The sequence below is a fragment of the Verrucosispora sp. TAA-831 genome, assembly GCF_050780145.1.
GTDB lineage: Bacteria > Actinomycetota > Actinomycetes > Mycobacteriales > Micromonosporaceae > Micromonospora.
In genome coordinates this window covers 5,501,165-5,728,246 of the sequence record NZ_CP192240.1, presented here as the reverse complement: position 1 = coordinate 5,728,246, position 227,082 = coordinate 5,501,165, and the positions used below count along the sequence as shown (strand labels likewise).

The following is a 227,082-nucleotide window of genomic DNA, read 5'->3' as shown; positions in this document are numbered from 1 at the left end:
ATGGTGCCGTGCCGCACGACGACCTGATCGAGACCCCGCACGGCCCGGCGCGGGTGGACACCGACCACCCGACCGGCCCGTGCGGCGCGCTGCTGCTGCTCGGGCACGGGGCGGGCGGCGGGGTCGACGCCCCCGATCTGCTCGCGCTGCGCGACGCGGCGGTGGACGCCGGGCTGGTCGTGGTCCGGGTGACGCAGCCCTACCGGGTGGCCGGTCGGCGTGCCCCGGCCCCGGCCGGACAGCTCGACACCGCGTGGACCGCCGTGTCGACCGTGCTCCGCGCGCGTCACCCGGGCTTACCGGTGCTGGTGGGGGGTCGCTCCAGTGGCGCGCGGGTGGCCTGCCGGACGGCGCGCGGCGTGGGCGCGGTCGGGGTGGTCGCGCTGGCCTTTCCGCTGCATCCGCCCGGCCGCCCGGAGCGCAGCCGGGCCGCCGAGTTGGCCACCGGCGTGCCGACGCTGGTGGTCAACGGCGACCGGGACCCGTTCGGGGTGCCCGAGCCGGGGCCGGACGTCCGCGTGGTGATCCGGCCGGGCCAGCGTCACGACCTGCGTGGCGACCCGCCCGGGACGGCGGCGCTGGTGATCGACTGGATGCGCGAGCACGGCTGGGTGCGGTCCTGATCGTCTGCCGTCCGGTCGACTCCGAGGCGGCAGTCGACGGCGCCTGCCGGGTCCGCGCCGTTTCCGGGGGCCGCGCCGGGTCGTTGCATCCGATGGTGTCGCCCGCCCGTTGCGGTTGGTGGCACCGGGCTCCCAGGCCCTTCCTGGTCCCAGCCGTGTGATCCGCGCGGCCGGGACCAGGATCGGGAGTCGGATCCGGAATGCCCTGGCCTGCGGTGGGTGTTGAACCCCTCGGATGACCACTGTGCGAGGGGGTGACCGGTGCCGACCGAGATCCGGAACCGGGAACGCGACGAGCGGGACGCGCGGCAGCTACGGAGGTTGCTGGCGGGCCCGGACTGGCCGGCGACGGTGTCACCGGCCGAGGTGGCGACGGGCACACCCGTCGGAACCGAATCTTCCGGCAGGTCCGTGCGCGTATCCTCGGCGGGGAAGCATCCGACCCGAGGGGATGTGCGGTTGACCACCGAGAAGACGGACGAGCGCAGGGCCCGGTTCGAGCGGGACGCGATGCCATTCGTCGATCAGCTGTACGCGGCCGGCCTGCGAATGACGCGTAACCCGGCGGATGCCGAGGACCTGGTCCAGGAGACCTATCTGAAGGCGTATGCGGCCTTCCACCAGTTCGAACAGGGCACGAACCTGAAGGCCTGGCTGTACCGGATCCTGACCAACACCTACATCAACTCCTACCGGAAGCGGCAGCGGCAGCCGGTCCAGGCACCCACCGACGAGATCACCGACTGGCAGCTCGCCGAGGCCGAGTCGCACACCTCCAGCGGGTTGCGCTCCGCCGAGATGGAGGCGCTCGACCGGTTGCCTGACAGCGACGTCAAGGAGGCCCTCCAGCAGTTGCCGGAGGAGTTCCGGCTGGCGGTGTACCTGACCGACGTCGAGGGGTTCTCCTACAAGGAGGTCGCCGACATCATGGGTACGCCGATCGGCACCGTGATGTCGCGGTTGCACCGGGGTCGTCGTAATCTGCGCAAGCTGCTTGAGGGCTACGCCGCGGAGCGCGGCTTCTCCGCCGCGCCGTCGTCGGCCCGGAGTTCCGCTGCCACCGGCCGGGAGGTGTGACGTGAGCTGTGGAGACCCGCACGAGACGGACTGCCGCGAGGTCCTCGCCGAGGTCTACCTCTACCTCGATCTTGAGTGCGCCCAGGAACGGCGTTCCCGGATCCGTCACCACCTCGACGAGTGCGGGCCCTGCCTGCGCGAGTACGGCATCGAGCAGGAGGTGAAGGCGCTGGTGGCCCGGTGCTGCGGCAACGAGTCCGCGCCGGACGAACTGCGCGAGCGGCTACGGGTACGGCTCAGCGAGATCGTGGTGTTCGAGAGCACCGAGTCCCGCGAACTGGCCGACTGAACCGGTCGACGCGCCGGAGACGACGACGCCGGTGGCCCGCAGGGGCCACCGGCGTCTCGCTGTCCGGTCCGGCGGGACCGGAGCGTCGTCGTCAGGAGTTGGGGCGCTTGCCGTGGTTGGCGGCGCTCTTCTTCCGGGCCTTCTTCTTGCGGGCCTTCTTCGCCATACTGACCTCCTCGTGATGATCGCCTGCGCACGACCTCGACTCCGGGGCACGCGACCGGCCCGCCGGAGCCGGGGTCCGACCCGTTGATGCTAGTGCGGTCGGCGTCGGCGCATCCTCGCCGGGGGCTGCTGCTCGCCGCCCGGAGGCGACCGTCACATGATTGGATGTGGCGCAGGCAGTCGCGAGAGAAGGGGCCGGGAGATGGCCGAGGAGATCCGCGCCGAGATGGTGGCGAACGTCTGGAAGGTCGTCGCGTCGACCGGGGACACCGTGTCCGAGGGGGACACCCTGGTGATCCTGGAGTCGATGAAGATGGAGATCCCGGTGATCGCCGAGTCCGACGGCGTCGTCGAGCAGCTCGCGGTCAACGAGGGCGACGTGGTGCAGGACGGTGACCTGATCGCGGTGATCGGTTGACCGGCGTCCTGGTCCGACCGGCCGAGCCGGCCGACTTCACCGCCGTGGCCCGGCTGACCGTCGCGGCGTACGAGGCCGACGGCCAGCTCAAGGGCGAACACGGCTACGCCGAGGTGCTGGCCGACGTCAGCGGTCGGGCGGCGCACGGCCGGATCCTGGTCGCCGTCGACTCGGCCACCGGTCAGGTGCTCGGCACGGTCACCTTCGTCCTGCCCGGCAGCCGGTACGCCGAGATGTGTCGGCCGGACGAGGCGGAGTTCCGGATGCTGGCGGTCGATCCGGCCGCCCAGGGGCGTGGTGTCGGTGCCGCCCTGGTCGAGGCGTGCGTGGCGGAGGCGACCGGGCGGGGCTGCACCGCGCTGGCCATCTGCGTACGCGCCGGCCACGCCGAGTCGGCACACCGGCTCTACCGGCGGCGGGGCTTCGTCCGCGTACCGGCGCAGGACTGGTCGCCGTTGCCCGGTGTCGACCTGCTCGCGCTGCGCCTGCCGCTGGCTCCGACCGGCTGAGCGGTCACGCCCCGACGGCTGTCGGCGGCCGGGCGGTCACGTCTGGGCGGGTGCGGTCGGCAGCGCGATCGCGGCCAGCAGCTCGTAGGCGACCTCCAACGCCACCCGCTTGCGCTCGACGTCGGTGATGTCCGGCGTACGGACGGCGAACCAACTGCTGTGCACGGCGAACAGGGCCAGCACGGCGCGTAGCTGGGCACCGGCGCTGTCGTCGCCCCGGCAGAGCACGGAGGACAGCCGGAACATCCGCTCGCGCATCTCCCGCCCGGCGGAGAGGTTCTTCAGGGCGGTCTGGTTCTGTTCGAAGAACCGCATCACCGAGGGCTGCTCGCCGCCGAACATCGCGTCGGCGTACCGCTCGATCAGCGCCCGGCGGGTGGCGAGCGTGTCCGGTTGGGCCTCGCCCCAGGAGATCAGCGAGTCCATCCGGCCCAGCCGGTCCTCGACCACGCTGGTGACGATCTCGTCCTTGCTCTTGAAGTGGTAGTAGAGGGCGGCCTTGGTGACGCCGAGTCGTTCGGCGACCTCGCGCAGCGAGGTCCCCTCATAACCCTGCTCGGTGAAGAGTTCCAGCGCGACGGCCTTGATCCGTTCCCGGGTGCCGCCTGTGCTCTGGCTCACCTGCACCACCTAATCCAGTTGACCGGTATCTGCTGTCCAACTTACCGTCCGGCTAGTAAGGTAGCTAGCCGGTCGGCAAGTAAGTGCGCCACATTCTCGGGGGGAGAGCTTACCTATGGCCCCACAACAGCAGGTCGCCGCGCGACCCAACATCCGACTCGTCCTGTTCGGGCTGATGATCGCCATGATGCTGGCGATGCTCGACAACATGATCGTCAGCACCGCGCTACCCCGCATCGTCGGCGAGTTCGGTGGGCTCAACCACTTCACCTGGGTGGTGACCGCGTACGTGCTGGGCACCACCGTCTCGACCCCGATCTGGGGCAAGCTCGGCGACCTGTACGGCCGCAAGAACGTCTTCCTCACCGCCGTGGTGATCTTCCTGGTCGGCTCCGCGCTCTGCGGCATGTCCGGCTCGGCGATGCTCGGCGGGCCCGACGACGGGATGGTCCAGCTCATCGCCTTCCGCGCGGTGCAGGGCCTCGGCGCCGGTGGCCTGATGGTCGGCGTGATGGCGATCATCGGCGACCTGGTCCCGCCCCGCGAGCGCGGCCGGTACCAGGGCATGATCGCCGGGATCATGGCCATCGCCATGGTGGCCGGTCCGCTGGTCGGCGGTTTCATCACCGACCACCTCTCCTGGCGTTGGGCGTTCTACGTCAACCTGCCGCTCGGCGGTGTGGCGCTGGTGCTGCTGATCGCCACCCTGCGTCTGCCCCGGTACCGCACCGAGCACCGGATCGACTGGCTCGGCGCCGCGCTGCTGTCGGTCGGCATCACCGCGATCGTGCTGATCACCACGTGGGGCGGCAACGAGTACGCCTGGCGCTCCCCGCAGATCCTCGGCCTCGCCGCCCTGGCGCTCGCCGCGCTGGTGGCCTTCGGGTTCGTCGAGCGGTACGCCCCCGAGCCGATCCTGCCGCTCGGCCTGTTCGCCAACCGGAACTTCGCCCTGATCTCCACGATCGGCTTCCTGCTCGGCTTCGCGATGTTCGGCGCGATGAACTTCCTGCCGCTCTATCAGCAGACCGTGCAGGGCGCCTCGGCCACCAACTCGGGCCTGCTCCTGCTGCCGCTGATGTTCGGCATGCTGGTGGTCTCGCTGCTCGTCGGCCGGGCCATCACCCGGACCGGTCGCTACCGGATCTATCCGATCGCCGGCGGCGCGGTGATGGCCGTCGGGCTCGCCCTGCTGAGCCTGTTGGACGTGCACACCAGCAAGGTCCAGTCGTCGCTCTACATGATCGTGCTCGGCGTCGGCATGGGCTTCCTGATGCAGACGTCGATGCTGATCGCGCAGAACAGCGTGGAGCAGAAGGACCTCGGCGCGGCCAGCGGCGCGGCCACCTTCTTCCGCTCCATCGGCGGCTCGTTCGGCATCTCGCTGTTCGGCGCGATCTTCGCCAACCGGCTGGCCGGCACCGCTGCCGGTGGCGCCTTCAGCGGCGGCGGTGAGGCCGGGGCGGCGATGAACATCGACCAGCTCCGGGAACTGCCGGCACAGGCCCGCGAGGCGGTGCTCGGTGGGCTGGCCGATGCGATCTCGCACGTGTTCCTGTGGGCGGTGCTCTTCGCCGTGCTGGTGCCGGTGCTGGCCTGGTTCATCCGGGAGATCCCACTGCGCACCAGCAACGAACCGACCGGCACCCCGGAGGAGCAGGCCGAAACCGCTCTCGCCCGCAACCCGGCGTAAGGATCGGTGAAAGGAGGGGTCCCCTGCTAACGCCTCGTGCATAGCAGGGGACCCCTCCTTGCATCCGTGAGCGAGGTGCGACGGATCAGGGTGGGCCCGGCAGGCGGGTGCGGAACGGGCGCAGCAGCCGGCTCAGCAGGACGCGGAGCGCAGAGCGGTGCCCGCCGCCGGGTGCGCCGGCCAGGGAACGCGCCAGGGCCACGCTGTCCGGGTCGAGATCCGGGGTGGTCAACGCCAGGTGAGCCACGGAGGCGGCCATCGGCACCGGGCCCTCCCGGGTCGCCTCGGCCACGGTGGCCAGCCGGGCGGCGACCAGCCCGGCCACGTCGGGGCGGACCGACGGGTCCACCCAGGCGGCGGTGACCAGCGCGAACAGGGCCGCCTCGGTGACCTCCTCGGTGTCGGTCAGCTCGGTGAGCACCCGTCGTCGCGTCGAGGTGGCCCACGCCTCGTCGGTGCGGTGGTGCAGCAGGCCGAGGCAGGCCCACACCTGCACGCAGCGCACCCAGAGCGCGGGGTCCTGCCCGGCGAGCACCCGGCCCAGCGCGGTCGGCGGTGCCTCCGGTGGGTGGGCCAGCAGGCCGAGCAGGTCCGGCAGGTCGAGCGTGGCCAGTCCGACCGCGGAGTCGTACGCGGCCGGGGGGTGCGGCCAGGCGGGGTGGGCGAGGTGTTGCAGCCGGCGGGCCGCGTCCGCCGAGGGCGGTGCCGGTGTCTCGCCCGCCTCCTCCGCAGGCGGACGGGAGCCGACCGGTGTCACCTGTCCCAACCAGGGGCGGCCCCGGCAGCACTCGGCGAGGTCGCCGTGCTCGTGGGAGTCGTCCGGATGGTCGCGGACGAAGTCGGCCAACGCGACCAGGTGGCGTACGTCGCCGTCGCGCTGGAACCGCAGCCGGTGGGCGGTGTGCACCGCGCAGTCGAAGGACGGGTTGCGGGTCAACGCCCGCTCGATCCAGACCAGCGCCTCGTCCAGCCGGCCGTGGTCGGCCAGCGTGCCGGCGATGTCGGCGTACACGGCGAGGTCGTCCGGGTCGTGGTCGACAGCACGGCGCAGCGCGGCGAGCGCCTCCCGGGTACGCCCGGCGCTGCGCAGCGCGTACCCGAGCCAGACCTCGCCGATCTTGGACGGTGTGGCCCGTACGCCCCGGGTGGCCCAGCGGACCGCGAGCGGCACCTCGCCGACCCGCCGGGCCAGCGCGGAGGCCGTGCCGAGCAGCAGCCCGTGTTCGGGGTGGACGGTGACCGCGTTGCGGGCCAGCGTCAGATAGGCCGCCAGGGCGGCCCGGTCGGACGCGGGCACCGGGTCGGGTGCGGCGGCGCAGACCTGCATCAGGACCCGGGCCGCCTGGTCCGGGCCGAGGCGTTCGGCCAGTTCGGGCGAGGTGACCCAGGGCACGCCGGCCCAGTCCGCGCCCGGCGCGTGCGCGGTGGCGGCGACCAGCAGGTCGAGCCCCTCGGCGGGGCGGCCGGCGGCGGCGAGCAGGTGTGCCCGCGCGACGACCGCGCCGATGAAGGTGTGATGTTGCAGGGGGAAGAGTTCCACCGCGTCGTCACCGCCGACGGCGGCCAGCCGGGCCAGGGTCTCGTGGACCTCGGGCAGCGTCGGCGCCCGGGCCAGCGCGGCCGCGACATGGTCAGCGGCGTGTGCCAGGTCGCCGGAGTCCAGGGCCCGCCGGGCCAGGGCCAGTTCCTCGGTCGCCGGCAACGCCCGATCGTCGGTTCCCTCGGCCACGTCGTCCTCTCGGTGGTAGGTACGGGTTGCGCGGTGAGGTCGGGTCAGCGTAGGTGACGACACCCAGTTTTGGTGATCCACTGCGCAGTACTGCGCGTTCGGTTGCCCATACGTGAAGAAACCTGCAAGACTGAGCATCAAACGCGCGGGAACCGCGCAGGGGAGGAGTTCGCGTGACGCGCCCAGGTAGCGGCATGGCCGCCGACATCGACGAGCAGCCGGCCGGTTACGAGCGGCTGCTCTCCGACGAGCACGCGGCACCGATCGCCCGGGTCGCCGCCGCCGTCGCCGAGCGCCGCCCACGGCACGTGGTGTTCACCGCGCGCGGCACCTCCGACCACGCCGCGCTCTACGGGGCGTACCTCGCCGAGATCCGTCTCGGCCTGCCGGCCGGGCTCGCCTCGCCCAGCGCCGTCACCCTCTTCGGCGCCCGACCGGACCTCTCCGACGCCCTGGTCGTCGGCGTCAGCCAGAGCGGCGGCTCGCCCGACCTGACCGCGGTGCTCCGGGCCGCCCGGGACTCCGGCGCCCTCACCCTCGCGGTCACCAACGCGCCGGACTCCCCGCTGGCCCGGACCGCCGAACTCTCCGTCGACATCGCCGCCGGGCACGAGCGGGCGGTGGCGGCGACCAAGACGTACACGGCGGAACTGCTCGCCCTGCTGATGCTGGTCGAGGGGATCCGGTCCGGCGACGGCCGGCTGCCGGACGACGAGCGCCGGGCGCTGGCCGCGCTGCCGGAACTGGCCGCCCGCACCCTCGCCGACCAGACCGCCACCCAGCTCGCGCCCCGCTACCGCTTCGCCGGGCAACTGGTCACCACCGGCCGGGGGTACGCGTACCCGACGGCCCGGGAGGCCGCACTCAAGCTGATGGAGACGTCGTACCTGCCGGCGTTGTCCTTCTCCGGCGCCGACCTGCTGCACGGCCCGCTCGCCATGACCGACCCGGACGTGCCGGTGCTCGCCGTGGTCGGCTCCGGGCCGGGCGGGCAGGCGATGCGCGAGGTGCTGCCCCGGCTCGGCGAGCGCCGCGCCGACGTGGTCGTGGTCGGTTCCGCCGAGGTCGAGGGGGCGACCCGGCTCGGCGTGCCCGAGGTCGACGAGCGCCTCGCCCCGCTGCTGGACATCCTGCCGCTGCAACGGCTGGCGCTGGCCCTCGCGCTGACCCGGGGCGAGGACCCGGACGCGCCCCGGGGCCTGAAGAAGGTCACCGCGACGATGTGACCCTCGACGTGGCACGCTGGTCGGCGTGTCAACGCTGCGCGATCTCGCCGAGGAGCACACCCGTCTGCGTCCGGCGGACATCGACCACCTGCACCGCATCGCCGGTGACTGGCAGTTGCTGTCCGACCTGTCCTTCGCCGACCTGCTGCTCTGGGTCCCGGTCGACGGCGAGGGGAGCTTCCTCTGCGTGGCCCAGGTCCGCCCCACCACCGCGCCCACCGCCTACCAGGACGACCAGGTGGGGCGCATCGTCGGCGGCCCGGAGGTGGCGCACCTGGAGGTGGCCTACGGGCAGGGGCGGATCTGGCGGGAGGGCGATCCGGTCTGGTACGGCGACGTGCCCGCCCGGCACGAGGCGATCCCGGTCCGCCTGCGCGCCGCCGACGGGGAGTCCGGCGAGGTGATCGCCGTGGTGGGCCGGGACACCAACCTGTCCACCGCCCGGACCCCCAGCCAGTTGGAGCTGAACTACCTCACCACCGCCGACGACCTGGCGCAGATGATCGCCGACGGCACGTTCCCGCCGCCCCGGCACCCCGGCGAGACCACCTCGGCGCCCCGGGTCGGCGACGGCCTGGTCCGGCTGGACGCCGGGGGCAAGGTCACCTACGCCAGCCCGAACGCACAGTCGGCGTACCGTCGGTTGGGCTACGCCTCCCACCTGGTGGGCGAGGATCTCGCGGCGCTGCACCGCCGGCTGGCCAACGACCCGCTGGAGGGGACCGAGGCCGGCAACGGCATCCTCGCCGCGCTGCGTGGCGAGGCGCCACCCCGGCGCGAGATCGACGCGCGCGGCGCGACCATGCTCACCCGGGCACTGCCGCTGATGCCCGCCGGTGTGCCGATCGGCGCGCTGGTGCTGGTCCGGGACATCACCGAGGTACGCCGCCGGGACCGGGCGCTGATCACCAAGGACGCCACCATCCGGGAGATCCACCACCGGGTGAAGAACAACCTCCAAACCGTCGCGGCGCTGCTGCGTCTCCAGGCCCGCCGGGTCGGCATGCCGGAGGCGCGGGTCGCCCTGGAGGAGTCGGTACGCCGGGTCGCCTCGATCGCGCTGGTGCACGAGACGCTCTCCATGTCCAGTGACGAGGCGGTCGAGTTCGACGGGATCGTCGACCGGGTGGCCAGCGCGGCGACCGAGGTGGCGGCGACCGAGGTGAGCGTCGGGATGCGCCGCACGGGCAGCTTCGGCGTCCTGCCGGCCGAGATCGCCACCTCGCTGGTGATGGTGCTCAACGAACTGCTGCTCAACGCCGTCGAGCACGGCTTTCCGCCGGCCGGTGAGACCGAGGACGAGGAGGAGGCCGCGGTCGAGCCGGAACCGCCGGGCCAGCCAGGCGTCGACGCGCCCGAGGTGGTGGTGTCGGCGCACCGGGCCCGCAAGATGCTGCACGTCACCGTCGCCGACAACGGTCGCGGGTTGCCGGACGACTTCGACGCCTCCGGTGGCCGCAAACTCGGCCTACAGATCGTCCGGGCGCTGGTCACCGGCGAACTCCGGGGCAGCATCGAGCTGCGGCCCGGCGCCGAGGGCGGCACCGAGGCGGTCCTGAGCGTTCCGCTGGCCCGCAGCGCCCCCGAACGCCCCGGCGCCTGAGCGTCCCGGGCGTCGGCGTCGGTCCCGTCAGCGGCCGTCGGCGGTGAGCAGGGCGATGGTGAGGCCGGAGCGGGGCCAGACCCGGGTGACGGTGTAGCCGCTCCGCAGCGCGTCGCCCTTGGCCCCGGGCACGGCGGCCAGCGGGTCGTCGGGGCGTCCGGCGACCACCAGCCAGACCCGGTCCGTCCCGGCCAGGCACTCCGTCGGTCGGTCGCACTCCTCGGCCCACAGGTCGCCCCGGCGCTGCGGGTCGGTCACCGCCAGCACGTCCCGGGGCGTCCGCTCGGCGAGGTGGTAGCGCAGCCCCAGGTCGAGGAAGAGCCAACTCTCCCGGGGCGAGTAGACGATCGCGTCGTCCGGGCGCGCCCCGTCGGCCACGATCCGCGCCGCGCCCGCGTAGTCGACCGTGGCGCTGCGCGGCCACTCGTGGGTACGCCGCAGGGCGGCCTGGTCCGGCAGGCCGAGCAGCCCGGCCAGGAGCACCACGGCGAGCGCACCGGGCAGCCGGACCGTACGCAGTGCCGCCCCGGCCAGCAGGCAGCCGAACGGCACCACGAAGACCAGGTAGCGGGGGACCCAGAGCGGGACCACGGATCCGGCGAGGAAGAGCAGCAGCACGGGCAGCAGCACGCAACTGGCCGGCAGCAGGGCCCGCCGACCGGCCCGGACCGTACCGAGGGCGGCGAGACCGACCAGGAGCCCGCCGACCACCCCGCTCTGCACCACCCCGCCGGGCAGCGCCGCCAGGTCGCCGGGCCGGGCGGCGTCCACCCAGTCCAGTTGCCGGGCCCGCTGTCCCCGGGCGCGCGCCACCAGCGGGGTGACCGCCGCGAACACCGGCACCAACGCGGCGACCCATCCCCAGAGCACCCGTCGCCGGAACCGCCGCCGCCCCTCGCCGGCCCCGATGCCGCCTCCGGCCGTGGGGCTGGGGTCCGGGGCCGGTGGCCGGTCCGGTGCCGCCGAGTCGGCCGTGCCCGGCGCTGCGGTGCCCGGGGCCGCCCGCCGGTCCGAGGGCTCCGGACCGGTGGGCGGTGCGGTGGTGCCCGGTGAGGCGGTGCGGGGTGCGGCGGTGAGCACGGCGACGGCGTGTGCGGCGAGCAGGGTGAGCGCGACCAGGTGGGTGAGCCCGAGGGCGGCGGTCGTCACGGCGTACCCGACCCAGCGGCGTGGACCGGGGCGGTGCAGCGCGTCGACGAACAGCAGCGTGCTCAGTACGGCGAGGGCGGTCGCCAGCGCGTACGGGCGGGCCTCCTGCCCGTAGCGGGAGGTGCTGGGCAGGACCGCGAACAGCAGCCCGGCGAGGGTGCCGACGCGGGCGTCCCAGAGTCGCCGGCCGAGCGCGGCGGTCAGCCCGGCGGCGACGGCCATGGCGAGTGCGGACGGCAGGCGCAGCGCGGCCACCGAGTCGTCGGCCACCGTGGTCCAGGCGTGCACGAGCAGGTAGTAGGGCGCGGCGGCGGCGTCGATCGTGCCGGTCAGCCGGAGCAGGTCGGTGGCCGGGCGGGTGGCGGCGCTCCAGGTCGCCAGCTCGTCCCGCCACGGCTGGGCGGAGTCCAGCCCGGCCAGCGTCACCAGCAGGGTCAGGCCCGCCGGGAGGAGCCACACCGGCAGCGCGCGCAGGCGTACGCCGCTGAGCCGGACGCCGTTTCCGGCGGCCGGTACCGACCTACCGGACAAATCACCCACATTGTGAGCCTGCCACATGATCGCGCTCCGAGTGGCGGCAGCGACCGCCCGTGATGTGGGATGCAGCACGCAGTCATTGGCCCGCCCATACCCCGTGTGGCAACATGACGTTCATGACTGCCGCCGTCGTGCGCCGCTTCGTGGCTCGTCGCCACGTCGATTACGGCCGCGTGCGCAGCGCGATCTGTCCGGCCCACTGACGACGCCCGACCACCCTGCCTCGGGCACCCTGGCGCGCCGGCCGTTCCTGACATCGCCGTCCCCGGCCCCCTTCCGGGAGCCGATCGCGTCCGCGTACCCCAGCCGAGGCACTGCAGACAACGGAGGACGCCGCGATGGCGGTCAGCGAGATTCCGGCCCGACCCGGGGACCCCGCGGCGCGCCCCGCGCGGGCTCCCCGCCGCCCCCGCGGCGAGGGCCAGTGGGCGCTCGGATACCGCGAGCCGCTCAACCCCAACGAGCGCAGCAAGAAGGACGACAACCCGCTCAACGTGCGGGAGCGGATCGAGAACATCTACGCGCACGGGGGCTTCGCCTCGATCGACCCGGCGGACCTGCGTGGTCGGTTCCGCTGGTGGGGCCTCTACACCCAGCGCAAGGCGGGCATCGACGGCGGACGTACCGCCGTGCTGGAGCCGCACGAGCTGGAGGACGAGTACTTCATGCTCCGGGTGCGGGTGGACGGCGGCCAGCTCGACCTGGCCCAGTTGCGCACCATCGCGGAGATCTCCCGGGAGTTCGCCCGCGACACCGCCGACATCACCGACCGGCAGAACATCCAGTACCACTGGATCCGGGTCGAGGACATGCCCGAGATCTGGCGTCGGCTGGAGGCCGTCGGCCTGCAGACCACCGAGGCGTGCGGCGACTGCCCCCGCATCGTGCTGGGCAGCCCGGTGGCGGGCGTCGCCGCCGACGAGCGGATCGACGCCACCCCGGCGATCGACGAGATCGTCCGGCGGTACGTCGGCGACCCGGCGTACTCCAACCTGCCGCGTAAGTTCAAGTCGTCGATCTCGTGGCTGGTGGACACCCCGTACCAGGCCAACGACATCGCCTTCCTCGGCGTCGACCACCCCGAGCACGGCCCCGGCTTCGACCTCTGGGTCGGCGGCGGGCTCTCCACCAACCCGATGCTGGCCCAGCGGCTCGGCGTCTGGGTGCCGCTGAACGAGGTCCCGGACGTCTGGGTCGGTGTGGTCGGCATCTTCCGCGACTACGGGTACCGCCGACTGCGCCACCGCGCCCGGTTGAAGTTCCTGGTGGCCGACTGGGGCGTGACCAAGTTCCGCGAGGTGCTGGAGAAGGAGTACCTCGGCCGGACGCTGCTCGACGGCCCGGCGCCGGAGCTGCCGGAGCGGCCGGTCGACCACATCGGCGTGCACGCCCAGCGGGACGGCCGCAACTACGTCGGCGCCACCCCGGTGGTCGGGCGGGTCTCCGGCACCCAGCTCGCCCAGCTCGCCGACGTGGTCGAGGCGCACGGCAGCGGCCGGATCAGCCTCACGCCGTACCAGAAGCTGCTGGTCCTCGACGTTCCGCCGGAGCGGACCGACTCGCTGGTCACCGAGCTGCGCGGGATCGGCCTGGAGGCCCAGCCGTCGAGCTGGCGGCGCGGCACGATGGCCTGCACCGGCATCGAGTACTGCAAGCTCGCCATCGTCGAGACCAAGGCGCGCGGCGAGGAGCTGGTGGCCCGCTTGGAGCAGCGGCTGCGCGACTTCGACACGGACATCTCCATCCACATCAACGGCTGCCCGAACGCCTGCGCCCGCACCCAGGTCGCCGACATCGGGCTCAAGGGACAACTGGTGACCGGCCCGGACGGCAAGCAGGTCGAGGGCTACCAGGTGCACCTCGGCGGCGGGCTGGGCATGGCCGAGGGCCAGACCGCCGGGTTCGGGCGCAAGCTGCGCGGTCTCAAGACGACCGCCGACGAGCTACCCGAGTACGTCGAACGGCTGGCCCGGCGGTACCTGGACGGCCGGACCGAGAACGAGTCCTTCGCCAACTGGGTCATCCGGGCCGACGAGGAACTACTGCGATGAGCGAGGTGACGCGATGAGCAGCGAGACCCGTGCCGCGCCGTTGTACTGCCCCTACTGCGGTGAGGAGGACCTGCGGCCGAGCGAGACCGGGCACGGCGCCTGGGAGTGCCACGGCTGTGCCCGGGTGTTCACGGTCCGCTTCACCGGCCTGCTCTCCCAGGGGGTGCGGCGATGAGCGCGCTGATCTCCGCCGCCGGTCTGGGACTGGTGGACACCGCACCCGCTCCGGTCGCCGCGCCGGCCGACCCGACCCGACGCAGCCCCGAGCAGTTGCGGGAGCTGGCCGACCAGGCCGGCCGGGAGCTGGAGGGCGCGCCCGCGCTGGAGATCGCCCGGTGGGCCGCGGAGACCTTCGGTGACCGGTTCTGCGTGACCAGCTCGATGGCGGACGCGGTCCTCGCCCACCTCGTCTCCCGGGTGGCACCCGGGGTGGACGTGGTCTTCCTCGACACCGGCCTGCACTTCCCGGAGACCCTCGCCGTCCGCGACGAGGTCGCCCGTACCCTGCCGGTGAACGTCCGGTCGATCCGGCCCCGACTCACCGTCGGACAGCAGGACGGCGAGTACGGGCCGCGGTTGTTCAACCGGTCACCGGACGAGTGCTGCCGGTTGCGCAAGGTGGAGCCGCTGGAGCGGGCACTGGCCGGCTACGAGGCATGGGCCGCCGGACTGCGTCGCGACGAGTCGCCGACCCGGGCCAACACGCCGGTGGTGGCGTTCGACCCCCGCCGGGGCCGGGTGAAGGTCAACCCGATCGCGGCCTGGAGCCAGGCGGACGTCGACGCGTACGTCGCGCGGTGGAAGGTGCCGGTCAACGAGCTGTTCCGGCGCGGCTACGGATCGATCGGCTGCTGGCCGTGCACCCGCCGGACCTCGGCGGGGGAGGACCCGCGCGCCGGCCGCTGGGCCATGTTCGAGAAGACCGAGTGCGGACTGCACCTCTGACCGAGGCGGCGGGAATCGACGGCGGGTCCCGCCCCGACCCATCAGGGCCGGGGCGGGACCCGCTTCTCCTGGTCGCCCACGGCAGCCGCGACCCCCGCGCCGCCGAGGCCATCCGGGCGCTGGCGCGGGCGGTCTCCGCCGCCCGACCCGGCACACCGGTGCTGCCGAGCTGGCTGGACCACACCGAGCCCGGCCCGACCGAGGCGCTGCGGGGACTGGCCGCCGCCGGGCACTCCCGAGCGGTCCTGGTGCCGCTGTTGCTGACCGCCGCGTACCACCGGCGGGTGGACATCCCGGCGGCGGTGGCGGCTGCCCGGGAGTCCGGTCCGCCGATCGCGGTGACGGTCACCGACGTGCTCGGTCCGGTCGGCCACCGGGTGGACCGGGAACTGCTGACCGCGCTCGGGCGGCGACTGGACGAGGCGGAACCGGGCCGGTTCGACGCGGTGGTGCTGGCGGCGGCGGGCACCCGGGACGCGTCCGCCCGTGCCTCGGTCGGCCGGGTGGCCCGGGAACTCGGCGTCACCCTGGGCACTCCGGCCCGGGTCTCGTACGCCTCGGCGGCACCCCCGGCCGTCGGCGCGGCGGTGGCCCGGTTGCGGGGCCGGGGCGCGCGCCGGGTCGCCGTGGCCGCGTACTTCCTGGCGCCCGGCCTGTTCCACGACGCGGTGGCGGTGGCGGCCCGGGAGGCCGGCGCGGTGGCGGTGGCGGCACCGCTGACCGACGCGCCGGAGTTGGTGGAGCTGGTGTGGGACCGGGTGAACGTCGCCCGTCGGTAAGGAAGGGCACCCTACTAACGCCTGGTGTATAGGAAGGGTCCCTTCCTTACATACGTCTGGGCAGCAGAACGCCCCGGCGGGCTGAGCCCTGCCGGGGCGTGTCGCTTCGGTGCGGTAGTGGTCAGGCGGAGTGAGCGCGCAGCACCCGGAGGCCACCGCGACGCTTGACGGCGCGCCGCTCCTCCTCGCTCATTCCGCCCCAGACGCCAGCGTCCTGACCGGACTCCAGTGCCCACTGCAGGCACTGGTCGGTCACGGAGCAGCGCCTGCAGACGGCCTTGGCCTGCTCGACCTGCAGGAGAGCCGGACCGGACGTCCCGATCGGGAAGAACAGTTCCGGGTCCTCGTCGCGGCAGACAGCATGGTGACGCCAGTCCATGGCGGCAACACTCCTCATTCTGGATGGGTGGCAGATGTTGCTTGTTCGTGCTTTTCCTATATGCATACGCATTGCCGATGGTGACGTTTCGCGTTCGTCTATTCGGCAGTGCGTGAGCAGGCTGTTGGCCCGGGGGACCTGCTGGAACAGCTCAACCTGTCGAGCATATCCAGGCAATGTCCCGGTAACTCAAGTTCGCTTGTGAATACTTTCACGAACTCTGGCGATGTCAAGGGTGGCGCTCGGAAAAACTCCGGGCGGTGAGCAAGCCCACAACCCATTTGTCCGGGTTCAAGGGGGTGCCGGTCACCCGGCGTACCACAGTCAAGAATCAATATAGTACAGTCCCGCGCACATTGCCGACATTTCCGGCATGAGTCCCGGGTGTCGCAGCCGTCGCGTGTCGGGGCGCGCCGACCTCTCGGCCCGGGGGATGCCGGAGACCTAACAGATTACTCTGAGTGCGGCCGGAACGGAGGCGAATCCAACTTTTTCTCGTTCGCCAAGATAGTCGCCGTCGAGCTGGAACGCCTGCGGACGGCTCGCCACCAGCGTGAACTCGGCAACATCGTGCCGCCGAAGAACTTGGCGACCTTGCGGATCCGGCGTGGCGGACAGGAACTGTCTCACTGTCCGTGTCGTGCTGGCGACGCCTAGCTGGCGAAGGGCCATCACGTCGAGACCCAGATCGAAGGACGCCTCCGGGTTCGGGTTGGCCTCGCGGTCGCCGACGAACGTCCACGGAGCGGTGTTCTGGACGATCACGGTCGCCAGATCGGCCTCGGTGGTCTCGCCCGGCTGCTCCAACCGGATCGCGGGGTTGCGCCGCTCGGCACCGAACAGGAACTGCGCGGTGAAGGCCCGGAAGTAGAGCCCCGGCGAGGAGACCCGGCCCCGTCGACGAGCCTCCTCGACCCGGTGGATGACCGCCGCGTCGAGCCCGAAACCGGCGCAGAAGGTGAAGTAGCGGTCGTCGGCCCGGCCGAGGCCGATGGTCCGGTGCCGGCCCAGCCGCAGCCCCTCCAGGAGCATGCTGGCCGCCTCGGGCCACTCCCTGGGCAGGCCCAGCGCCCGCGCGAAGACGTTCGTCGAGCCGCCCGGCACGGTGGCCAGGGCGGGCAACCGCTCGGCGGTCGGCGCCGCACCACCGGCGCTGGTCGCCGTCATCAGCCCGTTGACCACCTCGTTGACCGTGCCGTCACCACCGAGGGTGACCACGACGTCGACGCCCTCCACCGCGGCCTCGCGGGCCAGCGCGGTGGCGTGACCACGACGCCGGGTGTAGCGCACGGAGAGATCCACCTCGCTGCGCAGCGCTCGGACGAGCACATCCCGCGCACGCTCGCTGGTAGTGGTGGCCTTCGGATTGACCAGCAGGACGGCCCGCATGGGCGGCACTGTACCCCGGACCGCCACGGGTATCGTGACCGCGTGGCAATCGACTCCGACCCGACCCCGGTGACCCTCCGGTGGGCGGTCTTCCTCCTGCGGGGTCAGGCGGTCGCCGTCGGGCTGATCGCGGCCTGGTTGGTCGTCGCCGACTTCACCGCCGCCACCACCGATCTGGTGTCGGCACTGCTGGTGACGGCCTTCGCCATCGGCGCGGCGATCGCGCTCTGGGCGCTGGGTAGCGCGTTGCTGCGCCGCCGGGCCGGTGCCCGCGCACCCGCCATCGTGCTGCAACTCATGCTGCTGCCGATCGGCTGGTTCATGATCCAGGGCGGGCTGGGCTGGCTCGGCGTACCGCTGATCGCGCTCGGGCTCGGCGTCACCTGGCTGCTGGTGAGTCCGCCCACCACCCGGGCCCTGGGCTTCGAGTGAGCGTCGCTCACCAGCCGGAGGCGCGGCGGGTGAGCAACGAGATGGTGGCCCGGCCGTCGGCCGCCCCGGCCGAGGCCGAGGTGGTCAACGCGGTGAGCACCTTCCAGGCGAACGACGACTCCGCCGGGAGCCGGGCGCCCGGCACGGTCGGCACCGTCACCTCGACGGTCAACGCGTCCTCGGTGACCGCGAAGCGGCAGTCCAGCTCCGCGCCGCGGGGCGCGATGGCGAGCAGCATGGCGCAGGCCTCGTCGACGGCGATGCGCAGGTCCTCGATCTCGTCGAGGGCGAACTGGAGACGCGCGGCGAGGCCGGCGGTGGCGGTGCGCAGGACGCTCAGATAGCCGCCTTCGGCGGGCACGGTGAGGTGCACCACGTCGTCGTCGGTGGTCGGTTGTCCGGTCAGTTGAGTCACGGCTCATCCCCCCGGTCGGGGACTCTACCCGCTCAGGCGGCGGGGCGACGGAGGGCCGTCAGTGCGGCGGACGGCGAGCCGGGCGGCCCGGTGTGAACCGGTGCGCCCGGGATGGAAACGCGTCGGCGACCGGCCCGCCCCGAGGGGCAGGGCCGGCCGCCGACGCGCAGGCGTGGACGGGCCACGTCACGCCTGCTTGGTCTCCCAGAAGATCTTCGAGATCTCGTCGATCTTCTGTAGCAGCTCGTCGGCCTTGGACGGGTCGGTGGCGCCCTTGGCGCCCGCCGCACCGGCCAGCTTGGTGGCCTCGTTGAAGAGCTGGTGCAGGTGCGGGTACTTCTCGAAGTGCGGCGGCTTGAAGTAGTCGGTCCACAGCACCCACAGGTGGTGCTTGACCAGCTCGGCCCGCTGCTCCTTGATCAGGATGGCCCGGGTGCGGAACTCCGGATCGGTGTTGGCCTGGTACTTCTCGCAGATCATTTTCACCGACTCGGCCTCGATCCGAGCCTGCGCGGGGTCGTAGACGCCGCAGGGCAGGTCGCAGTGCGCGCTCGCGGTCACCCGGGGCGCAAGGATGCGTGGAAGTCGCATCGGGATCCTCCATGGGAAGTTTGCGATGATCCATGACGACATTACTCCTGGACGTGGTCCCCGAGGCCGCAGGAGGTGAAACCACATGCCGGTGCCCGGCCTCCGGAGGCCGCTCGCGGCCGTACTCGTGACCGGTCCGTCGATGGCGCCGACCCTGCGGCACGGCGACGCGGTGCTGGTCCGGCCGGGTGGTCGCGCCATCCGGGCCGGAGACGTGGTGGTCGCGGTCTTCCGCAGTCGCCCCAATCTGCTCGTGGTCAAACGCGCCGTCCGCCCCGCCGACGGCGGTTGGTGGCTGTACGGTGACAACGAGTTGGTCACCGACGACTCGCGGGCGTACGGGGTGGCCGACGTCCTCGGTCGGGTGGTGCTCCGCTACTGGCCCCGCCCCGGCCGGTTGCCGCCCCAGCCGTTATGACCCTGCGCACCTCCGGCTCCCGGTGGCGTGACTATGCTCGGAAAGTGCCTGGGTGACCCCCCGCACCTCGTGCCGCCGCTCGCTCGCCTCACCGTGCGCCCCGACCGGCCGGCCCAGCTGCTTAAACGACACTGGAGTCACCATGCCTTCGTCCACCGTGGACCCCGCTGATCCCGTCTTCCAACTGCACCGGGGCGGCAAGATGGCCGTCCTCTCGACCGTCCCGCTGACCAGCCGCGAAGACCTCTCCCTCGCGTACACGCCGGGTGTGGCCCGGGTGTGCGAGGCGATCGCCGCCGATCCGTCGCTCACCCACGAGTACACCTGGACGTCGAACACCGTCGCGGTGGTCACCGACGGCTCGGCCGTACTCGGACTGGGCAACATCGGTCCGCGCGCCGCGCTTCCGGTGATGGAGGGCAAGGCGGTGCTGTTCAAGCAGTTCGGCGGTGTCGACGCGGTGCCGGTCTGCCTGGACACGCAGGACGTCGACGAGATCGTGGCGACGGTCAAGGCGCTCGCGCCGTCGTTCGGTGGGATCAACCTGGAGGACATCAGCGCGCCGCGCTGCTTCGAGGTGGAACGCCGCCTCGACGAGGCGCTGGACATCCCGGTGTTCCACGACGACCAGCACGGCACCGCGATCGTGGTGCTGGCCGCACTGCGCAACGCCGCGACCCTGCTCGACCGCAAGCTCGGCGACCTGCGGGTGGCGGTCAGCGGTGCGGGTGCGGCCGGTGTGGCGGTGACCAAGATGCTGGTGGCCGGGGGAGTGGACCCGCAGCGGGTGGTGGTCTGCGACTCCCGGGGCATCGTCTCCCGCCAGCGCGACGGGCTGACCGGCACCAAGGCCGAGCTGGCCGAGCTGACCAACGCCGACGGTCGGCAGGGCGACATCACCGAGGCGTTGCGCGACGCCGACGTGCTGATCGGCGTCTCCGGCGGCCAGATCCCGGAGGCGGCGGTGGCCGGGATGGCGCCCGGCGGGATCGTGTTCGCGCTGGCCAACCCCACTCCCGAGGTGCACCCGGACGTCGCCGCGCGGCACGTCGCGGTGGTCGCCACCGGCCGCAGCGACTACCCCAACCAGATCAACAACGTGCTGGCCTTCCCGGGCGTGTTCCGGGGTGCGCTCCAGGCCCGGGCCACCCGGGTCACCGAGTCGATGAAGGTGGCCGCCGCCGACGCCATCGCCGCCGTGGTGGCCGATGCGCTCACGCCGGACGCGATCGTGCCCTCGCCGCTCGACCCGCGGGTCGCCCCGGCGGTGGCCGAAGCGGTCGCCGAAGCCGCCCGCCGCGACGGCGTCGCCCGCGCCTGACGTGCAAGGAAGGGTCCCCTCCTAACGCCTCGTGCCGAGGAAGGGACCCTTCTTAACGGCCGCTCAGCTTGTTACGGTGCGGATCATGCGTGCCGCCTTCGCCTCCCGTTTCGACGATGCCGATCCGCTCGCCGCGCTCACCGTCGGTGAGCAGCCCGAGCCGAGCCTGCCCGACGACGACTGGGTGACCGTGCGCGTCACGGCCAGTTCGCTCAACCACCACGACATCTGGTCGCTGCGCGGCGTCGGGCTGCGGGCCGAGCAGTTGCCGATGATCCTCGGCTGCGACGCCGTGGGCGTCGACCCGGAGGGCAACGAGGTGGTCGTCTATCCGGTGGTGCCCACTCCCGGTGACCCGCGCGGGATGTCCATCCTCTCCGAGCACTTCCCGGGCACGCTGGCCGAGCGGGTGGCCGTACCCCGCTGGAACCTGCTGCCGCTGCCGGCGGGCCTGTCGGCGCCGGACGCGGCGTGCCTGCCGACCGCCTGGCTGACCGCGTGGCGGATGCTGACCACCAAGGGCCGGGTCGACGAGGCCGAGGCGGTGCTGGTCCAGGGCGCCGGCGGCGGCGTGGCCACCGCCGCCGTGGTGCTGGCCACCGCGATGGGCAAGCGGGTGTACGCGACCAGTCGCGACGCCGCCAAGCGGGAGCGGGTCACCGGGCTGGGCGCGACGGCCGTCCAGACCGGTGCCCGGCTGCCCGAGCGGGTCGACGTGGTGATCGAGACGGTCGGCGCGGCCACCTTCGACCATTCCCTGAAGTCGGCCGCGCCCGGCGCGCGGATCGTGGTCTCCGGAGCGACCGCCGGGCACGAGCCGACAGTCAACCTGCGTCGGGTCTTCGCGATGCAGTTGGAGATCCTGGGCACCTCGATGGGTACCCCGGCCGACCTGGCCGATCTGCTGGCGTTCTGCGCCGAGCGGGAGGTCCGCCCGGTGGTGGACAGCGTGGTGCCGTTCAGCCGGGTCGAGGAGGCGTTCGCCCGCCTGCACTCCGGGCAGGCGTTCGGCAAGATCGTCCTCGACCACACGAGCTGACGCGGCGGCGTTAGGGCGTACGGCGTTAGGGCGTTAGGCGTTAGGGCGTTAGGCGTTAGGGCGTTAGGCGTTAGGGCGTTAGGCGTTAGGGCGTTAGGCGTTAGGGCGTTAGGCGTTAGGAAGGGTCCCCTGCTATACGCGAGGCGTTAGCAGGGGACCCTTCCTTTCACCTCACCCGGACGACGGCGAGTGTTAGAGGTTGTCGTCGAGGGTGGCGATGTCGTCGCGGGCGGCGGCGGTGGGGATGCGCTCCTTGGCCTCGGCGTCGCCGTAGAGCGTCCAGCGCAGGAACTCGGCGGTGGTGTTCGCCACCACGCCCAGCGACGTACCGTTCCTCAGCAGCGCCCGCCCGTGGTCGCCCTCGGGCAGGCTGAGCATCGCCTTCGGCCAGGGCACCTGGTCGTAGACCGCCTTGCCGGCGGTGTACTGCACCACCTCGTCGGCCTCGCCGTGCACGAACAGTTGCGGCGCGGCGGCACCGGCGAACGCGGTGCCCACGCCGAGCGCGGTGCCGGCGAAGACGATCCCGGCGGCCAGCCGCTCGTCCCGGCCGGCGGTGAACAGCCCGATGGTGGTCACCCCGCCCGCCGAGTGCCCGGCGGCGGCCACCCGGTCGGTGGCCAGCCGGCCCCGCAGCACGTCGTCGTCGCGGGTGTCGAGCGCGAGCACCTCGGTCAGCGCGTACGAGACGTCGGCGGGCTGGTTGAGCACGTCGAGCACGTTGTTCTCGCCACCGGCCTTCGAGGTGTTCGGGAACGTCGGCGCGGCCACCACGAAACCGGCGGCCACCCACCGGGTGAGCAGTGCCTGGTAGTCGGCGGGGCGACCGCCGAGGCCGTGGCTGAACATGACCACCGGGAACCGCCCCTCGGCGGCGTCCGCCGACGTCTGCGGCTTCCCACCGGCCCGACCGGCCGCCGGGTACCAGACGGTCACCGGCAGCGGCCGGTTGCCGTCGCGGTTGAGCTTGAGCTGCCGTACGCCGACGGCGAAGGTCTGCTTCGGCGCGCTGCCGGCGGGGATGGCCGGAGCCGACGTGATCCCGGCCGGGGCGGAGGCGGTCGCCGAGGGGGCGGGCGCGTCGGCCCGCTCGTCCGGGTCACGGTCGGTGGAGCAGCCGACCAGCGTGCCGACGGTCAGCGTGCTGGCGAGCAGGAGTGAGAGGGCGCGGCGCGACATGACTCCGATTCTGCCTCGCCCGGCGACCGGTCCGGCCGGCGCCGCACATCCTGCGCCCGGGTCCGCACCGAGCGTGCGCAGTCGGCACGGATGGGCAGGTCAGCCCGCCGGTCGGGTCTCGAAGCTGGTGACGCCGGCCAGCAGCGCCCGGCCGGGCAGCCGCCGTCCGGCCTCCTGGTCGCCGTAGAGCGTCCAGCGCAGGAAGTCGGTGGTGGTGCCGAGGACCTGGGCGAAACCGGGTCGGCCGGGGACCAGGTACTCGCCGTGGCCCTGCCCGAGCAGGCTGAGGAAGGAGGCGGGTCCGGGAGTACGGCGGTACGCGGCCCGGCCCACGCTCAGCGGCACCACCGCGTCGGCGGTGCCGTGCACGAAGAGGATCGGGGCGCTCGGACCGGCGAAGCTGCCCGCCATCCCGCCACCGGCGATCACGATGCCCGCCCGCAGCCGGGCCGGGTGCCCGGCGGTGAACATGCCGGCGGTGGTGAAACCGCCCGCCGAGTGCCCGGCCGCCGCCACCCGCTGCACGTCGAGGTGACCGGCGAGCGGGTCGCCGGAGCGGCCGTCGAGCCGGACCAGGTGCCGGATCACCCGCCACCCGTCGGCCGGCTGGTGGCGGACGTCGGCCCGGGAGAACCGCTTCGCCCCGCGCCGGGTGTGCGGGTACGTCGGGGCGGCCACCACGAATCCGGCGGCGGCCCAGCGGGCGGTCAGCCCGGAGTGCAACTCGGGCAGGCTGGCCAGACCGTGGCTGTAGATCACCACCGGGAACCGCCCCTCGGCGACCCGGCTGCCCTGCGTCGGATACCAGAGGGTGACCGGCAGTGGACGCTCCGAGGCCGGGTCGACGGTGAGCGTGCGCACACCCACCGCGTACGGCACGTCCGGGGCCAGCCGCCCGCCGAGTGCCTGGCCGGACTGCTCGCCGCTCGTCGCGCAACCGGCCGTCAGCACCATCAGCAGCACCGACACCAGCGCGGTGAACCCCCGTGCGATTCCCACGACCTCACGGTAGGACCCCGGGTCACCCGTCCGGGTCCGGTTGACCGGTGCGGTACGCCACCCGTTCGGACGGCGTGCACGGACCGTGCGACTGGACCGCTTTCGCTAAGGTCACGGCATGACTGAGAACTACACCGATCCGAGCGGCAACACCGAGGCGTTCCGTGCCTTCGCCGGCACCCCCGACGCCCCCGCCGAGACGGCGTCCCGCAACGGCCTGATCATCGGTGCCGCCGTGGTCGCCGTGGTGCTGGTCGCGCTCGCGAGCTGGCTCGCCTTCGCCTGATCGGTACGTCACCGGTCGGCCGCCCGATCAGGCGCTGGCTGCTACCACCGCGCGTGCCTCCCGGGCGATCTCGCGTTCCTCGTCCGTGCCGACCACGCAGACCGCGACCTCCGCGCCGTCCGGTGAGACGAACCGGTCACCCTGGCCCGCGTTGCGCTCCGGGTCGACGGTGATGCCGAGCCGTTCCAGCCCGGCCAGCGCCGCCGCGCGTACCGGGGCCGCGTGCTCGCCGACCCCGGCGGTGAAGGTGACCGCGTCCACCCGACCGAGCAGCGCGTAGTACGCCCCCACGTAGCCGGTGATCCGCCGGCAGTAGACGTCGAAGGCGAGCGTCGCCGCCTCGTCCCCGGCCGCCCGCCGGGACAGCACCTCCCGCATGTCGTTGACGCCGGAGAGCCCGAGCAGTCCGCTGCGGTGGTTGAGCAGGTCGTCGATCTCGTCCACGCCCAGTCCGCCCTCGCGGCGCAGGTGGAACACCACGGTCGGGTCCAGGTCGCCGCTGCGGGTGCCCATCACCAGCCCCTCCAGCGGGGACATCCCCATCGAGGTGGCCACGCTGCGCCCGTGCTCGACGGCGCACGCGCTGGCGCCGTTGCCCAGGTGCAGGGTGATCGTGTTGACCTCCGCGTACGGGCGGTCCAGCAGTTCGGCGGTGCGCCGGGAGACGTACGAGTGCGAGGTGCCGTGGAAGCCGTACCGGCGGACGCCGTACCGCTGCGCGACCTCCCGGTCGATCGCGTACGTGGCGGCGGAGTCGGGCAGCGTGTGGTGGAACGCGGTGTCGAAGACGGCGACCTGCGGCACCTCGGGCAGGACGGCGCGCGCCTCGGCGATGCCGGCGAGGTTGGCCGGATTGTGCAGCGGCGCCAACGGCACCAGCTCGGTGATGGCGGCCAGCACCTCGTCGTCCACCAGCGTCGGGGCGGTGAACCGCCGACCGCCGTGCACCACCCGGTGCCCGACCGCGGTGAGCCCGGTCAGGTCCAGCCCGGCCAGGATCCGCCGGACCGCCCCGGCGTGGTCGGGCGCGTCGCCCCCGGCCTCACCGATCCGCTCGACGGTGCCCTTGTCGAGCACGCGGTCACCGTCGTACAGCCGGTACTTGACCGAGGACGACCCGCAGTTCAACACCAGGATCTTGTCGTTCATCAGGCACCTCCGGGTGGGGGAGCGTCGGTGCGGGCGGCGGCCTGGATGGCGGTGATCGCCACGGTGTTGACGATGTCCGGCACGGTGGCCCCTCGGGACAGGTCGTTGACCGGCCGGCGCAGGCCCTGCATCACCGGCCCGACCGCCACCGCCCCGGCGGAGCGCTGCACCGCCTTGTACGTGTTGTTGCCGGTGTTCAGGTCCGGGAAGATGAAGACCGTCGCCCGGCCGGCGACCGCACTGCCGGGCAGTTTCGTCGCCGCCACCGCCGGGTCGATCGCCGCGTCGTACTGGATGGGACCCTCGACGGCCAGGTCGGGCCGGCGCTCGCGGACCAGTGCGGTGGCCGCCGCGACCTTCTCCACGTCGGCTCCGGCGCCGGAACTGCCGGTCGAGTACGACAGCATCGCCACCCGGGGTTCGATGCCGAACCGGGCCGCGGTGTCGGCCGAGGAGATCGCGATGTCGGCGAGCTGGGCGGCGTCCGGGTCGCGGTTGACCGCACAGTCGCCGTAGACCAGCACCCGGTCGGCGAGCAGCATGAAGAAGACGCTGGAGGCGACGGAGACGTCCGGCAGGTTCTTCACGATCTCGAACGCGGGGCGGATGGTGGCGGCAGTGGTGTGGGTGGCGCCGGAGACCATGCCGTCGGCGTGCCCGGCCCAGACCATCATGGTGCCGAAGTAGTTCGGCTGGGCCACCACGTCGTACGCCAGCTCGACGGTGACGCCCCGGTGGGCGCGCAGCTTCGCGTACGCCTCGGCGAACTCGTCGCGGCGGTCGCTGGTCGCCGGGTCGACGATGTGGGCACCGGTGATGTCGACGCCGAGTTCCCGGGTCCGCCGGGCCACGTCGTCGGGGCGACCGAGCAGGGTGAGGTCGGCCACGCCCCGGTGCAGCAGGATCTCGGTGGCCCGCAGGATCCGTTCGTCGGTGCCCTCGGGCAGCACCAGGTGGCGGCGCTGGGCCCGGGCCCGGTCGATCAGGTCGTACTCGAACATCAGCGGGGTGACCCGCTCCGAACGGGTGACCGCGAGCCGACGCGCCAGCTCGTCGGTGTCCACGTTGGCCTCGAAGGCACCGAGGGCGGCCTCCACCTTGCGGGTGTTGGCCGCGCTGGGTCGTCCCTCGATCCGGCTGGACGCGGCGACCGTGTCGTAGCTGTCGCTGGTGACGCTGAGCACCGCCAGGCCGGTGTTCAGCCCGTCGAAGAGGCGCAGGGCACGCGGGTCGGGCTGTTCGCCGAGGGTGAGCACCAGCCCGGAGATCGAGACCTGACCGGAGACGTGTGCGGCACCGGCGGCCACCAGCAGGTCGTCCCGGTCGCCCGGGGTGATCACCAGGCAGCCGTCGGTCAGGTGCTCCACCAGCGTCGGCACGTGGGCCGCGCCGACCACGTAGTCGAGCACGTCCCGACCGAGCGCCGCCTCGTCGCCGGTGAGCAGCGTCGCACCGAGGGCGGCGGCCACCTCGGCGACCGTCGGCGCGGACACGGTCGGTACCTCCGGGATGGCGTACGCCGGCACCGGCAGGTCGGGCAGGTCCATCGGCTCGGGCACCCGGTTGGCGATGACCGCGAGCACCGTCGCGCCGAGGTCGACCAGATCGTGGTACGCGCCCCGGGCCGCCGCCGCGATCGCCGCCGGTGACTGACCCTGGCCGTCCACGACCGGCACCACCACGCTGCCGAACTCGGTGGCGAGCCGGGCGTTGAAGGCGAGTTCCCGGGGCGTGCTGCCGTCACCGGAGTCGGCGAAGTCGCTCCCCACCACCACGACGGCCGGGCACTGCCGCTCGACCGCTCGGTAGCGCTGCACCACCCGGGAGATCAGTTCTTCCCGCCGTCCGTCCGATACCAGGGCGGTGGCCTCGGCATATGTGGCTCCGGCCAGGTCGGACGGGTTAACCTGCACGCGATAGCGCTCGCTGAGCAGGGCGAGGATGTGGTCGGGCCGGTTCGACGGCACCAGGGGCCGGAACACGCCGATCCGTTCGACCTGTCGGGACAGCAGCTCGGCGAGACCCAGTGCGATGGCGGATTTTCCGCCGCCGGATCCCACGCTGGTGAGGTAGACGCTGCGAGCCATGCGGCCCAACCTACTCGGTCCGGTTGGTTGTCCTCCGACAACCATCTAGGGATGGTTCGGCCTGTTTTCGCATGTCAGATGAGACACTTGGGCGAGAAGGTGAAAGCTATTCACGTTTAGACTCGCGCAGGTGGAGGGACCAACACAGATCATTCCTGTCGCCCCGGAACCATCCCCCGTCTTCGTCGATCCGAGTGGCCGCCGCGGGCGGTGGCTACGGCGGACCGCGTACGCCCTCGGCCTGTCCGGGGTGGCGTACACCATGATGGTCGGCATCAGCTTCGCCGGCGGGCCGGTCCGCCCCGAGACGATCATCCCGTTCGTCGAGCCCGCCGAGACCTGGGAAGCGCCGCCCGTCTCGCCGACACCCTCGCCCGCCCGGTCGACCTCGCCGACGCCGTCGCCGACCCAGGTCACGCCGCAGCGTCCGGTGCCCCTTCCCTCCACGCCCGGCACCGGCGCGACCTCGACCAGTCCCGCTCCCCGCCCGTCGGGCACGACACCGACCAGCGCCCGTCCCAGCGGGACGCCGACGGCCAGCCCGTCCCGGAGCACGCCGCCCCGCAGCACCCCGCCACCCAGCACCCCGCCCCCGAGCACCCCGACCCCCACGACAACGCCGTCGCCGGACCCGAACGACACGAGTGAGGCGACCGCTCCCTGATGAGCCACCCGTACCCGCCCGGCCGACCGGCACCCGCGCCCCCCACCCGTACCCCCGACCGGCCCCGGCAGCACGCCCGGCCCCGTCCGGCCACCCGGGCCCGGCGGTTCATCCCCCGTCCGAGCTGGACGGTCTACGCCATGGTCTTCGTGCTGCTCGGCGGCATCCTCTTCGTCCAGGCGTACGCCAACGGCTCGTTCATCCCGGACTACCGGGCGGAGAACATCTTCGGCAGCGGCCAGGACGACGTCCCCGACGAGATCCTCGAAGGCGGGCCGATCGTCAACACCACCGCCGACCGGCCGCAGTCCTACCGACTGCCGGCCCGGACCGTCGCGCTCACCTTCGACGACGGCCCCGACCCGATCTGGACCCCGGCCGTGCTGGAGGTGCTGGAGAAGCACCAGGTGCCCGGCACCTTCTTCGTCCTCGGCAACCAGGTGGTCCGCAGCCCCGACCTGGTCCGTGAGCTGGCCGACAAGGGGCACGAACTCGGCGTGCACACCTTCACCCACCCGCACCTCACCCAGATCCCCGGGTGGCAGCGGCGGATGGAGTACACCCAGACCCAACTCGTCATCGCCGGTGCCACCGGCCAGCGGACCAACCTGCTGCGGTTCCCGTACTCGTCGCGGGCGGACGCCTTCGTCGACCAGGACTGGCCGCTGCTGCAACAGGCCGGCGAACTCGGCTACCTCAGCGTCGTCAACGACCTGGACAGCCGGGACTGGGAGCGGCAGGGCCCGGAGGGGATGATCGAGCGGACCGTGCCGGAGGGCTACTCGGGCGCGATCACGCTCTGGCACGACTCCGGCGGTGACCGCTCGCAGACCGTCGAGGCGCTGGACCGGTACATCCCGTTGATGAAGGACCGGGGCTACACCTTCACCACGATCAGTGGCGGGTTGAACCGGGCACTGGCCGAGGCCGGTGCCACCGGCACCACGGCCGGGCCGACCGAGGCGACGTTCAGCGAGCGTTGGCGCGGTCAGATGCTGATCATGGCGGTACGCGCCGCCGACGGCACCTTCGTCCTCTTCGGTGTGCTCTTTCTACTGGTCGGGACGCTCACCATCGGGCGGACCGTGTTGCTGTTCGTGCTGGCGCGACGGCACGCCCGCAAACGACGCCGGAAGGGCTTCGCCTGGGGACCGCCGGTCACCGAACCGGTGTCGGTGATCGTGCCCGCCTACAACGAGAAGGAGGGCATCGCCGAGGCGGTCCGCTCGCTCGCCACCGGCGACCATCCCGGCGGCATCGAGGTGGTGGTGGTCGACGACGGGTCGACCGACGGCACCGCCGACATCGCCGCCGGGCTCGGCCTGCCGAACGTGCGGGTGGTCCGCAAACCCAACGGCGGGAAGCCGAGCGCGCTGAACACCGGCGTCGCGCTGGCCCGGCACGACCTGATCGTGATGGTCGACGGCGACACCGTCTTCGAGCCCGACGCGGTCCGTCGCCTGGTCCAGCCGTTCGGCGACCCGCAGGTGGGCGCGGTGGCCGGCAACGTCAAGGTCGGCAACCGGCGCAGCATGATCGCCAAGTGGCAGCACATCGAGTACGTGATCGGCTTCAACCTGGACCGCCGGCTCTACGAGACGCTGCGCTGCATGCCGACCATCCCCGGCGCGATCGGCGCGTTCCGTCGCGAGGCGCTGGAGTACGCCGGTGGGATGACCGACGAGACGCTGGCCGAGGACACCGACATCACCATGGCTCTGGGCCGCGCCGGCTGGAAGGTGGTGTACGAGGAGAGCGCCCGCGCCTGGACCGAGGCGCCGGCCACCTTCGGGCAGTTGTGGAAGCAGCGGTACCGGTGGAGCTACGGCACCATGCAGGCGATGTGGAAGCACCGCCGCTCGGTGCTCGACAAGGGCGCGTCCGGCCGGTTCAGTCGTCGTTGCCTGGCGTTCCTGACGCTGTTCGGGGTGCTGCTCCCGCTGACCGCCCCGGTGATCGACCTGCTCGCCATCTACGGCCTGATCTTCCTGAACCGCACCGAGACGGCGCTGGCCTGGGCCGCCATGCTGGGACTGCAGTTCCTGACCGCGATCGTGGCGTTCCGCCTCGACAAGGAGAAGCTCGGCGTCCTCTGGGTGCTGCCGTTGCAGCAGTTCGTCTACCGCCAACTGATGTATCTGGTGCTGCTCCAGTCGGTGGTCACCGCGCTGACCGGCGGGCGGTTGGGCTGGCAGAAGCTCAAGCGCACCGGACTCACACCGGGCGGCCCGGCGGGTCCGCCACCGCCGGTGCCCGTACCGGCCGCCGCCACCGCCCGGCGGGTACGCCCCTGACCGAAGGGTGCGTCAGTCGGCGCGTCGGGCCAGGCCGAGGGCGTACTCCGGCCACCAGACGCCGCTCTCCGGCTCGCCGGGACGGCAGGCACCGTCGGACTCGCCCGGGTACTTCACCCACAGCAGGGCGTCCACCCGGTCCAGGCCGGTGTCGGTGGTGGGGTCCGCGCCGAGCGCGCGGCCCGGCGGGTTGCACCAGCTCGGCGCGGACCGGACGGTCTCGCCCGGGTACGCGCCCCGGCCGTTGCGGCTGGTGTCGATGACGAACGTGGTGGTGCCGCCGAGGGCGTCGGAGATCTCGTGGCCGTAGCCGACGTTCTGCGGCGTGCCGACGAAGTTGGCCACGTTGAGCGCGAAGCCGTCGGCCTCGGCGACCCCGGCCCGGCGCAGTGCCGCCGCCAGCCGGGCGCCGTCGGTGATCCAGCCGGGGTGCCCGGCGTCCAGATAGATCCGGGCGCTGCCGGTGCTGCCCAGCACCTGCACCGCGTCCCGTAGCAGATCCAGCCGCTCGTCGACGTCGTCCACGCAGCGGTCCACGGCGTCCGGCACCCCGCCCGGCTCCAGCACGATCGTGACCGGGCGGCCCTGCACCCCGGCGGCCACCCGCCGGATCCAGTCCTGGTACGCCCCGGCCGACTCGGCGCCGCCCTGACCCTGCCGTCCGCAGTCGCGTTGCGGCAGGTGGTGCGTGACCAGCACCGGCGTCTGACCGGAGCGGCTGGCACCGGCGAGGAACTCCGAGACCTCCTCGGTGACCGTGGTGGAGTCGCCGACCAGCCACCGGGCGGTCGGGCGGGTGCTGATCCGGCGCAGGGTGGCGGCGTCCTCGGCCCGGCCCTCCTGCGTCCACTCGGTGACCTGCCAGGACGCCGCACCGCGCGGGTCGACGTAGAAGACCGGCGGCAGCGGTGGTGACGAGCGGTCGGCGCTGACGGTCTCCGTCGGCGGACGCTCGGGTGCCTCGTCGCCGCACCCGGTCAGCAGGAGGGTCAGCGCGATCCCCGCCACCAGGGCAGGGCGGCGGGAGCTGCGGGGCATGGCCGCCACCATACCCGCCGTCGGGGCCGGTCCGGACCTGGCCTACCAGGGCTTTTCGTCGGCACCGGCGTCTGGCCGGTCCGGCCGCGCGGCGGGTCGGTGGCGGTCCGGGGCCTACTCGTCGTCGGGGTCGTCGAGCCGGGCGAGCCAGGTGGCGAAGCGCTCGATCGGAGTCTCGAACTCCGGGTTGAGGTCGACGAAGTCCCGCAGCCGCTCGCCGAGCCACTCCAGGGTGACGTTCTCGTCGCCCCGGCGCTGGACCAGCTCCTCGATGCCACGGTCGGTGAAGTACATCAGGTCTCCTCGGACATGCTCACCGGGGCGGGCCACCGTCTCCGGTGGCCCGCCCCGGTGTTCGCGGTCGGTGCGGTCAGGGGCGGGGCAGCGCGGCCTCGATGAGCGCGTTCTGCTCCACCTCGTGCATCTTCGCCGAGCCGACCGCCGGAGCGGCGGCGGCCGGGCGGGAGATGCGACGCAGGCGGACCCCGTCGAGGTGCTCCAGCAGGTTGAGCGCGACGAACGACCAGGAGCCCTGGTTGGCCGGCTCCTCCTGCACCCAGGCGAAGTCCTCCGCGTTCGGGTACTGGGCGAGCGCGGCGCGGATCTCCTCCACCGGCATCGGGTAGAGCTGCTCCAGCCGGATCAGCGCGGTGTCGGTGACGCCGCGCTCCTGCCGGGCCTGGAACAGGTCGTAGTAGACCTTGCCCGAGCAGAGCAGCACCCGCTTGACCTGCTCCGGAGCCGGCGCGGCCTGGTCACCCAGCACCGGCGAGAAGGTGCCGGAGGTGAAGTCCTCGACCGGGGAGACACAGAGCTTGTGCCGCAGCAGGGACTTCGGCGTGAACACGACCAGCGGCTTGCGCTTCGGCGACAGGGCCTGGCGACGCAGCAGGTGGAAGTAGTTCGCCGGGGTGGTCGGGATCGCCACCCGCATGTTGTCCTCGGCGCAGAGCTGGAGGAACCGCTCGGGACGGCCGGAGGTGTGGTCCGGACCCTGTCCCTCGTGGCCGTGCGGCAGCAGCAGGGTGACCGCGGAGCGCTGGCCCCACTTCACCTCACCGGAGGAGATGAACTCGTCGATCACCGACTGGGCGCCGTTGACGAAGTCGCCGAACTGGGCCTCCCAGCAGACCAGCGCTTCCAGGTTCTCCACCGAGTAGCCGTACTCGAAGCCCATCGCGGCGTACTCGGAGAGCAGCGAGTCGTGCACGAACAGGCGGGACCGCTCGCCGTCGCCGGTCAGCGACTTCAACGGCAGGTAGTCGTCACCGGTCTCGGCGTCCACGATCGAGGCGTGCCGCTGCACGAAGGTGCCGCGTCGGGAGTCCTGCCCGGCGAGCCGGACGGTGACCCCGTCGTGCAGCAGCGCCCCGAAGGCGATGATCTCGCCGAAGCCCCAGTCGATGTTGCCCTCGACGGACATCCGGGCCCGCCGGTCGAGCAACTGCTGGATCCGCTTGTGCGGGGTGAAGCCGTCCGGCAGGTTGACGTGCGCCTCGCCGATGGCCTTGATCACCGACGCCTCGGTCGCGGTCTCCACCTGCGGCTCCGGCTCGTCCTGCCGGGCCGGGCGACTGACCTGGCGGGGGGCGCTGGCCGCGTCGCGGGTGGCCTTGAAGACCCGCTCCAACTGCGCCTGGTAGTCGCGCAGCAGCTCCTCGGCGTCCTCCACGGTGATGTCACCCCGCCCGATCAGCTCCTCGGTGTAGAGCTTGCGGACCGAGCGCTTCGAGTCGATGATCCTGTACATCTGGGGGTTGGACATCGAGGGGTCGTCGCCCTCGTTGTGCCCGCGCCGCCGGTAGCAGACCAGGTCGATCACGACGTCCTTGTTGAACGTCTGCCGGTACTCGAAGGCCAGCCGGGCGACCCGGACCACGGCCTCCGGGTCGTCCCCGTTGACGTGGAAGATCGGCGCCTGGATCATCCGGGCCACGTCGGTGCTGTAGAGGCTGGACCGGGAGTACTCCGGGGCGGTGGTGAAACCGACCTGGTTGTTGACCACCACGTGCACGGTGCCGCCGGTGCGGTAGCCGCGCAACTGGGAGAGGTTGAGCGTCTCGGCCACCACACCCTGACCGGCGAAGGCGGCGTCGCCGTGCACCGCCAGCGGCAGCACGGTGTAGCCCTCCAGCTTGAGGTCGATGCGGTCCTGCTTGGCGCGGACGATGCCCTCCAGCACCGGGTCGACCGCCTCCAGGTGCGACGGGTTCGCCACCACCGAGACCTTGACCGAGTGGTCGCCGTCCGGGGTGGTGAACTTGCCGTTCTGGCCCAGGTGGTACTTCACGTCACCGGAACCCTGGGTGGAGCGCGGGTCGAGGTGCCCCTCGAACTCCGAAAAGATCTTCTCGTACGGCTTGCCGACGATGTTGGCCAGCACGTTGAGGCGACCCCGGTGGGCCATGCCGATCACGACCTCGTCCAGGTCGTTCTCGGCGGACGCCTCCAGCACCTCGCCGAGCAGCGGGATCAGCGACTCGCCGCCCTCCAGCGAGAAGCGCTTCTGGCCGACGTACTTGGTCTGTAGGAACGTCTCGAACGCCTCGGCCGCGTTGAGCCGGTTCAGCACGTGCTTCTGCTCGTCGGCCGGCGGCTTCTCGTACTTGCGCTCGACCCGCTCCTGGATCCAGCGGCGCTCGGCCGGGTCCTGGATGTGCATGTACTCGATGCCGACGCGGCGGCAGTACGAGTCGCGCAGCACACCGAGGATCTCCCGCAGCCGCATCCGCTGCCGGCCGGCGAAGCCGTTCACCGGGAAGGTGCGGTCCAGGTCCCACAGGGTCAGCCCGTGCTGGAGGACGTCCAGGTCGGGGTGCTTGCGGATCTTGAACTCCAGCGGGTCGGTGTCGGCCATCAGGTGGCCCCGGACCCGGTAGGAGTGGATTAGCTCGTGTACCCGCGCGGTCTTGTTGATCTGCCCCTCGCTGTCGACCGCGACGTCGCGCATCCAGCGCACCGGCTCGTACGGGATGCGCAGCGAGGTGAAGATCTGGTCGTAGTAGCCGTGCTCGCCGAGCAGCAGCTCGTGCATGACCTTGAGGAACTCGCCGGACTGCGCGCCCTGGATGATCCGGTGGTCGTACGTGCTGGTCAGCGTGATGACCTTGCTGACCGCCAACTCGGCCAGGGTGGCCTCGCTCATGCCCTGGTAGGGCGCCGGGTACTCCATCGCGCCGACACCGATGATCGCGCTCTGGCCCTGCATCAGACGCGGCATCGAGTGCACGGTGCCGATGCCGCCGGGGTTGGTCAGCGAGATGGTGGTGCCGGAGTAGTCGTCCATGGTCAGTTCGTTGCGGCGGGCGCGCCGGACGACGTCCTCGTACGCCTGCCAGAACTGCCGGAAGTCCATCTGCTCGCAGCCCTTGATGGACGGCACCACCAGGGTCCGGCTGCCGTCGGGCTTGGCCAGGTCGATGGCGATGCCCAGGTTGACGTGCTCGGGGCGGACCATCGCCGGCTTGCCGTCGACCTCGGCGAAGGAGTTGTTCATCTCCGGGTGCGCGACCATCGCCCGGACCAGCGCGTAGCCGACCAGGTGGGTGAAGCTGACCTTGCCACCACGCCCCCGGGCGAGATGGTTGTTGATCACGATGCGGTTGTCCACCAGCAGCTTGGCCGGGACCGCGCGCACGCTCGTCGCGGTCGGCACGGCCAGCGAGGCGTCCATGTTCTGCACGATCCGGGCGGCCACGCCGCGCAACGGCGTGGTCTGCGGCCCGGTGGCGGTCGGGGCGGACTTCGCCGGGGCGGACTTGGTCGTGGTCGCCTTGGCCGGCTCGGCCTTGGCGGCCGGCTTGGCCTTCGCCGGAGCCGGGGACCTGGTCGCCGCCGGCTCGGCCTTGGCGGCGGGGGCGGCCTTGGCGCTCGGCTCGGCCTTGGCCGGGGTCTTCGGGGCGGACGGGGTGGTGGTCGCCGAACCGTCACCGTCGGCGGAGCGGGCCTTGCCGGCACCGGGCCGGTAGTCGGCGAAGAAGTCGTGCCAGGCCGGGTCGACGCTGCTGGGATCGGCGAGGTAGCGCTGGTACATCTCCTCGACGATCCACTCGTTCGGGCCGAAACCCGCCAGTGGGTTCTCCTGCGAAGTCTGCTGGGTCGACACGGCCGGTAATCGCCTCTTTCACGCGGGTTTGGTGTGTCACGCGGTGTCCGTCCGCGCCAGGACGAGCGCACACAGGACGGATCCAAGGCTACGCCGTACGGATCGCCGAGGCATTTCCACCTCCACCCCGTGGTCCGATTCACAGAAGATGCCAGAAGTTCCGTAAGCCCAGCGTGTTGCCCTGCTAGCTGCTATGACACGGGCCCGGTCCGACCGGCTCGCCGCCGATCGGACCGGGCCCGGCCCGGACGCTTCCGCGCCTACCGGATCAGGAGATGTCGCGACGCCGCGTAATCAGGATGCCGACCACGCAGCTCGCCACGGCGTAGCCGATCAGCACCACCGCGCCGACCCACCAGGAGGGCAGCATCTCGTTCTCACCTGGGGTGATCATGATCTGGGAGGCCGCCGCCGGCCAGATCACCTGCCACTTGATCACGGCCATGTTGTCCAGCAGGTTCGCCAGCAGGAGGAACAGCAGACCGACAACTTGTGTACCAATTAGGTAAAGCACCGAGGCGGTGATCACCGCGCCGAGCTGGTTGGTGATCAGAGTGCCGATGCCCACGCCCAGCACGGTCCAGATGGCGTACGCCATCAGGTTGAGCAGCAGGGCCCGCTGGACCTCCCACTCGCCGAGCATCGTGCCGTGGTCGTTGAGGGTCAGGAACGCCGCTCCGGCCACGAGGTCGATCACGGTGGTCACCAGCCAGAACGCGAAGCCCAGCAGGCTGGCCGCGATGAGCTTGCTGACGATCACCGCGGTCCGTCGCGGGGTGGCCAGGAAGGTGGTGGTCGCCGTCTGGTGGAAGAACTCGTTGGTGACCATCAGGATGCCGATCAGCATCACGAACATCAGGCCGAGGTACTGACCCGAGGTGTAGATGTTCGCCGCCTGGGCCGGTGCGGAGGCGGCGTCGCCGGTGTAACCGAACTCCTCCCCGCCGCCGCTGAGCGTCTCGTTGGCCAGCCAGGCGTTGAACGGGAAGGCCATGGCGATCGACAGGATCGCCGCGAGGGCCAGCCACCACCAGGTGCTGGTGGTGCGGATCTTGAGCAGTTCGGCGCGGACCAGGTTGCTCATCGGATGCCCGCCTTTCCGGCCGTCAGCTCCAGGAACACGCGTTCCAGGTCAGGTCGTTCGGTGCTCAGCTCGTGTAGCTCGACCCCGGCGGTCAGCGCCGCCCGGCCCACCGTCGGGGCGTCCACCCCGGCGATCAGCAGCGCGCCCTGTTCGTCGACCTGCACGGTGGCCGGTCCACCGGCCAGCGCCGCGGTCAGCGCGTCCGCCTGCGGGGTGCGGACCCGGACCCGGGCGCCCTGCGCCATCGACCCGATCACCTGCTCGACCGGTCCCTGCCGGACGAGCTGCCCGGCCGCGATGATCACCACGTCGTCGGCGAGCAACTGCATCTCCGACAGCAGGTGACTGGAGACCAGCACGGTGCGACCCTCGGCGGCCAGGCCCTTGAGGAATCCGCGCATCCAGCGGATGCCCTCCGGGTCCAGGCCGTTGGCCGGCTCGTCGAGGATGAGTACCCGGGGGTCGCCGACCATCGCCGCGGCGATGCCGAGGCGCTGCTTCATGCCCAGTGAGTAACCCTTGAACTTGCGCTTCGCCGCCGGGGTCAGGCCGACCATGGCGAGCGCCTCCTCGGCCCGCTGCCGGGGCAACCCGGCCGCCGCGCAGATCACTCGCAGGTGGTTGATTCCGGTACGTCCCTTGTGCGCGCTGGACGCCTCCAGTACCGCGCCGACGTGCCGCAGCGGGTCGACCAGGTCCGGGTACCGGCGGCCGCCGATGGTGGCGGTGCCGGCACTCGGGGTGACCAGATTCAGCAGCATCCGCAGCGTGGTGGTCTTGCCGGCGCCGTTCGGACCGAGGAAGCCGGTGACCCGGCCCGGCTCGACCGTGAACGACAGATTGTTGACCGCCAGCATGTTGCGGTACTGCTTGGTCAGGCCGGAGACCACGATCTGCGCGTCGTTGGTGGGGCGTGACTGCCCGTCGGACATCATTCTCCTCCCGTGGCGCCGAGGTGCGCCGTTGCACAGCGTGACGGTAGTGGTCAAGCAAATCAATCGGGCGCGTTCCGGAGATCGTGCTCCGTCCCAGGCAGGAGCTGCCTCATCCCCAGGTACGACCCGATCGACGGTCGTCCTACACCGCGATCCAGGTAGCGCGGGCGTGGGCCAGCAGATCACCCTCCGGGGCGAACAGACTGGTGTGCACCAGCGCCTTGCGTCCCTGCATGGCGATCACCACACCGGTGACCACGCACTCGGTGCCCGGCTCCGGCAGCGCCTCGACCTGGGTGGCGATCCGCCCGAGCAGGTACGGCCGGTCGGCGCCGAGCACCGTCCAGCCGCCCGGGCAGTCCAGCGCGGCCCAGACCGTCGCCACCTCCACCCGCTCCGGCACCCGCCACGGCGCGGCGGTCCGGCCCTCCGGCTGCGGTCCGGGGAAGATCCGCAGGCCGTCGGCGCGCTCCGGACCGCAGACGAAACAGCCGGGGAACGGGTGACCGACCAGACCCGGGTACGCCGCCGAGGCGGACCGGGCGGTCGCCGGATCCACCGGTGGCGCCACGACGTCGAACGGCTCGGCGGCACCGAGCTGCGCGACCACCTCGCCGGTCGGGTCGTACACCCGGCCCTCGGTCAGCGTCAGCGGCACGTCCAGCGGCGGCGGTCGACGCAGAGTCACCTCCACCGGGCCGGACCCGCCGTACGCGGAGGCGAAGACGCCGGCACTCCACCCGCCGTTGCCGGAGTCGGGCGGCCCGTTGTAGCGCGCCTCGATGATCATCGGACTCCTCCCGCCGCCCTGCGGCCCCGTCGCCGGGCACACCGCCGGAAGCCTCGCACGATCCCCGCGCCGGGCCGGGCGGCGGGGCAGCCACCGGTCGCCCACCGGCGTTCACCGGATCGACACCGGTCGCCACCGGAGCCGGCAACCCACCGGGGGCTACACAGAGGGCATGGCTGTCCGTCTCCTGCTGCGGTCGATGTGCCGGGTGCTCGCGCTGCGGGAGCTGACCGTCACGGTGGAGATCGCCACGCCGCTGTACCCGACCCCGTCCACCGACCGTCGATCGCTCGCCCGGGTCGCCGAATCGGCGGTGCATCTCGTACCGTCGGCGGCGGTGTCGCCGGCCGCGCCGGTGCCGATCCGGCCGCTGCGGACGCCACCGCAGCGCGTGGTCGCACCCGCGCCCACCGGGCCGACCGGACCCGAGTTGCCGCTGGTCGCCTGAGTCGTCCGCTCACAGGGTTTTTTCAGTGACCGCCCAGCATGGGCGCAGCGACTGCACGGATGATGGGCGGCATGGCGGCTACCCAGACCGAGGCCCGACTGCTCGTCGTCGAGGACGATCCCAACATCCTCGAACTGCTCTCCGCGAGCCTGCGGTTCGCGGGCTTCGACGTGGCCACCGCCACCAGTGGCAGCGCCGCGCTCAGCGCGGCCCGGGACCACCGGCCCGACCTCGTGGTGCTCGACGTGATGCTGCCGGACCTGGACGGCTTCGAGGTGATCCGGATGATGCGGGAGGGCGGCACCCGGACGCCGGTGGTCTTCCTCACCGCCCGGGACGCCACCGACGACAAGATCCGGGGACTGACCCTCGGCGGCGACGACTACGTCACCAAGCCGTTCAGCCTGGAGGAGTTGACCGCCCGGATCCGGGCGGTGCTGCGCCGCACCAGCACCGGCGAGCAGGCGCCCGCCCGCCTCACCTTCGCCGACCTGGAGCTGGACGAGGAGACCCACGAGGTCTACCGGGCCGGTCAGCGGGTCCAGCTCTCGCCGACCGAGTTCAAGCTGCTGCGCTACCTGATGCTCAACGCCAACCGGGTGCTCTCCAAGGCGCAGATCCTCGACCACGTGTGGAACTACGACTTCCGGGGCGACGACAACATCGTCGAGTCCTACATCTCCTACCTGCGGCGCAAGGTCGACACCACCGAGCCCCGGCTCATCCACACCCTGCGGGGGGTCGGGTACGTGCTCCGCAAGCCGGCGGCGTGAACCCGGTCCAGCAGGGCAAGATCCGACTCCGCTCGGTACCGCTGCGGGTCAAGCTCGTCGCGGCCGTACTCGCGTTGGTCGCGGCCGCGCTGCTGGTGATCGCCTCGCTGACCACGATCTTCCTCCGCAGCTATCTGGTCGGGCAGATCGACACACAGTTGCGAGGCTCGGGCCAGACGCTCGGTCCGCTGGTCCCCCTGATGAAGTCCGGCCGGGTGGGGGCGATGCTGCCCAGCGACTACTTCGTGGTGCTGGCGAACCCGGAACTCGGGCTCACCCGTCCGTACTACGACGACAACACCTTCGGTCCGCAGCAGTTGCCGCGCGTCCCCGACGACGTGCAGGGTTTCGCCGAGCGGGTGGGGGAGCCCCGGACCGTGACGTCGTGGGACGGGCACACCCGGTGGCGGATGTACTACGTCGAGGTGTCCGACGGCGAGGTGTTGGCGATCGGGCAGCACCTCACCGAGGTCGAGGCGGCGGTCAAGCGACTCATCCTGATCGACATGCTGGTGGGTGGGGCGGTGCTGATCCTGCTCGCCTCGGTCGGCGCGGCCATCGTCCGGACCAGTCTGAAACCGTTGGTGGAGATCGAACGTACCGCCGCCGCGATCGCCGGGGGCGACCTCAGCCGCCGGGTGCCCGACCCCGAGTACGGGCAACCCTGTCCCACCTCGGAGCTGGGTCGGTTGTCCCGCGCGTTGAACGCGATGCTCAGCCAGATCGAGATGGCCTTCACCGCCCGCGCGGCGTCCGAGTTCGCGGCCCGCTCCGCCGAGTCCGCCGCGCGGGAGGCGGCGGAGGCGGCCCGTTCCTCGGAGGCGCGGTCCCGCCGCTCGGAGGAACGGATGCGGCAGTTCGTCGCGGACGCCTCGCACGAGCTGCGGACCCCGCTGACCACCATCCGGGGCTTCGCCGAGCTGTACCGGCAGGGTGCGGCCCGCGCCCCCGAACAGACCTCCGACCTGTTGCGCCGGATCGAGGACGAGGCGTCCCGGATGGGCCTGCTGGTGGAGGACCTGCTGCTGCTGGCCCGGCTGGACCAGGAACGGCCGCTGTCCCTCGCCCCGGTGGAGCTGCCGGTGCTGGCCACGGACGCGTTGGAGGCGGCTCGGGCGACGGCGCCGGACCGGCGGATCGAGCTGGAGATCGAGCCGGGCTCCGGGCCGCTCGTGGTGCGCGGCGACGACGCCCGGCTGCGGCAGGTGATCGGCAACCTGATGACGAACGCGGTGCGGCACACCCCGCCGGAGGCGTCGGTGACGCTGCGGCTGCGCGCCGAACCCGGCGAGCTGGCGGTGATCGAGGTCGCCGACACCGGGCCGGGGCTCACCGGCGAGCAGGCGGAACGGGTCTTCGAACGGTTCTACCGGGCGGACGCCTCGCGGACCCGGCGGACCGGGACGTACACCGGCACCGGCCTCGGGCTGGCCATCGTCGCCGCGCTGGTGTCGGTGCACCAGGGCACCGTGGAGGTGACCGACACGCCGGGTGGCGGTGCCACCTTCCGGGTCCGGCTGCCGCTGGCGCCCACCGCGGACATCGATGACGAATGATTTTCAGCGAACGCTCAGGCCCGACTAAGGCGGAACGCAGTGCAATGGGTAAAGGTAGAGGCATGAGCGAGTACGAGTCCGACCCTCGCCGGCCGGCACCGACCGACGCCGAGCCGTCGCACCCCGAGCTGTCCCGTGCCGAGTACGCGCGGACCGACTCTGACGTTCCGGCGTCCGGCGGCGGTGCCGACCGGACCGCCGAGGCACCGACCGTCCCGGTCCGGGCGGTCGACGCGCCGGGCACCCGTGGGCAGGACAACGAGCCCACGATGACCGGCCTGCCCACCGCCGGCTCGGCTCCGCCGGCCTCCGGTCGCCCCACCTGGTCGCCGTCGAGCGGGCAACCGCACCAGCCCGGCCAGCCGGTGTCCGCCCAGCCCGGCTACGGCACCCCGTCCGGGTACGCCGCGCAGTCCGGCTACGGCGGCCAGTCCGGTTACGGCACGCAGTCCGGCTACGCCAGCCAGTCCGGGCAGTCCGGGTACGGCAACCAGCCGGGTCAGTCCGGATACGGCAACCAGTCCGGTCAGTCCGGCTACGGCCAGTCCGGTGCCGGTTACTCCGGCGCGTCCTGGTACCCGAACCAGTCGAGCTGGAGCGGTGGCACCCAGAGCGGCGCCTCCGGGCATCCGGGCTACCCCGGTCAGCCGGGGACGCCCGGCGGCTACCCGGGGCAGCCCACGCCGTGGGGACCGACTCCGCCGCAGGCGTCCAAGCCGGGCCGGGTCGCCAAGTTCATCGGCGCCGGGGTGGCGGTGTTCGCACTGATGCTCGGTAGCGGTGCGGCGGGCGGCGCGCTCGCGTTGGCGCTCGGGGGCGGTGGCGGTGTGACCCATACCTTCTCCGCCGCGCCGGTGATCGACGGTGCCGACCTGCCGCGCATCGCCGCGTCCGTGCAGGACAGCGTGGTCTCGATCAGCACCGGCAGCGGCGAGGGCTCCGGCGTGGTGCTCAGCGCCGACGGCTTCGTCCTGACCAACAACCACGTGATCGCCAACGGCGGCGACAACGTCCGGGTGATCTTCGCCAACGGCACCACGGCGCGGGCCGAGATCGTCGGCACCGACCCGAAGACCGACCTGGCGGTGCTGAAGGCGGGCGGGGTCAACGACCTCCAGGCCGCCAAGTTCGGCGACAGCGACGCCATGCAGGTCGGCGACACGGTGCTCGCGCTGGGCAGCCCGCTGGGCCTCCAGGGCTCGGTGACGGCCGGCATCCTCAGCGCCCGGGACCGCACCATCCAGGCCGGCAGCGGCCAACCCGGCCAGTCGGCCAGCTCGATCTCCGGGCTGTTGCAGACCGACGCGCCGATCAACCCCGGCAACTCCGGCGGTGCGTTGGTCAACACCCGGGGTGAGGTGATCGGCATCAACACCGCCATCGCCACCGCCGGGCAGGGCAGTTCCGGCAACATCGGCGTCGGCTTCGCGATCCCCAGCAACAAGGCCAAGGACGTCACGGACAAGCTGCGACGCGGCGAGAAGATCAGCCACCCGTCGCTCGGGGTGAGCGTGAACGCCGCGCCCGGCGGCGGCGCGATGGTCGGCTCCCTGCTTCCGGGCGGTGCCGCCGAGCGAGCCGGCCTGCAACAGGGCGACGTGATCATCCGCTTCGGCGACAAGCAGATCAACGACTCCACCGACCTGGTCGGGGCCGTGCAGGCGGGCAAGGTCGGTGACCAGGTCGAGGTGGCCTACGTACGTAACGGCGCCGAGGCGACGGTGACCGTGACGCTCGCCGAGGCGTCCTAGTTCCAGACCTGCTTCCTCCCTCCGGGGCGGCGGGTGGCGCGGCCAAGGGGGTTGGTCGCGGCACCCGCCGTCCCTCTTTTGCGTCCCGGCACGGGTCACCCGCATCGGGTGACCCGTGCTCACCCCGTGCGCGGGCAACCTCGGCGGTGCGAGAGCAGGTCAGGCGGACGGGGGGAGCCATGACCACGGCAGCGACGGGCCGGACCGACGACCGGGTCCAACGGGACGTGCTGGACGAACTCGACTGGGATCCGCAGGTACGCGGGACCGACCTCGGGGTGACCGTGCGCGACGGGGTGGTGACGCTGACCGGTGTGGTGGACGGCGCGGCCCACCGGTGGGCGGCGGTCGGCGCGGCCCGCCGGGTACGCGGTGTACGCGCGGTCGCTGACGAGATCGAGGTGCACCCCGCCGGCCCCGACGGGATCACCGACGGCGAGCTGGCGATCGCTGCCGCCCGGGCCCTGGAGTGGAACAGCTTCGTGCCGGCCGAACGACTGGACGTGACCGTCGCCGCCGGTTGGCTGATGCTGCGCGGCGAGGTCGAGTTCGGGTGGCAGCGGCGTACCGCCGAGCGGGAACTGCGCCGGCTACGGGGCGTACGCGGGGTGACGAACCTGGTCGAGGTGCGGCCCGCCGCCCCGCCCGACACCGACCGGGTACGCCGGGACGTGCAACGTGCCCTGCTGCGCGGTATCGGCACGGAACGGGTGACCGTGCAGGTCAGCGGCGACACGGTGACCCTGACCGGGGTGGTGCGGTCCTGGTGGGAACGCGACCAGGCGGAACGGATGGCCTGGTCGGCCGAGGGTGTGTCGGCGGTACGCGACGAACTGCTCGTGGGCGGCTGAGCTGCGATGCCGTGTCTCGTTTGTCGGCGGCGGCACCGGGAAACCGCTTCGATCCCCGCCCGCCGTACCGGGGATCGGGGCCAGCACAGACGGACGGGGAGGGCTCGTGGCCGACAGAATTCCCGGGGAGCGCCGACTACGGATCGCGATGGTGGTGCCACCCTGGCTGTCCGTGCCCCCGCCCGGCTACGGCGGGTTGGAGCAGGTGGTGGCGGGCCTGGTGGACGCCCTGGTCGACCGGGGCCATGCGGTGACCCTGATGGGCGCCGGCGCGGCGCACGGCACTGCGGGCGACTTCCTCGCCACCCTCGACGAGTTGCAGTACGACCGGCTCGGCGAGTCGCTGCCCGAACTGGCCCACCTGGCCCGGGTGAACCATCTGGTCAGCCCGGCCGACTTCGACGTCGTGCACGACCACACCACGATCGGTCCGCTGGTCGCCGGTCGCCGCGCGGTGCCCACCGTGGCGACCGTGCACGGCAACCCGGTGGGCGAGTACGGCACCGTGCTCAGCGACACCGACCAGGGCGTCGGACTGGTCGCCATCTCGCACGCCCAGCGGCGACTGAACCCGCGACTGCCGTGGATCGGCACGGTGCACAACGCGATGGAGGTCGGCGGCTTCCCGCGCAAGACCGCACCCGGTGACGGTCCGGTGCTGTGGCTCGCCCGGTTCAGCCCGGACAAGGGGCCGGACCTGGCCATCCGGGCCTGCCGGGAGGCGGGACTGCCGCTGGTGCTGGCCGGCAAGTGCAGCGAACCGGTCGAGCAGCGTTACTTCGACGAGGTGGTCCGACCGCTGCTGGGCCCGGACGTCCGGGTGGTCCGCGACGCCGACCGCGAGGCCGCGCTGCGGCTGCTGGTCGAGGCGTCCTGCCTGATCATGCCGATCCAGTGGGAGGAGCCCTTCGGCATCGTGATGCTGGAGGCGATGGCCACCGGTACGCCGGTGGTGGCGCTGCGCCGGGGCGCGGTGCCGGAACTGGTCCGGCCCGGCGTGACCGGGTTGGTCTGCGAAGGCCCGGAGGAGTTGCCGGCAGCACTGCGCGAGGCACCTCGCCTCGATCCGGCGGACTGCGTGGCGCACGTGGCCCGGACCTTCTCGGTGGAGCGGATGGCGGCCGGCTACGAGGAGGTCTACCGCCGGTTCCTGACGGCGGCCACCCCGCGCACCGCGATCCGCGAACCGGTCCGGGTCACCCCGGCCTAGAACCGCACGGCCTAGACCTGCGCGGCACCGAGCGCGGTGATCGCCGCGTCGAGTTGCCGGGCGTACGCCGGGCTCAGTCCCTCCTCGCGCAGCCGGGTGGCCACCTTCTCGCGGAGCCGGGCCACCTCGGGCCCCAGTTCGCCGTCGCCCTGGGCCACCGCCCGGGTGAGGTTGCGCAGCTCGTTGCGCAGGTCGAGGGCGACGTCGTCGCGGATCCCGCCGTCGGCGAGGCCGGAGCCGATCACCCGGTCGAGCCGGTTCGCGGCCTCGACCAGGGTGTCCGGCCGACTCGGACGGGTGGGCGCGGCGCTGGTCGGCGGCGGCGCGGCCGAGGTGATCGGCGGTGCCACGGGCGGTTGTGCGCTGGGGGTGTCGTCCGGCCCGGTCGCCCCGGCCGACGCGCTCGGCTGTGCGGTGGGCAGCGCGGTGGGCGACTCGTCCTGCTGCGGCAGCAACGCCGGGACCAGCAGCGCCGCCCCGATCACCAGGATCGCCGCCGGCACCAGGACCGCCGGTCGCAGCAGGCGTCGTGGACGCCCGGTGGCGTCGTCGTCACCGGGGGAGCGGACTCCCGGTTGGTGGCCGCTCGGCGAGTGCGCGCCCGGGGCCGTCGTCGGAGCGCCGACCGGTCCGCCGGTGCCGGAAGCGGCCGGTACGCCGGTGGCGGGCACGATCGTGCCGACGGCGGCGGTGGCGCGGGCAGAGGTCAGCGCGGGAAGCGTGACGGTGGGGGCGAGCATGGTGGTGGCCTGTGGGTCGGCCGGGAGCATCTGGTCGCGCAGCACGGTGGCCACCTGGCGGGCGGTGGGCCGGTCGGCCGGCTCGCGGGACAGGCAGCGCAGGCAGACCTGGGCCACCATCGGGGGCAGGCCCGGCACACCGTCCAGGGTGGGCGGTGCCCCCTCGGCCAGCGCGAGGCTGAGTTCGTCCCAGGTGTCGGCCGGGTACGGCACCCGGCCGGTGAGCATCTCGTGGAGCAGCACCCCGAGCGAGTAGACGTCGGTGGCGGGCTGGGTCGGCGCGCCGTCCAGCCGTTCCGGGGCCACGTACGCCGGGGTGCCGAAGGTGGCGCCGTCCTCGTCGTCGTCGGGGGCGCCGATGCGGGTGGCGATGCCGAAGTCCAGCACCTTCGCGCCGACCTGGGTCATCATCACGTTGGCGGTGGTGACGTCCCGGTGCACGATGCCGAGCCGGTGCGCGGCGGCGAGCGCGTCGGCGACCTGCGCGCCGATCTCCACCGCCTCGGGCCACGGCAGCGGCCCCTCGGTGAGCCGGAACTCCAACTCCTCGCCGGTGAGCAGCTCCATCACCACGAACGACGTGATCGAGCCGTCCGGCGACACGGTCTCGCCGTAGTCGTGCACCGACGTCACGTGTGGGTGCACGAGCGCGGCGGCGGCACGGGCCTCCTCGCGCACCATGTCGCGGAACCGGGCGTCGGCGGCCAGCGACGGGGCCAGCACCTTGAGTGCGACCATGCGGTCGAGCACCTCGTCGTGGGCCCGCCAGATCACCGACATGCCACCGGCACCGATCTGGTCGATCAGCCGGTAACGGGTGGCCAGCAACCGGCCGGGCTGCAGTGCTGGCTTCACGGATCGCACCTGCCCTCATAGGTGGGAGCGGTATCAGGTTGCGCGAATGTTGCCGCCCTGTCAACGGTCCGCCGGGCTGCCCGTACCGGATCCGGCACGGTGGGTAGCAGGGGGTGCCGGCCGCGCCGGGGTGAACGCAGTGCGGCACGGACGTGCCAGGATGAACGACATGGCTCGGGGACCGGTGGCGTTCGTGCTCGGGGGCGGTGGCGTCCTCGGCGCGGTCGAGGTGGGGATGCTGCGTGCCCTGTTCCGCGCCGGGATCCGTCCGGACATGGTCCTCGGCACGTCGATCGGGGCGGTGAACGGCGCCCTCGTGGCCGCCGACCCGACCGAGGCGGTGACCGACCGACTCGTCCGCCTCTGGGCGTCCCCCGAGGCCAGCGAGGTGTACGGCGACTCGGTGGCCCGGCAACTGCGGCGCTTCGCGGCGCGTACCCACCTGCACTCGCCCCGGCCGCTGCGCAAGCTGCTGGAGAGCGAGCTGGGGGCGGAGACCACCTTCGCCGACCTCCAGGTGCCGTTCCGCTGCTGTGCCGCCAACATCGAGCGGGCCGCCGAGCACTGGTTCGTCAGCGGCGCGGTGGTGCCCGCCGTGCTCGCCTCCGCGTCGGTGCCGGGGCTGCTGCCACCGGCCCGGATCGGCGACCAGCACTACGTCGACGGCGGCATCGTCAACTCGATCCCGATCGGGGAGGCGGTGGTGGCCGGCGCGGGCCGCATCTTCGTCCTCCAGGTGGGACGGATCGAACGGGCGCTGGCACCGCCCCGGCGGCCCTGGGAGATCGCCCAGGTGGCCTTCGAGATCGCCCGCCGACACCGGTTCGCCCGGGAGATGGCCGCCCTGCCCGAGGGGGTGGAGGTGCACGTGCTGCCGACCGGCGGGCTGGAACCGCGCGACGACACCCCGTGGGCGTACCGGGACATGGCGGCGGTGGGGCGGCGGATCAGCCGCGCGTACTCGGCCTCCCGGCACTATCTGGCGAATCTGGAGCGTTGATGCCGCTACCGCACCGGTGGGTCCGCCGTCTGCTACTGGCGCCGGGCGTGGTGTTGCTGGTGTTCCTGCTGGTGACCACCGTGCCGGTGTGGGCGCTGCTGGCCCTGGCCGTGTCCCCCTTCGTGCCGGGGCGGCTGCGCCCACTGCGGGTGCTCTGGATCGGCTTCTGCTACCTCGTCTGGGACGCGGCGGCGCTGCTCTGCCTGTTCGGGCTCTGGGTGGCCTCCGGCTTCGGCTGGCGGGTCGGCTCGCCGGCCTTCCAGCGGGCCCACTACGTGCTGGCGGGCTGGTTCCTGCGGGTGCTGTTCTGGCAGGCGAACTGGACGCTGCGGCTGACCATCGACGTGGTCGGCACCGACCCGGACACCGCGTTGCCCGGTCGCCCCGAGCTGGTGGTCTGTCGGCACGCCGGTCCGGGTGACTCGTTCATCCTCATCCACGCGTTGGTGAACTGGTTCCAGCGGGAGCCGCGCATCGTCCTCAAGGACGCCCTCCAGTGGGACCCGGCGATCGACGTGCTGCTCAACCGGCTGCCGAGCCGGTTCATCGCGCCGGGCCGCGGCGGTCGGGGCTCGCTCACCGAGCAGATCGGGCACCTCGCCGTCGGCCTGGACGACAACGACGCCTTCGTGATCTTCCCCGAGGGCGGCAACTTCACCCCGAAGCGGCGGCTGCGGGCGATCGCCCGGCTGCGGGACCGGGGTCACGAGCGGATGGCGGTCAAGGCCGAGGCGATGCAGCACGTGCTCGCCCCGCAGCCCGGCGGCCTGCTGGCGGCGCTGGACGCGGCACCGGACGCCGGGGTCATCTTCGTGGCGCACACCGGGCTGGACCGGATGCTCACCGTCGCCGACGTGTGGCGCGAGCTGCCGATGGACAAGCGGCTGGTGATGCGCTTCTGGTCGGTGCCGCCGGAGGAGATCCCGGTCGGCCGGCAGGAACGCATCGACTGGCTGTACGAGTGGTGGAGTCGGATAGACGAGTGGATCGCGGCCAATCGCGACGACGCCGCGTAGGGTTCCGGGATGGACCAGATCAGCGTGGTGACGACGGTGGTGGACGCGCGGTCGGTCGCCGATCTGCTGGCCGCCGCCGCGGTGGCCGGTCGACTGGCGGCCTGTGCCCAGATCGGCGGTCAGGTGGAGAGCACCTACTGGTGGCGTTCCGGGGTGGAGACGAGCACCGAGTGGTCGGTGCAGTTCAAGACCGCACCGGACCGGGTCGACGCGCTGGTGGAGCAGATCCGCGCCAACCATCCGTACGAGGTGCCGGAGATCCTGGTCAGCCGGGTGGACTGCGGCGACCCGGCGTACGCGACCTGGGTGTTCGAGCACACCCGAGCCTGAGTACGCGCACTCTGGTGCCGATGGGGGTCGCCCGTCAAGGATGATCCCGTGGACAACGGCTACCCCTGCCCGGCCTGCGGCGCACCGGCGACTCTGAGCTCCGGCTGCACCGGTTGCGGTCGCCCGCCGCACGCCGCCGCCGCCGAGGTGATCCGGCTCGACCGGGAGATCGTCGTGCTCGGCGGCGAGGTGCACCGGGCACGTCAGGCGTACGAGGGGTTGACCGGTCGGCTGTCGGCGGTCCGTCGGCGTCGGGCCGAACTGGCCGCTGCCGTACGCGCCGAGTTCCCGGCCGGTCCGGTGGCGGTTCGGCCGGGCGTACCGGTCGCCGCAGCGGCCCCGACCGCGTCGGCGCCGTGGATCGCACCCCGGGCGTCGATCCCTGGTGGCGCGGTCCCCGGCGGCCCGATCCTGCCGGGACAGGTGCCCGGTGGACCGATGCCCGGCGGGCCGGTGCCCGATGGACAGGTGCCCGATGGACAGGTGCCCGGACCCGGGTGGACGCCGATGCCGGCCGCGAACGACACCGGGCCGGGCGGCGCGGAGACCTCCACGAAGACGGTGCAGAACCTGCTCTTCATCCTCGGCGGACTGCTGCTCGGCACGGCCGCGACCGTGTTCACCGCCGTCGCCTGGGCGTCGGTCGGCGTGCCCGGCCGGGCGTTGATCCTGCTGGCGATCACTGCGCTGATGCTCACCGTGCCGTTCGTCGCCCGCTGGCGCAGGCTGCACAGCACCGCCGAGACGTTCGCCGCCGTCGGCCTGCTGCTGGTGGTGCTCGACGGGTACGCCGCCTGGACGGTGGACCTGCTCGGGGTGTCCGGCTGGCCGGGCAGCCGGTTCGCGGGACTGGTCGCGCTGGTCACGACCGGGGTGTCCGTCGGGTACGCCCTGATCAGCCGACTCACCGTGCCGTGGTTCGCGGCGCTGCTCGCCGCGCAGCCGGTGGCGCCGCTGCTGGCCGCCGAGGCCCGACCGGGAGCGGCCGGGTGGGCGGTGGCCTTCGTCGCGGTGGCACTGATCGACCTGGCCGTGATCGTCGCGCTGCGGCGCCGCGGGGTCGTCGTGGGCGAGGGGGCCACGACGACCTCGGGGCCGAGTCTCGCCGGTCAGGTGGCGGCCTGGGCCGGGTACGCCGTGGCGCTGCTGATCGCCGCCGGGTTCGCCCTGGCGCCGCTGCTGGTCGGCGAGGCGGGCGGCATCACGGTGCTGGCCGGTGGACCGATGCTGCTGGTGGCGCTGAGCCTGCTCGGGGCGGCGCTGCTGGCCGGCGGGCCGACCGGCCGGGCGCTGGCCGGCGCGTTCCTGGTGCCGGTGCTGGCCGCCGCGGTGCTCCGGCCCGCCTCCGAGGTGCAACCGTCGGTGTGGCTGCTGGCGGCGGGCCTGGTCGCGGTGGCGCTGGTCGGTGCGGTGCGGCTGCTGCCGGTGTCCTGGCGGCCCGGCCCCCGGGCGGGCACGATGCTGGTGGTCGGCGGGGTGGGATTGCTGGTCACGCTGACGACCCTGGTGATGGCCGTGTTCGCGGTGGGCAGGTCGGTGCCGGCGTGGCGGGGGGCCGCGCCGGGCGAGACCTTCGACGGGGGCTGGCAGCTCACCGTTGCGGTCGCCCTGATCGCGGTGGCGGTGGGGTGGCTGGCACCTCGGGCGGCCCGGCCTGCGGTCGCGGCGGTCGGCGTCGGCCTGGCCGCGCTGGCCGTACCACTCGCCTGGGCCGCGCCCTGGCCGGCGCTGGTCCTGCTCGACCTGCCGGTGGGGGCGGCGCTGGTGCTGGCCGCAGTGGTCCGTCCGGCGATGCGGGGCACGGTGTCGGCCGCCGCCGCACTGACCGGTGTCGCGTTGCTCGGGCACGGTCTGCTGGTGGGGCTGGCCGCACCGGCCGGAGCGGGCGCGGCCTGCGCGGTGATCCTGGTCGTCGGCGTCGGTGCGGCCGTCCTGGGCCGCCGTGGCGGTGTGGTGCAGCGCGTGGTCGGCGGCCTCGGTGCCGCCCTGGCGGTGCTGGTGGTGCCGGCCGGCGCGGCGATCGCGCTGATCGGTGCCGGCGCGTCGCCGTGGTGGCAGGCGCGGGCGGCCCTGGCCGCCCTCGTGCTGCCGGTGGTCGCGCTGCTCCTGGTCCGTCGACTCTGGCCGGACCTGCACCCGTACGCCTCGGCCGGTCTTGCCGTGGCGGCCGTGTCGACCGGCCTCGCACCGCTGACGGTTCCGGGCGACGAGCGGCTGACCGTGTACGCGGCGGTCGCGGCGCTGCTGCTCGCGGTCTCCGTGGTCCGGTCCCGCCCGCCGGTTCCGGCGCTGGTGGCCGGGGTGGGACTGGCCGTGGTGGCGGTGCTGGCGGCGCTCCCGGTGACGGTGGCCGCGCTGGTCACCCCGTACGGTCCGCCGCCCGTCCCGTGGTCCGGCGTGCCGTCGACGGTGGCCGCCCCGGGCGCGTTGCCGGTCGGCGTGGCGCTGACCGTGCTGGCCCTGGCGGCGGCGCTGGCGACCTGGCCGGCTCACCGGGCCGGTCGGGGCCGGACGGTCGCGGTGCTGTTGCCGTTCGTGGCCGCTGCCGGGCCGGTGCTGCTGGTGGCCGCCGCCGCACCCTGGCCGCTGGTGCCGGCGACGGCGCTGCTCGGCGGTGTGGCCGCATTGCTGGTCACCGCGCTCCGCGGCCGGTCCGGCGCGTTGCTCGGTGCCGGCCTGCCGGTCGGTCTGGTGCTGACCGGTGCCGGGCTGCTCAACCTTCAGGCCGTCCGGCCTGGCACGCTGGCCGGTCTGGGTCTGCTCGTGGTGGCGGCGACGGTGGTCGGGGTGGCCGCCCGGGCGCGCGCGGTACGCCTGGTGGGCTGGCTGGTCGCGGTCGCGGCGGCGACCGGTCTCGCGATCACCGCCCCGCTGGCCGCCGGGCTGCCGCTGCGGGTGGCGGCGTTCGCGGTGCTCGGTGTGGCGGCGCTGGTCCTCGCCCTGGCCGTCGCGCTGTCGGCGGTCCGGGTGGTGCTGGACGTCACCGCGCAGGCGGTGGCACTGGTCGCGGTGCTGCTCACCGTCGGCTCCGGCCGGTACGCCGCGACGATCTGCGTGCTCTGGGGCGTGGCGGTCGGCGTACGGCTGCTGCGCCGGGGCGAGTCGACCGGGCGACGGTGGGTCTTCGCCGCCGTGGCCGGTGGCAGCGAACTGTTCGCCGTCTGGCTGTTGCTGCGCTCCGGCGAGGTGACGGTGGTGGAGGCGTACACGGTGCCGGCGGCGGTGCTGGCGTTCGTCTTCGGTGCGGTGGCGATGCGTACCCGACCGAGGTTGCGGAGCTGGCTCGCCCTCGGCCCGGGCCTGGTCGCCCTGCTGCTGCCCAGCCTGGCCGTCCTGCGGTTCGACGACGACGACCAGCCGTGGCGTCGGCTGCTGCTCGGGGGCGCCGCGCTGGCCGTCACGCTGCTCGGGGCGGTCCGCCGCTGGCAGGCGCCGGTGGTGCTCGGTGGGTTGACGCTCGCCTGGCTCGCCCTGCACGAGGCGGGACGAAGCTGGGACCTGCTGCCCCGGTGGGTCTTCCTGGCCGTCGCCGGGTTGGCGCTGATCGGCCTCGCCGCCACCTACGAACGCCGTCGCCGTGACCTGGGTCGCCTCCGCGACGCCATGGGCCGGATGAGCTGAACGGTGGCGCAGCCGCTGGTCGCGCCGCCGTCGGACGGCACGGGTAGGGTCCTTGCCATGGCTGACGTGCTCACCGCCGAGGCGGTGCGAAACGAGCTGGGTGGGCTGGTGGACTGGTCGGGAGACCCCGCCGGGATCACCCGCACGGTGGAGCTGGCCAGCTTCCCGGCGGCCGTCACGGTCGTCGACCGGGTCGCCGTGGTGGCGGAGGAGCTGGATCATCACCCGGACATCGACATCCGATGGCGGACGCTGACGTTCCGCTGTGTCACCCATTCGGCCGGTGGCGTCACCCTGCGCGACGTCGAGCTGGCCCGGCGGATCGACGAGATCGTAGGGGCGGCCCGATGAGGTTCGAGATCAGCAAGGTCCTGGACGCGATCGAGGGGCGGGTCTGCACCGATCCGCAGCTCGTCCGCGCGGTGATCGACCTCGCCGAGGTCATCCGCTACCAGGATCTGGACGGCGGTCGACCGGCCAGCACGCTGCGCCTCGGCATGGTCATCGACGCGCTGGCGCGCAGCCTGGAGGAGGACACCGTCCCGGTCTACGCGGTGGTGCACCGGGGGGTGCTCTCCGACGCCGACCTGACCTCCAACGAGCGGATGGTGGTCCGCCGCTGGGCCGACGACGGCCTGGTCGAGGTGCTGGACAATCCGGGTGACCGGATGCTTGAGGTGGCCGACCTGCTCGGCCTGCCGGTGCTCAGCCGGGTCCGCTTCGACGGACTGCGCGGGCGCTTCCCCTGGCTGGTCGACCAGCCAGGCCGGGCGCTCGCCCCGGTGCCCGGTGCCGGTGGGCCGGTCTTCATCGCCCACGTCGGTGGCGGTCACACCCCGGTCAGCGGCCCGCCGTCCCCGGCCGGTGCGCAGTTGCTCGCCCGCCAGTGGCGCTGCCCCGAGTCGGGCTGCACCCTCTTCGGTGGGGCCGGTGGCGGAGGTGCCTTCGCCGACCTGGCCCGGATCGACCGCGCGCCGACCGGGCAGCCGCCACCGTCGCTGCGCGGCGGCGTACCCACCTGCCCCCGGCACGGCACCCGACTCCGCGACGACGGCCCCCGACCGCGCAGTGAGGTCCTCGCGGTACGCGTCGGTGGCCTGATCCGGCGTCGCTTCGTGCTCACCGAGGAGCAGCCGGTCACCATCGGCCGCGCCCCGGAGGGCGCCCACGCGATCATGCTGGGTCAGTGGCTCAACGACGAGGCCCGTCGCTGGATCAGTCGCAGCCACCTGCGGCTGGAGTTGCGGGGCGGCGACCTCGTCGCCACCGACGTGAGCACCAACGGCTCCGGCATCCGGCCCGGCGGCTCGATGGCCGAGTCGGACCGCCTGCCGCTGGCCCCGCAGCAGTCCCGCGTCCTCGGCGGCGGGGACATGGTGGAGCTGTACCCGGGCGTGCAGATCGGCCGACCGAGCGAACTGCCCTCGGGCGCACCGTACAACCCCGACTCGGTGATGTCCGAGGCACCGACCATGGCGATGCGCCTGCCCCGCTGACCCGGACGACGGCGGGCGTCGGGACACGGTCCCGACGCCCGCCCTCTGTTCCCGGCCCGCCACCGCGCGAGCGGGCCGTCGGTTTCCGCTGCGCGTGCCGGGTCGGCGGTCGGCGTCCGCGCGCGGTGGTCAGCCGGCCAGTACGGCCGCCAACTGGGCCACCGCGTGGTCGATCTCCTCGGCGGTGATCACCAGCGGTGGGGCGAGCCGGATGGTCGAGCCGTGGGTGTCCTTGGCCAGGACGCCGCGCTCCATCAGCCGCTCGCACGCCTCCCGGCCGCTCATCAGCGCCGGGTCGATGTCCAGTCCGGCCCACAGCCCCCGGCCGCGTACCGCGACCAGGCCCTTGCCGACCAGTGCCCGCAGACCGGCGTGCAGCCGCTCGCCCAACTCGGTCGAACGCCGCTGGAACTCGCCGGTGGCCAGCAGCCGGACCACCTCGGTGGCGACCGCGCAGGCCAGCGGGTTGCCGCCGAAGGTGGAGCCGTGCTGGCCGGGCTTGAGCACCCCGAGCACGGCCGCGTCGGCGGCCACCGCCGAGACCGGCACGATGCCGCCGCCGAGCGCCTTGCCCAGCAGGTACACGTCCGGCACCACACCCTCCTGCTCGCAGGCGAAGGTGGCCCCGGTCCGGCCCAGGCCGGACTGGATCTCGTCGGCGACGAACAGCATCCTGCGCTCGTCGCAGAGCCGCCGGACGCCGGCCAGGTAACCCTCCGGCGGCACCACTACGCCCTGCTCGCCCTGGATCGGCTCCAGCAGCACCGCCACGGTGTGCTCGTCGACCGCCTCGGCCAGCGCGGCCAGGTCGCCGTAGGGGACGATCGTGAAGCCCGGCGTGTACGGCCCGAAGTCGGCCCGCGCGTCCTCGTCGGTGGAGAAGCTGACGATGGTGGTGGTCCGGCCGTGGAAGTTGCCGTCCGCGACCACGATGGTGGCCTGCCCGTCCGGCACCCCCTTGACCTGGTACCCCCACTTGCGGGCGACCTTGATGCCGGTCTCCACCGCCTCGGCACCGGTGTTCATCGGCAGCACGAGTTCCTTGCCGCACAGCGCCGCGAGTTCCCGGCAGAAGTCGGCGAACTGGTCGTGCACGAACGCCCGGCTGGTCAGCGTCAGCCGGTCGAGTTGGGCGTGCGCGGCGGCGATCAGCGTCGGGTGCCGGTGGCCGAAGTTCAGCGCCGAGTAGCCGGCGAGACAGTCGAGGTACCGCCGACCGTCCACGTCGGTGACCCAGGCACCCTCGGCGGAGGAGATCACCACCGGCAACGGGTGGTAGTTGTGCGCGGTGTGACGCTCGGCGTCCCGCACCGCGGCCGGAGTCCGCAGCATGTCCTCGATCACTGGCTCGCCTTTCCGAGTCGCAACGTGCAGCACTTCGGGCCACCGCCGGCCTTACGCAGCTCGGACAGGTCGACGCCGATGGTCTGGTAGCCCCGGTCCCGTAGCTTCGCGGCCAGGCCGGTGGCCTGCTCCGGCAGCACCACGTGCCGACCGTCGCTGACCGCGTTCAGGCCGAGCACCTCGGCGTCGGCCATGGTGGCGTGCACCGCGTCCGGGAACAACCGGCGCAGCACGGCCTGGCTGCCGGGCGAGAACGCCTCCGGCAGGTACGCCACGGTCCGCTCGTCGAGCACGGTGAGCGCGGTGTCCAGGTGGTAGAAGCGCGGGTCGACGAGCTGCATGGTGACCACCGGGTGGCCGAAGACCTCCTGCAACTGGGCGTGCGAGGCGTGCGCGGTGCGGAAGCCGGTGCCGGCGAGCAGGTGGTCACCGACCAGCAGGACGTCGCCCTCGCCCTCGTTGACGTGCTTCGGGTCGTACACGTCGAATCCGGCGGCCTCGAACCAGGACCGGTACGCGGGCGCCTCGTCGGCGCGCTGCGGGTCGCGGAACTGCACGGCCATCGCCCGGTCGCCGATCACGGTGCCCCCGTTGGCGGCGAAGACCATGTCGGGCAGGCCCGGCAGCGGGGTGATCTCCTCGACGACGTGACCCAGGTCGCGGTACACCTGCCGCAGCCGCTCCCACTGCCGGATGGCACGGTCGGTGTCGACCGGGGCGGTCGGGTCCATCCACGGGTTGATCGCATAGTCGACGGCGAAGTACGTCGGCCGGCACATCAGGAAGCGCTGGCTGGTGGCGTCCATCGTCATTGTCCTGCTCCCAGGGCTCGGGCGCGCCCTGGCCACCGTCGGCCCACGGGCTGGCGCCGTTGCTCAACGTTATGCGCCCCGAAGCCGCAGAATCCACCGCCAAGCCTTGCTTGATGTAGCCGATCATTGCGTCTCAGGTGCTGGTGGCGGTGAATCGTTGCGTTCACCTGGTTGTGCCACCGTGCGGAAGGCCCTCGTATTGCTCACCGTGAGTGGTCGTCGCGGTCCGGCATCGGCTTCGGCTGGGAGGTGTCCGGACACGCGTCGGGGGCGGCGAACCGCCGCCCCCGACGAGGGTGTGTGCGCCCGGCTGGTGAACCACCAGAACTGGTCGGGCTCGGCCGGTAACTCGCCGGCCGGGCGCCGGTGAACCACCGGCGGGCCGGAATGTGCCCCCTAGATGCGGTCGACAAACTGTGAGTCAAGCCACTCGCGGAACCGGGCCACGGTGTCGCCGTCGGTGGTCGGCCAGTCGTACTGGCCGGTCATCGCCAGGATGCCGAGCACCACCGCGCCGAGGCCGATGGCGATGCCGAGCAGCGCGTCGGCCTTACCGGCGATGTGCCGCCGCCGGGTGGCGATCAGGCCCAGCACGGCGAGGACCGCGCCGATGGCGCCGACCGCGATGCCGTACCCGGCGAGGGTTCCGGTGAGGACGAAGAGGATGCCGCCGACGCCGACGATCAGTCCGAGGGTGGCCAGCAGGCTGGCCCGGGGGCGCGGACCGGCCGGTGCGGGCGGGGTGTCGGCGACGGGTGCCGTGTCCCGGTCGGCCACCGTGTCCCGGTCCGCGGTGGTGTCCCGCGCGACCACGGTGTCCCGGTCGGCCACCCGGTCCCGCTCGACCACAGCGGCCCGGCCATCCACGGTGTCCCGAGTGCCCACGGTGCCGCGATCGGTGGTGACGTTCCGGTCGGTGGTGGGATCGGTGCGCACGTCCGGGTCGGTGGCGGTGACCGGGGCCAGAGCCGGTGCGGTGGAGCGGGCGCGGCGGGAGCCGTCCACGCCGGAACGGGCGGTCGCGGCCCGTGCCTCGGCGGCCCGCTCGGCGGCGGGAGAGTCGGTCGTCCGACCGGTACCGGCCTTGGCGGCGGTCGCACCGGCGGCGGTCGCGCCGACGGCAGCCGTGCCGACGGCGGTCGCACCAGCGGCGCTGTCCCGGTCGGCGGCGCGCGCCGGAGCCGTGCGGTCCCGGTCGACGGCGGCGGCGTCCGCGTCGGCGACAGCGCGCTCGCCGGATACGGCAGCAGGCTCACCGGCTACGGCGGCGGTGCGGTCCCGGTCGGTGCCGCGTCCGGTGCGGGCGCGGAGCTGGTCGACGGCGCGTTCGGCGGCGGCACGGTACCGGCCGGCGGCGCGTTCGGCGGTGCTGTGGCCGTCGTCGGCGGCGGTGTGGTCGGTGGTCGCCGCCGCACCCCGGTAGGTGGTGCCGTCGTCGGTGCGCTCGGCGACGGTGGGGCGCTCGGCGGGACGGGCCTCGGTGGCTACCGCGCCGGTGCCGTCGGCCTCGTCGCCGGAGGCGGGGGGCGGGGCGGGCTCCTCCCGGCGGGACAACGAAGGAAATCTCATGGGTTCACCTCCAGGTCATGCGTGGCAGGCGCCGCGACCCCGCTCATCGCCCGTCACGCGTCAACGACCCGGAGATACCCATCCCGCACTTTCCCGACACCCGTGCGGCATCGAGGCGAATAGATCTTGAGGTGGTCGGCTCAGCGGCGGGGGCGGGTGAGCGGTGCCAGCATGCTGCTGAGCAGGGCCATCCGCCGGGGGCGGGAGATCAGGACGGGACGGCTGCGTACGCATCGGACGAGGACGTCCACCGCGCGGTCCACCGTCATCATCATCGGCCGCACCGGGCCCTTGGCCATCTTGGTGTCGACGAACCCGAACCGCACGGTGGTCACGCTCACGCCCTGTCCGCGCAGCGCCGCCGAGAGCCCCATCAGGTACGACGACAGCCCCGCCTTCGAGCCCGCGTACCCGGGTGCGTCGCCGGAGACCAGCCGGTCGGCCATGCTGGACAGCCCGATGACGTGCCCGTCCCCGGCGGCCACCATCCTCGGTACGACGGTGGCGACCGTGCGGGCCGCCCCGATCAGGTTGACCTCCAGGGTGCGGGTCTGCGCCTCCAGATCGGCCAGGTCGACGGGCTCACCGACGCCGGCGGCGTACACGCAGAGGTCCACGCCGTCCAACTCGTCGATCGCCTTGGCGAGCACCTCGGGGTAGTCCGGTGCGGTCACGTCGGCGGTGTGGTGGGCGTACGTGGGGACGTTGATGCCGTTGTCGCGGCGGGACACCCCGGCGACCCGCCAGCCGTCGGCGAGCAGTCGTCGGGTGAACGCCAGCCCGATCCCGTCGCTGTTGCCGATCACCACTGCGCAGCGCATTCGTTCCGCCATGCCCCACCGTCCTCATCGCACCGATGGTGCCCGCCCGACCGGCGGCCCGAGGCGCAATTGAACCAGAGTTTTCTGAGTACTCCCTACCAATCAGTAGGAGCCCCCGAACGGCTGTCGGCGGACGCTTCGGGGCGGGGCCGCCGCGCTGCGGACGGCGGCCCGGCGGGGTGCGGCGCGGACCAGCACGAGACCGGCACGCTGGACGAAAATCGACCGGCGGGTGACGGCGTTGCCCTGGATGTCGAGCTGGTACCCGTCCAGCCAGACCCAGCCGTCGTAGGTGGTCCAGTCCAGCTCGCGGATCACCCGGAACATGATCGACCGGCGGAACTGCACGCTGGCCCGCCGGGTCACCCGCAGCAGGTCACCGGCCCGCAGCTCATCACCTCGCGCCCGGCTGTCCCGAGCGCGGTCCGCCGGGGTGCGGTCCGCCGGGGTGCGGTCCGCCGGGGTGCGGGCGGCCGGGGTGCGGACGGTGGGGGCGCGGACCGCCGCGCGCTCGGCTGAGGGGCGGTCGGCGGGGCGGGGGCGGGTCACAGCCAGCCCAGGAAGCGGTGGTGCAGGGTGCCGGCGGTCGCCCAAGACATGTCCTGGCTGGCGGCCACCAGGCAGGAGCCCAGATAGAGCCGCAGGGAGACGGGCGCCTGGTCGTACTCGGCGCGCAGTTCGATGCGGCGGCGGGCGCAGGGCCAGGGCCGGTCGCACCCGGCGCACATCCAGGTGGGCAGCACCGGGCCGTGGCGGGTCACCGTCGGCCATCCGGGGCGTACGCCGTCGTGCCGGTGGTGGTCGTGGAGGGTACGCGCATCGTGGTCCTCTCCGCGCGGTGATCGTCGTGGCAAGAACTGCTCCGTTGCCTTTTTCACGTCAATTCATGACGGCATTTCATTCGGCCCCGGACAGCCTCCACAATCCGTCCCGCCGCCCATCTTGCGCAATCTTCCGCACCGCCCTAATCTTTTTCGGTAATTGCGCGCGACGAATGGAAATGGATCGCGTGCGCCCGGAAACATCACGTGTTGCAGGAGGGAAAGCGGTGATGTTGCATGCTGGATGAAACAAGCGGCTCCACGGTGCCCCGGCGGCAGCTCGGACGCCTCTTCACCGAGTTGCGGGAGAACGCCCAGGTCACTCTCGACGAGGCGGCACGGGCGCTGGACTGCTCACGACAGAAGATCTGGCGGATCGAGAAGGGTCTGGTGCCGGTCCGGCTGGTGGACGCCCGCGCGATGTGCGACCTCTATCGGGTGCCGACGGAGATGGCGGCGATCGTCGCCGGGCTCGCGAAGGAGACCCGGGCCAAGGGCTGGTGGCACTCCTATGGTGACGTGGTCCCGTCCTGGTTCTCGCTCTACGTCGGCCTGGAATCGTCCGCCACCCTGTTGCGGCAATACGACGCGGAGTTGATTCCCGGTCTGCTGCAAACCCGTGCCTATGCAAGCGAACTCTTCCGCCGCAAGAACCCGACGATGACCCCGGAGGAGCGGGAGAAGCTGGTGGCGGTACGCCTGCAACGGCAGAGCATCCTGGTCCGCCGACTGCCCGTCGCGCCCACCCTCAAGGTGGTGCTCAGCGAGGCGGTGTTGCGCCGCACCATTCCCGACCGGCAGGCGATGGTCGAGCAACTCCGCCACCTGATCGAGGTCGCCGCGTTGCCGAACGTCTCGGTGCGGGTCCTGCCGCTGGCCGCTGGCCCGCCGCTGGCCAGCGAGACCGGCACCTTCGTCGTGCTGGGCTTCCCGCAGGGGCTCGGCCGGGCCTCCACCGAGCCGACCACCGTCTACCTGGAGAACATCACCGGCGCGCTCTATCTCGACCGACCGGCCGAGGTGGCCGCCTTCGCCCACGTCTGGAACGACCTGGAGACACTCGCCTCCGATGAGGCAGAATCAGAGAAAGTGATCAACATGATCATCGAGGAGCATCATGACTGATCTGGCCGGGGCCGTCTGGCGCAAGAGCACCCGCAGCGGCGGGAGCGGAGGAAACTGCGTCGAGGTGGCCGACAACCTGCCCGGCGTGGTGGCCGTCCGCGACAGCAAGGACCCGTCCGGCCCGGTGCTCACCGTTTCGCCGGATGCCTGGACGGCGTTCGTGCGGCAGGTGCGGCACCGCTCACACTGACCGCGACGGCGGGCTGACTACGCTTGGTGTCGTGCCAGAGGGACATACGATCCATCGCCTGGCGGCCCGGCACGCCGAGCTGTTCGCCGGGGACAAGGTGCTCGCCGCCAGCCCCCAGGGCCGGTTCGCCGAGGGTGCGGCGCTGCTCTCCGGAAGTGTGCTGGAGGCCACCGAGGCGTACGGCAAGCACCTGCTGCACCACTACGCCGGTGAGCGGACCCTGCACGTACACCTCGGCCTCTACGGCAAGGTGACCGACGGTGACGGGGAGCCGCCGGAGCCGGTGGGTCAGATCCGGCTGCGGCTGGTCAGCGACCGGCACTGGCTCGACCTGCGCGGGCCGACCGCCTGTGAGCTGCTCACCCCGCCCGAGGTGGCGGCGCTGCGGGCCCGCCTCGGCCCCGATCCGCTGCGTGCCGACGCCGACCCGGAGCGCGCGTACGACCGCATCCGACGCAGCGCGACGCCGCTGGCCTCGCTGCTGCTGGACCAGTCGGTGGTGGCCGGCACCGGTCTGATCTTCGTGATGGAGGTGTTGTTCCGTGCCGGGCTGCCGCCGAGGTTGCCCGGCCGCGCACTGACCCGTCCCGCCTGGGACGCCATCTGGGCCGATCTGGTCGAGTTGATGACGCTCGCCGTCGGCGTCGGCCGCATCGACACCGTTCGCGCCGTGCACCTGCCCGAGGCGATGGGCCGTCCGGCCCGCGTCGACCGGCACGGCGGCGAGGTGTACGTCTATCGCCGTGCCGCCCAGCCCTGCCACGTCTGCGGCACCGCCGTCAGCCGTGGCACCCTCGGCGCCCGCAACCTCTACTGGTGCTCGACGTGCCAGACCGAAGGAAGGGCCCCCTGCTAACGCCTCGCGTATAGCAGGGGACCCTTCCTCACATCCGGCGACGGTGCTCGCGCCCGTCGATCCGGGGCGCTACTACTGCTTGCGCCAGTTCTGGTCGGCGTAGCCCTTGTCGGTGAAGATGATGAGCGGCTTGTCCGGGTCGGCCAGGATGACGTCGAGGACCTTGCCGTTCAGCTTGCTGACGATGCGGCCCTTGGAGTTCATCTGCCAGTGCTGGGCGGGGTTGCCGCTACAGGTGGCCGCCTGCACCACCGTGTTGTCCTCGGAACCACCCCAGGCGATGTCCATGCACAGACCACGGGCCCGGATGGTGCCGTCGCTGCGGAAGGTCCACCACTGCGCCGGATCCTCGGTGCAGGTGCGCAGCTTGAGCTGCATACCGTCACCCCCGCTGCCGGCACTGACGCAGCGCTTGGTGTGCACGTTGAGGATCTGCACCGCGTCGGCCGGGCGCGTCGGCTTCGGGTCGGGGGCCGGTGGTGGTGGCGGTGCGCCCGCGTTCGCCCCCGCAGTACTGGGGCTGCTCGGGCTCGGGCTGCCGGAGGGGCTGGCGTCCGGACTCGGGCTCGGGGACCCGGACGGCGACGGGGTGGGTGAGGGGGAGGGGCTGGTCGGCAGGTTCGCCGTCAGCCGGCTGTCGAGCGCGTAGACGTCGGTGAAGGTCTTCACCGACCGCAGGAACGTCTCGGTCTGCCGGTCGATGGTGCCACCGTTCTGCCGTACCGCCGTGGTGCCGTTGCGGTACGCGGCGAGCGCCAACTGGAGCGGATCCCCCTTCAGGCCGGACAACTCGCGGACCAGGCTGCACAGGGCGTAGCCCATGGTGGGGACGGCGACCTCCGGCTCCCAGACCGAACGACCCTTCGGCCCGTACGCCTGCCACATGTCCGGCCGGAACTGCGCGACGCCGCGTTGACCGGTCGCACCGAGCCGGTTCGCGTCGAACCCGGACTGCGCCATGATGTGGGCGGCGACCAGTGGTGGCGTCACCTCCTGGCAGAGCGAACCCGCCCGGACGATGTGCTGCACGTACTCGGCGGGAACACCCTTCGCCTCGGCGGCCGGTGCCGTCCGGTCAACCTCACCGGGCCCACCGAACTGCCGCAGCTTGCTGTAGTACCCGGCGTAGGCGCTGACCCGGTCGACGTAGGTCGTGGCCGTGTCGGGCACCCCGCGCACCTGGGCGACCGAGTTCAGCCCCACGTGGAAGGCGGCCACCGCGAGACGCCACTGGTCACCGGCGGCACCCGCCAGCCGGAGATGGCCGGTGAGGTCGCACATCTGGTGGGCGAGCGCCAGGATGTTCGCCGACATGTCGGAGCGTCGGGCGTCCGGCCACGGCTTCCACGCCTGCCACTTGTCGTCTTCGAGGCCGGCGATGCCCTGACCGCCGGAGACGGTCCGCGCCGCCCGGTCGTCCAGGCCCGATTCGGCCATCAACTGTCCGGCGAGCCTCGCCGGAGTCAGCGTCGGACAGGACCCGGCGGCGGCGATGAGCACGGTCATCTGCTTGTCGGTGACCGCGTCGCCGACCAGCACGTCGTCCCGGGCCGAGGCGACGTTGAGGCCGACGGCGGTGGCGGCGGCGAGGACTGCCAGCGCGGCCAGGACGAACGCCACGAACCGGCGTGGCATTCGCTCCAGCTTGAGCTTCTTGAGGATGAGGTCGCGTGTCACAGGTAGGCCATCCCTTTCGGCGTGGCGACACCTGTGGCGACGGATCCGGATCTCGCCACGTTCACGACCTCGCCGACAAATTTCGGGTACGGAGCACGGCCCGGTGTCGGTGTGGCCGCGCGTGGACGGCCGAACTCTAGTCGAGGAGCCAGCGGACGATCTCGATGTGCTCGGCGAAGACCGTGTCCCCGGCGATGCTCCACGCCATCGTGTGGCCGATCGTCCAGTCGCGTACCCGGCTCCGGTCCAGGCCCAGCTCGGCGCTGAGCCGGTCGAGTCGGCGGCGCACCGCCGCGCGGGAGTGGCCCAGCTCGGGGCCGCGCACCATCGGCACCGCCGAGAACTCCCGCTCGCCGACGAGCGGCTTCGGGTCGATCGCCAGCCACGGCTCGCGGGTGGACCGCAGCACATTGGACGCGTGCAGATCCTGGTTGACCAGCACCTGTCCGCCCTGGCCGGTGGCCAGCCCGGTGAGCAGGTCGAGGGCGAGGTCCACGAACCGCCGCTCGTACGGCCTACCGGCCCGTTCCCAGGCCGCAGGCAACCGGACCGTCCAGCCCCGCACCGCCTCGGCCAACGACAGGAACGGCCCGTCAGCGGGCCGCCAGAGGCGGGGGAGCAGCGTCACCACCGCGTCCAACGCGTCGTCCAGCGGGAGGACGCGCAACGGCGTACCGGGGTCGCAGCGCTCGATCAGCAGTGCCCGACGGTCGGGGTCGTGGGCGAGCAGCCGGGCCGCGCCGTCGCCGTCCCAGTGGTGCAGCGCAGCCGCCTCGTGCTCGCTCTCCGAGTCGGGGAACTGCACCTTCAGCACCGCGCGGGTGCCGTCGACCCGATCGGCCGGCACCACCAACGAGGTCGTGCCGGACCCGAAGGGCGGCCCGACCCGCAGCGACCAGTGCCGGGCACAGGTGTCCAGCAACTCCGGCAGCCCGGCCAACCACTGCGCGCCACCCGGCATGGCGCGCAACCAGGTCAACTCGTCGGGGATCCGCACCGCACCCGTCACCGCAGGCGGCGGATGTCGCCGTAGGCGCGGTAGAAGCCGCCCCGACCGGACTCGCGGACCTCGGTGACCAGGTAGCGGGCGCCCGGCTGGCGGATGCCCTTGGGGAACTGGACCGACCAGTTCCGGTGGTAGCCGTCGGAGAGCACGTGCACCCGCAACCGGCCGCCCTGCTCGACGCACTCGACGATCACCCCGTCGCCGGAGTCGCCGACAACCTCGACCTGGGTGACCGCGGCCGGCTCGGGTAGCCGGGCCGGAGCCTTCACGTCGACCACGTCCGGCACGCTGCCCGCCTCGGCCGCCCGGATCGCCGGCTCACTGGCGTCGATGCAGGCCAGGTGGCCGCTGGTGGTCACCACGTAGAGGCGCTGGTCGTGGTACTGCATCGAGTACGCCGAGCCGCAGCCGGTGCCGAGCTTCCACAAGCGGGTGCCGTCCTCGGCGAAGCAGTAGATCGAGGACTGGCTGTCACCGGCGAAGACGTACCGGCCGTCGGAGGCGGTGGCGCAGGAGAAGACCGGCGCGTCGGCGCGGTAGGTGCGGGCGTACCGGCCGTCCTTGCCGATGCGGACCACCTCGCGGGTCGCGGTGCCGGCGAACACCGCGTCGCGCTCCTGCCAGCCGAACAGCACCGAGCCGGTGCGGGTGTGCCACAGCTCCTGCCCGGTACGCCAGTCGTAGCCGCTCACCCCGGTCGAGTCGCCGTGGTAGACGGCGTCGCTGTCGCAGCGCACCATCCAGGCCGACCGCCCGCGCCCGCCCCGCCGCCAGAGGAACTCGTCCTCGTGGTCGACGGCGGCGATCCCGCCGTTGGCGTCGGAGACACCGAGCACACCGTCGTGGATGTCCAGCCAGTAGATGTCGATGTCGGGCGCGATCGCGTACGCCACCCGGGGGATCTTGCCGGAGAGGTCGTAGACGTTGCCGTCGTCGCAGCCGGCATAGATCCAGGCGTCGTCGGCGACGATGGACTTCACCCCGTCGGGCAGCCGGACCTGGTCCAGCACCCGGGCGTCGTGGTCGAGAGTGGTGATGACGCCACGCTCGTTGCCGACCGTGCAGGTGCGCCCGTCGATGAAGATGCCGAACGCGGGAGCGCCGGAGTCGTACCGCCACAGCACCGGCGCGGTGCGGGCGGTCGAGCGGGTGCTGACGATCTGCCGACGCGACACCGAACGCTTCTGCCGGACGCCCGGCACCGCCGGGGCGTACCCCTTGCGGACCTTCTCGCCGATCTTCTTGGCGGCGGCGGCCCGCGCCCGCGCGTTGTCCGGGTAGCCGGAGGTCTTGACCTGACCCTGGTCGCCGATCCGGCCGTAACGCACGGTCAGCGTGGCGTCGTCGACCACCACCTCGTAGAACTTGTGGGCTGCACCGTCCGTCTCGGACAGTTCGAGGTAGGTCGTCTCCTGCGACATGCGGGTCCTCCGAGGGGTCGGCACCGCCCCTGTCTGGGGCGGCGCGCACACGCTAACCCGCGCCACCGACAGGGATCCGAGCAGACCTCAGCGCGGGTCGAGCGCGTCGACCGCCTTGCGGGCGGCGACCAGCACCGGGTCCCAGACCGGGGCGTACGGCGGGGCGTAGCCGAGATCGAGCGCGGTCATGTCGTCCACCGTCATCCGGTTCCACAGCGCCACGGCCAACGTGTCGATCCGCTTCGCCGCCTCGGTCCAGCCGACGATCTGGGCACCGAGCAACCGTCCGCTGGGGCGTTCGGCGATCAGTTTGACCGTCATCGGTCGCGCACCCGGGTAGTAGCCGGCGCGGTTGGTCGACTCGGCGATCACCGAGACGAACTCGAAGCCGGCCGCCAGCGCGTCGCGCTCCCGCAGCCCGGTCCGCCCCACCTCCAGGTCGCAGACCTTGGCCACGGCCGTGCCGATCACCCCGGCGAAGGTGGCGTACCCGCCGCCGATGTTGATGCCGGCCACCCGACCCTGCTTGTTCGCGTGGGTGCCGAGCGGCACGTGCACCGGCATGCCACTGACCCGGTGCAGGGTCTCCACACAGTCCCCGGCGGCCCACACCCCGGGCACCTCGGCCACCCGCATCCGCCGGTCCACCCGGATCCCGCCGGTCGGCCCGAGCGGCATTCCGGCCGCCTCGGCGAGCGCGGTGTTGGGGCGTACGCCCAGGCCGAGCACCACCACGTCGGTCGGGATCGCGCCGTCGTCGGTGACCACCTCGCTGACCCGGCCGTCGCGGACGCCGAGCGCCTCGACGCTGACGCCGGTGCGGATGTCCACACCCAGACCCCGCATCGCCTCGGTGACCAGCGTGGCCATGTCCGGGTCCACGGTCGACATCGGCTGCTCGTCCCGCTCCACCAGCGTCACCGACAGCCCACGCCGGACCAGCGCCTCGGCCATCTCCACCCCGATGTAGCCGCCGCCGACCACCACCGCGCGCTGCGGCCTCGGATCCGACTCCAGCCACCTGCGCAGGGCCGCCCCGTCGTCGAGCGTCTGCACCCCGAAGACCCCGAGTGCGTCGGTACGCGCCCAGTCCGGCTTGGTCGGCACCGCGCCGGTGGCGTGCATCAGCGTGTCGAAGCCCTCCCGGACCTCGCCGCCGCCCTCCAGATCGCGGGCGACTACCTCGCGGCGGTCCAGGTCGATCTCGGTGACCTCGTGCCGGAGCCGGACGTCGATGTCGTACTTCTCCCGGTGGGTCGCCGGGTCCCGGGCCACGAGCTGCTGCGCGTCGCCGACCAGACCACTGATCCAGTACGGGATGCCGCACGCCGAGTACGAGGTGTAGTGCCCACGCTCGAACGCGACGATCTCCAGGTCGTCCCGGCCACGGCGGCGCCGCGCCTGGGCGGCAGCCGCCATGCCGGCGGCGTCCCCGCCGACGACGATCAACCGTTCCGCCACGGCCAACCTCCTGTCACGCCGGGATCTCGCCCCGGGTCTGTCGCGCCACGTCCGCCACCACATCCTCCAGCCGGCCGGTCCGCGCGAACACCGCACGCTGCCGCGCCGCGCCGGTGCCGTGCTCCCGCAGCCGGTCCAGCAGCTCGGTCACCTCGGCGAGGTCACCGTGCCGGTCCAACGCCGGGCCGAGCCGCCCGACGAGCTGGTTGAGCACGTCCCACGCCGGGCGCAGCTCACCGGTGGCCAGGTCCACCGCCTCGCCCTCCAGACCGTCGTGCGCGGCCCGCCAGTGCGCGCCGACCAGCAGGTGGTGGTCGGCGGGCAGCGGCGGCCGTCCGGCGGCGATGTCGTCCAGCGCGGTCGCCACCAGCGCGCGGACCAGGCCGGCGACCAGGACCGCGTCGTCCACCGTCGGGCAGACGTCGCCGATGCGCAGCTCGACCGTCGGGTACTTGGCCGACAGTCGGGCGTACCAGTAGAGCATCCCCTCGTCGAGCATCACCCCGCTGCCGATCAGCTGGTCGATCAGCCGTCGGTAGTGGTGGTGGGAGGTCAGGAACGGGGTGGGCGCCACCGACGGCCAGCGTTCCCACTCGATCGAGCGCCAGCTCGCGTACCCGGTGTCCTCGCCCCGGGAGAACGGGGAGTTCGTGGTGACCGCGTGCAGGATCGGCAGCCACGGCCGGACGTGGTTCAGCACCTGCACCCCGGTGTCCGGGTCCGGCACCCCGACGTGCACGTGCATGCCGTTGTTGCCCGGCCCCGGCACCAGCAGCCGGTAGCGCTCGATCATCCGGTCGAAGCGGGGCTTGTCGACCACCGGCGGCACCGGCCCGTCGATCGGCCCGGTGCCGATGGCGAGCAGGTGGGCGCCGGCCCGCTCGGCGGCCTCGGCGAGCGAGGCGCGCAGCAGGGCGAGCGAGTGCCGGATCGAGGCGAGCTCCAACCCGGGTGGACTGCCGATCTCGATCTGGCTGGTCTGGAACTCGCGTTCCACCTGACCGTGCAGTTCCGCCGGGACCTGTTCCATGACCGCCTCGACGGCCGGCACCGCAGCGCCGCCGTCCGGGTCGACCAGCAGGAACTCCTCCTCGACTCCCACCGTGAGCAGGTCGGTCTCCTCGACCTTCCGGGTCGGCGCCGTCGCCACCTGCCTGACCATCACCATCACCGTCCGCCTCTGCCGGGGCGGTCCGTCCGCGCCGTCGGCCGGCAATTACCCCCCGTGGTGGCTCGGGGAAACACGCCCTGCTCGGGTACAGCGTCGATGCACAGCCGGGCTTGGGTGTAAGGAAGGGCCCCCTGATAACGCCTCGCGTAGAGCAGGGGACCCCTCCTAACTTCCGGTCGGCCCGGCGCGACATGCGGGCGGTGCGCCGTGCGGTCGATCGACATTGACAACTGTCCAGGTGGGACGTACAACTCCTGAGAGAGCGCTCTCACACCCCGTCCCGCAGAGAGGGATGTCCCATGACACCTGCCCCGGCGGCACCCGCCGCCCTGCCCGCGCGACGCCGGCTGCGGCTCGCGCTGGCCCTGATCACCGCCACCGTCACCGGCGTCGCCGGGCTCGCCGCAACCGCCGACGCCGCCGTGCCGACGCCCCCGTCCGGATGGAGCCTGGTGTGGAGTGACGACTTCACCGGCTCCGCTGGCACCCTCCCGTCGTCCAGCAACTGGATCATCGACACCGGCACCAGCTACCCGGGCGGGCCGCCCAACTGGGGCACCGGCGAGATCCAGACGTACACCAACAGCACCGCGAACGTCAGCCACGACGGCGCCGGCAACCTGCGGATCACCCCGCTGCGCGACAGTTCCGGCCGCTGGACCTCGGCCCGGATCGAGACGGTACGCAGCAACTTCAAGGCCCCGAGCGGCGGCATCCTGGCCATCGAGGGCCGCATCCAGATGCCGAACGTCACCGGCGCCGCCGCCTCCGGATACTGGCCCGCGTTCTGGGCGCTCGGTTCGCCCTACCGGGGCAACTACCAGAACTGGCCCGGCATCGGCGAGTTCGACGTGATGGAGAACGTCAACGGGCTCAACACGGTCTGGGGCGTGCTGCACTGCGGCGTGGCGCCCGGCGGCCCGTGCGACGAGTTCAACGGCATCGGCGGCTCCCGCGCCTGCCCCGGCAGCACCTGCCAGTCGGCCTTCCACACCTACCGCTTCGAGTGGGACGCCTCGACCAGCCCCCAACAACTGCGTTGGTACGTCGACGGGCAGCTCTACCACAGCGTCAGCCAGTCCCGGGTCGGCGAGCCGTACTGGTCGCAGATGACCAGCCACGCGGGCTACTTCCTGCTGCTCAACGTCGCCATGGGCGGGGCCTTCCCGAACGGGGTGGCCGGCAGCACCACGCCGACCTCGGCCACCGTGCCGGGGCGTCCGATGCTCGTCGACTACGTGGCCGTCTACAGCCGGGGCGGCAGCACCCCGCCCACCACCACGCCGCCGACCACTCCGCCGCCGACCGGGGTGCGGGACGCGTACGGCACTCTCCAGGCCGAGTCGTTCAACGCGCAGAACGGCGTACTCGTCGAGGCGTGCTCCGAGGGTGGGCAGAACATCGCCGCGCTGCGCAACGGTGACTGGGTCCGCTTCGACAACGTCGACTTCGGCTCCACCCCGCCGCGCGACTTCGTGGCCCGGGTCGCCTCCGGCGCGGCGGCCGGGGTGAGCGGCCTGGTCGAGGTACGGATCGGCAGCCCGACGAGTACGCCGATCGGCAGTTTCGCCATCGCCAACACCGGCGGGTGGCAGAGCTGGCGCTCGGTGCCCGGCAACGTCACCTCGGTGACCGGCCGGCAGACCGTCTACCTGACGTTCAGCAGCGGCCAGCCGAACGACTTCGTCAACGTCAACTGGTTCCAGTTCCGTCGCTGAGCGCGCGCTGCCGATGTAAGGAGGGGTCCCCTGCTAACGCCTCGTGCATAGCAGGGGACCCCTCCTTACGTCCGGGTCGGGGAGGTGCGCATCCGTGCCGGTCAGGTCTGGACAGAAATAGTTAACAGTCTTAATAATGAGCGCCAGGTCGATGCCCATGGATTTCCGTCCGGTCTGGAGGCTCACATGAAACGGTCCAGAACCCTGGTGCTCACAGTGGTCGGCGCACTGGCCGCCGCGCTCGGCGCGGTCTGGCTGGCGCCCGCCGCGTACGCCGCCGGAGTCACCGCCAGCTTCGTCAAGACGTCCGACTGGGGCACCGGTTGGGAGGCGAAGTACACCATCACCAACGGGAGCAGCAGCACGGTCAACGGCTGGAGCCTCGCCTTCGACCTGCCCAGCGGCACCACGCTCGGCAGCTACTGGGACGCGCTGCTGACCTCCAGCGGTCAGCGCCACACGTTCACCAACCGCTCCTGGAACGGCACCATCGCCCCCGGCGCGTCGGTCTCCTTCGGCTTCCTCGGCAACGGTTCCGGCGTACCCGCGAACTGTCGGCTCAACGGCGTGGCCTGCGCCGGCGGCACCACCCCGACCACGCCGCCGCCGACCACCCCGCCCCCGACGACGCCGCCGCCCACCACACCACCTCCGACGACCCCGCCGCCGACCAGCCCGCCGCCGGTCGCCGGCCTGCCGAAGCACATCCTCACCGGGTACTGGCACAACTTCGACAACCCGGCCGTCGAGCTGCGGCTGCGGGACGTGCCCACCGAGTACGACCTGGTCGCGGTCGCCTTCGCCGACGCCACCACCACGCCCGGCGCGGTTTCCTTCGCCATCGACCCGGGCCTGTCCGCCTCGCTCGGCGGCTACACCGACGCCGACTTCTCCGCCGACGTGCGCACCCTCCAGAGCCGGGGCAAGAAGGTGATCATCTCGGTCGGCGGCGAGACCGGCCGGGTCGCGGTGAACGACGCGGCGTCCGCGGTGGCCTTCGCCGACAGTGTGTACGCGTTGATCCAGCGCTACGGCTTCGACGGCGTCGACGTCGACCTGGAGAACGGCCTCAACCCGACCTACATGGCGCAGGCGCTGCGCTCCCTGCGGGCGAAGGTGGGCAGTCGACTGATCATCGCGATGGCACCGCAGACCATCGACATGCAGAACCCCACCACCAGCTACTTCAAACTGGCGCTGGACATCAAGGACATCCTGACCGTGGTGAACACCCAGTTCTACAACTCCGGGGCGATGCTCGGCTGCGACAACAACGCCGCGTACGCCCAGGGCACGGTCAACTTCATCGTCGCGCTGGCCTGCATCCAGTTGGAGGCGGGACTACGGCCCGACCAGGTCGGGCTCGGCCTGCCGGCCGGTGCCGGGGCGGCCGGTGGCGGCATCGTCGCGCCCAGCGTGGTCAACGCCGCGATGGACTGTCTGACCCGGGGCACCAACTGCGGCAGCTTCCGTCCGCCGCGTACCTACCCGGGCCTGCGTGGCGCGATGACCTGGTCGATCAACTGGGACGTCACCCACAACAACTCCTTCGCCCGCACCGTCGCCCCCCACCTCCGCACCCTCCCCTGACCCCCACCCCCACCCCCACCCCCACCCCCACCCCCACCCCCACCCCCACCCCCGCCCGCCCCGCCCGCCCCGCCCCGCCCTGTCCGCCTGCCCGCGTCCGCCCGTCTGCGTCGATCATGGAGTTGTGGTCTCGACAAATGCTGCATAAATGGTCAAAGCGAGCGCCACAACTCCATGATCGCCGGGCCGAGCAGGCCGAGCAGGCCGAGCAGGGCGGGCCGGGCGGGCGGGGCGGGGGATGGACGAGCGGGGGGCGGGGAGGGGCGGGGTCAGCGGGAGGCGGGGGTGTGGGGGCGGGGACGGGAGCGGCGGCGCTTCTTCTTGATCGCCCAGGAGGCGATCATGAGGATGAAGACGGCGATGATGCCGTAGTCGAACCAGGAGCTGTAGCGGTCGATCTCGTGCCACTGCGAGCCGAGCACGTACCCGAGCCCGATGAACAGCCCGTTCCAGATGCCACTGCCCAGCGTGGTCAGCGTGACGAACTCGACCAGCGGCATCCGGTTGGCACCGGCCGGTATCGACACCAGGCTGCGGACCACCGGTGCCATCCGGCCGAAGAAGACCGCCCACCGGCCGTACCGCTCGAACCAGCGGTCGGCCTTCTCCAGATCCTCCAGGTCGACCAGGGGTAGCCGGTCGAGCCAGCGCTTGAGCCGCTCCTCGCCCAGCGCGGCACCGAGCCAGTAGAGCACCAGCGCGCCGAGCAGCGAGCCGGCGGTGGCCGCGACGGTCACCACGAACACGTTGAAGCGGCCCTCGCCGGCCAGGTATCCGGCCATCGCCAGCACGATCTCGCTGGGGATCGGCGGGATGATGCTCTCCAGGGCGACCAGCAGCGCCACGCCCACCGCGCCGCCCGCCTCGATCACGCCGGCCACCCAGCCGGTCAGCCCGCCGAGCTGGCTCGGGTCGACGTCCTGGGCGACTGCCATCCGGTGCCTCCGCGAGGATCGGCGTAAAGGATGGCTCCTACCCGCCCGAAGCCACTGTTACTCCTCGGGGTGCAGGGCGGCGTCGGCCGGGCCGAGCCGCCAGTCGGTGAACCGGACGGTCAGACCGTCCCGGCTGGGGGAGCAGCAGTACGGTCCGGCGGAGGCGTCGGCGTCGGGCGCGAGCGGCGCGAGCCGGACCAGCCGCCACTGCTCGCCGGCCACCCGGGCGCGCACGGTCAGCGCGTCGCCGGTGCGGCTGACGCGTACCGTCACCTCCTGGCCCACCCACTCGGGCACCGGGGCGACCGACCAGTCGGAGAAGTCCCGGGTGACCACGGCACCGACCTGCGGGTGGCCGTCGCTGACCTCCACTCCGGCTTTGACCCAGGTGCGGTCGTCGACCCACACGAGTACGCCGGCCTGGTCGAACTGTTCGGTGTAGTCGAGCGCGAAGTCCACCTCCATCGCGCTGCCCACCGGGAAGGGCGTGAGCAGCGCCGGAGCGTCGTCGTGCACGAACCCGTAGCTGGTGTGCCGCCACAGGTCGCTGCCCGCTGCCGGTGCGATGCTCAGGACCCCGGCCGGCTCCACGGCCGTACGTGCCGGCTGCCCGTGCCAGACCCCGCTGGACCACTCGATGTTCCGCATGACCGCACGGTACCGAGCGGTCGCCCCCGCTGGGGCCTCGCCGCGACGTGGGCGGGTTTGCCGGACGGGTGGTACGGAGAAGGTTCCCGGGCATGTCTGACAGGTGGTACTCGGAGGCGGTCGTGTACTGCCTCGACATCGACACGTACGCGGACTCCGACGCCGACGGGGTCGGTGACATCCGGGGTCTGATCGGCCGGCTGGACTACCTGGCCCGGCTGGGCGTGACCTGCCTCTGGTTGCACCCCATCCACCCGTCGCCCAACGGTGACGACGGGTACGACGTGACCGACTTCTACAACGTCGACCCGCGCTTCGGCACCCTCGGCGACTTCGCCGAGCTGCTGCACCAGGCCAGCAACCGGGGCATCCGGGTGATCATCGACCTGGTGGTCAACCACACCTCGGACCAGCATCCGTGGTTCGTCTCCGCCCGGTCGTCGCCGGACTCGCCGTACCGCGACTGGTATCTCTGGTCCGACGAGGAGCCCGCGGACCGGCACCAGGGCATGGTCTTCCCCGGCGAGCAGCACGAGACCTGGACGTACGACCGGACCGCCAAGTCCTGGTACTACCACCGCTTCTACAAGTTCCAGCCGGACCTCAACACCAGGAACCCCCAGGTACGCGACGAGATCAAGAAGATCATGTCGTTCTGGCTCCAACTCGGGGTGGCCGGGTTCCGGATGGACGCGGTGCCGTTCATCATCGAGCGCACCGAGCCCGGCGACCCGAACCCGGAGCTGGACTTCGAGTTCCTCACCGAGCTGCGCCAGCACGTGCAGTGGCGGCGGGGCGACGCGGTCCTGCTGGCCGAGGCGAACGTCGAGCCGGACCAACTGCCCGCGTTCTTCGGTGACCGCGGCGGTTCGGCGAACCGGGTGCACATGCTCTTCGACTTCATGCTGAACGGGCGGCTGATGCTGGCCCTGGCGAGGCAGGACCCGGAGCCGGTGATCGAGGCGCTGCGCGACACCCCGGCCCTGCCCGAGGGCGGCCAGTGGGCCACCTTCCTACGCAACCACGACGAGATCGACCTGTCCCGGCTGACCGCCGAACAACGCAACCAGGTGTACGCGCAGTTCGGCCCGGACGAGAACATGCGGATCTACGACCGGGGCATCCGTCGCCGGCTGGCACCGATGCTGGGCAACGACCGGCGGCGCATCGAGCTGGCGTACTCGCTCCAGTTCTCGCTGCGCGGCACGCCGGTGCTGCGGTACGGCGAGGAGATCGGCATGGGGGAGGACCTGGCGCTGCCGGGGCGGGAGGCGATCCGTACCCCCATGCAGTGGTCCTACGAGCGAAATGCCGGCTTCTCCCGGGCGGAGCCGGAGAAGCTGGTGCGCCCGGTCATCGACAAGGGCGACTTCGGGTACGAGAAGGTCAACGTCACCCTGCAACGGCGGGACCGCAACTCGTTGCTCGGCTGGTTCGAGCGGATGATCCGTACCCTGCGCGAGGCCCCGGAGATCGGTTTCGGCTCGACCACCCACATCGACGTACCGATGCCTGCGGGGGTGTTGGCGCACCGGGCCGACGGACCGACCGGCACGATGGTCTTCCTGCACAACCTGGGCACCGACGACGCCGAGGTCGACCTCAGCCTGCTGGAGTCGGAGGCGGAGCTGCCGATCGACGTGCTCGCCGACCGCAACTACGACGACGTGGGCAAGCTCGACAAGCTCAAGATCGCCGGGTACGGGTACCGGTGGATCCGGCTCTGTCGAACCTGGTCCGTCTAGCTTCCGCGCAGGCACGTCCCCGGCCGTCGCAGGTCGGCCGGGGACTCCGGCGGGCCGGAGGTGGGCGGAAGGTGGGTTAGGCTCCTGCCGTCGAGCGAGGTTACCGGGAGGTAGGCATGTCGGAGGGTCAGCGGGTCGCGATCGTGACCGGGGCGGCGCGGGGGATCGGCGCGGCCACCGCCAGGCGGTTGGCCGCCGACGGGCTGGCCGTCGCAGTGGTCGACATCGAGGAGTCGGCGACCGTCGAGACGGTGGACGCGATCACGTCGGCCGGTGGCCGGGCGCTCGGCGTCGGCGCGGACGTGTCGGACCGGGCGCAGGTGGAGGCCGCCGTGGAGCGGGTCGCCACCGAACTCGGCGCACCGACCGTGCTGGTCAACAACGCCGGAGTGCTGCGGGACAACCTGCTGTTCAAGATGACCGACGCCGACTGGGACACGGTCATGGGCGTACACCTGCGGGGGGCGTTCCTGGTCAGCCAGGCCGCGCAGAAGCACATGGTCGAGGCCAAGTGGGGTCGGATCGTCAACCTCTCCAGCACGTCCGCGCTCGGTAACCGGGGGCAGGCCAACTACGCCGCGGCGAAGGCCGGGATGCAGGGGTTCACCAAGACCCTCGCCATCGAGCTGGGGCCGTTCGGGGTGACCGTCAACGCGGTGGCGCCCGGCTTCATCGTCACCGACATGACCGCCGCCACCGCCGCCCGGATGAAGATCGACTTCGAGGCGATGCAGAAGCACGCCGAGGGGGAGATCCCGGTACGCCGGGTCGGGCGACCGGAGGACGTGGCGCACACCATCTCGTTCCTGGCCAGCGAGGGGGCGTCCTTCGTCTCCGGCCAGGTGATCTACGTCGCGGGCGGTCCGCGCGACTGACCCGGGTCCAGGGACCGTCCGGGCCCCTTCCTGCGCACCGCCCAGGTGTAAGGAAGGGGCCCTTCCTATACACCAGGCGTTAGCAGGGGACCCTTCCTTACACCCAAGCCCTTCCTTACACCTGAGCCCTTCCCTGCGCCGCAGCCGTCCGGGGGCGGGTGGACCAGAGCCAGGCCAGGCCGAGGACGGGCAGCACCAGCGGGATGTAGCCGTACCCGCTGCCGAAGCCGGACCACACCGTCTCGTCCGGGAACAGGTCGGGGCGGCCCAGACTGAACGCGCCCACCCCGACCACGCCGACCAGCTCGACGAGGCAGCAGGCCAGGGCGACCCGGCGGCCCGCGTGTCCGGCCCGGGCCAGCCCCACCGCCGCCACGATGTAGACCACCGCGGCCAGCGCCGAGAGCAGGTACGCCAGCGGTGCCTCGTCGAAGCGGGTGATGATCTGAAGGCTGGCGCGACTGGTGGCGGCGATCGCGAACAGCAGGTACACCGCGATCAACAGGCGGCCGGGACCGGCGTTGGTCCGGCTCGCCCCGGCGGTCCGCGTCTCAGCCACCGAGCACCTCCCAGGTCTGCTGGAGCCGCACCACGACCACCGGCGTCACCAGGCAGACCGCGCAGACGATCGCCGAGCCCCAACGGGTCGGCTCCATCCGGGCCAGCACTGCGGCCAGCGGCGGCAGGCAGACCAGCGTCACCAGGTAGCCGAAGAACGCCCCCGGCTCGCCGGGCTGCTCGCCACCGGCGAGGGCCACCCCGGCCAGCACCGCCAACGCGAGCAGCGCCAACTCCAGTACGGCCAGACCGATCATCTGTACCCGGTCCGGCTCGCGGTGGCGCAGCGTGGCCACCAGCGCCCACGCGGCGACCAGCAGCGACAGCACGATGGCGACGGTCGCCGGGACGCCGTCGACCGGGGACCCGGCGACGGGCGCGGCGGTCACCGGGTCCGTCCGGTGCTCGTTCCGATCACCGGCCCACTCTACTAACCCCCGTAGTACAGACGGCGGGGCGGCAGGCCGGAGCGGCCGGGAGACTAGCGTGGACCACGCTGCGGGTCGGCCGCAGCCAGGCGAGACGGCGGAGGTACCGGTCATGCGGTTCGGGTTGTTCGGCACCGGCCACTGGGCGGCGCAGACGCACGCGGCGGCGCTCGACGCGCACCCGAGGGCGGAACTGGTCGGCGTCTGGGGACGCAACCGGGATCGCGCCGCCGCGCTGGCCACCCGGTACGACGTACCGGCCTTCACCGAGGTCGAGGCGTTGATCGAGGCGTGTGAGGCGGTGGCGGTGGCGCTGCCCCCGGACGTACAGGCCGACATCGCCACCCGGGCCGCCACCGCCGGCCGTCACCTGCTGCTGGACAAGCCGCTGGCGTTGACCGTCGCCGACGCCGACCGGGTGGTCGAGGCCGCCGCCGCCTCCGGGGTGGCCTCGGTGGTCTTCTTCACCGGCCGGTACCAACCGGAGGTCGCCGGCTTCATCACCGCCGTCGCGGCGGCCGGTGGCTGGCACACCGCCAGCGTGGTCCGGTACGCCTCGATCTTCCAGCCCAGCAGCCCGTACGCCCAGTCGCCCTGGCGGCGCGAGCGCGGCGCGCTCTGGGACATCGGCCCGCACGCGCTGGCCGTCCTGCTGCCGGTGCTGGGTCGGGTGAGTCGGGTGACGGCCGTGGACGGGCCCGGTGACCTGGTGCACCTGCTGCTCACCCACGACGGTGGAGCCACCAGCACGGTGTCGCTGACGCTGGACGCCCCGCCCGAGGCGGTGGCGGCGGAGTTCACCCTCTACGGCGAGAGCGGCGTCGAGCGGCTGCCGAACCCGAGCGGTTCCTCGGCGACCGCCTTCGGCGTGGCCGTCGACCAACTGCTGGCCGAGGTGGACGGCGGTACCCGGGACCACCGGTGCGACGTCCGCTTCGGCCGCGAGGTGGTCGCCGTGCTGGCCGCCGCCGAGACCGCCCGGAGCCGCGCCGCCACCGTCGACCTCCCCGCCTGACCCGCCTCCGGCGCTGACGTCGGCTCAGGTCGCCGCGCGCAGCGCCTCGCCGAGTTCGGCCGGGGAGCCGAAATGTTCCACCGGCAGCGCCCGGACCGCCTCCAACTGCTCGGTGCTGGCGCCGTTCTCCTGGCACCAGCGGATCAGGTCCTCGCGGGAGACGGGAAAGTCCAGCCCCGCGATCTGCTCCGGCAGGAAGGCGCCGCTGTCGGTCATGTCCTTCGACCTACCCGCCCGAGGCGCCCGGCACACCCCCGGGTTTGCTGCCGGGGGTGCCGGGTAGCCGCAGGCATGCTGGTACAGCGGCTCGGCGCGCCGAGCGACCTCGACCCGTTGCTGGAGCGAGTCCGGGACGTCCGGGTGGTGATGATCGGCGAGGCGACGCACGGTACCCACGACTACTACCGCATCCGGGAACAGCTCACCCGGCGGTTGATCGCCGAGTGCGGGTTCAGTTTCGTCGCGGTGGAGGGCGACTGGCCGGACTGCGACCGGGTGAACCGTTCGGTGACCGCTGCGCCGGGTGGTGCCACCGAGCCGCAGACCGCGCTGGAACGCTTCGAGCGCTGGCCCACGTGGATGTGGTCCAACGCCGAGGTGGCCCGGTTCTGCCGCTGGCTGCGGGCCTGGAACCTGGAGCGTCCCGAGGCGTCCCGGGCCGGTTTCCACGGTCTGGACGTGTACAGCCTCTGGGAGTCGATGCAGGCGATCTTCGACTACGTCGGCGAGGAGGATCCGGCGTCGCTGGAGGCGGCCCAGGACGCGTACCGGTGCTTCGAGCCGTACGGCAAGCGAATCGAGGAGTACGGCCTGGCGAGCCGTTTCGTCTCCGCCCGCTGCGAGGAGGAGGTGGTACGGCTGCTGGCGCGTACCCGGGAACACGCCGCCACGGACGGGCCGGGCGCCTTCTCGGCCTGGCAGAACGCGGAGGTGGTGGCCGGCGCGGAGCGGTACTACCGGGAGATGGTGGCCGGTGGGCCGGGTTCGTGGAACATCCGGGACGGCCACATGGCCGACACCCTGGACCGGCTGCTGGACCGCTACGGGCCGGGCGCCCGGGGCGTCGTCTGGGCGCACAACACGCACATCGGTGACGCGCGGGCCACCGACATGGCCACCGACGGGATGCTCAACATCGGCCAGGTGGCCCGGGAACGGTACGGACCGGACGGGGTGGCCCTGATCGGCTTCGGCAGCTATCGCGGCACGGTGACGGCGGCCCCGCGCTGGGGCTCCCCGGCGGAGGCGATGCTGGTGCCGCCGGCTCGCCCCGGCTCGTTGGAACGCCGCCTGCACGAGTTGATGCCGGACCGGGCGGTGCTGGTCTTCGGCGGCCCGGACCAGCCGGGCTGGGTCACCGACACGCTCGACCACCGGGCGATCGGCGTGGTGTACGACCCGTCGTTCGAGTCGTGGGGCAACTACGTGCCGACCCGGCTCGGGGACCGGTACGACGCCTTCGTCTGGTGCGACGAGACCACCGCCCTGCATCCACTGCCCGCGCTGACCACCCCGGGCGAGATGGAAACCTATCCGGCCGGCGTCTGAACACGCGCGCGCGGTGCCTGCGCTGCGGTGCGGTGCGTGCGCTGCGTGCGTGCGTGCGTGCGGTGCGGTGCGGTGTGCGCTCGCTGTGGGCGGGGCACTGGATGTTAGGAAGGGTCCCCTGCTATGCACGAGGCGTTAGCAGGGGACCCTTCCTTTCACGCAATCCGTCAGGTGCGGACGTGCACCTTGCCGTCGAGTTCGGCGCGCAGCTTCTCGCCCTCGATGTCGACGTTGGGCAGCAGCCGGTCCAGCCAGCGCGGCAGCCACCAGGCCACCTTGCCGAGCAGCGACATGACCGCCGGGACGATGGTCATCCGGACCACGAAGGCGTCGATGGCCACACCGATCGCCAGCGCGAAGCCCATCGACTTGATGACCGGGTCGTCGAGGAAGACGAAGCCGCCGAAGACCGCCGTCATGATCAGCGCGGCGGCGGTGACCACCCGGGCACCGTGCCCCATCCCGTTGATGGTGGCCTGCTGCGCGGTGTCACCGTGGACGAAGTCCTCCCGCATCCGGGAGACCAGGAAGACCTCGTAGTCCATGGCCAGGCCGAACAGGATGCCGATCAGCAGGATCGGCAGGAAGCTGATCAGCGGGCTCGGGGTGTCCAGGCCGACCAGGTCCGCGAGGTGCCCCTGCTGGAACACCGCGACGGTGAGACCGAAGGTGGCCGCCACGGTGAGCAGGAAGCCCAGTGCCGCCTTGACCGGCACCAGCACCGACCGGAACACCAGCATCAGCAGCAGGATCGACAGGCCGACCACCAGGCCCAGGTAGACCGGCATGGCGTCGGAGAGCTTGTCCGAGATGTCGATGCCGATCGCGGTCACGCCGGTCAGCAGCACGTCGGCGCCCTGGACGCCGTCGACCGCCGTACGGATGTCGTGCACCATCGTCTCGGTGGCCGGGTCGGTCGGGCCGGTCTGCGGGATCACGCCGAGCAGCGCGGTTCGGCCGTCCGGGCTGAGCTGCGGCGGAGCCACGGCCAGCACGTTCTCGGTGTTCTGCACCAGGTTGGCCACCTGCGGCACGGCGGCGGCGGTGGCCTGCGCGTCGTCACCGGCCACGACCACCGCGAGTCGGCCGGTGAAGCCCGGCCCGAAGCCCTCGGTGATCAGGTCGTTGGCGACCCGGGGAGCCGAGCCCGCCGGTGCGGTGCCGGCGTCGGGCAGGGCGAGGCGCATGTCCGGGGCGGGCAGCGCGAGCAGGCCGAGCCCGATCACGCCGGCCAGGATCACCGGGATCCGGAAGCGGGTGAGGAACGCCGCCCAGCGGAACCCGAACGTCGACCGGTCCTCGCCGGTGACGGTGGCCGCGTCGGGGCCGACGCCGTCCTCGGTCGCCTCCGACGGGCGCTGGTCGCCGTCGGTGGCCTGCGGTGCGGTGGTACGCAGCTTGCGGGGCAGCACCCGGCGACCGGCGAACCCGAGCAGGGCCGGTTGCAGGGTGATCGCCACCAGCACCGCCACGGTCACCGTGCCGGCCGCGGCCAGACCCATCACGGTCAGGAACGGGATGTTCACCACCGACAGCCCGGCGAGGGCGATGACCACGGTGGCTCCGGCGAAGACCACGGCGGATCCGGCGGTGCCGACCGCTCGACCGATCGCCTCGTCGGCGGGTAGCCCCTCGACGAGGTTCTGCCGGTAGCGGGAGGTGATGAACAGCGAGTAGTCGATGCCGACGGCGAGGCCGAGCATCAGCGCGAGGATCGGCGCGGTGCTGGTCAGCTCCACCACGCTGCTGAGCGTGAAGAGGCCGGCCATGCCGACGCCCACACCGATCAGCGCGTTGAGCATGGTCATCCCGGCCGCCACCAGCGAACCGAACGTGATCACCAGGACGGCCAGGGCGACCGCGACACCGATCGCCTCGGTCGAGCCCACCTCGGGCTCGGCGTTGAGCACCTCACCGCCGGGGGCGACCTGCCAGCCCTGGGCTTCGGCCTGGGTGCCGATCTCCTCGTACGCCTCGCGCTGCTCGTCGGTGATCGCGTCGGAGCCGTCGCCGAACTGCACCTGGATCAGGGCGTACCGGCCGTCCGGCGACACGGCGCCGACCTGGAACGGGTCGACGGCGGCGAGGACGCCGGGGACCGCCGCGGCCTCCTGGGTGATCGACTGGACCACCGCCTGGCCTTCGGGTGTGCCGAGCTGTCCCTCTCCGGGCGCCTTGACGGCGATCGTGCCGGTCGCGCCGGACGCCGCCGGGAACTGCTCGGCGAGCAGGTCGAGAGCGCGCTGCGACTCGGTCCCGGGCATGGTGAAGTTGCTGGCCGTCGGGCCGCGCAAGGTCGCTGCGGCCAGGCCGAGCCCGACGAGTACGACGAGCCAGATCGCGGCCACGAGCCGCCGTCGGCGCATCGAACCCCGGCCAAGCCGGTAGAGCAGGGTCGCCATGAGGTCCTTTCCCTCGGTCAGTGAATGGTGGAACGGGTCAGTGCACGGGCTCCAACGCCCGTCGCAGCAGCGCGAGCAGGGCGGCCCGTAGGTCCTCGTCGGACACCTCGGCGAACTGTCCGCAGGTCTCCGCGATGCCGGCGAGCAGCACCAGTGCGCAGATCCGGGCCGAGTCCCGGGACGACCGTCCGGCCAGGGCGGCGATGAGCCGCTCGGAGATCTCGTGGATGTGCGCGAAGTCGGGTTGTTGCAGCAGTTCCGGGAACTCGCCGCGGAGCAGGGCGATCTCGCTGCGGAACCGGACCGCCAGGTCGACGAAGCCCTCGGTGGCGACCTGCTGGGCGCGGGCGGGGTCGTCCTGCGCGGTGATCCGGTCGTCCAGCGCCTGCAACACCTCGATCGCGGGCGCCATCAGCTCGGTGAGGATCGCCTCCTTGTTGGCGAAGTGGTAGAGCACTGCCGCCTTGGAGCAGCCGACCTCCCGCGCGATGTCCTGCAACGAGGTGCCCCGGTAGCCGGTGGCGGCGAACCGCCGCGTGGCGGCGGCCAGGATCTCGTCGTGGGTCTGCTGGGTCGGGCGGGCCATGCCAGCCAGCATGCCTGACCGATCGGTCAGAGGCTGACCGATCGGTCAGATCAGTGGTCTTCGCCACAACCAGCCGGGTTTGATCGGCTATCGGGCCCTGCGCCGTGCCGAGCGTCACCTGCCGGTGGCGGAGCCGGAAGCCGCGTCACGGCGGGCGGATCGGCGTGACTCCGGCCACGTTCCAGCGTGCCCTGTCGAGCTGAGAGCGTGGGCGGATCGGCGTGGTTCGGTTGACCGTGTGCCGCTACGGGGCGATGGTGAGCGGATGAGTCGGGCGGACGAGACCCGGGACGGCGTGGCGCTGACCAACCTCGATCAGGCGCTCTTCGACGGATCCGGCGCGATCAAGCGGGACCTGGTCGACTACCTGGACGCGGTCGCCGACCGACTCGTCCCGCACCTGCGCGGACGGCCGCTGTCAGTGGTCCGGGTACGCCCCGGCCAACCGCCGTTCATGCAGAAGAACCTGCCCCGCTACACCCCGGACTGGGTACGCCGGGTGCCGGTCTGGGCCGAGGCGTCCCACCGGGAGATCGCGTACGCGCTCTGCGACGACCGCCGTACCCTGCTCTGGTTCGCCAACCAGCGCGCGGTGGAGTACCACCCGACGCTGGCGGTGGCCGACGACCTGAGCCGTCCCACGCACCTGGTGCTCGACCTCGATCCGCCCTCCGACGGCGGCTTCGGTGCCGGGGTGGCCGCCGCGCTGCTGGTCCGCCAGGCCCTCGCCGACGCCGGGCTGGCCGGTGCGGTGAAGACCAGCGGTGCCAAGGGCGTACACGTCTTCGTGCCGATCGCGGCCGGTCCGGACGCCGAGGAGTTGGCCGCCGCCACCCGGGCGCTCGCGGCCCGCGCGGAACGCCTCGATCCGGCGCTGGCCACCACCGCCTTCATCCGGGAGGACCGGGCAGGCAAGGTATTCGTGGACCCCACCCGGTCCGGCGGCGCGACCGTCGTCTCCGTCTACAGCCCCCGGCTGCGGCCCGGCGTGCCGGTCTCGTTCCCGGTGCCCTGGGCCGACCTGGAGTCGGTGGCCCCGGCCGACTTCACCATCCGCACGGTGCCCGGTCTGCTCGCGGACCGGGATCCGTGGGCCGCGGAGATGCCGCCGCCGCAGCGGCTTCCGGCCGACCTGGTGGAGGAGGGCCGGACCATCCCCGTCCCCCGGGTGCAGGCCATGCACGAGGGGCGTCGCCGGGCCCGCGCCCGCCGCGCCGAGGGCGGTTGAGGGCGAGGCCGCGCTGCGGTCCGGTAGGTGCCGACACGACGCCGGGCCGGACCGTGATGGCGGTCCGGCCCGGCGTCGCGTCGGGGCGTCAGATCATCCAGCGGTGCCGCTGCACGAAGGGCAGGCGGGCCCAGATCCGACCCAGACCCCAGGTGTGTCCGGCGTACGCGGCGGCGAGGGCGATCAGCGCCACGGCGTAGATCAGGTGGTAGTCGACGAGCGGGTTGGTCGAGCCGGTCGGGTCGCCTCCGGCGGTGAACCGGGCGAGCGGGAACTCGGCCAGCCACATCAGCGCCATCATCACCGTGCCCGAGGCGGCGGCGATCCGCAGCCCGACGCCGGCCACGAGGGCGACGCCGATGGCGGCCAGGCCGACCATGAACAGCACGTCGGCCCACCAGGTGCCGGCGATGGTGTGGGCGATCGACCGCAACGGGCCCACCTCCACGTTGGCGAGGAAGCCCCGGGTGGGGGAGCCGCCGTTGATCCAGGCCCGCTCGGCCGGGGTGGCGTATGCGAGGCCGAAGGTCTTGTCGAGGAAGGCCCAGAGGAAGACCAGGCCGGTGGCGACCCGCAGGACGGCCAGCGCCCGCGCGGCGGTGGTGGTCAGCATGGCGCCGGGCATCTCCGCGTGCTCAAGCGGCCGTTCGATCGATCGGTGAGTGCCGTGGTGGATGGTCATCGTCGCCTCCGCTGTCAGCTTCCTACGAGACCACCATCCCGCGCGCCGGTGGTCCGGCACCTGGGCCGGAACACCTGAGCCGGGCAGGACCAAGGTCCCGTCCCGGACGGGACCGTCGGCGACCGGCCCGTACCCGTACCGTCCGCCCGACGCCTACCGTCCGCCCGATGCCTGGTCCGCCCGGCGCGGGCTGCCCGGTCTCGGCCAGCCCGGTCTCGGTCAGCCCTTGATGGTCCAGCGTTGCTTGGTGACCCACTCGGCGCCCGGTGCCACGGCCAGCTCGCGCCACTCGATGACCAGGAAGTCGGCACCCGGCCGCCGGACCGGTTGGGCCAGTTCCAGGACGGCGAAGTGGTTCGGCTGGTTGTGCTCCAGCTCGTGCTGGCTGACCCCGGTGCTGCCGCAGCCGGAGACGATCAGCGGGCGGGGTGTGACGCTGGAGTCGTTCTGCGGGATCCGCACCAGGGTCTCGCGAAGCTGCGGCTTGTGCTTGTGCCCGTGCAGCAGCAGCGAGAAGCCGAGCCGTTCCAGGCGCTGCTCCACCAGCCCGGCGTCGCGGACCGTGGACAGGTCCAGCACGACCGCGTTACCCCGTCGCGGCTCCAGCGGTTCGGGGAAGGGGTGCAGGTGGTGGTGCATGACCGCGACCCGTACGTTCTCCGGCGGCTCCTGCTCCAGCAGTTCCTTGACGATGTCGAGCTGACGCTTGCCGATGTAGCCGTAATGGTTCTGGTCGTCCTCGAAGATGCAGGAGTTCAACCCGACGACGGTCATCGTCCGGTCGGTACGTCGATAGACGATCTCCCTCGCCTCCGGCCGGGTGCCCGAGGTCCGCAGGTCCCACTTGACGCGGGGAAAGACCTCGTGGAACAGGTCCTCGCCATAGAACTGGTGCGCGAAGGTGAGGTAGTTGTCGAACCGGTTGGCCCGGTTCGACTTCGTCTGGAGCCAGTCGATGTCGTGGTTGCCGGGCACCAGCACCACCTGACTGCGGTCCATCCCGGTGTTCTCGCACAGCTCCGTCAGGAACTGCCGGACCAGGTCGAACTCGTCCTGCCGACCGGTGTAGGTGGAGTCGCCGGAGACCACCAGCACGGCGTCCGAGGCGGCGCAGCCGGAGCGTCTGAGGGCGGCGTGGAACTCCCGGGTCAGCTCGACGCTGAGCCGGTCGGAGTTCTCGGTGTCGGCGAACCGGTGCACGTCGATGAGGCTGTCGCCCTCGGTGATCGATCCGAAGTGGACGTCGGAGATGTGGAAGATCATCCGACGGGGGAACTCCGGGTCGGTCGCCGGGGTGCCCCGCTCGTCCACGGTCGTCGACGCCCGGTCCTTGGCCCCGTCGACCAGCCAGCGCGCGAAACCGTCCGCGTCGTGCAACGGCAGGCCGTTGGCGTCCAGCATCAGGATCTGGTCGGCGGTCGACTCCAGGTGGAGCCGTTCGGCACCGTACCGGACCGCCGCCCTGCCGAAGCGACGGGCCGCCTCCACGTCGCCCAGCACGAAGTGGGCCTCGGCGCGGACCAGGTTCGCCCAGGAGTCGGTCTCCTGACCCGGGCGGGAGTCGATCTCGTCGAGCAACTGCCGGTACCGGGCGAGCGCCGGTTCGGGGTTGCCCGGATCGGCGATCGCCATCATGCCGGCGCAGGCCACCGCCAGGTACAACGAGGTGGGGGAGAGGGTGGCGCCCTGTTGGTAGAGGCGCAGCGCCTCGGCGTACCGGCCCTGGCGTTTGAGGGCGCCGCCGAGCATGCCGAGCGTCTCCGGATCCGACGGGTTCAGCTCGTACGCCCGGTTCAGCGCCACCTCGGCCGCGTCGAGCCGGGTCAGCTTGCGCAGGTAGAAGCCGCGCTGCCGGTGCACCTCCCAGTCGCCGTCGGCTTCCGGGAAGGCGGCGTCGAGCACCTGGACCGCGCTGGAGTAGTCGCCCTCAGCGGCCAACCGGTTGCTCAACGACAGCAACGCCCCGGTCGGCAGGTCACCCGACTGCCGCGCCCAGTGCCAGACGGCGAGCAACTGCTCGATGTTCCGACTCCGCTCGATCTTGTGGTGCAGTTCCTGCTCGAAGGCGACCCGATCGGTACGCGGATGGAAGTTCAACCCGAGGTCGCTCAGTGCGTCCCGGACCGGATTGTGGACGTGCGGGCTGTCCGAGATGAGTGCCTCGCGGTACGCGAACCGGAACCGCGGATCCTGGTCGAACTGTGGACTGTAGAACAACACCCGCTGGCTCTTGAGGTCGAACGGCAACTCGGTGCCGTGCACCGCGACAAGAATCGTCTTGCCCGGCGAGATCGCCTGCCGCACGCCCAACTCGTAGTAGACGCTGCCGTTCGGCGAGCTGATGTCGGCGACCACCACGTCGGCGGCCTGGAGATGCCGGAACGCCTGGTTGACGATGGTGCCCGGCTCGGTGATCTCGTCGGCGCGGAACACCGACCAGCCGGCGTCCTGGGCCACCGGGCGCAGGATCCCGTGATAGAAACGGTCGAAGTCGTGCATCAGGCCGGAGGGCAGCCGTTTCAGCCCGAACGGCATGATGACGAAGAGCTTCTTGGCACCCGAGATGTTCGACATCGACTTTCCGATCGGCTGGTCAGGTGTGGCTCTCGAAGAGGCCCTTGCCGTTGACCCGGACCAGGGCCGCCAACTCGCTGAAATCAGCGTATTCGTAGACCCGGATCCGGGGTATGTCCGGATGATTGGAGTTGGCCGCTCCACGGAGGAGGAACGGCAGCGCAGCCGAGGTGTGTCTGAAATAGATGGACGGCTTGCCCAGGGCGATCGCCACCCCGGCCTCCACCAGCGAACTCGACGGATTCGACAGCGGCAGCACCAGCAGGAAGTGCCGGCTGCGCGCCAGCGCCCGCAACTCGTCCCGGAAGCCCAGGTCGACGGCGGGGAAGTCGGTGATCTCGGGACGGTCCCGGCCGGCGAAGTAGCAACTCAGCCCGGCACGCTGCTCGATCTCCCGGATCAGCACCATGATCTGTCGGCGGTGGACCGGGTACTCCGACGCCGGCAGCGAGGCCATCGGCGTCGAGACGAAGACGTCGAACTCCGGCCCGTCCCCGCTCAGCGAGCGGCGGCGTACCGTGGCGCTCACCGCGACCGTCGCGCCGGTGACGGCCACCCCGGCGAGGAACGACACCAGTGCGACCGCGACCGCACCGCCCTGCCCGGCGAGCAGCGGCACCGCGCCCTGCACGACCGCCACCACCACCGTGGCCGAGGCCGCGATCGCCGCACCGCCGTAGGACGCCTTCTCGGTTGCCGAGATCCGCGACCAGCGTACGTTCACCCGGGGCACCGGCAGCCCTTCCGCAGAGTGGCGAGGTGCTCACAGCATAGTGTCGGCCCGCACCCCCGTACCGACCGCCGATCGGGGGTCAGACCGGCCCGCGACGGAGCGGTCCGACGCCGGTCGGTCGGCAGCCGACCCGGACCTGCCGACCGCGAGCCGTGTCGGCGCGGGTCCACGAAGACCCGTGCACACGACGAAGGCCGCCGACCGTGTTCGTGGTCAGCGGCCTTGCGCGTAGGTCGTTTCTGGTGCCCCCGGCAGGATTCGAACCTGCGCCCCCGCCTCCGGAGGGCGGTGCTCTATCCCCTGAGCTACGGGGGCTCAGCGACTGGTGAAGACTAGCAAACCCGCCCCCTGATCGCCGAACCGGCACCCCGACACCACCCCGACCCACCCGTCACCCCCGCCCGCACCCCGCTCCCGCCCGGCCTGTCTCCGTTGATCAAGAAGTTTTGGCGCTCGCCGGGATGCTCCGGAGGCCAAAACTTCTTGATCAACGCGGGGAGGGGGTGGGTGGGGTGGGAGGGGTGGGTGGGATGGGGTGGGTTAGGCGGCTTGGGCTCGGCCGCAGCTGGGGAGGGGGTGGGGCACGATGCGGCGGGGGAGGCGGCGGGGCCACTCGTTGCGGGCCCAGGAGCCGTCCACGATCAGGTGCACGGTGCGCTGCTCGGTGCCGCTGAGGCGGAGCACGAAGTCCCGGGGGAGTGCCGGGTCCACCGACGGAGTGGTGACCATGAACCGCACCCGGCCGCGCGAGGAGACCGCCGAGATCACGTCGGCTGCCGGCATGGTGCCGACGAGTCGTACCCGGCCGAGCCAGTAGACCTCGGCGAGGTGTTCCTGGGCGGCCCGGGTGATGGCCGGGTACTCGCTGCGTACCCACCGCTCGACCGCGCCGACGCAGAGCCCGCAGGCGCGCTCGCGCGGCTCGCGTGGGCCCAACCCCCAGGCCCGCAGGTACGCCCCGACGACCCCGGCGTCCAGGGTCAGCCCGAACTGTTGCTCGATCAGGGTGTGCAGACTCTGGCGAGTCCACAGCTCCTCGTCCAGGCCGAACTCGTCGGGATGGACGCCCCGCAGGGTGTCGATCAGTTCCAGCTCCTGTTCGCGGCTGAGCGCTCCCGACTCGCTCTGCCGCTGTCCGCGACGGACGGCTGCCACCGCCCCGTCACCGCCGATGGTGTGGCGTCGGCACCAACTGGTGACCGAACGCCGTGCGTCTCTGAGTGCAACCCCCACGTCCTGCGCAACGAGCCCGAATCCCAACTGGTCACGATATGTGGGGAGAAAGGTTGTCAAGCTCAGTAATTAGTTCAGAAAGTGCAAAACGTGCTAATCGGACATGAGGGTGGCGCCTCGGCGGGTGGTCTGCGTACGGGCGAGGGGCCCGGCCGGTGTGTTCGGCGGGCCCCTCGGGGTGGAACGTCGTCGCGGCGGTCGCGGACCGGCCCGGTCTCAGCCGGCGGCCTCCTGGAGCTTCCGGAGCTCGTTGATCTCCTTCTGCTGTGCCTGCTTCATGGCCTCGGCCATCCGGACCACCTCGGCCCGGTCGGACGTCTTGAGGAGCCCGTCGACCATGTGGATGCCGCCCAGGTGGTGCTTGATGATCAGGTCGATGAAGAGGCGGTCGACCTCGGTGCCCTGGGCCTCGTGGAGTTGGGTGATCTGCTCCCGGGTGGCCATGCCGGGCATCAGCCCGTTCGCGTCCACCCGTACGCCGTCCGGCATCCACTCCATCGCCGGGCGGGTGCCGGTGGGCAGCAGGTCCCACTCCTGCAACCAGCGCTGCATGTGACCGATCTGCGCCTGCTGGGTCAGCGCCATGTCGTACCCCATCTGCCGGATCGCCGGATCCTGGCCCTTGGCGTACGCGATCATGGCCATCTCGACCGCCTGCGCGTGGTGCCGGGACATGTCCCGGGCGAAGCCGGCCTCGGCCGACTCCTCGCCCGGGGTACGCCCGGCGGCCAGCGTGGCGGCCGTCCAGCCGACGGCGAGCAGCATCAGCGCGGTCACGGCCAGCGTCAGGTAACGCAGCGTCCGGGAGGCCGGACGGGGCGCTGCCCCGCCCGTCTGCTCGGTCACCGGTGGGTCCTGCACGGCGGTCGGCATGTCAGCCACCCATCGACGGCTGCATCTCGCGCGGCTCGCTGCCGGTGCCGGTGGTGTAGTTGCCGGAGGAGCACGGCACGCCCGGCTCCATCGAGGCGTTCTGCGCCAGCACGGTGGCGAACTCCTTGAGCCGCGAGTCACCGGCGTCGTCGACCTTGAGCTGGTAGCCCCACGCCTGGATCGAGACGGGCTTGTCGAGGCCCTCGTAGGGGCTCATCAGCATGAAGTCGTTGCCCCGGATGATCTCGGCCAGCTTCTCCACGTCCGCCTCGGGCAGGTCGGGGCGGTAGGTGATCCAGACCGCGCCGTGCTCCAGGCTGTGCAGCGCGTGCTCGTTGGCGATCGGCGCCGTGTAGACGTCACCCTGGCAGCGCTGCCAGGTGTTGTTGTGCGGACCGCCGACCGGCGGGCTGTGCGGGTACTCGATCTTGCCGGCCCGGTGCTCCTGGTTGGCGATGCTCTCCGGGTCGCTCTCCCGGAAGTTGACGATGCCGTCGATCGCGGCGGCCTTGTCCTGCCACGACTGGCTGCCCTTGAAGGTCGCCCAGGCGCCGAAGCCGATGATCGAGGTGGCGAGCACGCCCACGGCGACGAAGAGGGCGATCGGCCCCCACGAACGGCCCTGGCTGACCTTCACCGGGGTGATCGGCTTGCGGGGACCCTTGCCACCGCCGGAGCGGGGGGTCGCCGGCTTCTTGTCGCTGGTCGGCTTGGCGCCGGCGGCCGGCCGACCTGCCGCCGGCTTCTTGCCGGTGCTGACCACGGTCGGGCGGCGCTGCGGGCCGCCCGGGGTGCTGATGCTCATCGTGCCTCGTCAGGTCGGTCGGTCAGAGGAGTCCGGCGGCCCAGCCCCCGATGCCGGGTCGCCGCCGCGGGGACCGAGTCTACCCCCGATAACATGGTTCGGTGACTCCCGCTGAACTCGCCGAAGCCGTCCTGGCCGCCGCTCACGCCGTCTTCACCGACCGAGGGCTGGACCGCTCCGCGCTGCCGGAGCACACGACGGTCGAGCGTCCCCGCAATCCCGAGCACGGCGACTACGCCGCCACGCTGGCGCTCCAGCTCAGCAAGAAGGTGGGCGTCCCGCCCCGCGAGCTGGCCACCGCGCTCGCCACCGAGTTGGGCAGCACGGCGGGGATCAAGTCGGTGGAGATCGCCGGTCCGGGCTTCCTCAACATCCGGCTGGACGCCGCCGCCGCCGGTCAGCTCGCCCGGACCATCGTCGAGGCGGGCGAGGAGTACGGCCGGAGCGACCGGCTCGCCGGTCTGAAGATCAACCTTGAGTTCGTCTCGGCCAACCCGACCGGGCCGGTGCACATCGGCGGGGTGCGGTGGGCGGCGGTCGGCGACGCGCTGAGTCGCCTGCTGCGGGCCACCGGCGCCGAGGTCGGTACGGAGTACTACTTCAACGACGCCGGGTCGCAGATCGACCGGTTCGCCCGTTCGCTGCTCGCCGCCGCCCGGGGCGAGGCGGCCCCGGAGGACGGCTACGGCGGGGCGTACATCGCCGAGATCGCCGCCGAGGTCACCGCCCGGCGGCCGGAGGTGCTGTCGATGGACGAGGCCGCCGCCCAGGAGGTGTTCCGGGTGGAGGGCGTCGCGCTGATGTTCGAGGAGATCAAGTCCTCGCTGCGCGACTTCGGGGTGGAGTTCGACACCTACTTCAACGAGAAGGACCTGCACGACCGGGGTGAGCTGGAGCACGCCCTGACCCGGCTGCGGGAGCAGGGCCACGTCTTCGACGCCGACGGCGCGACCTGGCTGCGCACCACCGACTTCGGTGACGACAAGGACCGGGTGCTGCGCAAGTCCAACGGCGAGTGGACCTACTTCGCGGCGGACTGCGCCTACTACCTGGACAAGCGGGAGCGCGGCTTCGACCGGGTCGTGATCATGTTGGGCGCGGACCACCACGGCTACATCGGCCGGATGAGGGCGATGGCCGCCTGCTTCGGCGACGAGCCGGAGCAGACCCTGGAGATTCTCATCGGCCAGTTGGTCAACCTGGTGCGCGACGGCGCACCGGTGCGGATGAGCAAGCGCGCCGGGACCGTGGTGACCCTGGAGGACCTGGTCGACGCGATCGGGGTGGACGCCTCCCGGTACGCGCTGGCCCGCTACTCCAGCGACTCCCCGATCGACATCGACATCGAGTTGTGGACCAGGGCCACCCGTGACAACCCGGTCTACTACGTGCAGTACGTGGCGGCCCGGACGGCCAACGTCGCGCGTAACGCCGCCGAGGTCGGGGTGAGCCGGGGCGACGCCGACGCGTTCCGGCCCGAGCTGCTCGACCACGACAAGGAGAACGAGCTGCTCAAGGCGCTCGCCGAGTTCCCCGCGGTGGTGGCCGCCGCCGCCGAGCTGCGCGAACCGCACCGGGTGGCCCGCTACCTGGAGGACCTGGCCGGGGCGTACCACCGGTTCTACGACAACTGCCGGGTCCTGCCCCGGGGCGACGAGGAGGTCACCGACCTGCACCGGGCCCGGCTCTGGCTCAACGACGCCACCCGGGTGGTCATCGCCAACGGCCTGCGCCTGCTCGGCGTCTCGGCCCCCGAGAGGATGTGACCGATGCGCGCTCACGAGGCCGGTGCGCTGCACGGTGACATCGGCAACCGGGGGCCGGCCTGGCTGCGTACCCCGGCCGACGTCAACGCCCTGGTGCCGCGCCTGTGGCCGCGCAACACCCGGCGCGGCGACGACGGCGCGCTGGTCGTCGCCGGGCTGGACGTCCGAGACGTCGCCGCTCGGTTCGGCACTCCGGTGTACGTGCTCGACGAGGACGACCTGCGGTCGCGCTGTCGCGACTTCCGGGCCGCCTTCCCGGACGAGGACGTCTACTACGCGGGCAAGGCGTTCCTCTGCCGCGCGGTGGTCCGGATGATCGCCGAGGAGGGTCTGTTCCTCGACGTGTGCAGCGGTGGGGAGCTGGCCGTGGCGCTGGCCGGCGGGATGCCGCCGGAACGGATCGGGTTCCACGGCAACAACAAGTCCGTGGCCGAGCTGACCCGGGCGTTGGACGCCGGGGTGGGCCGGATCATCGTCGACTCGTCGGACGAGATCGACCGGCTCACCGTGCTGGCCCGCGAGCGGGGCGTCCGGCCCCGGGTGATGATCCGGGTCACCGTCGGCGTGGAGGCGCACACCCACGAGTTCATCGCCACCGCGCACGAGGACCAGAAGTTCGGCTTCTCGCTGGCCGGGGGCGCGGCGAGCGCGGCGGCGCTGCGCATCCTCGACGAGGACGTGCTGGAGCTGCGCGGCCTGCACTCGCACATCGGCTCGCAGATCTTCGACACCAGCGGCTTCGAGGTGTCCGCCCGCCGGGTGCTCGCGCTCCAGGCGCAGATCCGCGACGCCCGTGGGGTGGAGCTGCCGGAGCTGGACCTCGGCGGTGGGTTCGGCATCGCGTACACCACCCAGGACGACCCCTCGACCCCGCACGAGCTGGCCAAGCGGCTGCGCCGGATCGTGGACGCGGAGTGCGCGGCGGAGCGGCTGACGGTGCCGCGTGTCTCGATCGAGCCGGGTCGGGCGATCGTCGGCCCGGCCGTGTTCACCCTCTACGAGGTGGGCACCGTGAAGTCCGTGCTGGTGGGTGCCGGTGGTGACGCATCCGACGGGCACCGCGCCTACGTCAGCGTGGACGGGGGGATGAGCGACAACATCCGGACTGCGCTCTACGACGCCGCGTACTCGGCGACGCTGGCGTCCCGGGTCACCTCGGGCGGGTCGATGCTCGCCCGCGTGGTGGGAAAGCATTGTGAGTCCGGGGACATCCTGGTGAAGGATGAATTCCTGCCCGCCGACGTGCAGCCCGGAGATCTTGTCGCGGTGCCGGGCACCGGTGCCTACTGCCGCAGCATGGCCAGCAACTACAACCACGTGCCCCGCCCCCCGGTGGTCGCGGTGCGGGACGGCCAGGCCCGGCTGATCGTTCGACGGGAGACCGAAGAGGACCTGCTCGCCTTGGATGTGGGATGAATCAACCTGTGCGCCTGGCCCTGCTCGGCTGCGGCACCGTCGGTGCCGAGGTGGTGCGACTGCTGCACGAGCAGTCGACCGACCTCGCCGCCCGGATCGGTGCCCCGCTGGAGATCGCCGGCATCGCGGTACGCCGGCTCGGGCGTGACCGTGGTGACCTGCCGATCGATCCGACGCTGTTCACCACCGACGCGCTCGGGCTGATCAAGCGCGACGACGTGGACGTGGTCGTCGAGGTGGTCGGCGGCATCGAACCGGCGCGCGGGTGGCTGGTGGAGGCGCTGCGGGCCGGCAAGAGCGTGGTCACCGCCAACAAGGCGCTGCTCGCCGAGGACGGCGGCACGCTGCACGACGCGGCGGCCGAGGGCGACGCCGACCTCTACTACGAGGCGTCGGTGGCCGGAGCGATCCCGCTGCTGCGCCCGCTGCGCGAGTCGCTGCACGGTGACCGGATCACCCGGGTCACCGGCATCGTCAACGGCACCACCAACTTCATCCTCTCCGCCATGCACGCCACCGGCGCGGGCTTCGCCGAGGCGCTGGAGGAGGCCACCGAGCTGGGGTACGCGGAGGCCGACCCGACCGCCGACGTGGAGGGCTTCGACGCGGCGGCCAAGGCGGCGATCCTCGCCTCGCTGGCCTTCCACACCCGGGTCGGCGCCGACGACGTGCACCGGGAGGGCATCACCGAGGTGACCGCCGCCGACGTGGCCAGCGCGAAGGCGATGGGTTGCACGATCAAGCTCCTCTGCATCGCGGCACGGGGTGCCGACGGGCAGGGGCGCGAGACGGTCAGCGTCCGGGTGCACCCGGCGATGATCCCGCTGAGCCACCCGCTGGCCGGGGTCGGCGACGCGTTCAACGCGGTCTTCGTCGAGGCCGACGCGGCCGGGCAGTTGATGTTCTACGGGCGGGGCGCGGGCGGTTCGCCGACCGCCAGCGCGGTACTCGGCGACGTGGTCGCGGTGGCCCGCAACCGGCTGGCCGGGGTTCGGGCGGCCAGCGAGTCCGCCTACGCCGACCTGCCGGTACGCCCGATGGGTGAGGCGCTCACCCGCTACCACATCAGTCTCGACGTGGCCGACCGTCCGGGTGTGCTGGAGGCGGTCGCCGGGGTGTTCGCCCGCCACGACGTCTCGATCGCCACCGTGCGTCAGGGGCCGGCCGGCGGCGGCGCCGGGGGAGCGGGCGAGGCGATCCTGGTCATCGTGACCCACGTGGCGCCGGACGCGGCCCTCGCGGCGACCGTCGGTGAACTGCGCGGGCTCGATATCGTCCGTTCGGTGGCGAGCGTGCTGCGGGTCGAGGGGGGCTCGTGAGCGGGCGGACCGGATGCGGACGACTCCCGGCCGGTGGTGACCGGTGACGGGTACGAGAGGCGAGGAGAACGGCATGTGGCGGGGTCTGATCGAGGCGTACCGGGACCGGTTGCCGGTCACCGACGCCACGCCGGTCGTCACGCTGCACGAGGGGAACACGCCGCTGCTGCCCGCGCCGGTGCTCTCCGCGCGGCTCGGCTGTGACGTCTACCTCAAGGTGGAGGGCGCCAACCCGACCGGGTCGTTCAAGGACCGGGGCATGACGATGGCCGTCTCCAAGGCGGTCGAGGCGGGCAACAAGGCGATCATCTGCGCCTCCACCGGCAACACCAGCGCCTCCGCCGCCGCGTACGCGGCCCGCGCCGGGGTGACCTGTGCGGTGCTGGTGCCGCAGGGCAAGATCGCTCTCGGCAAGCTGGCCCAGGCGCTGGTGCACGGCGCGAAGCTGCTCCAGGTCAACGGCAACTTCGACGACTGCCTGGCGCTGGCCGCCAAGCTCGCCCAGGACTACCCGGTGGCGCTGGTCAACTCGGTGAACATCGACCGGCTGCACGGCCAGAAGACGGCCGCGTTCGAGATCGTGGAGGCGCTCGGCGACGCGCCGGACATCCACTGCCTGCCGGTCGGCAACGCCGGCAACATCTCCGCGTACTGGATGGGGTACGTCGAGGACGCCCAGGTCGGCAACGCCACCCGCACCCCGAAGATGTACGGCTTCCAGGCCGCCGGTGCCGCGCCGATCGTGACCGGGCAGGTGGTGCCCGAGCCGTCGACGATCGCCACCGCCATCCGGATCGGCAACCCGGCGAGCTGGACGAAGGCGTTGGACGCCCGGGATGCCAGCGGTGGCCTGATCGAGGCGGTCACCGACCGGGAGATCCTCACCGCGTACCGCCTGTTGGCCCGGGAGGTCGGCGTCTTCGTGGAGCTGGGCAGCGCGGCCAGCGTGGCGGGTCTGTTGCAGCAGGCCGCCGCCGGTCGGGTGCCGGCCGGGTCCACCGTGGTCTGCACCGTCACCGGGCACGGCCTCAAGGATCCGGAGTGGGCGATCACCACGGCTCCGGCGCCGGTCACCATCGCCAACGACCCGCTCGCTGCGGCCCGTTCCCTCGACCTCGCCTGAGGGTGACGAACCACCCGCTTGCTCCTTTATGACCGTTTAGGGCGGGAAGCGACGTATCTAGCGGTACAACTGTGGGGTGGCTACCGACCCGGTGGCTGCCGAGGCCCGGCGGGCACCCGGCGCGACAGGCGTCGCGCCCGTCGTCGCCGTGCAGCCACGGACCTCCTACCTGGACCTGCTGCGCGCCGCGGCACTGGCCCGGGTGCTGCTGTACCACGCCACCGGCTGGCTGTGGCTGAGCCTGCTGGTCCCGGCGATGGGCGTCATGTTCGGCGTCGCCGGTGCGTTGCTGGCCGCGTCGCTGGACCGGTACGGCACCCGGGCCATCGGCCGCCGGATGCGCCGACTGCTGGTGCCGTTCTGGGCCTTCGGCGCGACGGTGCTGGCGCTGGTCGCCGTCGCCGGTCAGGTCTCCGGCGCGCCGAGCGGGTTCGGCTGGGACGACGTCTGCTGGTGGCTGCTGCCGTTGCGGGTGCCGTCGGTCGGCGGGGCACCCTGGGGGTGGGCGTTCACCGTCGGTCTCTGGTACGTCTCGACGTACCTGTGGCTGACGCTGCTCTCACCGCTGCTGCTGCCGCTGTACCGCCGCTGGCCGTGGCCGGTGCTCGCGGCGGCCACCGCGCTGCCGGTGTGCACGCATCTCGCCGGGGTCACCCAGTTCTATTTCGTCGTGTCGTACCTGCCCTGCTGGCTGCTGGGCTTCGCGTACCACGACGGGCTGCTGGGGCGGGTGTCGGCCCGCCTCTGCCGCGGCCTGGTCCTGGTGCTGGGCGCCGTCGGCGGCACCTGGGTGCTGCTCGCCGTGACCACGGGTGCGCCGAGCGAGCTCAACCACATCCCGGCCGGCTCCACCATCTGGTCGATGGCCTGGGTCGCGGCGCTGTTGCGGCTGGCTCCCCGCTCGTCCGGCGCTGTCCGGGCGACCGGCCCGGCCCGCGCCGAGGGGGACCGGCCGGCGCGGGGCGGTGCGCTGCTGCGCCTGGTCAACGCCCGGGCGCTCACCGTCTACCTGTGGCACATCCCGGCCAGCGCGGCGATCACCGCCCTGCTCATGCCGTGGCTCTCCTTCGACTCCGTCGCCCATGTGGGGCTGCGGTTGGTCGGGATGATCCTGCTGACCGTCGCTGCGGCGCTGGCCGTGGGGTGGATCGAGGATCTCGCCGCCCGGCGTCGTCCACGACTGCTGTGGGTGGGCGCCCCGGCGACCCCTCGGCCGCCGCGCCGAAGCCGCGCCGAGGTGCCACGTCGGCGGGCCGCCGTCGACCGGCCCGTCGAGCCCGTGCCGAGCGCCCTGCCGGGGGAGTCGGGCGGGTGACGGCGGTCGAGGCGGAGTGGCGGACGGTCAGCCCCGGGGCGCGACCGCGCCGCTGATGGTCCGGACGACCAGGCCGAGAGCCTCGTGCCGGGAGACCTCGTGCGAGGCAAGGTAGCTCCAGCCGGCGTACAACTGGGACCAGAGCACGGTCTGCACCCACGGCGCGGGCAGCGTCGGGTCGATGCTGCCGTCGGCGTGGCCGCGCGCGATCATCGCGAAGAAGTCGTCGTCGCAGACCTCGGTGCCCCAGACCGGGTCCTCGACGATCGTCGGCTCGGCGAAGACGAGGGAGAGCAGGTCGCCGAGGTCGAAGTACTCCGCGCAGAGGCGGAGCAGCGCCTCGGCGCCGGTGCCGTCGGCGAGGCGGGCCCGGACGGTCGCCTCGTTGAGCCGTACCGCGCCCTCGGCGGCCACCGCGGCCAGCAGGTCGGAGCGTTCGGCGAAGTAGCGGTGCAGGGTGGTCCGACCGACCTGGGCGGCGGTGGCGATCTCGCCGAGGCTGGCGGCCTGGTTGTGACCGAGCACCTCGATCGCGGCCTGCAGGATGGCCTGCCGGGTCCGCGCCCGGCTGCCGCTCTCGTCGGTGGTCGTCACGCCGGACAGGTTATCAACGTACGGATTCGGAATATAGCTTGCCCGTAGTGGAACAGTAGTGTTCCATTGCGGGGTGACTGTGACCGCCGTACCCGCCGCGACCGAGGCGGAGCCGACCGCCCCGACCGCCCCGAGGGCCCGTACCAGGCTGCTGCTGACCTACCTCCGCCCGCACTGGCCGGCCATGCTGGTCGGGTTGCTGCTCGGCCTGGTCGCCAACGCGGCCGGGCTGGCCACCCCGCTGGTGACCAAGTGGGTCCTGGACACCCTCGGTGCCGGGGAGTCGCTGGCCCGACCGGTCACCGTGCTGCTGGTGCTCGTGGTGGTGGGCGCGGCCATCTCGCTGTGGCAGTGGGTCCTGATGGGCCGCATCGCCGAGCGGGTGGTGCTCGACGCCCGCACCGGGGTGATCCGCCGCTACCTCGCCGCCCGGATCGACCAGCTCACCCACCGTTCCGGCGGCGAACTGGTCACCCGGGCCACCTCCGACCCCGCGTTGCTGCACCAGGCGTCCGGCAGCCTGGTCGGCCTGACCAACGGGGCGTTGGCGCTGGTCGGGACGCTGGTGCTGATGGGCGCGCTCGACCTGGTGCTGCTCGGCGCGACGATGGTCGCGGTGGTCGTGGTGGCGGTGCTGATGGGATACCTGCTGCCCTCGATCGGCAGGGCCCAGGAGGCGGCCCAGGAATCGGTCGGACGCTTCGGTGGGGCCCTGGAGGGTTCACTGCGCGCCATCCGGACGGTCAAGGCCAGCCGCGCCGAGCAGCGCCAGACGTCGGCGCTCACCACACACGCCCGCGAGGCCGCCGAGCACGGCCTCCGCGCCGCCCGGCGCAGCGCCCTGGTGTGGACCATCTCCTGGACCGGCATCCAACTCGCCGTCATCGTCATCCTGGGCGTCGGCGCGGCCCGGGCCGAACAGGGCCTGATCGAGGTGTCCACGCTGATCGCGTTCCTGCTCTACGCCTTCGGGCTGATGGGGCCGATCAGCGAGCTGACCCAGAACCTCACCGCCATGCAGGCCGGCATCGCGGCGGCCGGCCGGCTCCGCGAGATCGAGGCGGTCGAGGTGGAGCCCGGCTCCACCGCCACGGCAGCCGCGCCGGAGGCCGTACCGCCGGTCGTCACCGCCGGACACCGCGACCCCGCCGGGCCGGTGCTGACGCTGCGGGGCGTCACCGCCCGGTACGGGCCCTCGGCGCCACCGGCCGTGCGGGACATCGACCTGGAGATTCCCCGCGTCGGCCACACCGCGCTGGTCGGGCCCTCCGGAGCCGGCAAGACCACGCTGTTCTCCCTGCTGCTGCGCTTCCTCGAACCGGAGCACGGCGAACTGCTGCTGGACGGCCGCCGGTACGGCGACCACACCCCGGCGCAGATCCGTGGCCGACTCGCCTACGTCGAGCAGGAGGCGCCGGTGGTGCCCGGCACCATCGGGGACAACCTGCGCTTCACCCACCCGGACGCGAGCGACGACGAACTGTGGACCGCACTGCGGGCGGTGAACCTGCACGACAAGGTGAGCGGGCTGACGCTCGGGCTGGACACGCCGCTCGCGGCCACCACCGTCTCCGGCGGCGAACGGCAGCGCATCGCGTTGGCGCGGGCGGTGCTGCGTACCCCGGACGTGCTGTTGCTCGACGAGGCCACCTCGCAGGTGGACGGCCTGACCGAGGCGGTGGTGAGCCGGTGCGTCCGGCAGCGGGCCGAGGAAGGGGCGGTGGTGACGATCGCGCACCGACTCTCCACCGTGCTCGACGCCGACCAGATCGTGGTGATGGAACGGGGCCGGATCCGCGCCGTCGGGGACCACGCCACCCTGCTGCGCACCGACGAACTGTACCGGGATCTGGTGGCGTCGCTACGGATCGGCACCGCCGAACCGGTGCCCGCCGGGGCCGCCCCGGACACCGAGGGGCGGACCGGGTCGGGCACACTGCTCGTGCCCTTCGAACGTCTCCCCCAGGAGTGAGCCACGCCGATGTCGCTGCTCGCCAGATTCAGCCTCGCCAACCGAGGGCTGGTCGCCCTCATCGCGGTGGTGACCACGGCGTTCGGTGCGTACGCCGTGCCGTCGCTGAAGCAGCAACTCCTGCCCTCGTTGGAGTTCCCCGCCGCGTTCATCGTGGCGTCCTACCCCGGTGCCGGACCCGAGGTCGTCGAGTCCCAGGTGACCGTGCCGATCGAGAACGGCCTGCAAGGCATCCCGGCGCTGGACAGCGTCACCTCCACCTCGCGTGAGGGCCTGAGCACCATCCAGGTGCAGTACGAGTTCGGCACCGACCTGGACGACGTGGTCAACCGGATGCAGACCGCACTCAACCGCACCCGGCTGCCCGACGGGGTCGAGCCGCAGGTGATCGCGGGCAGTACGGACGACCTGCCAGCCGTGGTGCTGGCCGCCAGCGGCGGTGACGACGAACGCGCTCTCGCGGCCAAGCTGCGGGACACGGTGGTCCCCGAATTGGCGGCCATCGAGGGCGTACGCGGTGTCGAGCTGACCGGCGTCCGCGACGACCTGGTGGTCATCACGCCCGACCCGGCCAAGCTGTCCCGGGCCAAGGTGCAGCCCACCGCGATCGGCACCGCGTTGCAGGCCAACGGGGTGTCAGTGCCCGCCGGTGCGGTCCTGGACGGCAACCGGGCGCTGCCGGTGCAGGTGGGTGCGCCACTGACCACCCTGGACGACCTGCGGGCCGTCATCGTCGCGCCGCCGAAGGGCAAGACCGGTCCGATCCGCCTCGGCGACGTCGCCACCGTCTCCGAGCAGCTCGCCCCGGCCACCGCCATCACCCGTACCAACGGTCGGGAGAGCCTGGGCCTCGCGGTCACCGCGGACCCGGACGGCAATGCGGTGCAGATCTCGCACGCGGTCGCCGACCGGCTCGACGGCCTGCGGGCCGCCACCGGCGCCGAGCTGACCGTCGTGCTCGACCAGGCCCCGTTCGTGGAGAAGTCGATCAAGACGTTGAGCACCGAGGGTCTGCTGGGCCTGATCATGGCCGTGGTGGTCATCCTGGTGTTCCTGCTGTCGATCCGTTCCACCGTGGTCACCGCGGTCTCCATCCCGCTGTCCGTGGTGGTCGCGCTGCTCGCGCTCTGGATCGGCGACTACTCGCTCAACCTGCTCACCCTCGGCGCGCTGACGGTCGCGGTCGGCCGGGTGGTGGACGACTCGATCGTGGTGCTGGAGAACATCAAACGGCACCTGACGTACGGCGGGCCGAAGCGGGAGGCGATCCTCACCGCCGTCCGCGAGGTGGCCGGTGCGGTCACCGCCTCCACCCTGACCACGGTCGCCGTCTTCGCCCCGATCGCCCTGGTCGGCGGCTTCGTCGGCCAGCTCTTCGCACCGTTCGCGATCACGGTGACGGTGGCGCTGCTCGCCTCGCTGCTGGTCTCGTTGACCGTGGTGCCGGTGCTCGCGTACTGGTTCCTCAAGCCGGTGACCGGTGCCGACGGGGCGGCCGTGCGCAGCGCCGCCGAACAGCGGGAACTGCGCAGCCCGTTGCAGCGGGCGTACCTGCCGGTGATCCGGTTCGCCACCGGCCGGCGGGCCTACCGCTGGGCCACGCTGGCGGCCGGTCTGGTGGTGCTGCTCGGCACGTTCGGCCTGGCCCGGCAGTTGGAGACCAATTTCCTGGACGACTCCGGCCAGGACACCCTGAACATCCGGCAGGAGCTGCCGGTGGGCACCGGGCTGGGCGGCACCGACGCGGCGGCTCGCCGGGTCGAGGCGGTGCTGGCGGAGACGCCGGGGGTGCGGTCGTACCAGGTCACCGCCGGGGGCGGCGACTCGCCGTGGGGCGGTGGTGCCGGCAACAACGTGGCCAGCTACGCGCTGCTGCTCGGCGAGGAGACCGACGCCAAGGAGATGCGCGGCATCCTGCGCGACCGGATCGGGGCGCTCGGTGCCGAGGCGGGTGAGATCACCTTCCCGGCGGGTCAGGGCGGCGCGTCCGCCAACGAGCTGGCCGTGGTGGTGCGGGCCGCCGACCCCGAGGCGCTGGCCCGGGCCGCCGAGCAGGCCGAGGCGGTGCTGACCCGCCTCGGGGGCGTCGAGGACGTCTCGTCCACCCTGACCGAGCAGGTGCCGAGGGTGGAGGTGACCGTCGACCGGACGGCCGCCAGCCGGGCCGGGCTCACCGAGGCCGCGGTCGGTCAGCTCGTCGCACAGGCGTTCCGGGGTACGCCGCTGGGCCAGGTGAGCCTGGACGACGGCGCGCGCGACGTGGTGCTGCGGTTGTCCGCGCAGCCGCCGACGACCGTGACCGAACTGCGCGAGATGCGGGTCGGCGCGGTGAAGCTGGACGACATCGCCGAGGTCACCGAGACCACCGGACCGCAGCAGGTACGGCGGATCGACGGTGAGCGCAGCGTCTCGGTGACCGGCACGGTGACCGGCTCCGACCTGGGGGCGATCAGCGCCGAGCTGCAACGTGAGCTGGACGCGATCGACGTACCCGGGGCGACCCTGACCCTCGGCGGGGTCAGCGCCGAGCAGCGGGACACCTTCGCCGATCTCGGCCTGGCCGTGCTGGCCGCGATCGCGATCGTGTTCCTGATCATGATGGCGACCTTCCGCAGCGTCGTACAGGCGCTGATCCTGCTGGTCTCGATCCCCTTCGCGGCCACCGGCGCGGTCGTCCTGCTGCTGGCCACCGGCACCGCGTTGAGTGTGCCGGCGCTGATCGGCGTACTCATGCTCGTCGGCATCGTGGTGACCAACGCGATCGTGCTGCTGGACCTGGTCAACCAGTACCGGGCCCAGGGAATGGGCGTACGGGAGGCGGTGGTCGAGGGTGGACGCCACCGGCTCCGCCCGATCCTGATGACCGCCATCGCGACCATCTTCGCGTTGACGCCGATGGCCTTCGGGCTCACCGGCGAGGGCGGGTTCATCTCCCGACCGCTGGCGATCGTGGTGATCGGCGGTCTACTCAGTTCCACCCTGCTCACGCTGATCCTGGTGCCCACGCTGTATGCCATGGTGGAGGACACCAAGGAGTCGGTGCGGGGTCGGCGTCGGGGCCGGTCCGGCCCGCCGCCGGGGGACGCGCGACGCGAGGTCGAGCCCGCCGACGCGACCGGCGACGAGCCGGCCGGCGGGGAGGCGGATCCGGCCGCGCCGGCCGCCGAGGAGCGCAGACCGGAGAGTCGACCGGTGCCGGCGGCGCCCACCGGCGCGCTGATCGAGAGCACCGACCAGTTCGAGGTGCTCCGGCTGCCGAAATCCCGCAACTCACCGTTCCCGCCCACCGAGTGAAAGGAGGGGTCCCCTGCTAACGCCTGGTGCATAGCAGGGGACCCCTCCTTACATCCACGGCGGATGTCCGCGCCCCGACTCAACGGGGGAGGACGGCCGGGTAGGGTCCGCCTCGTGGCGTCCACCGTCGGGGTCATCACCCACAACCGGAACTTCCGCAGCCTGTTCCTGGCCCAACTGGTGGTCTTCGGCGCCGACTGGTTCGTGATGGTGCCGTTGCTGGTCCTGTTGCCGCAGCTCACCGGCAGCGGCGTGTGGGGTGCGCTGGTGCTGGCCGTGGACACCGGCGTCGTGGCGCTGCTGCTGCCGTACACCGGGACCGTCGCCGACCGGTTCGACCGGCGCAAGATCATGATCGCCGCGAACGTGGCCGCGCTGGTCGGCGCACTGCTCCTGCTCGGCGTACGCGACGCCGGCACGGCCTGGTTGGCGATGCTCGGCATCGGCGTGATCGCGGTGGCCAAGGCGTTCTACTCCCCGGCCGCGCAGGCGGCCCTGCCGAACGTGCTCGACCCGGAGGAGTTGGCCGCGGGCAACGCGGTCGCCGGGTCGGCCTGGGGCACCATGACCGTCGTCGGTGCCTCCCTCGGCGGGATTCTCAGCGCCGCCGCCGGACCGTACGTCTGCTTCTGGGTCGCCGCGGTCGCGCTGGTGCTCGCCGCGGTGCTGGCCACCCGGATCCGCCGCCCCCTCCAGGCGCACCGCGAGCGGGACGAGGCACCGCCGCAGACCTGGGCGGCGATCCGTGAGGCGCTGGGCTACATCGCGCACCGCCCACGGGTGTTGGCGCTGGTGACGGTGAAGTCGGCGGTCGGCCTGGGCAACGGTGTGCTGACCGTCTTCCCGCTGCTGGCCGGGGTGTACGGCGTCGGCGCGCTCGGCACCGGCCTGCTCTTCGCGGTACGCGGCGCGGGCGCGCTGGTCGGCCCGATCCTGATGCGTCGGGTGCTGACCAACCGGGCCTGGCTGCTGCCTGGACTGGCGCTGTCCATGTCGGCGTACGGACTGGCCTATCTGGGCACCTCGGTGGTGCCCTGGTTCCCGCTGGTGCTGGTGCTGGTCTTCGTGGCGCACTTCGCCGGGGGCAGCAACTGGGTGATGTCGAACTTCGCGTTGCAGGGCGAGGTGCCGGACCGGTTGCGGGGCCGGGTGTTCGCCACCGACATGATGCTGGCGACGTTGGCGATCTCGGTCAGCCAGCTCGCGGTCGCCGCGGTGGTGGACGTGGTGGACGAACGGATCGTGCTGGCCAGTTGCGGCCTGGTCACGTTGACGTACGCGATCGGCTGGCGGGTGGCCACCCGACGGCTCTCGCTCGCCGCCGTGGCGCCGACCGTCGCCGGGAGCGGCACCAGGTGAGACCTGTGTGGCCCTGGCACGTCAGGGCGTGCCGGTGGGCGGCCGGTACGCCTCGACCGGCTGCGCACCCCAGGCCGCCGGGGCGCTCGACGTGGCCGGGACCGGCCCGCTGCCGCGACAGGCCAACGCGGCGGCGACCAGCAGTCCGACTGCGGCCGGGAGGAGCAGGGCGCGGATCACCCCGACGAACAGGGACAGCACGCCGAACCGGGCGGGCCCCTCGGCGGCCGTCCACGGCAGTGCGACCGACCAGGCGACGCTGATCAGCGTGAGGACGAGCAGGACGACGAGTCCGGCCAGCACCAGACGACGGGCCGCGTCCGGCAGCCGACCCCGGGCCGACGCCAGTACGCCCCCGGTGACCAGCACCGCCAGCGTCGGCAGCTCCATCGCCACCTGCACCAGCAGATATCTGACGTCGGTCACGCAGTCCTCCCGAAGCCGTCGATCTGGGCAGACTAGAACCCGTGGACAAGCGTGCTCGGGCGCGAGGTGTCGTCCCGAGGGGCGGGTGGTGCGCCGGACGCCGCCGGTGGGGCCCTAGCATGGGCGGCGTGCCGACCACATTCGCCGCCGGCCCGGTCCGGGTCCGGGTCCCCGCCACCAGTGCGAACCTGGGTCCGGGCTTCGACGCCCTGGGCCTCGCCCTCGCGCTCTACGACGACGTCGCCGCCGAGGTGACGGCGGGCGGTGTGATCGTCTCGGTGTCCGGTGAGGGCGCCGACGACCTGCCGGCCGACGACGGGCACCTGGTGGTACGCGCCATGCGGGCGACCTTCGACGAGCTCGGCGGCCAGCCGTCCGGGCTGGCGTTGGAGTGTGTCAACCGGATCCCGCAGGCGCGTGGACTCGGTTCCTCCTCGGCGGCGATCGTGGCCGGTGTGTTGCTGGCCCGGGCCCTGGTGGTCGACGGCGCACAGCAGCTCGACGATGCCGCCGTGCTGCGGCTGGCGGCCCGCATCGAGGGGCATCCGGACAATGTCGCGCCCTGCCTGCTCGGCGGGTTCACGCTGGCCTGGACGGAGTCCTCGGGCGCGCGGGCGGTGTCGTTGCCGGTGGCCGGGGGCGTACGCCCGACGGTGCTGGTGCCGACCGAGCGCGGGCTGACCGCGTCCGCGCGGGCGGCGCTGCCGGCGACCGTGCCGCATGCCGACGCCGCGCTGAACGCGGGACGGGCGGCGCTGCTGGTGCACGCGTTGACCACCGAGCCGGGTCTGTTGCTGCCGGCCACCGTCGACCGACTGCACCAGGGTTATCGCGCACCGTCGATGCCCGGTACGAGCGCGGTGGTTCAGGCGTTGCGTGCGGCCGGTGTGGCGGCCGTGGTCAGTGGGGCGGGCCCGACCGTGCTCGCCCTGTCTGAGCTGCCGGAAGGCTTCGACGCGGGAACAGAATGGCAGGTTCTGCAGTTGCCGATAGACGTGCCCGGCGCGCAGGTCGAGCAGGGTAGACTCGGACACGCGGAGCGGGACCCTGTTGCCGCAGGTCGGAAGAGTTGATTACGCTCTAGACTTAGCACAGCCGCGAAGCATGCGATCTCCTGCGGGTCGGCGCACCCCCGAAGCTTTCGGCGGTAAGCCCGTCACCCCTGCTTAGGCATACGCCGCACCGCAGTCTTCACTGGTCGCCGCAGACGGCGAAACCCGCTCACCGGCTTTCTGGTGGGTCGGGCGACCGACCGGCTGCTGTGTCACAGACTCCCGCGAAGCGTCATGCGAGGCGGGTGCACCGAGGCCGCCCGGCCACCTGTTAGTCGATTCCGGGCAGTCCCGGCCTTATCGAGGGAAGGAATCCATTGAGCGACACCACCGACGTGACGTCGGATGTTTCCAACGTCGCTGGCGATGCCACCACCGCTGCCCCTGCCCGGCGTCGGCGCAGCGGCACCGGCCTGTCGGCGATGCTGCTGCCGGAGCTGCAGAGCCTGGCCGCGTCGCTCGGCATCTCGGGTACGGCTCGTATGCGCAAGGGCGAGCTGATCAGCGCGATCTCCGAGCGCCAGGGCAGCGCCGCCGGGGCCCCTCGACCACGGGCCGAGGTCGCGGCGGCCGCCGCACCGGTCCGCGAGGAGGTTCACGCGGAGGTCCGCGACGCGGGTGAGCGGCCGGAGGCCGAGCGTCGCGCCGAGCCGCCCGCGGCGAGCGTCGAGACCGAGGGCCGTAGCCGGACCCGGCGCAGCCGGGCCACCGCTGCTGCGGAGCCCCGGGCCGAGGAGCCCCGCACCGAGGAGCCCGCCGCCGAGACCGGCGAGCGCACCGAGGGCCGGTCCGGCCGCGAGCGTGGCGCCGAGCGTGCGGAGCGGGGCGAGCGTGCGGAGCGGGGCGAGCGCACCGAACGCGGCACCGACCGTGCGGAGAAGACCGAGCGCGCCGAGCGCGGCGAGCGTGGCACCGACCGCGCCGAGCGTGCGGAGCGCAGCGACCGTGGCGACCGCACCGAGCGGGCCGAGCGCACCGAGCGGGGTGACCGCACCGAGCGCACCGAGCGGGGTGACCGGGGCGAGCGCAACGACCGCAGTGACCGTGGTGACCGCAACGACCGGGGTGACCGGGGCGAGCGCGGGCAGCGGTCCGACCGGGACAACGACGGTGACGACGACGGCGAGGGCGGCGGTCGGCGTAGCCGGCGCAGCCGCTTCCGGGACCGTCGGCGCGGTCGTGGCGACCGTAACGAGGGCGGCGGTGGCGACGGCGGGCGTGAGCCGCAGGTCGGCGAGGACGACGTGCTCGTCCCGGTGGCCGGCATCGTCGACGTGCTCGACAACTACGCCTTCGTCCGGACCACCGGTTACCTCGCCGGCGCCAACGACGTGTACGTGTCGATGTCCCAGATCAAGAAGTACGGGCTGCGGCGCGGTGACGCGATCACCGGTGCGGTCCGCGCGGCGCGCGACGGCGAGCAGCGGCGGGACAAGTACAACCCGCTGGTCCGGCTGGACACCATCAACGGGATGGAGCCGGACGAGGCCAAGCGTCGGCCGGAGTTCTACAAGCTCACCCCGCTGTACCCGCAGGAGCGGTTGCGGCTGGAGACCGAGCCGCACATCCTGACCACCCGGGTGATCGATCTGGTCATGCCGATCGGCAAGGGCCAGCGGGCGCTGATCGTCTCGCCGCCGAAGGCGGGTAAGACGATGGTGCTCCAGGCGATCGCGAACGCGATCACGCACAACAACCCGGAGTGCCACCTGATGGTGGTGCTGGTCGACGAGCGGCCCGAAGAGGTCACCGACATGCAGCGGTCGGTGAAGGGCGAGGTCATCGCGGCCACGTTCGACCGTCCGCCGCAGGACCACACCACCGTCGCCGAGCTGGCGATCGAGCGGGCCAAGCGCCTGGTCGAGCTGGGTCACGACGTGGTCGTCCTGCTCGACTCGGTGACCCGGCTCGGCCGGTCGTACAACCTGGCGGCGCCGGCCAGCGGCCGGATCATGTCGGGTGGTATCGACTCCACTGCGCTGTACCCGCCGAAGCGGTTCCTCGGCGCGGCCCGCAACATCGAGAACGGCGGCTCGCTGACCATCCTCGCCACCGCGCTGGTGGAGACCGGTTCGATGGCGGACACGGTCATCTTCGAGGAGTTCAAGGGCACCGGCAACGCGGAGCTGAAGCTGGACCGGAAGATCGCCGACAAGCGGACCTTCCCGGCCATCGACATCCACCCGTCCGGCACCCGCAAGGAGGAGATCCTGCTCGCGCCGGAGGAGCTGGCCATCGTGCACAAGCTCCGCAAGGTGCTGCACTCGCTGGACTCGCAGGCGGCGCTCGACCTCCTGCTGGACCGGCTCAAGCAGTCCCGCACCAACATCGAGTTCCTGATGCAGATCGCCAAGTCGACGCCGGGGGAGTGACCTCCACCGGGTGAGATTCGTCGAAGGGGCGCGGCCGACACGGTCGCGCCCCTTCGACGTACGCGTCGGGGGTTCTCTCCTTCGTCACGGCGGCCCCACCGACCTCACGCGCCCCGCCTCCGGCAGGCCGGAATGCGCCCGCCGGTCTGGGGAATGCGGAGACTGGGTCCGGCGTTGACCTGGCCGACCAGCCGGTACGGCCCGCTTCGCGGGGCTGCCGGGCCCCATGGCAGACTGGTCAATCGGCCACCGGTTCCGGTTCACGCCCGATCGGCGCGCACTGGCGCGCGAGGGCGACCCGGCGACCACGACGAGAGGACCGAGGCGAGATGAAGTCCAACATTCACCCGGAGTACGTGACCACCGAAGTCACCTGCTCCTGCGGCAGCAGCTTCACCACCCGCAGCACCGCGAAGGGCGGCTCGATCCACGTCGAGACGTGCAGCGCCTGCCACCCGTTCTACACGGGCAAGCAGCGCGTCCTGGACACCGCGGGCCGGGTCGCGAAGTTCCAGCAGAAGTACGCCAAGGTTCAGGCCAAGAAGGCCAAGTAGCTCCTGGTCCGACGCCCGCGTCCGGTCTTCCCGGACGCGGGCGTCGTCCGTCTGTCGTCCGGTCTCCCCGCCGTCCAAGGAGCGATCCCCAGCATGAGCAGCGAGCGCCTGGCCGCCCTCCTCGACGAGTACGCCGAGCTGGAGAAGCGCCTGGCCGACCCCGCCATCCACGCCGACCAGGGCACCGCCCGTCGGGTCGGCCGCCGGTACGCCGAACTGGTGCCGCTGCACAAGGCCGCCGGGGAGTTGGAGCAGGCCCGGGCCGACCTGACCGCGGCCCGGGAACTGGCCGCCGAGGACGCGTCGTTCGCGGCCGAGGCGGAGACGATCGCGTCGACGCTGCCGGCCCTGGAGGAACGCCTGGCCGAGCTGCTCATCCCGCGCGACCCGCACGACGCCAAGGACGTCATCGTCGAGATCAAGGCCGGTGAGGGCGGCGAGGAGTCCGCGCTGTTCGCCGGTGACCTGCTGCGGATGTACACCCGGTACGCGGAGCGGCGCGGCTGGCTCACCGAGGTGATCGACGCGCAGGACTCCGACCTCGGCGGGGTCAAGGACGTCTCGCTGGCGATCAAGACCAAGGGCGTACCCGACGGGGGCAACGGCGTCTGGTCCCGGCTCAAGTGGGAGGGCGGCGTGCACCGGGTGCAGCGGGTGCCGGTGACCGAGTCGCAGGGGCGGATCCACACCAGCGCGGCGGGTGTGCTGGTGCTGCCGGAGGCCGAGGAGGTCGACGTCACCATCGACCCGAACGAGCTGCGCATCGACGTGTTCCGGTCGTCCGGTCCCGGCGGCCAGTCGGTCAACACCACCGACTCGGCGGTGCGGATCACCCACCTGCCTACCGGCATCGTGGTCTCCTGCCAGAACGAGAAGTCCCAGTTGCAGAACCGGGAGCAGGCCCTGCGGATCCTGCGTGCCCGGCTGCTCGCCGCCGCGCAGGAGCAGGCCGACGCCGCCGCCTCGGACGCGCGCAAGGCGCAGGTCCGTACGGTGGACCGCTCGGAGCGGATCCGCACGTACAACTTCCCGCAGAACCGGATCACCGACCACCGGATCGGCTACACGGCGTACAACCTGGATCTGGCGTTGGCCGGTGACCTGGACGGCGTGCTCGACGCGCTCAGCGAGGCGGACCGTGCCGCCCGTCTGGCCGGCGATCCGGAGCTGGCCCGCCGCTGAGGGCGCTCAGGCGCTACGCGGCCGGGTCTTGGCCTGCAACATCTCCCGGTCGGCGGCCTCGAAGGCGGCGCCGAGCGCGTCCCGTTGCCCGGGCCCGGCGGCGCCCACCTCGGCGAAGCCGATGCTGACGCCGACCGGCGTGCCGGGCACCAGCGACTCCCAGTCCTCGGTGCGGATCGCGGCGTCGATCCGTCGCGCCACCTCGGCGGCCTCGGACATCCCGGCGCCGGCCAGCACCACCACGAACTCGTCGCCGCCGTAGCGGGCCACGAAGTCGCCCCGGCGCATCACCCGGTTGATCACCCCGGCGACCCGCTGGAGCACCAGGTCGCCCGAGTGGTGGCCGTGCCGGGTGTTGACCGCCTTGAAGCCGTCCAGGTCGCAGACGCCGATCACCACGCGCTCGCCCCGGGCGACCACCGCGGCGATGTACCGCTCCAGTCGACGCCGGTTCGGCAGCCCGGTCAGCGGGTCGGTCAGCGCCTCGCCCTCGAACCGGGCGGCCTCGCGGCGCATCTCCTCGTGGTCGATCCGGGCGGCGATGCCGTCGATGTAGACGTCGCGGAGCCGGTCGTGCCGTTGCGCGGCGAGCCGGAAGGCCAGCCGGTCGGCGCGGTGCGCCGCCGCGTGGTCACCGGCGCGGGCCAGCGCGATGCTGCGTAGGCGTGCCGGTTCGGCCGCGCCGAGCGTCTCGGCGGAGACCTGGACGGCGTCCAGCCGGGTGACCGCCTCGATCGGTCGGCCGGCGGCCACGGCCAGGCAGGCCTGGCCGAGCTGGCGCATGTCGCGGGCGCGGGCGCTGTCCGCACCGTGGCCGAGCAGACGGGCCGGGTCGGCGCCGACCGGTGAGTCGATCTCGTCCCCGAGGGCGGCGCGACGGGCCGCCGCGTAGCCGTACGCGGCCAGGCTGCTCGGCCGCAGCCGGTCGGCGCGACCGGCGGTGACGAACCGGTCGAGGTCGGTGGCGACGTCCCGCAGGACCCGCAGGCACCCGTCGCTGTCGCCGGTGTGGTCCAGGGCGACCGCGTTGCGCAGCCGGATCCCGGGGGCGGCGAAGGTCTCCTCCGGGATGCCGGCGGTGCTGCCGAGCTGGCGGGCCCGTTCGATCGCGCCGAGCGCGTAGCCGTGGAAGCTGAGGTAGGAGTAGGCCATCGCCAGGTCGTGCCAACCCCAGGCGGTGTCCCGGTCCGGGTCGTCGACCGCGCCCAGCGCCCGGGCGGCCTTCACCAGGTGCGTCACGCAGCGGTCCAGCGCGCCCTGGTGGTGGGCGGCCAGCGCGGCCAGCGCGTTGAGATGACCGTGCAGGTACGGCTCGGCGAGGTCGCGTACGGCCGCGGACGCCTCCTCGATCGCCCGGGTGTACTCCGCCGTGCGACCGAGATTGATCAACGCGGAGAGCCGCTGGACGAGCGCGTCGGCACGGGCCCGGGGGTCGGCGCTGGTGCACAGCACCCGGTCCAGGATCGCGTACGCCTCGTTCGAGCGGCTGACCTCCTGCAACGCCCGCGCCTTCGTCAGGGCGTCAACCTGGTCGTCGACCCGGTCGAGCCAGCCCACCCCTCGACCTCCCGTCGGTGTGTCGCCGGATGCACCCGCTTATGCACGTGCACCGCGACGACTCATGATTATGGCGTGACCTCCGTGCCGCAACACCCGTCCGAAGGGACGAGACGCGAGCGCCCCGCCGTCGTGCTGGCCCGCGCCGCCCGTGCCCTGGCCGACGCCGGGGTGCCCTCGGCCCGCGCCGAGGCCGAGCTTCTGGCCGCGTACGTGCTGGCGGTGCCCCGGGGACGGCTGGCGCTCGCCGACGGTTTCACCGCCGAGCAACGGGACCGCTTCGAGGCGTTGGTGACCCGCCGTTCCCGGCGGGAGCCACTGCAACACCTCACCGGAAGCGCCGGCTTCCGGCATCTGGAGCTGGCCGTCGGGCCGGGCGTCTTCGTACCCCGCCCGGAGACCGAACTGCTCGCCGGCTGGGGCGTCGAGCGGGCCGCCGAGCGGGCGGCCGACGGGACGACGCCGGTGGTGGTGGACCTGTGCAGCGGATCGGGGGCGATCGCGTTGTCGGTGGCGCAGGAGGTGCCGGCGGCCCGGGTGGTGGCGGTGGAGCGCTCACCCGCCGCGCTGACCTGGCTGCGTCGCAACGCGGCGACCCGGGCGGCGGCGGGGGACCGGCCGATCGAGGTGGTGGCGGCCGACGTGACCGCACCGGATCTGCTGGCGGAGTTGGTCGGTCGGGTGGACGTCCTGCTCTGCAACCCGCCCTACGTGCCGCTCGCGGTGGCCGTACCGCCCGAGGTGGCCGGGCACGACCCGGCCGAGGCGGTGTTCGGCGGCGACGACGGCCTGACCGTGATCCGTCCGGTGCTGCGGCGGGCGGCGGACCTGCTGCGCGCCGGTGGCGCCGTCGGCGTGGAGCACGACGACACCCACGGCGCGTCGGTGCCCGACCTGCTCGCCGCCGACGGTCGCTACACCGCGATCACCGCCCACCACGACCTCGCCGACCGGTCCCGTTTCGCCACCGCGTTCCGTCGCCCGGACCACCGGCGACCCGCGACGGCCGACACGTGGCAGACTGGCTCCTCGTGATGCTCTACGACTGCCGGTCCCTCGCCGACCGGGACCGCGGCATCGCTGCGGCCATCGAGGCGGTGCGCAACGGCGAACTGGTCGTCCTGCCGACCGACACCGTGTACGGGGTCGGTGCCGACGCCTTCACGCCGTACGCGGTGAAGGCGCTGGTGGACGCCAAGGGCGGGACGCAGGCGTCGCCGCCGGTACTGATCGGCTCCCGGCACACCCTCGACGGTCTGGTCTACACGCTGCCGCAGGCCGCCCGCGATCTGGTGGAGGCGTTCTGGCCGGGGGCGCTGACCATCCTGGTGAAGCACTCGGCGAGCCTGCGGTGGGATCTGGGCGACGACAGCGGGGTGGTGGCGGTCCGGATGCCGTTGCACCCGGTGGCGTTGGAGGTGCTGCGGGAGACCGGGCCGATGGCGGTCGCCTCGGCCAACAAGATCGGCCGTCCGGCGGCGCAGACCGCCGACGAGGCGCGGGAGCAACTGGCGTACTCGGTGCGGGCGTACCTGGAGGCCGGTCCGGCCGTCGATCCGGTGCCCAGCACGATCGTGGACCTGACCGGTGAGGTGCCGATGGTGGTCCGCGAGGGCGCCATCGACCTGGCCCGGCTGCGCGACGTGGTGCCGGAGCTGGTCGAGAGCCAGGTGGCGTGAATGCCTCCGTTCACCGTCCTGCACGTCTGCATGGGGAACATCTGCCGCTCGCCGATGGCGGAGCGGCTGCTCACCCTCGCGGTGGGCCAGCGGCTGGCCCGGCACGACCTCGACCCCGGCCGGGCCGAGGAGCTGCTGCACAGCCACAGCGCGGGCACCGGCGGCTGGCACGCCGGTGAGGAGATGAACCCGCCGGCGGCGCGCCAGGTGACCACCCGGGGCGGCACCGTGACCGGCTTCGCCGCGCGGAAGCTGCGCTCCGACCACATCGACGCCGCGGACCTGGTCCTGACCGCCACCGCCGACCAGCAGGAGTACGTGGTCGCGTTGCGTCCCGACGCCGCCTCGCGCACCTTCGTGCTCGGCGAGTTCGGTCGGCTGCTGACCGCGCTGGACCGCGACGGGCTGCCCTCGGCCGAGGCCACTCCGGACGCGGTGTTCGCCCGGGGCGTGGCGGTGGTGGTGGCCGCGAACACCGCTCGCCAGGGCGCGTCCCTGCTGCCCAGCGACGACCTCGACGACCCGTGGGGGCGCGGCGACCAGTGCTTCAGCCGGGTGGCGGACGAGATCGAGGAGACGATCCACCCGCTCGCGGCGATCCTGTTGCCCTGATCGGTGAACTTCCTCCGGGTTTGAGGAAAAGCGGGGCGCAAAGGGTGGTTAGCGCCATTCTGGGAGGGTCCTGACGGCTCCTGCGGGGAGAGCTGATGACCCGGGCGTTCCTGCCGAAAGTGTTCACCGTCCTGCTGGCCGGCACGTTGGCCGGGCTGGCCCTGGCGGTGGCGGCGCTGCCGGCCGCGCTGGTGTTCGGAATCGGTTTCTCGGCGATGGCCGCGCCGTACACGGAGTTGCCCAACACGCTGCGGACACCACCCACGGCCCAGCGCTCCAACCTGTACGCCAAGGACGGCACCACCCTGATCACCTCCTTCTATCAGGAGGACCGGGTGGACGTGCCGCTGGACGAGGTGGCCCCGGTGATGCGCCAGGCCATCATCGCCGCCGAGGACGTCCGGTTCCACGAGCACAGCGGCGTCGACCTGCGGGGTGTGGCGCGGGCCTTCGCCGCCAACCAGGGCTCCGGCGGCACCCGGCAGGGCGCCTCCACGCTGACCATGCAGTACGTCCGCAACGTGTTGAGCACCGACCCCCGGTTGACCGAGTCGCAACGGGCGGCGGCCACCGAGGTCAGCACCGCCCGCAAGATCCAGGAGATCCGGTACGCGCTGGCGCTGGAGCGGGAGCTTACCAAGGACCAGATCCTGGCCCGGTACCTCAACATCGCGTACTTCGGTGCCGGGGCGTACGGCGTCGCCGCCGCCAGCAAGCGCTACTTCTCCACCACGCCGGACCGGCTCACGCTGGCCCAGGCGGCGATGCTGGCCGGGCTGGTCCGGTCCCCGCACACCGACGACCCGATCAACGGCGACGCGGACGCGGCCACCGCCCGCCGGGGGTACGTGCTGGACCAACTGGTCGGCACCGGTCAGCTCACCGCCGAGGCGGCGGACGCGGCCCGGAGCGAACCGTTGAACCTGCGGCCCAGCGAGACGCCGAACGACTGCACGGCGGTGCCCTCGGGGCACAACGACTGGGGTTTCTTCTGCGACTGGTTCACCCGCTGGTGGAACGAGCAGAAGGCGTTCGGTGGCACGGTCGACGAGCGGCAGCGCACCCTGCGCCGGGGCGGCTTCACCATCGTCACCTCGCTCGACCCGAGCGTGCAGCGGGCCACCACCGAGCAGGTCCGGCGGGTCTACTCGGTAAACGAGCCGCACGCCATGCCGACGGCGGTGGTGGAACCCGGCACCGGTCGGGTGCTCGCCATGTCGGTCAACCGCAACTACAGCGTCGCGGCCAACCCGCCCGGGCAGACCAACTACCCGAACACGGTCAACCAGCTCGTCGCCGGTGGCGGCACGATCGTCGGGTACCAGGGCGGTTCGACGTTCAAGCTGTTCACCATGCTGGCCGCGTTGGAGGCCGGGATGCCGCTGCGGACCGTGTACGACGCCCCGTCGCGCATCGTCACCGGCTACCGGATCAGCGGCGAGACGAACTGCGGCGGGTACTGGTGTCCGTCGAACGCCAGCGCCTCGATGCGCGGCGAGCACGACATGTGGTCGGCGTTCGGCGAGTCGGTCAACACGTACTTCGTCTGGCTGACCGAACGGGTCGGCGCGGACCGGGTGGTGGAGATGGCCGAGCGGCTCGGCATCGTGCTGCGGGCCGAGGACGACATCCGGTTGGCCCGGCACGGCGCGCGCGAGTGGGGACCGTTCACCCTCGGGGTGGCCGCCACCACCCCACTGGACCTGGCCGGGGCGTACGCCACGCTGGCGGCGGAGGGGACGTGGTGCGCGCCCACCCCGGTCACCTCGATCGTCGACGGCACCGGTCGTCGGGTGACCGCCGGTCAGCCGGACTGCCGTCAGGTGCTCGACGTCGACGTGGCCCGCGCGGCGGCGGACGCCGCCCGCTGCCCGGTCGGGGACCAGTCGATGTACCAGGGCTGCTACGGCGGCACCGCGCCCGCCCTGCGCGGTCAGCTCGGTCGGCCGGTGGCCGGCAAGACGGGCAGCTCCGAGCGGTACGCCACGGAGACCGTGGTGGCCTTCACCCCGCAGCTCGCGGCGGCGGCGATGGCGGCCAACCCGGACGACCCGCAGGACGCGGTCGGCCGGGCGGTGCAGAGCCGGTTGGTGGAGGGGGTGGGGGAGATCCTCGCCTTCGCGCTGCGCGACGTGCCGTCCCGCGACTTCGTGCCGCCCAGCGAGACGACCGCGTGGCGATACACCACCGGCCGCAGTGGCGACTGAGCGGTCCCGCCCTGATCAGCGTGGGGCCGTTGGTGCCTCGACGGCGATCCGCCCGGCGTCGGCGGCGATGTTGCGGGCCATCCCGCCGAAGACCACCGCGTGGAACGGCGCCACCGCCGCCCAGTAGGCGTGTCCGCCGAGCCCTCGGGGCAGGAACACCGCCCGCTGGCGGTACCGGACCTGGCCGTCGTCGTCTCGCCGTACCTGCATCTCCAGCCAGGCCCGACCGGGCAGCCGCATCTCGGCCCGCAGGCGCAGCAGCTCACCGGGGACGATCTCCTCCACCCGCCAGAAGTCCAGCGCCTCGCCCACCCGCAGTCGGTGCGGATGCCGCCGGCCCCGGCGCAGCCCGACGCCGCCCACCAGCCGGTCCAGCCAGCCGCGCACCGACCAGGCCAGCGGGAACGAGTACCAGCCGTGCTGGCCGCCGACCCCCTCGATGACCCGCCACAGCGCCTCCGGCGAGGCCGCCACCGGCTGCTCCCGGACGTCGGTGTAGACGGTGCCACCGCTCCAGTCCGGGTCGCTGGGCAGCGGCTCGGCCGGGGCGTCCCGGCCCGCCGCCGACGACCAGCGGGTCTCCACCTCGGCGTCGCGGACCTTGGCCAGCGCCAACTCGACCGCCCGGTCGAAGCCGGTCAACCCCTCGGGCGGGTCCGGCAGGTACGCCGCGATGTCGTGCTCGTGCGCCACCGCCTCGTGCACCAGGCTCTCCACCAGCGGGCGGGCGAGCGCGTTCGGCACCGGAGTGATCAGCCCGACCCAGTGCGAGGAGAGCCGGGGCGTCAGCGCGCGCACCGGCAGCAGGACCCGGCGACCCAGCCCGGCGACCCGGGCGTACCGCTGCATCATGTCGCCGAAGGTCAGCACGTCCGGACCGGCGATGTCGAAGGCCCGGTTCACCTCCGGCGGCAGGCCCACGCAGCCGACCAGGTAGCGCAGCACGTCCCGGACGGCGATCGGCTGCACCCGGTTGGCCACCCAGCGCGGGGTGACCATCACCGGCAGCCGTTCGGTCAGGTAGCGCAGCATCTCGAACGAGGCCGAGCCGGAGCCGATGATCACCGCCGCGCGCAGCACCACCGTGGGCACGCCGCTGTCCAGCAGGATCCGGCCCACCTCGGCGCGGGAGCGCAGGTGTGCCGAGGACGCGTCGCCGGCTGCCGGCTCCGGGCCGCCGAGATAGACGATCCGGCGTACGCCCGCCGCGTGCGCCGCCTCCGCGAAGGCCGACGCGGCCTGCCGGTCGGCGTCGGCGAAGCCGGCCTGCCCGAGCGAGTGCACCAGGTAGTACGCGACGTCGACGTCGTCGAAGACGCCGGCCAGGCTCTCCGGCCGGCTCAGGTCACCCTCGACGATCTCGACCTGCCCGGCCCACGGCACGTCCCGCAGCCGTCCGGCCCGCCGGGCCAGGCAGCGCACCGTGTGTCCCTCGGCCAGCAGGCGTGGTGCCAGCCGCCCGCCGATGTACCCCGTCGCACCGGTCACCAGGCATCTCACGGCCTCCAGTGTGCGGGCGAATAGACTCGGGCGCTGTGGAGACCGGTAAGGGCACCTTCTGGGGGCCCGACTTCGAGCAGCTCAGCACCACCGACCCCGAGATCGCGGAGGTGGTGCTCGGCGAGCTGGACCGGCTGCGGGGCGGTCTGCAACTGATCGCCAGCGAGAACCTCACCTCGCCGGCGGTGCTGGCCGCGCTCGGCTCGACCCTGACCAACAAGTACGCCGAGGGTTACCCCGGTCGCCGCTACTACGGCGGGTGCGCCCAGGTGGACCGGGCCGAGGAGTTGGGGATCGCCCGGGCCCGGGAGCTGTTCGGCGCCGACCACGCCAACCTCCAGCCGCACTCGGGCGCGAGCGCCAACCTGGCGGCGTACGCCGCGCTGGTGCAGCCGGGCGACACGGTGCTGGCGATGGAGTTGCCGCACGGCGGGCACCTGACCCACGGCAGCCGGGTGAACTTCTCCGGCAAGTGGTTCGACACGGTCGGCTACACCGTGCGGCGGGACACCGAGCTGATCGACTACGACGAGGTCCGTGACCTGGCCCGGACCCACCGACCAAAGATGATCATCTGTGGTGCGACGGCGTACCCGAGGCTGATCGACTTCGCCCGGTTCCGGGAGATCGCCGACGAGGTGGGCGCGTACCTGATGGTGGACGCCGCGCACTTCATCGGGCTGGTCGCCGGGCAGGCCATCCCCTCCCCGGTGCCGTACGCCGACGTGGTCTGCGCGACCACGCACAAGGTGCTGCGCGGTCCACGCGGCGGGATCATCCTCTGCCGCGAGTCGTTGGCCGAGCGGATCGACAAGGCGGTCTTCCCGTTCACCCAGGGCGGGCCGTTGATGCACGCGGTGGCGGCCAAGGCCGTCGCGCTGCGCGAGGCGGCGCAGCCGGAGTACCGCACGTACGCCGCGCAGGTGGTGGCCAACGCGCAGGCGCTCGCCGACGGGCTGGCGGCGGAGGGGATGCGGCCGGTCTCCGGCGGTACCGACACCCACCTGGCCCTGGTCGACCTGCGGGAGACCGGGGTGACCGGGGCGCAGGCCGAGGCGCGCTGCGACGCGGCGACCATCACGCTGAACAAGAACGCCATCCCGTACGACCCGCAGAAGCCGATGGTCGCCTCCGGTATCCGGGTCGGCACCCCGAGCGTCACCACGCAGGGCCTGGGCGAGCCGCAGATGCGTCAGGTCGCCGAGCTGATCGCCCGGGCGGTACGCACCGACCCGGCGGCCCCGGGCGGCACCGACGAGCTGGCCCGGGTCGCCTCCGACGTGGCCGAGCTGGTCGCCGAGTTCCCGGCGTACCCCCGATGACCGCGCCTCGCGCGGGGGAGCCCGGCGCCATCCGGTCCCGCCTGCCGCACCTGCGCCTGCCGCTGCTCGCCTGCGCCGGGCTGGCCGTGCTCGGGGTGCCGATCGCCGCGCTGCTGCGGGGCCCGACCGGCGCGGCCGGGGTGGCCGCCGGGATCGGGCTGGTGGTGGTGAGCTATCTGGTCTCCGGGCTCTCGGTGGCCTGGGCGGACGCGGTCAGCCCGAAGATGATCATGCCGGTCGGGCTGGTCACCTACGCCACCAAGATGGTCTTCCTGGGCATGGTGATGGCCGCCGTGGCGCGGACCGGCTGGCCCGGGCTACCCGACATGGGAGTGGCGATCATCGCGGGCGTGCTGGTGTGGATCGTCGCGCACACCACCTGGGCCTGGCGCGCTCCGCTGCCGACGGTCGACCGGGCGGCGGGTCACTGACCGTACGGCCGGTGTTCGCCCGGCGTTTCGCCCCCCTTCCCGGCGGGCCGGGCAGGAGTAAGCTGAGCGCGGCTTGAGGCGCCGCATCGATTGCCCGCACGCTGCTCGCAGTGTGGGGGGTGCCGCACACTCGCGAAACACCCGGCTGATAGTGTTCGCCTCGTCATGGCCGACAACCCTCACCGCGGAAGCTCCGACGAGCACTCGTCGGAAGGCGTTGCCGGAGCCGTTCTTGGCTACCTGCTCGCCGGCATCCTGGTGTGGGGATTCCTCGGCTGGTTGGCGGGGGAATTCATCGGCCTGCCGACCGGCATCGGGATCGGCGTGGGCATGATGCTCGGCGCAGCCGGAGCGATCTACCTGATCATGAAGAGGCTCGGTGCCTGAGTTTCGGCACGCGCGGGTCTGTCGAGTGCGGAGGATGACACGGTGAGCGCAGAGCTTGTCGCCGCTGAAGGGCTGCCCTGGCCCCCGGGGGTCGAGGACTTCTATCTGCCGGAAGTGGCCGGCCCATTCGTCACCAAGTTCACTCTCATGATCTGGCTGGCCGTCGGCCTGCTGATCATCTTCTTCATGACCACCTACCGGAACCCGAAGCTGGTGCCGGGCAAGGGTCAGTGGGTGGCGGAGTCGATCTACGGCCTGGTCCGGGACAACATCGCCAAGGAACAGATGGGTAGTGCGGGCGTTCGATTCGCGCCCTATTTCACGGTGCTGTTCTGCTACGTCGCGCTGACCAACCTCTTCGGCATCATCCCGGGGTTGCAGATCTCGCCGAACTCGCACATCGCCTTCCCGATCGTGCTCGCCGCGATCACCTACGTGATGTACATCTACCTCGGTATGCGCAAGCACGGGGTCGGCGGCTACCTCAAGCAGAGCCTGATCCTGCCGGGCATCCCCTGGCCGATGCACATCCTGCTGATCCCGATCGAGTTCCTGCAGACCTTCATCAACCGGCCGGTCACCCTGGCGGTGCGTCTCTTCGCCAACATGTTCGCCGGTCACCTGATCCTGCTGGTCTTCACCATCGGTGGCTTCGTACTGCTCGCCTCGGACAACATCTTCATCCAGGCGACCTCGATCTTCTCCTTCATCATGGCGATCGTGATGGCCTTCTTCGAGGTGCTGATCGCGCTGTTGCAGGCATACGTCTTCGTCACGCTGAGCGCCAACTACATGGGATCGGCGCTCGCGTCCGAACACTGATCCGATCCCACCGGCGGGATGCCCGCCAAAGCTTCAGGTACGACCGCGTACGCGTGAAACCTCACGCGTCAAACAGGAGGAATACCCGCAATGACTGTTCTTGCCGAGATCAGCGGTAACGTCAACACGATCGGTTACGGCCTCGCCGCCGTCGGTCCCGCGATCGGCGTGGCCCTGATCTTCGTTGCGTACATCAACTCCAGCGCGCGTCAGCCCGAGTCGGCCGGCTACAACCGGACCTGGCTGGTCCTGGGCTTCGCCCTGGTCGAGGCGCTCGCCCTGTTCGGCCTGGTGCTCGCCTTCGCCGTTAACTGACCGTCCGCTTCCCGACCCGGAGGTCTGAAATGTTTGTCGCCGCCGAAGGTGTGGAGCACCACCCGCTCGTGCCGCTGTGGCAGGAGCTGGTCATCGGGACGATCGCCTTCGCCCTGCTCTGCTTCGTGCTGCTGAAGTTCGTCATGCCGCGCATGGAGGCGATGTACCAGGCGCGGGTCGACGCGATCGAGGGCGGTCTCAAGCGCGCCGAGGCGGCGCAGGCAGAGGCCAACCAACTGCTCGAGCAGTACCGGGCCCAGCTCGCCGAGGTGCGTACCGAGGCGGCGCGGATCCGGGACGACGCCCGTGCCGACGCCGAGTCGATCCGCACCGACATCCTCGCCAAGGCGCGGGAGGAGTCCGACCGGATCATCGCCGCCGGCCGGGAGTCGCTGGCCGTCGAGCGTCAGACCATCGTGCGCGAGCTGCGCGCGGAGGTCGGCGGTCTCGCGGTCGAGCTGGCCGGGCGGATCGTGGGCGAGTCGCTCGCCGACGAGGCCCGTCGTAAGGGCACCGTCGAGCGCTTCCTCACCGACCTCGAGAGCGCGGGGGCCCGCTGATGCAGGCCGCCAGCCGGGAGTCCTACACCGCCGCGAGTCAGCGGCTGGAGGAGTACGTCCGGGGCGCCGATTCGACGGCTCTCGCCACCACCGGTGCCGAACTGCTCGCCGTGGCGGACCTGCTGCGGCGGGAGGTCCGGCTGCGCCGGGCGCTCTCCGACCCGGCCCGCCCGGGCGCGGACCGGAGCGGCCTGCTCGACTCGGTGCTCTCCGGCAAGGTCGGCGCGGACGCGCTCGACCTGCTCGGGGTGCTGGTCGCCGGCCGGTGGTCGGCCCCGTCGGAGCTGCTCGAAGGTGCCGAGCGTCTCGGCGTGCAGGCGCTGCTCGCCAGCGCGGACCGCGCCGACGAGCTCGGTGAGGTCGAGGACGAGCTGTTCCGCTTCGGCCAGGTGGTCGCGGCGGACCCGCAGCTCTCCAACGCCCTGTCCGACCCGGGGGCACCGGTGGCCCAGCGGGCCGAGCTGATCGGGATGCTCCTGACGGGCAAGGCCCGGCCGGTGACGGTGCGACTGGTGGAGGCGGCCCTGGCCGGCTTCGGCGGTCGGTCGTTCTCCGCCGCGCTGTCCCGGCTGGTGGAGCTGGCGGCCGAGCGGCGTGACCGGCAGGTCGCGTACGTGACGGTCGCAGCGCCGCTGTCCGCGGACGAGGAGAGCCGGCTCACCAACCAGCTCTCGGCCATCTACGGCCGGGCGGTCGCCGTGAAGCTTACGGTTGACCCGACGATCCTCGGCGGAGCGAGCGTCCGGGTGGGTTCGGACCTGTACGACGGGACGATCCTGCGCCGCCTCAACGAGACCCGTAACGCGCTCGCGAAGCGCTGACCAGCACCCCGCGAAGCGCCCGGAATAACAGTCGACCCGAGGACCGGTCGGTACTAGGTATCCCGGGCCCCTGATACTTAAGGAAGCAGAGGATGGCCGAGCTGACCATCTCGACGGAGGAGATCCGCGGCGCCCTGGAGCGCTACGTCTCCTCCTATTCGCCCGACGTCTCCCGTGAGGAGGTCGGCACCGTCGCCGACACCGGCGACGGTATCGCCCACGTCGAGGGCCTGCCCTCGACCATGACCAACGAGCTGCTCGAGTTCGAGGACGGCACGCTCGGCGTGGCGCTGAACCTCGACGTCCGGGAGATCGGTGTCGTCGTCCTGGGCGACTACGCCGGCCTCGAGGAGGGCCAGCGGGTCAAGCGCACCGGCCGGGTGCTCTCCGTGCCGGTCGGTGACGCCTTCCTGGGCCGCGTGGTCGACGCGCTCGGCGCCCCGATCGACGGCCTCGGCGAGATCGCCGACGAAGGCTACCGCGAGCTGGAGCTCCAGGCCCCGAACGTGATGGCCCGGCAGTCCGTCTTCGAGCCGATGCAGACCGGCATCAAGGCCATCGACGCGATGACCCCGATCGGTCGGGGCCAGCGGCAGCTCATCATCGGTGACCGGAAGACCGGCAAGACCACGGTCGCCCTGGACGCCATCCTCAACCAGCGCGAGAACTGGGCCTCCGGCGACCCGACGAAGCAGGTCCGCTGCATCTACGTCGCCATCGGCCAGAAGGCCTCCACCATCGCCTCCATCAAGGGGCAGTTGGAGGAGGCGGGCGCGATGGAGTACACCACCATCGTCGCCTCCCCGGCGTCCGACCCGGCCGGCTTCAAGTACCTCGCCCCGTACACCGGCTCGTCCATCGGACAGCACTGGATGTACGGCGGCAAGCACGTCCTGATCGTCTTCGACGACCTGAGCAAGCAGGCCGAGGCGTACCGGGCCGTGTCGCTGCTGCTGCGTCGCCCGCCGGGCCGTGAGGCGTACCCGGGTGACGTCTTCTACCTGCACTCGCGGCTGCTGGAGCGGTGCGCGAAGCTCTCCGACGAGATGGGCGGCGGGTCGATGACCGGTCTGCCGATCATCGAGACGAAGGCCAACGACATCTCGGCCTTCATCCCGACCAACGTCATCTCGATCACCGACGGCCAGATCTTCCTGGAGACCGACCTGTTCAACCAGGGCGTCCGGCCGGCCATCAACGTCGGTACCTCGGTGTCCCGGGTCGGTGGCGCCGCGCAGGTGAAGCCGATGAAGAAGGTCTCCGGTTCGCTGCGGCTGAACCTGGCCCAGTACCGCGAGCTGGAGGCGTTCGCCGCCTTCGCCTCCGACCTGGACAAGGCCTCCCGCGCCCAGCTCGACCGCGGTGCCCGCCTGGTGGAGCTGCTCAAGCAGCCGAACTACTCGCCGTACCCGGTGCAGGAGCAGGTCATCTCGGTCTGGTCCGGCACCGAGGGCAAGCTGGACGACATCCCGGTCGGCGACGTGCGGCGCTTCGAGACCCAGTTCCTGGAGCACCTGCGGCGCAAGCACAACGCCACCCTGCTGGCGATCGCGGACAACAAGTGGGATGACGAGATCATCGCCACGCTGGACGCCGCCGTCACCGAGTTCAAGCAGGGCTTCCTCGGCCGGGACGACGAGCGCACGATCAACGAGGCGCCGGCAGCGCCGCTGGAGGGCGAGGCCGAGCAAGAGACGGTCACCCGTTACAGCGGCGGGGCCCCGGCCCAGAAGCGTTAGGGCCGGGCCATGGCGGCGCAGGTACGTGTTCTTCGTCAACGGATCCGCTCGGCGAAGGGGATGAAGAAGATCACCAAGGCGATGGAGCTCGTGGCGACGAGCCGGATCGCCAAGGCCCAGGCCCGGGTGGAGGCGTCCCTGCCGTACGCCCGGGCCATCACCGGCGTCCTCACGGCGCTGGCGTCCAACGCGTCGGTCGACCACCCGTTGCTGACCCCGCGCGAGCGGGTGCGGCGGGCGGGCGTGCTGCTGGTAACCGCCGACCGGGGTCTGGCCGGCGGTTACAGCTCCAACGCCATCAAGACGGCGGAGTCGCTGATCGCCCGGCTGCGCGAGGACGGCAAGGAGCCGGTGCTCTACGTCGTCGGTCGCAAGGGCGTGTCGTTCTACCGGTTCCGTAACCGGCCGATCGAGGCGAGCTGGACCGGCTTCTCCGAGCAGCCGTCGTTCGCCGACGCCCGCGAGGTGGGCGAGACGCTGGTGAAGGCGTTCTCGGCCGGCGCGGACGACGTCGACGGCGGTCCGGGTGCGGACGGGGTGCTCGGGGTGGACGAGTTGCACATCGTCTTCACCGAGTTCAAGTCCCTGATGACGCAGACGCCGGTCACCCGGATCATCGGTCCGTTGCAGGTGGAGGAGCGGCCTCGGTCGGAGGCGGCCCCCGGGCTGCTGCCCGACTACGAGTTCGAGCCGAACCCGGAGGAGCTGCTCGACGCGCTGCTGCCGAAGTACATCAACACGCGGATCTACGCGGCGTTGCTGGAGTCGGCGGCGAGCGAGTCGGCGGCCCGGCGGCGAGCGATGAAGAGCGCCACCGACAACGCCGAAGAGATGATCGACAAGTACACGCGTGAGATGAACTCGGCCCGCCAGGCCGGGATCACCCAGGAGATCAGTGAGATCGTCGGCGGCGCTAACGCGCTGGCCGCGTCGGGAAGTGAAGTGTGATGACTGCCCCAGTAGAGACCAAGACGGCCACGGGTCGCGTGGTCCGGGTCATCGGCCCGGTCGTCGACGCCGAGTTCCCGCGCGACGCTATGCCGGACCTGTTCAACGCGCTGCACGTCAACGTGACCCTCTCCGGCGGAGAGAAGACGCTGACCCTGGAGGTCGCCCAGCACCTGGGTGACAACCTGGTCCGCGCGATCTCGATGCAGCCCACCGACGGCCTGGTGCGCGGCGCCGAGGTGCGCGACACCGCGTTCCCGATCCGGGTGCCGGTCGGCGACGCGGTCAAGGGCCACGTCTTCAACGCGATCGGCGAGTGCCTCAACCTCACCGAGGGCGAGACCATCGCCGCCGACGACCACTGGGGCATCCACCGCAAGGCCCCGGCCTTCGCGGACCTGGAGCCCAAGACCGAGATGCTGGAGACCGGCATCAAGGTCATCGACCTGCTCGCCCCGTACGTCAAGGGCGGCAAGATCGGCCTGTTCGGCGGTGCCGGCGTGGGCAAGACGGTGCTCATCCAGGAGATGATCACCCGGGTCGCCCGGAACTTCGGTGGTACCTCCGTCTTCGCCGGTGTGGGTGAGCGGACCCGTGAGGGCAACGACCTCATCCACGAGATGACCGAGTCCGGCGTCATCGACAAGACCGCGCTGGTCTACGGCCAGATGGACGAGCCGCCGGGCACCCGGCTGCGCGTCGCGCTCTCCGCGCTGACCATGGCGGAGTACTTCCGTGACGTGCAGAAGCAGGAGGTGCTGCTCTTCATCGACAACATCTTCCGCTTCACCCAGGCCGGTTCCGAGGTCTCCACCCTGCTGGGCCGGATGCCCAGCGCGGTGGGTTACCAGCCGACCCTGGCCGACGAGATGGGCGAGCTCCAGGAGCGGATCACGTCCGTCAAGGGCCAGGCCATCACCTCGATGCAGGCGATCTACGTGCCGGCGGACGACTACACCGACCCCGCTCCGGCCACCACCTTCGCCCACCTGGACGCCACCACCAACCTGGAGCGGTCCATCTCCGACAAGGGCATCTACCCGGCGGTCGACCCGCTGGCGTCCTCGTCGCGGATCCTCGCCCCGGAGTTCGTCGGCCAGGAGCACTTCCAGGTGGCCAGTGAGGTCAAGCGGATCCTCCAGCGCTACAAGGACCTGCAGGACATCATCGCCATCCTCGGTATCGAGGAACTCTCCGAGGAAGACAAGATCACGGTCCAGCGGGCCCGTCGGATCGAGCGCTTCCTGTCGCAGAACACCTACGCGGCGGAGCAGTTCACCGGTGTGCCGGGCTCGACGGTTCCGATCAAGGAGACCATCGAGGCGTTCCGGAAGATCAGCGAGGGCGAGTACGACCACTTCCCCGAGCAGGCGTTCTTCATGTGCGGTGGGCTCGACGACCTGGAGAAGAAGGCCGCCGAGCTGATGAAGGGCTGACCCTTCGGATCGAACGAAGAAAGGCCGTCCCGGTTCACCCCGGGACGGCCTTTCGTTCATCTGCGGGACGTACCATCCTCGCTGCCCGGTTCGGCGTGCTCGGCGATCACGCCGGGCCCGAGATACCGTCTAGTGCAGCTCAGGCGCGGATGAGCGGCGAACGACTTAAACCTTTCGGCTACGCGTACCCGTACCCTCCCGGGGGCGCGACGAACGGAGATGCTTGTGGGTAAGGCCGGCAGGGGCGGTACGCGCGGCACGCGTGGTGGCAAGAAGAAGTCGATCTGGCAGGGCGTACCGCTGTGGGCGAAGCTCTGCACCATCTTCGGTGTGGTGCTGATGATGGTCAGCGGCACGTCGCTGGTGGGTGCCGAGGCGCTGATGGCCCGCTACGAGGGGGCGATCGGCAAGGCCGACCTCTTCGGTGACCAGGCGGCGGGCGAGGCCAAGAGCGACATCGAGGGCCCGCTGAACATCCTGCTGGTCGGCATCGATCCGGTCCGTGACGACCGGCCGCCGCTGAGCGACGCCATCATGATCCTGCACGTGCCGAAGGAGATGGACCGGGCGTACCTCTTCTCCCTGCCCCGGGACCTCTACGTCGAGATCCCCGCGTTCTCCAAGGCGAACTTCAACGGCAGCACCACCAAGCTGAACGCGGCGATGTCCTTCGGCAGCCGGGTGCCGGACGGGAAGCCGGACGCCGCACGCGGCTTCGAGCTGCTCGCCCTCACCGCGCAGAAGGTCACCGGGATCGAGCGCTTCGACGCCGGTGCGATCATCAACTTCTCCGGCTTCCAGAAGATCGTCGACGCGATGGGCGGCGTCACGATGAACATCGAGCGGGAGGTCCGCTCCCGGCACCGCCAGCCGGACGGCAAGCACCGTGAGGGTCGGCCCGGCGGTGGGGGCTACATCGGGCCGCAGGCGATCTACCCGAAGGGCAAGCAGCACCTCCAGGGGTGGCAGGCGCTGGACTACGTCCGCCAGCGCTACCCGGAGAACGGCGTGCCGGACGGCGACTACGGCCGGCAGCGGCACCAGCAGCAGTTCGTCAAGGCGATGGCCGGTCAGGCGCTCAGCGCCGACGTGGTGACCAACCCGGTGAAGTTGGACCGGGTGCTGCGGGCGGCCGGCGAGTCGCTGATCTTCAGTGGCCGTGGGCACAGCGTGATCGACTTCGGTCTCGCGCTCAAGGACATCCGGCCCGGCAACATCCAGATGATCAAGCTGCCGGGTGGCGGGATCATGGAGAACGGCAAGTACCTCGGTGAACGGTTCGAGCCCGAGGTGGACGATTTCTTCGTCGCACTGGAGCGGGAACTGCTCGACCCGTTCCTGCTCGAACACCCCAAGTTCGTCAACAAGGGCTGATCGCGGGCGTGGCTCCCGGCACCCGCATGAAGCACAGGTCAGAGGCGCGACTAGACTTTCCCCAATCCGCCGCCTCAGCAAGGAGACAGCGTGGCACAGCACCTTAAGGTCCAGCTCGTGGCCGTCGAGGAGAAGGTCTGGTCGGGCGAGGCCGAGATGGTCATGGCCCGCACCACCGAGGGGGAGCTGGGTGTTCTGCCGGGGCACGCGCCCCTGCTCGGCCAGCTCGCCGACTCCGGCCAGGTGCGCATCAAGCTGCCCGGCGGCGAGCAGGTCGTCTACGAGGTGGCCGGTGGCTTCCTCTCGGTGAACGAGCGGGGCGTGACCGTACTCGCCGAGACCGCGACCCCGGCCTCCGCCGCCCAGGGCAACTGAGCCGACCCGCCGATGGAGATCGTCGAAGGGATCGGAATCGGCGTCGCCGTGATCCTCGGCGCGATCCTGGTCCTCTTCGTCCGGCGGGCGCTGGTCACCCGCAGCGGAGGGATCATCCGGCTCAGTGTCCGGACCTCCACCATGCTCGACGGCCGTGGTTGGGCGCCCGGCTTCGGCCGCTTCGCGGGTGACGAGCTCCGCTGGTACCGGCTGGTGAGTTTCGCCGTACGCCCCAAGCGGGTGCTGTCCCGCGAGGGCCTGACCGTGGAACGACGACGGCTGCCCGAGGGGCAGGAACGAATGTCCATGCCGTCGGACTGGATCATTCTCCGGTGTAACTGCGGACATGCTCCGGTCGAGATCGCCATGGCGCGATCCACCGTCACCGGATTCCTCTCCTGGCTCGAGGCCGCCCCCCCGGGGGCGGCCTCGCCGCGTCTGGCCTCGTCGCAGGACTGGCCCGCAGCCTGATCCACCCCGTGCATCGTCGGCGCGCACCCCGTGCGTGCCGGGTCCGACCGTGTCCCGGTGTGTCGCCTCCGCCCGTCTGACCGGTTTCCGCGCCGACGTTTCAGTGCCACCACCGTGCCCGTGCGGTGGTGGCACATCTGTGCCAGATCTCGGCCCGGTGCCCGGTACGACCGCTTAGGGATCTTCCCATCATCGATATCCAGTGATATCAATCTCCGAACGTCCCCCTGCTACCCCCGGAGTACGACGTGCGGAGAACCCGTCTGGCGACGCTTGCCACGAGCATGGTCGTCGCCCTCGCCACCACCCTCAGCCTGACCGCCGCCCCCGCCCAGGCGGCACCGAGCGACCACTACGTGGCCCTCGGCGACTCGTACGCCTCCGGAGTGGGCGCCGGCAGCTACACCTCCGAGAGCGGCTCGTGCCAGCGCAGCACCGCCGCCTACCCGGCGCTCTACGCGGCCCGCGTCGCCCCCGCGTCCTACCGCTCGGTCGCCTGCTCGGGCGCCACCACCACCAGCGTGGTCAACACCCAGCTCTCGGCCCTGGCCAGCCGGACCACGCTGGTCAGCGTGACCGTCGGCGGCAACGACGTCGGGTTCGGCACCATCATGACCACCTGCGTGCTCCAGGGCACCACGGAGTGCGTCGCCGCGGTCGACGCGGCACAGGCCAAGGCGCGGGCCGACCTGCCGAGGCTGCTCCGCGCCGTCTACGACGGGATCAAGAGCCGGGCGCCGTCGGCCCGGGTGGTGGTCACCGGCTACCCGGTCTTCTATCAACTCGGCACGATCTGCGCGGGACTCAGCGCGACCTCCCGAACGAAGATCAACGAGGGCATCAACCTGGTGAACGACATCATCCGCACCGCCGCCCTGGCCGCCGGCTTCGCGTTCGCCGACGTCCGCTCCCAGTTCGTCGGCCACCAACTGTGCAGCTACGGGGAGAAGTGGCTGCACGCGCTGAACTTCGCCAACATCGGCATCTCCTACCACCCGACGGCGGCCGGCCAGTCCGGCGGGTACTACCCGGTCTTCCGTAACGTCGCCGGCTGAGCGGCAGCCCGTCCCGGTCGACAGGGCGGGGGTCACGGGGTGGCGGCGACCAGCTCCACCTCGTACCCCTGCCCGTCGGTCAGGTAGGCGGCGTACGTGTCGGGGCCGCCGGCGTACGGGTGGCGGTCGGGAAACAGCAGCGTCCAGCCGTACTCGGGGGCCGTGGCGACCAGGCGGTCGACGGCGGCCGGCGGACCGGCGTGGAAGGCCAGGTGGTTCAGGCCGGGCGCGAGACGGTCGTGCCGCTGCCCGGAGAGGGCGGGGGACTCCTCCAGCACCAGGTACGTCGGGCCGAGCCGCCAGGACCGACCGGCCGGCCACTCCTGGAAAGGGGTCCAGCCCAACTGGCCGAGGAGCCAGCCCCAACCGCGCATCGAGACGCCCAGGTCGGGTACCCAGACCTCCACGTGGTGCAGTGCTCCGAGCGTCACCGACCTCCGCCCGGAACCCATAGCACGTCTCCGTCCGGATTTGCCGTTCTTGCCAGAATAAAGAGTAGATCCGACAACCGGTTGAGATACTTTGCCGGGAGATGGCTGGTCCGGTCGGGGTCGTGTGCGACGAGGGCCCATGCCGACCGCTCGGCGCGCCGGGCGACGGTCCGCGCCGCGTGCAGCAGTGCCGCACCCGCGGTACCGCCGGGGAGGATGAAGGAGTCGAGCTTGCTCAGGCGCGCGTTGTGTTCGTCGCACCACCCTTCGAGGCGCTCGACGTACTCCTCGGTCACCCGCAGCGGCGGGTACTTCGGGTCCGGTTCGACCGGGGTGGACAGGTCCGCTCCCACGTCGAACAGGTCGTTCTGGATCGACCCCAGCACCGCTCGCAATCCGTCGTCGAGCCCGCCCAGAGCGAGCGCGACGCCGATCGTGGCGTTGCACTCGTCCACGTCGGCGTACGCGGCGATCCGTGGATCGTTCTTCGGCACCTGCTCGTTGTTGCTCAGCCTGGTCATGCCGGCGTCGCCGGCCTTGGTGTAGATGCGCGTGAGGTGGACGGCCATGACGCACAGCCTACGGATACCGGACCTGACGATCCCGACCCGGCCGACGGCCGGTACGGGCTGGTCCAGCGGGGTCGGCCCGGGTGACGCGGGCGACGCGGCGGTCGCCGACGTCGACGTCATCCGGGTACGCGGCGGCGCCCGGCTCGCCGGCACCGTGCACGTGGTCGGCGCGAAGAACTCCGCGTTGAAGCTGATGGCCGCCGCGCTGCTGGCGCCCGGCCGGACGGTGATCACCAACGTGCCCCGGATCACCGACATCGCCATCATGGGCGAGGTGCTGCGCCGTCTCGGCTGCGGCGTGCGCTTCGACGCCGACGAGCCGGTGGACCCGATGGTCGCCGTCGGCGGGGTGGCCCGGTCCCGTTCGGTCACCATCGACGTGCCGGAGCAGCCGGGCGTCGAGGCCGACTACGACCTGGTCCGTCGGCTGCGGGCCTCGATCTGCGTACTCGGGCCGCTGCTGGCCCGGCGCGGCTACGTCCGGGTGGCCCACCCGGGCGGTGACGCGATCGGCTCGCGCGGCCTGGACATGCACATCTCCGGGCTGACCCGGATGGGCGCCGACATCTCCGGCGAACACGGCTTCGTGATCGCCGCCGCGCCGGACGGCCTGCGGGGCGCGGAGATCACGCTGGACTTCCCGAGCGTCGGCGCGACCGAGAACCTGGTCATGGCGGCGGTGCTGGCGGAGGGCACCACCGTGATCGAGAACGCCGCCCGCGAGCCGGAGATCGTGGACATCTGCACCATGCTCCAACGGATGGGCGCGCTGATCGAGGGGGAGGGGACCTCCACGATCACCATCGTCGGCGTACCCCGGTTGCAGCCGGTCCGGCACGCCACGGTGGGCGACCGGATCGTCGCCGGGACCTGGGCCTTCGGCGCGGCGATGACCCGCGGCGACGTGACCGTGACCGGTCTCGACCCGGCCTTCCTGGAGGTCGCGCTGGACAAGGTGGTCGCGGCCGGCGGCCTGGTGGAGACGCGGCCGGACGCCTTCCGGGTACGCATGGACGACCGGCCCCGGGCGGTGGACGTGGTGACGCTGCCCTACCCGGGCTTCGCCACCGACCTGCTGCCGATGGCGATCGGACTCGCCGCGCTCAGCGAGGGCGCGTCCCTGATCACCGAGAACATCTTCGACGGCCGGTTCATGTTCGCCAACGAGATGATGCGGCTCGGCGCGGACATCAAGACCGACGGGCACCACGCGGTGGTACGCGGGCGCGACCGCCTCTCCGGCGCGCCGGTCCGCGCCACCGACATCCGGGCCGGCGCCGGACTGATCATCGCCGGGCTCTGCGCCGACGGGGTGACCGAGGTGTCGCATGTGCACCACGTCGACCGGGGGTATCCCGACTTCGTGGCCGACCTGCGGGCGCTCGGCATCGAGGTGGAGCGCGCCACCGCACCGGAGGAACCCGAACTGACCATCTGAGCGGCGGCTCTCCCTCCTTAGCCGTCGTTCAGTCTTGCCGACTAGGGTGCAGGCAGACACTCGAAATCGCAGCGAGGGAGGGACAGATGGCGGGTCGACTCGCGGTCGTGGGCGCCGGGCTGATGGGCTCCGGCATCGCACAGGTTGCGGCACAGGCGGGCTGGCAGGTGGTGCTGCGGGACCTGGACGACGCGGCCACCCGGCGTGGTCTGGACGGCATCCGTACGTCGCTGGGGAAGTTCGCGGAGAAGGGCAGGATCTCCGCCGCCGACGCCGAGGCGGCGCTGGGGCGGATCACGGCCACCACCGAACTGGAGGCGGCGGCCGACGCGGACATCGTGGTCGAGGCGGTCTTCGAGCGGCTGGAGATCAAGCACGAGGTGTTCCGCGCGCTGGACAAGATCTGCAAGTCCGACGCGGTGCTGGCCACCAACACCTCCGCCATCCCGGTCACCCAGATCGCGGCGGTCACCGAGCGGCCCGAGGCGGTCGTCGGCACCCACTTCTTCTCGCCGGTGCCGATGATGAAGCTCTGCGAACTGATCCGGGGCTACAAGACCAGCGACGTCACGCTCGACACGGCGAAGTCGTTCGCCGAGGAGATCGGCAAGACCGTGGTGGTGGTCAACCGGGACATCGCCGGCTTCGTCACCACCCGGCTGATCACCGCGCTGGCGATGGAGGCGGTCCGGCTGGTGGAGACCGGCGTGATCTCCGCCGAGGACCTCGACACCGCCTGCAAACTCGGCTTCGGGCACGCCATGGGGCCGCTCGCCACCGTCGACCTGACCGGCGTCGACGTGCTGCTCAACGCGACCCGCAACATCTACACCGACACCGGTGACGAGAAGTTCTTCCCGCCGGAGCTGCTCCAGCGCATGGCCACCGCCGGTGACCTGGGCCGCAAGACCGGCCAGGGCTTCTACTCGTACTGACCGGATGAAAGGAGGGGTCCCCTGCTAACGCCTCGTGTATAGCAGGGGACCCCTCTTAACGGCGCTGCTCGTCGAGGGCTGCCGGGCTGTTAGCAGGGGACCCCTGCTCTACCGCAGGCGTTAACAAGGTGCCCTTCCTTGCACCTCAGCCGTCGCGGCGGGTGGTCCAGCGGAAGGTGGTCAGGCAGAGGACCAGGCCGATCACGCACCAGGCGCCCAGCACCAGCGCGACCCGGGTCAGCTCGAACGAACCGCCGGGCTCGTTGGCGCCGAAGCTCTCCGGCAGGAAGACCGCCCGCAGTCCCTGGCACATCCACTTGAGCGGGAAGAGGGCCGCCACCTGCTGCATCCACGTCGGCAGGTTGGTGAAGACGAAGAACACCCCGGAGATGAACTGGAGCACCAGCGCGACCGGGGTGACCACGGCCGAGCCGCTGCGCGCGGTACGGGCCAGCGACGAGATCGCGATGCCGCAGAGGGTGCAGGCGGTGATGCCCAGCGCGCTGACCCAGCCGAAGGTGACCCAGGCCGTCGCGGTGCTCGGCAGGTTCAGGTCGAACAGCAGCACCGAGACGGTGAGCAGCAGGGCGGTCATCACCACGCCGGTCACCAGCACCATGATCACCTTGCCGGCGAACCAGACCCACTTCGGCATCGGCGTGCCCCGGTAGCGCTTGAGCACCCCCCGGTCCCGCTCGATCGGGATCCAGATGCCCAGGTTCTGGAAGCTGACCGTCATCAGGCCGGTGGCGATCATGCCGGTGATGAAGTACTGCGTGTAGCTGACGCCCTCGCCGAGGTCGCCGTCGAAGATCGAGGCGAAGATCAGCACCATGATGATCGGGAAGCCCAGCGTGAAGACGACGGACTCCCGGCTGCGTAGGAACTGCCGGATCTCCATGCGGCCCTGGCGCAGGGCGAGCGCGGTGGGGCCGAGACGGCGGGCGGCGGGGGCGGCGACCGGGGCGTCCGGTCTGGTGGTGGTGGTCATCAGTGTCCGATCATCCGCAGGTAGATGTCCTCCAGCGTGGGCCGGGTGACGGTCAGGCCGGGCACCTCGCCACCGAACCGCGCGGCCAACTCGGTCACCAGCGCCGTCGGCGTCGCGCTCTGCGCGCTCTCCGACGTGCCCTCCGGCGTACGCCAGGAGACCGTCGCCAGGGCCTCCTGGCGGTTGCCCAACTCGGCGGGTACGGCGACCTCGACCAGCCGGCCACCGGCGATGACGCCCACCCGGTCGGCGAGCGCCTCGGCCTCGTCCAGGTAGTGCGTGGTGAGCACGATGGTGGTGCCGGCCGCGGAGAGGTCCCGGATCAGCTCCCAGAACTCGCGGCGGGCCTCCGGGTCGAATCCGGTGGTCGGCTCGTCGAGGAAGAGCAGTTCGGGGCGGCCGATGATGCCCAGCGCCACGTCCAGGCGGCGCTTCTGCCCGCCGGAGAGGGTGTGCGTGCGGGCACCGGCCTTGGAGGTGAGTCCGACCCGCGCGATCACCTTGTCCGGGTCGTCACCGTGGGGGTAGAAGCCGGCGAAGTGGTGCACCACCTCGGCCACGGTCAGTTCGTCGAACTCGCCGGTGCCCTGGAGCACGATGCCGACCCGGCCCCGCCGGTCGCGGAGCGAGCGACCCGGTGCGCGGGGACCGCCCGCCCGGGAGCCGTTCGCCGAGGAGGGGTCGGTGCCCAGCACCCGGACCTCACCGGCGTCGCGCTGCCGGTAGCCCTCCAGGATCTCCACGGTGGTGGTCTTGCCCGCGCCGTTCGGCCCGAGGAGGGCGAACACCTCGCCCCGGTGGACGTCGAGGTCCAGATCGGCCACGGCGACGTTGTCGCCGTACGCCTTGCGCAGGCCCCTGACGTGGATCGCGACGTCGTCACTCATGCCGTCAAGTGTGCGGTGAGCCCGGGTCCGCCGTCCGCACCGGGGGTGGTGGTTCCTCCCCGTCACGGACCTGTCGGACCCGGGCGTCACCGTCGTCGCGCTGTGCGTTTCTGCACAATCCCGGGTCGGTACGTCCGGCGGACGCCGCCCCGGGCGGTGGATCAGCGGTGGCTGTACGTCATGCAGTCGGCCATGTCGGCGTCCGGGCCGACCTTGATCGACGGGGCCTGGCACTCCAACTGCTCGTTGTGTCGACAGTCGGCCCGCTGGCAGGCGCCCACCTGGGCCACCTGGCCGTCGATGCCGGCGCGGACGGCCGGCATCTCGATGAACGTGTGGCAGTGCGCGTGGTCCATGCTGCCGATCGTGATGGCGAAGGCGTTGCAGTCGCCGGTGTGGTTGTACGCGCAGGCGGACACCACGCACTCCTGGACCCGGGGCATCTCCATCGCTGCGGTCATGACCCAACCTCCTCCGTGGAATTTGCCCTAATTTTAGGCTTTCGGAGGGCTCGTCAGGACCGGTTCACCGGTAGTCAGGGGCAGACGCGCCACTCGCCGTCCTCGCGGACCAGGCTGATCGACTCGTTCGTCTCGCCGTTGGCGGTCTCCAGGCGAACCGACGCGGCGCCGGTGGTCCGGCCGTTGTTGGTGGAGACCCGCATCCCGGTGATGTCGTACTCCACCAGTTTCGGCATCGTCTGTTGTTGCAGGGCGAACTCGTCCGCCGTGACCTGGTCGCGTTGCCGCTGGCAGAGACGCTCGTAGGCGCGCTGGTGGTCACCGTCCCGGAGGGCGTCCAGATACTCGCCGGTGGCGCTGCGGGCCGGGCCGACCGCGTCCTGCACGGTCTGGTAGAGGAACCAGCCGCCGACCGCACCGCCCAGGCAGCAGAGGGCGACGACCACCCCCACCACGACGAGCACGATCCGCAGCGGGCGGTTGTTGCGGGGCGGGACCGGAGTCGGGTGGTACGTCATGCGGGGCAGCGTAGATCCACTACGCAACCAGTCGGCCCTGCGTGCCCGGCATCAGACCCGGAAGCCCGCGTCCCGGGCGGCCTGACGCTCCCGGCGTCGGTCCGCGCGTCGGCGCAGGAACCAGGGTAGGTAGCAGGCGAACGCGACCAGGAACACCAGCACCAGCACCGGCAGCACGATCGCCACCAGGGACATCACCACGCTGGTCGCGTCCTCGGCGGTGCTCGCCACCGGAGCGCCGAAACCGGCCGTGGTCGCGTTGATGACCGGCCGTGCGGCGGACTTGAGCAGGTGTACGCCGAGCGCGATCAACACCCCGACGACGACCGGCAGCCACTGGCCGCCCTCGGCGAAGAAGCTGTCCGGGTTGCTGACCGTCACCGTCTCCGAGCCGGAGCCGGCACCGAAGGCCAGCCCACCGGCGGTCGGGCGGACCACCGTCTGCACCACGTCGTTGACGTGGTCCACCACCGGGACCTTGTCCGCGACGACCTCGACGACGAGCAGCACGGCGAGGATGCCGAGCACCCAGTCGTTGCCGAGCCACTGCCAGCCGCCGGGCAGGTCGATGACGCTGGTGAAACGGGCCAGCCCGCCCATCAGCAGCAGTGGGATGTAGGCGTTGAGCCCCGCCGAGGCGGCGAGGCCGGTACCGGTCAGAACTTCGAGCACCATCTCAGCATGGCACCGGCGCGCCAGTGCCGCTCGGCGGCGATGCCCGGCGTCTCCGCTACCCTCGTCGGGTGCGGTTGGTGATTGCGAAATGCTCGGTGGACTATGTCGGACGCCTCTCGGCCCACCTGCCGCCGGCCACCCGGCTGCTGATGGTGAAGGCGGACGGGTCGGTGTCCATCCACGCCGACGACCGGGCCTACAAGCCGTTGAACTGGATGAGCCCGCCCTGTCGGCTGGAGGAGGCGCCCGGGGTGTGGCGGGTGGTCAACAAGGCCGGCGAGGAGCTGCGGATCACCCTGGAGGAGATCTTCCAGGACACCTCGTACGAACTCGGTGTCGACCCGGGGCTGCGCAAGGACGGGGTGGAGGCGCACCTGCAGGAGCTGCTGGCCGCCAACCCGGAGACGCTGGGCGAGGGCTACACGCTGGTCCGCCGCGAGTACATGACCGCCATCGGACCGGTCGACCTGCTCTGCCGCGACGCCGAGCAGGGCACGGTCGCGGTCGAGGTGAAGCGCCGGGGCGAGATCGACGGCGTCGAGCAGCTCACCCGCTACCTCGAACTGCTCAACCGTGATCCGCTGCTCGCCCCGGTGGCCGGCGTCTTCGCGGCGCAGGAGATCAAGCCGCAGGCCCGGGTGCTCGCCCGGGATCGCGGCATCCGGTGCGTGGTGGTCGACTACGACCGGCTGCGCGGCATCGAGCGCGACGAGCTGACCCTCTTCTGACGGTCGGCCCGGAACTCCCGGGCCGCCGCCGGTCCGGCGGCCCTGAGCGCGGTCAGACGGTGCGTTGGCGGGGGATCGTGGTGCGGACCGCGATCAGCGACTTGGGCAGGCCGCCGACCCGCTCCACCAGGATGCGGGACTGCGGGAAGTAGTGCCGCATCTGGGACCGGTCCAGCAACTCGGTCCAGAGCACCTGGTGGATGGCCGCGTCGTGGGTGTGGGTGGCCTTGTGCCCGAGCGGCCACCGCCGGGCGACCGCGGTGCGCAGACGTACCGGCAGGAACTGCATGCCCGGGGCGATCCAGTGCGGCTCGATCGGGAAGTAGCGGTACGGCGTCTGCACCCAGTGCCGCTCGGCCAGCGTGTGCACCGCCTCGGCGAACCGCAGCCGGCGCTCGTGCCCACCCACGTGTTCCAGCACCGAGTTGGAGAAGACCAGGTCGTAGCGGCGCGCGGTGAGGTGGGCCGGCAGGTCGCAGGCGTCGGCCTGGTCGACCTCGGCCCACTCGGGCATGTCCACGGCGGGGCGCTCCAGATTGACCACGTGTACGCGGGCCGGTCGGACCGCCGCCCGGGTCCAGGTGCCGAGGCGTCCACCAAGGTCGATCACGTGCATCTCGGACAGTCGGGGGAACGTCCGGAGCAGCCATTCGGCGCGGCGTTGGCGTTGCCGCGCGGCCCATGAGCCGTCCTTGTCCACGAGATGGAAACGCAATCGATGGGGGCGCATTTAACGGAATGTACCGTCGCGGCTACCGATGCTAAACCTCTGTCCCGTATCGAAGCCGACGATGATCGGTCTTCCGACAGCGGCGGGTTCCGGACCCTGCGTTCACCTGCCGTAGAGCATCTTGACCGCTTTGACGAGTCGGGCCACGTCAGCGGGGGTGCGGTCGAACGTGGTCGACGGCAGCAGCGTCCGGCCCCGGCGGCGGGTCACCGCCTTGGCCCGTCCGAACTCGCGCAGCCCGTCCTCGCCGTGGATGCGGCCGAACCCCGACTCGCCGACCCCGCCGAACGGGAGGGTGGACATCCCGGCGAAGGTGAGCGCCGAGTTGATCGACGCCATGCCGGAGCGCAGCCGACGGGCGATCGCCACCGCCCGACGCCGCCCGAAGACCGAGCCACCCAGGCCGTAGGGCAGGGCGTTGGCCCGCGCGAGCGCTTCGTCCGCGTCCCGTACCCGGTTGACGGTCAGCGTCGGCCCGAACGTCTCCTCGCGTACGGCGGCGGAGTCCTCCGGCACGTCCACCAGTACGGTCGGGTACGCGTACGGCGGCCGTACCGCGTCCCGGCCGCCGAGGGCGGCACGCCCGCCCCGGGTCAGCGCGTCGTCGATGTGCCGCCGGATCACGTCGAGCTGGCTGGGCATGGTGATCGGGCCGACGTCGGCGTCGTCCGGGCCCACGGTCAGGCGACCCGCGCGCTCGACCACCTTGTCGAGGAACGCGTCGAAGACCGGCTCCACCGCGTAGACCCGCTCGATGCCGATGCAGGTCTGGCCGGCGTTGGTCATCGCACCCCAGACGGCGGCCTCGGCGGCGGCGTCCAGGTCGGCGTCGGTGTCGACGATCATCGCGTCCTTGCCGCCGGCCTCCAGCAGCACCGGGGTCAGCGACTCAGCGCAGGCCGCCATCACCTTTTTCGCGGTCGCCGTGGAGCCGGTGAAGGCGAGCTTGTCGACCCCGGACCGGCACAGTGCCGCGCCCACGTCACCGAGGCCGTGCACCGCGCCGAACACCGGCTGCTCGGGCACCACCTCGGTGAACGTGTCGACCAGCCACTGGCCGACGACCGGGGTGTACTCGCTCGGCTTGAGGATCACCGCGTTGCCGGCGGCCAGCGCGTACGCGGCGGAGCCGATGGGGGTGAAGACCGGATAGTTCCACGGCCCGATCACCCCGACCACCCCGTAGGGCTGGTACTCCAAGTGGGCCGAGAACTCGGCCAGGATGAGCCGGGAGCGGACCCGGCGGGCGCCGAGCACCCGGCGGGCGTTGTTCGCGGCCCAGTCGACGTGCTCGACGGCGGACACGATCTCCACCAGCGCGTCGGCGACCGGCTTGCCGCCCTCGGCGTGGACCAGCTCCGCCAACGTCTCCATCCGCTGCGCGAGCAGTCGCCGCCAGCGCAGCAGCCGCTCCCGCCGGCCGTCGAAGCCGAGTCCGGCCCACCACAGGCCGGCGGTCCGGGCGGTCGAGACGGCGCGCTCGACGTCGACCGTGGTGGCGACCGGTACGCGGCCCGCCTCGTCACCGGTGGCCGGATTGGTCGAGATCAGGAGGTCGCCCTCGATCACGGGGGTTCCGGGGCGGTGCTGAGCCGTCATGGCGGAAGTCTAGACCCGAATATTACTCACAGGTAGGGGAGTGGTGCGGTGCTGAACCGGCTGGGCGGCGGATGGTTGAATCGGACTGAGCAGCAGTTTCCGCCGGGCGGCCGGCGCCCTGTCCACCGAAAGGGCCGAACGGAAGGTGTCCGGCCGGTTACTCGGTGGTGACTGGCTGGGTGGTGAAGGTGGCCGCCCGGTGGTGGCAGGCTGACGCGGGGGGTGGCCGCGCGGGGTGGAGGTCCGACTGTCCATGGAGGAATATCCGCAACTGATGCCGCTGCTGACAGTGGCCGCCGGGCCCATGCGCGGGCTCGGATTCCGGCTACGTCGCCAGCCGCAGGTGATCGGCCGGGACCCGGCGGTCGACATCGTCGTGCACGACCCGCATCTGAGTCGTCGGCACGCCGAGATCTGGCTGGCCGGTGAGGGAGTGTCCCTGGTGGACCTCGGCTCGACCAACGGCACCTGGGTGAACGAACGCCGGATCACCGAGCTGACCCGGCTCAGCGACGGCGACGTGATCCGGATCGGTCGTACCGACCTGCGCTTCTTCGATCCCGGGTTGGCCCGCACCGATCCGGTGGGATTCAGCTTCGGGGTGCCGCGCCAGGAACGGCGGCCGACCCTGCCACTGCCGGCGGCACCCTCCACGGCCGCCATCACCGGCGGTTCCTGACCTCTTCCCGGACGCGGTGACAAACCCCACCGCGTCTGGACAGGCCCACGCCACGTGGCAGACTCGCGCGCATGACCTGAGCGACCGTTAACGTCCGGTCGCCGGTAACGCGGACAAGGGGAGGACGGGCGTGGCGCGCGAGTTCACCAGCGTGGGTGTGGTGGGTCTGGGCACCATGGGTGCCGGCATCGTCGAGGTCTTCGCCCGCAACGGTGTCGACGTGGTGGCCGTCGAGATCACCGGGGACGCCCTGGAGCGGGGTCGGGCCACGCTGACCGGCTCGACGGACCGGGCGGTGGCCAAGGGTCGGCTCGCCGCCGTCGACCGGGACGCGTTGCTCGGGCGGGTCACCTTCGCCGTCGGGCTGGACGCGCTGGACGCGGTCGACCTGGTGATCGAGGCGGTGCCCGAGCGACTCGACCTGAAGCGACGACTCTTCGCCGACCTGGACCGGATCTGCAAGCCCGGAGCCGTCCTCGCCACCAACACCTCCTCGCTGAGCGTCACCGAGATCGCCGTCGCCACCGACCGGCCCGAACAGGTGATCGGTATCCACTTCTTCAATCCGGCACCGGTGATGAAGCTGGTCGAGGTCGTGCGTACGGTCGTCACCGCCGACGACGTGGTGGCCGACGTGGAGGCGCTCTGCGCGCGGCTCGGCAAGGTCGACGTCACCATCGGCGACCGCGCCGGTTTCGTCGCCAACGCGCTGCTCTTCGGCTACCTCAACCACGCCGTCACGATGGTCGAGGCCCGGTACGCCACCCGCGAGGACATCGACGCCGCGATGAAGCTCGGCGGCGGACTGCCGATGGGCCCGCTGGCCCTGATGGACCTGATCGGGCTGGACACGTCGTACGAGGTCCTGGACACCATGTATCGCCGGGGTGGTCGGGACCGCCGCCACAGCCCGGCGCCACTGCTGCGGCAGATGGTGACCGCCGGTCTGCTCGGACGGAAGTCCGGCCGGGGCTTCTACACCTACGAGCGGCCCGGCTCCGGCACCGTCGTACCCGACGCGCGGACGCCGGCCCCGGCGGCGCAGCCGGTCGACCCGGTACGCACCGTCGGCGTGGTCGGAGCAGGCGCGTCAGCGCACCGGCTCGTCGCGGTGTTCGCCGCCGCCGGATACCAGGTCGTCGCGGTCGACGCCGAATCCGGGGACCCGGCGACGGCCGGCGCGGCGGTGCGGCGCCTACTGGACGAGAAGGCGGCCCAGGACCGGCTCGGTGCAGCCGACCGCGACGCCGCCCTCGGCCGGATCACCTGGTCGACGGCTCGCACCGCGCTGGCCGACGCCGACCTGGTGGTCGAGGCGGTGGCCGACGACCTCGACACCAAGAAGGCGCTGCTCGCCGAGTTGGACGCGATCTGCAAGCCGGGCGCCGTGCTGGCCACCACCACCTCCGTGCTGCCGGTGATCGACCTGGCGATGGCGACCGGGCGTCCGGACGAGGTGGTGGGCCTGCACTTCGTCCACCCGGGCGCGGAGACCCCGGTGGTGGAGATCGTCCGGACGATCCGGACCTCGGCGGCGGTCGTCGACACGGCGCGGGCCGTCTGCGCCACCCTGGGACGGACCGGGGTGGTCTGCGACGACCGGGCCGGTTTCATCGTCAACGCGCTGTTGTTCCCGTACCTCAACGACGCGGTGCGGATGCTGGAGGCCGGCTACGCCGGCACCGACGACGTCGACCACGCGATGAGGCTCGGCTGTGGCTACCCGACCGGCCCGTTCGCCCTGCTCGACGCGATCGGCCTGGACGTGGCGCTGGCCGTGCAGCGGCGGTTGTACGGGGAACTGCGCGACCCTGGCTTCGCCCCGGCCCCACTGCTGGAACAGTTGGTGACCGCCGGTCACCTCGGCGACCGCACCGGACGCGGCTTCCGCTCGATGTAAGGAAGGGCACCTTACTAACGCCTGCGGTATAGGAAGGGTCCCCTCCTTACACGCAACCCCCGCCGGGCGACGAGAAGCGCCGTGCCCACGGCCTTTACGCTGGGTGACGTGAGCCCTCGTCGCAACCGTCCCCGCCGTGACGACGACACGCGTCTGGACGCCGATCGTGCCCGGCACGGGGTCGCCTCGGTGCAGCAGTGGCGGGACGGCGACTGGCAGGTACGCGCGATAAGCGGCGGCGGGTCCACCAAGACGTACCGCTGCCCCGGCTGCGACCAGGAGATCCGGCCCGGCGTGGCGCACCTGGTCGCCTGGCCGGCCGACGACCGGGGCGACCTGACCGACCGGCGGCACTGGCACACCGGCTGCTGGCGCGCCCGGGACCGGCGGACACCGGGCGTCCAGCGGGGTCGCGGCGCCCCCCGCTACGGCTGAACGCCGCCCCGCCCGAGCGCCAAGACGCCCGAGCGCCAAGACGCCCGAGCGCCAAGACGCCCGAGCGCCAAGACGCCCGAGCGCCGCCCCGCCCGTCGCTGGGACGCCGAAGACGCCCGGGCGCCGAGACGCTGAGGCGTCCGGCATCCGTACCCGCCTTCCGGCGATCTTTGTCACCTGCCCGCGCGGGCGCGACGGTGGGACGGGAGGATGGAGGGGTGAGTGCACCCATTCGCGCGTCGTCGATCCTGCCCGGCCGCCGGGAGGACATCGAGCTGCACACCGCCGACGGTCTGCGGCTGGTCGGTGAGCTGGCCCGCCCCGTCGACCGCGAGCCGGTGGCCACCCTGGTCTGCCTGCACCCGCTGCCCACGCACGGCGGGATGATGGACAGCCACGTGTTCCGCAAGGCCGCCTGGCGGCTGCCGGCCCTGGCCGACCTGGCCGTGCTGCGGTTCAACACCCGGGGCACCAGCAGCGTACGCGGCACCAGCGAGGGCAGCTTCGACTCGGCCGTCGGCGAGCGGTACGACGTGGCCGCCGCCATCGAGTACGCCGAGTTCCACGAGCTGCCGAACATCTGGCTGCTGGGCTGGTCGTTCGGCACCGACCTGGTGCTCAAGTACGGCGGCGACCCGGCCGTGTCCGGCGCGATCCTGCTCTCTCCGCCGCTGCGCTTCTCCGAGCCGGCCGACCTGGCGCACTGGGCCGAGTTCGGCCGACCACTGACCGCGTTGGTGCCGGAGTTCGACGACTACCTCCGCCCCGAGCAGGCCCGCGAGCGGTTCGCCGCAGTGCCGCAGGCCGAGGTGGTCGGGGTACCGGGCGCGAAGCACCTCTGGGTCGGCGACGCCGAGACGGTGCTGGACGAGGTGGTCCGGCGGGTCAACCCGGCGGCGTCGGTGCCGCTGCCGACGACCTGGGACGGACCGATGGAGACCGGCGACGCCAGCGCGTACGCCGACCGCACGGTGGCCGCCTTCGCCGACATCCCGGTCACCGGCCCGGAACAGCGTCGCGCAGACTGAGCCCCGCCGGTCAGCGGCGGTCCTGGCGGGGGATCACCACCTCGCGTAGGACGATCTGGATCGCGGCCACCGTCGGGATGGCGATCAGCGCGCCGATCACGCCGAGCAGCGACACCCCGAGGAGCGCGGCGACCAGCGCCGCCACCTCGTTGACGTGCACCGACCGGCGCATGATCTTGGGGTAGAACAGGTAGTTCTCGATCTGCTGATAGATCACGAAGAACACCACGCAGGCGATGCCGACGGACGGATCGGTGGCGAACCCGACGAGGCTGACGACCACCGCGCCGAGCGTCGCGCCGATCTGTGGGATGAGATCCGTGATCGCCACGACCACGGCCAGCGCGAACGGATAGGGCAGGCCCACCGCGAGCGCGAAGACGAAGGCGGCGACACCGGCCAGCACCGCGATGGAGAGCGCACCGACCATGTACGCGCCGACCTTGGTCAACATCTCGTCGCCGATGAGTTGCACCCGCTCCCGGCGCGAGCGCGGCACCAGGGCGTACGCGAGGTCGCGCATCCGGTCGAAGTAGACCAGGAAATAGATGGTCAGCACCAGCACGGTGAGCACCCGGAAGATCGTGCCGAAGAGGAACTGGGCCCCACCGAGCACGCCGCCGAGCGCCCGACCGACCACGTCCGCACTGGCCAGCTCCTGCGCCCGCCGCATCAGGTCGAAGCGCTCCACCAGGTCGTTGACCGTCTCGTTGCGGCGCAACGACTCCAGGTAACTCGGCAACTGGTCGAGGAACTGGGTCAACTGGGTCAGGACCGGGGGTACCAGGGCCAGCACGCCCCCGCTCAGCAGCGCCACCACGACGAGCGCCACGATCGCCACGGCCAGGCCGCGCGGCACCCCCCACGACCGCAGGCGGACCACCGCCGGGTGCAGGCCCACCGCGAGGAACAACGCGATGACCACCAGCACGACCATCCCGGCCGCGTTGCGCAGACCCAGATAGACGGCGTACGCGAGCAGCACGCCGAGCGCACCGGTGAACCCGACCAGGAAGCTGTTGCGCCGTAGCGGTCGCCCCGGCGTACCGAACCGACCCGCCTCGGGGTGCGGATCGTGCGCCGGGCCCACCGCCGACGTCTCCGGCGTGGCCCGCGTGGCCGACCTTCCCGGCGTGGCCCCGGCCGCCACCGGCCGGTCCGTCGTGCCGTGCACCGCCGCCGGGTCGCGCTCGTCGTGGGAGCCGGTCGTCCCGGCCCCGTGCCGTCCCGGCGGAGCCTGCTCCGCCCGGGGCTGTGCCGTCGCGGACCGCTTCGCGCCGGGATCGTCGGACCTCGGCTGCTCCACTGCGGACTGCTCCGGCTCGTCCTGCGCCACTCGGCCTCCCCGCTCAGACCTCGACCGCTGCTGCCGGAACCGTGACGACCCGTTCAGGCGTCTGCCGGCCGGCCAGCATGACCGGCACGCTACTGCACCGGCGGGTCAGTCCGATCGCGGGTGGAGGCTCCGAGAACGTATCTCCGCCTTCGGTCGGAGCCGGTCCGGTGCCGGGGACGTCCCGGCACCGGTCTGCGGCGGCCGTGCCCGGTCGCGGTGGGGCGCTCCTGGCCGACCTCGGTCTGCGGCGGCGGGCTGCGGTGGCCGTGCCTGGTCGCGGTCTGCGGCGGTCCTGGCCGACCTCGGTCTGCGGCGGCGGGTGGCCGGGCTCAGCGGCTCAGTGCTGTCTGACCTGCCGGATGAACGAGCGCCAGGTTTGCGGCGCGAACGCGAGCACCGGGCCCTGCCGGTCCTTGCTGTCACGGACCGCGACCACGCCGGGCAGGTTGTCGGCCACCTCCACGCAGTCGGTGTTGCCGCTGCGGCTGGCGGTGCGCCAGGTCGCGCCGTTCAGGTCCATGACTTCGCCACCCTGTCGAGGAGTTCGATCGACTGCTGGCGGGACAGTGCCTCGTTGCGCACCGTCTCCCAGCGCGCCAACAGCGTAGCCAGGTCCGCCTCGCTGTCGGTCGAAGTTACGGTCCGTTGGTTGGCCCCGAAATCGGACGCTGTTCGACCGGTCCGTCGCCTGGGGCGCGGACCCGCCGACCGGCCGCGCACCGCCGCCCCGACTCACTGTGACCGCCGAGCGTCGACCGCCGAGCACCGGGTGTCGAACGCTGAGGGGCGGGCATCGGGTGCCGGGTGGCAGGTGCCGTACCGGGTGCCGGAAGGCGGAGTTCGGGACGCGGCGCGGTGTTCGGCCCTCGGCTGGCCGGGGCAGGGCTACGTCGCCCCGCGTCCGGCTCAGTCCGAGGTGACCTTGCTCGGCTTGGCGCTGCGCTCGTCGGTGGTCGGCTTGGTCGGGCGCTTGCCGTTCTCGCCGGTGCTGGTGATCTTCGTCGGGGTGGCGCCCCGTCCGCCCGCGCCGGGTACGGCCGCCACCGTCGGCTCGCCGTCCACACCGGCGCTCGCCGTGTTGCCGTCGACCGAGGTCGGCTCGGTGGCCGGCTTCGCCGTGGCGTCCTCGACCGTGGTGACCGGTTCCGCGACCGGCTTCGTCGCCGGCCCGTCGTCGTCCGTGGCCGCTGGCTTCGCCGCCGCGTCGTCGTCGTTCGCGGTCGTGGGCCGGGCAGCGCTCTCGGCTGAGCCACCCGGTCCGCTCGCCGCACCGACGACGTTGTTGCTCGGGCGGCTGCCGTTGACGGCGACCGGCGCCGGGTCGGAACCGGCCGTGGTGGCCATCGCCGGGGCTGCTGCCACCGTGCCACTCATCGCCGCCGGGGCGGATGCGGCCACCGAGGCGGGAGCACCCGGACCGTCGGGGCCGGTGGCTGCCGTCAGCCGCAGGTCGAGCAGCTTGCGTTGCAGGTCGTCGGACTCCTGCCGGGACTTCCAGGTCTCCTGACGCAGGTCGGCGAGCTGCTGCTGGGCCTTGGCGATCTCCAGCATGACCTGGGCGAGCTGCTGACGGCTCGCCGCCGCCTCCTGCTGCGTCGCGGCCAGGTGCTGTTGCGTGGTGGCCAGGTGCTGCTGGGTGGTGGCGGCGTACTCCTCGAACTGGCGACGGGACGAGGCGATGTACTCGTCGGCCTCGCGGCGCGTACTGGTGACGTGCTCGTCTGCCTCGCGCCGCGTGGTGGTGGCGTACTCGTCGGCCTCCCGGCGCTGCTCGGCCGCCTCGGTCTCGGCGTCACGCAGCAGCGCGGTGGCCCGCTCCTGGGCCTCGGCGCGTACCGTGGCGGCCTCCTGCTCGGCGGCCTGCCGGATCGCGTCGGCGCCCTGCTCGATCTCGTTCTTCCGAGTGGTGTACGCCGACTCCAGCTCGGCACGGCGGGTCTCGAAACCCGACTCCAGCTCGGTGGTACGGCCCTGGAACTGCTCGTTCAGCTCGGCGTTGCGGGCCGTGAACTGCTTCTCCAGCTCGTCGCGCCGGCTGGTGAACTCGCGTTCGGCGCTCGCCCGTCGCTCGGCCAGCTCCCGGTCCGCCGCCTCCCGCCGGCCGTTGACCTCCTTCTCCACCCCGGCCCGCCAGGCGCCCAGTTCCTGCTGCGCCTGGCTGCGGGCGTGCTGCACGTACGCCTCGGTCTCGGTGCGCATGCGCTGCGCGTACGCCTCGGTCTCCGTGCGGGTGCGGCGGGCCGCCTCGGTCGTCTGCGCGGTCAGCCGCTCGGCCTCCTGGCGGGCCTTGTCGCGCGTGGCGCGACCGGCCGTGGCGGCGTCGTCGATGATCTGCTTGGCCTCCTGCTGGGCCTTGGCGTGCGTGGCGCGACCGGCCTCGGTGGCCTGGTCGACCAGGCGCTTGGCCTCCTGCTGGGCCTTGACGTGCACCTCCTTGGCCGCGTCGCGGAGCTGGGTGGCCTCCTGCTGAGCGGTGGCGTGCACCTCGCGGGCCGCCTCCCGGAGCTTGGCCGCCTCCTGCTGGGCCCGGGTGTGGATCTCCTTGGCGGCGTCGCGGAGCTGGGCGGCCTCCTGCTCGGCCTTGGCCAGCGCCTCCTGGGCGGTCTTGCGCAGCCGGGCGGCCTCCTCGCGGGCGGCCCGGGCGGCGGCCTCTGACTCCGCCTTGCGGGCGGTGGCCTGCCGCTCCTCCTCGGCCCGGCGGGTGGCCAAGGCGATCTCGAAATCCTTGAGCGCCTTGGCGGCCTCCGCACGCGCCTCGTCGATGATGTGCTCGGCGGTGGCCCGGCGCGCCTCGATCTCCTCATGGGCGGCACCCAGGATGTCCTCGGCCTGCTCCTCGGCCAACGCCAGGATCTGCTCCACCCGGGGACCAAGATGCCGGAAGGCGGCCCGGTCGACCACGCCGATCTGCTTGCGGACCTGGGCGAGGTCGCGCTGGAGCACCTCGACCTGACCGGCCAGCTTGTGGATCTGGGTGTAGGCCTGTTCCCGCTCGGCCGCCAACGCCGCGATCTCGTGCTCCGCACGAGCGACGTACCGATCGACCTGCCGTTTCTCGTACCCACGCAGGGCGGACTCGAAGCTGGGCTCCGTGGTCACATCCCCGCCGAGGGAGAACAGTTCCTCGCCGTGCGACATGCTTCCATCCTCACACGCAACGGCCCCTCCGGGGGCGATACGGACGCCCCTGTTGGGAGCTACTTCACGCGCCCCGGCGGGTGGCTGTCGACACGTCTCACACAAGCACGGCGGCGCGGGGTGGCACCGTCACCCGGTGTCACCCCGCGCCGTGGATCATGCCCCGACCGGCCGGATCAGCTGGTGGTCTCCGCGGCGACCTTGTCGTCGGCCTCGTCGGCCTTCTTGGCCGCCGGCTTCTCCGCCGCCGCGGCGCTCGCGTTGTTCGGTACGCCCGGCACGATGCCGGCCAGGCCGGAGAGCATCTGCCCGAGCTGCGAGGTGACCGCATCCTTCTGCCGGGTGAGGTCCTCGACCTCGCGGCGGGCCGCCTGGGTGGTCAGCTCGGCCTCGGTGCGCGCCTCGTTGAGCAGACGCTGCGACTCGGCGCGGGCCTCGCTCAGGGTCCGCTCGGAGAGCGCCTTGGCCTTCTCGATCGTCTCGGTCGCGTTGCGCTCGGACTCGACCCGACGGGCCTCGGCGCGCTGCTCGATCTCCTTAGCCCGCTCCTGGGCGGCCCGGGCCCGCTGCTCGGCCTCGTTGACCAGCTTCTGGGTCTGCGCGACCTGGGCGGCGTGCCGCTCCGACTCCTCGCGCTCGGCCTTCTCCCGCCGCTCGGCGAGCTGAAGCTCCAGCGCCTGGAGGTCCTTGTCGCGCTTGTCGCGGGCGTCGGTGAGCAGCTTCGTCGCCTCGGCGCGCTTCTCCTCGGCCTCCCGGGCGGCCTTGGCCCGCTGCTGGGTGATCTCCCGCTCGGCGGTGGCCCGCAGGGTGGCCACCTCCCGCTCGACGGTCGACTTCAGCTCGGCGACCTCGTGCGCGGTCACCGTACGAAGCTGCTTGGTCTCCCGCTCCGCGTCGGCGCGCAGCGTGTCGGCCTCCCGGCGGGCCTGTACGCGCACCTCGGCCGCCTCGCGCTCGGCGGCGGTGCGGACGTTGCCCGCCTCCCGCTCGGCGCTGGCCTTCATCGCGGCGGCCTCGGCGCGGGCCTTGTCGGTGATCTCCCGCGCTTCGAGGCGGGCGGCGGAGAGGATTCCCTCCGACTCCCGCTTGGCCTCGTTGCGGTGGTCGTTGGCCTGCTCCTCGGCGAGCCGGAGGATCTGCTCGACCCGGGTGCCGAGACCGGACAGCGTCGGGCGGCTGTTCTCCTCGAGCTGCTTGCTGGCGTCGGTGAGCTTCTGCTCCAGGGCGGTGAGCCGCTGCTCGGACTGCCGGAGCCGACGCTGGGCGTCGTTGAGCGCCTGCTCGGCGTCGGCGCGGTCCTTGTTGGCCTGACTCAGTGCGGCGTTGAGCCGGCCGATGAAGTCGTCGACCTGACCGGTGTTGTATCCGCGCAGGCCAACCGTGAAATCGGGCTGCGAGTTCGCGTTATCGAAGAACGCGAGAGGGGAGGACTGCTGCTGGGGCATTGGGACATACTGGCAGACCCCCCGGGGTCCTTCGCAAGAGCGTGCCGCCCTTTGCCGTCCTCATTACATGGTCAACTCGACGAGGTGCCGGACCGCCGGGGGAAGTGGCGATCTTGCCAGCTCCGAGGCGAGCACGATGGCACGCAGCGTGACCCGGAAAAGGGGCCCGGTGTCCTTATGTTTCCGGCCGCCCCGGCTCACTCGAATGGGTGTCGGCGTGCCTCTGGTAAAGCCAAAGGCCGTTCACCGAATGGCCACCGGTGCCTCGTCCGTGAGGCCAGCCGTCGGACCCGCCCGTCACTGCGCGCCGTCCCCGGCCAGCCGCGTCGTCCCGTCGACGAACTGCGCGCCCGTGCACCGCATGCTGACGCCGCGCGTCGTCCGCCGCGCGCTGCGGGTGGGGCGTGCTGCGTCGGGCGTGGCGTGCTGGGCGTCGGCGGGGTACGGGGTACTGCGCGTGTACGGGGTACTGCGCGTGTGCGGCGTGCTGTGCGTGTGCGGGGTGCTTGGCGTTAGGAAGGGTCCCCTGCTATGCACGAGGCGTTAGCAGGGGACCCTTCCTTTCACCGCACCCGCACCCGCACCCGCACCGCACCCGAGGGCGCCGCGTCGTCAGGCGGGTTGGACGAGTTCGATCAGGACACCGCCGGCGTCCTTGGGGTGGACGAAGTTGATCCGGGAGTCGGCGGTGCCGCGCCGGGGCGTGTCGTACAGCAGGCGTACGCCTCGCTCGCGCAGCGCCGCACAGGCCACGTCGATGTCGGCCACGGTGTACGCGACCTGCTGCACGCCCGGGCCGTTGCGGTCGAGGAACCTGCCGATGGTCGACTCCGGGGTCAGCGGGGCGAGCAGTTGCACGCAGCCGCCCTCGGCGGTCGGCCCGACCGTCAGCATCGCCTCGCGGACCCCCTGCTCGGCGTTGACCTCGGTGTGCACGCAGCGCATGCCGAACGTCCGTTGGTAGAAGTCGATCGCGGCGTCGAGGTCGGCGACGGCGATCCCGACATGGTCGATACGGCGTAGACCGATGTCTGTGACATAGTCGGCAGCGGGCTCGGCGGGGGAGTTCTCAGGCATGACGCTAGTCTGGCCGAACGATAGTTAAGGCGTACAGGTCGGCACCCCCCTCGGAGGCAGTCATGGCTTCGGTGATCGTCAGTGGCGCGCGGACCCCGATGGGGCGTCTGCTGGGCAACCTGAAGGACCTACCGGCGACGAAACTGGGCGGTATCGCCATCTCCGCGGCACTGGAACGTGCCGGCGTGGCCCCGGACCAGGTCCAGTACGTGATCATGGGGCAGGTGCTCCAGGCCGGTACCGGCCAGATCCCGGCCCGCCAGGCGGCCGTGGAGGCGGGTATCCCGATGTCGGTGCCCGCGCTGACCATCAACAAGGTCTGCCTCTCCGGGCTGGACGCGATCGCCCTGGCCGACCAGTTGATCCGGGCCGGTGAGTTCGACGTGGTGGTGGCCGGCGGCATGGAGTCGATGACCAACGCCCCGCACCTGCTCCTCGGTCAACGGGGCGGCTACAAGTACGGCGACGTGGTGGTCAAGGACCACATGGCGCTGGACGGCCTGACCGACGTGTGGGACTGCTGTTCGATGGGCGAGTCCACCGAGCGGCACGGCGCCGACCGGGCGATCAGCCGCGCGGAGCAGGACGCCTTCGCCGCGGCCAGCCACCAGCGGGCCGCCGCCGCGCAGAAGAACGGCCACTTCGCCGACGAGATCACCCCGGTGGTCATCCCGCAGCGCAAGGGTGACCCGTTGGTGGTCAGCGAGGACGAGGGCATCCGCCCGGACACCACCGTCGAGACGCTGGCCAAGCTCCGTCCGGCCTTCGCGAAGGACGGCACCATCACCGCCGGCAGTTCGTCGCCGATCTCCGACGGCGCGGCCGCGGTGGTCGTGATGAGCAAGGCGAAGGCCAAGGAACTCGGGTTGACCTGGCTGGCCGAGGTGGGTGCGCACGGCAACGTGGCCGGTCCGGACAACTCCCTGCACTCGCAGCCGGCCAACGCCATCACGCACGCGCTGCGCAAGGGCGGGCTGGGCATCTCCGACCTCGACCTGATCGAGATCAACGAGGCGTTCGCCCAGGTCGGCATCCAGTCCACCCGTGACCTCGGGATCAGCCCGGACAAGGTGAACGTGAACGGTGGCGCGATCGCGCTGGGGCACCCGATCGGCATGTCCGGCGCCCGTCTGGTGCTGACCCTGGCGATGGAGCTGAAGCGGCGGGGCGGCGGCACCGGCGCGGCGGCGCTCTGCGGCGGCGGCGGCCAGGGCGACGCGTTGATCATCCACGTCCCCGACCCCACCGAGACCGACCTGTGAGCACGACGAGCGAGTCGACCCGGCGAGCCGGGCAGCCGCGAACGACACCCGGGGTGCCGAGCCGCCGAGCGTCGCGGGTGAGGGCGGCTGCATGAGCGAGGCGAGGGGGAGCGCACCGGCCGCGGCCGGTTCGGTGCGGCGCAGTCGGGACGTACCGCTGCTGGTCGAGCGGGCCCGTGAGGGTGACCCGCGCGCGGTGGCCCGACTGATCACCCTGGTCGAGTCGGGTGACGAGACGCTGCCGCGTATCGCGGCGGCGCTCGCCCCGCACACCGGGCGGGCCCAGGTGGTCGGGCTGACCGGTTCGCCGGGGGTGGGTAAGTCGACCACCACCAACGAGCTGGTCAGCGCGCTGCGGGCGCGGGGCCACCGGGTCGGCGTGCTGGCGATCGACCCGTCCAGTCCGTTCACCGGCGGGGCGATCCTCGGTGACCGGGTACGGATGCAGGACCACGCCACCGACCCGGGTGTGTACATCCGATCGATGTCCAGCCGGGGGCACCTGGGCGGGCTGTCGGCGGCCACTCCGCAGGCGGTGCGGGTGCTGGAGGGTGCCGGCTGCGACGTGGTGCTGGTGGAGACCGTTGGGGTCGGGCAGGCCGAGGTCGAGGTGGCCTCGCTCGCCGACACGACGCTGGTGCTGCTCGCGCCGGGCATGGGCGACGCGATCCAGGCGGTGAAGGCCGGCATCCTGGAGATCGCCGACGTCTTCGTGGTGAACAAGGCCGACCGCGACGGTGCCGACGCCACCGTCCGCGACATCCAGGGCATGATCGCGCTCGGCGAGCGCGGACCGGGGCAGTGGCGGCCACAGGTGGTGCGGGCGGTCGCCGTGCGGGGCGAGGGGATCGACGACGTCGCCGCCGCGATCGACAAGCACCGTGGCTGGTTGGTCGAGCACGACGAGCTGCGCCGCCGCCGTCAGGCGCGGGCCGCCGCCGAGATCGAGGCGATCGCGCTGGGGGCGCTGCGGGCCCGGATCGGCTCGCTGCGCGACGGTACGCAGTTGCCGGCGCTCGCCGCCGAGGTCGCCGCCGGAGCGATCGATCCGTACGCCGCCGCGGACACCCTGCTGGCACAGCTCTCCGACTGAACGAGGTCCACTGCGGACCGTCTCGGACGGTTACGCTCGCACCGCCTTCGCAGAGCGCGTGGGGTGGTGTGACGGCTGCTGGAGAGAGATGGACCACGAGATGACGCAGGAGTTGCCCATGACGCCGGACGCGGTGGCGGGTGGTCGTACCGACATCTCCGACGAGGTGGTGGAGAAGATCGCGGTGGCCGCCGCGAAGGCCGTGCCCGGTGTGGTCGAGTTGGGCGGGGACGTCGCGCGGTTCTTCAACGCGGTGCTCGACCGGGTCGGGCTGGACCAGGTGGGGGACGCCCGGCGCGGATGCTCGGCGCACGTCACCAACGGCGCGGCGGTGGTCAACCTGGTGATCGTGATCGACGCCGGGCACGCGGTGCCCGAGGTGACGTCGGCGGTACGGGTCGGGGTGACCCAGGCGATCGAGGCGTACGGGCTGCGGGTCGACGAGATCAACATCCGGGTGGACGACGTCGCCATCGGTGGACCCGCCGTCTGAGGGGCTCGTCGACATTACCGACCGGTAGGCGTTTCCTTAGCGATCGTTCAGGTAAGGGCTCTACACTCGACGTGCTGTCGAGGACTCGAGGAGGAGCCCGGGGATGAACGCCGACGAGATCGCCGCCGGACGGGCCCGCTGGCAGGCCCGGTACGACGCCGCCCGTAAGCGGGACGCGGACTTCACCACGCTCTCCGGGCTGCCCGTCGAGCCGGTCTACGGGCCCCCGGAGGGTGTCGCGTACCCGGGCTTCGACCGGATCGGCTGGCCGGGCGAGTTCCCGTACACCCGGGGCCTGCACCCGACCGGCTATCGCGGGCGGACCTGGACCATCCGGCAGTTCGCCGGGTTCGGCAACGCCGCCCAGACCAACGAGCGCTACAAGATGATCCTCGGCGCGGGCGGTGGCGGTCTGTCGGTCGCCTTCGACATGCCCACCCTGATGGGCCGCGACTCCGACGACCCGCAGTCGCTCGGCGAGGTGGGCCACTGCGGCGTGGCGGTGGACAGCGCCGTCGACATGGAGGCGCTGTTCGACGGCATCGACCTGGCGTCGGTCACCACCAGCATGACCATCTCCGGTCCGGCGGTGCCGGTGTTCTGCATGTACCTGGTCGCCGCCGAGCGGCAGGGCGCCGACCTGTCGACGCTCGACGGCACCCTGCAGACGGACATCTTCAAGGAGTACATCGCGCAGAAGGAGTGGCTGTTCGACCCCGAGCCGCACCTGCGCCTGATCGGCGACCTGATGGAGTACTGCGCCCGGGAGATCCCGCGCTACAAGCCGCTCTCCGTCTCCGGCTACCACATCCGCGAGGCCGGCTCGACCGCCGCGCAGGAGCTGGCGTACACCCTGGCCGACGGGTTCGGCTACGTCGAGCTGGGCCTCTCGCGCGGGCTGGACGTCAACGTCTTCGCCCCCGGGCTGAGCTTCTTCTTCGACTCGCACGTCGACTTCTTCGAGGAGATCGCCAAGTTCCGCGCCGCCCGCCGGATCTGGGCCCGCTGGCTGCGCGACGTGTACGGCGCCACCAGCGAGAAGGCGCTCTGGCTGCGTTTCCACACGCAGACCGCCGGGGTGTCGCTGACCGCCCAGCAGCCGGTCAACAACGTGGTGCGGACGGCCGTCGAGGCGCTCGCCGCGGTGCTCGGCGGCACCAACTCGCTGCACACCAACGCGCTGGACGAGACCCTGGCGCTGCCCACCGACTCCTCCGCCGAGATCGCCCTGCGGACCCAGCAGGTGCTGATGGAGGAGACCGGGGTGACCAACGTGGCGGACCCGCTCGGCGGCTCGTGGTACGTGGAGGCGCTGACCGACCGGATCGAGGCGGAGGCGGAGGAGATCTTCGCCCGGATCCGCGCGCTGGGCGGCGAGGGTCCGCACACCATCGGCCCGATGACCTCCGGCATCCTGCGCGGCATCGAGGACGGCTGGTTCACCGGCCAGATCGCCGAGTCGGCGTTCGTCTACCAGCAGGCGCTGGAGAAGGGCGACAAGAAGATCGTCGGCGTCAACTGCCACACCGGCACGGTCGCCAAGGAACTGGAGATCCTGCGCATCTCGCACGAGGTGGAGCTGGAGCAGCGCCGGTTGCTGGCCGAGCGCAAGACCGGCCGGGACGCCGCCCGGGCCCGTACGGCGGTCGAGCAGATGGTGGCGGTGAGCCGTACCGGGGAGAACATGATCCCGGCGATGCTCGACGCCGTTCGGGCCGAGGCCACGCTCGGCGAGATCTGCGACGCGCTGCGCGCGGAATGGGGCGTTTACCGCGAGCCCGCCCGGTTCTGACACCCGCTCCGGCGGGGGTGTCTGGGCAGCGGTGACAGTGGCAACTGCACGGGCGGCGCTTGATCTGAGTTCGGCAAATCGCGTGCGAGACTAGGTAACCATGAGCGACCCACGGATCACCTCGTCGATCTTCACCCGCGGCGCGGTCGACCTCAGCGCGTTGCGCCCCGCCGCGCCCAGTCCCACCCCGGCACCGGCCCAGTCCGGCCCGCCCGCCGCCGTGCCCGGCGGCCCCGTCGGCGGCGGCGTCACCGTCATCGACGTGACCGAGGCGACCTTCCAGTCCGAGGTGCTGGAGCGCTCGCTGACCACACCCGTGGTGGTGGACTTCTGGGCCGAGTGGTGCGAGCCGTGCAAGCAGCTCTCCCCGGTGCTGGAGCGGCTGGCGACGGAGGGCGGCGGCGCCTGGGTGCTCGCCAAGGTCGACGTGGACGCCAACCCTCGACTGGCACAGATGTTCCGGGTGCAGGGCATCCCGATGGTGTACGCGGTGGTCGGCGGGCAGCCGGTCGACGCCTTCTCCGGCGTGGTCCCCGAGGCGCAGCTCCGCCAGTGGATCCAGGCGGTGCTCAAGGCCGGTGGCGTGGCCGTGGCCGAGCCGGAGGACCCGCGCCTGGACGAGGCGGACGACGCCCTGATGACCGGTGACCTGGACGCGGCCGAGCGGGCGTACCGCAAGATCCTGGCGGAGACCCCGGCGGACGCGGCGGCGGAGGCCGGGCTGGCCCAGGTCGGGCTGGCCCGCCGGGTGGCCGGCGCGGACCCGCAGGCGGCGCTCGCCGCCGCGGCGGCCGACCCGGACGACGTCGGCGCGCAACTGCTGGCCGCCGACATCGAGGTGCTCAGTGGTCTGGCCGAGCAGGCGTACCAGCGGCTGGTGTCGGTGGTCCGGCGGACCGCCGGGGAGGACCGGGAGAAGGTCCGTCAGCACCTGGTCGGTCTCTTCACCATCGCCGGTCCGGAGGATCCGGCCGTCGCGTCGGCGCGTCGGGCCCTGGCCAGCGCTCTGTTCTGAGTCACTTACCACGCCAGCGCGGGCCGGCGTGTTCGCCGGCCCGCCCGACATCGAAGGACGGGAGCCCACCATGCGCCGGATCGCCGTCCTCGACGCGCCGAGCAACCTCGGTCTGCGCCCACCCACGCCGACCTCGGTGCCGGGCTGCGGCAAGGCGCCCGGCGCACTGCGTGACCAGGGCCTGCTGCCGCGGCTGCGGGCGCGCGACGCCGGTCATCTGACCCCGCCCCGGTACGACGCGGGGGACTGGCGGCCGGGTGACGGGGTGTGCCACGCCCGGGAGATCGCCGGCTACTCGGTGGGGCTGGCGGACCGGATCGGCGCGATCATCGACCGGGGCGAGTTCCCGGTGATCCTCGGCGGCGACTGCTCGATCCTGCTCGGCTCGGCCCTGGCCATGCACCGGCTCGGCGAGGCGGTGGGCGGCCGGATCGGTCTGGTCTTCGTGGACGGGCACTCCGACTTCCGGCATCCGGGCAACGCCTCGTACGTGGGTGCCGCAGCCGGTGAGGACCTCGCCCTGGTCACCGGTCGGGGGCAGGCCGACCTGGCCGCCATCGAGGGGCGACGCCCGTACTTCCGGGACATCGACGTGGTGGTGCTCGGCATCCGCGCCCAGGACGAGTACCGCCTGGACCTCCAGGCCGCCGGGATCCTGACCCGGCCGGTGCCGGCGCTGCGGGCCGAGGGCGCCGCCCGGACCGCCCAGTGGGCGCACGAGCAGCTCGCGGACTGCGCCGGCTACTGGGTGCACGTCGACGTGGACGTCCTCGACCCGGCCGTGATGCCGGCGGTCGACGCCCCCGACCCGGGCGGGATCGCCTTCGCCGAGTTGGAGATCCTGCTCGCCGGGCTGGTCGACACCCCGCACTGCCTCGGCGTCGAGCTGACCGTCTTCGACCCGGACTACGACCCGGACGGCGCGTACGCGGCCGAGATCGTCAACACGCTGGTGGCCGGGCTGCGCCCGGTGACCCCACCCGGCTCGGTGCCGCCCCGACTGCGTCCGGAGGCGGTCGAGCGGTCGGCTCCGGCACCACGCCGGGGCGTCGACCTCACCGACGTGCCACCGGCCGGACCGCGCCTGCTGGCGGCGGCACCGGTCGCCGCCGGTCCGGGTGCAGGCGGACCGGAGGAGAGGCTCCGGGCCGACCGTGAGCCGGAGTCGGACGGCACCGACTGGGAGCCGGACGGCGTCGAGCATCGGGCGCCGGAGCCGGACGTGGCGTACCAGGAGCCGGCGGTCGCCGATCCCGACGAGGACGGGTTCGCCGACGCCGACCCGGCCGACGACGCCGCCCGGCCCGCGTCCGCGCCGGGTGGCCTGACCGCCTGAGCGGTCAGGCCGACAGCGCGCGCAGGAAACGCTCGGCGATCGGTACGGCGGTGCCGCTGCCCGAGCCGCCCTTCTCCACGAAGACGGCGAAGGCGACGTCCCCCTGCCAGCCGACGAACCAGGCGTGGGTGTTCTCCGGGTCGTCGTCGTACTCGGCGGTGCCGGTCTTGCCGTGCACCGGCCCGCCCGGGGCGTCCTTCAACGCGGTGCCGGTGCCGCTGGTCACGACCTCGCGCATCATCGCGCGGACCGCCGTCACCGCCTCGGCGTTCAGCTCCGGGCCCGGCTCGGCCGCCCCCTCGGGCGCGGGGTCGAGCACCAGCTTCGGCGGAATGAAGCCACCCTTGGCCACCGCTGCGGTCGCCGCCGCCATGGCCAGCGGGCTGACCAGGGTGGTGCCCTGCCCGATCGCGGCGGCGGCCTGTTCGGTGGCGCCGCCGTTCGCGGAGACCCTGCCGGTGAAGGCGTCGAGCCCGACCGTCCACTGACCCTCCAGGCCGAGCGTCCGGCCGGTGGTGGCCAACCCGTCGCCGCCGAGCTGGGGTGCCAGCGCGGCGAACGTGGTGTTGCAGGACCGGGCGAAGACGGTGCGGAACGGCACCTCGCCGAGGGCGAAGTCGTTCGAGTTCTTGAACGACCGGCCGTCGACGACCTGGGTCTTGGGGCAGTCGACCCGGGTGTCCGGGGTCACCGCGCCGCGTTCCACCAGCCCGAGCGCGCTGACCATCTTGAACGTGGAGCCCGGCGGCACCTGCGCGGTGAAGGCCAGGTTCTCCCCGGCGGCGCCGGGACCGTTGGCGGCGGCGAGCACCGCGCCGTCGCCGATCCGGACGGCGACCAGGGCGGAGCGTCGCCGCTCGCCGCGCAGTGCCTGGTCGGCCGCGTTCTGGGTGACCACGTCGAGGCTTGTTCGCACCGGCTCGCCGGGCCGTGGGTCGTGCCGGAACAGTTCGGTGCCGGTGGGCTCCACCGTGCCGGCTCCGGACGCCCGCTTGACCACCACGGTGAGGCCCGGCACCCCACGGAGCCGTTCGTCCCAGCGCCCCTGCAACCCGCCGTGCCCGACCATGTCCCCGCGGACGTAGCGGTCGGGGAACTTGGCCAGGTCGTCGGCCTGGGCCGGACCGACCGTGCCAAGGACCGCGCGGGCGAACTCGCGGGTGGGGGCGAGGTCCAGTTCGTCGGTGGAGAAGACGGCTCCCGGCAGGTCCGTGATCCGCGATCTGATCTGCCGGTACGCCTCCTCGCGCAGCGTGACCACCTCGACGAACGCGTCCGGTTTCGCCTCGTCCAACCGCTTGGCCAGATCGGACAGGTCGACCGGCGGGCTGATCGCCGGACGGATGGCCCGGAACGCCGCGTCCAGGTCGCGGGTGACGGCCTTGACATCGGTCACCGCGCGGGGTTCCAACCCGACCCGGACCACCTCGCGCGGGGCGACCAGCGGCGCGCCCGCACCGTCGAGCACCCCGGCGCGGGGGGCCGGGTCACGCCGCAGGCCGAGCCGGTCGCCCCGGGTGAGCTGGTCGGCGAGGACCTGCGGCTCCCAGATCACCTGCCAGACGTCGTCGCGTCCCTTGACCAGCCGGACCGGCCGGTCGTACGTCCAGGTGACGTCGCCGGGCAGGGTCCACTCCACCCGGACGGTGCTGGTCGCGGTGTCCCGCTCGACCGTGGGCTTGCCCTGCCGGCTCAGCTTGGGCGGCGTCTCGGCCAGTTCGCCGGAGAGCTCCTTGATCTCGCGGGCGACGTCGGCGGCGGCCAGTCGGCTGCCGGTCGGGTCGACGAAACCGACCGCCTGGAGGTCACCCGTGGGCCAGCCGGCGAGGAAGGCGTCCACGCTGCGTTCCGGGCCGTCCTCACCGGAGCAGGCGACCAGAGTGGCCGAGATCACCAGGCCGGCGGCGAGAGCAGCCAGTTGTGACGAGAAGTGGCGATTGCGGTACGCACGGTGCATCGGATCCGGGTCCTCCTGCTCGGGCTGCCCTGCACGCTAGTACGCCCTGGCACCAGGGGCTGCCCCGCTTGGCCGTGGATGGGCGAAAGACGGGACCGTGCCGGTGTGATGAACAACATCTGGCGGGGTACTCCTGACCCGGCCGAACCTCGTACCGCAACGGGCGAAAGGACGACGTCACGCACCGGAAGTCCGGCTGGTGGTACGCCGACGGGGCGACCGGTCGGTCTGGCCTAGGCTGGGCGGCGAGCATGACCCACAACGCGGTGGGTCGAGGGGAGTGGCACCGAATGGACCGGCGTCCGGCGATCAAACCGGGACCCGACCTCCGGCAGGCTGACACCGGCCGGGATGACAGCTTCGACACGGCGACCGACGGAGACGGCTACGGCCGACTCGACACAGGAACGACCGGGATGACCGGTTCGAGCATCGACACCCTCTACGACCTGGGTCTGCCACCAGAGGCGTTGGCGGACGACGTGGAGGACGCCGAGCTCGACGAGCCGGTGCCCAACGCCGAGCGGTTGGTGGCCCAGGCGGTCGCCCTGGCCGGCGACGACCACGACGCGGCGACCCTGGTGGGTCGGTTCTGGCGGTTCGCGCCGGACGAGGAGCTGATCGGCTTCACCGCCGAGGAGATGCTCGACGCCGCACGCGCCCACCGCCAGCTCGCCGAGCAGCGGGTACCGGGCGAGTTGAAGCTGCGGATCCACTCACCCGACGCCGAGCAGCACCACAGCGTCGTCGAGATCGTCACCGACGACATGCCGTTCCTGGTCGACTCGGTGACCGCGCTGCTCAACAGCCACCACCTGGACGTGCACCTGCTGGTGCACCCGCTGGTCGTGGTGCGCCGTGAGCCGCTGGGCCGGCTGGTCGAGGTGGCCGCCGACGTGGAGCCGGACGACGCGATCGACGGCGACCTGGTCGAGAGCTGGATGCGGATCGAGATCGACCCGGTCCGGGATCCGGAGGAGCGCGACAAGCTGCGCCGCGAGTTGCAGCGGGTGCTCACCGACGTGCGCGAGGCCGTCGAGGACTGGCCCAAGATGCGCCAGCGGGCCCTCGCCCTCGCCGACGAGCTGGCCGCCGCGCGGACCAGCGACAACCGGCCGCCGGTGCCGGAGAAGGACATCACCGACTCGGTCGAGCTGCTGCGCTGGCTGGCCCACGACCACTTCACCTTCCTCGGGTACCGCGAGTACCGGCTGGTGCCGAACTCGACCGAGGGCGGGCCGGCACTGGAGGCGGTGCTCGGCACCGGGCTGGGCATCCTGCGGCAGGACTCGCCGGAGGCGCGGGCGCTGTCGTCGATGACGCCCGAGGCGCACGAGAAGGTCACCGAGAAGCGCCTGCTGATCATCACCAAGGCGAACTCGCGGGCCACCGTGCACCGGTCTGCCTACCTCGACTACATCGGCTTCAAGATCTTCGACGCCGAGGGTCGGGTGGTCGGCGAGCGGCGGTTCCTCGGCCTGTTCTCCACCGCCGCGTACCGGACCAGCGTGCAGGAGCTGCCGGTGGTCCGACGCAAGGTCGCCGAGGTGCTGGACCGCTCCGGGCTCAGCCAGCGCAGCCACTCCGGCAAGGACCTGTTGCAGATCCTGGAGACGTACCCGCGTGACGAGCTGTTCCAGATCAAGACCGACGACCTCTACCACGCGGTCATCGGGGTGCTGCGGATGGCGGGTCGCCGGCAACTGCGGGTGTTCCTGCGTCGGGACGCGTACGGGCGGTTCATCTCCTGCCTGATCTACCTGCCCCGGGATCGGTTCACCACGCAGAACCGACTACGCATGCAGGACATCCTGCTGCGCGAGCTGAACGGTGTCGGGGTGGACTACACCACCCGGGTCACCGAGTCGATGCTGGCCCGGGTGCACTTCATCGTGCGGACCGACCCGGGCAGCCCGCCCGGGGACATCGACGCCGACCTGCTCGCCGAGGAGTTGGCCGACGCCACCCGGCTGTGGGACGACGACTACCGGCTGGTGCTGGAACGCAAGCTCGGCGACGAGCAGGCCAAGCACCTGTTCGCCCGGTACGCCGACGCGTTCCCGGAGGGCTACAAGGACGGGCACACGCCGTACGAGGCGATGAAGGACCTGGCCAAGCTGGAGCTGCTGGAGGAGTCCGGCCAGCTTGAGATGCACCTGTTCCGCAAGCAGCCGCTGCCGCGTGCGGTCGTCCGGGCCGACGTCGACGAGTCGATGGACGTCCGGTTCAAGGTCTACCGCTACGGCGAGCCGATGATGCTCTCCGCGGTGCTGCCGGTGCTGCACTCGCTCGGCGTGAAGGTGGTCGACGAGCACCCGTACGAGGTGGAACGCGTCGACGGCCGGATCTGGCTGTACGACTTCGGGCTGCGGCTGCCCGAGGGCCACCAGGAGCTGGCCGAGGTACGCCCGCACGTGGAGAACGCCTTCGCGGCGGCGTGGCGGGGCGAGGCCGAGGTGGACGGCTTCAACGAGCTGGTGCTGCGCGCCGGGCTCACCTGGCGGCAGGTGGTGGTGCTGCGGGCGTACGCGAAGTACCTCCGCCAGACCGGCACCGTCTTCTCCCAGGACTACATGGAGTCGACGTTCATCGCGTACCCGGGGATGGCCACGCTGCTGGTGCGCCTCTTCGAGGCACGGTTCGAACCGGGCTCGCTCACCGCCGAGCAGCGGGAGCAGCGGGCCGCGGAGCTGGTCTCCGAGATCGACGCGGCGCTCGACGACGTGGCCAGCCTGGACCAGGACCGCATCCTGCGGGCGTACCTGAACCTGATCCAGGCCACCCTGCGGACCAGCTTCTACCAGAAGCCGATCGGCGGGCGGCCCAAGCCGTACGTGGCGTTCAAGCTCGACCCGCAGGCCATCCCGGACCTGCCGGCGCCCCGGCCGAAGTTCGAGATCTTCGTCTACTCGCCCCGGTTCGAGGGTGTGCACCTGCGGTTCGGGCCGGTGGCCCGGGGCGGGCTGCGCTGGTCCGACCGGCGGGAGGACTTCCGGACCGAGGTGCTCGGCCTGGTCAAGGCGCAGATGGTCAAGAACGCGGTGATCGTGCCGGTGGGCGCCAAGGGCGGCTTCGTGCTCAAGCAGCGCCCGGGCGACCGGGACGAGGCCGTGGTCTGCTACAAGGAGTTCATCTCGGCGCTGCTGGACGTCACCGACAACATCGCGGCCGGTGACATCGTGCCGCCCGAGGACGTGGTCCGGCACGACGGCGACGACCCGTACATGGTGGTGGCGGCCGACAAGGGCACCGCGACCTTCTCCGACATCGCCAACGAGATCTCCGTCGCGCACAACTTCTGGATGGGCGACGCGTTCGCCTCCGGCGGTTCGGCGGGCTACGACCACAAGAAGATGGGCATCACCGCCCGGGGTGCCTGGGAGTCGGTCAAGCGGCACTTCCGCGAGCTGGGCCACGACACCCAGAACCAGGACTTCACCGTGGTCGGCGTCGGCGACATGTCCGGCGACGTCTTCGGCAACGGGATGCTGCTCTCCGAGCACATCCGGTTGGTGGCCGCCTTCGACCACCGGCACATCTTCCTGGACCCGAACCCGGACGCGGCCACCTCGTTCGTCGAGCGCAAGCGGTTGTTCGAGCTGTCCCGGTCGACCTGGGAGGACTACAACGCCGAGCTGATCTCGGCCGGCGGTGGCGTCTACCCGCGTACCGCGAAGTCGGTGCCGGTGTCGCCGCAGGTCCGCGCGGTGCTCGGGCTGCCCGACGACGTGACGCAGATCAGCCCGCAGGAGCTGATGAAGGCGATCGTCACCGCGCCGGTCGACCTGTTCTGGAACGGCGGCATCGGCACCTACGTCAAGGCCTCCACCCAGACCAACGCCGAGGTGGGCGACAAGTCCAACGACGCGATCCGGGTGGACGGGCGCAACCTGCGCTGCCGGGTGGTCGGCGAGGGCGGCAACCTGGGCTTCACCCAGCAGGGTCGGATCGAGTACGCCCAGTCGGGCGGCCGGATGTACACCGACTTCATCGACAACGCGGCCGGGGTGGACTGCTCCGACCACGAGGTGAACATCAAGATCCTGCTGAACACGGCGGTGGCCGACGGCGAGCTGTCCGTCCCCGAGCGGGACGACCTGCTCGCCCGGATGACCGACGAGGTCGCCGAGCTGGTGCTGCGGGACAACTACGACCAGGCCCGGGCGATCAACAATGCCCAGGCGCAGGCCGCATCGCTGCTGCCGGTGCACCGTCGGATGATCACGGATCTGGAGCGCTCCGGCGAGTTGAACCGGGCGCTGGAGGCGCTGCCGCCGGACGAGGAACTGGCGGTACGCGCCGAGTCCGGGCTGACCGCGCCGGAGTTCGCGGTGCTGCTGGCGTACGTGAAGATCGCCCTGGAGAAGGAGATCATCGCCGAGGGGCTGGCCGACGAGGAGTGGACCGACGAGGTGTTGGTCAACTACTTCCCGACCCCGATGCGGGAGCGGTTCGCCGACCGGATGGACCGGCACCGGCTGCGTCGCGACATCGTCACCACGGTGCTGGTCAACGAGGCGATCAACCGGGGCGGCATCTCGTTCGTCTACCGGGTGGTCGAGGAGACCGCCGCCACCGCCGCCGACGTGATCCGGGCGTACGTGGTGGTCCGCGAGGTGTTCGGGTTGCGCGAGGTCTGGGACGCCATCGAGGCCCTGGACAACCGCATCGACCCGGAGTTGCAGACCAGCGCCTACCTGGACACCCGGCGGCTGCTCGACCGGGCGGTCCGCTGGCTGGTCACCAACCGGCGCTCGCCACTGGACGTGCCGGCGGAGATCGCCCGGTTGCGGGAGGGAGTGGCCGAGCTGCTGCCGAAGCTGGAGACGCTGTTCTACGGCACCGAGCGGGAGGGCATCGCGGCGCACATCGACTCGATGACCGAGCGGGGCGTGCCGCGTGAGCTGGCCGAGCGCAACACCCGCCTGATGTACAGCTTCGGTCTGCTGGACGTGGTGGAGACCGCGGCCGGCAGCGGACGGGACGTGAGCGAGGTGGCCTCGGTCTACTTCGTGCTCTCGAACCGGTTCCGGGTCGACTCGCTGCTGTCGAAGATCTCCCTGCTGCCGCGGGAGGACCGCTGGCAGACGCTGGCCCGGATGGCGCTGCGCTACGACCTGTACGCCGCGCTGGCCGCGCTCACCGGGGAGGTGCTCGACTCCACGCCGGGCGACCTTTCACCGGCGGAGCGGGTGCAGCAGTGGGAGCAGTCGAACGCCACCTCGATCCACCGCGCCGAGCGGGCGATGGGGGAGTTCGACGAGTCCCGCGCCGACCTGGCCGCGCTCAGCGTGCTGCTGCGCCAGATCCGCACCCTGGTGCGGACCTCGTCAGCGAGCTGACGTGAAAGGAAGGGCACCTTTCTAACGCCTCGTGCATAGGAAGGTGCCCTTCCTCACGTCTCGGTCAGCCCACCAGCGACCTCTCGTTCAGCTCACCAGCGAGGCGAAGACGATCACGTTGTCCGGGTAGTCGCCCTTGGCCTCGTCGAACTGGCCGCCGCAGGTGATCACGCGCAGCCCGGGTCGGTCGGACGGGCCGTACACCTGTTCGGTGGGGAAGGCGTTCTTGGGGTGGGCGGCCACCGAGTCCACCCGGAAGTCGACCGATCCACCGTCGGCCCGGCTGACCGTGATGACGTCGCCGGGTTGCAGCGCGCCGAGGGAGAAGAAGACGGCCGCACCGATCGCCGCAGAGTCCACGTGCCCGACGATCACCGAGTTGCCCACCTCGCCGGGGCTGGGACCCGGCGAGTACCAACCGGCGAGCATGGCCTGGTCCAGCGGGGGAACCTCCACGGTGCCGTCAGGGTTGGTGCCGAGCATCATGATCTTCGCGTCGACGCCGATACGGGGGATGGTGATCGTGGTCGGGGCGGAGCGGGGCAGCCCGGTCGCGGGGCGGTCCGCGTCGGAGGCACCGTCGTCGAGGTCCGCGTCGTCGAAGGGTACGGACGCGCGCGGCTCGGGGGTGCTCGGACCGGCCTGTGCCAGGGGCTGCGGTGGGCGTACCGGCTCGACGGGCCGCAGTGATGCGCCGATCAGGCCGGAACCGACCATGGCCAGCAGCACGACGACGGCGGCGCCGACGGCGCGCCACGGAGATCCGTGACGGCCGCCGGCCCGCCTCGCCGTCGCGTCAGGCCGCGAACTCATCGGCCCGGCGCCGACGCATCAGCACGAGGCCACCGAGGGCCGCCGCACCGACCATGCCCGCTCCGGCGGTGGCCAGGCCACCGTTGGCGCCGGTGGCGATGCCACCGTCTCCGCCGTCGACCCCGCCGTGCGGCAGGACCACGATCTCACCCACGCCGCACGAGCCCTTGAGCTCGTACGTGCCGGGCTTGGCGTCCTTGGCTACGCGGGCCTCGCCGTAGTAGACGAAGTCCTTCTCGTGCTCCCAGCGGTCGCCCGAGTCGTCCTTGCCGCGCTCGCCCGACCAGTCCTTCTCGCCCGACCAGTCCTTCTCGCCGGACCAGTCCTTCTCGCCGGACCACTCGCGCTCGTCCTCGCCCTTCCAGTCGTGCTCGGACTTGGCGCCGTGCTCCTCCTCGGCGGACGGGGCCTTGTGGTCCTCGCCCTCCGCGTCCTGGCCGTGCTCCTCGGCCTTCCAGTCGCGGTCCTTGCCGTCGGCGTCGGCCGCACCGCCACCGGTGCCCTTGGACTCCGGTGCCGACTCGGCCTCGCCCGACCAGTCCTTGCTCTCGGTGCGGTCTTCGCCGCCGGACTGCCAGTCCTTGCTCTCGGTGCGGTCTTCGCCGCCGGACTGCCAGTCCTTGCCCTCGGTGCGGTCTTCGCCGCCCGACTGCCAGTCCTTGCCGTCCTGCCAGTCCTTCTTGTCCTCCCAGTCCTTGCGGTCCTGTTTCCAGTCCCGGTCGCCACCCTTGTCGCCTCGGTCGCCACCCTTGTCACCCCGGTCGCCACCCTTGTGGGCCGCTTCGAGCTTGACCTTGCCGGTGACCTTGGACCAGACGAAGGCGTGCTCCTGCGCCTCTTCGCAGATCTGCACGAGCTTGACCTCGTCGCCGGGCTTCACCGCGTGCGGCTTGGCGAAGACCTTGCCCTCGTCCTCGGGAGCGTGGCCGTCGGCGAGCGCGACCCCGGGCGCGAACACCAGCAGGGAAGCACCGCCGAGGGCGGCACCCGCAACGACCTTCCCCAGCATCTTCTTAGCCATGACCTGTGTCACTCCATCCCTGTTGTCCTGCGGCTCGCACAACCGAGCCAGAACTGACGTTAGACCGTTTCACGACCTATGCAGGGAAAGATTCGTGTTCTGGCATTCGTACGATTTACCCGATCGATCAGGCATCGCTGAGGGGGGTGTCCCGGCCCGTCCCCGGTGGGGTGTTTCCACCTCTTCGTAGCCGCTGGAAGCGGGTTCGGTGGCGGTGTGTCACCTGGCGCGCCCATCGGGGCCGGGTAGGGTTTCGAAAATATCGAACCATTGCCATGGAAGCGCTCCCATGCAAGAATCGCTGCACGCGGTGATCGGAGCCACACCGCACAGGCAGTTGTCGAGGGCATCCGGGTTCACCGGACGACCACTTGCCGTCGACCGGGTCAGCCGGTCGTGCACCACCACCAACGCCCGCCCGGGTCGGGCGCTCCCGAAGAATCCCGTTGGCATCGGCGGTCGTCCGTGCAGGACGTCCCTCGGACGCCACGTGCCGGGCCGTACGCGGATCCGGTCTCGCCCAAGGAGATCAGTGGCATGAATGTGTGGAGAAGGCTGTCCAGTCGACGGCGGGCCGTCGCGCTGGCTGGCGCGAGCGCGCTGGTCGCGGGCGGTTTGGTGACGATTCCGGTCACCGCGGCGCACGCCGCGACGCAGTGCGACGTCGCATACACGACCAACGACTGGCAGGGCGGCTTCACCGCCAACATCACCATCCGGAACATCGGTGACCGGCTCACCAGTTGGACGCTCGGCTTCACGTTCCCCGACGCCAACCAGCGCGTCCAGCAGGGCTGGTCGGCCCGCTGGACCCAGTCGGGCCGGAACGTGACCGCGCAGAACGAGTCCTACAACGGCAACCTGGCCACCGGCGCCAGCACCAGCATCGGCTTCAACGGTGCCTGGAGCGGCAGCAACCCGAAGCCCACCTCGTTCACGGTCAACGGGGTCGCCTGCAACGGCGGCACCACGCCGACGACGCCGCCGCCGACCACCCCGCCGCCGACCACCCCGCCGCCGACGACGCCGCCGCCGACCACCCCGCCGCCCACGACGCCTCCGCCCACCACGCCGCCGCCCGGTACCAAGGTCGACAACCCGTACCTGAACGCCCGGGGCTACGTGAACCCGGAGTGGAAGGCCCGGGCCGAGTCGGTCACCGGTGGCAACCGGGTGTCGAGCATCTCGACCGCCGTCTGGATCGACCGGATCGCGGCGATCGAGGGTACGGACAACAGCCAGTCCAACGGCCCGATGGGCATCCGGGACCACCTGGACGAGGCGCTGCGGCAGAACGCCGAGTACATCCAGTTCGTCATCTACAACCTGCCCGGCCGGGACTGCGCGGCGCTCGCCTCCAACGGTGAGCTGAAGGCCGACGAGCTGCCCAAGTACAAGGCGCAGTACATCGACCCGATCGCGGCGATCATGGGTGACACGAAGTACCGCAACCTGCGGATCATCACCGTCATCGAGGTCGACTCGCTGCCGAACCTGGTGACCAACACCTCCAACAACCCGGGTGGCACCGTGATGTGCGACACGGTGAAGGCCAACGGCGCCTACGTGCAGGGTGTCGGCTACGCGCTGGCCAAGCTGGGCGCGATCCCGAACGTCTACAACTACGTCGACGCCGGGCACCACGGCTGGCTCGGCTGGGACAGCAACTTCGTCCCGAGCGCCCAGGTCCTGAAGGAGGCCGCCACCGCCTCCGGCAGCACGGTCAACAACGTGCACGGCTTCATCACCAACACCGCCAACTACTCCGCCCTGATCGAGCCGTACGCGAAGATCAGCGACACGGTCAACGGGCAGACGGTGCGTCAGGCCAAGTGGATCGACTGGAACTTCTACAACGACGAGCAGAGCTTCGCTCAGGCGTTCCGGCAGGAACTGGTCCGGCAGGGCTTCCCCAGCGGCATCGGCATGCTGATCGACACCTCCCGTAACGGCTGGGGCGGCAGCGCCCGGCCCACCGGCGCGGGCCCGACGACCAGCGTGGACGCCTACGTCGACGGCGGCCGGGTCGACCGCCGCATCCACAAGGGCAACTGGTGCAACCAGGCCGGTGCGGGCATGGGCGAGCGGCCGAAGGCCGCGCCGGCGTCGGGCATCGACGCGTACGTCTGGATCAAGCCCCCGGGTGAGTCGGACGGCTCCAGCCGCGAGATCCCGAACAACGACGGCAAGGGCTTCGACCGGATGTGCGACCCGACCTACACCGGAAACGACCGCAACGGCAACAGCCGCAGCGGTGCCCTGGCCGACGCCCCGATCTCGGGCGCCTGGTTCCCGGCGCAGTTCGCCGAGCTGATGCGCAACGCCTACCCGCCGTTGTCCTGACGGCTAGGCATACCGGCCGTCAGCAGTAGGTGAGGCGCTGCGACGGCGGGTTTCCCGGGGCCCCTGGTCCGACCGCACCGGTCGGACCAGGGGCCCCTCTCGCCGCGCGGCACGGTCCACCCGAACCGGGTGGACCCGTCCCGCGCTCAGGGCACCGTCTTCTCGATCGCGGCCCGGCCGGTCTCGGCCAGCTCACGCCGGGCGCGCTCGATGTTCTCGGGGGTGGGGTCCTGACCTCGGGCCATCACCAGGTCCTCCGGGTCCCACGGCTGCTCGGCCCCGGTGCGGATGTCGTCCCCGGCGGCTCCGGTGCCGGTCCCGGTCGCACCGGTGCCCGCCGCGTACGGGTCGGCGATGACGTCCTCGGTGGGCGCGTCGAGGTCGATCCGCTCGCCCGGTGCGGCGAAGGCCGGGGTGTCCCGGTCGGCACCGCCCCCGGTCATCAGCTCCGGAACGCCGCTGTCGTCGTCCACCGCCGCGGCCACCTCGGGGCGCTCCTCCAGCGGTCGGTCACGATCCGTCATCCTGCCGCCCTCCTGTCCGCCACACGGTTCCTCCGGCCCCCTGCGGGTACCCGTCGGTCGCCGGGTAATGCCTGCGACGGCACACCGAAGGCGGGCGTCCCTCGTCGGGACACCCGCCTTCGACGGTGATCAGCGGCCGAGCACCCGGTCCAGGAAGTCGCGGTAGCCGCGCACCGCCACCCGGAGCTGTTCGGTGTCGGGCGAGCCCGCCTCCTGCCACCCGCCGAGCTTGTCCTTGTGCTCCGCCAGGGCCGCGGACAGCGCCTGCATGGCCTCGTCGACGAGCGACTGGGCCTGACCGGCGGCGGCCTGCGGGTCGTCCACGAAGCGGAGCTGGACGTCGCGCCAGCGGTCCCGGAAGCCCTGTGCGGTCGTCTCGTCGAAGAGGGTCGCCGCACTGGCCGGAACCGTCGATCCGGCCCCGGTGTCACCGGTCGGCGACGGGCCGTCCGGGTCGACCATGGTCGGGGCGGCGCTGCCGTAGCCGGCGCCGCCGGCCGCCGCCACGTCGCTGGTGTCGACCGCCGACGCGTCGCCGGGGAGGTCCCGCGACTCGATCCGTCCGTCGAGGTCGTCGGCCCGGTGGCCGTCCGTCCCCCGGTGCGCGGCAGTGTCGGAGTCGTCCAGGTCGAGGTCGGTGCGGTCCATGTCGTCGCCGGTCCGGTCGAACTCGGCCGTCGGGTCGGCCCGCAGCCCCTCCCGCTCGCCGTCGACCGCGCCGTCGCCCGGCGCCGCAGTGCGCTCCTCGCGCGGGTCGATCTCGTCCTCCGGGCGCGGACTGGCCAACGCGGACGCGGCCACCGCGCCACCGACCGAGGTGGCGCCGAAAGCGGTCGGCACCGGAGCGGGATCGGTCACCTCGCCGTCACGGTCGTCGTCACCCGGCCGACCGTCCCAGGGGCGATTGCGGTCGGCGGACTCCACCCGGTCGCGGTCCGTCGGCTCGTCGATGCGGTCGAGGTCGTCCGGTACGCCCCGGTCGGCACCGTTCGGCGGCACTGCCACCGGGGCAGACCGGACGGCCTCGGGGTGGTCGTTGTTGAGCTGCTGCTCTTCTTGCCGCATGGTGCTCTCCTCAGCGGTTCGTGGCGTCATGGGCGGCCTCGGGGTGGCGCTGCTCGGGCGTGGTGGCCGCCGCGACCGGTTCCTCGCCAAGCAGGTCGGCGAAGAGGGCGCGGTAGTGGACGACGGCCTGGCGGAGGTCCTCGGTGCTGGCCTCGCCCTGCTCGTTGCGCAGGTGGATCTCGTGCGCGTCCCGGTAGTGGCTGAGCGTCCGGGCGTGTTCGACGGACAGGTGGGCGATCTGGTCCGAGAAGTCACCGGTGGGGTAACCGCGCTCGGCGACGAGCCGGGTGACCAGTTCGTCGGCCTGACCGACGGTCTCGGCGGGGGAGTCGATGAAACGCACCTGGAGCTCCTCCCAGGCGGCGGCGTACCGGGCGCGGGACTCCGGTGCCAGCGGCACGAGTTCGAGTTCGGCGTGCCGGCGTTCCCGGTCCCGCAGCTCGCGTTCGGCGGCGCTGCGGCTGTCCCGCTCGGCGACGACGTGGTCGTACTCCGGGCCGAAACGCTGCCGTAGCCAACGGCGGCGGCCGGCCACGACGACGGCCGCGGCCACGGCGGCGACCACCAGGATGACGAGGACGGTGACGACTATCTGCGTGGGCGACATGGCTCCTCCTTCGTCTTGAGGTATTCCCTGCGGACACTGATCGCCAATCCCGTTCCGGAGCACTTTCCTCATCCGGATCGGTGGTGGGCAGGGCGGGAACCCGCCGGAAGGGGACGAGCGGCGAATCGGCGGCATCGACCGAGGCCGGGAACGGGACGCGCACCGCAGCACCGCCCGTTCGGCGACGGCAGGGGCGTCCTCGGGACGTCCGGCACCGTATAGGTAGTCTCGACGGACGGTAGTGCGTCCGGCGCGGATTACGTATCCTGCCCAAGGCGCCCGAACCCCGGCGTCCGGCGGGCAGCCGGGCGCACGTCGGTGACGGTGCCGCCCGGCCGTGCCGGAGCCCTTCCAGCCACCCTCCCGGGCGAGGTCCGATTGAACACCCGCGACTGGCCGATCCGCTCCAAGCTGACTGCGCTGGTCGTCGTGCCGGTGACCGCGTTGCTGGCACTATGGATCTTCGCGACCACCCTCACGTTCGGTCCCGCGCTGGACCTGCTCGCCGCCCGGACCCTGCTGTACGACCTGGGTCGGCCCGGCGAGACGGTGGTGGCCGAGCTGCAACGGGAGCGACGGCTCTCGGTGGTGCACCTCGGCTCGCCCCGGACGGTGTGCGGCCAGCCACCGGCCAACTGCGTCCTGCCGGAACTGGTCGCGCAGCGGTCCCGCACCGACACCGCCATCGCCGAGTTGCAGCGCCGGGTCTCCGGGGAACAGCTACGCGACGCCGCCGGGGAGCTGCTGGAGACCCGCCTGGACCGTCTCCTCGGCGAACTGGAGGCGCTGCCGTCGGGGCGTGCGTTCATCGACCGCCGCGACCTCGACCGGGCCGGCGTGATCGGCCTCTACAGTGGCATGATCTCGTCCGCCTTCCACACCTTCTCGGCGTTGGCGAACCTGCCGGACCAGAACCTCAACCGGGAAGCGCGGGCGCTGACCGACATCGGCCGCTCGCGTGAGCTGCTCGGCCAGACCGACGCGCTGCTGGCCGGTGCGCTGATCGGCGGACGGCTCGCCGAGGGTGAGCACACCCTGCTCGTGCAGGGCATCGCCAACCAGCGCTTCCTGGCCGAGAGCGCGGTGGCCGACCTGCCGGAGCCGGACCGCGCGGCGTACCAGCGGTTGACCGAGCAGGACGAGTTCACGCAACTGCGGCAGATGCAGGACGAGTTGGTCGCCGCCGACCCCTCGGCCCGACTCCGGATCGATCCGCAGACCTGGCAGGCCAGTTACGACACGGTGCAGGGGGCGCTGCGCGACTTCGAGCTGACGCAGGCCGACGGTCTGGCCGACCGCTCGGTGCCGATGGCGGTGCGGACCCTGGTCCGGCTGGCCGCCGCCGGACTGCTCGGCCTGGTCGCCGTGGTGCTCTCGCTGGTCGTCGCGCTGCGGGTCGGTCGGTCGCTGGCACAGCGGTTGACCCAGGTACGCGGCACCGTCAAGGAGGCCGAGGAGCGGCTGCCCGAGGTGGTGGACCGGTTGCGCCGGGGCGAGCAGGTGGACGTGGCCGGCGAGGCCCCGCTGGCGGACCGGGGCGCGGACGAGATCGGCCAGGTGGCCAAGGCGTTCACCGAGGTGCACAAGGCCGCGATCCGGTCCGCCATGGTCGAGGTGAGCCTGCGTCGGGGCCTCAACGAGGTCTTCCTGAACATCGCCCGACGCAGCCAGGGGTTGGTGCACCGGCAACTCACCGTGCTCGACCGGATGGAACGCGACGCCGAGGACCCGGACCACCTGGCCGAACTGTTCCGGGTGGACCATCTCGCCACCCGGTTGCGGCGGCACGCCGAGGACCTGGTCATCCTCGCCGGTGCGGCCCCCGGGCGGGGCTGGCGCAACCCGGTGGCCATGGTGGACCTGATCCGGGGCGCGATCTCCGAGGTCGAGTCGTACGACCGGGTGGACATCGTCAACGTGCAGGCCGCCGGCACCGTGGGTCGGGTGGTCGGCGACGTCATCCACCTGCTCGCCGAACTGATCGAGAACGCCACCGCGTACTCGCCGCCGGACTCCCGGGTGGAGATCTCGGGCGAGCACGTCGCGCACGGGTACGCGCTCTCGGTCACCGATCACGGGCTCGGCATGACCGCCGCCGCCATCGAGGAGGCCAACCGGAAGCTCGCCCGGTCACCGGACTTCGACCCGACCGAGACCGCGCGGCTGGGGCTGTTCGTGGTCGCCCGGCTCGCCGCCCGGCACGACGTACGGGTGCGGTTGCGGGAGTCCGACGGGACCGGGTTGACCGCCGTGGTGCTGATCCCGGCGGCGCTGATCACCGCCGAGCCGTCGCTGCTGCTCGACCTGGACGCCGCCGGGGACGACCAGGCCGCCACCCCGGAACAGCGCCGGTTGGCCCGGGCCACCCGGCTGACCACGGTGCCCCGACAGAGCACCCGAGCGCAGGTCGAGCCGGAGAAGCCGGCCCACACCGGGGCGGCGTCGGCGAGTACGGCCGGCAGCCGGGGTGGACCGACCTTCGGCTCCACGGTCGGCGCGGCCGAGGCCGACGGCCTGCCCCGCCGCATTCGTCAGCGGGGTCCGGCCGCCACCACGCCGTCGGCCGCCACCGCACCGTCCGATGCCACGGCGTCGGCCACCGCGTCGCCGTCGCCCGACACCGCACCGCCGGCCGCCGCCGACGGCGCGGCACCATCGCCGGTCGATCCGCCTCCGGTGTCGCCCACCGCCCCGGCGGACACGCCGTCCGGCAACGGGTCGCCCGGGCACCGGGTGGTGGCCGGACGTGCGCAGGACGGTGTCGACGCGCCGACGGTGCTGATGCCGGCGGTGTCGTCGGCGATCGACGGGCCGACCGTCCGGCAACCGGTGGTGGTCCCGCGCGGGCCGATCCGCCCGCTCGGCGAACCGACGCCCCGTAGCCCGGAGGAGGCCCGCCGGTTCATGTCGGCGCTCCAGGCGGGCACCGCGCGGGGCCGACGCGCCGCCGTCGTACCGAACGGCGACGCGGATCGCCCCGGACCGCCCACCGGGGCGGGGCGTGGCGGTTCACCCGCCGACGAGGAGGTACGTACGGTCTCGCCCGCGCCGGACCGATCCGGTGCCGCCCCCGCCGACCAGAAGCAGGACCGAGGCACCGAACCGGCAGGGCCGCCGGCCGGTGACCCGACGACTGTGCAATCCCCGACCGCGACTGAGAGGGACGCCTGATGCATTCGACGAGGCAGAGTGCCGATCTCGGCTGGTTGCTGGACGACTTGTTGGATCGGGTACCGACCGCGCGGCAGGCGGTGGTGCTCTCGGCGGACGGGCTGTTGCTCGGCTGCTCGACCGGGATGGACAAGGCCGATGCCGAGCACCTCTGCGCGCTGGCCTCCGGCCTGTCCAGCCTGGCCCGGGGCGCGAGCCGGCACCTCACCGGCGGCCCGGTGCGCCAGACGGTGGTGGAGATGGAGTCCGCGTACCTCTTCGTGACGGCGGCGGGGCAGGGTGCCTGCCTCGCGGTCGCCAGCGACGCCGACGCCGACATCGGCCTGGTGGCGTACGAGATGGCGATGCTGGTGACCCGGGTGGGCGAGAACCTCGGGACACCGGCCCGGGCGTCGGTGGGTACCGCCGATGCGCGCTGACTTACCGGGGAACCAACACGAATGGCTCGACGCCGACGCCGGGCCGGTGGTCCGGCCGTACACGCTGACCGGTGGCCGGGTACGGGCCAGCGCCGACGCCTTCGACCTGGTGGCGTACGTGCTGGCGAAGCCGGACCCGGACCTCGGCGCCTATCCGGAGCTGTACCCGGAGCACCGGCTGCTGGTGGAACTGGCCGGTCGGGGGACGCCGGTGGTGGAACTCGCCGCCGATCTCAATCTGGCCATCGGTGTGGTCCGGGTGCTGCTCGGCGATCTACTCTCCCGGGGACTGGTCGCCGTGCACCAGCCGCCGCGTGCCACGTACCTGCCCGACAACGACATCCTCAAGGCGGTGGTCGATGGACTCCGTGCGTTATGACGGCGAGCGGCGGGAACACCGGATCCCGATCGCGCTGAAGATCCTCGTCGCCGGTGGCTTCGGCGCCGGCAAGACGACGCTGGTCAGCGCGTTGAGCGAGGTCCGGCCGTTGCAGACCGAGGAGATCCTGACCGGGGCGGGCATCGAGACCGACGACCTCTCCGGGGTGGAGACCAAGTCGACCACCACGGTGGCGATGGACTTCGGTCGGATCACCATCAACGACGACCTCCAGCTCTACCTGTTCGGTACGCCCGGGCAGGACCGTTTCTGGTTCCTCTGGGACGAGCTGGCGTTCGGGGCGCTCGGCGCGGTGGTGCTCGCGGACACCCGTCGGCTGGCCGACTGCTTCCCGTCGATCGACTACTTCGAGCAGCGCGGCATCCCGTTCGTGGTCGGCGTCAACTGCTTCGACAACTCGCAGCGGTTCAGCCTGGAGGCGGTCCGCCGCGCCCTCGACCTCGACGGCGACGTGCCGATGGTGCTCTGCGACGCCCGGGACCGGCAGTCCGGCAAGACCGTGTTGATCTCCCTGGTCGAGCACGTGGCCCGGCAGCGGGGCGAGCCGGTGCCGGCCGTCTGAGTCGGGCCGGACCGGGCGGATCGGCGGTTCGTCGTGGATTCGAGGTCTAACCGGCCGGGATCAGGGCAAGGCTTCTGGTGAGATCGACACAGGATTCGGCAGGGAGGCGGAACGCGGTGGCGGTTCAGGGCGAGATCGTGCACATCGGCGGGTACACGGCGTCCAGCGGCGGTCGGGCCACCGGCATCGTCGCGGCCCGCCGGGATCCGCACACCGGCGAGCTGACGTCGCTGGGCACGGTCGCGGTCACCGCGTCGCCGTCCTTCCTCGCCCGGCACCCGCGCCTACCGATGCTGTACGCGGTCAACGAGCTACCCACCGGTGAGATCGGTGCCTGGCGGGTGGGGGCCGACGGGGCGCTGGACGCGGCCGGTACCCAGCCGACCGGTGGCGCGGAGCCGTGTCACCTGGCGGTCGTGCCGGACGGCGGGCACCTCGTGGTGGCCAACTACGGCAGCGGGAGCGTGACCGTGTTCCCGCTCGACGCCGACGGTGTCCCGGGCCCGCGTACCGACGTGGTGGCCCACCAGGGGCACGGGCCGAACCCGGAGCGGCAGGAGCAGGCGCACGCCCACATGGTCTCGCCGGGCACGGACGGCGCGCCGTTGCTCGCCGTCGACCTGGGTACCGACTCGATCTACCGGTACGACCTCGACGGGTCGGGCGCGTTGCGGCCCCGGGGCGCCCGGATCCGGACCGCCCCGGGGGTGGGTCCCCGGCACGTGGCCCGGCACCCGGACGGTCTGCGCTGCTACGTCGCCGGTGAGTTGGACGGCTCGGTCCTCGCGTACGAGGTGGCCGGCGACGGGGGGCTCCAGGAGATCGGGCGGGTCGAGGCCAGCGGCCGGGCCGGGCACGTGCAGCCGTCGGAGATCGCCGTGGGTGCCGACGGCCGTTTCCTCTACGTCGCCAACCGGGGCGTGGGCACGATCACCGTCTTCGGCCTCGGCGCGAAGCTGCCGGAGCAGGTGGCCGAGGTGGACACCGGCGGCGAGTGGCCGCGTCACTTCGTCCTCGTCGGCGAGCACCTCTACGTCGCCGACGAGCGGGCAGATATGGTACGCACTTTTCTCGTCGATCGGGAGACCGGCGTGCCGACACCGTCCGGGGAGCCGCTCGTGGTCGCGAGCCCCACCTGCGTTCTGCCCTGATCGTGGGGCTGAGACATAGATGCATCCACATTGCGCCGTGGCATCGTCACGCAAAGTTACCAATTCAGGGGAAACTGTTTCTCCTCTGTAACTTTCGACCGAACGGCCATGGCAGTCCACGGGCGGGATACGCAAGATGGTCTGCGTGTCAGCAGGCCGCCATCGCATGCGTTCAGGTATTCACGGCGCCGCCGCCGCGGCGGCGGTCGGCGTTCTCGTCGTCACGGCCGGAGGATGGGTCGGCTACCGCCAACTCGCCGGGCAGGACTGCTCGGGCAAGATCGAGCTGTCCGTCGCCGTGGCCAGCGAGCTCGCTCCGGCGGTGGACCAGGCGGCCACCGAGTGGGAGGAGAAAGGTGCCGCCGTCGAGGGCACCTGCATCGACGTGACGGTCTCGGCCGCCGACCCGGTCGAGGTGGCGGCGGTGGTGGCGGCCAGGCACGGCGCGACCCTGGCCGGCGTCGGCCAGGCCAGCGGCACCGCGGTGAGCCCCGACGTCTGGATCCCGGACTCCTCCACCTGGCTGCTGCGACTCAAGACCGGCGGCGCGGCGGCCTTCGAGCCGGGCAACGGTGCGTCGATCGCCAGCAGTCCGGTCGTCGTCGCGATGCCCGAGCCGATCGCCGCCCGACTGGGCTGGCCGCAGAAGGAACTCGACTGGACCCAACTGCTGGCCCGGGTCAACAGCGACCGGCCGCTGCGGACCGGGATCGTCGAGCCGACCCGGGACGCCGCCGGACTGTCCGGCCTGCTGTCGCTGATGACCGCGGCCTCGTCGACCGGTGGTGCCACCGCCGAGCAGGACCGCGTCGGCGCGCTGCGGGCGCTGGCGTCGGGTGCCTCGGCGTTGCGCCAGGACCTGTTGGCGAAGTTCCCGACCTCGGCGGACAACACCACGCTGGCCAGTGCGCTCGGTGCGGCGGCCCTCTCCGAAGAGGACGTCATCCAGTACAACGCCCGCAAGCCTCCGGTGCCGTTGGCGGCGCTGTACCTCAAACCGGCACCACTGCCGCTCGACTACCCGTACGCGGTGCTGCCCGGCATCGATCCGGCCAAGGCGTCCGCCGCCCGGGTGCTGTTCGAGGCGCTGACCACCTCGTCGTTCAAGGACAAGCTGGCCGAGCAGTCGTTGCGCGGGCCGGACGGGAACTGGGGGAGCGGCTTCGCCGCGCCGCAGGGCGCACCGAGTCCGGCGGGCGGGGACACCTCCGCCGCACCGCCGCAGGGCGGGGTGGCCGCCGGTGGGCTGGCACCGGACGCGGTGGAGCGGGCGGTGTCGAGCTGGTCCATCGCCACGCTGTCCGGCCGGATGCTCTGCATCATCGACGTCTCCGGCTCGATGAAGAAGACCGTGCCGACGGCCAACGGGGCGACCCGGCAGCAGGTCACCATCGAGGCCGCCCGGCGTGGCCTGAACCTCTTCGACGACTCCTGGTCGATCGGGTTGTGGGTGTTCTCCACGAAGCTGGCGGGAACGCGGGACTACCGCGAGGTGGTGCCGATCGGTCCGTTGTCACGACAGCGCAGCACCCTGGAGCGGGGATTGGACACGGTCACCTCGTCCAGCGGTGACACCGGGCTCTACGACACGCTGCTGGCCGCCTACAAGGACGTCCAGCGCAACTGGGAACCGGGCAAGGTCAACTCGATCGTGCTCTTCACCGACGGCAAGAACGAGAACCCGGACGGCATCTCGCAGCGCGAGCTGCTCGCCGAGCTGGAGCGGATCAAGGACCCGGAGCAGCCGATCCAGGTGATCATCGTGGGCATCGGCACCGAGGTGAGCAAATCGGAGTTGGACACCATCGCCGGGGCGGCCGGCGGCGGAGCGTTCATCGCCGCCGACCCGACCAACATCAGTGACATCTTCCTCAGGGCGATCGCTCTGAGGAAGGCGCCGGCCTGAGCGTCGGCGCAGGGGACGGGGTCTGCGGTACCGGAGAAAGCGGTACGACAGGCCCCTTTCCGGTCGTCCTCCACACCGGAAAGTGACGGCAATACGTCCGAAGCAATCGGCCGTCATAGTTATCAAGGCAGGATGTCCTCGTGCACCGGCAGATCCGGCCTCCGTCCCGGCCGATCCCGGGCCGTCGGCGAGCGAAGTGTGGGAGGGCTGGTGACCTCGGCGACGCTGTTGACCCCCGCCAGATCGTCATCGCGATCGGGTGAGGCTGCGCCATCGAGCGGGTCGGTGCGTGGCGACCAGCGGACGTACGTCCGTTCCCTGGTCGTACTGGACGCCACCGTCCTGTGCGTGGCGGTGCTCATCGGTTACGCGGCCCGATTCGGCGAATCCGTGCCACGTGGTACCCACGTGCCCTACGTCCTGTTCGCGCCGGCCCTGGTGCTGGCCTGGCTGGTCTCCCTCAAGGTGCTGCGCTGCTACGACGACCGGGTGGTCGGCTACGGCGCGGACGAGTACCGGCGGGTGAGCATGGCCAGCCTCCGGCTGGCCGGTGCCGTCGCGATCCTCGGGTACATCGCCGACGTCGGCGTGTCCCGGGGCTTCCTGGCGATCTCGTTCGCGGTGGGCACGATCGGGCTCGAAGTGGCCCGGTTCGCCGCACGCAAGCGCCTGCACCGAGCCCGGTCGCGGGGGACGGGCTGGTCTCGGCGGGTGCTGGTGGTCGGCGACACCGCACACGTGCTGGAACTGGTGCACACGCTGCGCCGCGAGCCGTACGCCGGCTACCAGGTGGTCGGCGCCTGCATCCCGGACGCGCTGCTGGCGCCGGTGGCGCAGCGGCTCGGTGACGTACCGGTGGTCGGCTCGTTCCGGGGCATCCCGGAGGCCGCCGACGCGATCGGCGCGGACACGGTCGCGGTCACCGCCTGCGGGGAGTTGACCGCCACCCGGCTGCGCCGCCTCGGCTGGCAACTGGAGGGCACCGGCATCGACCTGGTGCTGGCACCGGCGCTGACCGACGTCGCCGGCCCGCGCATCCACACCCGCCCGGTCGCCGGGCTGCCCCTGATCCACGTGGAGGCACCCGAGTTCCGTGGGGTGCGCAAGCTGGTCAAAGGGTTCGTCGACCGTTCGGTCTCGCTGGTGGCGCTGACCCTGCTGCTGCCGCTGCTGGCGACGATCGCACTGGCGGTGAAGGTGAACAGCCGCGGACCGGTGCTGTTCCGGCAGACCCGGGTGGGGCAGGGCGGGCGCGAGTTCGGCGTCTTCAAGTTCCGCACCATGGTGGTGAACGCGGACGCCCTGCTGGCCGAGTTGACCGCACGCAACGAGACCGACGGTCTGATGTTCAAGATGCGGGACGACCCCCGGGTGACCAGGGTCGGCCGGTTGCTGCGCAAGTGGTCCCTGGACGAGCTTCCCCAGTTGGTCAACGTGCTGCTCGGGCAGATGAGCCTGGTCGGGCCCCGGCCGCCGTTGCCGTCGGAGGTGGCCCGCTACGACGGCGACGTGGCCCGACGCCTGCTGGTCAAGCCCGGGATGACCGGTCTCTGGCAGGTCAGCGGCCGGTCCGACCTGAGCTGGGAGGACGGCATCCGACTGGATCTCTACTACGTGGAGAACTGGTCGCTCGCGGCCGACCTGACCATCCTCTGGAAGACCTTCGGCGCGGTGGTCAACAGTCGGGGCGCGTACTGACGGCGGCCTACGGCTGCGGGCCGGTCCAGTCCAGGCAGACCACGACCGCGTCGTCGGTCAGGTCACCGGCGACGAAGGCCCGCAGGTCGCCGAGGAGGGAACGGACCGCGTCCAGCGGGGTCATCGGCGTGGTACGGCGCAACATCCGGTCCAGGGCGGTCTCGCCGTAGCGGACGTTGCGCCCGGTCGCGTCGATCACCCCGTCGCTGATCATGAAGAGACGGTCGCCCCGCTGGAGCTGGATGTACTGCTCGTGATAGTTCGTCCCCTCGAACATGCCGAGCGGGAACTGCGCCTCCAGCGGCTGCACGGTGACCTCCCCGGCCCGCAGCAGCACCAGCCGGGGCGAACCCGCGTCCACGGCGGTGAGCAGACCGGTCCGCAGGTCGAGTTCGAGCAGCAGGGTCGAGAGATGTTGCTCACCCCGGTGCAGGTCGTAGATCGCCTGGTCGGCCAGGGTGGCCTGGTCGGCCAGCGGGATGCCGGCCCGGCGGGCGTTGCGCAGCGCGCAGGTGGCCAACGTGGTGAGCATCGAGGCGGCCACCCCCTCGCCCATCCCGTTGATCGTCGCGGTCCAGACCCGTTCGCCGTCGTCGGACCAGTCGAAGCTGTCGCCCCGCACCGCGTACGCGGGTTCGAGCTGACCGGCCAGGCTGAACGAGGGACGGGTCCGGCTGCGGCCGGGCAGGAGTTCCCACTGCACCTCGGCCGCGAGCGTGAGCCGTCGGGTACGTCGGGCGATGCGGTACACGTCGGTGCCGGGGTCCACGGCGCTCAACTCGTGGGCCGTCGCCGTGGCGATCTCCAGCAGCTCGTCCAACAGCCCGTCGTCGGTCAGCGGTGCGACCCGCAGCACACCACGCCGTTCGCCGCGCATGTTGACCGGCAGGTAACCGATGCCGTCGGCGGACACCGGCGTCTCGTGGTCGAAGCAGCGCCAGGCGGGATGACCCGGGCTGGTCACCTCGTCACCGCCGCTGAGCGGAAGCAGCGCGGCCAGGCGATAGTCGACCTGGAGCAGCTCGGTCTCGGTGATGCCGTACGCCCGCTCCAGCAGCTCCGCGATCCGGCGGACGAGCAGGTCTGCCGGGGCCGCCATGAGTGTGGCATGCGCCTCGTCGACCGGCTCGCTCATCGTCTCTCCTTGATCACAAGCCCATTCGGCGACAGAATCGGAGTACGCTCAGGCCCACCATGGCGGAACTGCATGGTCCACCGGGACCCGAGATGAGTATGGCTGCCGAGCTGGATACCGCGGCAGGCGCCCTGCTGACCGTCTGGGACGGTGCACGGGAACGCACGGCCAACCGGATCTCCACCGCCCAGCTACGGGCCGTCATGCTCGTCGAGCGACAGGACGGCATCAACCTGCGTCGGCTGGCCGCCGGGCTGGACATGCTGCTCTCCTCGGCCAGCCGGCTCTGCGACCGGCTGGTCGCCGCCGGGATGCTGGAGCGCGAGCCGGGCCGCGCCGACCGCCGGGAGATCTCGCTGCACCTCACCGCCGAGGCCCGTCGACTCCTCGCCGAGCTGCGCGAGGACCGCCGCCAGCATCTGGCCACGATCCTCGCCGCGATGACCCCGGAGGCGCGCGAGGCGCTGCTGCAGGGTCTGCGCGAGTTCGACGCGGCAGCGCGGGCACGGGTGATGCGCGAGGTGTCGCCGCTGGTGCCGCAGCAGGAGGGACACCCGGAGGCGCTGCCCGCAGCGGGTCGGAGCGCGGTGGAGCACGGTGCCGAGCCGCAGTCGCGAGGCTGGTCGGCGGGGGAGACCTCGGTCTCACGTACCGCCTGACGGGTCGCCGGTCAGCCGCCCGCAGCCGGGCCCGCCGCCAGCATCGCCACGTCGTCGTGCCGGTGTCCGCCACACCACTCGTCGACCAGGTGGAGCACCCGGTCGACGAGCGTCGTCGGTGCCGACCCGGCGGCCTCGGCCAGGGCCCGGTGCAGCCGCCGTTCGCCGAACATCTCGGTGCCGCTCGGCCCACCGCGGGCCTCGGTCACCCCGTCGGTACGGGCCAACAGCAGCTCGCCCGGCCGCAGCCGGACCTCGGTCTCGTCGAACCGTGCCCCGGGCACCGCACCCACCGGCATGCCGCCCACCTGGACCGGGGTCACCGTCCCGGCGCCGTCGACCAGCAGCGGTGCCGGATGACCACCGCCGGCCACCCGGACCCGCAGCCCGCCGTCCGGCTCGGGACGCAACGTGCCCAGCAGCAGGGTGGTGAACTGACCCCGACGGGCCGCGTCCGGGATGTCCAGCAGGGCCCGGTCGAGTAGCCCGAGCAACTCCCGGGGCCGGTGTTCGACCAGCCGCAGCGTCTGCAACGACTGGCGGACCCGGCCGGTCAGCACGGCCGCGCCGACGCCCTTGCCGCTGACGTCGCCGAGGGCGAACAACGCGCCACCGTCGGTCGGGAGCACGTCGTAGAAGTCACCGCCGATGCGCAGACTGTCCCCGGCCGCCCGGTACCCACCGGCGAGCCGGACGCCGTCGACGGCGGGCAGGTCCGGCGGGAGCAGACTGTTCTGCAGCACCCGGGCCAGGTGGGCCTGCTCGTCGTAGAGCTGGGCGGTGGCCATGGCGGCACCGGCCCGGGCGGCGAACTCCCGGGCCACCTCGACGTCGCGCCGGTCGAACCCCTCGCGCGCCCCGGCCCGCACCAACACCAGCGCGCCCGCCGTCCGCCCGGCCCCCGGCATCGGGCTGACCAGCAGCGTCGCCGCCGGACCGAGGTCGTCCGGGAGCAGTGGCCCGGCACCGTCGCGCTCCCCGGCAGGCCAGGGCCGGGGCACGCCGGCCTCCCCGTCGAGCGCCTCGACCAACCCGGGTAGGGCGCTGACCGCGTCCCAGTCGGTGGCGCCGAGGGTCGGCTCGTGGCCGACGTGCCGGATCCACTGCGGCTGGTACTCGACCGTCCCGGTCGGCAGGTACACGACCAGGGCCAGGTCGGCGAGGTACGGCACGGGCAGCGTCGCGGCGGCCCGGAGCGCCTGGTCGCGCTGTAGGGCCAGGCCGAGCCGGCGCCCTGCCTGGGCCAGGAAGTCGGTACGTCCCCGCTCGGTACGCAGCGCCTCGGCGTGCCGGTGATCGTCGGTGACGTCCCGCACGTACCACGCCGACCGGTCACCGGCCAGCGGGCGGCGCACGCCCCGCAGCCGCCGGTCCCGGTGCTCGCCGTCGACGTGGTCCGCCCCGGTCGCGTACGCCTCGGCCAGCATCGCCACCGGGGAACCGGGCAGGCCGACGCCCGGGTGCAGCTCCGGCAGCAACGCGGCGGCCGTGGCGTTGACCAGCACGACCTGTCCGACGCTGTCCGTGATCAACACCGCCTCGGCGAGCCCGTCGAGCAGCTCCAGCGCGAGCTCGGGGTCCACCGACGTGCCGACGCCCGGACTTCCGGATCGCCCACGGCCGGTGGAGCCGGCGGCCGGGCCCCGTCGGGTCCTGGTCACCGGCGGTCGCCCCGCGCCCTGCGCTGTCGACCTGTACGCATGCCGGTGCTGTGCTCCTCGGGTCCACGGGGTTTGTTGCCTGCGGACAAGGGTACCGAGGGGCCCCGAGGGGTGCCTGGGCAGGAACGCCGGTGGGCTAGAGCCGGGCCAGCCAACCGGCCGGGCGGGCGATGATCCGGCGCACCACCGAGCCCGCCGCGCCCACCGCGGCGGCGGTGGCGCCGAGGGTCGCCGGACGTACGGTCACCGGGGACCAGGCGGCGGTGAGCACCCGGCGTTCGATCTCGGCGAGCACCGGCGGGCGGATCCAGGGGGCGAGCGGGGCGTAACCGCCGCCGAGCACCACGGTGTCCAGGTCCAGCAGGTTGATCACGCTCGACACGGTGATCCCGATGGCCGTACCCGCCTCGTGCAGGGCGTGCCGGGCAGCGGGCTCGCCGGCCTCGGCGAGCTGCGCCAGCCGCATCGGCGCGGTGTCGGCCGGCAGGTCGGCCCCGGCCAGACCGGCGGCGGCGAGGATCGCCTCCTGTCCGGCGTAACGCTCCAGGCAGCCCCGGCCGCCGCACCGGCAGGGCGGCCCGTCCGGCCGTACCGGGATGTGCCCGATCTCGCCGCTCCAGCCCCGGACTCCCCGGAACAACGCGCCGTCGAGCACGATCCCGGCACCGATGCCGACCTCGCCGGAGAGGTGCAGGAAGCTGCCCGGTCCGGCACCGGCGTGCAGCTCGCTGAGCGCGGCGAGGTTCGCCTCGTTGTCCACCACCAGCGCGGGTACGCCCTCGACGGTCTCGGTGAGTGGCGGGTGCGCGGCCAGCAGCTCCGGCACCGGTACGTCCCGCCAGCTCAGGTTCGGCGCGAGGCGGACCCGGCCGGTGTCGTCGACCAGCCCGGGTACGCCGAGGGCCGCGCCGGCCAGGGTGAGGCCCTGGTCGTCGGCATCGGCGCGGGCCCGGTCGGCGAGCCGGACCAGCCGGGCCAGCGCGTCGGCGGGAGAGACCGGGCGCAGGTCGGCCCGGTGCACGGTGTGGTGCCGGACCGCGCCGGAGAGGTCGACCACGCAGGCGGCCAGGTAGTCGACGTTGATCTCCAGCCCGAGCCCGGCCGGGCCGTCACCGGCGAGCACCAGGCCACGGGCGGGTCGCCCGGCACCGGCACGCGGGGTCGGCTCGGCCTCGGTGACGAGTCGACCGGCGACGAGGTCCTCCACCACGGCCGAGACGGTGGCCCGGGTGAGGCCGGTCTCGGCCGCCAGCGAGGCCCGGGAGGGCGGGCGCTCGGCCGCGGCGATCCGGCCGAGCACGAGGGCGAGGTTCAGCTCACGCAGGCTGCCCTGGCGTACGCCACCGGCCGGGGCTGCGAGTCGGGTCACCCCTTGACACTGCCACACTGCGGCCATTTAATTCAACCACTGAACAAATAGCGGACGACACCACCGGAGGTCTGTAATGGCATCCCGTCCCACCCCCGCCGACAAGTTCTCCTTCGGCCTCTGGACGGTCGGCTGGCAGGGCCGAGACCCGTTCGGCCACGCCACCCGACCCGCGCTGGACCCGGTGGAGTCGGTGCACCGGCTCGCCGAACTGGGCGCGTACGGCGTCACCTTCCACGACGACGACCTCGTGCCGTTCGGTGCGGACGCGGCCACCCGCGACGGCCAGATCGCCCGGTTCCGCAAGGCGCTCGACGAGACCGGCCTGGTGGTGCCGATGGTCACCACCGACCTCTTCCAGCAGCCCGTCTTCAAGGACGGCGGCTTCACCAGCAACGACCGCGACGTGCGGCGGTACGCGCTGCGCAAGGTGCTGCGCAACATCGACCTCGCCGCCGAGTTGGGCGCCCAGACCTTCGTCATGTGGGGCGGCCGTGAGGGCGGCGAGTACGACGTGGCCAAGGACGTGCAGGCCGCGCTGGCGCGCTACCGCGAGGCGGTCGACCTGCTCTGCCAGTACGTCGTCGACCGCGGCTACGACCTGCGGTTCGCGCTGGAGCCCAAGCCCAACGAGCCGCGCGGCGACATCCTGCTGCCCACCGTCGGGCACGCCCTGGCCTTCATCTCCACGCTCGCCCACCCCGACCGGGTCGGCGTGAACCCGGAGGTCGGCCACGAGCAGATGGCCGGGCTGAACTTCGTGCACGGCATCGCCCAGGCGCTCTGGCAGGGCAAGCTGTTCCACATCGACCTCAACGGCCAGCGCGGCATCAAGTACGACCAGGACCTGGTCTTCGGCCACGGTGACCTGCTCAACGCGTTCGCCCTGGTGGACCTGTTGGAGCACGGCGCACCGGGCGGCGGCCCCGGGTACGACGGACCCCGCCACTTCGACTACAAGCCCTCCCGCACCGAGGACATGGACGGCGTGTGGGTCTCCGCCGCCGCGAACATGCGGACCTACCTGCTGCTCAAGGAGCGGGCCGCGGCGTTCCGGGCCGACCCCGAGGTGGTCGAGGCGCTGGCCGCCAGCAAGGTCGGCGAGCTGGGCGTACCCACCCTGGGCGAGGGTGAGGGCTACGCCGAGCTGCTCGCCGACACCAGCGCGTTCGAGGGCTACGACGTCGACGCGGCCGGTGCCAAGGGCTTCGGATTCATCCGGCTCAACCAGCTCGCCGTCGAGCACGTGCTCGGCGCGCGCTGAGGCGGACGGCATGCCGCTCGTCGCGGGGGTGGACTCCTCCACCCAGTCCTGCAAGGTGGTCGTCCGGGACGCGGAGACCGGTGACCTGGTCCGCCAGGGCCGGGCGCCGCACCCGGACGGCACCGAGGTCGACCCCTCGGCCTGGTGGTCGGCCCTCCGAACGGCGATCGACGCCGCCGGTGGGCTGGACGACGTCGCCGCCGTCTCCGTCGCCGGGCAGCAGCACGGGATGGTCTGCCTGGACGACTCCGGCGAGGTGGTGCGGCCGGCGCTGCTGTGGAACGACACCCGCTCCGCACAGGCCGCCACCGACCTCGTCGAGGAGGCCGGTGCCGGCAGGACGGGACGGCAGTTCTGGGCCGACGCGGTGGGCAGCGTGCCGGTGGCCAGCTTCACCGTCACCAAACTGCGCTGGCTGGCCCGGCACGAGCCGGCCAACGCCGACCGGGTGGCCGCCGTCTGCCTGCCGCACGACTGGTTGACCTGGCGTCTGTCCGGCTCGTCCGACCTGGCGGCGCTGCGGACCGACCGCAGTGACGCCAGCGGCACCGGCTACTGGTCCCCGGCCACCGGCGAGTACCGCCCCGACCTGCTGGAACGGGCGCTCGGCCGGACGGTACGGGTACCGACCGTGCTGGGCGCCGCAGAGTCGGCGGGCACCCTGCCCGGCGGGGCGCTGCTCGGACCCGGTGCCGGGGACAACGCCGCCGCCGGGTTCGGCGTGGGCGCCGGTCCCGGCGACGTGGTCGTCTCGATCGGCACCTCCGGCACCGTGTTCAGCGTCGCCGACGCGCCGGCCGCCGACCCGACCGGGATCGTCGCCGGCTTCGCCGACGCCAGCGGCCGGTTCCTACCGTTGGTCTGCACACTCAACGCGGCCCGGGTACTGGACGCCGCCGCCGGAATGCTGCGGGTCGGGTTGGACGAGCTGGCCGAGCTGGCGCTGGCCGCGCCGCCCGGCGCGGACGGGCTGGTCCTGGTGCCGTACCTGGAGGGCGAGCGGACGCCGAACCGGCCGCTGGCCACCGGGGCGGTGCACGGGCTGACCCTGGGCACCTCGACCCCGGCCCACCTGGCCCGGGCGGCGGTGGAGGGCATGCTCTGCGCGCTCGCCGACGGGCTGGACGCGCTGGCCGCCCAGGGGGCGACCGTCCGGCGAGTCATCCTGGTCGGAGGCGGGGCCCGCTCCGCCGCCGTCCGCCGGATCGCCGCCCAGGTCTTCGGCAGCCCGGTGGTGGTCCCGCCACCCGGCGAGTACGTCGCCGACGGGGCCGCCCGCCAGGCCGCCTGGCTGGCCCTCGGCGGTGCCGAGCCGCCGTCCTGGTCACCGTCCGGCACCGAGGAGTACGCCGCCGAACCGGTACCGGCCATCCGGGAGCGCTACGCCGAGGCCCGGGAGCGTCACCTGGACCGCCCGGCGTGAGGCGCTGACGGTCCGGGCCGGGGCGGTGTCGCACCCCGGCCCGGACCACATCCGGCCCCTGCTGGTCCCCGTCACGCCCGGTCACGCCGTTTCGTTGCCCTGCCGGGTCGTTTCGCGCCGTGCCGGGTCGTTTCGTGGGTGATCTGGGCGCGCGGGGTTGTGCTGGCGTCCGGGCCCTCCACCGCACACCAGCAGACCGTGCCTCTCAAGATCGTGCTCGATCCAGGGTCGAGTGGTCATCCCGGCGTTGAGACGCCACTCGATCCAGGATCGAGCGTGATCACGGTGGCGCGGGGTTGGGGTCGGTCCGCCGTCCTGGTGACGGGATGGGTGGACCCGGTGACCGGGCCGTTATCCGGTCCTGGTTGGCTGCCGACATGACCTTGCGCACGGGCCGATCGGCGCGGGTGTGGGGCGGGGGCGCCGCGCACCGGATCTACAGCGTGGTGGTCTTCGTGCTGCTCGCCTCGCTGGACAACGTGGCGATCGGTCTGGTGCCACCGCTGTACGGCGCGATCGCCGACTCCTTCGAGGTGCCGCAGCGCCTGCTCGGCCTGGTCACCGCGATCAGTTTCCTGGTCAGCGCCGTGGCGGCGGTCGGCTGGGCGTATTTCGGGGACCGCACCAACCGCAAGCCGCTCCTCATGATCGGCACGTTGATCTGGGCGGCCGGCACCGGCGGCAGCGGTCTGGCCGGCGACTACCCGACGTTCCTGGCCGCGCAGTTGCTGGCGGCGATCGGCCTCGGCGCCGTCGGGTCGGTCGGTTTCTCGGTCGTCACCGACCTGATCTCGCCCCGCCGTCGGGGCCTGGTGATGAGCTTCTGGGGACTGTCCCAGGGCATCGGCACGCTGGCCGGCACGCTGGTCGGCGGGCTGCTCGGCGCGGCCGACTGGCGCCGGCCGTTCCTGCTGCTCACCGTCGTCGGCCTGGCCGCCACCGCGGCGTACCTGTTCACGTACGACATCCAGCGCGGGCAGAGCGAACCGCAGTTGGCCGCCGCGCTCGCCGCCGGTGCCGAGTACGACCATCGGATCAGCCGCGCCGACCTGCCGGTCATCCTGGGCCGACGGACCAATCGCTGGCTCGTCCTACAGGGACTCACCGCCCAGGCCGCGTTCGGCTCGCTGGTCTGGCTGCCGGTGCTCTTCACCGAGCGGGCCCGGGAACAGGGGTATTCACCGGCGACGGCGATCGTGGTGGGCAGCGTCTTCGCCACCCTGTTCCAACTCGGCGGCGTGTTCTCCATCGTCGGCGGCCTGATCGGCGACGCGCTGCAACGGCGTACGCCCTCCGGCCGGGCCTTGGTCGCCGCGGTCGGCATCCTCGCCGCGGTCCCGCTCTACCTGGTGCTGTTCTTCGTGCCGATCCGCATCGACGTGCCGGACGGGGCCGGTACCGGTGCGGTGGTGGCGGCCGTGGTGGGCAGCGTGTTCACCGAGCCGACGGTCGGGCTGAGCCTGCTCACCGCGCTGGTGGCATTGGCGTTGACCTCGGCGAACTCACCGAACTGGTTCGCGTTGATCGCCGACGCCAACCCGCCCGAGCACCGGGGCACCGTCTACAGCCTCGGCAACCTGGTCAACGGGGTGGGTCGGGCGGCCGGCAACGGGCTGGTCGGGGTGGTCTTCCACGCCCTGCGGGCGGCCTTCCCGCCGCCGTTGAACTACGCCGTCGGGCTGGCCGCGTTCCAGCTCTTCTTCATCCCCACCGGGATCATGTACTGGCTGGCCGCCCGGACGTCTCCCAAGGACATCGCCGACGTCCGCGACCTGCTGCACCGCCGCGCCGAGAAGCTGTGAGCGCACACGCGCCGAAGCCCAGATGCAAGGAAGGGCACCTTGTTAACGCCTCGTGCATAGCAAGGGCCCCCTGCTAACAACGGGCGAGCCGTACCCGAGCACCCCGGAACGACGGCGTTCGGCGTGCCGCGCAGTCGGCGCGGCTGACCGTGTTAACAAGGGGCCCTTCCTCTACCTGAGGCGTTAAGCAGGTGCCCTTCCTTGCACGACAAACAACAGCAACAACAGCGTCAGGCGCTGCGGAGCCAGACGGTGACGTCGGTGGGGAGGGAACCGTCGTCGTTCAGCGGGGCGCTGCTGTGCAGCACCTCGCCGCCGGGCACCGGTACGGCCTGCGGACCGAAGTTGGTCGACACCACCAGGTCGCCGTTGCGGAAGGTCAGTACGTCGTCGCCGGAGGAGAGCCACTCCAGGGTGCCCCGACCCAGCCCGTGCGTACGCCGCAGCCGCAGCGCCGTGCGGTACATCTCGTACGTGGAGCCGGGCACGTCGCGCTGGCGGTCCCGGGCGTACTCGGCCCAGACCGGAGGCTGCGGCAGCCAGCTCGCGTCGGTGGGCCCGAACCCGTACGACGGCGCGTCGGCCTCCCACGGGATCGGCACCCGGCAGCCGTCGCGGCCCCGTTGGGTGTGCCCGCTGCGCTCCCAGGTCGGGTCCTGTCGCGCCTCGTCGGGCAGGCTGGTGTGCTCGGGCAGCCCCAACTCCTCGCCCTGATAGAGGTAGGCCGAACCGGGCAGGGCGAGCATCAGCAGGGTGGCGGCCCGGGCCCGGCGCAGCCCGAGCGCCGCGTCCGGCTGCTCGTCGCCGACGCCGATGCCGTTGGGCCGGGCGGTGCCGACCGGCAGCCCGAGTCGGGAGGCGTGCCGGACCACGTCGTGGTTGGAGAGCACCCAGGTGGTGGGCGCGCCGACCGCGTCGGTGGCCTCCAGCGACCGGGTGATCACCGCGTACTGGGCGGGGGCGGTCCAGGAGGCGACCAGGTACTCGAAGTTGAACGCCTGGTGCATCTCGTCGGGGCGGACGTACGCGGCCAGCCGCTCGGCCGGCTCCACCCACGCCTCGGCGACCAGGACGCGTTCCCCGGGGTAGCCGTCCAGCAGCCGCCGCCAGTCCCGGTAGATCTCGTGTACGCCGTCCTGGTCCCACATCGGCGGGCGGGGCTTGTCGGCCTCCCGCCCGGAGAGGATCTCCTGCGGCTCCCGCCAGTCGGCCAGGTCGGCCTGCTTGACCAGCCCGTGCGCCACGTCGACCCGGAAGCCGTCGACGCCCCGGTCCAGCCAGAACCGCAGCACGTCCAGGAACTCGGCGCGTACCTCGGGGTCGTCCCAGTTCAGGTCGGGCTGGGCGGTGTCGAACAGGTGCAGGTACCACTGCCCGTCGGGCACCCGGGTCCAGGCCGGTCCGCCGAAGACGCTCTGCCAGTCGTTGGGCGGCTCGGTGCCGTCCGGTCCCCGGCCGTCGCGGAAGACGTACCGCTGCCGTTCGGGGCTGCCCGGGGCGGCGGCCAGGGCGGCCTGGAACCACCGGTGGGCCGACGAGGTGTGGTTGGGCACCAGGTCGACGATCACCCGCAGCCCCCGGGCGCGGGCCTGCGCGATCAGCTCGTCGGCGTCGGCGAGCGTGCCGAACAGCGGCTCCACGTCCCGGTAGTCGGCCACGTCGTAGCCGGCGTCGGCCTGCGGCGACGGATAGAACGGGGAGAGCCAGACCGCGTCCACCCCCAGCTCGGTGAGGTGGTCCAGGCGGGCGGTGATGCCGGGCAGGTCACCGATGCCGTCGCCGTTGGCGTCGGCGAACGAGCGCGGGTAGATCTGGTAGATCACCGCCTCGGTCCACCAGCCGGTGATCGTCTGCTGCGTCGCGTTGTCGTTCAGGACGGACTCCCGTGGTCGAGCCGGCCCGGCGGGTCGCCGGACGACGATGGTGATCGGTTCAGTTTGCCCGCGCTCGCGCGGTCGATTCACGCACGACCAGCCGAGTGTCGAGGATCACCGGCGACGCCGTCCGGTCCGGTCCGGGCTGCCGCAGCGGTCCGGTGAGCGGGTCGAGCAGCATTTTCGCGGCCAGTCGGCCCTGCTCGGCGGCGGGTTGGGCGATGGTGCTCAGCCCGAGCACCCCGGCGAGCGCATGGTCGTCGATTCCGATCACGCTGACGTCCTGGGGTACCCGCAGACCGGCGTCGCGCAGCGCGGTCAGCGCCCCCATCGCCATCTCGTCGCAGGCGGCGAAGATCGCCGTGGGCGGGTCACCCCGGCGCAGCAGTTCCTCGGTGGCCCGGGTGCCGCCGGCGATGTCGAACCGGGACTCCACGTCGAGGCTCGGGTCGGGGCACAACCCGGCGCTGCGTAGCGCCTCCTGGTAGCCCCGGCGTCGGTCCAGGTGCGCGGTGAAGGCGAGTTCGTCGTCGGGGTCACCGGAGATGTGGGCGATGCGCCGGTGACCGAGATCCAGCAGGTGCCGGGTGGCGGTCCGCGCGGCGGCCACGTCGTCGATGCGTACGCAGGGCCAGCCTGGCACGTCGGTGCCGGAGCTGACGGTCACGCCGGGCAGATCGAGCGCGGCCAGTGTGGTCAGCTCGGGTGCCCGCAGCGGGGTGGCGACCAGCATCACGGCGTCCACCCGCTTGTGCAGGTTGGCGGGGTGCAGCAGCCGCTGGCGGTTCTGCTCCCGGCCGCCGAGGTTGTGCAGCAGCAGGTCGTAGCCGGCCTGGTGCAGGAAGTCCTCGACCGCTTCGACGACGACGCCGAAGAACCACCGGGTGATCCGGGGGACGACGACCGCGACGGTGCCGGTACGGCCGCCGGCCAGCCGGGAGGCGCTCGGCGACACGGCGTACTGCAACTGCTCGGCGGCGGCCAGCACCCGGTGGCGGGTGGCGGCCGACACGGTCGGCAGTCCGCGTAGTGCCCGGGAGACGGTGGCCGTGGAGACTCCGGCCAACCGGGCGACGTCGTCGATCCTGGTCACGCTTACCCCGCTCGTGTCCCGGGTGGTGCCGCCGTCGACGTCGACGGCGGCACCACCCGGGTATCAGCCCTTGACGCTGCCGGCGAGCAGCCCTCGAACGAAGTAGCGCTGCAACGAGAGGAACACGATCAGCGGTACGACGATCGAGACGAACGCCCCGGCGGTCAGCCGTTGCCACTCGTTGCCCCGGGTGCCGGCCAGTTCGGCCAGCCGCACGGTGAGCGGTGCGGTGACGTCGCTGCCACCGGCGAAGATGAGCGCGACCAGCAGGTCGTTCCAGACCCAGAGGAACTGGAAGATGCCGAACGCGGCCAGCGCGGGGGCGACCAGCGGCAGCACGATGGTGCGGAAGATCCTGGGGTGGGTCGCCCCGTCGACCCGGGCCGCCTCCATCAGGTCCTTCGGTAGCTGCGAGATGAAGTTGTGCAGCAGGAACACGGCGAACGGCAACGCGAAGCAGGTGTGCGCGAACCACACCTGGGCGAAGTTCTGCGCGCCGTCGAGGTTCCAGGCGGGCATCAGGGTGACGCCGCCGATGCTGACTCCCCGCGAGAAGAAGCTCAGCAGCGGCACCAGCGCCATCTGCAACGGCACGATCTGGAGCGCGAAGATGCCGATGTAGACCCAGTCCCGGCCGCGGAAGTTGATCCACGCCAGCGCGTACGCGGCCAGGGCGGCGAACGCGAGCGGGAACAGCACCGACGGCAGGGTGATGACCAGCGAGTTGACGAAGTAGTTGGCGAGCTGTCCCGAGCCGGACGCCTGTCCGAACAGCACGTCCTGGTAGTTCTGCAGGGTGAACTGCGGGTCCCGGAAGAACGTCCACCAGCCGGTGGTCTTGAGCTGCGGCTCCGGCCGGAACGAGGAGACGAACAGGCCGAACGTCGGGATGGTCCAGACGACCGCGATGACGATCGCGACGACCGTCGCGGTACGGCTGTTCAGCCGCTTGCGTACCCGGGACGCGCGCGTCGACGTGCCACTGGTGTCCTGGGCGCCGGTGGCGACCGGGGGAGTGGTGGTGGTCATCTCAGCCCTCCCGTCGCTGCTGACGCAGGTTCCGGATCTGGAAGATCACGATCGGTAGCACCAGGACGAAGAGGAAGACCGCCAGGGCGGACCCCTGACCGTTCTGGCCGTACCGGAACGCCTGGTTGTACATCTCGTTGGCGATCACGCTGGTGTCGTAGTTGCCGTTGGTCGTGGTGCGGACGATGTCGAAGACCTTCAGCGTGGCGATCGAGATGGTGACCACGACGACGATCAGGGCCGGCCGGATGCTGGGCACGGTGATCTGCCGGAACATCTGCCAGGGGGTGACCCCGTCGAGGCGGGCCGCCTCCACGATGTCGGCCGGGATGGACTTGATCGCCGCGGAGAGCACCACCATGGCGAATCCGGCCTGGATCCAGACCATGATCACGATGAGGAGCAGTGTGTTCAGTGGCGAGTCGAGCAGCCACTGTCGGGGCTCGCCACCGAGGCTGACCACGATCTGGTTGAGCAGACCGATCTGTTCCTGGTCCTCACCCCGGTAGGCGTAGACGAACCGCCAGATGATGGCGGCACCCACGAACGAGATCGCCATCGGCATGAAGATCAGCGACTTCGCCAGCGACTCCATCCGGGCCTTGTCGACCAGCACGGCGTAGAGCAGGCCCATCGAGGTGGCGACCAGCGGAACCAGGGTCACCCAGACCAGCGTGTTGATCAGTACCCGGACGATCGCGTCCTCGGCGAACATCCAGCGGTAGTTGTCCAGCCCGACCCAGTTCTGGCTGCCGCCGTCCATGAAGGACAGGAGCGTGGTGCGGATCGCCGGGACGACCAGGCCGATCATCAGCAGCAGGACGGTCGGCAGCAGGAAGAAGAGTGCGAACAGCCCCTCCCGGGGCTTGGTCCGCCGGGGCATCGGCGCGCTGCCGGCGGCGGCGGCGACGAGTTGCGCCTCGCGACGCCGGGCGAAGAACGCCGGCACCGCGTCGAGCAGGACGAGCAGGCCGCCGACCACCACTGCGAAGGCGACCAGCCCCCACAGCAACATCATCAGTTTCGGCGCCTGGGCGGCGAAGTCGAAGTTCATCAACCCTCCCGGAGGTGTCGACAGAGCCGGTGGGCCGGCCCGCGTGCGCGGACCGGCCCACCACTGGACTCAGTTCGGCCAGCTGCTCTCGATGCCCTGGAGGACCGTGGCGGTGTCCCGCCCGTTGATCCACTCGACCATGCCCTTCCAGAAGGTGCCGTTGCCGACGGCCGCCGGCATCAGGTCGGACCCGTCGAAGCGGAAGACCGAGCTGTCGTCCTGGAGGAGTTCCGCGGACAGCTTGTCGATCGGGTTCGCGACGTTGGCCAGGTCGAGCTTGTTGTTCGCCGACACCCAGTCGCCGATCTTCGCGCGGCTGTTGGCGTGCTCACCGGAGGCGAGGTACGTCTGCACCGCCTGCACCTCGGGACGGTCGTTGAACGCCGTCACGAACTCGCCGCCGCCCAGGACCGGCTTGCCCTTGGCCGGGTCGATGGCCGGGAAGTAGAACGCGAACACGTCGCCGTCCTCGGCCACCCGGGTGCCCTGCGGCCACTGGTTGGCGTAGAACGAGGCCTGCCGGTGCAGCGCGCACTTGCCGGCCGTGATCGGCACACCGGCCTCCTGGAACGAGGTGGTGGCGATACTGCGTACGCCGCCGAAGCCGCCGTTGACGTACTTCTCGTTCTTCAGGATGGTGCCGGCGCGGTCGAGCGCCTCGGCGACCCGGGGGTCGTTGAAGGGGATCTCGTGCTTGGTCCACTGGTCGTAGACCTCAGGCGTCTGCGTACGCAGCATCAGGTCTTCGATCCAGTCGGTGGCCGGCCAGCCGGTGGCCTCACCGGACTCGATCCCGGCGCACCACGGCTTGGTGCCGCTGTCCGCGATCGTGTCACTGAGCTTGATCATCTCGTCCCAGGTGTTCGGGACGGCCCAGCCCTTCTCCTGGAACATCTTTGGCGAGTACCAGACGAAGGACTTCACGTTCGAGCCGAGCGGCGCGCCGTAGAAGGTGCCGTTGACCGTGCTGTAGGTCAGCCAGTCGGCCGGGTAGTTCTCCTCGGCCATCGCCTTGGTCTCGGCGCTGGCGGCCTTGATCTGGTCGCGCTCGGCGAACCGCTGGATCAGACCGGGCTGGGGGATGAACGCCAGGTCGGGGGCGTTGCCGCCGTCGACGCGTACGGGCAACTGCGCCTCGAACTCACCACTGCCCTCGTGGTTGATGTCGATGCCGGTGCACTCTTCGAACTGCTTCCACGACTCGTCCAGCCGGTCGGCCTCGATGTCCCGGATCGACGAGTAGATCGTCACCTTCTTGCCGTCGTGGCCCTGGTACTTCTCGTACGGGGCGCACTCGGCGGAATCGGCGTTGGTGTTGTTGCCGCTACTGCTGCTGCTACCGGTACCGCAGGCGGTGGCGCCGAGCGCCAGCCCGAGCGCGCCGGCGATCACGAGGGCCTGGCGTGGCCTGGCAAAGACTGCCATGCCGTCCTCCTTCCTAGCCGGCGCCGGCCGGGATCGCATCCGGTGACCTGGCGCCGGTCCGATGGGCGTTTTCACATGTAAGCGCTTGCATCTCGCGCGGTCCAGCCCTGGGCGGGACACGACCGAGTAACAATCCCGAAACCTGTCGTCCCTGCCTGGGCGCACCCCCACCGGGCCCGGTCTGCTCAGAGTTGACCAAGGGGTTTGCGCCCTCAGAACTGCCCTTCGGAGACCAGAACTTCTTGATCAACGCGGGTGTCGGCGCGCGGATCAACGCGGGTGTCGCGCGCGGTACCGGCTCGATCTGGAACCGGAGCCCGGACGGGGTCAGCCGTTCAGTCGCCAGATCGAGTAGTTCAGCGCTGCGGCGAAGGTCACCCAGGCCCAGTAGGGCAGCAGCAGGGCGGCTGCGGCGGTGCTGACCCGTCGGAACAGCAGGACGGTGACGCCGATCGCCAGCCACAACAACACGATCTCGGCGAAGGCCAGGCCGTACTGCCCGGCGCCGAAGAACAGCGGGGTCCAGGCGGCGTTGAGCACGAGCTGCACCGCCCAGGCGAGCACGGCCGGGCCGAAGCCCACCCGACGCCAGACCAGCCAGCCGGCCAGCGTGACGGTCACATAGAGCACCGTCCAGACCGGGCCGAACAGCCAGGACGGTGGTGCCCAGGCGGGCTGCTCGATGCTGCGGTACTCGTCCGCCGCGCCGACGGCGGCGAGGTTGCCGATGACGGCCGCCGCCGTCACCGCCGCTGCGAAGCCGGCCAACGCCCACCACTGCCGGGCACCGCCTCGCGGGGTGTCGCTCGCACTCGTCCGCATGCGCACAGCTTCTCCACGGGTCGGGCCGGCAAACTTGCCGGGGCGGGCCTCCCCGTGGGCTGGCGAGACCTGCCGGCGGGGAGGCGCGCGACGCAACCCGGATCGGAAGGAGCCTGCCAGCGGGGAGGCGCGCGACACGGCCGGGACCGGAAGGGGCTACCGGCCGAGCGGCGCGCTATGCAACCCCGGATCGGAAGGGGCCTGGCAGCCGAGCGGCGAGCGACGCGGCCGGGCCACCCAAGCGCCGGGGCACTCAAGCGCCGGGGCACTCAGGCGCCGGGACACAAGTACGCCGGGGTCGCCGTGGCCGGTGGCTCCTGTCGGGAGGACGGAGTTCCGGTCACGACGACCCCGGCGGGTCCGGGACAGGCGACGCGTTGCGCCGCCACGTCAACTGAAGATGCTCACACCACCCGGGCCGACCAGAAGCCCGACGACGATGAGGACGATGCCCCAGAGAATCTGCCGGCGGAACAGCGCGAGGATGCCGGAGACGACCAGTACGACTGCGAGAATCCAGAGAATCAGCTCCATGTTTGCTGAATACCCCCCACTCCTACGCCGGAAACCTGCGGCTGATCAAGGTCGTCACCGAGATGGAAGACGCTGTACGCCTGCTTGATCACCGGGTGCGCGACGTTGCGTACGCGTACCCCGCCGGGCGTGGTCCCGCGCTCGGAGCCGTGGTGCGCGTGCCCGTGCAGGGCCAGCGCGGTGGGCGCCGAGTCGACCGCCTGCCCGAGCTGGTAGCAGCCCAGGAACGGGTAGATCTCCAGCGGCTCCCCGGCCAGGGTGTCCGGCACCGGCGAGTAGTGGGTCAGCGCCACCAGCGTGTCGCAGTCCAGCGCGCGCAGCGCGGCGGCCAGTCGATCCGCGCTCTCGGTCGTGGTGCGGACGAACGCCTTCATCTCCGGCTCGCCGAAGTCACTGGCACACCGCCCGGCGAACCCGCCACCGAAGCCCTTCACCCCGGCGACGCCGAGCCGACCGCCGGGACAATCGAGCACCACGCCGTCGCCCTCCAGCACGGTGATCCCCGCCTCCTGCAACACGCCGACCACCTGCGGCACCTGGTCGCACTGATGGTCGTGGTTGCCGAGCACGGCGATCACCGGTACGCCCAGTCCGCCGAACTCCCGCGCCACGCACCGGGCCTCCGCCTCGGTGCCGTGCCGGGTCAGGTCACCGGCGAGCAGCAGCGCGTCGGCCTTGTCCGGCAGTTCCTCCAGGGCCGGCCGGAAACGGCCGACCACGTCCTCGTCCACATGTACGTCGCCCACCGCGGCGATCCGGATAGCCATCGCGCCTCCCTCAGGGCAGTTGCTCGATCTCTGTGGGCGCCTGCGCGCGAATCACCCCGATGTCGCTGGTGACCGGTTCCTCGGGGAAACGCTCGGCCACCCGGCGCAGGATCTCGTCCCGTCGGTGGGCGCTCTCCACCTCACCCATGAGCACCAGACCGCGCTCCGTACGGACCACGGAGATGCCCTGCTCGGCGACGGCCGGATCCTCGGCGAGCAGCCGGTGGATCTCCGCCTCGACGTACTCGTCCGGCGGCCCGGCACCGGGGTCGCGGTACGTGGTCACGGTGTTCCCCTCCCGTCGGCCGTGCCGGCGTCGGGCACGACGTCCAGCCTGTCCAGCAGCACCAGGAACGCCTCCGCGTACGGCGAGTGCTGCGTCTCCTTACGTACCCGTTCCCAGTCGATCTGCTCCCGCAACGACCGGGCCAGCGGCAACCCTCGCGCGAAGTCGCAGTAGTGCTGCGAGAAGCTGAGCAGCTTGTGCACCATCAACTGGGTGGCCGACAGCACCGGCATGTGGATGGCGTCGACCGGCCGTACGACCGTGTCGCCGAAGGTCTCCTCGGTCACCGGCGTCTCGATCGGGCGGTGGATCAGGTCCACCATCCGTCCGCCGTCGAAGACCTTGACCAGCCAGTCCTCCGGGGGCCGCTCGGCGGTGAACCCGGCCGCCACGAGTGCCTCCAGGGCGGCGTCGACGTCGGGCTCACGGATCAGGAAGTCGACGTCGTGCTCGCTGGAGTGTCCGCCGTGCGCGTACACGGCGAAGCTGCCGCCGAGCGCGAACGGGATGTCCGACTGCTTGAGCACGGCGGCGACCTTCTTCAGTGTGTGCAGGAGAGTCTCGTCGTCGCGCTCGGCCATGTCGCCTCTCCCGTCGAACTCGTTCAGTCGCTACCGGTGGGATGCCGGATCGGTACCCGGCAATCCGGTCGCCCACACCTGCATCGCCCGCGCAAGGGCGCGATCAGTCGCATACCGGGACGAACCTTCCGGTCGCCGTGCGAGGGTCGGATATCCTGTCGAGAGTGGCCAGATCGACGGGTACCCGGTGCGGCACGGCCCGACTGCGCACCGTGGCCCTGATCGGCGTGGACGGCTCGGGCAAGACCACTCAGGCGCACCGGCTCGCCGAGGCGCTCACCGCCGCCGGTCACCCGGCCACCTACCACCGCAATGCCGGTGGGCGCCGCTGGCTGGGGCGGGCCGCGAACCGACTCGGTCGGGCGGACGCCCAGGGATTGCTCGGGCGCGACGCGATGCTCCTGCTGGAATCCGTGCTGCGCTGGCTCGCCATCGCGATGGCCCTGCTCGGCAGCCTGTGCACCGGCCGGGTGGCGGTGATGGACCGCTACGCCGCCTGCCAGTACGCCAGCCTCCGGGCGCACGGGGGTCGGCGTTGGGAACGGCTGGTCCGGGCCGCGTACCGGGTCTTCCCGCAGCCGCAGGTGACGTTCCTGCTGACGGTGCCGCCGAACGAGGCGTACCGGCGGATCGAGCGGCGTGGCACCGACGAGGAGAGTCTGCCCTACCTGACCGCCGCGGACCTGGCGTACCGCACGTTGCCGGAGTCACCGAGCTTCGTGCCGGTCGACGGGGACCGACCGGCGGACCAGGTGGCCCGGGACATCCGCGACCATCTCGCCGCGTGGCTTCCGGCCGACGACGAGCCGGACGAGCCGGGTCCGCAGCGGTACCGGCCGTGGCTGCCCGGACCGGTGACCGCGCTGGTGCCGATCCAGGCCCTGCCGTGGGCGGCCGGGTCGGCCCCGGTGCAGGTCCGGCCGTGGTCGATCCGACCGCCGAGGATTCAGGCCCGGCCGTAGACCGGTACGGCGGCGCCGCTGGTCGGGGCGGACTCGTCGGAGGCCAGGAAGCGGACCACGGAGGCGATCTCGGTCGGCTCCACCCAGCGGGAGTGGTCGGCGTCCGGCATCGCGGTCCGGTTGGTGGGCGTGTCGATGACGCTGGGCAGCACGGTGTTGCAGCGCACGCCCGCCGCCCTGTACTCCGCCGCGACGGCCGAGGCGAAACCGAGCACGGCGGCCTTGGCGGTCACGTAGCCGGAGACTCCCGGGAACGGCGCGAGAGCTGCCCGGGCCGCCACGCACACCACCGCGCCGCCGCCGGCCGCGACCAGGTGCGGCAGGGCCGCCCGGGTGACCAGGTGGGTCGGTCGGAGGTTGAGGGTGAGCATCCGCTCGAACTCCTCGATCGGCGTCTCGTGCACCAGGCCGCCGCTGGCGTACCCGCCGACCAGGTTGACCAGGGCGCGCAGCGGCGCCTCGGGGTCACCGGCGGCCACCTCGACGACGCGGGCGACGTCCTGCGGGTCGGTCAGGTCCGCGACCGGGCGTACCGGCGCGTCGCCGTCGGGCCCGGCCTCGGGCGACGGCGCCCGGCGTTGCGGCGCGACCACCCGCCAGCCCGCCTCGACGAACACGGTGGTCACCGCCCCGCCCAGCCCGCCCGTGCCCCCGGTGACCAGCACACTGCGTCGCGTCATGACCCCACGCTAGTGCCGCCGTCCGGTCGGCCCCCGGCCGGCCCCACCCGACCGGACGGACCCGGCCCGCCGGGGGAGGCGGCCCCCTCGGACGGGTGGGAGGCTGTGGGCGTACGCCCGGCACGTGTCGTCCCTCGGATGGGCGCGTCGTGGTTGACGCTCACGACTTGTGAAAGTAAGTTTCATACGTGGGGAAGAGTTCGAAGATTTCCGCAAGTCACGAGCCGGGTGGACTGATCGTCCACATCAGCGGCCTGCTCCCGTCGCTGTCACCGGCCGAGCAGCGGGTCGCCCGTCTGGTGGTCGCCGACCCCGCCGACGCGGCCCGGCGGACCATCACCGACCTCGCCACCGCCGCCGAGACATCGGAGGCCACCGTCATCCGGTTCTGCCGGTCGGTCGGCATGGACGGCTACCCGCAACTGCGGATCCGGCTCGCCGCCGAGGCGGCCCGGCGGATCGAGCCGCCGGACGCGCGGGTGGTCGGCGGTGACATCCCACCCGGAGCCGACTTCGCCCAGATCATCGCGACCATCGCGTTCAACGACGCGCGGGCCGTGGAGGAGACCGCCGAGCAGCTCGATCCGGCGGTCTGCGAGCGGGTGGTGGACGCCATCGTCGGCGCCGGCCGGATCGACATCTACGGTGCCGGGGCGAGCGGCTTCGTGGCCTCGGACTTCCAGCAGAAGCTGCACCGCATCGGCCGCACCGCCTTCTACTTCCCGGACGTGCACACCGCGCTCACCTCGGCGGCCCTGCTCGGCCGGGGTGACGTCGCGGTCGGCATCTCGCACACCGGCACCACGTCGGACGTGGTGGAGGTGCTGGAGCAGGCACGGGCCCGGGGCGCCACCACGGTGGTGCTGACCAACTTCCCCCGCTCACCGGTCACCGAGGTCGCCGACCACGTCCTGACCACCGCGGCCCGCGAGACGACCTACCGTTCCGGTGCCACCGCCAGTCGGCTCGCCCAGCTCACCGTGGTCGACTGCCTCTTCGTCGGGGTGGCCGCGCGCAACCGCCCCCGGGCGCGCAAGGCGCTGGAGGCGACCGCCGAGGCGGTCCGCTCCCACCGGGTCGGGTCCACCCGGAGGCGCACATGACCGCCGGTGCGGTGGAGCCCGACGCGGCACCGGCCACCGTCCGTCCGACGGTCCGGGTCGGCGCGCCGACCGAACGACGCAACCCGCTCAGCGTCGACCTGGACCTGATGTCCACCCGGGACGTCCTCTCCGTGATCAACGAGGCCGACCGGCGGGTGTCGACCGCGGTGGCCGCCGTCCTCGACCGGATCGCCGAGAGCGTCGACCTCGCCGTGGAGGCGCTGCGCGGCGGACGCCGGGTGCACTACTTCGGGGCCGGCACCTCGGGTCGGCTGGGCGTGCTGGACGCCGCCGAGCTGGCCCCCACCTTCAACTCGCCCCGCGACTGGTTCTGCGCCCACCTGGCCGGCGGCCCGGACGCCGTGTGGCGGGCGGTGGAGGACGCCGAGGACGACGACACCCGAGGTGTGGCCGAGGCGAGCGACTGCGTACGTCGCGGTGACGTGGTGGTCGGACTCACCGCCAGCGGTCGTACCCCGTACGTCCTCGGGGCGCTCGCCGCGTCCCGGTCCGCAGGCGCCTCGACGGTGCTGCTCTGCGCGAACCCGGACGCCCCGGCCGCCCGGTCGGTGGACGTCTTCATCGGCCTGGACACCGGGCCGGAGGTGGTCGCCGGGTCGACCCGGATGAAGGCGGGCACGGCCCAGAAGATCGTGCTGAACAGCTTCTCCACCGCGGTCATGGTGCGCCTGGGCCGGGTCTACTCGAACCTGATGATCGACATGGTGGCGACCAACGCGAAGCTCCGGGGACGAATGCTCTCGATCCTGGTCGAGTCGACCGGTTGTGCCGAGGACCGGGCCCGTCAGGCACTCGACGAGGCGGACGGCGATCTGAAGACCGCCCTGGTCAGCCTCGTTTCGGGGGTGGAGGTGACCACCGCGCGGGCGGCTCTGGCCCGTTCCGCCGACCAGGTGCGCGGCGCGCTCGCGCTCCTCGCGTCCTGATTCCGCCCCGGTTCTATGCCCGTCCCGGGCCCCGGCACGGGCCGGGCATAGAACCGGGGCACGGATTGTTCATCTGGGCGTCGGGTAATACCACCGGCGTGGATGAACCGACTGGTCCGCGTACGCGTATCAGCCAGTGACCAGGATCGCAGCACGGCGGTGACCCGGGTCGCTGTGTCGGTCGGCCAGGCAGTGTTGCCATGGACCGGTACGGACGGCGATCCGTCTATCCGTCCACCTCACGAGGTGCCTGCCGACCCCAGTCAGGCAGGGTGCTGACAGCAAACGTGGACCGTGCTCTCAGCGGATTATCAGGCATTCGTGACACTTTCGACCCACGACATGGAATCCCTGACACGTCTCATCTGTTGTGTAGATGCCGGCTCCGGTGGGCACAGCGGAAGTGCGGGGAGGGCCGATGGGTGTGGGGATGGCAAGGAACCGGGCAACCGGCGCGAGCGAGGGGACCGTGGGCAACGTGGACAAGAACATCGGAATGCGCACCGACGAGGTCGCCGAGGAGCGCGACCTGGTCGGAGTCTACCTGCACGAGATCTCCCGGACGCCACTGCTGGACGCCGCCAAGGAGGTCGATCTCTCCAAGGCGATCGAGGCCGGCCTCTATGCCGAGCACCTGCTCGGTGAGGATCGGATTCCCGACGGTGCCACCCGGGACGACCTGGCCCGGCTGGTCGCCGAGGGCGAGCGGGCCAAGGACCTGTTCATCCGGGCCAACCTCCGGCTCGTCGTGTCGATCGCCCGCCGTTACGTCCGCTCCGGGATGCCGATGCTCGACCTGATCCAGGAGGGCAACACCGGTCTGGTCCGGGCGGTCGAGAAGTTCGACTACGAACGCGGCTACAAGTTCTCCACCTACGCGACGTGGTGGATCCGTCAGGCGATCAGCCGGGCGATCGCCCAGCAGGAGCGCACCGTGCGACTGCCGGTGCACCTGGTGGAGGACGTCAACCGGATGCGCAACGTGGCTCGGCAGCTCACCCGTGAGCTGGGCAGCGACCCGGAGCCGGAGCAGATCGCCAAGGCACTCGGCGTGACCGTCGAACGGGTCAACGAGCTGGTCCGCTGGTCGCAGGACACCGTGTCGTTGGACACGCCGGTCGGCGACGACGGCGACACCAACCTGGGTGACCTGGTCGCCGACAGCGACGCACCGTCGCCGGAGGAGATCGTGCTCACCGGGCTGGAGCGGCAGCGGATCGAGGGGCTGCTCAACCACCTCGACGACCGCTCGGCCGGGATCATGCGGGCCCGCTACGGGCTGGAGGACGGTCGGGAGCACTCGCTCACCGAGGTGGCCTCGCGGTTCTCGCTGTCCCGTGAGCGGATCCGGCAGTTGGAGATCCAGGCGCTCGGGCGGCTGCGCGAGCTGGCTCGCGCGGAGGGCCTACAGGCCGCCTGAGCTGGTAAGAATGACGGTGAACGGCCGGCGTCCGATAGGGGGACGCCGGCCGTTCACCGTCTGTGGGTACGCCGGGTCGACGACTCAGCGCACCCGTCCGTAGCCGTACGGGGGCATCAGGTCGACGGAGCGCTTCTCCACGTTGCGACCGAAGGTGGGGGCGTGGATCACCTGACCACTGCCCACGTAGATCGCGACGTGCCCGAGACTGCGATAGAAGACCAGGTCACCGGGGCGTAGGTCGGCACGGCTGATCTTCGCCACCGTGCCCCACTGCATCTTCGTGTTGTGCGGCAGCGACTTGCCCGCCGCCCGCCAGGCGGCCGAGGTCAGTCCGGAGCAGTCGTAGCCGTTCGGCCCGTCCTGCCCCCAGGCGTACGGCTTGCCGAGCGCCCCGTACGCGAACCGGACGGCGACACCGGCCTGCCCTGACACCGACGGCGCGTCGTTGGCGCTGCCGGAGTTGTTGGTCGGGCGTTCGGTCGCCCGGCCGTACGCCTGCCGGCGCATCTCGTACAGCTTGGCCAGATCCCGCTCGATCCGCCGTTTCGCGGCGGCCAACTCCCGGGACTGGGCGGCCTGCCGGCTGAGCGTGACGTCCAGCCGGGTCTTCTCGTCGAGCAGCCGCTGCTGGTCGGCGGTGTAGCTGGCGACCGTCGCCTGCCGTTGCCGGGTCAGGTGGTCCAGCGTGCCGAGCCGGTCGAGCATGGACGTCGAGTCGTCGGTGCGCAGCAGGGCCTCGGCGGCGCCGAGGTTGCCGGTCTTGTACGCGGTCACGGCCAGTCGGCCGACGTCCGCCCGGCTCTGTGCGGCCTGCTGCTCCAACGGACCGATCCGCTCCTGTAGCCGTTCGACGGCGGTCCGGTTGTCCTTGATCTTCTCGCGCAGCTCGTTGTGTGACTCCACCACGTCCTGCAACTCGGCGGAGGACTTGTCGATCCGCCGGGTCAACTCGGCGGTCGACGGTTCGGCCCGGGCCACCGTGGCGGGCGCGACCAGCGCCAGCGAGCAGGCGGCCACGGCCAGGGCGCGCAGCGTGTTCGTCAGGGACGACAAGAGCTCGATGCTCCTCTCCCAGGGCCGGCGCGGGCCTGCTGACGCTCCGCGACGGCACCGGACCGGTGCCGTCCGGGTGGACGGCGGTCGACCGGGCCGACCTGCCCAAGGTAGTACGGGAACAGAGTTACCGGCAGGGATTGTCGGGACATGTGAGGAGCGTGTGGCGAATCTGATTCGCCCTGAGGGCGTATGTAGGCTTATCTGGGCAGATGCCGTACTGGTCGCTCTCGGCATATGACGTCGGTTCCGTCGGCGCTATAACCGATAAGACGGACTTGGACGGCTCTTTCCGGCGACGGTCGCCCGGTACAGCGGCGTGACCACCGGAAACAGGCCGGTGCGGCGGGCGTGCCCGGTCGACAATGGGCGCACAGCCGGGATTCCCGTCAGCCGGCGTCGTGGATCGGTGGACCGGTCCGGCGACGCCCGGTGGTGGGGGAGGAGGGGCCGTGAATCCGGACGGTACGACGACACGACCGCCACGTTCCGCGCCCGGTGACCCCGGCCCGAACCCGCGTCTGCTCTACGCCCGACCCGGGATCGTCGTCACCGCCGACCGGTTCACCGTCGGGCGCAGCAGTTGGCGGGTCGCCGAGCTGACCCATCTGCACACCACCCGGGGGGACCAGGATCCCGTGGCGGCCCGGGCCGTGCTGGTCTCCACCGTGGTGATCGGCGGCATCGGTCTGATGCTCGGCTTCACCGGCGGGCTGCACCGGCTCACCGCCGAGGCGTACCTGCTGTTGGGGGCGGTGTTCCTGGTGCCGGTGCTGCTCGCGGTGGCCGGGGACCGCTGGCGCCCGCCGCCGTACGAGCTGTGGGGGCGGCGTGGTGAGTCCGAGGAACTGCTGTTCAGCAGCGACGACGAGCAGCAGTTCGGCCAGGTGAGCCGGGCGTTGCGCCGGGCCCGGGAGATGCACGGTTACGGCGGGTGGGAGGACCCGCTGGCGAGCGCCGACCCGTGGCGGCCACGCCGTTGAGGGCCATGCCACGCCGTTGAGGGCCCTGCCGCGCGGCTAGCCGGCCACCGGCTCCGGCGTCTGCTGCTCCCGCTCCTGCTGCTCGGCCAGGTACAACGCGCTCACCTTGCGTTCGGCCCAGAAGGAGACGAAGGGCACGGTGCCGGCCAGCATCACCAGGACCATCCGCTTCAGCGGCCAGTTGACCCGCCGGGACAGGTCGAACGCGGCGACCAGGTAGAGCATGTAGAGGAAGCCGTGCGCCTGGCCGACGGTCTCCACCAGGATCGGGTTGTCGAAGCCGTACTTGAGCGGCATGCCGATCACGACGAGCAGGATCAGCACCACGCCGACGATCCAGGCGATCACGCGGTAGCGGGTGAGGGCAGCGCGCACGTCCGTCAGTCCTTCCGGCCCGGCTCAGCCGGGGTAGTCACCGGGCTTGGCGCCCGGATTGGCGTTCAACCATGACAGGTAGCGGTTGTAGGCGGCGAGGTCGGCGTCGTCGGAGACCTCGCCGACGGCGGTGGCGCGGGCCACCCGTACCGGTCGGCGGATCCCGGGTCGCGGCCGATCCGGCTCCGGCCCGGCGCCGACGGCGCCGGGCGCGTCGGCGCCGCACGCCGCGTCGGCCGAGGTGTCCGGTGCGGCCGTGGCGTCGCCGGCCTGCTCGACGGCAGTGTCCTGCTCCCGCAGCGTGTGGCGCACCTCGCGCCACCACACGAAGACCACGAAGCCCGCGAAGATCGGCCACTCCACGGCGTAGCCCCAACTGATGGCGTTGCCGGCGGCGGCCCGGCTGACCTGCCACCAGCCGAGGCCGAGGAAGGTGGTCACCAGCACGACCATGGCCACGTGGCGGGCGATCCACGCCGGGGTCCAGAGCCGCTTCATGGCAACGAGGGTACCGGGACCGACCGCGCTCTCCGACGCGGTGTCGTAGTGGCGGCCCTGGTTTGGTCGCATCCGACGTGGGCAACCGTACAGACGCCAGCCCAGCACGGACGAGGGGGCGCGAGATGACCGCATCAGGACGATCGGACGGGTTTCCCACCGGAGGCACCGAGGTGAGCCCCGAGCAGCGGATCCCCGAATGGGGCGACGACGACCGGGCGACCACCGCCCCGCTCGACGGGGACCTGCCCGGCGTCGACCCGGCCGAGCTGAGCGAGGACGACCTGATCCGCGAGGTGCAGAGCCTGCACCGCACCCGCCTGGACACGTTGCGGCACGCCACCGACTCGGCGTTGGCCAACCATCTGCGGCGTACCGCCGAACTGGAGACCGAGTACCTCGCCCGGCACCCCGGGCGGGAGGTCGACCCCAGCCGACTGCGGGACGCGTGATGGCGTACGCGGAACGCGGGGTCTCCGCACCCCCCGAGGTGGTCTTCAACACCGCGACCGATCCGGACCGGGTCGCCGCCTGGCTGCCCGAACCCCTGCTCGCCGGCGACTCGTCCGACCAGGGCGACGGGGACCGGATGCGGGCCCGCTGGGACGGTCACGGCACCGACTGGTGGGCCGAGCTGCGGGTGGAGCCGGTCGACGCCGGTGGTGCCCGGGTCCGTCTGGACATCTCCGGCGGCGGTGCCGAGACCGACCGGCTCGCCGACGAGGCCCTGACCAAGCTGGCCCGCGAGGTGGACGACAACCTCCAGGCCGGCTGACCCGGCCGGACACCGAACGACCGAGCCGTCCCGACCGGGGCGGCGCACCCCCGCATGAGACGAAGGAGGCCGGGTGAGCGAGCTGAAGCAGAAGGTGGCGCGGTTGCGTCAGGCGTACGCCCCGCACGAGCACCGCCCGCTGGGCGGGTACCTGGCGGCGATGGGCACCTACGCCGCGGTGACCGGGGCCATCGCCGGGCTGGTCAAGGCGACCGGGCGTCCGGTGCCGGAGCGGCCCGCCACCTCCGACGTGGTGCTCCTGGCCATCGCCACCCACAAGCTCAGCCGGCTGCTGTCCAAGGACGCGGTGACCAGTCCGCTGCGCGCGCCGTTCACGCAGTACGACCGGCCGATCGGCAGCGGCGAGGTGATGGAGCAGGTACGCGACTCCGGCAGCTCCACCCGGCACGCCATCGGCGAGCTGTTGAGCTGCCCGTTCTGCCTGGCGGTCTGGGTGGCCACCGGGTTCACCGGCGCGTTGGTGCTCACGCCGAGGCTGACCCGACTGGTGGCCACGGCGCTGACCGCGGTGACCGCGTCGGACTTCCTCCAGATGGCGTACGCGATGGCACAGCGGGGAGCCGAGGGCGACCACCGGGAGTGACGTCCGGCCCGGTGTCCGTCGGTGGCGTGTGCCACCGGCGGACACCGGGCCTCGTCAGCGACGGTGTCGGAGCGGATACGTCAGCGCTGCATGCCGGACCAGCCGCGCGGGGACTCCGGTTCCCGTTCGTCCTCGTCGGCGCCGGTGATGATGTCCCGGTCCACGGCCGTGCGGTCGTGCTCGTTGGCGAAGTCCGGCTCGGGAAGGGTGTCGGTGCCCTCCGGGGGTTGGCCGAGCGCGGGCATCCGGTCGTCCTGGTCTTCCTCGGGCTGCGACATCGCGTTCCTCTTCTCGTCGGCGGCACCGGCCGGGGCGGTGCCGGACGTCATCCCGCCGTACCACCCAGCAGGTCGGTCACCTCGTCGACCGCGTACTCGCCCTGAGGCAGCGCGTTGAGCCGGGAGAGCAACTGCGCCGGCAACTCCGCGGCGACCGCCCGCCGGTAGATGTCCACCTGACTGATCCGCTCCTGACCGTGGTAGAGGTCGTCGAGCAGGTCGACGAGGGGGCGGGTGTCCACCTCCTCCGTCTCCACCTCGTCCGGTACGGCGGCAGCCGTACCGGGCAGGTCGGTGACGGCCGGGTCGATGCCCGCGGTGTCGACCACGGGCACGTCGGCCAGGATGGCGTCGGGCAGCCGCGCCTCGGTCGTCGGTGCCGTGGGCGCCGCGGGCGCCCCGGTCACGGGTACGTCATCGGTCACGCCCGCCACCTACCCCCGCCCCACCCGGCCAAACTCCCACCACACCGTGGCGATCATGAGGTCGGCGGCGTTGTCGCCGGTCGCGCCGCACGCCGACCTCCGATCGACGGGTGCGGGTCAGGCGGGGGCGGGCAGGGTGCGCGAATGGTGGGCGCGGCGGGTACGCACGGCGGTGGCCAGCGCGTCGAGCACCTCGTCGGTGGTGTCCCAGCCGATGCAGGCGTCGGTCACCGACTGGCCGTAGGTCAGCTCGCGGGTCGGGTCCAGGTCCTGGCGGCCGGGCTCCAGGAAGCTCTCCAGCATGATCCCGACGATGCCCTGCTGACCGGTGGCGATCTGCGCGGCCACGTCGGCGGCCACGACGGGCTGGTTGCGGTGGTCCTTGCCGCTGTTGGCGTGGCTGGCGTCCACCACCAGCCGCTCCGGCAGCCCGGCGGCCCGCAGCAGCTCCAGCGCTCCGGCGACCGACTCGGCGTCGTAGTTGGGGCGACCGCCACCGCCGCGCAGCACCAGGTGGCCGTCCGTGTTGCCCCGGGTGTGCATGATCGCCGGGGTGCCGGAGACGTCGATACCGGGGAAGACGTGCGGTACGCCGGCCGCCCGGATCGCGTCCACCGCCGTGGAGATGCTTCCGTCGGGGCGGTTCTTCATGCCGATCGGCATGGACAGGCCGGAGGAGAGCTGGCGGTGCACCTGGCTCTCCACCGTGCGCGCCCCGATCGCGCCCCACGCCACCGTGTCGGCGATGTACTGCGGGGTGATCGGGTCGAGGAACTCGCAGCCCACCGGCAACCCGAGGCGCAGCACGTCGAGCAGCAGCGCCCGGGCCAGCCGCAGGCCGGTGTTGACGTCGCCGGAACCGTCCAGCCCCGGGTCGTTGATCAGGCCCTTCCAGCCCACCGTGGAGCGCGGCTTCTCGAAGTAGACCCGCATCACCACCAGCAGGTCGTCGGAGACCCGCTCGGCCGCCTCGCGCAGCCGGTGCGCGTAGTCCAGGGCGGCGGCGGGGTCGTGCACGGAGCACGGCCCGACCACCACCAGCAGGCGGTCGTCGGCACGGTCGAGCACCTGTCCGACCGCGCGTCGCCCGGTCAGCACGGCCGAGGTGAGGCCGGCGTCCAGGGGCAGCTCGTGCAGCAGCAGGGCGGGGGTGGTCAGCGGCACGACGCGGTCGATCCGCTGGTCGATGACCCGGTGGTTCTCCGGGGTCGTCACGGTGGGCATCCTTTCGCCGACCGCACCCGGGGCCGGTGCCCAGGTCGAGCCGGCTGCTCGTACGCGAAAGGGCAGGAACGAAAGCTCCTGCCCGGCCGGCTCGAATTCGGTGACGTCAGATCATGGTGAGGTCACCGGCCGAGCCGGCTGCCTAAACCATCGATACGACCGCGTCACGGCGGTAAGAGTACCTGACGGTGCGCGGATGCTCACCTTCTCGTCGCCGAAGTCTCGCCTCAGGTTCACCCCCATCGATGGAGCGCTCGGTAGTTTCGGCGCGACCGACAGCCGTCTCCCGAGGGGTTCCGATGGATCGTCGTACCGTTCTGCGTACCGCCGTCGCCGGTGGCGCCGCCGCCTTCGCCGGCGGCCTCTGGGCCGGCGCTGCCGTCGCCGCCCCTGCTCAACCCGGTGTCGGGCCGTACGGGCCGCTGCGCGCCGCCGACGCCAACGGCATCATGCTGCCGACCGGATTCACCAGTCGGGTGATCGCCCGATCCCGACAGGTGGTACCCGGCACGTCGTACGTGTGGCACGACGCACCGGACGGCGGCGCCTGTTTCACCGCCGGTGCCGGCTGGATCTACGTCTCGAACTCTGAGATCACGCCGGGCGGCGGGGCCTCGGCGGTCCGGTTCCACGCGGACGGGAGCGTCGCCTCGGCGTACCGGCTCCTCTCCGGCACCAACCAGAACTGCGCCGGGGGCGCCACCGGTTGGGGCACCTGGCTCTCCTGCGAGGAGGTCAGCCGGGGATACGTCTACGAGACGTACCCGCAGGGCGGCACCACGGCGGTGCGGCGGGCGGCGATGGGCCGCTTCAAGCACGAGGCCGCCGCCTGCGACCCGGACCGGCGGGTGATCTACCTGACCGAGGACGAGACCGACGGCTGCTTCTACCGGTTCCGACCGACGACGTGGGGCGACCTCTCCGCCGGCACGCTGGAGGTGCTGGTCGCCGGCAGTGGCACCAGCGGCCCGGTCACCTGGGCACGGGTGCCCGACCCGGCGGCGTCGACCACACTCACCCGTCGCCAGGTCTCCGGCGCCAAGGGCTTCGACGGCGGCGAGGGCTGCTGGTACGCCGACGGCACCTGCTGGTTCACCACCAAGGGCGACAACCGGGTCTGGGCGTACGACGCGGTGCGGCAGCGGATCGACCTGGCGTACGACGACTCGCTGGTCTCCGGCACCGCCCCGCTGACCGGGGTGGACAACATCACCGGCACCCGGTCGGGTGACCTGTACGTCGCCGAGGACGGCGGCGACATGGAGGTCTGCGTGATCACCCCGGACGAGGTGGTCGCGCCGTTCCTGCGGATCACCGGCCAGTCCTCCTCGGAGATCTGCGGGCCGGCCTTCTCGCCCGACGGCACCCGGTTCTACCTCTCCTCGCAGCGCGGCACCTCCGGCTCATCCTCCGGCGGCATCACCTACGAGGTCCGTGGGCCGTTCCGCACCTGATTTTGAAAGGAAGGGTCCCCTGCTATCGCCTCGTGCATAGCAGGGGACCCTTCCTTACATCCACGCGTGCGCGGGATGGGCCGGGGGTAAGGAAGCGACATGACTGACGCGCAGAGCGACCAGGAGCGAATCGAGTCGCGGGCCCACCTGCTGCCGGAGGAGGCAGCGGTCGGCAGCGACGACCCCCAGGCACAGGCCGACGCGATCCTGACCGAGTCGGACCTTCGCGAGGCCGACCGCAACGCCGCACCGGACACCGTCCTGGAACGGCGTACCTCCGAGCAGACGGTGACCCCGATCGAGCCGCCGGACTGACCGCGCCGGGACGCGGCCGTCCGCGACACGGTCGCGCCGCGTCCCACCCCCGCCCGAGCCCGGAGATCGGATAGCGTCGGGGCCATGCCCGACAGTGGTTATCCCTGGCCCATCTCGACGACCCGACTGGACAACGGCCTGCGCGTGGTGGTCAGCGAGGACCGCACCGCCCCGGCGGTCGCGGTCAACCTCTGGTACGACGTCGGCTCGCGGCACGAGCCGGCCGGTCAGACCGGTTTCGCACACCTCTTCGAGCACCTGATGTTCGAGGGCTCGGTGAACGTCGCGAAGACCGAGCACATGAAGTTGGTGCAGGGCGCGGGCGGCTCGCTCAACGCCACCACCAACCCGGACCGCACGAACTACTTCGAGACGGTCCCCGCCGAGCATCTCGAGTTGGCGCTGTGGCTGGAGGCCGACCGGATGGGTGGCCTGGTGCCGGCGCTGACCCAGGAGACGCTGGACAACCAGCGGGACGTGGTCAAGAACGAGCGCCGTCAGCGCTACGAGAACGTGCCGTACGGCGACGCCTGGCTGCGACTGCTGCCGCTGCTCTATCCGCCGGGGCATCCCTACCACCACGCCACGATCGGCTCGATGGCCGACCTGAACGCCGCCGACCTGGCCACCTTCCAGGCGTTCCACCGGACGTACTACGCGCCGAACAACGCGGTGCTGACCGTCGTCGGGGACACCGGTGTCGACGAGGTCACCACGCTGGCCGAGAAGTACTTCGGTGCCATCCCGCCCCGGCCGGAGATCCCGTCCGCACCGGACGGCCTGGTCGTCGCGCGCAGGGGCGAGCCGGTGGCGGAGACGGTGGTCGCGGACGTGCCGGCCCCCCGGGTGTACGTGGCGCACCGCACGCACCCCTTCGGCACCGCCTCGTACGACGTGGTGACGGTGCTCGCCACCGTGCTCGGCAGCGGCCGGGGCAGCCGCCTCTACCAGCGGCTCGCCGACGGTGAGCGGATCGCCCAGCCGGATCTGGTCGGGGCGTACGGGGTGGACCTGGCGCACGCGCCGGCACCGCTGATCGCCACCGCCACCGCCCGCCCCGGCGTGGACGCCGAACGGCTGGCCGCCGGGCTGGCCGAGGTGATCGACGAACTCGCCACCGTGCCGGTCACCGCCGCCGAACTGGACCGCGCCAAGGCGCTGCTGACCACCGCCTGGTGGCGGCAGATGTCCACGGTGGACGGACGGGCCGACGCGTTGGGCCGGTACGCCACCCAGTTCGGTGACCCCCGCGTGCTCGCCGACCGGCTGCCGGGCTGGCTCGCGGTGACCGCCGAGCAGATCGCCGAGGTGGCCGCCGACGTACTCGCCCCCGCCGACCGGGTGACCCTTACCTACGTGCCCGAGGAGAACCGGTGAGCGCGAGGAGTGAGCGGCGCGGACCGGTCAGGTGCCGTGGCCTGGTGTGCGCGAGCCCCGCAGTCGCGAACGAAAGGAAAGCCCAGTGACCCTGATCGCGGATCGTCCGGGACCGGGTGCGGCCCGTCCGTACCGGTTCCCGCAGGTGGTGCGTCGGAGTGTGGCGGGCGGGCAGGTCGTCGCCGCGCACCTGCCCGGGCAGAACCTGGCCGTCGCGTTGCTGCTGCTCGACGCGGGCGCGGGCCGGGAGCCGGTGGGCAAGGAGGGGCTGGGCGGGGTACTCGCCAAGGCGCTGGAGGAGGGCACCGGCCAGCGGGACGCCACCGCGTACGCGTTGGCCATCGAGGCGCTCGGCACCGAGTTGGTGACCGGGCTGGACTGGGACACCTTCCAGGCCAGCGTGCAGGTGCCGGTGGACCGGCTGGGCGCGGCGGTGGAGTTGCTCGCCGAGGCGGTGCGGACGCCGAGGCTGGACCCGGAAGACGTACGGCGGGTCCGCGACGACGAGGCGACCGCGTTGCGGATGGACTGGGCGAATCCGGGTCCCCGGGCCGACGCGGTGCTGCGCGCCGACCTGTTCGGTGCGGACAGCCGGTGGGGCCGCCCGATGTACGGCGACCCGGATTCGGTGGCCGGACTGGACGTGGAGGACGTCACGGTCTTCCACTCGGAGTGGTTCATCCGTCCGGGAACCCTGGTCGTCGCCGGTGACCTGGACCGGCTCGACCTGGACGCGCTGGCCGCGACGGCGTTCGCCGGCACCGGTGGCGGACCGGTGGACCGGGGCGCGCCGATCGAGGTGCCGCTGCGTGCCGGTCGCCGGGTGATCCTGGTGGACCGGCCCGGTTCGGTGCAGTCCACGCTGCGGCTCGGGCATCCGGCGCCGCACCGGGCCCACCCGGACCACGTGCCGATCGCGCTGGCCGGCACGGTGCTCGGGGGCGCCTTCACGTCCCGGCTGAACCACCTGATCCGCGAGGTACGCGGCTACACGTACGGCATCCGGGGTGACTTCGCCTCGTCGCGGCGGTTCGGTCGGTTCGGGGTCAGTTCCGGGGTGCAGACCGCCGTCACCGCGCCGGCTCTGGTGGACGCGGTCGGGGAGATCGCGCGTACCCAGGCGGGCGGGGTGACCGAGGAGGAGCTGGCGGTGGCCCGGTCCTGGCGGGCCGGGCAGCTCTCGGTGGAGTTGCAGAGCCCCCGGGCGATCGCCGGTGCGCTCACCACGCTGGTGGTGCACGACCTGCCGGACGACTACCATGCCCGGCTGCGCGAGTCGCTGCTCGCCGCCGACGTGGCGGAGGTCTCGGCGGCGGCAGCCGCACACCTGTTCCCGGAGTCGCTGACCCTCGTCGTCGAGGGCGACGCGGCGGTGATCAGGGACGAGATCGTGGCGGCGGACCTGGGCGAGGTGATCGACGCCACGCGGTGAGCGGGCGGTCGGAGGGTCCGGGCGGTGGGAAAGCGTTCCCGCCGCCACCGGCCCGATGGGTAGCCTCGCGGGCATGAGGATCGGCATTGTGGGCGCGACCGGGCAGGTCGGCGGCGTCATGCGGCAGGTGTTGGCGGATCGGGACTTCCCGGCGGAGCAGGTGCGGTTGTTCGCCTCGGCGCGGTCGGCGGGGCGGACGCTGCCGTGGCGCGGCGAGGAGGTCACGGTCGAGGACGCGACCACGGCCGACTACTCGGGGCTGGACATCGTCCTCTTCTCGGCGGGCAAGGGCACCGCCAAGGAGTTGGCCCCCCGGGTCGCCGCCGCCGGGGCCGTGGTCATCGACAACTCGTCGGCGTTCCGGATGGACCCGGAGGTGCCGCTGGTGGTGGCCGAGGTCAACCCGCACGCCGCCGCGAACCGTCCCCGGGGCATCATCGCCAACCCGAACTGCACCACGATGGCCGCGATGCCGGTGCTGCGCCCGCTGCACGCCGAGGCGGAGTTGGTCAGCCTGGTCGTGTCGACGTACCAGGCGGTGTCCGGTGCCGGGCTGTCCGGCGTGGCCGAGCTGGACGAGCAGGTCCGCAAGGTGGTGGAGAGCGCCTCCGGTCTGACCTTCGACGGCGCGGCGGTGGAGTTCCCGGCTCCGCGCTCGTTCGCCCGGCCGATCGCGTTCAACGTGTTGCCGCTGGCCGGTTCGATCGTCGACGACGGCTCCGCCGAGACCGACGAGGAGCAGAAGCTGCGCAACGAGAGCCGCAGGATCCTGGAGATCCCCGAGCTGAAGGTCTCCGGCACCTGCGTCCGGGTGCCGGTGTTCACCGGGCACTCGCTCCAGATCAACGCGCGGTTCGCCCGGCCGATCAGCCCGCAGCGGGCCCACGAGCTGCTCGCCGACGCCCCCGGCGTGGCACTCTCCGACGTGCCGACCCCGTTGCAGGCGGCCGGGCAGGACCCGACGTACGTGGGCCGGATCCGCGCCGACGAGACGGTCCCGCACGGGCTGGCGCTGTTCTGCGCGAACGACAACCTGCGCAAGGGTGCCGCGCTCAACGCCGTGCAGCTCGCCGAGCTGGTCGCCGCCGAGCGCTGAGCGTTACTGCCTGCGGTCGTGGGGTAGTCACCGGGTTGCCCCACGACCGAGAGGGAGGCGCCATGACAACGGTCGGAGACTTCATGACGACCCGGTTGGTGACGATGGACGGCGACGCCACGCTCGCCGCGGCGGCGCAGGAGATGCGCGACTCCGCCATCGGGGACGTGGTGGTGTGTGACGGCGACAACGTGGTCGGCATCGTCACGGACCGGGACATCACGGTTCGGGGCGTCGCGGAGGACATGGACCCGAACAGCACGCGACTCGACCAGATCACCTCGAAGGACGTGATCACGGTCAGTCAGTACGACGACGCCGTGGCCGCCGCCGACCTGATGCGGACGTACGCCGTACGGCGGTTGCCGGTGGTCGAGGACGGCCGACTGATCGGTCTGGTCTCGATGGGTGACCTGGCCGTGGAGCGGGAGCCGCAGTCGGTGCTGGCCGACATCAGCGCCGACGACCCGAACAACTGACGTCTGCGCCGTTCGACGCCGGCTCCCACCTCGGGGGTCGGCGTCGACGCTGTTCGACCGCCTCGGCGCAGGCCGCGCCGCCCACCTCGCCGGCCCACGGCAGCGTAGGGGACCAGCGGGTCGACTCACCCGATCCGGGCGAGGTTGACCCCGGCGCGCGTGGGGACCCGGTCTCAGCGGGACGAGCGACCGGGAGGAGTGCGGCGATGTCGGACGCGACCACACGGTTCTTCGAGGACCTCGACCACCGGGGGTACGAGCCCCTGCTGGCGAAGTCGTCGGGTGCCCTGCGCTTCGATCTGCACGAGGGGCCCCGGACCAGCCACTGGCTGCTGCGCATCGACCGGGGGAACATGACGGTCTCCCGGGAGGACCTGGCGGCCGACACCGTGGTCGGGACCAGCCCGGAGCTGTTCGAGGACCTGGTGACCGGCCGGGAGAACGGGCTGGCGGCGCTGCTGCGCGGGGACATGACGGTGTCCGGCGACGCACGGCTGGTGATCCAGGTGGACCGGCTCTTTCCCGGGCCGCCCCAGGCGCAGGGGCCGCGCCGGTACCGGAAGGGGGTCCGCTGATGGCACCCAGCCACACCGTACGGATCCTCGACGGCAGCACCTTCGTGGTCTGCGAGGCGACCGGCGACATCGAGGCGACACCGACCGAGCCGACCGGGTTGTTCTCCTTCGACACCCGCTACCTGTCGAAGTGGGTGCTCACCGTGAACGGTGAGCGGCTCAACTCGCTGTCCTACGACGATCTCCAGTACTTCGAGTCGCGCTTCTTCCTGGTGCCCGGTCTGGCCACGCACTACGTGGACGCGAAACTGTCGATCATCCGCGAGCGGGCCGTCGGGGGCAGCTTCCGGGAGAACATCACCATCCTCAACCACGACGAGAAGGCCGTCGACCTCCAGGTGCGGATGGACGCGGCGTGCGACTTCGCCGACCTGTTCGAGGTCAAGGACGAGATCCTGAACAAAAAGGGCGAGACGTACGCCGAGGTGGAGTCGGACCTGCTGCGCATCGGCTACCGGCGCGGCAACTTCCGGCGGGAGACCGTCATCTCCTCCTCCGAGCCGACCCGGTACGACCGCAACGGCTTCTCGTACACGATCCACCTGGAGCCGAACGAGCAGTGGCACACCACCATCGACGTGCAGACGCTGGCGCTCGGTCCGGACCATCGGGACCTGCGGATCGGGTTGCAGGTGCACGGCACCGAGCGGCTCGCCCTCCAGCACGACCTGGAGGAGTGGATCGCCAAGGCGCCGAAGGTGAACAGCGAACACGGCCGGGTCGCGGCGACGTACCAGCGGTGCATCGTCGACCTGGCCGCGCTGCGGTTCGCGCCGCTCTCGCTCGGTGGACAGACGCTGCCCGCCGCCGGTCTGCCCTGGTTCATGACCATGTTCGGCCGGGACAGCATCCTGACCTGCCTACAGACGCTGCCGTTCACACCCGAGCTGAGCGCGACCACGCTGCGGATCCTCGGCGCCCTCCAGGGCACCCGGTGCGACGACTTCCGGGAGGAGGACCCGGGCCGGATCCTGCACGAGATGCGCTATGGCGAGAGTGCCGCGTTCGAGGAGCAGCCGCACTCGCCGTACTACGGTTCGGTGGACGCCACGCCGCTGTTCGTGGTGCTGCTCGACGAGTACGAGCGGTGGAGCGGGGACGCGGCGCTGGTCAAGGAGTTGGAGCAGGAGTGCCGCCGGGCGTTCCGGTGGATGGACGAGTACGCCGACCTGGTCGGTAACGGCTACATCTGGTACGAGCGCCGCAACACCGACACCGGCCTGGAGAACCAGTGCTGGAAGGACTCCTGGGACTCCATCTCGTACGCCGACGGCAGCCTGCCGCCGTTCCCCCGGGCCACCTGTGAGGTGCAGGGGTACGCGTACGACGCGAAGATGCGCGGTGCCAGGCTGGCCCGCGAGTTCTGGGACGACCCGGGGTTCGCCGACCAGTTGGAGCGGGAGGCGGCGGCGCTCAAGGAGCGGTTCAACCGGGACTGGTGGGTCGAGGACGGCGGCTACTACGCGTTGGCGCTGGACCCCGACGGTCGGCAGTGTGACGTGCTCACCTCGAACATCGGTCACCTGCTGTGGAGCGGGATCGTCGACGAGGACCGGGCCGAGCGGGTCGCCCACCACCTGGTCGGGCCGCGACTCTTCTCCGGCTGGGGGGTACGCACGCTGGCCGAGGGCGAGGTGCGCTACAACCCGATCGGCTACCACAACGGCACGGTCTGGCCGTTCGACACGTCGTTCTGTGCCTGGGGTCTGCGCCGGTACGGCTTCGCCGAGGAGGCGGCCACGATCGCCAGCGGCATCCTGGACGCCGCCCGCTACTTCGACGGTCGGCTGCCCGAGGCGTTCGGCGGCTACCAGCGGGAGCAGACGAAGTTCCCGGTGGAGTACCCGACGGCGTGCAGCCCGCAGGCGTGGTCGACGGGTGCCCCGCTGTTGCTGCTGCGCACCATGCTGGGCCTGGAGCCGCACGAGGGTCACCTGGCGGTCGAGCCACGGCTGCCGGTCGGCATGGGTCGGATCGAGGTGCTGGACATCCCGGGCCGGTGGGGTCGGGTGGACGCCTTCGCCCGAGGCCGGCTCGACCTGCACAAACTGGCCGACTGAGAGGCCGGTAGCACTGTCCTACCGGCGCGTAACCTACTAGCGGTAAAGTTAGCGGATGCCGGAACTCGTGTACCCACCCGTGATCGCCGCCTGCAAGACGATGTTCCGCGTACTCGACCTGAAGCTGACCGTGGAGGGGTCGCACCACGTGCCCCGCTCCGGTGGGGTGGTGCTGGCCAGCAACCACGTCAGCTACCTGGACTTCATCTTCTGCGGGCTCGGGGCGTTGGACTCCCGGCGACTGGTCCGGTTCATGGCGAAGGACGCGGTGTTCCGGCACCGGGTGTCCGGCCCGCTGATGCGCGGCATGCGGCACATCCCGGTCGACCGGCAGGCGGGTGCCGAGTCGTACGCCGCCGCCGTGCGCGCGTTGCGGGCCGGCGAGGCGGTCGGCGTGTTCCCGGAGGCGACCGTCAGCCGGTCCTTCACCCTGAAACCGCTCAAGAGCGGAGCCGCCCGGATGGCCCGCGACGCCGACGTGCCGGTGCTGCCGGTGGCGCTCTGGGGCGGCCAGCGCCTCTGGACCAAGGGCCGACCGCGCACGCTGACCCGGCGACACACGCCGATCACCATCGCAGTCGGCGAGCCGATGCTGCCCGGCGCGTACCCGGACACCGCCGCGATGACCGCCGACCTCGCGGCCCGGCTCGGCGCGTCGGTGGACCGGGCCCAACGGGAGTACCCGGACCAGCCCGCCGGGCCGGAGGACCGCTGGTGGCTGCCGGCCCACCTGGGCGGTACCGCGCCGACCCCGGAGGAGGCCGCCGCCATCGACGCCGCCGAGCGCGGCGCCCGCAGCTCCTGACCCCGGCCGGGCTCAGGCCGCGCTGATCACCGTAGCCCGGAGGCCGCGTCGTACGGCATCGGATCGGCGTGCCGGGGCCGGTAGTAGTCGTCCCGGGAGTGGAACTCGACCGGCAGCGACCCGGGCAGCACCACCCGTGCCGGGCCGGACAGCAGCGTACTGCGGGCGACCCGGGCCAGCGCGTCCCGCTCCGGCGGTGACAGGTCCACCAGCTCCGGTCGGGTGAGCCGGAACACGGCCACCGCCCGGCGGATCTGCCGGGCCACCTCGCCCAGCTCGGTGCGCTGCCCGACCAGACCGAGCGCCGGTTGCCGGATGGTCCGCAACGCGTCGCAGACCACCAGCAACTGCATCGCGTCGTCGGTACCCGGCAACCACTCCAGCCGGGACGGCCACTGCCAGCGGATCTGCCCGCTGACCAGACGCGGCGTCCGGCCACCCGGGCCGGACCGCGAGCCGACCAGAGCGAGGTGCGACCGCGTCCCGACGTAGACCATCCGGAGGTCGGTCACGGTGAGCGTGACCGGGGCTGGCAGCGTCCAGGACCGGGTGGCGTCGGTCGGGCCCAGCAGGTAACCCGCCACGTCCAGCCGGTGGCGGCCGAGCACCTGCTCGCCGGGCTCCGGCACCAGCTCGTGCCGCCGGTCCAGGACCGGTCCGGCGTCGTCGTCGTGCACCGCGTCGAAACGATGCGGGGCGATGAAGAACGGGGACGCGTCATCGTGCATCGGGTCGGGACCTCCGGTGCGGGCGGTGGCATCTGATCACGAGCCTCGCCCAACCGACACACCCTGTCATGACGCCCGTTAGGGGGTCGGCCAATCGGTCGACGCATGCGACCGATAGATGCCTATTTCCTCTGGTCGGACGAGCCCGTCCTCGATCGCCCGGGCGAGCAGTGCCGCCTTGGTGGCCGCCGGCCGTCCGGCCCGGGTGTACTTGATCCGTGCCCGGTCGACGTACTGCTTGACGGTGTGTTCGCTGATCCGCATCCGGCGGGCCACCGACGCCTTGGACATCGACTGGAACCACAGCAGCAGCGCCTCGCGCTCCTTGTCGGAGAGCACCGGCCGGTCCGGCCGGGGGTCACCGACCATCGCGCCGGCCAACGACGGCGCCACGTACGGGCGATCGCTCGCCGCGTCCAGCACCGTCGCCACGCAGTGCTCCCGCCCCTCGTGCTTGGCGAGGAACGCCACCGCCCCGGCGTCCAGGGCGGCGAGCATGGTGCGCGGGTCGGAGTGCTCGGAGTAGACCACCACCCGCCAGCCCGTGGCGCAGAGCTCGGCGAGCTTGTCCAGCACCAGACGGCCGTGCAGGCGCAGGTCGAGCAGGACCACGTCGGCCTCGGGCGCGGCCCGCAGCACCTCGTCGGGATCGTCGCCGGTGGCGAGCACGGTCAGTCGCGGCTCGGTGGCGAGCCAGGCGCGGACCCCGTCGATGACCACCGGATGATCGTCCACGATGGCCACCCCGACGGGGCGGTGTGGCGTCAACGGCGCCACCGCGTCTGCGTCCATCTGATCTCCCCGTCCCGTTCGTTGACCTGCTCGACCTGCGCGTCGCTCTCCTCCGGCGGCGGCCCGGTGCCCTCCGGGCCGCCCCGGTCCGGTGTGACCAGGCTGACCACCACCTCGTCGGGGCCGGCGACGACTGTCATCCGGGCCCACTCCTGTGCCTCGGCGAGGACGGCGATGAGCGGATCGGCCAGGCTCCGGCGGACCCGCACCGGCAACGGTGGCGGTGCACCAATTGTGACCAGGTCGATGGGCAGACCGTTACGCTCCGCCAGGTCCGCCGCGGCACGGAGTTCGTGAAAGAGCGGGTGCGGTACGTCGTCGGACTCGGCGATCAGCCGCCGCAACTGGCCGGCGGCGCGTACGCAGCGGCGCTGCACCTCCGGGTCGGCCGGGTCGGCCCGGCCCTGCGCCAACTCGGTCAGCACCTCACCGGCCGCCGCGCTGGCCACCGCCAGCCGCTCTCGCCGTTCGCGTCGGGCGTGCTCGGCGGCCTCCCGTTCGGCCACCATCGCGTTCGTGGTCGCGACGGTGGCGGCCCGCTCGCGGGAGAGCAGCGACAGGGCCACCGCGCCGACGAAGACCGCCGCCGGCAGCGAGGAGGTGCCGTACAGGGCCATCGTGGAACGGGCCAGGTCCGCCGCGCCGGTCGCGCCGTACAGCGTGACGGCGGACATCGCGATCACCGCGTGCGCCACCAGCAGGGCGAGCAGCCAGCGCACCCGCCGCCCCCAGAGCACCACCAGGAAGAACCAGGCGAGCGTGCCCCAGACCCAGTTGGCGGGACTGAACAGGTGCGCCCGACCGACCGCGGCGAAGACCACCACGTCGACCGCCAGCAGCAGCCCGGCCAGTGGTGCCGCCGGCAGTGGGTGGTCGTGCAGCAGGCGTACCCCGGCGAGGACACCGACCGCCGTCACCAGCAGCCAGCCGCCGAGCACCACCGGTGGCGCCGCCAACTCGGACCAGGCGGACAGCACCGCCGGCAGCCCGATCGCCAGGTGCCAGACCAACGCGATGCTCACCGCGACGACCCGGGCACCCCGGTCGGAGATCCGCGCCACCGCAGCCGCCGCCCGCCCGGCGTCGACACCGTCGAGCCCTCCGGCGGTACGCGCCACCGGCCGCACCACCGCTGCGGGTGCCGTCCCCGCCTCAGCCGACATCCGACCACTCCAACCGGATCCGGGTGCCGCGACCGGGGGCGGAGTCCACCTCGGCCCGCCCGCCGATGGTGGCCATCCGGCCGTGGATCGACTCGCGCAGACCGTACCGGTGGGCCGGGACCGTGGTCGGGTCGAAACCGGGACCGTCGTCGACCACCTCGACCGCGACGGTGCCGGTGATGCGCCGCAGCCGCACGGTGGTGGCGGCGCCGGGTGCGTGCCGCAGCACGTTGGACAGTGCGGCGTGGGTGCTCTCGGCGAGTGCCTCGGCGACCGGCGCGGGTGCCGGGCACGGCGGCAGGTCGGCGTTGACCGGCAGGCCGGGCAGCCGGGCGAACACCGCGCGCAGCCGTTCGTCCACCCGGGCCGTGCCGTCCGCCGGCACCGACCGGGCGTCCGCCAGGGCGGCGAGGGTACGCAGGTCGGTGGCGCACCGTTCACGCAGTGCCGGGGACGGACCGGGTACCGCGCCCTGGCCCACCATGGTCAGCGTCGCCAGGACGGTGTCGTGCAGGTCGCGGTTCTGCTGCCGTTCCGACTCCCGGGCGGTACGCGCGAGCAGCGCCTCCCGGGTGGCCTTCTGGCTCGTCACGAACTCGGCGTCGGCGCGGGCCATCCGGCGTCGCATCACCGCGGTCATCATCGCCGTGCAGGCGACCTGTGCCAGCAGCGTCGCGGAGTGGGCACTGGCCTCGACGGGGTCCCCGGTCGCGTACGCGCCGGTGGCGTAGGCGGCGGTGACCAGCAGGCCGGCGGCGATCGACCAGCGGGCCGGGGCGGTCGCCTGCGCGTTGATCACCGTGGTGCTGGCCAGCACCGCGATCCAACTCGCCTCGCCGGGCAGCACCTCGGGAGCGACCAGGACCGGCATCGCCAGGCACGCGGCGGTGGTCAGGGCCACGTCCCCGGCGACCACGGCGGGAGCGATGCCGTGCCGGAAGGCGCGCAGCGAATACCAGACGGCCCAGGCGGTCAGCACCGCCACAGCCGGGATCAACAACTCCACCCGCACCGGCGGGGTCCGGACGGAGAGTGACACCACGGCGACGAATAGGCCGCAGGAAAGGCGGAGCAGTGCCGGTAAGCGGGTGAAGATCAGCGTGAACGCACCGGTGGCGGGGCGCTCCACCGAAGCGGGTGGCGTGATCGAAGCGGTGTGGGCCGACATCGGGGGAGGGCGTCCTTTGCGACAATCGACCCGATCCGGGTCCGCGCTGCGGAGATCGACGCCGGAGAATAGCACGCGACAGCGATCTCGGTGACCGAGCGTGTCGAGGCTGTTGCTGCTGGGCGAGTGGCCGTCGCCGTCGACCGGCGACCCCGGTCCGGATCACCTGTGTTCCCACCGTAGTCGATGCGGGTCCGAGACAGAAATATGAATTCTTCCCGCCTTTTCCTGCCTCCCGGCTGCTTCTTCGGGGCGCGATCCCGCGCATCGCGAATTCGCGCATGTTACATTGATAAACATCTCTATTTCGGGAGGTGGCATGAAAATCCGACTCAGGGTCGGGGCCGTACTCACCGCCGGGCTGGTCGCCGGTGCCGTCGGCGTCGGTGGTCTCGCCGGTGCGGTGCCCGCCGTCGAACGCCCGTCCGCCGCCAGCGCCGGAGCCCCCGGCCTGCTCGCCGTCGGCGACTTCGACTTCACCCGCCCGGAAACGGTCGCCACCGGGCTCCAGGTGCCGTGGGGCATGGACTTCCTGCCCGATGGCAGCGCCCTGGTCGCCCAACGTCCCACCGGCCAGGTGGTCCGGGTCCGCCCCGGCCAGCAGCCGGTGCCCGTGGTCACGATCTCCGGAGTGACCGCGACCAGTGAGGGGGGCCTGCTCGGTCTCGCCGTCTCGCCGACCTACGCGCAGGACGGCTGGATCTACGTCTACTTCACCACCGCGACCGACAACCGCATCTCCCGGTTCCGGCTCACCGCCGTGCAGGACCAGCAACCCATCCTCACCGGGCTCACCCGGGCCTCGATCCACAACGGAGGCCGGATCGCCTTCGGCCCCGACGGCATGCTCTATGTCGGAGTGGGTGACGCCGGACAGACCGCCACGGCTCAGAACCCGCAGAGCCGCAATGGCAAGATCCTGCGGATCCGGCCGGACGGCACCGTCCCGTCGGACAACCCGACGGCCGGGTCGCCGGTCTACAGCCTCGGCCACCGTCACGTACAGGGTCTTGCCTGGGACGCCCAAGGCCGACTATATGCCAGCGAGTTCGGCCAGAACACCTGGGACGAGGTCAACCTGATCGTCGCGGGCGGCAACTACGGCTGGCCCACGGTCGAGGGCCGGGCCAACGACCCCCGGTTCCGTGACCCCCTGCTCGTCTGGACCCCTGCCGAGGCGTCACCGAGCGGCGTCACCATCGCCGGGAACCGGCTCTTCGTGGCCGGGCTGCGCGGCACCCGACTGTGGAACGTGCCGCTCAACGGATCCGGCGGCGTCGGCACCCCCACCGCCGAACTGTCCGGCACCTACGGACGCCTACGCACCGTCGAGTACGGTCCGGACGGGTGGCTCTGGGTCACCACCAGCAACCGTGACGGCCGGGGCACCCCGGCGTCCACCGACGACCGGGTGCTGCGCTTCCCGCCCCGCGACGGCACCACCCCGCCGCCGACCACGCCCCCTCCCACCACGCCGCCGCCCACGACGCCCCCGCCGACCACGCCGCCGCCCACGACCGGCCCGGCCGCCTGCACGGTGAGTTGGACGGCCAACCAGTGGAGCAACGGCTTCACCGCCGACGTACGCGTCACCAACCGTGGGTCCGCCCTGACCGGTTGGACGCTGACCTGGTCGTTCCCCGGTAACCAGCAGGTCACCAGCGCCTGGAACGCCCAGGTGACCCAGTCCGGCCGGACCGTCACCGCCCGCAACGTGTCCTGGAACGGCAGCCTGCCCACCAACGGCACGGCCACCTTCGGTCTCCAGGCGACCTACTCCGGCACCAACGACCGCCCCGGCGACTTCCGCCTCAACGGCACCGCCTGCCAACTGGGCTGAGGCACTTCGGCAGCACATCCTGCCGGATCAGCTCATTCCGGCCCGCGTCCCCGGGCGACCGGCGCCACGGCGCCGACCCGGGCAGCCCACCCCTCCACGGTGGGCTGCCCGGGACCATCCCCGTCGCCGGGCGACCGCCCACGTGTCCCAGGACCGCCCGCGTCACCGGCGGCCCCTGCGGCTGTCCGCCGGTCTCCCGGCGACGCGTGCCGCCTCGCCCAGCACGCCGACGCCCGCGTTGATCAAGAAGTTTGGTTACGCAGGGACAGCTCTGAGCGTGCAAACTCCTTGGTCATCTCCGGTGACGCAACCGTCGGCGGTGCGTCGCCCGGTATGGGGGACGGTCTGTGGGGGGAGGGTCACCCTCCCCGGGATGCGCAAGCACGCCATCGCCCCGGCGCGGTCCGACAGACTCGGAAAGGTGATCAAGAAGTTCGGGCGCGGAGGGGGACGACGGAGGGCGCAACCCTCTTGGTCAACTCCGATGGGGTCCAGCCTGTCGGGGGGGTGTTGGGGGGGTGTTGGGGGGTGTCGGTTTTGTGCAAGACGGGCGGGGGTGGGGGCGATAGCGTCGCTGGTGTGGCGCGGGGTGTCGGACCTTCGGGCCGAGGTGCAGGCGTACGAGGACGAAGCGGAGACTGTGGTGACGCGCGAGCTGGTGTGGACCGGATTCATCTCGATCGACGGGATCGTGGACTCGCCCGGCGGGACGGTCGAGGGGCACCCCGCCGGGGGATGGGTGTTCCGGACGGAGTTCGACCCCGAGTCGTACTCGCTCAAGGGTGAGGAACTCGCCGAGACGACCGCGCTCATGTTCGGACGCCGCAGCTACGAGGCGTTCGCCCCGATCTGGCCGCAGTCCGAGGACCACGTGGCCTACCGGGATCTGCCGAAGTACGTGGTGTCCTCGACGCTCGGCGAGGACGCGCTGGTCGGCGACTGGGGTGACCAGCACATCCTGCGGTCGACGGACGACGTGGCCGCGCTCAAGGAGACCGAGGGTGGGGCGATCTTCGTACACGGCAGTGCGGAACTCGCACGCCGCCTGGCCGAGGCGGGGCTCGTCGACCGGTACAACCTGCTGGTCTTTCCGGTGTCGCTCGGCGACGGCAAGAGCGTGTTCCCGTGGCGTGAGCAGCGGGAGCAGCGGCTAGCGCTGCGCGAGTCCGCCGCCTACGGCAACGGCGTGCTCAAGGCCGTCTACGACGTCGTCCGCTAGCGCCGGGAGCGCGATCGCGCCGCCGGCACCGCTGCGGA

Annotated in this window: 208 protein-coding genes and 1 tRNA gene (1 of these 209 running past the window's edge); 116 read left to right on the top strand and 93 right to left on the bottom strand. The window is 72.0% G+C overall.

Translation table 11 applies throughout. The annotated features are described in order from the left end of the window. Positions 1–8: 8 nt before the first annotated feature. The 3 genes from ACQVFL_RS25415 (at position 9) to rsrA (ending at position 1,989) form a co-directional block, all read left to right on the top strand. Positions 9–623, top strand: a complete 615-nt coding sequence (locus ACQVFL_RS25415) for an alpha/beta hydrolase family protein (protein WP_431727753.1) — start codon at positions 9–11, stop codon at positions 621–623. A gap of 261 nt (positions 624–884) precedes the next feature. Continuing rightward, complete coding sequence (locus ACQVFL_RS25410) at positions 885–1,700, top strand: sigma-70 family RNA polymerase sigma factor (protein WP_431727752.1); 816 nt, start codon at positions 885–887, stop codon at positions 1,698–1,700. Between the two features lies 1 nt (position 1,701). Next, a complete protein-coding gene (gene rsrA, locus ACQVFL_RS25405; protein ID WP_131054331.1) occupies positions 1,702–1,989 on the top strand; it encodes a mycothiol system anti-sigma-R factor in 288 nt (95 codons plus the stop codon). Between the two features lie 91 nt (positions 1,990–2,080). On the opposite strand, the gene ACQVFL_RS25400 is transcribed toward rsrA, so the two are convergent. Further along, positions 2,081–2,155 (bottom strand): 50S ribosomal protein bL37, encoded by a 75-nt coding sequence (locus ACQVFL_RS25400; protein ID WP_370461611.1) that lies wholly within the window; start codon positions 2,153–2,155, stop codon positions 2,081–2,083. 201 nt (positions 2,156–2,356) lie between these two features. Here ACQVFL_RS25400 and ACQVFL_RS25395 point away from each other — a divergent pair, with 201 nt between their 5' ends. Both ACQVFL_RS25395 and ACQVFL_RS25390 read left to right on the top strand, forming a co-directional pair. Further along, positions 2,357–2,572 carry a biotin/lipoyl-binding carrier protein gene (locus tag ACQVFL_RS25395; RefSeq protein ID WP_396690557.1) on the top strand — a complete coding sequence of 72 codons (216 nt, stop codon included), beginning with the start codon at positions 2,357–2,359 and terminating at the stop codon, positions 2,570–2,572. Then, positions 2,569–3,081 (top strand): GNAT family N-acetyltransferase, encoded by a 513-nt coding sequence (locus ACQVFL_RS25390; protein WP_396690559.1) that lies wholly within the window; start codon positions 2,569–2,571, stop codon positions 3,079–3,081. The genes ACQVFL_RS25395 and ACQVFL_RS25390 overlap by 4 nt, the downstream gene beginning before the upstream one ends. 36 nt (positions 3,082–3,117) lie before the next feature. On the opposite strand, the gene ACQVFL_RS25385 is transcribed toward ACQVFL_RS25390, so the two are convergent. Beyond that, positions 3,118–3,702 carry a TetR/AcrR family transcriptional regulator gene (locus ACQVFL_RS25385; RefSeq protein WP_396690561.1) on the bottom strand — a complete coding sequence of 195 codons (585 nt, stop codon included), beginning with the start codon at positions 3,700–3,702 and terminating at the stop codon, positions 3,118–3,120. 115 nt (positions 3,703–3,817) lie between these two features. On the opposite strand from ACQVFL_RS25385, the gene ACQVFL_RS25380 reads away from it, so the two are divergent. Next, complete coding sequence (locus ACQVFL_RS25380; protein ID WP_396690563.1) at positions 3,818–5,395, top strand: MDR family MFS transporter; 1,578 nt, start codon at positions 3,818–3,820, stop codon at positions 5,393–5,395. A gap of 85 nt (positions 5,396–5,480) precedes the next feature. On the opposite strand, the gene ACQVFL_RS25375 is transcribed toward ACQVFL_RS25380, so the two are convergent. Next, positions 5,481–7,124 carry a tetratricopeptide repeat protein gene (locus ACQVFL_RS25375; RefSeq protein WP_431727751.1) on the bottom strand — a complete coding sequence of 548 codons (1,644 nt, stop codon included), beginning with the start codon at positions 7,122–7,124 and terminating at the stop codon, positions 5,481–5,483. Between the two features lie 194 nt (positions 7,125–7,318). Between ACQVFL_RS25375 and ACQVFL_RS25370 the strand changes: the two genes are divergently transcribed. Continuing rightward, on the top strand, positions 7,319–8,350 hold the full coding sequence (locus ACQVFL_RS25370; protein ID WP_431729889.1) for an SIS domain-containing protein: 1,032 nt from the start codon (positions 7,319–7,321) through the stop codon (positions 8,348–8,350). Positions 8,351–8,375: 25 nt separating this feature from the next. Further along, on the top strand, positions 8,376–9,953 hold the full coding sequence (locus tag ACQVFL_RS25365; protein WP_431727750.1) for a histidine kinase N-terminal domain-containing protein: 1,578 nt from the start codon (positions 8,376–8,378) through the stop codon (positions 9,951–9,953). A 27-nt stretch (positions 9,954–9,980) separates the two neighbouring features. On the opposite strand, the gene ACQVFL_RS25360 is transcribed toward ACQVFL_RS25365, so the two are convergent. Continuing rightward, entirely contained in the window at positions 9,981–11,642 is a 1,662-nt protein-coding gene (locus ACQVFL_RS25360) for a glycosyltransferase family 39 protein (protein WP_431727749.1), read from the bottom strand. Between the two features lie 335 nt (positions 11,643–11,977). Between ACQVFL_RS25360 and ACQVFL_RS25355 the strand changes: the two genes are divergently transcribed. From ACQVFL_RS25355 to ACQVFL_RS25340, 4 genes are read left to right on the top strand one after another with little or no spacing between them, the layout of a single operon-like run. Further along, positions 11,978–13,690 carry a nitrite/sulfite reductase gene (locus tag ACQVFL_RS25355; RefSeq protein ID WP_431727748.1) on the top strand — a complete coding sequence of 571 codons (1,713 nt, stop codon included), beginning with the start codon at positions 11,978–11,980 and terminating at the stop codon, positions 13,688–13,690. A 13-nt stretch (positions 13,691–13,703) separates the two neighbouring features. Beyond that, entirely contained in the window at positions 13,704–13,865 is a 162-nt protein-coding gene (locus ACQVFL_RS25350) for a hypothetical protein (protein ID WP_396690571.1), read from the top strand. Next, positions 13,862–14,635, top strand: coding sequence for a phosphoadenylyl-sulfate reductase (locus ACQVFL_RS25345; protein ID WP_431727747.1), 774 nt, complete (start codon positions 13,862–13,864; stop codon positions 14,633–14,635). Before ACQVFL_RS25350 ends, ACQVFL_RS25345 begins: the two co-directional genes overlap by 4 nt. A 14-nt stretch (positions 14,636–14,649) precedes the next feature. Further along, positions 14,650–15,414: a sirohydrochlorin chelatase gene (locus ACQVFL_RS25340; protein ID WP_431729888.1), complete on the top strand. Its 765-nt coding sequence runs from the start codon at positions 14,650–14,652 to the stop codon at positions 15,412–15,414. 121 nt (positions 15,415–15,535) lie between these two features. Here ACQVFL_RS25340 and ACQVFL_RS25335 read toward each other — a convergent pair whose 3' ends face one another. Then, positions 15,536–15,793 carry a WhiB family transcriptional regulator gene (locus ACQVFL_RS25335; protein ID WP_007072794.1) on the bottom strand — a complete coding sequence of 86 codons (258 nt, stop codon included), beginning with the start codon at positions 15,791–15,793 and terminating at the stop codon, positions 15,536–15,538. Between the two features lie 444 nt (positions 15,794–16,237). Further along, complete coding sequence (locus tag ACQVFL_RS25330) at positions 16,238–17,182, bottom strand: diacylglycerol/lipid kinase family protein (RefSeq protein ID WP_396690576.1); 945 nt, start codon at positions 17,180–17,182, stop codon at positions 16,238–16,240. A gap of 42 nt (positions 17,183–17,224) precedes the next feature. Between ACQVFL_RS25330 and ACQVFL_RS25325 the strand changes: the two genes are divergently transcribed. Then, positions 17,225–17,614 (top strand): hypothetical protein, encoded by a 390-nt coding sequence (locus ACQVFL_RS25325; protein WP_396690578.1) that lies wholly within the window; start codon positions 17,225–17,227, stop codon positions 17,612–17,614. A 7-nt stretch (positions 17,615–17,621) separates the two neighbouring features. Here the strand turns inward: ACQVFL_RS25325 and ACQVFL_RS25320 are convergent, their stop codons facing one another. Together ACQVFL_RS25320 and sodN are read right to left on the bottom strand one after the other, a co-directional pair. Continuing rightward, a complete protein-coding gene (locus ACQVFL_RS25320) occupies positions 17,622–18,029 on the bottom strand; it encodes an anti-sigma regulatory factor (protein ID WP_396690580.1) in 408 nt (135 codons plus the stop codon). Positions 18,030–18,215: 186 nt separating this feature from the next. Beyond that, positions 18,216–18,620, bottom strand: coding sequence for a superoxide dismutase, Ni (gene sodN / locus ACQVFL_RS25315; protein ID WP_131055291.1), 405 nt, complete (start codon positions 18,618–18,620; stop codon positions 18,216–18,218). Positions 18,621–18,705: 85 nt separating this feature from the next. Between sodN and ACQVFL_RS25310 the strand changes: the two genes are divergently transcribed. The 3 genes from ACQVFL_RS25310 to ACQVFL_RS25300 all read left to right on the top strand — a co-directional run bounded on the left by ACQVFL_RS25310 (position 18,706) and on the right by ACQVFL_RS25300 (position 21,398). Beyond that, a complete protein-coding gene (locus ACQVFL_RS25310; RefSeq protein WP_431727746.1) occupies positions 18,706–19,038 on the top strand; it encodes a S24/S26 family peptidase in 333 nt (110 codons plus the stop codon). Positions 19,039–19,180: 142 nt separating this feature from the next. Further along, positions 19,181–20,359 (top strand): NAD(P)-dependent malic enzyme, encoded by a 1,179-nt coding sequence (locus ACQVFL_RS25305; RefSeq protein ID WP_431727745.1) that lies wholly within the window; start codon positions 19,181–19,183, stop codon positions 20,357–20,359. Positions 20,360–20,435: 76 nt separating this feature from the next. Continuing rightward, positions 20,436–21,398 (top strand): zinc-binding dehydrogenase, encoded by a 963-nt coding sequence (locus tag ACQVFL_RS25300; RefSeq protein ID WP_431727744.1) that lies wholly within the window; start codon positions 20,436–20,438, stop codon positions 21,396–21,398. A 192-nt stretch (positions 21,399–21,590) separates the two neighbouring features. On the opposite strand, the gene ACQVFL_RS25295 is transcribed toward ACQVFL_RS25300, so the two are convergent. Further along, complete coding sequence (locus ACQVFL_RS25295) at positions 21,591–22,577, bottom strand: alpha/beta hydrolase family protein (protein ID WP_396690588.1); 987 nt, start codon at positions 22,575–22,577, stop codon at positions 21,591–21,593. A gap of 99 nt (positions 22,578–22,676) precedes the next feature. Beyond that, complete coding sequence (locus ACQVFL_RS25290) at positions 22,677–23,531, bottom strand: alpha/beta hydrolase family protein (RefSeq protein WP_431729887.1); 855 nt, start codon at positions 23,529–23,531, stop codon at positions 22,677–22,679. 163 nt (positions 23,532–23,694) lie between these two features. Here ACQVFL_RS25290 and ACQVFL_RS25285 point away from each other — a divergent pair, with 163 nt between their 5' ends. Beyond that, positions 23,695–23,862, top strand: coding sequence for a hypothetical protein (locus ACQVFL_RS25285; protein WP_162854353.1), 168 nt, complete (start codon positions 23,695–23,697; stop codon positions 23,860–23,862). A gap of 27 nt (positions 23,863–23,889) precedes the next feature. Here ACQVFL_RS25285 and ACQVFL_RS25280 read toward each other — a convergent pair whose 3' ends face one another. Next, positions 23,890–25,011, bottom strand: coding sequence for an acetate/propionate family kinase (locus tag ACQVFL_RS25280; RefSeq protein ID WP_431727743.1), 1,122 nt, complete (start codon positions 25,009–25,011; stop codon positions 23,890–23,892). Continuing rightward, on the bottom strand, positions 25,011–27,098 hold the full coding sequence (gene pta, locus ACQVFL_RS25275) for a phosphate acetyltransferase (protein ID WP_431727742.1): 2,088 nt from the start codon (positions 27,096–27,098) through the stop codon (positions 25,011–25,013). Before pta ends, ACQVFL_RS25280 begins: the two co-directional genes overlap by 1 nt. Before the next feature lie 130 nt (positions 27,099–27,228). Here pta and ACQVFL_RS25270 point away from each other — a divergent pair, with 130 nt between their 5' ends. Together ACQVFL_RS25270 and ACQVFL_RS25265 are read left to right on the top strand one after the other, a co-directional pair. Further along, entirely contained in the window at positions 27,229–27,762 is a 534-nt protein-coding gene (locus ACQVFL_RS25270; protein ID WP_396690596.1) for a hypothetical protein, read from the top strand. Then, the gene (locus tag ACQVFL_RS25265) at positions 27,762–30,056 is read left to right on the top strand and encodes a bifunctional polysaccharide deacetylase/glycosyltransferase family 2 protein (protein WP_396690598.1); all 2,295 of its coding nucleotides are present in this window, start codon (positions 27,762–27,764) and stop codon (positions 30,054–30,056) included. The genes ACQVFL_RS25270 and ACQVFL_RS25265 overlap by 1 nt, the downstream gene beginning before the upstream one ends. A 12-nt stretch (positions 30,057–30,068) precedes the next feature. On the opposite strand, the gene ACQVFL_RS25260 is transcribed toward ACQVFL_RS25265, so the two are convergent. The 6 genes from ACQVFL_RS25260 to ACQVFL_RS25235 all read right to left on the bottom strand — a co-directional run bounded on the left by ACQVFL_RS25260 (position 30,069) and on the right by ACQVFL_RS25235 (position 38,008). Continuing rightward, entirely contained in the window at positions 30,069–31,094 is a 1,026-nt protein-coding gene (locus ACQVFL_RS25260) for a glycoside hydrolase family 6 protein (RefSeq protein WP_396690600.1), read from the bottom strand. 114 nt (positions 31,095–31,208) lie between these two features. After that, positions 31,209–31,388, bottom strand: a complete 180-nt coding sequence (locus ACQVFL_RS25255) for a DUF6104 family protein (protein WP_396690601.1) — start codon at positions 31,386–31,388, stop codon at positions 31,209–31,211. Positions 31,389–31,464: 76 nt separating this feature from the next. Next, complete coding sequence (locus ACQVFL_RS25250; protein WP_396690603.1) at positions 31,465–35,199, bottom strand: multifunctional oxoglutarate decarboxylase/oxoglutarate dehydrogenase thiamine pyrophosphate-binding subunit/dihydrolipoyllysine-residue succinyltransferase subunit; 3,735 nt, start codon at positions 35,197–35,199, stop codon at positions 31,465–31,467. 268 nt (positions 35,200–35,467) lie between these two features. Then, the gene (locus tag ACQVFL_RS25245; protein ID WP_396690604.1) at positions 35,468–36,283 is read right to left on the bottom strand and encodes an ABC transporter permease; all 816 of its coding nucleotides are present in this window, start codon (positions 36,281–36,283) and stop codon (positions 35,468–35,470) included. Further along, on the bottom strand, positions 36,280–37,215 hold the full coding sequence (locus ACQVFL_RS25240) for an ABC transporter ATP-binding protein (RefSeq protein ID WP_396690606.1): 936 nt from the start codon (positions 37,213–37,215) through the stop codon (positions 36,280–36,282). The genes ACQVFL_RS25245 and ACQVFL_RS25240 overlap by 4 nt, the downstream gene beginning before the upstream one ends. A gap of 145 nt (positions 37,216–37,360) precedes the next feature. Continuing rightward, positions 37,361–38,008: a hypothetical protein gene (locus ACQVFL_RS25235; protein WP_431727741.1), complete on the bottom strand. Its 648-nt coding sequence runs from the start codon at positions 38,006–38,008 to the stop codon at positions 37,361–37,363. A 172-nt stretch (positions 38,009–38,180) separates the two neighbouring features. On the opposite strand from ACQVFL_RS25235, the gene ACQVFL_RS25230 reads away from it, so the two are divergent. The 6 genes from ACQVFL_RS25230 to ACQVFL_RS25205 all read left to right on the top strand — a co-directional run bounded on the left by ACQVFL_RS25230 (position 38,181) and on the right by ACQVFL_RS25205 (position 44,597). Next, positions 38,181–38,456, top strand: coding sequence for a hypothetical protein (locus tag ACQVFL_RS25230; protein WP_396690610.1), 276 nt, complete (start codon positions 38,181–38,183; stop codon positions 38,454–38,456). 71 nt (positions 38,457–38,527) lie between these two features. Next, entirely contained in the window at positions 38,528–39,229 is a 702-nt protein-coding gene (locus ACQVFL_RS25225) for a response regulator transcription factor (RefSeq protein ID WP_137780828.1), read from the top strand. Next, positions 39,226–40,785: a HAMP domain-containing sensor histidine kinase gene (locus ACQVFL_RS25220; protein ID WP_431727740.1), complete on the top strand. Its 1,560-nt coding sequence runs from the start codon at positions 39,226–39,228 to the stop codon at positions 40,783–40,785. Before ACQVFL_RS25225 ends, ACQVFL_RS25220 begins: the two co-directional genes overlap by 4 nt. A gap of 62 nt (positions 40,786–40,847) precedes the next feature. Then, positions 40,848–42,536 carry a trypsin-like peptidase domain-containing protein gene (locus ACQVFL_RS25215; RefSeq protein WP_396690615.1) on the top strand — a complete coding sequence of 563 codons (1,689 nt, stop codon included), beginning with the start codon at positions 40,848–40,850 and terminating at the stop codon, positions 42,534–42,536. Positions 42,537–42,715: 179 nt separating this feature from the next. Next, a complete protein-coding gene (locus ACQVFL_RS25210) occupies positions 42,716–43,387 on the top strand; it encodes a BON domain-containing protein (RefSeq protein ID WP_396690617.1) in 672 nt (223 codons plus the stop codon). A 73-nt stretch (positions 43,388–43,460) separates the two neighbouring features. After that, positions 43,461–44,597: a glycosyltransferase family 4 protein gene (locus ACQVFL_RS25205; RefSeq protein ID WP_396691003.1), complete on the top strand. Its 1,137-nt coding sequence runs from the start codon at positions 43,461–43,463 to the stop codon at positions 44,595–44,597. A gap of 11 nt (positions 44,598–44,608) precedes the next feature. On the opposite strand, the gene ACQVFL_RS25200 is transcribed toward ACQVFL_RS25205, so the two are convergent. Next, positions 44,609–46,192, bottom strand: coding sequence for a serine/threonine-protein kinase (locus tag ACQVFL_RS25200; protein ID WP_396690619.1), 1,584 nt, complete (start codon positions 46,190–46,192; stop codon positions 44,609–44,611). 169 nt (positions 46,193–46,361) lie between these two features. On the opposite strand from ACQVFL_RS25200, the gene ACQVFL_RS25195 reads away from it, so the two are divergent. Genes ACQVFL_RS25195 through ACQVFL_RS25170 form a run of 6 tightly spaced genes read left to right on the top strand, consistent with a single transcriptional unit; the run spans position 46,362 to position 53,655 of the window. Then, entirely contained in the window at positions 46,362–47,192 is an 831-nt protein-coding gene (locus ACQVFL_RS25195; RefSeq protein ID WP_396690621.1) for a patatin-like phospholipase family protein, read from the top strand. Next, positions 47,192–48,208, top strand: a complete 1,017-nt coding sequence (locus tag ACQVFL_RS25190; protein ID WP_431727739.1) for a 1-acyl-sn-glycerol-3-phosphate acyltransferase — start codon at positions 47,192–47,194, stop codon at positions 48,206–48,208. The genes ACQVFL_RS25195 and ACQVFL_RS25190 overlap by 1 nt, the downstream gene beginning before the upstream one ends. Positions 48,209–48,217: 9 nt before the next feature. Continuing rightward, positions 48,218–48,538 carry a divalent-cation tolerance protein CutA gene (gene cutA, locus ACQVFL_RS25185; protein WP_396690625.1) on the top strand — a complete coding sequence of 107 codons (321 nt, stop codon included), beginning with the start codon at positions 48,218–48,220 and terminating at the stop codon, positions 48,536–48,538. 48 nt (positions 48,539–48,586) lie between these two features. Further along, positions 48,587–52,159 (top strand): SCO7613 C-terminal domain-containing membrane protein, encoded by a 3,573-nt coding sequence (locus tag ACQVFL_RS25180; protein WP_431727738.1) that lies wholly within the window; start codon positions 48,587–48,589, stop codon positions 52,157–52,159. A gap of 57 nt (positions 52,160–52,216) precedes the next feature. Next, the gene (locus tag ACQVFL_RS25175) at positions 52,217–52,510 is read left to right on the top strand and encodes a 4a-hydroxytetrahydrobiopterin dehydratase (protein ID WP_396690628.1); all 294 of its coding nucleotides are present in this window, start codon (positions 52,217–52,219) and stop codon (positions 52,508–52,510) included. Next, positions 52,507–53,655 (top strand): FHA domain-containing protein, encoded by a 1,149-nt coding sequence (locus ACQVFL_RS25170; protein ID WP_396690630.1) that lies wholly within the window; start codon positions 52,507–52,509, stop codon positions 53,653–53,655. Before ACQVFL_RS25175 ends, ACQVFL_RS25170 begins: the two co-directional genes overlap by 4 nt. Positions 53,656–53,784: 129 nt before the next feature. Here ACQVFL_RS25170 and rocD read toward each other — a convergent pair whose 3' ends face one another. The 6 genes from rocD to ACQVFL_RS25140 all read right to left on the bottom strand — a co-directional run bounded on the left by rocD (position 53,785) and on the right by ACQVFL_RS25140 (position 58,962). Continuing rightward, positions 53,785–54,999 (bottom strand): ornithine--oxo-acid transaminase, encoded by a 1,215-nt coding sequence (gene rocD, locus ACQVFL_RS25165; protein WP_396690632.1) that lies wholly within the window; start codon positions 54,997–54,999, stop codon positions 53,785–53,787. Further along, complete coding sequence (gene ddaH / locus ACQVFL_RS25160) at positions 54,996–55,805, bottom strand: dimethylargininase (protein WP_396691005.1); 810 nt, start codon at positions 55,803–55,805, stop codon at positions 54,996–54,998. Before ddaH ends, rocD begins: the two co-directional genes overlap by 4 nt. 402 nt (positions 55,806–56,207) lie before the next feature. After that, complete coding sequence (locus ACQVFL_RS25155; protein WP_431727737.1) at positions 56,208–57,380, bottom strand: hypothetical protein; 1,173 nt, start codon at positions 57,378–57,380, stop codon at positions 56,208–56,210. A gap of 140 nt (positions 57,381–57,520) precedes the next feature. Beyond that, complete coding sequence (locus ACQVFL_RS25150; RefSeq protein ID WP_396690636.1) at positions 57,521–58,213, bottom strand: SDR family NAD(P)-dependent oxidoreductase; 693 nt, start codon at positions 58,211–58,213, stop codon at positions 57,521–57,523. A 90-nt stretch (positions 58,214–58,303) separates the two neighbouring features. After that, positions 58,304–58,591, bottom strand: a complete 288-nt coding sequence (locus tag ACQVFL_RS25145) for a hypothetical protein (protein ID WP_396691006.1) — start codon at positions 58,589–58,591, stop codon at positions 58,304–58,306. Between the two features lie 155 nt (positions 58,592–58,746). Next, complete coding sequence (locus ACQVFL_RS25140; protein WP_131056545.1) at positions 58,747–58,962, bottom strand: hypothetical protein; 216 nt, start codon at positions 58,960–58,962, stop codon at positions 58,747–58,749. 297 nt (positions 58,963–59,259) lie between these two features. Between ACQVFL_RS25140 and ACQVFL_RS25135 the strand changes: the two genes are divergently transcribed. The 3 genes from ACQVFL_RS25135 to ACQVFL_RS25125 are packed head-to-tail and all read left to right on the top strand — an operon-like array spanning position 59,260 to position 61,193. Continuing rightward, positions 59,260–60,147, top strand: coding sequence for a helix-turn-helix domain-containing protein (locus ACQVFL_RS25135; protein WP_431727736.1), 888 nt, complete (start codon positions 59,260–59,262; stop codon positions 60,145–60,147). Beyond that, complete coding sequence (locus ACQVFL_RS25130) at positions 60,140–60,337, top strand: DUF397 domain-containing protein (RefSeq protein WP_396690642.1); 198 nt, start codon at positions 60,140–60,142, stop codon at positions 60,335–60,337. The genes ACQVFL_RS25135 and ACQVFL_RS25130 overlap by 8 nt, the downstream gene beginning before the upstream one ends. 31 nt (positions 60,338–60,368) lie before the next feature. Then, positions 60,369–61,193: an Fpg/Nei family DNA glycosylase gene (locus ACQVFL_RS25125; protein ID WP_396690644.1), complete on the top strand. Its 825-nt coding sequence runs from the start codon at positions 60,369–60,371 to the stop codon at positions 61,191–61,193. Positions 61,194–61,265: 72 nt separating this feature from the next. On the opposite strand, the gene ACQVFL_RS25120 is transcribed toward ACQVFL_RS25125, so the two are convergent. From ACQVFL_RS25120 to ACQVFL_RS25100, 5 genes are all read right to left on the bottom strand, one after another. Continuing rightward, entirely contained in the window at positions 61,266–62,870 is a 1,605-nt protein-coding gene (locus ACQVFL_RS25120; RefSeq protein ID WP_431727735.1) for a ricin-type beta-trefoil lectin domain protein, read from the bottom strand. Between the two features lie 136 nt (positions 62,871–63,006). Further along, on the bottom strand, positions 63,007–63,867 hold the full coding sequence (locus tag ACQVFL_RS25115; RefSeq protein WP_431727734.1) for an aminoglycoside phosphotransferase family protein: 861 nt from the start codon (positions 63,865–63,867) through the stop codon (positions 63,007–63,009). 8 nt (positions 63,868–63,875) lie between these two features. Continuing rightward, positions 63,876–65,297, bottom strand: coding sequence for a WGR domain-containing protein (locus ACQVFL_RS25110; protein ID WP_431727733.1), 1,422 nt, complete (start codon positions 65,295–65,297; stop codon positions 63,876–63,878). An 87-nt stretch (positions 65,298–65,384) separates the two neighbouring features. Further along, on the bottom strand, positions 65,385–66,758 hold the full coding sequence (locus ACQVFL_RS25105) for an FAD-dependent oxidoreductase (RefSeq protein WP_431727732.1): 1,374 nt from the start codon (positions 66,756–66,758) through the stop codon (positions 65,385–65,387). A 13-nt stretch (positions 66,759–66,771) separates the two neighbouring features. After that, a complete protein-coding gene (locus tag ACQVFL_RS25100) occupies positions 66,772–67,926 on the bottom strand; it encodes a glutamate--cysteine ligase (protein ID WP_396690654.1) in 1,155 nt (384 codons plus the stop codon). 302 nt (positions 67,927–68,228) lie between these two features. On the opposite strand from ACQVFL_RS25100, the gene ACQVFL_RS25095 reads away from it, so the two are divergent. Both ACQVFL_RS25095 and ACQVFL_RS25090 read left to right on the top strand, forming a co-directional pair. Beyond that, positions 68,229–69,647 (top strand): carbohydrate-binding protein, encoded by a 1,419-nt coding sequence (locus ACQVFL_RS25095; protein WP_431727731.1) that lies wholly within the window; start codon positions 68,229–68,231, stop codon positions 69,645–69,647. A gap of 186 nt (positions 69,648–69,833) precedes the next feature. Beyond that, positions 69,834–71,237 carry a chitinase gene (locus tag ACQVFL_RS25090; RefSeq protein WP_431727730.1) on the top strand — a complete coding sequence of 468 codons (1,404 nt, stop codon included), beginning with the start codon at positions 69,834–69,836 and terminating at the stop codon, positions 71,235–71,237. A 269-nt stretch (positions 71,238–71,506) separates the two neighbouring features. Here ACQVFL_RS25090 and ACQVFL_RS25085 read toward each other — a convergent pair whose 3' ends face one another. Next, entirely contained in the window at positions 71,507–72,172 is a 666-nt protein-coding gene (locus ACQVFL_RS25085; RefSeq protein WP_431727729.1) for a DedA family protein, read from the bottom strand. Positions 72,173–72,229: 57 nt separating this feature from the next. Next, positions 72,230–72,820 (bottom strand): DUF1349 domain-containing protein, encoded by a 591-nt coding sequence (locus tag ACQVFL_RS25080; protein ID WP_396690661.1) that lies wholly within the window; start codon positions 72,818–72,820, stop codon positions 72,230–72,232. Positions 72,821–72,912: 92 nt separating this feature from the next. On the opposite strand from ACQVFL_RS25080, the gene ACQVFL_RS25075 reads away from it, so the two are divergent. Both ACQVFL_RS25075 and fabG read left to right on the top strand, forming a co-directional pair. Then, positions 72,913–74,565 (top strand): alpha-amylase family protein, encoded by a 1,653-nt coding sequence (locus tag ACQVFL_RS25075; RefSeq protein WP_431727728.1) that lies wholly within the window; start codon positions 72,913–72,915, stop codon positions 74,563–74,565. A gap of 116 nt (positions 74,566–74,681) precedes the next feature. Beyond that, positions 74,682–75,440, top strand: coding sequence for a 3-oxoacyl-ACP reductase FabG (gene fabG / locus ACQVFL_RS25070; protein WP_431727727.1), 759 nt, complete (start codon positions 74,682–74,684; stop codon positions 75,438–75,440). A gap of 115 nt (positions 75,441–75,555) precedes the next feature. On the opposite strand, the gene ACQVFL_RS25065 is transcribed toward fabG, so the two are convergent. Together ACQVFL_RS25065 and ACQVFL_RS25060 are read right to left on the bottom strand one after the other, a co-directional pair. Further along, positions 75,556–75,999 (bottom strand): hypothetical protein, encoded by a 444-nt coding sequence (locus ACQVFL_RS25065; protein ID WP_396690667.1) that lies wholly within the window; start codon positions 75,997–75,999, stop codon positions 75,556–75,558. Then, positions 75,992–76,387: a hypothetical protein gene (locus ACQVFL_RS25060; protein ID WP_431727726.1), complete on the bottom strand. Its 396-nt coding sequence runs from the start codon at positions 76,385–76,387 to the stop codon at positions 75,992–75,994. The genes ACQVFL_RS25065 and ACQVFL_RS25060 overlap by 8 nt, the downstream gene beginning before the upstream one ends. 151 nt (positions 76,388–76,538) lie before the next feature. Between ACQVFL_RS25060 and ACQVFL_RS25055 the strand changes: the two genes are divergently transcribed. Then, entirely contained in the window at positions 76,539–77,441 is a 903-nt protein-coding gene (locus ACQVFL_RS25055; RefSeq protein WP_396690671.1) for a Gfo/Idh/MocA family protein, read from the top strand. 24 nt (positions 77,442–77,465) lie between these two features. Here ACQVFL_RS25055 and ACQVFL_RS25050 read toward each other — a convergent pair whose 3' ends face one another. After that, entirely contained in the window at positions 77,466–77,657 is a 192-nt protein-coding gene (locus ACQVFL_RS25050; protein ID WP_396690673.1) for a DUF2795 domain-containing protein, read from the bottom strand. A 75-nt stretch (positions 77,658–77,732) separates the two neighbouring features. Between ACQVFL_RS25050 and ACQVFL_RS25045 the strand changes: the two genes are divergently transcribed. Next, positions 77,733–78,989 (top strand): erythromycin esterase family protein, encoded by a 1,257-nt coding sequence (locus ACQVFL_RS25045; RefSeq protein WP_431727725.1) that lies wholly within the window; start codon positions 77,733–77,735, stop codon positions 78,987–78,989. Positions 78,990–79,156: 167 nt separating this feature from the next. On the opposite strand, the gene ACQVFL_RS25040 is transcribed toward ACQVFL_RS25045, so the two are convergent. Together ACQVFL_RS25040 and ACQVFL_RS25035 are read right to left on the bottom strand one after the other, a co-directional pair. Further along, positions 79,157–81,391, bottom strand: a complete 2,235-nt coding sequence (locus tag ACQVFL_RS25040; protein WP_431727724.1) for an MMPL family transporter — start codon at positions 81,389–81,391, stop codon at positions 79,157–79,159. A 37-nt stretch (positions 81,392–81,428) separates the two neighbouring features. Continuing rightward, on the bottom strand, positions 81,429–81,977 hold the full coding sequence (locus tag ACQVFL_RS25035; RefSeq protein ID WP_396690678.1) for a TetR/AcrR family transcriptional regulator: 549 nt from the start codon (positions 81,975–81,977) through the stop codon (positions 81,429–81,431). A gap of 265 nt (positions 81,978–82,242) precedes the next feature. On the opposite strand from ACQVFL_RS25035, the gene ACQVFL_RS25030 reads away from it, so the two are divergent. Further along, a complete protein-coding gene (locus ACQVFL_RS25030; protein WP_396690680.1) occupies positions 82,243–83,205 on the top strand; it encodes a DNA polymerase domain-containing protein in 963 nt (320 codons plus the stop codon). 88 nt (positions 83,206–83,293) lie between these two features. Here the strand turns inward: ACQVFL_RS25030 and ACQVFL_RS25025 are convergent, their stop codons facing one another. From ACQVFL_RS25025 to ACQVFL_RS24995, 7 genes are all read right to left on the bottom strand, one after another. Next, positions 83,294–83,887, bottom strand: coding sequence for a hypothetical protein (locus ACQVFL_RS25025; RefSeq protein ID WP_431727723.1), 594 nt, complete (start codon positions 83,885–83,887; stop codon positions 83,294–83,296). A gap of 219 nt (positions 83,888–84,106) precedes the next feature. Next, positions 84,107–86,461: a metallophosphoesterase gene (locus tag ACQVFL_RS25020; protein ID WP_396690684.1), complete on the bottom strand. Its 2,355-nt coding sequence runs from the start codon at positions 86,459–86,461 to the stop codon at positions 84,107–84,109. 19 nt (positions 86,462–86,480) lie between these two features. Beyond that, a complete protein-coding gene (locus ACQVFL_RS25015; RefSeq protein WP_396690686.1) occupies positions 86,481–87,185 on the bottom strand; it encodes a hypothetical protein in 705 nt (234 codons plus the stop codon). 249 nt (positions 87,186–87,434) lie between these two features. Next, positions 87,435–87,509: transfer RNA gene (locus ACQVFL_RS25010), tRNA-Arg, on the bottom strand. A gap of 225 nt (positions 87,510–87,734) precedes the next feature. After that, entirely contained in the window at positions 87,735–88,427 is a 693-nt protein-coding gene (locus ACQVFL_RS25005) for a winged helix-turn-helix domain-containing protein (RefSeq protein WP_396690688.1), read from the bottom strand. A 216-nt stretch (positions 88,428–88,643) separates the two neighbouring features. After that, entirely contained in the window at positions 88,644–89,300 is a 657-nt protein-coding gene (locus tag ACQVFL_RS25000; RefSeq protein ID WP_431727722.1) for a DUF305 domain-containing protein, read from the bottom strand. Between the two features lies 1 nt (position 89,301). Next, positions 89,302–90,105: a DUF3105 domain-containing protein gene (locus ACQVFL_RS24995; RefSeq protein WP_396690692.1), complete on the bottom strand. Its 804-nt coding sequence runs from the start codon at positions 90,103–90,105 to the stop codon at positions 89,302–89,304. Positions 90,106–90,206: 101 nt separating this feature from the next. Here ACQVFL_RS24995 and argS point away from each other — a divergent pair, with 101 nt between their 5' ends. The 5 genes from argS (at position 90,207) to ACQVFL_RS24970 (ending at position 97,044) form a co-directional block, all read left to right on the top strand. Beyond that, positions 90,207–91,871 carry an arginine--tRNA ligase gene (gene argS, locus ACQVFL_RS24990; RefSeq protein WP_396690694.1) on the top strand — a complete coding sequence of 555 codons (1,665 nt, stop codon included), beginning with the start codon at positions 90,207–90,209 and terminating at the stop codon, positions 91,869–91,871. Positions 91,872–91,874: 3 nt separating this feature from the next. Further along, the gene (lysA, locus tag ACQVFL_RS24985; protein ID WP_396690696.1) at positions 91,875–93,287 is read left to right on the top strand and encodes a diaminopimelate decarboxylase; all 1,413 of its coding nucleotides are present in this window, start codon (positions 91,875–91,877) and stop codon (positions 93,285–93,287) included. Positions 93,288–93,295: 8 nt separating this feature from the next. After that, on the top strand, positions 93,296–94,606 hold the full coding sequence (locus ACQVFL_RS24980; RefSeq protein WP_396691008.1) for a homoserine dehydrogenase: 1,311 nt from the start codon (positions 93,296–93,298) through the stop codon (positions 94,604–94,606). 73 nt (positions 94,607–94,679) lie between these two features. Next, the gene (gene thrC / locus ACQVFL_RS24975) at positions 94,680–95,729 is read left to right on the top strand and encodes a threonine synthase (RefSeq protein WP_396691010.1); all 1,050 of its coding nucleotides are present in this window, start codon (positions 94,680–94,682) and stop codon (positions 95,727–95,729) included. A 76-nt stretch (positions 95,730–95,805) separates the two neighbouring features. After that, a complete protein-coding gene (locus tag ACQVFL_RS24970; protein WP_431727721.1) occupies positions 95,806–97,044 on the top strand; it encodes an acyltransferase family protein in 1,239 nt (412 codons plus the stop codon). A 27-nt stretch (positions 97,045–97,071) separates the two neighbouring features. On the opposite strand, the gene ACQVFL_RS24965 is transcribed toward ACQVFL_RS24970, so the two are convergent. After that, positions 97,072–97,638 (bottom strand): TetR/AcrR family transcriptional regulator, encoded by a 567-nt coding sequence (locus ACQVFL_RS24965; RefSeq protein WP_396690700.1) that lies wholly within the window; start codon positions 97,636–97,638, stop codon positions 97,072–97,074. Between the two features lie 73 nt (positions 97,639–97,711). Between ACQVFL_RS24965 and ACQVFL_RS24960 the strand changes: the two genes are divergently transcribed. From ACQVFL_RS24960 to ACQVFL_RS24950, 3 genes are all read left to right on the top strand, one after another. Further along, positions 97,712–99,610, top strand: coding sequence for an ABC transporter ATP-binding protein (locus ACQVFL_RS24960; protein ID WP_431727720.1), 1,899 nt, complete (start codon positions 97,712–97,714; stop codon positions 99,608–99,610). Positions 99,611–99,619: 9 nt separating this feature from the next. Beyond that, positions 99,620–102,904 carry an efflux RND transporter permease subunit gene (locus tag ACQVFL_RS24955; RefSeq protein ID WP_431727719.1) on the top strand — a complete coding sequence of 1,095 codons (3,285 nt, stop codon included), beginning with the start codon at positions 99,620–99,622 and terminating at the stop codon, positions 102,902–102,904. Between the two features lie 114 nt (positions 102,905–103,018). Next, positions 103,019–104,263: an MFS transporter gene (locus ACQVFL_RS24950; RefSeq protein ID WP_396690705.1), complete on the top strand. Its 1,245-nt coding sequence runs from the start codon at positions 103,019–103,021 to the stop codon at positions 104,261–104,263. A 21-nt stretch (positions 104,264–104,284) separates the two neighbouring features. Here ACQVFL_RS24950 and ACQVFL_RS24945 read toward each other — a convergent pair whose 3' ends face one another. Beyond that, entirely contained in the window at positions 104,285–104,689 is a 405-nt protein-coding gene (locus ACQVFL_RS24945) for a DUF1418 family protein (protein ID WP_431727718.1), read from the bottom strand. 119 nt (positions 104,690–104,808) lie between these two features. On the opposite strand from ACQVFL_RS24945, the gene thrB reads away from it, so the two are divergent. From thrB to prfA, 4 genes are all read left to right on the top strand, one after another. Next, positions 104,809–105,762, top strand: coding sequence for a homoserine kinase (gene thrB / locus ACQVFL_RS24940; RefSeq protein ID WP_396690708.1), 954 nt, complete (start codon positions 104,809–104,811; stop codon positions 105,760–105,762). A gap of 296 nt (positions 105,763–106,058) precedes the next feature. Next, entirely contained in the window at positions 106,059–108,113 is a 2,055-nt protein-coding gene (rho, locus tag ACQVFL_RS24935; protein ID WP_431727717.1) for a transcription termination factor Rho, read from the top strand. Positions 108,114–108,442: 329 nt separating this feature from the next. Further along, the gene (rpmE, locus tag ACQVFL_RS24930) at positions 108,443–108,667 is read left to right on the top strand and encodes a 50S ribosomal protein L31 (protein WP_396690712.1); all 225 of its coding nucleotides are present in this window, start codon (positions 108,443–108,445) and stop codon (positions 108,665–108,667) included. Positions 108,668–108,760: 93 nt separating this feature from the next. Then, positions 108,761–109,849: a peptide chain release factor 1 gene (gene prfA / locus ACQVFL_RS24925; RefSeq protein ID WP_396690714.1), complete on the top strand. Its 1,089-nt coding sequence runs from the start codon at positions 108,761–108,763 to the stop codon at positions 109,847–109,849. 6 nt (positions 109,850–109,855) lie between these two features. Here the strand turns inward: prfA and ACQVFL_RS24920 are convergent, their stop codons facing one another. Then, positions 109,856–111,406 (bottom strand): diguanylate cyclase domain-containing protein, encoded by a 1,551-nt coding sequence (locus tag ACQVFL_RS24920; protein ID WP_431727716.1) that lies wholly within the window; start codon positions 111,404–111,406, stop codon positions 109,856–109,858. 75 nt (positions 111,407–111,481) lie between these two features. Between ACQVFL_RS24920 and prmC the strand changes: the two genes are divergently transcribed. The 4 genes from prmC to ACQVFL_RS24900 all read left to right on the top strand — a co-directional run bounded on the left by prmC (position 111,482) and on the right by ACQVFL_RS24900 (position 115,904). Further along, a complete protein-coding gene (prmC, locus tag ACQVFL_RS24915; RefSeq protein ID WP_396690719.1) occupies positions 111,482–112,441 on the top strand; it encodes a peptide chain release factor N(5)-glutamine methyltransferase in 960 nt (319 codons plus the stop codon). Next, on the top strand, positions 112,441–113,085 hold the full coding sequence (locus tag ACQVFL_RS24910) for an L-threonylcarbamoyladenylate synthase (protein ID WP_396691012.1): 645 nt from the start codon (positions 112,441–112,443) through the stop codon (positions 113,083–113,085). Before prmC ends, ACQVFL_RS24910 begins: the two co-directional genes overlap by 1 nt. Then, complete coding sequence (locus ACQVFL_RS24905) at positions 113,086–113,697, top strand: phosphotyrosine protein phosphatase (protein WP_396690721.1); 612 nt, start codon at positions 113,086–113,088, stop codon at positions 113,695–113,697. Positions 113,698–113,792: 95 nt separating this feature from the next. Continuing rightward, a complete protein-coding gene (locus ACQVFL_RS24900) occupies positions 113,793–115,904 on the top strand; it encodes a transglycosylase domain-containing protein (protein WP_396690723.1) in 2,112 nt (703 codons plus the stop codon). A 15-nt stretch (positions 115,905–115,919) separates the two neighbouring features. Here ACQVFL_RS24900 and ACQVFL_RS24895 read toward each other — a convergent pair whose 3' ends face one another. Next, a complete protein-coding gene (locus ACQVFL_RS24895) occupies positions 115,920–117,404 on the bottom strand; it encodes an SDR family oxidoreductase (protein ID WP_431727715.1) in 1,485 nt (494 codons plus the stop codon). A 35-nt stretch (positions 117,405–117,439) separates the two neighbouring features. Between ACQVFL_RS24895 and glyA the strand changes: the two genes are divergently transcribed. The 14 genes from glyA (at position 117,440) to ACQVFL_RS24825 (ending at position 129,460) form a co-directional block, all read left to right on the top strand. Continuing rightward, positions 117,440–118,726 carry a serine hydroxymethyltransferase gene (glyA, locus tag ACQVFL_RS24890; RefSeq protein WP_431727714.1) on the top strand — a complete coding sequence of 429 codons (1,287 nt, stop codon included), beginning with the start codon at positions 117,440–117,442 and terminating at the stop codon, positions 118,724–118,726. Further along, the gene (locus tag ACQVFL_RS24885) at positions 118,723–119,157 is read left to right on the top strand and encodes a hypothetical protein (protein WP_396690730.1); all 435 of its coding nucleotides are present in this window, start codon (positions 118,723–118,725) and stop codon (positions 119,155–119,157) included. The genes glyA and ACQVFL_RS24885 overlap by 4 nt, the downstream gene beginning before the upstream one ends. A gap of 165 nt (positions 119,158–119,322) precedes the next feature. Beyond that, the gene (locus ACQVFL_RS24880; protein WP_396690731.1) at positions 119,323–119,544 is read left to right on the top strand and encodes a hypothetical protein; all 222 of its coding nucleotides are present in this window, start codon (positions 119,323–119,325) and stop codon (positions 119,542–119,544) included. A gap of 42 nt (positions 119,545–119,586) precedes the next feature. Next, the gene (gene atpB / locus ACQVFL_RS24875) at positions 119,587–120,366 is read left to right on the top strand and encodes a F0F1 ATP synthase subunit A (RefSeq protein WP_396690733.1); all 780 of its coding nucleotides are present in this window, start codon (positions 119,587–119,589) and stop codon (positions 120,364–120,366) included. 90 nt (positions 120,367–120,456) lie between these two features. Beyond that, complete coding sequence (gene atpE / locus ACQVFL_RS24870) at positions 120,457–120,681, top strand: ATP synthase F0 subunit C (RefSeq protein WP_117225978.1); 225 nt, start codon at positions 120,457–120,459, stop codon at positions 120,679–120,681. Between the two features lie 29 nt (positions 120,682–120,710). Continuing rightward, entirely contained in the window at positions 120,711–121,241 is a 531-nt protein-coding gene (locus tag ACQVFL_RS24865) for a F0F1 ATP synthase subunit B (protein ID WP_396690735.1), read from the top strand. Next, positions 121,241–122,062: a F0F1 ATP synthase subunit delta gene (locus tag ACQVFL_RS24860; RefSeq protein WP_396690736.1), complete on the top strand. Its 822-nt coding sequence runs from the start codon at positions 121,241–121,243 to the stop codon at positions 122,060–122,062. Before ACQVFL_RS24865 ends, ACQVFL_RS24860 begins: the two co-directional genes overlap by 1 nt. Positions 122,063–122,154: 92 nt before the next feature. Further along, a complete protein-coding gene (atpA, locus tag ACQVFL_RS24855) occupies positions 122,155–123,801 on the top strand; it encodes a F0F1 ATP synthase subunit alpha (RefSeq protein WP_396690737.1) in 1,647 nt (548 codons plus the stop codon). A 9-nt stretch (positions 123,802–123,810) separates the two neighbouring features. Next, complete coding sequence (locus tag ACQVFL_RS24850) at positions 123,811–124,749, top strand: F0F1 ATP synthase subunit gamma (protein ID WP_396690739.1); 939 nt, start codon at positions 123,811–123,813, stop codon at positions 124,747–124,749. Further along, positions 124,749–126,185, top strand: a complete 1,437-nt coding sequence (atpD, locus tag ACQVFL_RS24845; protein ID WP_396690741.1) for a F0F1 ATP synthase subunit beta — start codon at positions 124,749–124,751, stop codon at positions 126,183–126,185. Before ACQVFL_RS24850 ends, atpD begins: the two co-directional genes overlap by 1 nt. Positions 126,186–126,404: 219 nt before the next feature. Continuing rightward, positions 126,405–127,559: an LCP family protein gene (locus ACQVFL_RS24840; RefSeq protein WP_396690743.1), complete on the top strand. Its 1,155-nt coding sequence runs from the start codon at positions 126,405–126,407 to the stop codon at positions 127,557–127,559. 90 nt (positions 127,560–127,649) lie between these two features. Further along, positions 127,650–127,934, top strand: coding sequence for a F0F1 ATP synthase subunit epsilon (locus ACQVFL_RS24835; protein ID WP_396690745.1), 285 nt, complete (start codon positions 127,650–127,652; stop codon positions 127,932–127,934). 12 nt (positions 127,935–127,946) lie between these two features. Then, complete coding sequence (locus tag ACQVFL_RS24830; RefSeq protein ID WP_350692419.1) at positions 127,947–128,405, top strand: DUF2550 domain-containing protein; 459 nt, start codon at positions 127,947–127,949, stop codon at positions 128,403–128,405. A gap of 248 nt (positions 128,406–128,653) precedes the next feature. After that, the gene (locus ACQVFL_RS24825; RefSeq protein WP_396690747.1) at positions 128,654–129,460 is read left to right on the top strand and encodes an SGNH/GDSL hydrolase family protein; all 807 of its coding nucleotides are present in this window, start codon (positions 128,654–128,656) and stop codon (positions 129,458–129,460) included. 32 nt (positions 129,461–129,492) lie between these two features. Here the strand turns inward: ACQVFL_RS24825 and ACQVFL_RS24820 are convergent, their stop codons facing one another. Then, entirely contained in the window at positions 129,493–129,912 is a 420-nt protein-coding gene (locus tag ACQVFL_RS24820; RefSeq protein WP_396690749.1) for a VOC family protein, read from the bottom strand. Further along, a complete protein-coding gene (locus tag ACQVFL_RS24815) occupies positions 129,888–130,460 on the bottom strand; it encodes a cob(I)yrinic acid a,c-diamide adenosyltransferase (protein WP_431727713.1) in 573 nt (190 codons plus the stop codon). Before ACQVFL_RS24815 ends, ACQVFL_RS24820 begins: the two co-directional genes overlap by 25 nt. Between ACQVFL_RS24815 and murA the strand changes: the two genes are divergently transcribed. Both murA and ACQVFL_RS24805 read left to right on the top strand, forming a co-directional pair. Then, a complete protein-coding gene (gene murA / locus ACQVFL_RS24810) occupies positions 130,459–131,901 on the top strand; it encodes a UDP-N-acetylglucosamine 1-carboxyvinyltransferase (protein ID WP_431727712.1) in 1,443 nt (480 codons plus the stop codon). The genes ACQVFL_RS24815 and murA overlap by 2 nt on opposite strands. 86 nt (positions 131,902–131,987) lie before the next feature. After that, positions 131,988–132,836, top strand: coding sequence for a 3-hydroxyacyl-CoA dehydrogenase family protein (locus ACQVFL_RS24805; RefSeq protein ID WP_396690755.1), 849 nt, complete (start codon positions 131,988–131,990; stop codon positions 132,834–132,836). 145 nt (positions 132,837–132,981) lie between these two features. On the opposite strand, the gene ACQVFL_RS24800 is transcribed toward ACQVFL_RS24805, so the two are convergent. The 5 genes from ACQVFL_RS24800 to ACQVFL_RS24780 all read right to left on the bottom strand — a co-directional run bounded on the left by ACQVFL_RS24800 (position 132,982) and on the right by ACQVFL_RS24780 (position 136,365). Further along, on the bottom strand, positions 132,982–133,827 hold the full coding sequence (locus ACQVFL_RS24800) for an ABC transporter permease (protein WP_396690757.1): 846 nt from the start codon (positions 133,825–133,827) through the stop codon (positions 132,982–132,984). Further along, on the bottom strand, positions 133,827–134,714 hold the full coding sequence (locus ACQVFL_RS24795) for an ABC transporter ATP-binding protein (protein WP_431727711.1): 888 nt from the start codon (positions 134,712–134,714) through the stop codon (positions 133,827–133,829). The genes ACQVFL_RS24800 and ACQVFL_RS24795 overlap by 1 nt, the downstream gene beginning before the upstream one ends. 161 nt (positions 134,715–134,875) lie before the next feature. After that, on the bottom strand, positions 134,876–135,175 hold the full coding sequence (locus ACQVFL_RS24790) for a DUF1540 domain-containing protein (RefSeq protein ID WP_396690760.1): 300 nt from the start codon (positions 135,173–135,175) through the stop codon (positions 134,876–134,878). 74 nt (positions 135,176–135,249) lie between these two features. Beyond that, positions 135,250–135,693 carry a DUF4878 domain-containing protein gene (locus ACQVFL_RS24785; RefSeq protein ID WP_431727710.1) on the bottom strand — a complete coding sequence of 148 codons (444 nt, stop codon included), beginning with the start codon at positions 135,691–135,693 and terminating at the stop codon, positions 135,250–135,252. A 51-nt stretch (positions 135,694–135,744) separates the two neighbouring features. Next, positions 135,745–136,365, bottom strand: coding sequence for a DUF4126 domain-containing protein (locus ACQVFL_RS24780; protein WP_396691014.1), 621 nt, complete (start codon positions 136,363–136,365; stop codon positions 135,745–135,747). Positions 136,366–136,436: 71 nt separating this feature from the next. Here ACQVFL_RS24780 and nucS point away from each other — a divergent pair, with 71 nt between their 5' ends. Continuing rightward, entirely contained in the window at positions 136,437–137,096 is a 660-nt protein-coding gene (gene nucS, locus ACQVFL_RS24775; RefSeq protein WP_350692403.1) for an endonuclease NucS, read from the top strand. 52 nt (positions 137,097–137,148) lie between these two features. Here the strand turns inward: nucS and ACQVFL_RS24770 are convergent, their stop codons facing one another. Both ACQVFL_RS24770 and ACQVFL_RS24765 read right to left on the bottom strand, forming a co-directional pair. After that, on the bottom strand, positions 137,149–137,826 hold the full coding sequence (locus ACQVFL_RS24770; protein WP_396690764.1) for a methyltransferase domain-containing protein: 678 nt from the start codon (positions 137,824–137,826) through the stop codon (positions 137,149–137,151). Positions 137,827–137,928: 102 nt separating this feature from the next. Then, entirely contained in the window at positions 137,929–139,425 is a 1,497-nt protein-coding gene (locus ACQVFL_RS24765; protein WP_431727709.1) for an aldehyde dehydrogenase family protein, read from the bottom strand. A 274-nt stretch (positions 139,426–139,699) separates the two neighbouring features. On the opposite strand from ACQVFL_RS24765, the gene ACQVFL_RS24760 reads away from it, so the two are divergent. From ACQVFL_RS24760 to ACQVFL_RS24745, 4 genes are all read left to right on the top strand, one after another. Next, positions 139,700–140,104 (top strand): FHA domain-containing protein, encoded by a 405-nt coding sequence (locus tag ACQVFL_RS24760; protein ID WP_396690768.1) that lies wholly within the window; start codon positions 139,700–139,702, stop codon positions 140,102–140,104. Between the two features lie 130 nt (positions 140,105–140,234). Then, positions 140,235–142,004: a 3-hydroxyacyl-CoA dehydrogenase family protein gene (locus ACQVFL_RS24755; protein WP_431727708.1), complete on the top strand. Its 1,770-nt coding sequence runs from the start codon at positions 140,235–140,237 to the stop codon at positions 142,002–142,004. Between the two features lie 108 nt (positions 142,005–142,112). After that, positions 142,113–142,439, top strand: a complete 327-nt coding sequence (locus ACQVFL_RS24750) for a hypothetical protein (RefSeq protein ID WP_431727707.1) — start codon at positions 142,113–142,115, stop codon at positions 142,437–142,439. A gap of 218 nt (positions 142,440–142,657) precedes the next feature. Continuing rightward, complete coding sequence (locus ACQVFL_RS24745) at positions 142,658–143,467, top strand: alpha/beta hydrolase (protein ID WP_396690772.1); 810 nt, start codon at positions 142,658–142,660, stop codon at positions 143,465–143,467. Between the two features lie 10 nt (positions 143,468–143,477). Here ACQVFL_RS24745 and ACQVFL_RS24740 read toward each other — a convergent pair whose 3' ends face one another. From ACQVFL_RS24740 to mce, 5 genes are all read right to left on the bottom strand, one after another. Beyond that, the gene (locus ACQVFL_RS24740; RefSeq protein ID WP_396691018.1) at positions 143,478–144,557 is read right to left on the bottom strand and encodes an AI-2E family transporter; all 1,080 of its coding nucleotides are present in this window, start codon (positions 144,555–144,557) and stop codon (positions 143,478–143,480) included. Positions 144,558–145,140: 583 nt separating this feature from the next. Continuing rightward, positions 145,141–145,323 carry a DUF397 domain-containing protein gene (locus ACQVFL_RS24735; RefSeq protein ID WP_396690774.1) on the bottom strand — a complete coding sequence of 61 codons (183 nt, stop codon included), beginning with the start codon at positions 145,321–145,323 and terminating at the stop codon, positions 145,141–145,143. Positions 145,324–145,709: 386 nt separating this feature from the next. Next, positions 145,710–147,941, bottom strand: coding sequence for a hypothetical protein (locus ACQVFL_RS24730; protein WP_431727706.1), 2,232 nt, complete (start codon positions 147,939–147,941; stop codon positions 145,710–145,712). 176 nt (positions 147,942–148,117) lie between these two features. Then, a complete protein-coding gene (locus tag ACQVFL_RS24725) occupies positions 148,118–149,386 on the bottom strand; it encodes a DivIVA domain-containing protein (RefSeq protein ID WP_396690777.1) in 1,269 nt (422 codons plus the stop codon). 612 nt (positions 149,387–149,998) lie between these two features. Then, positions 149,999–150,463 (bottom strand): methylmalonyl-CoA epimerase, encoded by a 465-nt coding sequence (mce, locus tag ACQVFL_RS24720; RefSeq protein ID WP_396690779.1) that lies wholly within the window; start codon positions 150,461–150,463, stop codon positions 149,999–150,001. A 62-nt stretch (positions 150,464–150,525) separates the two neighbouring features. Between mce and ACQVFL_RS24715 the strand changes: the two genes are divergently transcribed. From ACQVFL_RS24715 to ACQVFL_RS24690, 6 genes are all read left to right on the top strand, one after another. Continuing rightward, positions 150,526–151,725: an acetyl-CoA C-acetyltransferase gene (locus ACQVFL_RS24715; protein ID WP_431727705.1), complete on the top strand. Its 1,200-nt coding sequence runs from the start codon at positions 150,526–150,528 to the stop codon at positions 151,723–151,725. A gap of 91 nt (positions 151,726–151,816) precedes the next feature. After that, entirely contained in the window at positions 151,817–152,818 is a 1,002-nt protein-coding gene (gene meaB, locus ACQVFL_RS24710) for a methylmalonyl Co-A mutase-associated GTPase MeaB (protein ID WP_431727704.1), read from the top strand. 88 nt (positions 152,819–152,906) lie between these two features. After that, positions 152,907–153,311 carry an Asp23/Gls24 family envelope stress response protein gene (locus tag ACQVFL_RS24705; protein WP_396690784.1) on the top strand — a complete coding sequence of 135 codons (405 nt, stop codon included), beginning with the start codon at positions 152,907–152,909 and terminating at the stop codon, positions 153,309–153,311. A 103-nt stretch (positions 153,312–153,414) separates the two neighbouring features. Next, a complete protein-coding gene (locus ACQVFL_RS24700) occupies positions 153,415–155,103 on the top strand; it encodes a methylmalonyl-CoA mutase (RefSeq protein WP_396690786.1) in 1,689 nt (562 codons plus the stop codon). A 100-nt stretch (positions 155,104–155,203) separates the two neighbouring features. Further along, on the top strand, positions 155,204–156,118 hold the full coding sequence (locus ACQVFL_RS24695; protein WP_396690788.1) for a tetratricopeptide repeat protein: 915 nt from the start codon (positions 155,204–155,206) through the stop codon (positions 156,116–156,118). Positions 156,119–156,188: 70 nt separating this feature from the next. Then, positions 156,189–157,454 carry an arginase family protein gene (locus ACQVFL_RS24690; RefSeq protein WP_431727703.1) on the top strand — a complete coding sequence of 422 codons (1,266 nt, stop codon included), beginning with the start codon at positions 156,189–156,191 and terminating at the stop codon, positions 157,452–157,454. Positions 157,455–157,458: 4 nt separating this feature from the next. Here ACQVFL_RS24690 and ACQVFL_RS24685 read toward each other — a convergent pair whose 3' ends face one another. Then, on the bottom strand, positions 157,459–159,411 hold the full coding sequence (locus ACQVFL_RS24685) for a penicillin-binding transpeptidase domain-containing protein (RefSeq protein WP_431727702.1): 1,953 nt from the start codon (positions 159,409–159,411) through the stop codon (positions 157,459–157,461). 290 nt (positions 159,412–159,701) lie between these two features. Between ACQVFL_RS24685 and ACQVFL_RS24680 the strand changes: the two genes are divergently transcribed. Next, entirely contained in the window at positions 159,702–164,753 is a 5,052-nt protein-coding gene (locus ACQVFL_RS24680; protein WP_396690794.1) for an NAD-glutamate dehydrogenase, read from the top strand. An 87-nt stretch (positions 164,754–164,840) separates the two neighbouring features. On the opposite strand, the gene ACQVFL_RS24675 is transcribed toward ACQVFL_RS24680, so the two are convergent. Beyond that, a complete protein-coding gene (locus ACQVFL_RS24675; protein ID WP_396690796.1) occupies positions 164,841–165,566 on the bottom strand; it encodes a class F sortase in 726 nt (241 codons plus the stop codon). Then, complete coding sequence (locus ACQVFL_RS24670) at positions 165,550–166,587, bottom strand: hypothetical protein (RefSeq protein WP_396690798.1); 1,038 nt, start codon at positions 166,585–166,587, stop codon at positions 165,550–165,552. The genes ACQVFL_RS24675 and ACQVFL_RS24670 overlap by 17 nt, the downstream gene beginning before the upstream one ends. Positions 166,588–167,124: 537 nt before the next feature. Between ACQVFL_RS24670 and ACQVFL_RS24665 the strand changes: the two genes are divergently transcribed. Next, a complete protein-coding gene (locus ACQVFL_RS24665; protein ID WP_396690800.1) occupies positions 167,125–168,930 on the top strand; it encodes a glycoside hydrolase family 6 protein in 1,806 nt (601 codons plus the stop codon). A 146-nt stretch (positions 168,931–169,076) separates the two neighbouring features. On the opposite strand, the gene ACQVFL_RS24660 is transcribed toward ACQVFL_RS24665, so the two are convergent. From ACQVFL_RS24660 to ACQVFL_RS24650, 3 genes are all read right to left on the bottom strand, one after another. Further along, complete coding sequence (locus tag ACQVFL_RS24660; RefSeq protein WP_396690802.1) at positions 169,077–169,454, bottom strand: hypothetical protein; 378 nt, start codon at positions 169,452–169,454, stop codon at positions 169,077–169,079. 129 nt (positions 169,455–169,583) lie between these two features. Further along, positions 169,584–170,519, bottom strand: a complete 936-nt coding sequence (locus ACQVFL_RS24655) for a hypothetical protein (RefSeq protein WP_396690804.1) — start codon at positions 170,517–170,519, stop codon at positions 169,584–169,586. 10 nt (positions 170,520–170,529) lie between these two features. Then, a complete protein-coding gene (locus ACQVFL_RS24650) occupies positions 170,530–171,126 on the bottom strand; it encodes a hypothetical protein (protein WP_431727701.1) in 597 nt (198 codons plus the stop codon). A gap of 378 nt (positions 171,127–171,504) precedes the next feature. Here ACQVFL_RS24650 and ACQVFL_RS24645 point away from each other — a divergent pair, with 378 nt between their 5' ends. The 7 genes from ACQVFL_RS24645 (at position 171,505) to ACQVFL_RS24615 (ending at position 180,433) form a co-directional block, all read left to right on the top strand. Further along, positions 171,505–174,297, top strand: coding sequence for a nitrate- and nitrite sensing domain-containing protein (locus ACQVFL_RS24645; protein WP_431727700.1), 2,793 nt, complete (start codon positions 171,505–171,507; stop codon positions 174,295–174,297). Next, the gene (locus tag ACQVFL_RS24640) at positions 174,297–174,716 is read left to right on the top strand and encodes a roadblock/LC7 domain-containing protein (protein ID WP_431727699.1); all 420 of its coding nucleotides are present in this window, start codon (positions 174,297–174,299) and stop codon (positions 174,714–174,716) included. The genes ACQVFL_RS24645 and ACQVFL_RS24640 overlap by 1 nt, the downstream gene beginning before the upstream one ends. After that, on the top strand, positions 174,706–175,095 hold the full coding sequence (locus ACQVFL_RS24635; RefSeq protein WP_396690811.1) for a DUF742 domain-containing protein: 390 nt from the start codon (positions 174,706–174,708) through the stop codon (positions 175,093–175,095). The genes ACQVFL_RS24640 and ACQVFL_RS24635 overlap by 11 nt, the downstream gene beginning before the upstream one ends. Further along, positions 175,076–175,678, top strand: a complete 603-nt coding sequence (locus tag ACQVFL_RS24630; RefSeq protein ID WP_396690813.1) for a GTP-binding protein — start codon at positions 175,076–175,078, stop codon at positions 175,676–175,678. The genes ACQVFL_RS24635 and ACQVFL_RS24630 overlap by 20 nt, the downstream gene beginning before the upstream one ends. A gap of 116 nt (positions 175,679–175,794) precedes the next feature. Beyond that, a complete protein-coding gene (locus ACQVFL_RS24625) occupies positions 175,795–176,829 on the top strand; it encodes a lactonase family protein (protein WP_431727698.1) in 1,035 nt (344 codons plus the stop codon). A gap of 145 nt (positions 176,830–176,974) precedes the next feature. Then, on the top strand, positions 176,975–178,735 hold the full coding sequence (locus ACQVFL_RS24620) for a substrate-binding domain-containing protein (RefSeq protein WP_396690817.1): 1,761 nt from the start codon (positions 176,975–176,977) through the stop codon (positions 178,733–178,735). 210 nt (positions 178,736–178,945) lie between these two features. Continuing rightward, entirely contained in the window at positions 178,946–180,433 is a 1,488-nt protein-coding gene (locus ACQVFL_RS24615) for a sugar transferase (protein WP_396690819.1), read from the top strand. 7 nt (positions 180,434–180,440) lie between these two features. On the opposite strand, the gene ACQVFL_RS24610 is transcribed toward ACQVFL_RS24615, so the two are convergent. Next, entirely contained in the window at positions 180,441–181,568 is a 1,128-nt protein-coding gene (locus ACQVFL_RS24610) for a PP2C family protein-serine/threonine phosphatase (protein WP_396690821.1), read from the bottom strand. 92 nt (positions 181,569–181,660) lie between these two features. On the opposite strand from ACQVFL_RS24610, the gene ACQVFL_RS24605 reads away from it, so the two are divergent. Next, entirely contained in the window at positions 181,661–182,227 is a 567-nt protein-coding gene (locus tag ACQVFL_RS24605) for a MarR family winged helix-turn-helix transcriptional regulator (protein ID WP_396690823.1), read from the top strand. Between the two features lie 11 nt (positions 182,228–182,238). Here ACQVFL_RS24605 and ACQVFL_RS24600 read toward each other — a convergent pair whose 3' ends face one another. Both ACQVFL_RS24600 and ACQVFL_RS24595 read right to left on the bottom strand, forming a co-directional pair. After that, positions 182,239–183,810: a PP2C family protein-serine/threonine phosphatase gene (locus ACQVFL_RS24600; protein ID WP_431727697.1), complete on the bottom strand. Its 1,572-nt coding sequence runs from the start codon at positions 183,808–183,810 to the stop codon at positions 182,239–182,241. 214 nt (positions 183,811–184,024) lie between these two features. Beyond that, positions 184,025–185,284 carry an ROK family protein gene (locus tag ACQVFL_RS24595; RefSeq protein WP_396690826.1) on the bottom strand — a complete coding sequence of 420 codons (1,260 nt, stop codon included), beginning with the start codon at positions 185,282–185,284 and terminating at the stop codon, positions 184,025–184,027. Positions 185,285–185,333: 49 nt separating this feature from the next. On the opposite strand from ACQVFL_RS24595, the gene xylA reads away from it, so the two are divergent. From xylA to ACQVFL_RS24580, 3 genes are all read left to right on the top strand, one after another. Further along, positions 185,334–186,521 carry a xylose isomerase gene (xylA, locus tag ACQVFL_RS24590; RefSeq protein ID WP_396690828.1) on the top strand — a complete coding sequence of 396 codons (1,188 nt, stop codon included), beginning with the start codon at positions 185,334–185,336 and terminating at the stop codon, positions 186,519–186,521. 10 nt (positions 186,522–186,531) lie between these two features. Beyond that, the gene (gene xylB / locus ACQVFL_RS24585; protein WP_431727696.1) at positions 186,532–187,944 is read left to right on the top strand and encodes a xylulokinase; all 1,413 of its coding nucleotides are present in this window, start codon (positions 186,532–186,534) and stop codon (positions 187,942–187,944) included. Between the two features lie 377 nt (positions 187,945–188,321). After that, positions 188,322–189,746, top strand: coding sequence for an MFS transporter (locus ACQVFL_RS24580; protein ID WP_396690832.1), 1,425 nt, complete (start codon positions 188,322–188,324; stop codon positions 189,744–189,746). Between the two features lie 230 nt (positions 189,747–189,976). On the opposite strand, the gene ACQVFL_RS24575 is transcribed toward ACQVFL_RS24580, so the two are convergent. The 10 genes from ACQVFL_RS24575 to ACQVFL_RS24530 form a co-directional block, all read right to left on the bottom strand. After that, complete coding sequence (locus tag ACQVFL_RS24575) at positions 189,977–191,620, bottom strand: glycoside hydrolase family 13 protein (RefSeq protein WP_431729886.1); 1,644 nt, start codon at positions 191,618–191,620, stop codon at positions 189,977–189,979. A gap of 58 nt (positions 191,621–191,678) precedes the next feature. Further along, positions 191,679–192,713: a LacI family DNA-binding transcriptional regulator gene (locus ACQVFL_RS24570; protein WP_431727695.1), complete on the bottom strand. Its 1,035-nt coding sequence runs from the start codon at positions 192,711–192,713 to the stop codon at positions 191,679–191,681. A gap of 63 nt (positions 192,714–192,776) precedes the next feature. Further along, a complete protein-coding gene (locus ACQVFL_RS24565; RefSeq protein ID WP_396690836.1) occupies positions 192,777–193,742 on the bottom strand; it encodes a carbohydrate ABC transporter permease in 966 nt (321 codons plus the stop codon). Position 193,743: 1 nt separating this feature from the next. Next, positions 193,744–194,796, bottom strand: coding sequence for a carbohydrate ABC transporter permease (locus tag ACQVFL_RS24560; RefSeq protein WP_396690838.1), 1,053 nt, complete (start codon positions 194,794–194,796; stop codon positions 193,744–193,746). A gap of 69 nt (positions 194,797–194,865) precedes the next feature. Further along, positions 194,866–196,221 carry an ABC transporter substrate-binding protein gene (locus tag ACQVFL_RS24555; RefSeq protein ID WP_396690839.1) on the bottom strand — a complete coding sequence of 452 codons (1,356 nt, stop codon included), beginning with the start codon at positions 196,219–196,221 and terminating at the stop codon, positions 194,866–194,868. A gap of 327 nt (positions 196,222–196,548) precedes the next feature. After that, entirely contained in the window at positions 196,549–197,043 is a 495-nt protein-coding gene (locus tag ACQVFL_RS24550) for a TspO/MBR family protein (RefSeq protein ID WP_431727694.1), read from the bottom strand. A 390-nt stretch (positions 197,044–197,433) separates the two neighbouring features. Continuing rightward, a complete protein-coding gene (locus ACQVFL_RS24545) occupies positions 197,434–197,577 on the bottom strand; it encodes a GPGG-motif small membrane protein (RefSeq protein ID WP_162854360.1) in 144 nt (47 codons plus the stop codon). Next, the gene (locus tag ACQVFL_RS24540) at positions 197,568–198,344 is read right to left on the bottom strand and encodes a metallophosphoesterase family protein (RefSeq protein ID WP_396690844.1); all 777 of its coding nucleotides are present in this window, start codon (positions 198,342–198,344) and stop codon (positions 197,568–197,570) included. The genes ACQVFL_RS24545 and ACQVFL_RS24540 overlap by 10 nt, the downstream gene beginning before the upstream one ends. A gap of 10 nt (positions 198,345–198,354) precedes the next feature. Further along, positions 198,355–198,630, bottom strand: coding sequence for a hypothetical protein (locus ACQVFL_RS24535; protein WP_396690846.1), 276 nt, complete (start codon positions 198,628–198,630; stop codon positions 198,355–198,357). Continuing rightward, a complete protein-coding gene (locus ACQVFL_RS24530) occupies positions 198,627–199,238 on the bottom strand; it encodes a nucleotidyltransferase (RefSeq protein ID WP_396691022.1) in 612 nt (203 codons plus the stop codon). The genes ACQVFL_RS24535 and ACQVFL_RS24530 overlap by 4 nt, the downstream gene beginning before the upstream one ends. A gap of 137 nt (positions 199,239–199,375) precedes the next feature. Here ACQVFL_RS24530 and ACQVFL_RS24525 point away from each other — a divergent pair, with 137 nt between their 5' ends. Then, the gene (locus ACQVFL_RS24525; RefSeq protein ID WP_431727693.1) at positions 199,376–200,173 is read left to right on the top strand and encodes a dTMP kinase; all 798 of its coding nucleotides are present in this window, start codon (positions 199,376–199,378) and stop codon (positions 200,171–200,173) included. Here ACQVFL_RS24525 and ACQVFL_RS24520 read toward each other — a convergent pair. Beyond that, positions 200,158–200,853 carry an SDR family NAD(P)-dependent oxidoreductase gene (locus ACQVFL_RS24520; protein WP_431727692.1) on the bottom strand — a complete coding sequence of 232 codons (696 nt, stop codon included), beginning with the start codon at positions 200,851–200,853 and terminating at the stop codon, positions 200,158–200,160. The two genes, ACQVFL_RS24525 and ACQVFL_RS24520, sit on opposite strands and share 16 nt — an antisense overlap. Before the next feature lie 188 nt (positions 200,854–201,041). On the opposite strand from ACQVFL_RS24520, the gene ACQVFL_RS24515 reads away from it, so the two are divergent. The 3 genes from ACQVFL_RS24515 (at position 201,042) to ACQVFL_RS24505 (ending at position 204,323) form a co-directional block, all read left to right on the top strand. Continuing rightward, positions 201,042–201,956, top strand: coding sequence for a MurR/RpiR family transcriptional regulator (locus tag ACQVFL_RS24515; RefSeq protein WP_396690851.1), 915 nt, complete (start codon positions 201,042–201,044; stop codon positions 201,954–201,956). Then, positions 201,953–202,903: an N-acetylmuramic acid 6-phosphate etherase gene (locus tag ACQVFL_RS24510; RefSeq protein ID WP_396690853.1), complete on the top strand. Its 951-nt coding sequence runs from the start codon at positions 201,953–201,955 to the stop codon at positions 202,901–202,903. The genes ACQVFL_RS24515 and ACQVFL_RS24510 overlap by 4 nt, the downstream gene beginning before the upstream one ends. A gap of 430 nt (positions 202,904–203,333) precedes the next feature. Further along, positions 203,334–204,323 carry an RNA polymerase sigma factor RpoD/SigA gene (locus ACQVFL_RS24505; protein WP_396691024.1) on the top strand — a complete coding sequence of 330 codons (990 nt, stop codon included), beginning with the start codon at positions 203,334–203,336 and terminating at the stop codon, positions 204,321–204,323. Positions 204,324–204,407: 84 nt separating this feature from the next. Here ACQVFL_RS24505 and ACQVFL_RS24500 read toward each other — a convergent pair whose 3' ends face one another. Next, on the bottom strand, positions 204,408–205,379 hold the full coding sequence (locus ACQVFL_RS24500) for an NlpC/P60 family protein (protein ID WP_431727691.1): 972 nt from the start codon (positions 205,377–205,379) through the stop codon (positions 204,408–204,410). Positions 205,380–205,831: 452 nt separating this feature from the next. Between ACQVFL_RS24500 and ACQVFL_RS24495 the strand changes: the two genes are divergently transcribed. Beyond that, complete coding sequence (locus ACQVFL_RS24495; RefSeq protein WP_396690856.1) at positions 205,832–206,362, top strand: DUF6232 family protein; 531 nt, start codon at positions 205,832–205,834, stop codon at positions 206,360–206,362. A 36-nt stretch (positions 206,363–206,398) separates the two neighbouring features. Here ACQVFL_RS24495 and ACQVFL_RS24490 read toward each other — a convergent pair whose 3' ends face one another. Continuing rightward, a complete protein-coding gene (locus tag ACQVFL_RS24490; protein ID WP_396690858.1) occupies positions 206,399–206,737 on the bottom strand; it encodes a DUF3817 domain-containing protein in 339 nt (112 codons plus the stop codon). A 24-nt stretch (positions 206,738–206,761) separates the two neighbouring features. Continuing rightward, the gene (locus ACQVFL_RS24485) at positions 206,762–207,235 is read right to left on the bottom strand and encodes a hypothetical protein (protein ID WP_431727690.1); all 474 of its coding nucleotides are present in this window, start codon (positions 207,233–207,235) and stop codon (positions 206,762–206,764) included. Between the two features lie 125 nt (positions 207,236–207,360). Here ACQVFL_RS24485 and ACQVFL_RS24480 point away from each other — a divergent pair, with 125 nt between their 5' ends. From ACQVFL_RS24480 to ACQVFL_RS24470, 3 genes are all read left to right on the top strand, one after another. After that, a complete protein-coding gene (locus ACQVFL_RS24480) occupies positions 207,361–207,687 on the top strand; it encodes a DUF6158 family protein (protein WP_396690862.1) in 327 nt (108 codons plus the stop codon). After that, positions 207,687–208,010, top strand: a complete 324-nt coding sequence (locus ACQVFL_RS24475) for a hypothetical protein (RefSeq protein ID WP_396690864.1) — start codon at positions 207,687–207,689, stop codon at positions 208,008–208,010. Before ACQVFL_RS24480 ends, ACQVFL_RS24475 begins: the two co-directional genes overlap by 1 nt. Positions 208,011–208,083: 73 nt before the next feature. Further along, positions 208,084–208,614 (top strand): DUF1360 domain-containing protein, encoded by a 531-nt coding sequence (locus ACQVFL_RS24470; RefSeq protein WP_350692312.1) that lies wholly within the window; start codon positions 208,084–208,086, stop codon positions 208,612–208,614. Between the two features lie 80 nt (positions 208,615–208,694). Here ACQVFL_RS24470 and ACQVFL_RS24465 read toward each other — a convergent pair whose 3' ends face one another. The 3 genes from ACQVFL_RS24465 to ACQVFL_RS24455 all read right to left on the bottom strand — a co-directional run bounded on the left by ACQVFL_RS24465 (position 208,695) and on the right by ACQVFL_RS24455 (position 210,541). Further along, positions 208,695–208,892: a hypothetical protein gene (locus tag ACQVFL_RS24465; protein ID WP_396691025.1), complete on the bottom strand. Its 198-nt coding sequence runs from the start codon at positions 208,890–208,892 to the stop codon at positions 208,695–208,697. A gap of 47 nt (positions 208,893–208,939) precedes the next feature. Next, the gene (locus ACQVFL_RS24460) at positions 208,940–209,203 is read right to left on the bottom strand and encodes a hypothetical protein (protein WP_387261674.1); all 264 of its coding nucleotides are present in this window, start codon (positions 209,201–209,203) and stop codon (positions 208,940–208,942) included. A gap of 231 nt (positions 209,204–209,434) precedes the next feature. Continuing rightward, on the bottom strand, positions 209,435–210,541 hold the full coding sequence (locus tag ACQVFL_RS24455; protein WP_431727689.1) for a 3-deoxy-7-phosphoheptulonate synthase: 1,107 nt from the start codon (positions 210,539–210,541) through the stop codon (positions 209,435–209,437). Between the two features lie 299 nt (positions 210,542–210,840). Between ACQVFL_RS24455 and ACQVFL_RS24450 the strand changes: the two genes are divergently transcribed. From ACQVFL_RS24450 to ACQVFL_RS24410, 9 genes are all read left to right on the top strand, one after another. After that, positions 210,841–211,995 (top strand): alkaline phosphatase PhoX, encoded by a 1,155-nt coding sequence (locus ACQVFL_RS24450; RefSeq protein WP_431727688.1) that lies wholly within the window; start codon positions 210,841–210,843, stop codon positions 211,993–211,995. A 99-nt stretch (positions 211,996–212,094) separates the two neighbouring features. Next, positions 212,095–212,310: a hypothetical protein gene (locus tag ACQVFL_RS24445; RefSeq protein WP_396690870.1), complete on the top strand. Its 216-nt coding sequence runs from the start codon at positions 212,095–212,097 to the stop codon at positions 212,308–212,310. An 84-nt stretch (positions 212,311–212,394) separates the two neighbouring features. Continuing rightward, a complete protein-coding gene (locus ACQVFL_RS24440) occupies positions 212,395–213,687 on the top strand; it encodes a M16 family metallopeptidase (protein ID WP_431727687.1) in 1,293 nt (430 codons plus the stop codon). An 85-nt stretch (positions 213,688–213,772) separates the two neighbouring features. After that, positions 213,773–215,119: a M16 family metallopeptidase gene (locus ACQVFL_RS24435; protein ID WP_431727686.1), complete on the top strand. Its 1,347-nt coding sequence runs from the start codon at positions 213,773–213,775 to the stop codon at positions 215,117–215,119. A gap of 73 nt (positions 215,120–215,192) precedes the next feature. Further along, positions 215,193–216,215, top strand: a complete 1,023-nt coding sequence (locus ACQVFL_RS24430; protein WP_396690875.1) for an aspartate-semialdehyde dehydrogenase — start codon at positions 215,193–215,195, stop codon at positions 216,213–216,215. Between the two features lie 62 nt (positions 216,216–216,277). Next, positions 216,278–216,694 (top strand): CBS domain-containing protein, encoded by a 417-nt coding sequence (locus ACQVFL_RS24425; RefSeq protein WP_396690877.1) that lies wholly within the window; start codon positions 216,278–216,280, stop codon positions 216,692–216,694. 206 nt (positions 216,695–216,900) lie between these two features. Next, positions 216,901–217,269: an SCP2 sterol-binding domain-containing protein gene (locus ACQVFL_RS24420; protein ID WP_396690879.1), complete on the top strand. Its 369-nt coding sequence runs from the start codon at positions 216,901–216,903 to the stop codon at positions 217,267–217,269. Continuing rightward, the gene (locus ACQVFL_RS24415; RefSeq protein ID WP_396690881.1) at positions 217,269–219,329 is read left to right on the top strand and encodes an amylo-alpha-1,6-glucosidase; all 2,061 of its coding nucleotides are present in this window, start codon (positions 217,269–217,271) and stop codon (positions 219,327–219,329) included. Before ACQVFL_RS24420 ends, ACQVFL_RS24415 begins: the two co-directional genes overlap by 1 nt. Before the next feature lie 55 nt (positions 219,330–219,384). After that, on the top strand, positions 219,385–220,134 hold the full coding sequence (locus ACQVFL_RS24410; RefSeq protein WP_431727685.1) for a lysophospholipid acyltransferase family protein: 750 nt from the start codon (positions 219,385–219,387) through the stop codon (positions 220,132–220,134). Positions 220,135–220,160: 26 nt separating this feature from the next. Here ACQVFL_RS24410 and ACQVFL_RS24405 read toward each other — a convergent pair whose 3' ends face one another. The 4 genes from ACQVFL_RS24405 to ACQVFL_RS24390 all read right to left on the bottom strand — a co-directional run bounded on the left by ACQVFL_RS24405 (position 220,161) and on the right by ACQVFL_RS24390 (position 223,985). Beyond that, positions 220,161–220,862: a hypothetical protein gene (locus ACQVFL_RS24405; protein ID WP_396690885.1), complete on the bottom strand. Its 702-nt coding sequence runs from the start codon at positions 220,860–220,862 to the stop codon at positions 220,161–220,163. 78 nt (positions 220,863–220,940) lie between these two features. After that, on the bottom strand, positions 220,941–221,654 hold the full coding sequence (locus tag ACQVFL_RS24400) for a response regulator transcription factor (RefSeq protein WP_396690887.1): 714 nt from the start codon (positions 221,652–221,654) through the stop codon (positions 220,941–220,943). Next, positions 221,627–222,817 (bottom strand): hypothetical protein, encoded by a 1,191-nt coding sequence (locus tag ACQVFL_RS24395; RefSeq protein WP_431727684.1) that lies wholly within the window; start codon positions 222,815–222,817, stop codon positions 221,627–221,629. Before ACQVFL_RS24395 ends, ACQVFL_RS24400 begins: the two co-directional genes overlap by 28 nt. After that, positions 222,807–223,985, bottom strand: coding sequence for a sensor histidine kinase (locus ACQVFL_RS24390; protein WP_396690890.1), 1,179 nt, complete (start codon positions 223,983–223,985; stop codon positions 222,807–222,809). Before ACQVFL_RS24390 ends, ACQVFL_RS24395 begins: the two co-directional genes overlap by 11 nt. Before the next feature lie 319 nt (positions 223,986–224,304). Here ACQVFL_RS24390 and ACQVFL_RS24385 point away from each other — a divergent pair, with 319 nt between their 5' ends. Both ACQVFL_RS24385 and ACQVFL_RS24380 read left to right on the top strand, forming a co-directional pair. Continuing rightward, complete coding sequence (locus ACQVFL_RS24385) at positions 224,305–225,825, top strand: PQQ-dependent sugar dehydrogenase (protein WP_431727683.1); 1,521 nt, start codon at positions 224,305–224,307, stop codon at positions 225,823–225,825. Between the two features lie 643 nt (positions 225,826–226,468). Continuing rightward, positions 226,469–227,044, top strand: a complete 576-nt coding sequence (locus ACQVFL_RS24380; RefSeq protein ID WP_431729885.1) for a dihydrofolate reductase family protein — start codon at positions 226,469–226,471, stop codon at positions 227,042–227,044. Here the strand turns inward: ACQVFL_RS24380 and ACQVFL_RS24375 are convergent. After that, positions 226,976–227,082, bottom strand: partial view of a helix-turn-helix domain-containing protein gene (locus tag ACQVFL_RS24375; protein WP_431727682.1) — the 3' portion only. Its footprint extends 652 nt past the window's final position; 107 of the gene's 759 nt are visible here — the last part of the coding sequence; the start codon falls outside the window, past its right edge; it ends in the stop codon at positions 226,976–226,978. The two genes, ACQVFL_RS24380 and ACQVFL_RS24375, sit on opposite strands and share 69 nt — an antisense overlap.

What these genes read in the sequence shown, in the direction of transcription:
- ACQVFL_RS24425 (WP_396690877.1), top strand. Translation starts at nt 216,278, where the DNA reads ATGACAACGGTCGGAGACTTCATGACGACCCGGTTGGTGACGATGGAC.
- atpD (WP_396690741.1), top strand. Translation starts at nt 124,749, where the DNA reads ATGACTGCCCCAGTAGAGACCAAGACGGCCACGGGTCGCGTGGTCCGG.
- thrC (WP_396691010.1), top strand. Translation starts at nt 94,680, where the DNA reads ATGTGGCGGGGTCTGATCGAGGCGTACCGGGACCGGTTGCCGGTCACC.
- ACQVFL_RS24850 (WP_396690739.1), top strand. Translation starts at nt 123,811, where the DNA reads ATGGCGGCGCAGGTACGTGTTCTTCGTCAACGGATCCGCTCGGCGAAG.
- ACQVFL_RS24790 (WP_396690760.1), bottom strand. Translation starts at nt 135,175, where the DNA reads ATGACCGCAGCGATGGAGATGCCCCGGGTCCAGGAGTGCGTGGTGTCC.
- ACQVFL_RS25190 (WP_431727739.1), top strand. Translation starts at nt 47,192, where the DNA reads ATGCCGCTACCGCACCGGTGGGTCCGCCGTCTGCTACTGGCGCCGGGC.
- ACQVFL_RS25310 (WP_431727746.1), top strand. Translation starts at nt 18,706, where the DNA reads ATGCCGGTGCCCGGCCTCCGGAGGCCGCTCGCGGCCGTACTCGTGACC.
- pta (WP_431727742.1), bottom strand. Translation starts at nt 27,098, where the DNA reads ATGGCTCGCAGCGTCTACCTCACCAGCGTGGGATCCGGCGGCGGAAAA.
- ACQVFL_RS24385 (WP_431727683.1), top strand. Translation starts at nt 224,305, where the DNA reads ATGAAAATCCGACTCAGGGTCGGGGCCGTACTCACCGCCGGGCTGGTC.
- ACQVFL_RS25370 (WP_431729889.1), top strand. Translation starts at nt 7,319, where the DNA reads ATGGCCGCCGACATCGACGAGCAGCCGGCCGGTTACGAGCGGCTGCTC.
- ACQVFL_RS24785 (WP_431727710.1), bottom strand. Translation starts at nt 135,693, where the DNA reads ATGACGTACCACCCGACTCCGGTCCCGCCCCGCAACAACCGCCCGCTG.
- ACQVFL_RS24705 (WP_396690784.1), top strand. Translation starts at nt 152,907, where the DNA reads ATGGACCACGAGATGACGCAGGAGTTGCCCATGACGCCGGACGCGGTG.
- atpA (WP_396690737.1), top strand. Translation starts at nt 122,155, where the DNA reads ATGGCCGAGCTGACCATCTCGACGGAGGAGATCCGCGGCGCCCTGGAG.
- ACQVFL_RS24680 (WP_396690794.1), top strand. Translation starts at nt 159,702, where the DNA reads ATGGACCGGCGTCCGGCGATCAAACCGGGACCCGACCTCCGGCAGGCT.
- ACQVFL_RS25025 (WP_431727723.1), bottom strand. Translation starts at nt 83,887, where the DNA reads ATGACCATCCACCACGGCACTCACCGATCGATCGAACGGCCGCTTGAG.
- ACQVFL_RS25215 (WP_396690615.1), top strand. Translation starts at nt 40,848, where the DNA reads ATGAGCGAGTACGAGTCCGACCCTCGCCGGCCGGCACCGACCGACGCC.
- ACQVFL_RS25230 (WP_396690610.1), top strand. Translation starts at nt 38,181, where the DNA reads ATGGCTGTCCGTCTCCTGCTGCGGTCGATGTGCCGGGTGCTCGCGCTG.
- ACQVFL_RS24450 (WP_431727688.1), top strand. Translation starts at nt 210,841, where the DNA reads ATGGATCGTCGTACCGTTCTGCGTACCGCCGTCGCCGGTGGCGCCGCC.
- ACQVFL_RS25085 (WP_431727729.1), bottom strand. Translation starts at nt 72,172, where the DNA reads ATGGCAGTCGCCCAGGACGTCGACCCGAGCCAGCTCGGCGGGCTGACC.
- ACQVFL_RS25305 (WP_431727745.1), top strand. Translation starts at nt 19,181, where the DNA reads ATGCCTTCGTCCACCGTGGACCCCGCTGATCCCGTCTTCCAACTGCAC.
- ACQVFL_RS24415 (WP_396690881.1), top strand. Translation starts at nt 217,269, where the DNA reads ATGGCACCCAGCCACACCGTACGGATCCTCGACGGCAGCACCTTCGTG.
- ACQVFL_RS25280 (WP_431727743.1), bottom strand. Translation starts at nt 25,011, where the DNA reads ATGAACGACAAGATCCTGGTGTTGAACTGCGGGTCGTCCTCGGTCAAG.
- ACQVFL_RS24580 (WP_396690832.1), top strand. Translation starts at nt 188,322, where the DNA reads ATGACCTTGCGCACGGGCCGATCGGCGCGGGTGTGGGGCGGGGGCGCC.
- ACQVFL_RS24545 (WP_162854360.1), bottom strand. Translation starts at nt 197,577, where the DNA reads ATGGAGCTGATTCTCTGGATTCTCGCAGTCGTACTGGTCGTCTCCGGC.
- ACQVFL_RS24560 (WP_396690838.1), bottom strand. Translation starts at nt 194,796, where the DNA reads ATGAACTTCGACTTCGCCGCCCAGGCGCCGAAACTGATGATGTTGCTG.
- ACQVFL_RS25100 (WP_396690654.1), bottom strand. Translation starts at nt 67,926, where the DNA reads ATGGTGATGGTCAGGCAGGTGGCGACGGCGCCGACCCGGAAGGTCGAG.
- ACQVFL_RS24725 (WP_396690777.1), bottom strand. Translation starts at nt 149,386, where the DNA reads ATGCCCCAGCAGCAGTCCTCCCCTCTCGCGTTCTTCGATAACGCGAAC.
- ACQVFL_RS25020 (WP_396690684.1), bottom strand. Translation starts at nt 86,461, where the DNA reads ATGTCGAACATCTCGGGTGCCAAGAAGCTCTTCGTCATCATGCCGTTC.
- ACQVFL_RS24730 (WP_431727706.1), bottom strand. Translation starts at nt 147,941, where the DNA reads ATGTCGCACGGCGAGGAACTGTTCTCCCTCGGCGGGGATGTGACCACG.
- ACQVFL_RS25095 (WP_431727731.1), top strand. Translation starts at nt 68,229, where the DNA reads ATGACACCTGCCCCGGCGGCACCCGCCGCCCTGCCCGCGCGACGCCGG.
- ACQVFL_RS25225 (WP_137780828.1), top strand. Translation starts at nt 38,528, where the DNA reads ATGGCGGCTACCCAGACCGAGGCCCGACTGCTCGTCGTCGAGGACGAT.
- ACQVFL_RS24400 (WP_396690887.1), bottom strand. Translation starts at nt 221,654, where the DNA reads ATGGACGCAGACGCGGTGGCGCCGTTGACGCCACACCGCCCCGTCGGG.
- ACQVFL_RS25210 (WP_396690617.1), top strand. Translation starts at nt 42,716, where the DNA reads ATGACCACGGCAGCGACGGGCCGGACCGACGACCGGGTCCAACGGGAC.
- ACQVFL_RS25170 (WP_396690630.1), top strand. Translation starts at nt 52,507, where the DNA reads ATGAGGTTCGAGATCAGCAAGGTCCTGGACGCGATCGAGGGGCGGGTC.
- ACQVFL_RS24885 (WP_396690730.1), top strand. Translation starts at nt 118,723, where the DNA reads ATGACCGCGCCTCGCGCGGGGGAGCCCGGCGCCATCCGGTCCCGCCTG.
- murA (WP_431727712.1), top strand. Translation starts at nt 130,459, where the DNA reads ATGACGCACAGCCTACGGATACCGGACCTGACGATCCCGACCCGGCCG.
- ACQVFL_RS24655 (WP_396690804.1), bottom strand. Translation starts at nt 170,519, where the DNA reads ATGCGGCAAGAAGAGCAGCAGCTCAACAACGACCACCCCGAGGCCGTC.
- ACQVFL_RS25330 (WP_396690576.1), bottom strand. Translation starts at nt 17,182, where the DNA reads ATGCGGGCCGTCCTGCTGGTCAATCCGAAGGCCACCACTACCAGCGAG.
- ACQVFL_RS25255 (WP_396690601.1), bottom strand. Translation starts at nt 31,388, where the DNA reads ATGTACTTCACCGACCGTGGCATCGAGGAGCTGGTCCAGCGCCGGGGC.
- ACQVFL_RS25045 (WP_431727725.1), top strand. Translation starts at nt 77,733, where the DNA reads ATGCTGGTACAGCGGCTCGGCGCGCCGAGCGACCTCGACCCGTTGCTG.
- ACQVFL_RS25335 (WP_007072794.1), bottom strand. Translation starts at nt 15,793, where the DNA reads ATGGACTGGCGTCACCATGCTGTCTGCCGCGACGAGGACCCGGAACTG.
- ACQVFL_RS24695 (WP_396690788.1), top strand. Translation starts at nt 155,204, where the DNA reads ATGAGCGACCCACGGATCACCTCGTCGATCTTCACCCGCGGCGCGGTC.
- ACQVFL_RS25055 (WP_396690671.1), top strand. Translation starts at nt 76,539, where the DNA reads ATGCGGTTCGGGTTGTTCGGCACCGGCCACTGGGCGGCGCAGACGCAC.
- ACQVFL_RS24480 (WP_396690862.1), top strand. Translation starts at nt 207,361, where the DNA reads ATGACCGCATCAGGACGATCGGACGGGTTTCCCACCGGAGGCACCGAG.
- ACQVFL_RS24635 (WP_396690811.1), top strand. Translation starts at nt 174,706, where the DNA reads ATGCGCGCTGACTTACCGGGGAACCAACACGAATGGCTCGACGCCGAC.
- ACQVFL_RS24760 (WP_396690768.1), top strand. Translation starts at nt 139,700, where the DNA reads ATGCCGCTGCTGACAGTGGCCGCCGGGCCCATGCGCGGGCTCGGATTC.
- ACQVFL_RS25075 (WP_431727728.1), top strand. Translation starts at nt 72,913, where the DNA reads ATGTCTGACAGGTGGTACTCGGAGGCGGTCGTGTACTGCCTCGACATC.
- ACQVFL_RS24650 (WP_431727701.1), bottom strand. Translation starts at nt 171,126, where the DNA reads ATGTCGCCCACGCAGATAGTCGTCACCGTCCTCGTCATCCTGGTGGTC.
- ACQVFL_RS25290 (WP_431729887.1), bottom strand. Translation starts at nt 23,531, where the DNA reads ATGGTGCTGACGGCCGGTTGCGCGACGAGCGGCGAGCAGTCCGGCCAG.
- xylB (WP_431727696.1), top strand. Translation starts at nt 186,532, where the DNA reads ATGCCGCTCGTCGCGGGGGTGGACTCCTCCACCCAGTCCTGCAAGGTG.
- ACQVFL_RS24670 (WP_396690798.1), bottom strand. Translation starts at nt 166,587, where the DNA reads ATGGCTAAGAAGATGCTGGGGAAGGTCGTTGCGGGTGCCGCCCTCGGC.
- ACQVFL_RS24700 (WP_396690786.1), top strand. Translation starts at nt 153,415, where the DNA reads ATGAACGCCGACGAGATCGCCGCCGGACGGGCCCGCTGGCAGGCCCGG.
- ACQVFL_RS25080 (WP_396690661.1), bottom strand. Translation starts at nt 72,820, where the DNA reads ATGCGGAACATCGAGTGGTCCAGCGGGGTCTGGCACGGGCAGCCGGCA.
- ACQVFL_RS24430 (WP_396690875.1), top strand. Translation starts at nt 215,193, where the DNA reads ATGAGGATCGGCATTGTGGGCGCGACCGGGCAGGTCGGCGGCGTCATG.
- ACQVFL_RS25295 (WP_396690588.1), bottom strand. Translation starts at nt 22,577, where the DNA reads ATGTCGCGCCGCGCCCTCTCACTCCTGCTCGCCAGCACGCTGACCGTC.
- ACQVFL_RS25175 (WP_396690628.1), top strand. Translation starts at nt 52,217, where the DNA reads ATGGCTGACGTGCTCACCGCCGAGGCGGTGCGAAACGAGCTGGGTGGG.
- ACQVFL_RS24820 (WP_396690749.1), bottom strand. Translation starts at nt 129,912, where the DNA reads ATGGGTTCCGGGCGGAGGTCGGTGACGCTCGGAGCACTGCACCACGTG.
- ACQVFL_RS25240 (WP_396690606.1), bottom strand. Translation starts at nt 37,215, where the DNA reads ATGTCCGACGGGCAGTCACGCCCCACCAACGACGCGCAGATCGTGGTC.
- ACQVFL_RS24455 (WP_431727689.1), bottom strand. Translation starts at nt 210,541, where the DNA reads ATGCCCACCGTGACGACCCCGGAGAACCACCGGGTCATCGACCAGCGG.
- ACQVFL_RS24665 (WP_396690800.1), top strand. Translation starts at nt 167,125, where the DNA reads ATGAATGTGTGGAGAAGGCTGTCCAGTCGACGGCGGGCCGTCGCGCTG.
- ACQVFL_RS25155 (WP_431727737.1), bottom strand. Translation starts at nt 57,380, where the DNA reads ATGAGATTTCCTTCGTTGTCCCGCCGGGAGGAGCCCGCCCCGCCCCCC.
- ACQVFL_RS25235 (WP_431727741.1), bottom strand. Translation starts at nt 38,008, where the DNA reads ATGATCATCGAGGCGCGCTACAACGGGCCGCCCGACTCCGGCAACGGC.
- ACQVFL_RS24540 (WP_396690844.1), bottom strand. Translation starts at nt 198,344, where the DNA reads ATGGCTATCCGGATCGCCGCGGTGGGCGACGTACATGTGGACGAGGAC.
- ACQVFL_RS24815 (WP_431727713.1), bottom strand. Translation starts at nt 130,460, where the DNA reads ATGGCCGTCCACCTCACGCGCATCTACACCAAGGCCGGCGACGCCGGC.
- ACQVFL_RS24675 (WP_396690796.1), bottom strand. Translation starts at nt 165,566, where the DNA reads ATGAGTTCGCGGCCTGACGCGACGGCGAGGCGGGCCGGCGGCCGTCAC.
- ACQVFL_RS25260 (WP_396690600.1), bottom strand. Translation starts at nt 31,094, where the DNA reads ATGCCCCGCAGCTCCCGCCGCCCTGCCCTGGTGGCGGGGATCGCGCTG.
- ACQVFL_RS24485 (WP_431727690.1), bottom strand. Translation starts at nt 207,235, where the DNA reads ATGAAGCGGCTCTGGACCCCGGCGTGGATCGCCCGCCACGTGGCCATG.
- ACQVFL_RS24465 (WP_396691025.1), bottom strand. Translation starts at nt 208,892, where the DNA reads ATGTCGCAGCCCGAGGAAGACCAGGACGACCGGATGCCCGCGCTCGGC.
- atpE (WP_117225978.1), top strand. Translation starts at nt 120,457, where the DNA reads ATGACTGTTCTTGCCGAGATCAGCGGTAACGTCAACACGATCGGTTAC.
- ACQVFL_RS24865 (WP_396690735.1), top strand. Translation starts at nt 120,711, where the DNA reads ATGTTTGTCGCCGCCGAAGGTGTGGAGCACCACCCGCTCGTGCCGCTG.
- ACQVFL_RS24505 (WP_396691024.1), top strand. Translation starts at nt 203,334, where the DNA reads ATGGCAAGGAACCGGGCAACCGGCGCGAGCGAGGGGACCGTGGGCAAC.
- ACQVFL_RS24640 (WP_431727699.1), top strand. Translation starts at nt 174,297, where the DNA reads ATGCATTCGACGAGGCAGAGTGCCGATCTCGGCTGGTTGCTGGACGAC.
- ACQVFL_RS25380 (WP_396690563.1), top strand. Translation starts at nt 3,818, where the DNA reads ATGGCCCCACAACAGCAGGTCGCCGCGCGACCCAACATCCGACTCGTC.
- meaB (WP_431727704.1), top strand. Translation starts at nt 151,817, where the DNA reads ATGAGCGAGGCGAGGGGGAGCGCACCGGCCGCGGCCGGTTCGGTGCGG.
- ACQVFL_RS24605 (WP_396690823.1), top strand. Translation starts at nt 181,661, where the DNA reads ATGAGTATGGCTGCCGAGCTGGATACCGCGGCAGGCGCCCTGCTGACC.
- ACQVFL_RS24390 (WP_396690890.1), bottom strand. Translation starts at nt 223,985, where the DNA reads ATGTCGGCCCACACCGCTTCGATCACGCCACCCGCTTCGGTGGAGCGC.
- fabG (WP_431727727.1), top strand. Translation starts at nt 74,682, where the DNA reads ATGTCGGAGGGTCAGCGGGTCGCGATCGTGACCGGGGCGGCGCGGGGG.
- ACQVFL_RS24630 (WP_396690813.1), top strand. Translation starts at nt 175,076, where the DNA reads ATGGACTCCGTGCGTTATGACGGCGAGCGGCGGGAACACCGGATCCCG.
- ACQVFL_RS24905 (WP_396690721.1), top strand. Translation starts at nt 113,086, where the DNA reads ATGCCTCCGTTCACCGTCCTGCACGTCTGCATGGGGAACATCTGCCGC.
- ACQVFL_RS24910 (WP_396691012.1), top strand. Translation starts at nt 112,441, where the DNA reads ATGCTCTACGACTGCCGGTCCCTCGCCGACCGGGACCGCGGCATCGCT.
- ACQVFL_RS25000 (WP_431727722.1), bottom strand. Translation starts at nt 89,300, where the DNA reads ATGCCGACCGCCGTGCAGGACCCACCGGTGACCGAGCAGACGGGCGGG.
- ACQVFL_RS24690 (WP_431727703.1), top strand. Translation starts at nt 156,189, where the DNA reads ATGCGCCGGATCGCCGTCCTCGACGCGCCGAGCAACCTCGGTCTGCGC.
- ACQVFL_RS25135 (WP_431727736.1), top strand. Translation starts at nt 59,260, where the DNA reads ATGCTGGATGAAACAAGCGGCTCCACGGTGCCCCGGCGGCAGCTCGGA.
- ACQVFL_RS25030 (WP_396690680.1), top strand. Translation starts at nt 82,243, where the DNA reads ATGAGTCGGGCGGACGAGACCCGGGACGGCGTGGCGCTGACCAACCTC.
- ACQVFL_RS25130 (WP_396690642.1), top strand. Translation starts at nt 60,140, where the DNA reads ATGACTGATCTGGCCGGGGCCGTCTGGCGCAAGAGCACCCGCAGCGGC.
- ACQVFL_RS24880 (WP_396690731.1), top strand. Translation starts at nt 119,323, where the DNA reads ATGGCCGACAACCCTCACCGCGGAAGCTCCGACGAGCACTCGTCGGAA.
- ACQVFL_RS25035 (WP_396690678.1), bottom strand. Translation starts at nt 81,977, where the DNA reads ATGGCCCGCCCGACCCAGCAGACCCACGACGAGATCCTGGCCGCCGCC.
- ACQVFL_RS24715 (WP_431727705.1), top strand. Translation starts at nt 150,526, where the DNA reads ATGGCTTCGGTGATCGTCAGTGGCGCGCGGACCCCGATGGGGCGTCTG.
- ACQVFL_RS25350 (WP_396690571.1), top strand. Translation starts at nt 13,704, where the DNA reads ATGAGCAGCGAGACCCGTGCCGCGCCGTTGTACTGCCCCTACTGCGGT.
- ACQVFL_RS25090 (WP_431727730.1), top strand. Translation starts at nt 69,834, where the DNA reads ATGAAACGGTCCAGAACCCTGGTGCTCACAGTGGTCGGCGCACTGGCC.
- ACQVFL_RS24770 (WP_396690764.1), bottom strand. Translation starts at nt 137,826, where the DNA reads ATGCGCCCCCATCGATTGCGTTTCCATCTCGTGGACAAGGACGGCTCA.
- ACQVFL_RS24805 (WP_396690755.1), top strand. Translation starts at nt 131,988, where the DNA reads ATGGCGGGTCGACTCGCGGTCGTGGGCGCCGGGCTGATGGGCTCCGGC.
- ACQVFL_RS24565 (WP_396690836.1), bottom strand. Translation starts at nt 193,742, where the DNA reads ATGACCACCACCACTCCCCCGGTCGCCACCGGCGCCCAGGACACCAGT.
- xylA (WP_396690828.1), top strand. Translation starts at nt 185,334, where the DNA reads ATGGCATCCCGTCCCACCCCCGCCGACAAGTTCTCCTTCGGCCTCTGG.
- ACQVFL_RS24475 (WP_396690864.1), top strand. Translation starts at nt 207,687, where the DNA reads ATGGCGTACGCGGAACGCGGGGTCTCCGCACCCCCCGAGGTGGTCTTC.
- ACQVFL_RS24445 (WP_396690870.1), top strand. Translation starts at nt 212,095, where the DNA reads ATGACTGACGCGCAGAGCGACCAGGAGCGAATCGAGTCGCGGGCCCAC.
- ACQVFL_RS25150 (WP_396690636.1), bottom strand. Translation starts at nt 58,213, where the DNA reads ATGGCGGAACGAATGCGCTGCGCAGTGGTGATCGGCAACAGCGACGGG.
- ddaH (WP_396691005.1), bottom strand. Translation starts at nt 55,805, where the DNA reads ATGGACGCCACCAGCCAGCGCTTCCTGATGTGCCGGCCGACGTACTTC.
- ACQVFL_RS24765 (WP_431727709.1), bottom strand. Translation starts at nt 139,425, where the DNA reads ATGACGGCTCAGCACCGCCCCGGAACCCCCGTGATCGAGGGCGACCTC.
- ACQVFL_RS24510 (WP_396690853.1), top strand. Translation starts at nt 201,953, where the DNA reads ATGACCGCCGGTGCGGTGGAGCCCGACGCGGCACCGGCCACCGTCCGT.
- ACQVFL_RS24800 (WP_396690757.1), bottom strand. Translation starts at nt 133,827, where the DNA reads ATGACCACCACCACCAGACCGGACGCCCCGGTCGCCGCCCCCGCCGCC.
- ACQVFL_RS25395 (WP_396690557.1), top strand. Translation starts at nt 2,357, where the DNA reads ATGGCCGAGGAGATCCGCGCCGAGATGGTGGCGAACGTCTGGAAGGTC.
- ACQVFL_RS24595 (WP_396690826.1), bottom strand. Translation starts at nt 185,284, where the DNA reads ATGGCCGCAGTGTGGCAGTGTCAAGGGGTGACCCGACTCGCAGCCCCG.
- prfA (WP_396690714.1), top strand. Translation starts at nt 108,761, where the DNA reads ATGAGCAGCGAGCGCCTGGCCGCCCTCCTCGACGAGTACGCCGAGCTG.
- ACQVFL_RS25355 (WP_431727748.1), top strand. Translation starts at nt 11,978, where the DNA reads ATGGCGGTCAGCGAGATTCCGGCCCGACCCGGGGACCCCGCGGCGCGC.
- ACQVFL_RS24900 (WP_396690723.1), top strand. Translation starts at nt 113,793, where the DNA reads ATGACCCGGGCGTTCCTGCCGAAAGTGTTCACCGTCCTGCTGGCCGGC.
- ACQVFL_RS24660 (WP_396690802.1), bottom strand. Translation starts at nt 169,454, where the DNA reads ATGACGGATCGTGACCGACCGCTGGAGGAGCGCCCCGAGGTGGCCGCG.
- mce (WP_396690779.1), bottom strand. Translation starts at nt 150,463, where the DNA reads ATGCCTGAGAACTCCCCCGCCGAGCCCGCTGCCGACTATGTCACAGAC.
- ACQVFL_RS24795 (WP_431727711.1), bottom strand. Translation starts at nt 134,714, where the DNA reads ATGAGTGACGACGTCGCGATCCACGTCAGGGGCCTGCGCAAGGCGTAC.
- rpmE (WP_396690712.1), top strand. Translation starts at nt 108,443, where the DNA reads ATGAAGTCCAACATTCACCCGGAGTACGTGACCACCGAAGTCACCTGC.
- sodN (WP_131055291.1), bottom strand. Translation starts at nt 18,620, where the DNA reads ATGCGACTTCCACGCATCCTTGCGCCCCGGGTGACCGCGAGCGCGCAC.
- ACQVFL_RS24840 (WP_396690743.1), top strand. Translation starts at nt 126,405, where the DNA reads ATGCTTGTGGGTAAGGCCGGCAGGGGCGGTACGCGCGGCACGCGTGGT.
- cutA (WP_396690625.1), top strand. Translation starts at nt 48,218, where the DNA reads ATGGACCAGATCAGCGTGGTGACGACGGTGGTGGACGCGCGGTCGGTC.
- ACQVFL_RS25040 (WP_431727724.1), bottom strand. Translation starts at nt 81,391, where the DNA reads ATGGCGACCCTGCTCTACCGGCTTGGCCGGGGTTCGATGCGCCGACGG.
- ACQVFL_RS24550 (WP_431727694.1), bottom strand. Translation starts at nt 197,043, where the DNA reads ATGCGGACGAGTGCGAGCGACACCCCGCGAGGCGGTGCCCGGCAGTGG.
- ACQVFL_RS24995 (WP_396690692.1), bottom strand. Translation starts at nt 90,105, where the DNA reads ATGAGCATCAGCACCCCGGGCGGCCCGCAGCGCCGCCCGACCGTGGTC.
- ACQVFL_RS25265 (WP_396690598.1), top strand. Translation starts at nt 27,762, where the DNA reads ATGAGCCACCCGTACCCGCCCGGCCGACCGGCACCCGCGCCCCCCACC.
- ACQVFL_RS24830 (WP_350692419.1), top strand. Translation starts at nt 127,947, where the DNA reads ATGGAGATCGTCGAAGGGATCGGAATCGGCGTCGCCGTGATCCTCGGC.
- ACQVFL_RS24440 (WP_431727687.1), top strand. Translation starts at nt 212,395, where the DNA reads ATGCCCGACAGTGGTTATCCCTGGCCCATCTCGACGACCCGACTGGAC.
- ACQVFL_RS25245 (WP_396690604.1), bottom strand. Translation starts at nt 36,283, where the DNA reads ATGAGCAACCTGGTCCGCGCCGAACTGCTCAAGATCCGCACCACCAGC.
- ACQVFL_RS24395 (WP_431727684.1), bottom strand. Translation starts at nt 222,817, where the DNA reads ATGTCGGCTGAGGCGGGGACGGCACCCGCAGCGGTGGTGCGGCCGGTG.
- ACQVFL_RS24610 (WP_396690821.1), bottom strand. Translation starts at nt 181,568, where the DNA reads ATGAGCGAGCCGGTCGACGAGGCGCATGCCACACTCATGGCGGCCCCG.
- ACQVFL_RS24555 (WP_396690839.1), bottom strand. Translation starts at nt 196,221, where the DNA reads ATGGCAGTCTTTGCCAGGCCACGCCAGGCCCTCGTGATCGCCGGCGCG.
- ACQVFL_RS24955 (WP_431727719.1), top strand. Translation starts at nt 99,620, where the DNA reads ATGTCGCTGCTCGCCAGATTCAGCCTCGCCAACCGAGGGCTGGTCGCC.
- ACQVFL_RS24685 (WP_431727702.1), bottom strand. Translation starts at nt 159,411, where the DNA reads ATGCACCGTGCGTACCGCAATCGCCACTTCTCGTCACAACTGGCTGCT.
- ACQVFL_RS24410 (WP_431727685.1), top strand. Translation starts at nt 219,385, where the DNA reads ATGCCGGAACTCGTGTACCCACCCGTGATCGCCGCCTGCAAGACGATG.
- ACQVFL_RS24420 (WP_396690879.1), top strand. Translation starts at nt 216,901, where the DNA reads ATGTCGGACGCGACCACACGGTTCTTCGAGGACCTCGACCACCGGGGG.
- ACQVFL_RS25195 (WP_396690621.1), top strand. Translation starts at nt 46,362, where the DNA reads ATGGCTCGGGGACCGGTGGCGTTCGTGCTCGGGGGCGGTGGCGTCCTC.
- ACQVFL_RS25110 (WP_431727733.1), bottom strand. Translation starts at nt 65,297, where the DNA reads ATGTCGCAGGAGACGACCTACCTCGAACTGTCCGAGACGGACGGTGCA.
- lysA (WP_396690696.1), top strand. Translation starts at nt 91,875, where the DNA reads ATGCGCGCTCACGAGGCCGGTGCGCTGCACGGTGACATCGGCAACCGG.
- ACQVFL_RS24860 (WP_396690736.1), top strand. Translation starts at nt 121,241, where the DNA reads ATGCAGGCCGCCAGCCGGGAGTCCTACACCGCCGCGAGTCAGCGGCTG.
- ACQVFL_RS24520 (WP_431727692.1), bottom strand. Translation starts at nt 200,853, where the DNA reads ATGACGCGACGCAGTGTGCTGGTCACCGGGGGCACGGGCGGGCTGGGC.
- ACQVFL_RS25285 (WP_162854353.1), top strand. Translation starts at nt 23,695, where the DNA reads ATGACTGAGAACTACACCGATCCGAGCGGCAACACCGAGGCGTTCCGT.
- ACQVFL_RS25345 (WP_431727747.1), top strand. Translation starts at nt 13,862, where the DNA reads ATGAGCGCGCTGATCTCCGCCGCCGGTCTGGGACTGGTGGACACCGCA.
- thrB (WP_396690708.1), top strand. Translation starts at nt 104,809, where the DNA reads ATGGGCGGCGTGCCGACCACATTCGCCGCCGGCCCGGTCCGGGTCCGG.
- ACQVFL_RS24405 (WP_396690885.1), bottom strand. Translation starts at nt 220,862, where the DNA reads ATGCACGATGACGCGTCCCCGTTCTTCATCGCCCCGCATCGTTTCGAC.
- ACQVFL_RS24735 (WP_396690774.1), bottom strand. Translation starts at nt 145,323, where the DNA reads ATGGACCTGAACGGCGCGACCTGGCGCACCGCCAGCCGCAGCGGCAAC.
- ACQVFL_RS25050 (WP_396690673.1), bottom strand. Translation starts at nt 77,657, where the DNA reads ATGACCGACAGCGGCGCCTTCCTGCCGGAGCAGATCGCGGGGCTGGAC.